This window comes from Jeotgalibacillus malaysiensis (assembly GCF_044789845.1).
Classification (GTDB): Bacteria; Bacillota; Bacilli; order Bacillales; family Jeotgalibacillaceae; genus Jeotgalibacillus; species Jeotgalibacillus malaysiensis_A.
The window spans coordinates 835,344-1,047,500 of record NZ_CP085252.1; the positions used below are offsets into that span (position 1 = coordinate 835,344).

At 42.4% G+C, this 212,157-nt stretch carries 216 protein-coding genes, 4 pseudogenes and 8 riboswitches (2 of these 228 running past the window's edge); of the genes and pseudogenes, 149 read left to right on the forward strand and 71 right to left on the reverse strand.

The annotated features are described in order from the left end of the window. The 3 genes from LG330_RS04805 to hxlA form a co-directional block, all read right to left on the reverse strand. Nucleotides 1-324, reverse strand: partial view of a 3-ketoacyl-ACP reductase gene (locus LG330_RS04805; RefSeq protein WP_404407848.1) — the 5' end (the start) only. 393 nt of this gene lie to the left of the window's left edge; the window shows 324 of its 717 coding nt (coding positions 1-324); its start codon is at nt 322-324; the stop codon falls past the left edge of the window. Nucleotides 325-452: 128 nt separating this feature from the next. Then, nucleotides 453-1,010, reverse strand: a complete 558-nt coding sequence (hxlB, locus tag LG330_RS04810; RefSeq protein ID WP_404407850.1) for a 6-phospho-3-hexuloisomerase — start codon at nt 1,008-1,010, stop codon at nt 453-455. 9 nt (nt 1,011-1,019) lie between these two features. Further along, entirely contained in the window at nt 1,020-1,652 is a 633-nt protein-coding gene (gene hxlA, locus LG330_RS04815; RefSeq protein WP_404407852.1) for a 3-hexulose-6-phosphate synthase, read from the reverse strand. Nucleotides 1,653-2,006: 354 nt separating this feature from the next. Here hxlA and LG330_RS04820 point away from each other — a divergent pair, with 354 nt between their 5' ends. The 5 genes from LG330_RS04820 (at nt 2,007) to LG330_RS04840 (ending at nt 8,777) form a co-directional block, all read left to right on the forward strand. After that, entirely contained in the window at nt 2,007-3,029 is a 1,023-nt protein-coding gene (locus LG330_RS04820) for an NADH:flavin oxidoreductase/NADH oxidase (RefSeq protein ID WP_404407854.1), read from the forward strand. 541 nt (nt 3,030-3,570) lie between these two features. Beyond that, nucleotides 3,571-5,028: a glucose-6-phosphate dehydrogenase gene (zwf, locus tag LG330_RS04825; protein ID WP_404407856.1), complete on the forward strand. Its 1,458-nt coding sequence runs from the start codon at nt 3,571-3,573 to the stop codon at nt 5,026-5,028. Nucleotides 5,029-5,111: 83 nt separating this feature from the next. After that, a complete protein-coding gene (gnd, locus tag LG330_RS04830; protein ID WP_404407858.1) occupies nt 5,112-6,011 on the forward strand; it encodes a phosphogluconate dehydrogenase (NAD(+)-dependent, decarboxylating) in 900 nt (299 codons plus the stop codon). A gap of 70 nt (nt 6,012-6,081) precedes the next feature. Then, complete coding sequence (locus LG330_RS04835; protein ID WP_404407860.1) at nt 6,082-7,422, forward strand: glucose-6-phosphate isomerase; 1,341 nt, start codon at nt 6,082-6,084, stop codon at nt 7,420-7,422. A 188-nt stretch (nt 7,423-7,610) separates the two neighbouring features. Continuing rightward, nucleotides 7,611-8,777 (forward strand): iron-containing alcohol dehydrogenase, encoded by a 1,167-nt coding sequence (locus LG330_RS04840; protein WP_404407862.1) that lies wholly within the window; start codon nt 7,611-7,613, stop codon nt 8,775-8,777. A 188-nt stretch (nt 8,778-8,965) separates the two neighbouring features. Here LG330_RS04840 and LG330_RS04845 read toward each other — a convergent pair whose 3' ends face one another. After that, nucleotides 8,966-9,739 (reverse strand): alpha/beta hydrolase, encoded by a 774-nt coding sequence (locus LG330_RS04845; protein ID WP_404407864.1) that lies wholly within the window; start codon nt 9,737-9,739, stop codon nt 8,966-8,968. 258 nt (nt 9,740-9,997) lie between these two features. Between LG330_RS04845 and LG330_RS04850 the strand changes: the two genes are divergently transcribed. From LG330_RS04850 to LG330_RS04860, 3 genes are all read left to right on the forward strand, one after another. Beyond that, nucleotides 9,998-11,053 (forward strand): bifunctional transcriptional activator/DNA repair enzyme AdaA, encoded by a 1,056-nt coding sequence (locus LG330_RS04850; RefSeq protein ID WP_404407866.1) that lies wholly within the window; start codon nt 9,998-10,000, stop codon nt 11,051-11,053. Nucleotides 11,054-11,129: 76 nt separating this feature from the next. Beyond that, on the forward strand, nt 11,130-11,264 hold the full coding sequence (locus LG330_RS04855; protein WP_404407868.1) for a hypothetical protein: 135 nt from the start codon (nt 11,130-11,132) through the stop codon (nt 11,262-11,264). A gap of 3 nt (nt 11,265-11,267) precedes the next feature. After that, complete coding sequence (locus LG330_RS04860; protein ID WP_404407870.1) at nt 11,268-11,420, forward strand: PQQ-dependent sugar dehydrogenase; 153 nt, start codon at nt 11,268-11,270, stop codon at nt 11,418-11,420. A gap of 61 nt (nt 11,421-11,481) precedes the next feature. Here LG330_RS04860 and LG330_RS04865 read toward each other — a convergent pair whose 3' ends face one another. Both LG330_RS04865 and LG330_RS04870 read right to left on the reverse strand, forming a co-directional pair. Further along, nucleotides 11,482-11,796 carry a hypothetical protein gene (locus tag LG330_RS04865; protein WP_404407872.1) on the reverse strand — a complete coding sequence of 105 codons (315 nt, stop codon included), beginning with the start codon at nt 11,794-11,796 and terminating at the stop codon, nt 11,482-11,484. Nucleotides 11,797-12,022: 226 nt separating this feature from the next. Next, nucleotides 12,023-12,595 carry a CotY/CotZ family spore coat protein gene (locus tag LG330_RS04870; protein ID WP_404407874.1) on the reverse strand — a complete coding sequence of 191 codons (573 nt, stop codon included), beginning with the start codon at nt 12,593-12,595 and terminating at the stop codon, nt 12,023-12,025. 877 nt (nt 12,596-13,472) lie between these two features. Here LG330_RS04870 and LG330_RS04875 point away from each other — a divergent pair. The 7 genes from LG330_RS04875 to LG330_RS04905 all read left to right on the forward strand — a co-directional run bounded on the left by LG330_RS04875 (nt 13,473) and on the right by LG330_RS04905 (nt 18,639). After that, complete coding sequence (locus LG330_RS04875) at nt 13,473-14,702, forward strand: DUF418 domain-containing protein (protein WP_404407876.1); 1,230 nt, start codon at nt 13,473-13,475, stop codon at nt 14,700-14,702. Between the two features lie 185 nt (nt 14,703-14,887). After that, on the forward strand, nt 14,888-15,667 hold the full coding sequence (locus tag LG330_RS04880) for an alpha/beta fold hydrolase (RefSeq protein ID WP_404407878.1): 780 nt from the start codon (nt 14,888-14,890) through the stop codon (nt 15,665-15,667). A gap of 302 nt (nt 15,668-15,969) precedes the next feature. After that, nucleotides 15,970-16,341: a DUF2294 domain-containing protein gene (locus LG330_RS04885; protein WP_404409501.1), complete on the forward strand. Its 372-nt coding sequence runs from the start codon at nt 15,970-15,972 to the stop codon at nt 16,339-16,341. Nucleotides 16,342-16,462: 121 nt separating this feature from the next. Next, the gene (locus LG330_RS04890; RefSeq protein ID WP_404407880.1) at nt 16,463-17,467 is read left to right on the forward strand and encodes a sodium-dependent bicarbonate transport family permease; all 1,005 of its coding nucleotides are present in this window, start codon (nt 16,463-16,465) and stop codon (nt 17,465-17,467) included. Between the two features lie 15 nt (nt 17,468-17,482). Continuing rightward, nucleotides 17,483-17,968, forward strand: coding sequence for a hypothetical protein (locus LG330_RS04895; RefSeq protein ID WP_404407882.1), 486 nt, complete (start codon nt 17,483-17,485; stop codon nt 17,966-17,968). 253 nt (nt 17,969-18,221) lie between these two features. Further along, complete coding sequence (locus LG330_RS04900) at nt 18,222-18,398, forward strand: hypothetical protein (protein WP_404407884.1); 177 nt, start codon at nt 18,222-18,224, stop codon at nt 18,396-18,398. Then, nucleotides 18,376-18,639 (forward strand): hypothetical protein, encoded by a 264-nt coding sequence (locus tag LG330_RS04905; protein ID WP_404407885.1) that lies wholly within the window; start codon nt 18,376-18,378, stop codon nt 18,637-18,639. Before LG330_RS04900 ends, LG330_RS04905 begins: the two co-directional genes overlap by 23 nt. A 323-nt stretch (nt 18,640-18,962) precedes the next feature. On the opposite strand, the gene LG330_RS04910 is transcribed toward LG330_RS04905, so the two are convergent. Together LG330_RS04910 and LG330_RS04915 are read right to left on the reverse strand one after the other, a co-directional pair. Continuing rightward, on the reverse strand, nt 18,963-19,955 hold the full coding sequence (locus LG330_RS04910; protein ID WP_404407887.1) for an LLM class flavin-dependent oxidoreductase: 993 nt from the start codon (nt 19,953-19,955) through the stop codon (nt 18,963-18,965). Between the two features lie 10 nt (nt 19,956-19,965). Continuing rightward, a complete protein-coding gene (locus LG330_RS04915; protein WP_404407889.1) occupies nt 19,966-20,265 on the reverse strand; it encodes a DUF3219 family protein in 300 nt (99 codons plus the stop codon). 264 nt (nt 20,266-20,529) lie between these two features. On the opposite strand from LG330_RS04915, the gene LG330_RS04920 reads away from it, so the two are divergent. From LG330_RS04920 to LG330_RS04930, 3 genes are read left to right on the forward strand one after another with little or no spacing between them, the layout of a single operon-like run. Next, a complete protein-coding gene (locus tag LG330_RS04920; RefSeq protein ID WP_404407890.1) occupies nt 20,530-21,381 on the forward strand; it encodes a DegV family protein in 852 nt (283 codons plus the stop codon). Beyond that, nucleotides 21,381-21,743 (forward strand): hypothetical protein, encoded by a 363-nt coding sequence (locus LG330_RS04925; protein WP_404407892.1) that lies wholly within the window; start codon nt 21,381-21,383, stop codon nt 21,741-21,743. Before LG330_RS04920 ends, LG330_RS04925 begins: the two co-directional genes overlap by 1 nt. Next, the gene (locus LG330_RS04930) at nt 21,712-22,005 is read left to right on the forward strand and encodes a hypothetical protein (protein WP_404407894.1); all 294 of its coding nucleotides are present in this window, start codon (nt 21,712-21,714) and stop codon (nt 22,003-22,005) included. The genes LG330_RS04925 and LG330_RS04930 overlap by 32 nt, the downstream gene beginning before the upstream one ends. Before the next feature lie 363 nt (nt 22,006-22,368). Here LG330_RS04930 and LG330_RS04935 read toward each other — a convergent pair whose 3' ends face one another. Continuing rightward, nucleotides 22,369-23,286 (reverse strand): AraC family transcriptional regulator, encoded by a 918-nt coding sequence (locus LG330_RS04935; protein WP_404407896.1) that lies wholly within the window; start codon nt 23,284-23,286, stop codon nt 22,369-22,371. A 192-nt stretch (nt 23,287-23,478) separates the two neighbouring features. On the opposite strand from LG330_RS04935, the pseudogene LG330_RS04940 reads away from it, so the two are divergent. From LG330_RS04940 to LG330_RS04975, 8 genes and pseudogenes are all read left to right on the forward strand, one after another. After that, nucleotides 23,479-24,463 (forward strand): annotated as a pseudogene (locus tag LG330_RS04940) (aldo/keto reductase). A gap of 70 nt (nt 24,464-24,533) precedes the next feature. Next, nucleotides 24,534-24,899 carry a nuclear transport factor 2 family protein gene (locus tag LG330_RS04945; RefSeq protein ID WP_404407898.1) on the forward strand — a complete coding sequence of 122 codons (366 nt, stop codon included), beginning with the start codon at nt 24,534-24,536 and terminating at the stop codon, nt 24,897-24,899. Nucleotides 24,900-25,114: 215 nt separating this feature from the next. Further along, complete coding sequence (locus LG330_RS04950; RefSeq protein ID WP_404405991.1) at nt 25,115-26,395, forward strand: IS110 family transposase; 1,281 nt, start codon at nt 25,115-25,117, stop codon at nt 26,393-26,395. Between the two features lie 380 nt (nt 26,396-26,775). Further along, complete coding sequence (locus LG330_RS04955; protein WP_404407900.1) at nt 26,776-27,627, forward strand: aldo/keto reductase; 852 nt, start codon at nt 26,776-26,778, stop codon at nt 27,625-27,627. 514 nt (nt 27,628-28,141) lie between these two features. Further along, nucleotides 28,142-28,516 (forward strand): VOC family protein, encoded by a 375-nt coding sequence (locus LG330_RS04960; RefSeq protein ID WP_404407901.1) that lies wholly within the window; start codon nt 28,142-28,144, stop codon nt 28,514-28,516. 94 nt (nt 28,517-28,610) lie between these two features. Continuing rightward, nucleotides 28,611-29,165, forward strand: a complete 555-nt coding sequence (locus LG330_RS04965) for a GNAT family N-acetyltransferase (RefSeq protein ID WP_404407903.1) — start codon at nt 28,611-28,613, stop codon at nt 29,163-29,165. Further along, nucleotides 29,158-29,934 (forward strand): phosphotransferase family protein, encoded by a 777-nt coding sequence (locus tag LG330_RS04970; protein WP_404407905.1) that lies wholly within the window; start codon nt 29,158-29,160, stop codon nt 29,932-29,934. Before LG330_RS04965 ends, LG330_RS04970 begins: the two co-directional genes overlap by 8 nt. A gap of 85 nt (nt 29,935-30,019) precedes the next feature. Continuing rightward, nucleotides 30,020-30,517, forward strand: a complete 498-nt coding sequence (locus LG330_RS04975) for a GNAT family N-acetyltransferase (RefSeq protein WP_404407907.1) — start codon at nt 30,020-30,022, stop codon at nt 30,515-30,517. Nucleotides 30,518-30,903: 386 nt separating this feature from the next. On the opposite strand, the gene LG330_RS04980 is transcribed toward LG330_RS04975, so the two are convergent. From LG330_RS04980 to LG330_RS04995, 4 genes are all read right to left on the reverse strand, one after another. Beyond that, nucleotides 30,904-31,068, reverse strand: a complete 165-nt coding sequence (locus LG330_RS04980) for a hypothetical protein (protein WP_404407909.1) — start codon at nt 31,066-31,068, stop codon at nt 30,904-30,906. Nucleotides 31,069-31,450: 382 nt separating this feature from the next. After that, on the reverse strand, nt 31,451-32,731 hold the full coding sequence (locus tag LG330_RS04985; RefSeq protein ID WP_404407911.1) for an IS110 family transposase: 1,281 nt from the start codon (nt 32,729-32,731) through the stop codon (nt 31,451-31,453). 127 nt (nt 32,732-32,858) lie between these two features. Further along, nucleotides 32,859-33,545 carry a hypothetical protein gene (locus LG330_RS04990; protein ID WP_404407913.1) on the reverse strand — a complete coding sequence of 229 codons (687 nt, stop codon included), beginning with the start codon at nt 33,543-33,545 and terminating at the stop codon, nt 32,859-32,861. A 584-nt stretch (nt 33,546-34,129) separates the two neighbouring features. After that, complete coding sequence (locus LG330_RS04995) at nt 34,130-34,825, reverse strand: Ltp family lipoprotein (RefSeq protein ID WP_404407915.1); 696 nt, start codon at nt 34,823-34,825, stop codon at nt 34,130-34,132. Nucleotides 34,826-35,116: 291 nt separating this feature from the next. Between LG330_RS04995 and LG330_RS05000 the strand changes: the two genes are divergently transcribed. The 3 genes from LG330_RS05000 (at nt 35,117) to LG330_RS05010 (ending at nt 37,462) form a co-directional block, all read left to right on the forward strand. Next, a complete protein-coding gene (locus tag LG330_RS05000; RefSeq protein WP_404407917.1) occupies nt 35,117-35,761 on the forward strand; it encodes a hypothetical protein in 645 nt (214 codons plus the stop codon). 715 nt (nt 35,762-36,476) lie between these two features. Beyond that, entirely contained in the window at nt 36,477-37,010 is a 534-nt protein-coding gene (locus tag LG330_RS05005) for a DUF6932 family protein (protein ID WP_404407919.1), read from the forward strand. 14 nt (nt 37,011-37,024) lie between these two features. Beyond that, a complete protein-coding gene (locus tag LG330_RS05010) occupies nt 37,025-37,462 on the forward strand; it encodes a helix-turn-helix domain-containing protein (RefSeq protein WP_404407921.1) in 438 nt (145 codons plus the stop codon). 52 nt (nt 37,463-37,514) lie between these two features. On the opposite strand, the gene LG330_RS05015 is transcribed toward LG330_RS05010, so the two are convergent. Beyond that, nucleotides 37,515-38,330, reverse strand: coding sequence for a hypothetical protein (locus tag LG330_RS05015; RefSeq protein ID WP_404407923.1), 816 nt, complete (start codon nt 38,328-38,330; stop codon nt 37,515-37,517). Between the two features lie 242 nt (nt 38,331-38,572). On the opposite strand from LG330_RS05015, the gene LG330_RS05020 reads away from it, so the two are divergent. Next, nucleotides 38,573-38,818, forward strand: coding sequence for a hypothetical protein (locus tag LG330_RS05020; RefSeq protein WP_404407925.1), 246 nt, complete (start codon nt 38,573-38,575; stop codon nt 38,816-38,818). Between the two features lie 149 nt (nt 38,819-38,967). After that, nucleotides 38,968-39,387 (forward strand): flavoprotein, encoded by a 420-nt coding sequence (locus LG330_RS05025; protein WP_404407927.1) that lies wholly within the window; start codon nt 38,968-38,970, stop codon nt 39,385-39,387. A gap of 218 nt (nt 39,388-39,605) precedes the next feature. Here LG330_RS05025 and LG330_RS05030 read toward each other — a convergent pair whose 3' ends face one another. Further along, a complete protein-coding gene (locus LG330_RS05030) occupies nt 39,606-41,114 on the reverse strand; it encodes a BCCT family transporter (protein ID WP_039807507.1) in 1,509 nt (502 codons plus the stop codon). Between the two features lie 469 nt (nt 41,115-41,583). On the opposite strand from LG330_RS05030, the gene LG330_RS05035 reads away from it, so the two are divergent. The 5 genes from LG330_RS05035 to LG330_RS05055 all read left to right on the forward strand — a co-directional run bounded on the left by LG330_RS05035 (nt 41,584) and on the right by LG330_RS05055 (nt 45,490). Continuing rightward, on the forward strand, nt 41,584-41,787 hold the full coding sequence (locus LG330_RS05035) for a hypothetical protein (protein WP_404407929.1): 204 nt from the start codon (nt 41,584-41,586) through the stop codon (nt 41,785-41,787). A 110-nt stretch (nt 41,788-41,897) separates the two neighbouring features. Further along, nucleotides 41,898-42,359, forward strand: a complete 462-nt coding sequence (locus LG330_RS05040; RefSeq protein ID WP_404407931.1) for an NUDIX hydrolase — start codon at nt 41,898-41,900, stop codon at nt 42,357-42,359. A 36-nt stretch (nt 42,360-42,395) separates the two neighbouring features. Beyond that, on the forward strand, nt 42,396-42,827 hold the full coding sequence (locus LG330_RS05045; protein ID WP_404407932.1) for an NUDIX domain-containing protein: 432 nt from the start codon (nt 42,396-42,398) through the stop codon (nt 42,825-42,827). 213 nt (nt 42,828-43,040) lie between these two features. Continuing rightward, nucleotides 43,041-44,393 carry a cobyrinate a,c-diamide synthase gene (locus tag LG330_RS05050; protein WP_404407934.1) on the forward strand — a complete coding sequence of 451 codons (1,353 nt, stop codon included), beginning with the start codon at nt 43,041-43,043 and terminating at the stop codon, nt 44,391-44,393. Nucleotides 44,394-44,506: 113 nt separating this feature from the next. Continuing rightward, the gene (locus LG330_RS05055) at nt 44,507-45,490 is read left to right on the forward strand and encodes an NAD(P)H-dependent flavin oxidoreductase (protein WP_404407935.1); all 984 of its coding nucleotides are present in this window, start codon (nt 44,507-44,509) and stop codon (nt 45,488-45,490) included. Between the two features lie 159 nt (nt 45,491-45,649). On the opposite strand, the gene LG330_RS05060 is transcribed toward LG330_RS05055, so the two are convergent. The 3 genes from LG330_RS05060 to LG330_RS05070 form a co-directional block, all read right to left on the reverse strand. After that, on the reverse strand, nt 45,650-46,135 hold the full coding sequence (locus tag LG330_RS05060; RefSeq protein ID WP_404407936.1) for an extracellular solute-binding protein: 486 nt from the start codon (nt 46,133-46,135) through the stop codon (nt 45,650-45,652). 68 nt (nt 46,136-46,203) lie between these two features. Continuing rightward, the gene (locus LG330_RS05065) at nt 46,204-46,890 is read right to left on the reverse strand and encodes an extracellular solute-binding protein (RefSeq protein WP_404407937.1); all 687 of its coding nucleotides are present in this window, start codon (nt 46,888-46,890) and stop codon (nt 46,204-46,206) included. 108 nt (nt 46,891-46,998) lie between these two features. Next, entirely contained in the window at nt 46,999-48,036 is a 1,038-nt protein-coding gene (locus LG330_RS05070; RefSeq protein ID WP_404407939.1) for a LacI family DNA-binding transcriptional regulator, read from the reverse strand. Between the two features lie 196 nt (nt 48,037-48,232). Here LG330_RS05070 and LG330_RS05075 point away from each other — a divergent pair, with 196 nt between their 5' ends. From LG330_RS05075 to LG330_RS05120, 10 genes are all read left to right on the forward strand, one after another. Then, a complete protein-coding gene (locus LG330_RS05075) occupies nt 48,233-51,607 on the forward strand; it encodes a response regulator (protein WP_404407940.1) in 3,375 nt (1,124 codons plus the stop codon). Further along, nucleotides 51,576-52,958, forward strand: a complete 1,383-nt coding sequence (locus LG330_RS05080; protein WP_404407942.1) for an ABC transporter substrate-binding protein — start codon at nt 51,576-51,578, stop codon at nt 52,956-52,958. The genes LG330_RS05075 and LG330_RS05080 overlap by 32 nt, the downstream gene beginning before the upstream one ends. Nucleotides 52,959-53,102: 144 nt before the next feature. Further along, the gene (locus tag LG330_RS05085; protein WP_404407944.1) at nt 53,103-54,101 is read left to right on the forward strand and encodes an ABC transporter permease; all 999 of its coding nucleotides are present in this window, start codon (nt 53,103-53,105) and stop codon (nt 54,099-54,101) included. A 14-nt stretch (nt 54,102-54,115) separates the two neighbouring features. Beyond that, complete coding sequence (locus LG330_RS05090; protein ID WP_404407945.1) at nt 54,116-54,991, forward strand: carbohydrate ABC transporter permease; 876 nt, start codon at nt 54,116-54,118, stop codon at nt 54,989-54,991. A gap of 20 nt (nt 54,992-55,011) precedes the next feature. Beyond that, nucleotides 55,012-56,619 carry an extracellular solute-binding protein gene (locus tag LG330_RS05095; protein WP_404407947.1) on the forward strand — a complete coding sequence of 536 codons (1,608 nt, stop codon included), beginning with the start codon at nt 55,012-55,014 and terminating at the stop codon, nt 56,617-56,619. Beyond that, the gene (locus LG330_RS05100) at nt 56,616-58,046 is read left to right on the forward strand and encodes a glycoside hydrolase family 32 protein (RefSeq protein ID WP_404407949.1); all 1,431 of its coding nucleotides are present in this window, start codon (nt 56,616-56,618) and stop codon (nt 58,044-58,046) included. The genes LG330_RS05095 and LG330_RS05100 overlap by 4 nt, the downstream gene beginning before the upstream one ends. A 171-nt stretch (nt 58,047-58,217) precedes the next feature. Next, nucleotides 58,218-58,670: a MarR family winged helix-turn-helix transcriptional regulator gene (locus tag LG330_RS05105; protein ID WP_404407950.1), complete on the forward strand. Its 453-nt coding sequence runs from the start codon at nt 58,218-58,220 to the stop codon at nt 58,668-58,670. A gap of 27 nt (nt 58,671-58,697) precedes the next feature. Beyond that, nucleotides 58,698-59,213 carry a GNAT family N-acetyltransferase gene (locus LG330_RS05110; protein ID WP_404407952.1) on the forward strand — a complete coding sequence of 172 codons (516 nt, stop codon included), beginning with the start codon at nt 58,698-58,700 and terminating at the stop codon, nt 59,211-59,213. 27 nt (nt 59,214-59,240) lie between these two features. Further along, nucleotides 59,241-59,867 (forward strand): FMN-binding negative transcriptional regulator, encoded by a 627-nt coding sequence (locus tag LG330_RS05115; RefSeq protein WP_404407954.1) that lies wholly within the window; start codon nt 59,241-59,243, stop codon nt 59,865-59,867. 40 nt (nt 59,868-59,907) lie between these two features. Then, entirely contained in the window at nt 59,908-60,387 is a 480-nt protein-coding gene (locus LG330_RS05120) for an SRPBCC family protein (RefSeq protein WP_404407956.1), read from the forward strand. Nucleotides 60,388-60,597: 210 nt separating this feature from the next. Here the strand turns inward: LG330_RS05120 and LG330_RS05125 are convergent, their stop codons facing one another. Beyond that, nucleotides 60,598-60,780 carry a Spo0E family sporulation regulatory protein-aspartic acid phosphatase gene (locus LG330_RS05125; RefSeq protein ID WP_404407958.1) on the reverse strand — a complete coding sequence of 61 codons (183 nt, stop codon included), beginning with the start codon at nt 60,778-60,780 and terminating at the stop codon, nt 60,598-60,600. A 437-nt stretch (nt 60,781-61,217) separates the two neighbouring features. Here LG330_RS05125 and LG330_RS05130 point away from each other — a divergent pair, with 437 nt between their 5' ends. The 3 genes from LG330_RS05130 (at nt 61,218) to LG330_RS05140 (ending at nt 65,324) form a co-directional block, all read left to right on the forward strand. Beyond that, a complete protein-coding gene (locus LG330_RS05130; protein ID WP_404407960.1) occupies nt 61,218-62,039 on the forward strand; it encodes a helix-turn-helix domain-containing protein in 822 nt (273 codons plus the stop codon). A 262-nt stretch (nt 62,040-62,301) separates the two neighbouring features. Then, entirely contained in the window at nt 62,302-62,799 is a 498-nt protein-coding gene (locus LG330_RS05135; RefSeq protein ID WP_404407962.1) for an RrF2 family transcriptional regulator, read from the forward strand. Nucleotides 62,800-62,801: 2 nt separating this feature from the next. Then, the gene (locus tag LG330_RS05140; RefSeq protein WP_404409502.1) at nt 62,802-65,324 is read left to right on the forward strand and encodes a YhgE/Pip family protein; all 2,523 of its coding nucleotides are present in this window, start codon (nt 62,802-62,804) and stop codon (nt 65,322-65,324) included. An 88-nt stretch (nt 65,325-65,412) separates the two neighbouring features. Here LG330_RS05140 and fdhD read toward each other — a convergent pair whose 3' ends face one another. The 4 genes from fdhD to LG330_RS05160 all read right to left on the reverse strand — a co-directional run bounded on the left by fdhD (nt 65,413) and on the right by LG330_RS05160 (nt 70,413). Beyond that, a complete protein-coding gene (gene fdhD, locus LG330_RS05145) occupies nt 65,413-66,201 on the reverse strand; it encodes a formate dehydrogenase accessory sulfurtransferase FdhD (RefSeq protein WP_404407963.1) in 789 nt (262 codons plus the stop codon). Between the two features lie 13 nt (nt 66,202-66,214). Then, nucleotides 66,215-68,572 carry an FdhF/YdeP family oxidoreductase gene (locus LG330_RS05150; RefSeq protein WP_404407965.1) on the reverse strand — a complete coding sequence of 786 codons (2,358 nt, stop codon included), beginning with the start codon at nt 68,570-68,572 and terminating at the stop codon, nt 66,215-66,217. Nucleotides 68,573-68,699: 127 nt separating this feature from the next. After that, on the reverse strand, nt 68,700-69,062 hold the full coding sequence (locus LG330_RS05155) for a DUF2294 domain-containing protein (RefSeq protein ID WP_404407967.1): 363 nt from the start codon (nt 69,060-69,062) through the stop codon (nt 68,700-68,702). An 82-nt stretch (nt 69,063-69,144) separates the two neighbouring features. Further along, a complete protein-coding gene (locus LG330_RS05160; protein ID WP_404407968.1) occupies nt 69,145-70,413 on the reverse strand; it encodes an OFA family MFS transporter in 1,269 nt (422 codons plus the stop codon). Between the two features lie 434 nt (nt 70,414-70,847). Between LG330_RS05160 and LG330_RS05165 the strand changes: the two genes are divergently transcribed. Continuing rightward, nucleotides 70,848-72,542, forward strand: a complete 1,695-nt coding sequence (locus tag LG330_RS05165; RefSeq protein WP_404407970.1) for a methyl-accepting chemotaxis protein — start codon at nt 70,848-70,850, stop codon at nt 72,540-72,542. Between the two features lie 244 nt (nt 72,543-72,786). Here LG330_RS05165 and LG330_RS05170 read toward each other — a convergent pair whose 3' ends face one another. Next, nucleotides 72,787-73,239, reverse strand: coding sequence for a hypothetical protein (locus LG330_RS05170; RefSeq protein ID WP_404407972.1), 453 nt, complete (start codon nt 73,237-73,239; stop codon nt 72,787-72,789). A 78-nt stretch (nt 73,240-73,317) separates the two neighbouring features. Here LG330_RS05170 and LG330_RS05175 point away from each other — a divergent pair, with 78 nt between their 5' ends. Then, nucleotides 73,318-73,905, forward strand: coding sequence for an Imm64 family immunity protein (locus LG330_RS05175; protein ID WP_404407973.1), 588 nt, complete (start codon nt 73,318-73,320; stop codon nt 73,903-73,905). 20 nt (nt 73,906-73,925) lie between these two features. Here LG330_RS05175 and LG330_RS05180 read toward each other — a convergent pair whose 3' ends face one another. Together LG330_RS05180 and LG330_RS05185 are read right to left on the reverse strand one after the other, a co-directional pair. Beyond that, complete coding sequence (locus tag LG330_RS05180; RefSeq protein WP_404409504.1) at nt 73,926-74,519, reverse strand: histidine phosphatase family protein; 594 nt, start codon at nt 74,517-74,519, stop codon at nt 73,926-73,928. Nucleotides 74,520-74,558: 39 nt separating this feature from the next. Further along, the gene (locus tag LG330_RS05185; protein WP_404407975.1) at nt 74,559-74,789 is read right to left on the reverse strand and encodes a DUF6407 family protein; all 231 of its coding nucleotides are present in this window, start codon (nt 74,787-74,789) and stop codon (nt 74,559-74,561) included. A 154-nt stretch (nt 74,790-74,943) separates the two neighbouring features. Between LG330_RS05185 and LG330_RS05190 the strand changes: the two genes are divergently transcribed. From LG330_RS05190 to LG330_RS05210, 5 genes are all read left to right on the forward strand, one after another. Then, entirely contained in the window at nt 74,944-77,037 is a 2,094-nt protein-coding gene (locus LG330_RS05190) for an MMPL family transporter (RefSeq protein WP_404407977.1), read from the forward strand. 15 nt (nt 77,038-77,052) lie between these two features. Beyond that, nucleotides 77,053-77,724, forward strand: a complete 672-nt coding sequence (locus LG330_RS05195) for a response regulator transcription factor (RefSeq protein ID WP_404407979.1) — start codon at nt 77,053-77,055, stop codon at nt 77,722-77,724. Continuing rightward, complete coding sequence (locus LG330_RS05200; protein ID WP_404407981.1) at nt 77,721-79,103, forward strand: ATP-binding protein; 1,383 nt, start codon at nt 77,721-77,723, stop codon at nt 79,101-79,103. The genes LG330_RS05195 and LG330_RS05200 overlap by 4 nt, the downstream gene beginning before the upstream one ends. Nucleotides 79,104-79,106: 3 nt before the next feature. Beyond that, complete coding sequence (locus LG330_RS05205; protein WP_039807585.1) at nt 79,107-79,508, forward strand: hypothetical protein; 402 nt, start codon at nt 79,107-79,109, stop codon at nt 79,506-79,508. A 150-nt stretch (nt 79,509-79,658) separates the two neighbouring features. After that, entirely contained in the window at nt 79,659-79,844 is a 186-nt protein-coding gene (locus LG330_RS05210) for a hypothetical protein (RefSeq protein ID WP_404407983.1), read from the forward strand. Between the two features lie 81 nt (nt 79,845-79,925). On the opposite strand, the gene LG330_RS05215 is transcribed toward LG330_RS05210, so the two are convergent. Next, complete coding sequence (locus tag LG330_RS05215) at nt 79,926-80,096, reverse strand: hypothetical protein (protein WP_404407985.1); 171 nt, start codon at nt 80,094-80,096, stop codon at nt 79,926-79,928. A gap of 193 nt (nt 80,097-80,289) precedes the next feature. Beyond that, a complete protein-coding gene (locus LG330_RS05220) occupies nt 80,290-80,448 on the reverse strand; it encodes a hypothetical protein (RefSeq protein WP_404407987.1) in 159 nt (52 codons plus the stop codon). 261 nt (nt 80,449-80,709) lie between these two features. Here LG330_RS05220 and LG330_RS05225 point away from each other — a divergent pair, with 261 nt between their 5' ends. The 4 genes from LG330_RS05225 (at nt 80,710) to LG330_RS05240 (ending at nt 84,794) form a co-directional block, all read left to right on the forward strand. Then, nucleotides 80,710-81,333, forward strand: coding sequence for an NADPH-dependent FMN reductase (locus tag LG330_RS05225; protein ID WP_404407988.1), 624 nt, complete (start codon nt 80,710-80,712; stop codon nt 81,331-81,333). A gap of 149 nt (nt 81,334-81,482) precedes the next feature. Further along, a riboswitch (cobalamin riboswitch) is annotated at nt 81,483-81,665 on the forward strand. Between the two features lie 140 nt (nt 81,666-81,805). Next, nucleotides 81,806-84,013, forward strand: coding sequence for a 5-methyltetrahydropteroyltriglutamate--homocysteine S-methyltransferase (metE, locus tag LG330_RS05230; RefSeq protein WP_404407990.1), 2,208 nt, complete (start codon nt 81,806-81,808; stop codon nt 84,011-84,013). Next, nucleotides 84,013-84,474 carry an acyl-CoA thioesterase gene (locus LG330_RS05235; RefSeq protein WP_404409506.1) on the forward strand — a complete coding sequence of 154 codons (462 nt, stop codon included), beginning with the start codon at nt 84,013-84,015 and terminating at the stop codon, nt 84,472-84,474. The genes metE and LG330_RS05235 overlap by 1 nt, the downstream gene beginning before the upstream one ends. A 74-nt stretch (nt 84,475-84,548) precedes the next feature. Continuing rightward, the gene (locus tag LG330_RS05240) at nt 84,549-84,794 is read left to right on the forward strand and encodes a hypothetical protein (protein WP_404407991.1); all 246 of its coding nucleotides are present in this window, start codon (nt 84,549-84,551) and stop codon (nt 84,792-84,794) included. A gap of 60 nt (nt 84,795-84,854) precedes the next feature. Here the strand turns inward: LG330_RS05240 and LG330_RS05245 are convergent, their stop codons facing one another. Beyond that, nucleotides 84,855-85,214 (reverse strand): hypothetical protein, encoded by a 360-nt coding sequence (locus LG330_RS05245; RefSeq protein WP_404407993.1) that lies wholly within the window; start codon nt 85,212-85,214, stop codon nt 84,855-84,857. 143 nt (nt 85,215-85,357) lie between these two features. On the opposite strand from LG330_RS05245, the gene LG330_RS05250 reads away from it, so the two are divergent. Beyond that, nucleotides 85,358-85,639: a hypothetical protein gene (locus LG330_RS05250; protein WP_404407994.1), complete on the forward strand. Its 282-nt coding sequence runs from the start codon at nt 85,358-85,360 to the stop codon at nt 85,637-85,639. 144 nt (nt 85,640-85,783) lie between these two features. Here the strand turns inward: LG330_RS05250 and LG330_RS05255 are convergent, their stop codons facing one another. After that, nucleotides 85,784-86,266 carry an immunoglobulin-like domain-containing protein gene (locus LG330_RS05255; RefSeq protein ID WP_404407996.1) on the reverse strand — a complete coding sequence of 161 codons (483 nt, stop codon included), beginning with the start codon at nt 86,264-86,266 and terminating at the stop codon, nt 85,784-85,786. 412 nt (nt 86,267-86,678) lie between these two features. On the opposite strand from LG330_RS05255, the gene LG330_RS05260 reads away from it, so the two are divergent. Further along, on the forward strand, nt 86,679-87,959 hold the full coding sequence (locus LG330_RS05260) for a DNA polymerase thumb domain-containing protein (protein WP_404407997.1): 1,281 nt from the start codon (nt 86,679-86,681) through the stop codon (nt 87,957-87,959). A 328-nt stretch (nt 87,960-88,287) separates the two neighbouring features. Here LG330_RS05260 and LG330_RS05265 read toward each other — a convergent pair whose 3' ends face one another. Genes LG330_RS05265 through LG330_RS05280 form a run of 4 tightly spaced genes read right to left on the reverse strand, consistent with a single transcriptional unit; the run spans nt 88,288 to nt 91,414 of the window. Beyond that, on the reverse strand, nt 88,288-88,866 hold the full coding sequence (locus LG330_RS05265; RefSeq protein WP_404407998.1) for an SCO family protein: 579 nt from the start codon (nt 88,864-88,866) through the stop codon (nt 88,288-88,290). A gap of 2 nt (nt 88,867-88,868) precedes the next feature. Then, complete coding sequence (locus LG330_RS05270) at nt 88,869-89,867, reverse strand: ABC transporter substrate-binding protein (RefSeq protein WP_404408000.1); 999 nt, start codon at nt 89,865-89,867, stop codon at nt 88,869-88,871. A gap of 19 nt (nt 89,868-89,886) precedes the next feature. Next, the gene (locus LG330_RS05275; RefSeq protein ID WP_404408002.1) at nt 89,887-90,645 is read right to left on the reverse strand and encodes an ABC transporter permease; all 759 of its coding nucleotides are present in this window, start codon (nt 90,643-90,645) and stop codon (nt 89,887-89,889) included. Next, nucleotides 90,629-91,414 (reverse strand): ABC transporter ATP-binding protein, encoded by a 786-nt coding sequence (locus LG330_RS05280; RefSeq protein WP_404408004.1) that lies wholly within the window; start codon nt 91,412-91,414, stop codon nt 90,629-90,631. Before LG330_RS05280 ends, LG330_RS05275 begins: the two co-directional genes overlap by 17 nt. 355 nt (nt 91,415-91,769) lie before the next feature. Between LG330_RS05280 and LG330_RS05285 the strand changes: the two genes are divergently transcribed. The 6 genes and pseudogenes from LG330_RS05285 to LG330_RS05310 form a co-directional block, all read left to right on the forward strand. After that, nucleotides 91,770-92,816: a LacI family DNA-binding transcriptional regulator gene (locus LG330_RS05285; RefSeq protein ID WP_404408005.1), complete on the forward strand. Its 1,047-nt coding sequence runs from the start codon at nt 91,770-91,772 to the stop codon at nt 92,814-92,816. A 26-nt stretch (nt 92,817-92,842) separates the two neighbouring features. Continuing rightward, complete coding sequence (locus LG330_RS05290; protein WP_404408007.1) at nt 92,843-94,069, forward strand: ABC transporter substrate-binding protein; 1,227 nt, start codon at nt 92,843-92,845, stop codon at nt 94,067-94,069. Between the two features lie 56 nt (nt 94,070-94,125). Continuing rightward, complete coding sequence (locus tag LG330_RS05295) at nt 94,126-94,989, forward strand: carbohydrate ABC transporter permease (RefSeq protein WP_404409508.1); 864 nt, start codon at nt 94,126-94,128, stop codon at nt 94,987-94,989. Continuing rightward, nucleotides 94,989-95,813 (forward strand): carbohydrate ABC transporter permease, encoded by an 825-nt coding sequence (locus tag LG330_RS05300; protein WP_404408009.1) that lies wholly within the window; start codon nt 94,989-94,991, stop codon nt 95,811-95,813. The genes LG330_RS05295 and LG330_RS05300 overlap by 1 nt, the downstream gene beginning before the upstream one ends. Next, nucleotides 95,813-98,026, forward strand: a complete 2,214-nt coding sequence (locus LG330_RS05305; RefSeq protein ID WP_404408011.1) for an alpha-galactosidase — start codon at nt 95,813-95,815, stop codon at nt 98,024-98,026. The genes LG330_RS05300 and LG330_RS05305 overlap by 1 nt, the downstream gene beginning before the upstream one ends. 131 nt (nt 98,027-98,157) lie before the next feature. Then, nucleotides 98,158-98,369 (forward strand): annotated as a pseudogene (locus LG330_RS05310) (SDR family oxidoreductase); the annotation flags it as partial. A 39-nt stretch (nt 98,370-98,408) separates the two neighbouring features. Here the strand turns inward: LG330_RS05310 and LG330_RS05315 are convergent. The 5 genes and pseudogenes from LG330_RS05315 to LG330_RS05335 form a co-directional block, all read right to left on the reverse strand. After that, the gene (locus LG330_RS05315; protein ID WP_404408013.1) at nt 98,409-98,933 is read right to left on the reverse strand and encodes a DinB family protein; all 525 of its coding nucleotides are present in this window, start codon (nt 98,931-98,933) and stop codon (nt 98,409-98,411) included. A 36-nt stretch (nt 98,934-98,969) separates the two neighbouring features. Next, nucleotides 98,970-99,386: an NAD(+)--rifampin ADP-ribosyltransferase gene (gene arr / locus LG330_RS05320; protein WP_404408014.1), complete on the reverse strand. Its 417-nt coding sequence runs from the start codon at nt 99,384-99,386 to the stop codon at nt 98,970-98,972. A gap of 160 nt (nt 99,387-99,546) precedes the next feature. Next, complete coding sequence (locus LG330_RS05325; protein ID WP_404409510.1) at nt 99,547-99,990, reverse strand: EamA family transporter; 444 nt, start codon at nt 99,988-99,990, stop codon at nt 99,547-99,549. A 24-nt stretch (nt 99,991-100,014) separates the two neighbouring features. Beyond that, nucleotides 100,015-100,194 (reverse strand): annotated as a pseudogene (locus LG330_RS05330) (EamA family transporter); the annotation flags it as partial. 143 nt (nt 100,195-100,337) lie between these two features. Beyond that, nucleotides 100,338-100,979 (reverse strand): VC0807 family protein, encoded by a 642-nt coding sequence (locus LG330_RS05335; protein WP_404408016.1) that lies wholly within the window; start codon nt 100,977-100,979, stop codon nt 100,338-100,340. Nucleotides 100,980-101,141: 162 nt separating this feature from the next. Between LG330_RS05335 and LG330_RS05340 the strand changes: the two genes are divergently transcribed. Continuing rightward, the gene (locus LG330_RS05340; protein ID WP_404408018.1) at nt 101,142-102,038 is read left to right on the forward strand and encodes a PPK2 family polyphosphate kinase; all 897 of its coding nucleotides are present in this window, start codon (nt 101,142-101,144) and stop codon (nt 102,036-102,038) included. Between the two features lie 76 nt (nt 102,039-102,114). On the opposite strand, the gene LG330_RS05345 is transcribed toward LG330_RS05340, so the two are convergent. Beyond that, on the reverse strand, nt 102,115-102,750 hold the full coding sequence (locus LG330_RS05345; protein WP_404408020.1) for a pentapeptide repeat-containing protein: 636 nt from the start codon (nt 102,748-102,750) through the stop codon (nt 102,115-102,117). A 249-nt stretch (nt 102,751-102,999) separates the two neighbouring features. On the opposite strand from LG330_RS05345, the gene LG330_RS05350 reads away from it, so the two are divergent. The 12 genes from LG330_RS05350 (at nt 103,000) to LG330_RS05405 (ending at nt 112,709) form a co-directional block, all read left to right on the forward strand. Further along, nucleotides 103,000-103,869 carry an SDR family oxidoreductase gene (locus LG330_RS05350; protein ID WP_404409512.1) on the forward strand — a complete coding sequence of 290 codons (870 nt, stop codon included), beginning with the start codon at nt 103,000-103,002 and terminating at the stop codon, nt 103,867-103,869. Between the two features lie 152 nt (nt 103,870-104,021). Continuing rightward, the gene (locus tag LG330_RS05355) at nt 104,022-104,399 is read left to right on the forward strand and encodes a GntR family transcriptional regulator (protein ID WP_404408022.1); all 378 of its coding nucleotides are present in this window, start codon (nt 104,022-104,024) and stop codon (nt 104,397-104,399) included. Continuing rightward, complete coding sequence (locus LG330_RS05360) at nt 104,396-105,283, forward strand: ATP-binding cassette domain-containing protein (RefSeq protein ID WP_404408024.1); 888 nt, start codon at nt 104,396-104,398, stop codon at nt 105,281-105,283. The genes LG330_RS05355 and LG330_RS05360 overlap by 4 nt, the downstream gene beginning before the upstream one ends. After that, nucleotides 105,270-105,974 carry a hypothetical protein gene (locus LG330_RS05365; protein ID WP_404408025.1) on the forward strand — a complete coding sequence of 235 codons (705 nt, stop codon included), beginning with the start codon at nt 105,270-105,272 and terminating at the stop codon, nt 105,972-105,974. The genes LG330_RS05360 and LG330_RS05365 overlap by 14 nt, the downstream gene beginning before the upstream one ends. A 290-nt stretch (nt 105,975-106,264) precedes the next feature. Continuing rightward, nucleotides 106,265-107,251, forward strand: coding sequence for an aldo/keto reductase (locus LG330_RS05370; protein WP_404408027.1), 987 nt, complete (start codon nt 106,265-106,267; stop codon nt 107,249-107,251). A gap of 148 nt (nt 107,252-107,399) precedes the next feature. Further along, complete coding sequence (locus tag LG330_RS05375; protein WP_404408029.1) at nt 107,400-107,720, forward strand: ArsR/SmtB family transcription factor; 321 nt, start codon at nt 107,400-107,402, stop codon at nt 107,718-107,720. Nucleotides 107,721-107,725: 5 nt separating this feature from the next. Continuing rightward, nucleotides 107,726-108,214, forward strand: a complete 489-nt coding sequence (locus tag LG330_RS05380; protein WP_404408031.1) for an SRPBCC domain-containing protein — start codon at nt 107,726-107,728, stop codon at nt 108,212-108,214. Nucleotides 108,215-108,519: 305 nt separating this feature from the next. After that, nucleotides 108,520-109,092, forward strand: coding sequence for a hypothetical protein (locus LG330_RS05385; RefSeq protein ID WP_404408032.1), 573 nt, complete (start codon nt 108,520-108,522; stop codon nt 109,090-109,092). A 77-nt stretch (nt 109,093-109,169) separates the two neighbouring features. Continuing rightward, the gene (locus LG330_RS05390; RefSeq protein WP_404408034.1) at nt 109,170-109,367 is read left to right on the forward strand and encodes a hypothetical protein; all 198 of its coding nucleotides are present in this window, start codon (nt 109,170-109,172) and stop codon (nt 109,365-109,367) included. 300 nt (nt 109,368-109,667) lie between these two features. Further along, a complete protein-coding gene (locus tag LG330_RS05395; RefSeq protein ID WP_404408036.1) occupies nt 109,668-110,036 on the forward strand; it encodes an ArsR/SmtB family transcription factor in 369 nt (122 codons plus the stop codon). A gap of 11 nt (nt 110,037-110,047) precedes the next feature. Next, complete coding sequence (locus tag LG330_RS05400) at nt 110,048-112,432, forward strand: heavy metal translocating P-type ATPase (RefSeq protein WP_404408038.1); 2,385 nt, start codon at nt 110,048-110,050, stop codon at nt 112,430-112,432. A gap of 37 nt (nt 112,433-112,469) precedes the next feature. Next, a complete protein-coding gene (locus LG330_RS05405) occupies nt 112,470-112,709 on the forward strand; it encodes a hypothetical protein (RefSeq protein WP_404408040.1) in 240 nt (79 codons plus the stop codon). Nucleotides 112,710-112,726: 17 nt separating this feature from the next. Here the strand turns inward: LG330_RS05405 and LG330_RS05410 are convergent, their stop codons facing one another. Further along, the gene (locus LG330_RS05410; protein WP_404408042.1) at nt 112,727-113,419 is read right to left on the reverse strand and encodes an AIM24 family protein; all 693 of its coding nucleotides are present in this window, start codon (nt 113,417-113,419) and stop codon (nt 112,727-112,729) included. Between the two features lie 222 nt (nt 113,420-113,641). On the opposite strand from LG330_RS05410, the gene LG330_RS05415 reads away from it, so the two are divergent. Beyond that, nucleotides 113,642-113,944 (forward strand): hypothetical protein, encoded by a 303-nt coding sequence (locus LG330_RS05415; protein WP_404408044.1) that lies wholly within the window; start codon nt 113,642-113,644, stop codon nt 113,942-113,944. A 45-nt stretch (nt 113,945-113,989) separates the two neighbouring features. On the opposite strand, the gene LG330_RS05420 is transcribed toward LG330_RS05415, so the two are convergent. Further along, the gene (locus LG330_RS05420; RefSeq protein WP_404408045.1) at nt 113,990-114,787 is read right to left on the reverse strand and encodes a LysM peptidoglycan-binding domain-containing protein; all 798 of its coding nucleotides are present in this window, start codon (nt 114,785-114,787) and stop codon (nt 113,990-113,992) included. A 102-nt stretch (nt 114,788-114,889) separates the two neighbouring features. Here LG330_RS05420 and LG330_RS05425 point away from each other — a divergent pair, with 102 nt between their 5' ends. After that, nucleotides 114,890-115,282 carry an NUDIX hydrolase gene (locus tag LG330_RS05425; protein ID WP_404408047.1) on the forward strand — a complete coding sequence of 131 codons (393 nt, stop codon included), beginning with the start codon at nt 114,890-114,892 and terminating at the stop codon, nt 115,280-115,282. Between the two features lie 8 nt (nt 115,283-115,290). Here LG330_RS05425 and LG330_RS05430 read toward each other — a convergent pair whose 3' ends face one another. Further along, nucleotides 115,291-115,467 (reverse strand): hypothetical protein, encoded by a 177-nt coding sequence (locus LG330_RS05430; RefSeq protein WP_404408048.1) that lies wholly within the window; start codon nt 115,465-115,467, stop codon nt 115,291-115,293. Between the two features lie 158 nt (nt 115,468-115,625). Here LG330_RS05430 and LG330_RS05435 point away from each other — a divergent pair, with 158 nt between their 5' ends. Together LG330_RS05435 and LG330_RS05440 are read left to right on the forward strand one after the other, a co-directional pair. Then, nucleotides 115,626-115,868 (forward strand): hypothetical protein, encoded by a 243-nt coding sequence (locus tag LG330_RS05435; RefSeq protein WP_404408050.1) that lies wholly within the window; start codon nt 115,626-115,628, stop codon nt 115,866-115,868. Nucleotides 115,869-115,885: 17 nt separating this feature from the next. Beyond that, entirely contained in the window at nt 115,886-116,338 is a 453-nt protein-coding gene (locus LG330_RS05440) for a hypothetical protein (RefSeq protein ID WP_404408052.1), read from the forward strand. Between the two features lie 6 nt (nt 116,339-116,344). On the opposite strand, the gene LG330_RS05445 is transcribed toward LG330_RS05440, so the two are convergent. After that, nucleotides 116,345-116,548: a hypothetical protein gene (locus LG330_RS05445; protein ID WP_404408054.1), complete on the reverse strand. Its 204-nt coding sequence runs from the start codon at nt 116,546-116,548 to the stop codon at nt 116,345-116,347. A 26-nt stretch (nt 116,549-116,574) separates the two neighbouring features. Next, a complete protein-coding gene (locus LG330_RS05450) occupies nt 116,575-117,096 on the reverse strand; it encodes a DinB family protein (RefSeq protein WP_404408056.1) in 522 nt (173 codons plus the stop codon). A gap of 470 nt (nt 117,097-117,566) precedes the next feature. On the opposite strand from LG330_RS05450, the gene LG330_RS05455 reads away from it, so the two are divergent. From LG330_RS05455 to LG330_RS05465, 3 genes are all read left to right on the forward strand, one after another. Then, nucleotides 117,567-119,030, forward strand: coding sequence for an Msr family ABC-F type ribosomal protection protein (locus tag LG330_RS05455; RefSeq protein ID WP_404408058.1), 1,464 nt, complete (start codon nt 117,567-117,569; stop codon nt 119,028-119,030). 22 nt (nt 119,031-119,052) lie between these two features. Then, entirely contained in the window at nt 119,053-119,949 is an 897-nt protein-coding gene (locus LG330_RS05460; protein WP_404408059.1) for a macrolide 2'-phosphotransferase, read from the forward strand. 226 nt (nt 119,950-120,175) lie between these two features. Then, nucleotides 120,176-122,164: a penicillin-binding transpeptidase domain-containing protein gene (locus tag LG330_RS05465; protein ID WP_404408060.1), complete on the forward strand. Its 1,989-nt coding sequence runs from the start codon at nt 120,176-120,178 to the stop codon at nt 122,162-122,164. Between the two features lie 134 nt (nt 122,165-122,298). Here LG330_RS05465 and LG330_RS05470 read toward each other — a convergent pair whose 3' ends face one another. The 9 genes from LG330_RS05470 to LG330_RS05510 form a co-directional block, all read right to left on the reverse strand. After that, entirely contained in the window at nt 122,299-123,873 is a 1,575-nt protein-coding gene (locus LG330_RS05470; protein WP_404408062.1) for a metal ABC transporter solute-binding protein, Zn/Mn family, read from the reverse strand. A 419-nt stretch (nt 123,874-124,292) separates the two neighbouring features. After that, nucleotides 124,293-125,477 carry a M20 family metallopeptidase gene (locus LG330_RS05475; protein WP_404408064.1) on the reverse strand — a complete coding sequence of 395 codons (1,185 nt, stop codon included), beginning with the start codon at nt 125,475-125,477 and terminating at the stop codon, nt 124,293-124,295. A 12-nt stretch (nt 125,478-125,489) separates the two neighbouring features. Continuing rightward, nucleotides 125,490-126,305, reverse strand: coding sequence for a MetQ/NlpA family ABC transporter substrate-binding protein (locus LG330_RS05480; RefSeq protein WP_404408066.1), 816 nt, complete (start codon nt 126,303-126,305; stop codon nt 125,490-125,492). A 15-nt stretch (nt 126,306-126,320) separates the two neighbouring features. Next, complete coding sequence (locus LG330_RS05485; protein WP_404408068.1) at nt 126,321-126,971, reverse strand: methionine ABC transporter permease; 651 nt, start codon at nt 126,969-126,971, stop codon at nt 126,321-126,323. Next, nucleotides 126,961-127,989: a methionine ABC transporter ATP-binding protein gene (locus LG330_RS05490; protein WP_404408070.1), complete on the reverse strand. Its 1,029-nt coding sequence runs from the start codon at nt 127,987-127,989 to the stop codon at nt 126,961-126,963. Before LG330_RS05490 ends, LG330_RS05485 begins: the two co-directional genes overlap by 11 nt. 135 nt (nt 127,990-128,124) lie before the next feature. Next, nucleotides 128,125-128,231: riboswitch (SAM riboswitch) on the reverse strand. A 441-nt stretch (nt 128,232-128,672) separates the two neighbouring features. Beyond that, nucleotides 128,673-129,131: an ASCH domain-containing protein gene (locus tag LG330_RS05495; protein WP_404408072.1), complete on the reverse strand. Its 459-nt coding sequence runs from the start codon at nt 129,129-129,131 to the stop codon at nt 128,673-128,675. Between the two features lie 160 nt (nt 129,132-129,291). Continuing rightward, nucleotides 129,292-130,218, reverse strand: a complete 927-nt coding sequence (locus LG330_RS05500) for a cation diffusion facilitator family transporter (protein ID WP_404408074.1) — start codon at nt 130,216-130,218, stop codon at nt 129,292-129,294. Between the two features lie 19 nt (nt 130,219-130,237). Then, nucleotides 130,238-130,543: an ArsR/SmtB family transcription factor gene (locus LG330_RS05505; RefSeq protein WP_404408076.1), complete on the reverse strand. Its 306-nt coding sequence runs from the start codon at nt 130,541-130,543 to the stop codon at nt 130,238-130,240. 123 nt (nt 130,544-130,666) lie between these two features. Then, the gene (locus LG330_RS05510) at nt 130,667-132,076 is read right to left on the reverse strand and encodes a hypothetical protein (protein ID WP_404408078.1); all 1,410 of its coding nucleotides are present in this window, start codon (nt 132,074-132,076) and stop codon (nt 130,667-130,669) included. Between the two features lie 570 nt (nt 132,077-132,646). On the opposite strand from LG330_RS05510, the gene LG330_RS05515 reads away from it, so the two are divergent. The 3 genes and pseudogenes from LG330_RS05515 to LG330_RS05525 all read left to right on the forward strand — a co-directional run bounded on the left by LG330_RS05515 (nt 132,647) and on the right by LG330_RS05525 (nt 135,192). Next, nucleotides 132,647-133,666 (forward strand): serine hydrolase domain-containing protein, encoded by a 1,020-nt coding sequence (locus tag LG330_RS05515; RefSeq protein ID WP_404408079.1) that lies wholly within the window; start codon nt 132,647-132,649, stop codon nt 133,664-133,666. A 26-nt stretch (nt 133,667-133,692) separates the two neighbouring features. Further along, nucleotides 133,693-134,172 carry a GNAT family N-acetyltransferase gene (locus tag LG330_RS05520; protein WP_404408081.1) on the forward strand — a complete coding sequence of 160 codons (480 nt, stop codon included), beginning with the start codon at nt 133,693-133,695 and terminating at the stop codon, nt 134,170-134,172. Between the two features lie 380 nt (nt 134,173-134,552). Next, a pseudogene (locus LG330_RS05525) lies at nt 134,553-135,192 on the forward strand (zinc-binding dehydrogenase). A 71-nt stretch (nt 135,193-135,263) separates the two neighbouring features. Here the strand turns inward: LG330_RS05525 and LG330_RS05530 are convergent. From LG330_RS05530 to htpX, 4 genes are all read right to left on the reverse strand, one after another. Then, a complete protein-coding gene (locus tag LG330_RS05530) occupies nt 135,264-135,833 on the reverse strand; it encodes a manganese catalase family protein (protein ID WP_404408082.1) in 570 nt (189 codons plus the stop codon). Nucleotides 135,834-135,979: 146 nt separating this feature from the next. Further along, nucleotides 135,980-136,243 carry a spore coat protein CotJB gene (locus LG330_RS05535; RefSeq protein WP_404408084.1) on the reverse strand — a complete coding sequence of 88 codons (264 nt, stop codon included), beginning with the start codon at nt 136,241-136,243 and terminating at the stop codon, nt 135,980-135,982. A 14-nt stretch (nt 136,244-136,257) separates the two neighbouring features. Next, complete coding sequence (locus LG330_RS05540) at nt 136,258-136,479, reverse strand: spore coat associated protein CotJA (protein ID WP_404408086.1); 222 nt, start codon at nt 136,477-136,479, stop codon at nt 136,258-136,260. Between the two features lie 312 nt (nt 136,480-136,791). Next, nucleotides 136,792-137,706 (reverse strand): protease HtpX, encoded by a 915-nt coding sequence (gene htpX, locus LG330_RS05545; RefSeq protein ID WP_404408088.1) that lies wholly within the window; start codon nt 137,704-137,706, stop codon nt 136,792-136,794. Nucleotides 137,707-138,011: 305 nt separating this feature from the next. Between htpX and LG330_RS05550 the strand changes: the two genes are divergently transcribed. The 6 genes from LG330_RS05550 to LG330_RS05575 all read left to right on the forward strand — a co-directional run bounded on the left by LG330_RS05550 (nt 138,012) and on the right by LG330_RS05575 (nt 145,530). Then, nucleotides 138,012-138,851 (forward strand): formate/nitrite transporter family protein, encoded by an 840-nt coding sequence (locus tag LG330_RS05550; protein WP_404408090.1) that lies wholly within the window; start codon nt 138,012-138,014, stop codon nt 138,849-138,851. Nucleotides 138,852-139,002: 151 nt separating this feature from the next. Continuing rightward, on the forward strand, nt 139,003-139,746 hold the full coding sequence (locus LG330_RS05555; RefSeq protein ID WP_404408092.1) for a hypothetical protein: 744 nt from the start codon (nt 139,003-139,005) through the stop codon (nt 139,744-139,746). 210 nt (nt 139,747-139,956) lie between these two features. Next, the gene (locus LG330_RS05560; RefSeq protein ID WP_404408094.1) at nt 139,957-140,850 is read left to right on the forward strand and encodes a cation diffusion facilitator family transporter; all 894 of its coding nucleotides are present in this window, start codon (nt 139,957-139,959) and stop codon (nt 140,848-140,850) included. A gap of 179 nt (nt 140,851-141,029) precedes the next feature. After that, nucleotides 141,030-142,646 carry an FAD-dependent monooxygenase gene (locus LG330_RS05565; protein ID WP_404408096.1) on the forward strand — a complete coding sequence of 539 codons (1,617 nt, stop codon included), beginning with the start codon at nt 141,030-141,032 and terminating at the stop codon, nt 142,644-142,646. 475 nt (nt 142,647-143,121) lie between these two features. Next, nucleotides 143,122-144,465, forward strand: coding sequence for a copper amine oxidase (locus LG330_RS05570; RefSeq protein WP_404408098.1), 1,344 nt, complete (start codon nt 143,122-143,124; stop codon nt 144,463-144,465). Between the two features lie 72 nt (nt 144,466-144,537). Beyond that, nucleotides 144,538-145,530, forward strand: a complete 993-nt coding sequence (locus LG330_RS05575; RefSeq protein WP_404408100.1) for a sortase domain-bontaining protein — start codon at nt 144,538-144,540, stop codon at nt 145,528-145,530. A gap of 223 nt (nt 145,531-145,753) precedes the next feature. On the opposite strand, the gene LG330_RS05580 is transcribed toward LG330_RS05575, so the two are convergent. Beyond that, a complete protein-coding gene (locus LG330_RS05580; protein ID WP_404408101.1) occupies nt 145,754-146,431 on the reverse strand; it encodes a TetR/AcrR family transcriptional regulator in 678 nt (225 codons plus the stop codon). Nucleotides 146,432-146,770: 339 nt separating this feature from the next. Between LG330_RS05580 and LG330_RS05585 the strand changes: the two genes are divergently transcribed. The 3 genes from LG330_RS05585 to LG330_RS05595 all read left to right on the forward strand — a co-directional run bounded on the left by LG330_RS05585 (nt 146,771) and on the right by LG330_RS05595 (nt 151,042). Next, nucleotides 146,771-148,711, forward strand: coding sequence for an RND family transporter (locus tag LG330_RS05585; protein ID WP_404408103.1), 1,941 nt, complete (start codon nt 146,771-146,773; stop codon nt 148,709-148,711). Between the two features lie 2 nt (nt 148,712-148,713). Then, nucleotides 148,714-150,531, forward strand: coding sequence for a YhgE/Pip domain-containing protein (locus tag LG330_RS05590; protein WP_404408104.1), 1,818 nt, complete (start codon nt 148,714-148,716; stop codon nt 150,529-150,531). A 289-nt stretch (nt 150,532-150,820) separates the two neighbouring features. Continuing rightward, a complete protein-coding gene (locus LG330_RS05595; RefSeq protein WP_404408106.1) occupies nt 150,821-151,042 on the forward strand; it encodes a transcriptional regulator in 222 nt (73 codons plus the stop codon). A 59-nt stretch (nt 151,043-151,101) separates the two neighbouring features. Here LG330_RS05595 and LG330_RS05600 read toward each other — a convergent pair whose 3' ends face one another. Then, nucleotides 151,102-152,280, reverse strand: a complete 1,179-nt coding sequence (locus LG330_RS05600) for a hypothetical protein (protein WP_404408107.1) — start codon at nt 152,278-152,280, stop codon at nt 151,102-151,104. A 150-nt stretch (nt 152,281-152,430) separates the two neighbouring features. Here LG330_RS05600 and LG330_RS05605 point away from each other — a divergent pair, with 150 nt between their 5' ends. The 4 genes from LG330_RS05605 to LG330_RS05620 all read left to right on the forward strand — a co-directional run bounded on the left by LG330_RS05605 (nt 152,431) and on the right by LG330_RS05620 (nt 156,131). Beyond that, a complete protein-coding gene (locus LG330_RS05605; RefSeq protein WP_404408109.1) occupies nt 152,431-153,189 on the forward strand; it encodes a MerR family transcriptional regulator in 759 nt (252 codons plus the stop codon). Nucleotides 153,190-153,592: 403 nt separating this feature from the next. Further along, on the forward strand, nt 153,593-154,375 hold the full coding sequence (locus tag LG330_RS05610; RefSeq protein WP_404408111.1) for an ABC transporter ATP-binding protein: 783 nt from the start codon (nt 153,593-153,595) through the stop codon (nt 154,373-154,375). Nucleotides 154,376-154,393: 18 nt separating this feature from the next. Then, nucleotides 154,394-155,353: an ABC transporter substrate-binding protein gene (locus LG330_RS05615; RefSeq protein ID WP_404408113.1), complete on the forward strand. Its 960-nt coding sequence runs from the start codon at nt 154,394-154,396 to the stop codon at nt 155,351-155,353. 4 nt (nt 155,354-155,357) lie between these two features. After that, the gene (locus LG330_RS05620) at nt 155,358-156,131 is read left to right on the forward strand and encodes an ABC transporter permease (RefSeq protein ID WP_039807705.1); all 774 of its coding nucleotides are present in this window, start codon (nt 155,358-155,360) and stop codon (nt 156,129-156,131) included. Between the two features lie 33 nt (nt 156,132-156,164). Here the strand turns inward: LG330_RS05620 and LG330_RS05625 are convergent, their stop codons facing one another. Further along, entirely contained in the window at nt 156,165-156,590 is a 426-nt protein-coding gene (locus LG330_RS05625; protein ID WP_404408115.1) for a winged helix-turn-helix transcriptional regulator, read from the reverse strand. Nucleotides 156,591-156,747: 157 nt separating this feature from the next. On the opposite strand from LG330_RS05625, the gene LG330_RS05630 reads away from it, so the two are divergent. The 15 genes from LG330_RS05630 to LG330_RS05700 all read left to right on the forward strand — a co-directional run bounded on the left by LG330_RS05630 (nt 156,748) and on the right by LG330_RS05700 (nt 173,771). Then, the gene (locus LG330_RS05630) at nt 156,748-157,275 is read left to right on the forward strand and encodes a DUF4242 domain-containing protein (protein WP_404408117.1); all 528 of its coding nucleotides are present in this window, start codon (nt 156,748-156,750) and stop codon (nt 157,273-157,275) included. A gap of 65 nt (nt 157,276-157,340) precedes the next feature. After that, nucleotides 157,341-158,393 carry an acyl-CoA dehydrogenase family protein gene (locus LG330_RS05635; RefSeq protein ID WP_404408119.1) on the forward strand — a complete coding sequence of 351 codons (1,053 nt, stop codon included), beginning with the start codon at nt 157,341-157,343 and terminating at the stop codon, nt 158,391-158,393. A gap of 78 nt (nt 158,394-158,471) precedes the next feature. Next, complete coding sequence (locus LG330_RS05640) at nt 158,472-158,924, forward strand: SRPBCC family protein (protein WP_404408121.1); 453 nt, start codon at nt 158,472-158,474, stop codon at nt 158,922-158,924. Between the two features lie 93 nt (nt 158,925-159,017). Beyond that, nucleotides 159,018-159,123: riboswitch (SAM riboswitch) on the forward strand. A 71-nt stretch (nt 159,124-159,194) separates the two neighbouring features. After that, nucleotides 159,195-160,568 carry a Na+/H+ antiporter NhaC family protein gene (locus LG330_RS05645; RefSeq protein WP_404409514.1) on the forward strand — a complete coding sequence of 458 codons (1,374 nt, stop codon included), beginning with the start codon at nt 159,195-159,197 and terminating at the stop codon, nt 160,566-160,568. A gap of 324 nt (nt 160,569-160,892) precedes the next feature. Continuing rightward, the gene (locus LG330_RS05650; RefSeq protein ID WP_404408123.1) at nt 160,893-162,680 is read left to right on the forward strand and encodes an L-lactate permease; all 1,788 of its coding nucleotides are present in this window, start codon (nt 160,893-160,895) and stop codon (nt 162,678-162,680) included. Between the two features lie 6 nt (nt 162,681-162,686). Beyond that, the gene (locus tag LG330_RS05655) at nt 162,687-163,406 is read left to right on the forward strand and encodes a (Fe-S)-binding protein (protein ID WP_404408125.1); all 720 of its coding nucleotides are present in this window, start codon (nt 162,687-162,689) and stop codon (nt 163,404-163,406) included. 14 nt (nt 163,407-163,420) lie between these two features. Further along, nucleotides 163,421-164,848 (forward strand): LutB/LldF family L-lactate oxidation iron-sulfur protein, encoded by a 1,428-nt coding sequence (locus LG330_RS05660; protein ID WP_404408127.1) that lies wholly within the window; start codon nt 163,421-163,423, stop codon nt 164,846-164,848. Next, nucleotides 164,845-165,537 (forward strand): lactate utilization protein C, encoded by a 693-nt coding sequence (locus tag LG330_RS05665; RefSeq protein ID WP_404408129.1) that lies wholly within the window; start codon nt 164,845-164,847, stop codon nt 165,535-165,537. Before LG330_RS05660 ends, LG330_RS05665 begins: the two co-directional genes overlap by 4 nt. A gap of 78 nt (nt 165,538-165,615) precedes the next feature. Further along, the gene (locus LG330_RS05670) at nt 165,616-166,329 is read left to right on the forward strand and encodes a FadR/GntR family transcriptional regulator (RefSeq protein ID WP_404408131.1); all 714 of its coding nucleotides are present in this window, start codon (nt 165,616-165,618) and stop codon (nt 166,327-166,329) included. Nucleotides 166,330-166,452: 123 nt separating this feature from the next. Beyond that, nucleotides 166,453-167,028, forward strand: a complete 576-nt coding sequence (locus LG330_RS05675; RefSeq protein ID WP_404408133.1) for a YitT family protein — start codon at nt 166,453-166,455, stop codon at nt 167,026-167,028. A gap of 119 nt (nt 167,029-167,147) precedes the next feature. Beyond that, a riboswitch (cobalamin riboswitch) is annotated at nt 167,148-167,348 on the forward strand. 275 nt (nt 167,349-167,623) lie between these two features. Further along, entirely contained in the window at nt 167,624-169,894 is a 2,271-nt protein-coding gene (locus LG330_RS05680; protein WP_404408135.1) for a ribonucleoside-diphosphate reductase subunit alpha, read from the forward strand. Nucleotides 169,895-169,906: 12 nt separating this feature from the next. After that, nucleotides 169,907-170,947 (forward strand): ribonucleotide-diphosphate reductase subunit beta, encoded by a 1,041-nt coding sequence (locus tag LG330_RS05685; protein ID WP_404408136.1) that lies wholly within the window; start codon nt 169,907-169,909, stop codon nt 170,945-170,947. Between the two features lie 11 nt (nt 170,948-170,958). Continuing rightward, nucleotides 170,959-171,390, forward strand: coding sequence for a flavodoxin domain-containing protein (locus LG330_RS05690; RefSeq protein ID WP_404408138.1), 432 nt, complete (start codon nt 170,959-170,961; stop codon nt 171,388-171,390). A gap of 125 nt (nt 171,391-171,515) precedes the next feature. After that, entirely contained in the window at nt 171,516-172,313 is a 798-nt protein-coding gene (locus LG330_RS05695) for an EcsC family protein (protein WP_404408140.1), read from the forward strand. A gap of 375 nt (nt 172,314-172,688) precedes the next feature. Further along, complete coding sequence (locus LG330_RS05700) at nt 172,689-173,771, forward strand: C45 family autoproteolytic acyltransferase/hydolase (protein WP_404408142.1); 1,083 nt, start codon at nt 172,689-172,691, stop codon at nt 173,769-173,771. Between the two features lie 505 nt (nt 173,772-174,276). Here LG330_RS05700 and LG330_RS05705 read toward each other — a convergent pair. Then, nucleotides 174,277-175,176, reverse strand: a complete 900-nt coding sequence (locus tag LG330_RS05705) for a phosphotransferase family protein (RefSeq protein ID WP_404408143.1) — start codon at nt 175,174-175,176, stop codon at nt 174,277-174,279. Nucleotides 175,177-175,327: 151 nt separating this feature from the next. On the opposite strand from LG330_RS05705, the gene egtB reads away from it, so the two are divergent. The 9 genes from egtB (at nt 175,328) to LG330_RS05750 (ending at nt 184,337) form a co-directional block, all read left to right on the forward strand. Further along, nucleotides 175,328-176,599 (forward strand): ergothioneine biosynthesis protein EgtB, encoded by a 1,272-nt coding sequence (egtB, locus tag LG330_RS05710; protein WP_404408145.1) that lies wholly within the window; start codon nt 175,328-175,330, stop codon nt 176,597-176,599. A 431-nt stretch (nt 176,600-177,030) separates the two neighbouring features. Next, nucleotides 177,031-177,130, forward strand: a riboswitch (TPP riboswitch). A 69-nt stretch (nt 177,131-177,199) separates the two neighbouring features. After that, nucleotides 177,200-178,033 carry a biotin/lipoate A/B protein ligase family protein gene (locus LG330_RS05715; RefSeq protein ID WP_404408147.1) on the forward strand — a complete coding sequence of 278 codons (834 nt, stop codon included), beginning with the start codon at nt 177,200-177,202 and terminating at the stop codon, nt 178,031-178,033. Further along, a complete protein-coding gene (lipA, locus tag LG330_RS05720; protein WP_039807743.1) occupies nt 178,030-178,971 on the forward strand; it encodes a lipoyl synthase in 942 nt (313 codons plus the stop codon). The genes LG330_RS05715 and lipA overlap by 4 nt, the downstream gene beginning before the upstream one ends. 15 nt (nt 178,972-178,986) lie before the next feature. Next, nucleotides 178,987-179,092, forward strand: a riboswitch (TPP riboswitch). 267 nt (nt 179,093-179,359) lie between these two features. After that, nucleotides 179,360-180,046: a thiaminase II gene (tenA, locus tag LG330_RS05725; protein ID WP_404408149.1), complete on the forward strand. Its 687-nt coding sequence runs from the start codon at nt 179,360-179,362 to the stop codon at nt 180,044-180,046. After that, nucleotides 180,039-180,803 carry a hydroxyethylthiazole kinase gene (gene thiM / locus LG330_RS05730; RefSeq protein ID WP_404408150.1) on the forward strand — a complete coding sequence of 255 codons (765 nt, stop codon included), beginning with the start codon at nt 180,039-180,041 and terminating at the stop codon, nt 180,801-180,803. Before tenA ends, thiM begins: the two co-directional genes overlap by 8 nt. After that, on the forward strand, nt 180,800-181,624 hold the full coding sequence (gene thiD, locus LG330_RS05735; protein WP_404408152.1) for a bifunctional hydroxymethylpyrimidine kinase/phosphomethylpyrimidine kinase: 825 nt from the start codon (nt 180,800-180,802) through the stop codon (nt 181,622-181,624). Before thiM ends, thiD begins: the two co-directional genes overlap by 4 nt. Then, nucleotides 181,614-182,258: a thiamine phosphate synthase gene (gene thiE, locus LG330_RS05740; RefSeq protein WP_404408154.1), complete on the forward strand. Its 645-nt coding sequence runs from the start codon at nt 181,614-181,616 to the stop codon at nt 182,256-182,258. The genes thiD and thiE overlap by 11 nt, the downstream gene beginning before the upstream one ends. Then, nucleotides 182,255-182,740, forward strand: a complete 486-nt coding sequence (thiW, locus tag LG330_RS05745) for an energy coupling factor transporter S component ThiW (RefSeq protein WP_404408156.1) — start codon at nt 182,255-182,257, stop codon at nt 182,738-182,740. Before thiE ends, thiW begins: the two co-directional genes overlap by 4 nt. Nucleotides 182,741-182,882: 142 nt before the next feature. Continuing rightward, complete coding sequence (locus tag LG330_RS05750) at nt 182,883-184,337, forward strand: PAS domain-containing protein (RefSeq protein ID WP_404408157.1); 1,455 nt, start codon at nt 182,883-182,885, stop codon at nt 184,335-184,337. Between the two features lie 36 nt (nt 184,338-184,373). Here the strand turns inward: LG330_RS05750 and LG330_RS05755 are convergent, their stop codons facing one another. From LG330_RS05755 to LG330_RS05765, 3 genes are all read right to left on the reverse strand, one after another. Then, nucleotides 184,374-184,961, reverse strand: a complete 588-nt coding sequence (locus LG330_RS05755; protein ID WP_404408158.1) for a Fic/DOC family protein — start codon at nt 184,959-184,961, stop codon at nt 184,374-184,376. Then, a complete protein-coding gene (locus LG330_RS05760; RefSeq protein ID WP_404408160.1) occupies nt 184,954-185,121 on the reverse strand; it encodes a Zn-dependent hydrolase in 168 nt (55 codons plus the stop codon). The genes LG330_RS05755 and LG330_RS05760 overlap by 8 nt, the downstream gene beginning before the upstream one ends. Nucleotides 185,122-185,197: 76 nt before the next feature. Beyond that, nucleotides 185,198-185,626 (reverse strand): hypothetical protein, encoded by a 429-nt coding sequence (locus LG330_RS05765; protein ID WP_404408161.1) that lies wholly within the window; start codon nt 185,624-185,626, stop codon nt 185,198-185,200. A 174-nt stretch (nt 185,627-185,800) separates the two neighbouring features. Here LG330_RS05765 and LG330_RS05770 point away from each other — a divergent pair, with 174 nt between their 5' ends. Next, a complete protein-coding gene (locus tag LG330_RS05770) occupies nt 185,801-187,102 on the forward strand; it encodes a M48 family metallopeptidase (protein ID WP_404408163.1) in 1,302 nt (433 codons plus the stop codon). A 123-nt stretch (nt 187,103-187,225) separates the two neighbouring features. Further along, on the forward strand, nt 187,226-187,546 hold the full coding sequence (locus LG330_RS05775; protein WP_404408165.1) for an SCP2 sterol-binding domain-containing protein: 321 nt from the start codon (nt 187,226-187,228) through the stop codon (nt 187,544-187,546). An 81-nt stretch (nt 187,547-187,627) separates the two neighbouring features. Here the strand turns inward: LG330_RS05775 and LG330_RS05780 are convergent, their stop codons facing one another. Next, nucleotides 187,628-187,957, reverse strand: a complete 330-nt coding sequence (locus tag LG330_RS05780) for a YolD-like family protein (protein WP_404408167.1) — start codon at nt 187,955-187,957, stop codon at nt 187,628-187,630. 312 nt (nt 187,958-188,269) lie between these two features. Next, the gene (locus LG330_RS05785) at nt 188,270-188,830 is read right to left on the reverse strand and encodes an HAD-IA family hydrolase (protein ID WP_404408169.1); all 561 of its coding nucleotides are present in this window, start codon (nt 188,828-188,830) and stop codon (nt 188,270-188,272) included. A 151-nt stretch (nt 188,831-188,981) separates the two neighbouring features. Between LG330_RS05785 and LG330_RS05790 the strand changes: the two genes are divergently transcribed. Both LG330_RS05790 and LG330_RS05795 read left to right on the forward strand, forming a co-directional pair. Further along, nucleotides 188,982-189,587 carry a hypothetical protein gene (locus tag LG330_RS05790; RefSeq protein WP_404408170.1) on the forward strand — a complete coding sequence of 202 codons (606 nt, stop codon included), beginning with the start codon at nt 188,982-188,984 and terminating at the stop codon, nt 189,585-189,587. Between the two features lie 29 nt (nt 189,588-189,616). Beyond that, nucleotides 189,617-190,015: a hypothetical protein gene (locus LG330_RS05795; protein ID WP_404408172.1), complete on the forward strand. Its 399-nt coding sequence runs from the start codon at nt 189,617-189,619 to the stop codon at nt 190,013-190,015. 34 nt (nt 190,016-190,049) lie between these two features. Here LG330_RS05795 and LG330_RS05800 read toward each other — a convergent pair whose 3' ends face one another. Beyond that, a complete protein-coding gene (locus LG330_RS05800; RefSeq protein WP_404408174.1) occupies nt 190,050-190,286 on the reverse strand; it encodes a DUF3953 domain-containing protein in 237 nt (78 codons plus the stop codon). 130 nt (nt 190,287-190,416) lie between these two features. Between LG330_RS05800 and LG330_RS05805 the strand changes: the two genes are divergently transcribed. Beyond that, the gene (locus tag LG330_RS05805; protein ID WP_404408176.1) at nt 190,417-190,608 is read left to right on the forward strand and encodes a hypothetical protein; all 192 of its coding nucleotides are present in this window, start codon (nt 190,417-190,419) and stop codon (nt 190,606-190,608) included. A gap of 19 nt (nt 190,609-190,627) precedes the next feature. Further along, nucleotides 190,628-191,566: an arsenic resistance protein gene (locus tag LG330_RS05810; RefSeq protein WP_404408177.1), complete on the forward strand. Its 939-nt coding sequence runs from the start codon at nt 190,628-190,630 to the stop codon at nt 191,564-191,566. 46 nt (nt 191,567-191,612) lie between these two features. On the opposite strand, the gene LG330_RS05815 is transcribed toward LG330_RS05810, so the two are convergent. Then, complete coding sequence (locus tag LG330_RS05815) at nt 191,613-192,866, reverse strand: YeeE/YedE family protein (protein WP_404408179.1); 1,254 nt, start codon at nt 192,864-192,866, stop codon at nt 191,613-191,615. A 202-nt stretch (nt 192,867-193,068) separates the two neighbouring features. Between LG330_RS05815 and LG330_RS05820 the strand changes: the two genes are divergently transcribed. Both LG330_RS05820 and LG330_RS05825 read left to right on the forward strand, forming a co-directional pair. Beyond that, nucleotides 193,069-193,416 carry a PadR family transcriptional regulator gene (locus LG330_RS05820; protein ID WP_404408180.1) on the forward strand — a complete coding sequence of 116 codons (348 nt, stop codon included), beginning with the start codon at nt 193,069-193,071 and terminating at the stop codon, nt 193,414-193,416. Further along, nucleotides 193,409-194,176 (forward strand): HAAS domain-containing protein, encoded by a 768-nt coding sequence (locus LG330_RS05825; protein ID WP_404408182.1) that lies wholly within the window; start codon nt 193,409-193,411, stop codon nt 194,174-194,176. Before LG330_RS05820 ends, LG330_RS05825 begins: the two co-directional genes overlap by 8 nt. A gap of 281 nt (nt 194,177-194,457) precedes the next feature. Here LG330_RS05825 and LG330_RS05830 read toward each other — a convergent pair whose 3' ends face one another. Both LG330_RS05830 and LG330_RS05835 read right to left on the reverse strand, forming a co-directional pair. After that, a complete protein-coding gene (locus tag LG330_RS05830) occupies nt 194,458-195,300 on the reverse strand; it encodes an STAS domain-containing protein (RefSeq protein ID WP_404408184.1) in 843 nt (280 codons plus the stop codon). A 341-nt stretch (nt 195,301-195,641) separates the two neighbouring features. Then, entirely contained in the window at nt 195,642-196,160 is a 519-nt protein-coding gene (locus tag LG330_RS05835; protein WP_404408186.1) for a DUF3231 family protein, read from the reverse strand. 115 nt (nt 196,161-196,275) lie between these two features. Between LG330_RS05835 and LG330_RS05840 the strand changes: the two genes are divergently transcribed. The 13 genes from LG330_RS05840 to ptsG all read left to right on the forward strand — a co-directional run. After that, nucleotides 196,276-196,899 carry a flavodoxin family protein gene (locus tag LG330_RS05840; protein ID WP_404408187.1) on the forward strand — a complete coding sequence of 208 codons (624 nt, stop codon included), beginning with the start codon at nt 196,276-196,278 and terminating at the stop codon, nt 196,897-196,899. Between the two features lie 118 nt (nt 196,900-197,017). After that, nucleotides 197,018-197,635: a protein kinase family protein gene (locus LG330_RS05845; protein ID WP_404408189.1), complete on the forward strand. Its 618-nt coding sequence runs from the start codon at nt 197,018-197,020 to the stop codon at nt 197,633-197,635. Nucleotides 197,636-197,778: 143 nt separating this feature from the next. After that, on the forward strand, nt 197,779-198,798 hold the full coding sequence (locus LG330_RS05850; RefSeq protein WP_404408191.1) for an STAS domain-containing protein: 1,020 nt from the start codon (nt 197,779-197,781) through the stop codon (nt 198,796-198,798). A 120-nt stretch (nt 198,799-198,918) separates the two neighbouring features. Beyond that, the gene (locus LG330_RS05855) at nt 198,919-199,470 is read left to right on the forward strand and encodes a cysteine hydrolase family protein (RefSeq protein WP_404408193.1); all 552 of its coding nucleotides are present in this window, start codon (nt 198,919-198,921) and stop codon (nt 199,468-199,470) included. 20 nt (nt 199,471-199,490) lie between these two features. After that, nucleotides 199,491-200,978 (forward strand): nicotinate phosphoribosyltransferase, encoded by a 1,488-nt coding sequence (locus tag LG330_RS05860; protein ID WP_404408195.1) that lies wholly within the window; start codon nt 199,491-199,493, stop codon nt 200,976-200,978. Between the two features lie 5 nt (nt 200,979-200,983). Beyond that, nucleotides 200,984-201,811, forward strand: coding sequence for an ammonia-dependent NAD(+) synthetase (gene nadE, locus LG330_RS05865; RefSeq protein ID WP_404408197.1), 828 nt, complete (start codon nt 200,984-200,986; stop codon nt 201,809-201,811). A 248-nt stretch (nt 201,812-202,059) separates the two neighbouring features. Next, complete coding sequence (locus tag LG330_RS05870; protein WP_404408198.1) at nt 202,060-203,004, forward strand: AAA family ATPase; 945 nt, start codon at nt 202,060-202,062, stop codon at nt 203,002-203,004. Next, the gene (locus LG330_RS05875; RefSeq protein ID WP_404408200.1) at nt 203,004-204,209 is read left to right on the forward strand and encodes a DUF58 domain-containing protein; all 1,206 of its coding nucleotides are present in this window, start codon (nt 203,004-203,006) and stop codon (nt 204,207-204,209) included. Before LG330_RS05870 ends, LG330_RS05875 begins: the two co-directional genes overlap by 1 nt. Continuing rightward, nucleotides 204,206-206,419, forward strand: coding sequence for a DUF4129 domain-containing transglutaminase family protein (locus LG330_RS05880; RefSeq protein ID WP_404408201.1), 2,214 nt, complete (start codon nt 204,206-204,208; stop codon nt 206,417-206,419). Before LG330_RS05875 ends, LG330_RS05880 begins: the two co-directional genes overlap by 4 nt. A gap of 38 nt (nt 206,420-206,457) precedes the next feature. Beyond that, nucleotides 206,458-206,559, forward strand: a riboswitch (purine riboswitch). Nucleotides 206,560-207,100: 541 nt separating this feature from the next. Beyond that, nucleotides 207,101-208,654 carry a glutamine-hydrolyzing GMP synthase gene (guaA, locus tag LG330_RS05885; protein ID WP_404408203.1) on the forward strand — a complete coding sequence of 518 codons (1,554 nt, stop codon included), beginning with the start codon at nt 207,101-207,103 and terminating at the stop codon, nt 208,652-208,654. Nucleotides 208,655-208,733: 79 nt separating this feature from the next. After that, nucleotides 208,734-208,835, forward strand: a riboswitch (purine riboswitch). Between the two features lie 99 nt (nt 208,836-208,934). Further along, nucleotides 208,935-210,272, forward strand: a complete 1,338-nt coding sequence (locus LG330_RS05890) for an NCS2 family permease (RefSeq protein ID WP_404408205.1) — start codon at nt 208,935-208,937, stop codon at nt 210,270-210,272. Between the two features lie 76 nt (nt 210,273-210,348). Then, a complete protein-coding gene (gene glcT, locus LG330_RS05895) occupies nt 210,349-211,185 on the forward strand; it encodes a glucose PTS transporter transcription antiterminator GlcT (protein WP_404408207.1) in 837 nt (278 codons plus the stop codon). A gap of 137 nt (nt 211,186-211,322) precedes the next feature. Then, nucleotides 211,323-212,157, forward strand: partial view of a glucose-specific PTS transporter subunit IIBC gene (gene ptsG / locus LG330_RS05900; protein WP_404408209.1) — the beginning only. 1,238 nt of this gene lie beyond the right edge of the window; only the first 835 of its 2,073 coding nucleotides appear in the window; the start codon lies at nt 211,323-211,325; its stop codon lies beyond the right edge, outside the window.

The following is a 212,157-nucleotide window of genomic DNA, read 5'->3' on the forward strand; positions in this document are numbered from 1 at the left end:
TTCCCATTCACTTGCTGAAAGCTCAAGGAATCCTCCAAACTTAGCAATTCCAGCGTTGTTAATGAGGATGTCAATTTGACCTAATTCAGATTTGATTTGATCGGCTGCCTGCTGAATAGCTTCAAGATCAGTAACATCTGCAACAGCTACAGAAGCATTAACAACGAGTTCTTTCACTTCTTCCGCTACTTTTTCAAGATTTGAGAGAGTTGTTCCCACTAATCCAACATTAATTCCTTCTTTTGCAAAAGCGATGGCAGTTGCCCGGCCGATGCCTCTTCCTGCTCCGGTAATTAATGCATTTTTTCCATTTAAAGAACTCATTTTATCGCCCCTTATCCAACTAATTTCAACACCAGACTATTATAGTCAATTTCAGATAAAAAAGCTGAACAGAAAGACCGGAAAGTTTAAGAGAACTTTCGATCTTTCTGTTCAGTACAAATATTTAATCATTCAAGGTTAGCGTGCTTTCCGTACATCGTATTGGAATCGAGTCCTTTTTTCTCCATGAAGCGTAAAATAACCGCATCGAAAAATAGTAAAAGGGTTTGTTCGAAAAGTGATCCCATTGGCTGAATGGTTGTATAATCACTCGTGGATTTATCTTTAGGAGAACCAGGCATTTTAATGACAAGGTCCGCTAACTTTCCAATAGTGGATTCAGGAGAGATGGTGACAGCAACAACTGTTCCACCTGTGTTTTTCGCTTTTTCAGTCATTGAGACTAAGCTTTTTGTTTCTCCTGATCCGGATGCAATGATAAGAATATCATCTTTTTCCATATTTGCTGTAACCGTTTCTCCGACAACATAGGAATCTAATCCCATATGCATCATGCGCATCACAAAGGATTTGCCCATGAAACCTGATCTTCCAGCTCCTGCTACAAAGATTTTCTTTGCTTCAAGGATTTGATTGACCAGCTGTTCAGCTTGTTCATCAGATAGTAAGTCTGCTGCTCGACTTAACTCATCAAGGATTTCGTTAAAATATCGAGTTGTCTGCATAATGGTTGATTAACCCTGTTTGATTAGTTCTTGCATTTTTGCAGCTGCAGCATTTTTATCTTCCTGTCCAGTAATACCGCCACCAACAATGACAAGATCTGGTTGGGCTTTGATTACTTCTGGGAGAGTTTCTAATTTAATTCCGCCTGCAATCGCAGTTTTTGCATTTTTAACAACGCTCTTAATCGTTTCAAGGTCTTTGAAAGAGTTTTGGCCCTGGGCTTGAAGATCGTAACCAGTGTGAACGCAGATGTAGTCTGCGCCAAGCTCATCAAGTTCTTTAGCGCGAGTTGCAATGTCTTTTACAGCGATCATGTCAACAAGGATTTGTTTGCCTTGTTTTTTCGCTTCTTCAACAGCACCTTTGATAGATGCATCTTCAGCAGCACCAAGAATTGTGACGATGTCAGCTCCGGCAGCAGATGCCTGGCTTACTTCGTATCCAGCAGCATCCATAATTTTAAGGTCAGCTAATACTGTCAGGTTAGGGAATGCAGCTTTCATTTCTTTAACTGCTTTCAGTCCTTCGTTGATCACAACAGGAGTACCAATTTCTACTACATCAATATGCTCTTCTACTTCTTTAACCAATTCAATTGCCTGTGGAATATTTACAAGGTCTAATGCCAGTTGTAATTTCATCTGTACAACACTCCTAAAATTTTTTTGTTGCAAGTAGTAATATACCCAGAGGGCTGATATTACCTTCAAAATAAGAACGCCAATTGTTTCCTATCCCTGCACAATCATAATCATAAGCCCTATAATATCATTTTGTAAGTACGCACTTTTTATTTACATAGTGTATAAAAGTATACTATTGGATGTAATAAGGCTGGAGGCGAAACAATATCTTCTTTGGAAGGGAAAATGTTAATGTATGAGCCGAGTTGTTTGACTAACGTACTGTGTAGATTGTAATAATATTTAAGTACCTTAAAGTATTTCTTGTTTAAGATCTTACAAACAGTATTCTGAAAGGAAAGGAAGTTTTTTATGCCTACATTATTAGATTCGTTTCAAATTAAAGGACTTCACTTGAAAAATCGCATGGTGATGCCTCCAATGTGTCAGTATTCCGTGACGGAAAAGGACGGTAAGCCGAATGATTGGCATTTTTCACATTATACAAGCCGTGCGATTGGCGGCGCGGGACTGATCATCATGGAAATGACAGATGTAGATCCTGATGGAAGAATCACTGACTATGATCTTGGTCTCTGGTCAGATGATCAAATTCCAGCATTCAAAAAAATTATAGAAACAAGCCAGGGTTACGGCGCAAAAGTAGGAATTCAAATTGCGCACGCTGGCCGTAAAGCCGAAGATGCGGCAGTACCTGTATCTTCATCAGCGATTCAATTTTCAGAGCAGTACAAGGAACCGCGTGAACTGTCTACTGTAGAAGTGGAAGAAATGGTTGGAAAGTTTGAAGCAGCATTTAAACGTGCGTTAAAGGCTGGTGTTGATACAATTGAAATTCATGGTGCCCATGGATACCTGATTCATCAATTCCAATCACCACTGACAAATAAACGTACAGATAAATATGGTGAAGATAAGAGTTTATTCGGCGTAGAAATCATTAAAGCTGCCCGTCGGGTAATGCCTGAAGACATGCCGTTGCTCTTTAGAATTTCTGCAGTTGAGTATGCAGAAGGCGGTTATGATCTGGACTATGTGATTGAATTGGCAAAGCGTTATAAAGAAGCTGGTGTCGATGTATTCCACGTTTCTTCCGGCGGGGAAGGAGAAAGTGGCCCTGCATCAAGCGGACCTGGATATCAGGTTGATTTATCTGAAGGAATTAGAAAAGCACTGAATGTACCAACCATTGCAGTAGGCAGAATGGAAGATCCTGTGCTAAGCGATGAAGTCATCCGTGAAGGAAAAGCGGATCTTGTTGCGGTTGGAAGAGGTATGCTGAGAAATCCTTACTGGGCGAATGAAGCGTCTCTTCAATTAGGAGGAGATCCGCTTACACCGGTTCCTCTGGCAGCAGCGTACAGTATACGATAAGAAATAATTTGTCATTGAAGCTCCCTCAAGCTATTGGAGGGAGCTTTTATGTGTAGATTTTTTAAAAGGTTCTGTTAACTTGCAGGTTGATTTACATTCACTTTCTGCAAGCGGTCCAAGGCTTCTCAGCTCAATTGCTGCTTGTTGCGTCCCGCATTTATAGGAGGGATTACACCCGAAACAATAAACATCCTGACGAATTAAAACATGATTTTAACACAGCATGTTTTAAAAAAACGCATAAAAAATTTTACATTAATCGCACAACCCTTCTTTAAAAAACCTCTCTGCGTACGTTCATTATTCATCTTCTCCTACAGTATCTTTTTTCACACTATGTTCCTTTTTTATCATTAGATATATATAAAGTGCGTACTTACATAAACGAAATATACGTATTATACTTATTCTCGCGCAAGTAATTGCTGAAATAGGGAATGCTAATGCCTGTCTGTAAAGAGAAGAATGGGATAAAGATTTTCAAAAGACGAAAATCTTTAAAATATTGGGCTGTAAAAATGATCAAGCGGGGGAATGTAAGGTGGAGTCAATGTCATTTGTATTGTTTGGAGCTACTGGAGATTTAGCAAAAAGAAAAATATTTCCAGCTTTATATAATTTATTTCTTGATAAGAAAATGCCAAAGGCCTTTTCCGTTATTGGATTAGGGAGATCATCTTTATCTCATGATGAATTTCAAACCCATGTTGAAGAGTCAATTAAGGCATTTTCAAGACAGACGATAGTGGAAAAAGAGGAATTTGATGCATTTATTAAAGTGTTCCGTTATCACCAGATGGATGTAACAAAGCCTGAAGCCTATAAAAATTTGCTTACATTTATTCAGCAGAGAGAGGAAGAATTAAATCTTCCTGAAAACCGCCTCTTTTATTTATCGGTTGCTCCTGAATTTTTTGATGATATTGCCCTAAATATTAAAGAAAGTGGCTTAGGATCAACGAAAGGCTGCAAACGCCTAATTATTGAAAAGCCGTTTGGTCATGACTTGGAGTCTGCCCGCGATCTTAATACTAAATTGAGCAGAGCATTTAAAGAAGATGAAATTTACCGTATTGATCATTATCTTGGAAAACCAATGGTTCAAAACCTGGAAACACTGGAATTCGCAAACCCGGTCCTTCAGGCGATTTGGAATAAAGGGTACATTGCGAATGTACAAATTACTGCAAGTGAAATCGTAGGTGTGGAAGATCGGGCAGGTTATTACGACCAGTCCGGTGCAATTCGTGATATGGTACAAAATCACATGCTTCAAATGCTCATGATGACAGCCATGCATCTGCCCGAGAAAATCAGTGCAGATGATATTCGCGACGAGAAAAGAAAAGTGATGGAATCTTTACGTTTATTATCGAAAGAAGAGGTCGGAGCTCATATCATACGCGGCCAATATGATGCAGGAGAAATTAAGGGTGAGCCTGTTGTTAAATATACAGAAGAGCCGGGTGTTGATACTTCTTCTACTAATGATACATTTGTTGCTGCACGCTTATGGATAGACAATGATTTCTGGGAAGGGGTACCTTTCTACATCCGTACAGGAAAGAGGATGAAAGAAAAATCAACACGTATTGTTATCGAATTTAAAAACACATTAAAGGATCTTTACGAAACAGAAGATCAAAAGACTGCACCGAATTTATTATTCGTTCATATCAGTCCGAATGAAGGAGTATCGTTCCAGATTAACAGTAAAAACCCATTGAAAAATGGCATGATCGAACCTGTAACAGCTGATTTTTCACCGGTTACAAAAGAAGTGCCTGAAGCCTATGAAATATTGCTGTTTGATGCATTGAAAGGCGATTCAACATTTTTTGCGCATTGGGATGAGGTAGAGCTGTCGTGGAAATGGATACAGCCGGTGTTGGAAGCGTTCGAAGAAAATAGCATTCCGCTTCAATCATACAAGGCGGGATCAATGGGACCTGAAGCATCAGACAAACTGCTGCAGGAACAAGGCTTCCACTGGTGGTAAAAATTGTTCTTTCAACGTAAGAAATCAAGATTGCAGAGAAATATAAAGAGGGACAAATAGGTATATTTTAGGAGGGATTCAACATGAAGGTTGGATTAATTGGCTTAGGAAAAATGGGATTGAATTTAGGGCAGAATTTAATTGACAATCATCATGAAGTGATTGCATTTGATGTGAATCCAGGTGCAGTTTCAGAAATAGCTGACTACGGGGCAACTGGTACGTCAAGCTTAAGGGAGCTTGTTGAATCACTTGAAACACCGCGTGTTCTCTGGGTCATGGTGCCTCATGCTGTCGTTGACTCCGTGCTTACTGAAGTAAAAGCATTTTTAAGTGAAGGCGACATTGTGATTGAAGCTGGTAATTCTCACTATAAGGAGTCGATTCGCAGATACAATGAGCTAAAAGAGATCGGCGTGAGCTTTATGGATGCAGGAACATCCGGCGGAATGGAAGGAGCCCGCAATGGGGCATGCTATATGATCGGCGGCGATCCTGAAGCCTGGAGCGTTGTAGAAGCAATTTTTAAAGATACCGCTGTTGAAAAAGGATTCTTATATGCTGGTAAAGCGGGAAGCGGACACTTCCTGAAAATGGTTCATAACGGAATTGAATATGGCATGATGGCGGCTATTGGAGAAGGATTTGAAATATTGGAGAAAAGTGATTTTGATTATGATTATGAAAAAGTTGCAAGCGTCTGGAACAACGGATCCGTTATCCGTTCCTGGCTCATGGAACTGACTGAAAATGCATTTTCTAAAGATGCCAAATTAGATGATATTAAAGGTGTCATGCATTCTTCCGGTGAAGGGAAATGGACTGTTGAAACTGCACTTGAGCTGCAAACAGCAACCCCTGTTATCGCGATGTCGTTATTAATGCGTTATCGTTCATTGGACAATGACACCTTTACTGGAAAAGTAGTCGCTGCATTGCGCAATGAGTTTGGTGGACATGCAGTGGAAAAGAGCGGGAAATAACAGCAGCAAAATTTTAGACAGGCAGCTTCAGTCATAAAACTGGCGTTTCTCAATGAAAGGGGGATGGAAAATGTCTATTTCGTTTGATTATTCAAATGCATTGTCATTTATGAAGAAAAGTGAGGTAGAGAACTTAAGTGAGTTTGTAAAAGTCGCTCACAATATGCTTCATGAAAAAAAGGGACCGGGCGCTGATTTTTTAGGCTGGGTGGATCTTCCTCTTAACTATGATAAAGATGAATTTGCACGAGTTAAACAAGCCGCTGCCAGAATTAAAAGTCATTCTGATGCGCTGATTGTGATTGGGATTGGCGGTTCTTATTTAGGTGCAAGATCTGCCATTGAAGCGTTATCCCATACGTTCCATAATCAAATGAGTGATAAAACGCAGGTTTATTTTGCGGGACAAAATATCAGCTCAACGTATATTTCTCATTTGTTTGAGCTATTAGAAGGTAAGGATATCTCTGTTAATGTGATTTCTAAATCAGGAACAACGACTGAGCCGGCTCTTGCATTCCGTATTTTCCGCGAGTACATGGAGAAAAAATATGGAAAGGAAGAAGCAAAAAAACGTATTTTCGCAACAACTGACCGTGAAAAAGGCGCGCTGAAAAATCTTGCTGATAAAGAAGGGTATGAAACCTTTGTTATCCCTGATGATGTAGGTGGACGTTATTCAGTGCTAACACCGGTAGGGCTTTTACCGATTGCTGTAGCAGGTCTGAATATTGATCAAATGATAGCAGGAGCAGAAGCGGCTGCCCGCAAATACAACAATTCAGATCTATTAACAAATGAAAGCTATCAGTACGCTGCTGTTCGAAATGTTCTTCACAGAAAAGGAAAAGACATCGAGCTGCTTGTTAACTATGAGCCATCTCTGCATTATATTTCAGAATGGTGGAAGCAGCTGTTTGGAGAAAGTGAAGGTAAAGATCAGAAAGGGCTATTCCCTGCATCCGTTGATTTTTCAACTGATTTACATTCAATGGGTCAGTATGTACAGGAAGGTAAGCGTAATCTGATTGAAACCGTTCTGCAGGTAAAGAAGCCCCGCATTGAATTAACCATACAAGAGGATACAGAAAATATTGACGGATTAAACTTTTTAGCTGGCAAAACAATGAATGAAGTGAATAATAAAGCATTTCAGGGAACATTACTGGCTCATATTGATGGAGAAGTGCCAAATCTCGTTATTGAATTTGATGAAATGAATGAATTCACATACGGAGAAATGGTCTACTTTTTCGAAAAGGCTTGTGCCATAAGCGGGCATTTGCTCGGTGTAAATCCATTTGATCAGCCTGGAGTAGAGGCATACAAGAAAAATATGTTTGCACTGCTTGGGAAACCTGGATTTGAAGCTGAAAAAGCAGTATTAACGGAGCGGCTGTCTAAATCATAATGCGTTAAAACATTGTGAATATGGAAGGTATACTTTGTATACTTATTATAATTTTGTGTGGTATAAGCAATAATGTTATGTATATAACGTCCTGGATGTTATATTTGTACCCGCGTTATAAAAAAGCGCGCTGCAAATATTAATAATAAGGATCATCGCTCATTTTTTTGAAGAGGAGAATAAAACTTATGAATCGTTTTACAATACCCAGAGATGTATTTTATGGAGAAGGATCAATTGAAGCACTAAAAGATCTTGAAGGTCAAAAAGCTACGATCGTGATCGGTGGAGAATCGATTAAAAAATCCGGCTACCTTAATAAAATTGAATCTAATCTAAAAGAAGCCGGCTTTGAAATTCAGCTGATTGAAGGAGTAGAAAACGATCCTTCTGTTACGACCGTTGTAAACGGAGCGAAAAAAATGGAAGAATTTCAGCCGGACTGGATTGTCGGTGTAGGCGGAGGTTCTCCCATTGACGCAGCAAAAGCGATGTGGGTGCTGTATGAAAACCCGGAGTTAACATTTGAACAAATTAAAGCACCGAACCCCCTTCCTGTATTACGCAAGAAAGCACGCTTCGCTGCGCTTTCCACAACAAGCGGAACGGGGACGGATGTGTCGCCGTTCTCGGTTATCACAGATCGTGACAAAGATGTGAAATATCCGGTTTTCGGCTATGAAATCACACCGGACATCGCGATTGTCGATCCAGAGTTAACCTATTCAATGCCGCCAAACATTGTAGCGTACACTGGAATGGATACAATCACGCATGGTATTGAAGCTTACGTATCCCTCGCGCATAATCCGTTTACCGATCCATTGGCTTTGCAGTCTGTCAAAATGGTCGTGGACAACGTAGAAAAATCATACGCAGGTGACAAGGAAGCAAGAGGCGAAATGCATTATGCCCAGGCGATCGCTGGCATGGCCTTCTCAAATGGCTTCTTAGGAATAGTTCACAGCCTGGCGCATAAGAGTGGTGCGATCTTCGGTATTCCCCACGGTTTAGCGAATGCACTTTACCTGCCATATGTGATTGACTTTAATAAAAAGGCAGACAGCTCCCGTTTTGCAGAAATCGCAAGAATGCTTGGACTTAAAGGAAATACAGATGATGAGCTGATCACTGCCCTAACTGAAGAAATTCGCCGCTTGAACCGTTCAATGGATATTCCATTAACGCTTGAAGAATTCGGCATTGATCAAAAAGAATTCGAAAAAAATCTGGATAAAATGGCAGCAGGGGCAGTTGAAGACCCTTGTACACCAGCTAATCCACGTGAAGTAACAGCAGAAGATCTGAAAAAGATTTATGTTGCTGCCTTTAACGGTGATAAAGTTGATTTCTAATTGAACATGAATAGAACTGTCCCGTACGTCAGCCATCTTGGCCTGGCGGATGGGGCGGTTTTTTTATTTGGGGCACAGAGGCCGCAACCATGTGTAGAAATTGCCTCTGATAAAGGGAACGTTTTTTCAGGTGGAAGTCACTTTCGGATGGTTCGAAAAGAAATAGCGTGAATGCAAGGTCAGCCAAATTACTGGCTGACCTTATTTAAGTGATTCGAGGCAGATAGAGATTGTATAAATTGCAGAGATTTCCTGATTATTTTTTCTTTATCATAATCCATGGATGCAACATGGTAGGAGTTGTCTAATACATGCTTTAATTTAATGTCTGACTGAACACGCTGAAGAATGAAATCTGTGTTTTCAGGCGGTACGACATGATCGATTGTTGACTGGAAGCATAAGATTGGATTTTTAACTAATGGCAGATTTTTCTTAACAACATCCATGTATGTTAACAGTTGCTGATAGGCGAATGCAGGAACTTTTGGATAGGTGATTTCTGTTACATCGGGATTTTTAATATCCGGTTTGCTTTCATTTATATATTTGGTGGGTGGGATGTTCTGATAAGGAGACATCGCCGGAACATGGATGGCTGGGTTGATTAATAAAATTCCATCAATGTCTTTATAATGACTTGCAAGGTCTAAGGTCAATGTTCCACCCATAGATTGGCCGATCACGTAAATTCTCTCGCAGCGTTCTTTTAGATCTAAATAAGCTTTTTCAAGACTGAGATACCAATCGGAAAATGAGCAGTGGGCGAGATCTTTATAGTGAGTGCCATGTCCTGCGAGCCTTGGTGCTGAGATTGTGTATCCCTGCTGGGCAAATACTTTGCCAATATATTCTACGCTTTGGGGTGTTCCTAAAAATCCATGACAAAGCAGGATGCCGATCTTGCTGCCTTCATACAGAAATGCATCTGCGCCGGTAATGACTGGATACGCTTCTTTCATGAGATTCTCCAACTTTCTCAATAACTTCAACGACCTTTAATCCGTAAAAGTTAGTATTTATTAGTGGTATTTAACAATATTAATTCATATCTGTCAACTAGGAATTAAAAGACAGGGCAGGATTGACAGGATGAAAAAGTATTTTTCAGAAAATATATTGTAACGATTTAACTAAATCAATGCCTGATTTCCGGCTGCACAAGTTTTTATTCTTATTATAATAGAAATAAGAAGACACAGGATTGAGGTGTTCAGAGAATGACTGATGATAAGAAACAGGAGTTTTATGAAGCATTGCTTGAGAAGAATTCAGCATACGATGGCTTATTTTTTGTAGGGGTAAAAAGCACAGGCGTTTTTTGCCGTCCAACCTGTCCGGCAAGAAAGCCGAAGTTTGAGAACTGTGAATTTTACCATACGGCTGAAGAGGCGCTGCTGGCTTCATTCAGACCCTGTAAAAGATGCTCTCCGCTTTCTCATCCAAACCAGGTGTCTGAGCTTGTGCAAAAACTGGTGCAGGCTGTTGAGGAAAATCCGGAGAAAAAATGGAGAGAGAAAGATTTCCGGGAATTGGCTGTTGATGAATCAACAGCGCGCCGTCAATTTAAAAAGCGTTTTGGGATGACGTTTGTGCAATATGCACGTGCGAGACGAATGGGTCTTGCGATGAAGGAAATCAGATCCGGCAAGGCAATGATTGATGCCCAACTGACTACAGGCTATGAATCCAGCAGTGGTTTTAGAGATGCCTTTTCAAGAATTATGGGAGATGCTCCGGCGTTTGCTAAAGACAATCATATTCTAAAAGCATCCTGGATCGATACAAGGGTTGGACCAATGGTCGCCATTGCGGATGAAACCGAGCTGTATCTCCTCGAATTTGTGGATCGGCGCGGTCTTGAAAAAGAGATTGAAGTACTGAGAAATAAAACCCGATCAGCGATTATACCGGGGAAGACCAAGCCCATTGAATCAATTCAAAAAGAGCTGGATCTGTATTTTAAAGGTGACCTGGTCGAATTTCACACACCAGTCAGGCTGATCGGGACACCGTTTCAACTGATGGTATGGGGGAGGCTGAAGGAAATCCCCGCTGGTGAAACACGTTCCTATACTGACATTGCACGAGAGATTGGTAAGCCGACTGCTGTGCGTGCAGTTGCGAGAGCCAATGGGTCAAATCAGCTGGCATTGATCATTCCGTGTCACCGTGTGATCCTCAGTGACGGTTCAACAGGCGGATATGCCGGAGGAACCGCCAGAAAGAAATGGCTGTTAGAGCTGGAAAGTGAAAGTCATTGGGTGAGCAAGTGAATAATAATTGCTAAAAGAAGTTAAAGGCTGAACTTTAGCTTCTTTTTCATTTGCCTGAACCGATGCCGAAGCCGGGGTGTTTGGCTTTGTACTTGCACCTGACTTTGAAGAGTCACAGCTTGCTTATGCCTACTACACATATGAAGGTGATGATGGACGTTTTAACCGCATCGTGACGCTTCTTTTAGATGGAGAGTTGTGGAGCGAATAGAGCGTGCCGCTTGATCAGATTCCGAGCGGGAATGTGTATCATAGCGGCAGGCTGAAAATCGGACCGGATGATAAGTTGTATGCGGCAACTGGAGATACTTCTGACGCTGACATTGCACAGGACACAGCGTCGCCCGGTGGTAAGAATCTGAGTTAGTATTACTGTTACCCTATGTTGAATAAAAGTTCCAAACAATTTAAGTCATAAAGAACACATATCAAATAGCTGCTCTAGGATGCGGCATTAGGTCTCTTTTCTTATCTTTCCGCTCTATAAATACAGGTAATGCATTTATAAAGATAGAAGCAACCGTCAAAACATACAATCCCCATTGATAATTAATGACTTCCCTGACAGCTGACCAATCTTCTCTGCTGGCCTGATCTGCTAAAAGGCTAATATGTCCACAAATTGTGAGTGCTGTGAATGATAACCCTGCCACCATTGCGAGTTTGTAATCTTTTCCTGCTGAAAATAAGTAAATGTTGAGTAGTATTGCTGCGCTTGCAATAAGTCCTAATATTAACCACATAATAATACCCCCATACTTTTCTGTTATTAAACCCTTTAAATAGTAAAAAAAGTTAATTTCAGCTTATCATATGTTTTGCAACTAGGATAAAGTTTCCTTTAATTATTAGTAAGAAAACCTTAATATGTACGCTCATCTCTTGAAACGATTAAACCCAAAAAAAAGCAAGAAGGTATCAAATAATACCTTCTTGCCGCTACATTTAGTCTCTATAACCTCTTAACTCTTATTCCGCGTCGTCGCTCATATTAAACTCAGATGAAGGTCGGGGTGTGATAGGATCCAGACATACAATACCGCAGAAGCAATTTAGGTCGACTGTCAGACAGATGCCGGTTGCCTGCAGGTTTCTGATGCTGTTTCCAGGGAAGAAATCGCAAATTTGTGTTCCGTCGCCTGATGGTCCAGGAGTAGATCCTCCCATTGTAATTGGAAGCAGCAGCTCCAATTGGACACAGCACTTATCCTTCTCTCTGTCTTTGTCATTATCCACAAACTTTTTCGCACGGAAGATTGGTGTCTTGACACATCTTAAAGCGGTCATTCCTGATCCGCCGACAGGAGATCTGAACACCCCGCTTCCGATAAACGGTTCGCAATCACCTTTACAGTAAAGTGCAAAAGGCACTGTAGTAGGCCCATTGCCATTAACCGTCACTGGGGACAGCAGATTTCTGATTGCCTGATCACAGCCCGTTGAACAGCACCCACCCGTATTAACGCCAGCTACCTTATCCTGAACTCTCACAATCTCGCGAACAATACCACATACACATGAATCATTTTTTCCGCAACACATTAAAAATCTCTCCTTTTCATAATTGTTGTTGCATTAATATGTATATGAACAGGAGTGACTAAATGCCTGTACAATAGCCTTGCAGAAAAAATAAACGAGATCATTTTTTATAAGTTCGGATTTAATAGTGAAATTGGAAGTTAGCTTTCTCTGAAAACCTGTTCCCTGTGTTGAACACAACTCTCTAAGAAGCAGGTAAAACGCTCATTCATGTGCTTTCTCAAATTTAAAAAGAAGCTGGAGAGTTTCCATAATCCCTTTATCTTAAAAAGAAAGACATCCGCTCGAATATGACTAGATTTAAGTAAATAGGAATATTACGTAGTGAGAGAAAATCCCAGTTGTACACCAAGCAGAATTGAAACCCAAGTGATAAGGATAGAGGTAAACAAAAATATCCCGAGATTTTTACTTTTAAAAACAAACAATCCAAGGAGAAACCCTAAAACCCACATAGGTAAAATCACAAAAAACTCCGTGGCCACCCAAGTCTCCTAAGTGTAGTTCTCTGCTATATTACCTCCAGCAAAAAAGTAGATATAAGTATGGCGATTAAACCACTGAAAATTGTGTTCAGGACATATGTGACCTTTATTTTTTTTGAATAATTCCCCCTCTATAGCATGTGCGGACAAAACTGTATTAAAATTTCATAAGTGAAAACGCATGGATATAGCCTTAATGAAACAAGGTTTATTGGTTATATCGTGAAAGCAGATAATCTAAAATTATCATCAGTCTAATAAGTTGGGAATAAACTCCTTATTGCTATTTCAATAGCTAATAAAGGCATCTCAGTAATTTCCAAATTCTGATTGTCTATTCACCCGGCTTCATTTAATATGAAGAAGGAATAGTCAATTAGGAGGATGTTACGATGAGTTCGGTTTCGATGAAGGAGCGGATCCATACGCTGGATATTATCCGTGGATTTGCGCTGTTTGGGATTTTGATTGCGAATATGATTTTGTTTAAGACACCTGTATTTACGGATATCAGCGGTTTAGTAGAGGGGAACCGCCTGCCGGAGGGTGGAATGAATGCTGCATTGACGCTGTTGACGGCATTTTTTGTAGACGCGAAGTTTTACCCGATGTTTTCAATGCTGTTTGGTCTCGGGTTTTACATTTTCTATAGCCGCCTGATGAAGCGTGGATTGCCGGCGAAGAAATTATTCAGGTGCCGACTGGTGTTTTTACTGCTGCTTGGACTTGCCCATCTCACATTTATCTGGTCCGGGGATATTTTACATACATATGCCATTACAGGTTTCCTGCTTCCGTTTTTTGTTGAGCGTTCAACAAAGACGATTAAGATCTGGGCGATATCTTTACTTATATTTGGTCCTTTGTTGATGACCGCGCTGATGCTACTCAGCAGTGTAAGTGTTCACTTTATGATTAGCGGGGGAATGGATACACTGGAAAATTTGCATGCTTCTTCAATTCTCGCGGCTTCTGTGATGGCGGATGGCAGCTTTGGAGAGATTTTGGCATTCCGTTTTAGAAATGAAGTAGTGCTGATTCTGGCACAGTTCATGCTGTTAGTACCGACGATTTTGTCGTTATTTCTGATCGGGCTGTATTTAGGAAAGACGGGTATGTTCACTGATATCGAAAATAATATTCACCGCTGGAAGAAAGTCATGTGGGTTGGACTTGCTGTCGGAGTACCGGTTGTGGGAATTTCTTTAGTAATTGACTACAACGTGTTTGGATGGCCAACTTATCTGACAGGACCAATCGCCACAGGAATAAACACGGTTGGCGGACCATTCCTGATGTTGTTTTATGTATCAGTCATCGTACTCGTCACCAGGAAATCATCTGTTGAAAAAATGCTGATGCCATTTGCTTCAGTTGGCCGGATGGCGCTGACTAATTATCTAATGCAGTCAATCATTGCAGTGATCATCTTCAACGGTTATGGCTTTGGATTATTCGGTCAGGTATCGAAAACGCAGGGTGTGCTGATTGCCATTGCCATTTACAGCGTGCAGGTTGTGTTGAGTCACTTGATCATGCGTCACTTTAAGCAGGGGCCAATGGAGTATGTGTGGAGAAAGTGGACGTATTCGGGTGGGGAGAAGCATTCGAAGGCGGCTTGATGGTTGATAAATGAGAGGTCGGTTCTGCAATTGATTTATAATCGCAGAATTGACCTTTCAAATATATAAAAATAAATATTGTAGATCTTTGAGCTAATACATAGTTTGTTTTTAGACTTAAATGATCTGCAGTAAGCGTTCGTAGAAGCACGGCTAAGATAAATCTATATTTGAGAGGTGATTTTTTGGATTTAAGCTACCACGAGTACGGGGATAAAACTGCTCCTTTAATGGTATTTCTACACGGTGGTGGAGTGAGCAGCTGGATGTGGGATAAACAAATTCAATATTTCAGTCATTATCACTGTATGACAATCGATTTGCCGGAACAGGGGACAAGCAGAAATACTGAAAACTTTTCAATTCATTTAAGTGCAGAGAAAATTAATAAACTGATAGAAAAAATAGCAGACGGTAAAGAAATTGTTGTCATTGGCTTCTCTTTAGGGGCGCAGGTAGCGATTCAGATGCTAAGTGATCATCCGAATTTGATCAATTATGCATTCATAAACAGTGCATTAGTCAGACCTAATGTCATGATGAAAAGAATGATCAAACCGTTTATTAAAGCACTTTATCCATTAGTAAAAATTAAATCATTTTCAATACTTCAGGCTAAAACGCTCTACATTGGTGAAGAATACCTTGAGACGTATTACAAGGAAAGTTCTCAAATGAAGTCTGATACGCTTGTTAGAATTCTAGAAGAAAACATGTCATTTAAAATACCTGACGGATTTGCTAAAGCAGAGAGCAGAATATTAGTTACTGTCGGTGCAAAAGAAAAAGCAATGATGAGAAATTCAGTGGTCGACTTAGTTTCAAGTAACTCGAATTGCACAGGGATCGTCATACCTGATGTTGGGCACGGCATATCGCTGGTAGATCCTGATTTCTTTAACCGGATGATAGAAGAGTGGATACAGGACGCTGCTTTGCCAAAAAATGCGGTAACGTTAAAATAATGAAGGTCTAAAAAATCCGGATTTCTGGTGCAAAAGATGAAAGCAATACACAAAAAACAACCACTATTGACACCTGAAACAAATTAACGTATTTTATTATTAATCAAATATCCGAGTGATTACATTTATCTTTGATGATGGAGTGGGTTTAAGCAGGCCGTTGAACGTGTGTTGGCGGAATGAAGAAATTCTGACAGGTTGTCAAAGCTTGAATTAGAATAAATCGGTTTATGTCCATGCTAAGGGATTAGTCTGGGGATAAACCGATTTTTTGTTTAGAGGGGGCAGGAATGGTGATAAAGGTGACTAAGACAAAGGGCTCAATTGAAGCGGAGATCAGCAAGGCGATCACCCAGTGGGAGAAGGATTTTCTGGGGAGGGGCTCAGTGTCTGTAAAGGCAGATATTTTAAGGGATATGATCATTGTTTGCCTGAATGGTGTATTGACGCCTGCCGAATACCGTGTGTGCACTACGCATGACGGGATGCTATCGATTAAGAAGACGCGTTCTGATCTGGTAGAGTCCGGTATTGAAATGCTGAAGGAGATTGTTTTTGATATAACGTCAGTAGAAGCTATAAGCTTTCATACGGATATCAGCTCCGTCACAGGGGAGCGTATTATGGTGTTTAAGCTGAATGAAAATCTTGAGAAAAAACTGAATGAAAAATAAAGAGGGAGTTCTTTAAAAGACATGTTGTCTGTTAAAGGAAAACCGGCCTTTCCATACGTGCAGTGCACGTTGAAAGTGCCGGTTTTTTTATTGGATTCTTTTAGGTTGAGGAGGAAGAAAGATGAATGAAATTGTGATTCAGAATTTAATGTCACCCGTTGTCCTGTTTTTTGTACTGGGGATCGCCGCAGCACTTGTGAAATCTGATCTGGCTTTTCCGAAGGCGCTCAGTGATGCGCTAAGCATATATCTGCTCATTGCAATTGGATTGAAAGGGGGGATTGAGCTTGCAAATTATTCAATTGAATCAGTTTTCGCACCGATTTTAGGGGCTTTATTTCTCGGAGGCATCATCCCATTGATCACGCTTGGTGTTATGAAATTGATCGGGATGGATTTGAAAAATGCAATCGGACTTGCGGCCACATACGGCTCCATTAGTATTGTGACGTACGGAGCGGGCGTTGCCTTTATGGATCAGACAGGCACAACCTATGAAGGCTTTATGAATGCACTTGTTGTGTTGATGGAAAGTCCTGCAATTCTAGTGTCTTTACTACTGCTTAGGGTACTGGAGAACAAAAAGGAGCTCGCCGTTTATACACAGCGTGCAGGGTTTGTTGCCTTTCCTTCAGGGGTGATTGATAAAGAAGTAGTCAGGGAAAGTCTGTTTGGAAAAAGTGTTCTTTTGCTGATGGGGAGTCTTGTGATTGGGTGGATGCTCGGAGAAAGTGCGATTCCGGCTGTGAAGCCTTTGTTTATGGATTTATACGGCAGTATTTTAATTTTGTTTCTGTTAAATATGGGGCTGATTGCCGGTCAAAGACTACCTGAAATGAAGAAGTATGGGGTGAAGCTGCTGGCATTTGGCATGATTGCGCCACTTGTGTTTGGCATTATGGGTGTTCTGGTTGGAAATCTGATTGAATTGTCAATCGGAGGAACTGCACTGATGGGCGTATTAGCAGGCAGTGCATCCTACATTGCTGCGCCTGCAGCCCTGAAAACGTCAGTTCCGGAGGCGAATCCTTCTATTTATCTCGGTCTGTCTCTCGGGGTCACGTTTCCGTTCAATTTAATCATTGGAATTCCAGTTTATTTTGAAATCGCAAAATGGATTCAATAAGAGGAGGAAAAACAAATGAGAATGCTTGATCGTGTTGATACACAAAAAGTGCTGGTGATTACGGATTCCAATATGGGAGTTGAGTCGTCTTTAACAGGGATTACGCAGCGGGAGCAAGAGGAGCTGCTTGTCTTCAACAGCTACGGGGCACTGATTTCCCAGCCTTATGGATGTCTCATGAGAAATGTGATTCTTGCTATTTATCAAGAAGAGATTCATGACATTTATATTGTGGCAGAAAAAGCGCAGCAGTATGACCGGGATCACCTGCTTGAGAAAATGAAGGAGGCAGGCGTCACAGATCACATATTGAAAACGCTGAATTACCTTGATGCCGTCCAGTACGATGTAGTAAATTGGCTTGCGGGACCGTCTGATGTCTATGAAGCAATGCGAAAAAATAAAGAGCTAATCATGAAGCATCCGCTTATTCCAGGGACAGTGAATGTTCGTGCATTTTTAGTAGACCGTGATTCGGAGGGGATTGAGGAAGTTATTTAGGAATGAGAAAGTAGAGGTCAATGAACTTTGGGGATTTTGTGAAAGAAGCTTGTTAAGGATGCCCGTAAACTATTAAGTGTTGCTGAAAATATTCTTTAGCGTTTTTAATGATAGTCATTTGCAAGTAAAATAGAGCTCAGAATCTATACAAATTACTGTGTTTTAGTTTCTGAGCTCTATTAATATATAACTACTATTTATTTGCCCTTTCAATATCATTAACGAAAGTCAAAAGAGAACGACAGTCCGAAAAGTGATGAAAGGGGAAGTGGATCTGGCAGCTCGTGTGCGAGAGGTTTTTAAAGGACTTGATGAAGTTGCACAAGGTAAAGAAGGTATCCTTACGCAGGAGAGGGCGGCAGTTGAAGCGATTCGGCATCTGTTTCTGGTCAATGCGGGACTTGTCTATGAAGCCAGTTGTAGATACTGATGGAACTCTTAACGCAGCTGTACTTACATTCTCTAAAATTAGTGGTACAGGTAACGAAACTGTAACTGCTGATACAGGTGCTTTTAATAACTTAACTTATGTTGTAACAGTAGCTGATGAAATAGTTGAAACTACCTCTGAGGAGTTGTTGCCAGAATTTGTTTCTAACACAATGACTGCTTCTGATCGTGTAGCTCCTACAGTTAACGGAGTTGAGAAGTTAAATGCCTTTACTGTATGAGTTAGATTTTCTGAGCCATTATCAAGTGCAGGTAACTGGACGTTTAAATTTGCTGATAATAATGATGCAGATGTTACTCCAAACCTAACTAATCTTGATCACGGTTATATTGATCTTACTATTGGTGCAGGAGTGGATGCTGATACTGTAATTAATGCAACTATCGTTGGTGCTTCAGACTAGGAGGAGCTTTATGTATTGCTCGTCTATGGGGGCCGTTGGAATCCTGATTGCCTTGCTGAGGTTCAAATATTACATCAAAAATGCAATCAGCTAAATACAAAAACAACCAGTTATCCTACAGGGATAACTGGTTGTTTTTATTACAGAAGTTCTTCAGCAATCAATTTATACGAACGTAAGCGATCCATATAGTCATGAGCGATCGTAACGATCATGAATTCATCATTGTGGTAGATTGATTGGAGCTGTTCAAGCTGCTCCCGTACCTCTTGTGGATTGCCGATGATTATTTTGCGCCGCATTTCTTCAATTTCTTGTTGTTCTCCGCTTGTATATGGATAGCGTTCGGCTTCCTCTAGTGAAGGAACCCCTTCGCTGCCTACCCCTTTTGCCATTATTAATTTCCAAAGAAAACCGCTCTTTGCCAAGTGTTCAGCTTTTTCGGTCGTTTCTGCACAAATGGCAGACACTGCTATGATCGATTCTGGCAGTTGGGATGAACCCGGTTGAAAATTTTCCTCATAGGTTTTAAGGATTTCCGGCCCATCTTTATCGCTCATGAAATGACCGAATGCATAGGCGCTTCCATTCTCTGCAGCAAGCTTGGCACTTTTGATGCTAGTCCCGAGAAGCCATGGTTTAGGAGAAATTTCCGGAAGCGGTGCTGCAGATACTTTTGAATACATATGTTCTTCCGGAAAATCATCTTTGAGGAAATGCAAAAGTTCTTTAAAGGATTCCGGCATCTTGTAAACATTTTGCAAAAAATTATCAGAGAGAGCCATCGTCACTTCCGCTGATCCGCCGGGAGCCCTTCCGATCCCTAAATCAATTCTGCCTGGAAACAGAGTCGCCAGCATATTATAGACTTCAGCAACCTTGTACGGTTTATAATGCGGAAGCAATACCGCCCCTGCCCCAATGCGGATTGTTTTGGTGTGTGCCCCAATATAGCTCAGCATCACTTCAGGCGCAGAACAGGACAATCCGGAAAAATCGTGATGCTCGGCAATCCAATAGCGCGTGTACCCGAACTGTTCCCCGCTTTGTGCAAGCTCCATGGAAGCCTGCAAAGCCGTGGCTGGTGTATTGCCAGCGGATACAGGGGATTGATCCAGGATGCTTAATTTCAATGGATTTTCCCTACCCAATTTCAATCAGCTTCAGACTGAATAGCGATGAAGAATTTTCATCCGCGAAATCAGCCCGAGAAGTAGAGTAATTGTTGATGGTTCCTCTGAAGCTCAAATCGAGTTCAGGAACCTTTACATCAAATGTATTTTTGTATAAATGGACCGTAACGTCGTGGTACTCAGTCCCGCCTCTTACTTCGAAATCAAACCGAATCGTCTTTGCTTCTTTTCCGGAGCTGTTTGTGGAGACTCCCTGTTCAAAACCAGTTACTTTCAAAGAAAAATCGTCCAAAATCACTTCATTTACCATTAAAGATCCCTCCTCTATATTTACCTAAGTTTGTCCATGTTAGCATTCGCCGCAAACATTGAACAAACTTTCTGCTTCATCTATTTAAAGCATTCGAAGACACGATGAAAACCACTCATGAACATAACCTTTTACATAAAGTAAGAATAAGCACTCTTTCTTTCATCAATTTATATTTGTCACATTACTAAACTAGGTATCTCCTGTATAGTTAAAGCAATAACTGTAAAAATGAACGCTACAAACAACCAAGGGGGAATTCACATGCGTAAAATCATCCTATCAACCGAAAGCGGCGCTGATCTGCCGAATGATTTAGTTGAAAAGTACAGCCTGCAAGTTGTTCCGATGCACATCATTATGGACGGAAAAGATTATCTGGACGGCTCTTTACCAGTCCAGGACATCTATGATTACTATGACCGCACGAAGAAAATACCTTCCACAACAGCCACGAATATTCACGAGTACCAGGAGTTTTTCACATCAATCAGAGACAAGTATCCTGACAGCACCATCGTTCATATCGGCTATACATCAAAGGCATCCTCATCCTTTCAAAACGCAGTCATCGCTGCAGAAGAATTCGAAGACCTCCACCTGATCGACGCGCTAAACGTAACCGGAGGATTAGCAGCAGTTGTCTTATATGCCGCTGATTTACTGGAAAAAGAACCTGACATCGAACCAGCACGCTTAATCGAAAAAATAGAAGCAGTCGTCCCAAAATCAAAACTCGCTTTCATCCCAGGCAGCCTGGAGTTTCTAAAAGCAGGAGGCCGCGTCAGCAATATGGCTTCCCTGATCGGTGGACTGCTGAAAATAAAGCCATGTATCGAACTAAAGGACGGAAAGCTCGTCTCCACAAAGAAATACCGCGGGAAAATGATCGGGGCGACTGAGAAGCTTTTTAATGATTACTTAAAAGAATTTGATATTGATCGAGAGCAGCTTTATCTGATTTATTCGATTGGACTTGATGAAGGGATCAAGCAGCGGATGGATGAGGTTGCGAAGGAGAATGGATTTAAAAACGTGAGATGGATTCAGGCTGGCGGGATGATTTCGACGCATTCGGGACCTGGAGGATTTGGGGTTGCTGGGTTGAAAGAGTAATGGCGGTTAACGCTAAAGAAGTAGTAGTAAACTTCAATTCTGCTGTAAACCCAGATTCATTATTCGATGATGAAGATGCTGGTACTCTAACTGCTGGTATTGTATCAGTAGATGAAATTGGTGCCGATACAGAACTTTCTGGTGGAGTAACTGGAGAATTAAGTGAAGATGGCGAGACATTGACACTTACTGCAGCTAACTTCTTTGAAGGTACTTATTCTTTAACAGTTTCTGATGATATAACTACGACTGACGGAGAAGCGTTTGAAGCATATTCTACAACATTTGAAATCACGGATGAAACTGACCCAACAGTTACAGGTGTAACCGATGGTAAATCAGATTTTGGCTCATATAAGTAACACACCGAAAGAATTGATTGAATATACTCAAGCTCAAGGCATTCTTGTGGAAGCTTATTCACCTATTGCCCACGGAGAATTTTTAAAAAATCAAAAAGTTGTAGACATCGCAGAAAAATACGGTGTTTCTGTACCTCAATTAAGTATTCGTTATGATTTACAGCTTGGTCTTCTTTCGCTGCCTAAAACTGCAAATCCGGAACATATGAAAATAATGCAGAAGTGGATTTCGTTATTTCTAAAGAGGATATGGAGTTTTTGAAAAATGTGGATACCGTCAAAGATTACGGTGAGGCAAGAGTAACGTTCATTATGAACTAATCAAATAAAAGTCTCCCTATTCGAAGAATACTTTTGTTTAGAAATTATTTAACAATCAGGCCGCAATCATTGTATATGATTGCGGCTTTCTTTCAGCCAAATAATAGAAGCAAATTCAAGCATTTTACAGATCAAATTAATGCACAGTTCAAGAAAAACGGTGAAAAAGAAAACTATAATTTTCATATTGAAATATAAGATGAAATTTGGTTGGTGCCGGTACCAAGGCTTCATTTTAAATGGAATGCACCTCTAGAAAGTTGTTCTTTTCTCCATACAAAAACCCCCACCAATTGGTAGGGGACTATAGGTTAATCGCTTTTTCATTATTACCTCTCACACGCTTAATGTCTTCTTTTGGTGGTGAACCAAACATGCGCGAATATTCACGGCTGAATTGTGATGGGCTTTCATAGCCTACACGAAATGCAACATCAGCAGCATCTGCTGACTCAGATAATAACAAGCTGCGAGCTTCTTGTAATCTTAGTTGTTTCTGGAATTGAATGGGGCTCATTGCTGTAACTTCTTTAAAGTGCCGATGTAGCGAAGAAACGCTCATATTTGCTATATCCGCAAGCACCTCAATTTTTAATGATTGATCATAGTTCTTCATAATATGTTCAATTACATCACTGATTAGATGGGTTGAACTTCCTTCTATTGCTATTTGCTTCAGCATACCTCCATGTTCTCCTTGTAAAACCCTATAGATGATTTCTTTTACAATAAGAGGAGCAATTACCTTTATGTCTTGCGGAGTATCTAGCATACGAACTAATCTTGTTACCGCATCTAGCAAAGAGGTTTCTATTTTGCTGACATACATACCACGTTTAGAATTTTCCTTCTTATCGACACCCATTTCGTATTCACGTAACACCTCCAATATTTCACTTGGTGTGAATTCCAGTTTGAGAGCCAGATAAGGCACTTCAGGAGAGGCTTCTGTAACTTGTCCGGTAATTGGTAGGTTAACCGAGGCAACAAGATAATCGGCAGGACTGTACACATAGCTCTCCTGTGCGAGCAATACCTCCTTGCTACCTTGAACGATTATGCATAAGGAAGGTTTATAAACACCGTAACTTGGGCCTATCAAATCAGAGAAACGAGTGAACGATAAAAAAGGAATAGTAGTTGGATGAATTCCATCATTACCTGTGTGACTCTCAATGATTTGGGTTAATTCAACTCGTTGTTTATCAATTTGTGTGGACATAAAAAACCTCCTTGTGTCCTCATTGTTTATTCAATACTAATACATATATCCTCAAATTGTAAGTTGTGTGAGAGGATTAGGCAATGATTTAGTAGGATTAGTATAATGGTTTCTTATTTTCTTGTTGCATAATAAAGGAGTCACAGTTTTTATTCTCACATTTACGCAATAGGTTAAGGAGTTGAATCAGTCATGAAGAAACGTAAATTAGGAAATAGTGACTTAAAAGTTTCCTCCATTGGACTTGGATGCATGGGTATGAGCTTTGGTTACGGTCCTGCTTCGGACAAGAATGAGATGATTTCACTTATTCACGAGGCAATAGACCGTGGGGTTACTTTCTTCGATACTGCTGAGGTATATGGTCCATTTGTCAATGAGGAATTACTTGGGGAAGCCCTTGCTCCATTCAAGGGGGAGTGTGTCTATCGCTACTAAATTTGGTATCCAACTACAAAATGGCAAACAGGTTCTCGACAGTAAGCCAGAGCAAATTAGGCAATCTTTTGAAGGATCGCTCAAACGGCTTCAGGTTGACACCATTGACCTTTACTATCAGCATCGAGTGGATCCGAGTGTTGCGATAGAGGAGGTAGCCGGAATAATAGAAGACCTAATCAAGGAAGGGAAAATTAAACATTGGGGACTTTCTGAAGCAGGGATGGAAACGATTCGCCGTGCACACGCAGTTCAACCACTTACTGCCATTCAAAGTGAATATTCAATGATGTGGAGAAAACCTGAAGATGAGTTATTTCCTACCCTTGAAGAACTGGGAATCGGGTTTGTTCCTTTCAGTCCATTAGGAAAGGGCTTCCTTACTGGGACAATAAAGAAAGATGCAACGTTTGGTAGTTCAGATTTCCGTAGTGTTGTTCCTCGCTTCAAACCTGAGAATATAGAAGCGAATCAGGTGTTGGTGGATCTGGTAAGTAAGATTGCTGCGGAAAAAGAAGCAACGCCAGCTCAAATTGCACTTGCATGGGTACTTGCCCAAAAGCCTTGGATTGTTCCGATTCCAGGTACTCGGAGATTGGATCGTCTAGAAGAAAATCTTGAGGCAGCTAATATTGAACTGAGACCTGAGGAGATCATTGACTTAAATGATGCTTTATCTAAAATTGAGATTTTGGGAGATCGCTATCCATTGGAATATGCAAATAGGGTAGGTAAATAAAAGACACTTAAAATTTAATAAGCATCACTTTGAATGAAGTCAAGAGGATTCGAAAAGGAATGATATAAATTTGGAACAAACAATTATAGATCTTTCCAAGAATAAATGGGACTGGATGATGGAGAGGCAACTAGACGAATTAAATAATCTCTTTCACGAAAAAGCCGTCTTCGTTCATATGGGAGCTACATTTTCTAAAAACGAGGAAACAGATGTAATTAAAAACGGATCTATCGTTTATAAGGATGTAGATATACAAGAAATATCCGTTCAACTAATTGACCAAACTGCCATTCTTCTAAATAAAGTAAGCCTTGTAGCTGTTGTTGGCGCCACTGAAGTGACAAATCCATTTGTTGTTACTGAAGTCTATGTACAACAGGAGGATCAATGGAAACTGGCATCAATGTCCTTCACAAAGCTGTTAGCACCATGAATTAGTCATTTATATACGTCCAATGTCTCTCAAGTTTGAAATTTTGGAGACGGCAGAATACATGAAAAGAATGGGGAAATCGAATTAAATAAAAAGGAGCATTCCTGTTAGGAGAGTTTTCGGGGTCTTGAACAAAAAAGAGCCCTCTTGGTAGGATATGGGGTGTCAATGCACAAAGAATTGACCCCTAATTTGTTACCAAGGAGGACTCCACCATGGATTTTATACAAAATCACAAAATTAATCAAGTCACCGAAAACACACTCGTTATTGGAATGGATATCGCAAAACGGACACATTATGCCTGCTTTGTTGATGATCGTGGTCGAATGTTGAAAAAGCCATTCGCCATCTCCCAGTCACGTGAAGGATTTGAAGGGTTTTATCATAAAGTACTAGAAGCGATGAAAGAGTTTGATAAAACAGAGGTGCTGGCTGGTATTGAACCTACAGGTCATTATTGGCTGAATCTCGCTTACTTTCTCGCTGACAGAGGGATTCCCCTCGCCATGACAAATCCGATGCACGTCAAGCGCTCTAAAGAGCTTGATGACAATCTGCCAACCAAACACGATCGCAAGGATGCATTGGTGATTGCGAGGCTATTGAAAGATGGACGTTTCAGTTATCCGCGGATTCTGAGGGATGCCGAGGCAGAGCTTCGCACTGGTGCCACACTAAAAGGACATCTGACTGAAGAACTTGGGTCAGTCAAGAACATGATGATTCGCTGGCTTGATCGTTATTTCCCTGAATTCAGAACGGTTTTCCCGTCGTTCGGGAAGATGGCGCTCGCAGCGCTTGAACAGACCCCTTTGCCACAAGATGTTCAGGGCAAAGGTCTCGAGGAACTACTAACCCTTTACCGAAAGGTAGACGGATTATCTTCTCCTCAAAAGCCAAAAGCAGCTCGTTTGATAGAGGTAGCTAATGACTCAATTGGGATGACGGAAGGCTTAGCGATGGCCCGTATGGAAATTGCCACGCTGGTTCGCCGTTTTCGGCAGCTTCTGATTGAAATAGAAGCTGTCACTGCCTCTCTGACAGAGATGGCACAGTCCTCAGTTGAGTATGAGTGGCTTGCGAGTGTAGATGGTTTAGGTGATGCCACGATCGCTGAATTAATGGCTGAGATCGGCAGCTTTTCTCACTACCAGGACCCACGCCAATTAATAAAACTTGCGGGGTTAACACTGAAAGAGAATTCTTCCGGTCAGCATAAAGGTCAAAAACGGATTTCAAAACGTGGAAGAAGCAAGCTTCGTGCCCTTTTATTCCGCGTCATGATGCCCATGATTAGGCACAATCAAGCATTTAAAACGTTACATGACTACTACACAACACGACCTGAGAATCCATTGCGTAAAAAGCAATCAATCGTTGTACCTTGCGGGAAACTCTTAAGAGTTTTACATGGGATTGCGACAAAACAAAGAGTGTTCGATGAGGCGATTATGATGAAGGATATCCCAGTCTTGAAGGTTTCTGTAGAGTAATGAACCATTCTGACTCAGCCTAACAAAGGATGACACGGAGAAGCTGGCATCATTCATTCCATTCGACTATGAGTCCCTAAAGGAGCATAGCCGGCCTCCGCCTTATGATTAGACCGAACGAAGGAATGTTGGCACACAGATGCCCGGAGACATGGGAGGGTACGTCATCATAAGTATTGCGGAGATCCATTGTGCATCGCATATTTACCCCCACTACTACCATTTCATAACAGTAGTAGCCGCGAAGCGTATCTCATGTCTGTAAAATCAAAACAGCATTTTAAATTACTGTTAATCAACGTGTCAAAAAAATTTTTTTGACACCCCATAAACGGCTCAAACCGTTTGTATAACAACATTTTAAGAGGGAGGAATTTTTTATGGAAAAAGTTATTTTAAACAATGGTGTTGAGATGCCAATACTCGGTTTTGGTGTTTTTCAAATTCAAGATAAAAAAGAATGTGAACAAGCTGTATATGACGCAATTATGGCAGGCTATCGTCTAATTGATACTGCTGCCTCTTATCTAAATGAAGAAGCTGTCGGCAGAGCTATTAAGCGGAGTGGTGTACCAAGAGGGGAATTGTTTATTACTACGAAATTATGGGTGGATGACACAGGCTATGAACGCACAATGAAAGCATTTGAAAAATCGCTAGAAAAATTGCAACTGGATTATTTAGATCTTTACTTAATTCATCAACCATTTGGTGATGTTTACGGTTCATGGCGTGCGATGGAGGAATTGTACCGTGATGGCAAGATAAGAGCCATTGGAGTTAGCAATTTCTATTCGGATCGCCTAACTGATTTCATTATTCATAATGAAGTGGTTCCTGCTGTAAATCAAGTGGAAACGCATGTTTTTAACCAGCAAATAGAAAGTGCTAAATTGATGAAAGAGGACAATGTTCAAATCGAGTCATGGGGACCGTTTGCTGAAGGGAAAAATAACATGTTCCAAAACGAAACTTTAGTTTCAATTGCCGAAAAGCATAATAAATCCGTCGCTCAAGTGGTACTACGTTGGTTAACACAAAGAGGCGTCGTTGCAATTCCAAAGTCTGTGCATAAAGAAAGAATTATCGAAAACATCAATATTTTTGACTTTGAATTAAGCCAAGAAGATATCGAGAAAATTGCTACTTTAGATACAAAAGAAAGTTTGTTCTTTTCTCACAGAGATCCTGAAATGGTGAAATGGATCGGGACTCGTAAACTTGATAATTAATATTCTTTCCGCCTAAATACTGTTGTTTATTAAGGTGTTAAATCCATAGAAAAAGCGTGTGAATTAATAACACACGCTTTTTTTATATACAGTGACGCCGGATCCCACAATATGCTTTGGGAATGACTGGTCTATCATGTGCTGATTTTTTGTAGATATTTTTGAATTCCTCCCTGTCCTGAAAACGATTCTGAACATTCATAAGTATTTCTAGGATAGGGAATCTTTTATTACTAGCTGGATTGACTGCTTTGAAAATGGTTTATATTTTGAGCTTGTTCTCGGACGTATTGCCTTGGCTTTAAGAATAGTTAGTGAGAGGAACCTCCTGGATGGGAAGTTCTTTTTTGTTGTTATTTAAATGCTAGTAGAATGACATAGTAAGAATTTTCTATAAATAGATTGTGTCTGAGGGCAATATTTGAAATAATTGGTATTGATGAGATTAGTGAAGTAACTAAAGAATAGGCTATAGGTATTCGTATAACTTAATTCGACTATAGGAGGGGTAACATTGAGTAAATCATTCATTGAACATCTTCATTACATAAGAATTCCAGTTAGAGACTTAGAGCAGTCTGTACAATGGTACAAAAATATATTGGGTTTCAAGTTACTAACGATTACTGAGGATCCATTTGCGATTTTCAAAATTAGTGAGGGACCTCAGTTAATCACACTGGTCCCAACTGAAAATGAAACGTTTATTCATTTTACAATCGACAATAAGTCTGCCTTCAGCCTCGGTTTTGCCAGCCCTGAACTAGAAGCATTTCACCAGCATCTTATAGACCATGGTGTTCAGGTGGAGGACATACAGGAAGATCAGGGCCATGCTTATTTCATTTTTTATGATCTGAATGGTAATAAGCTTCAGGCGCATTGGTGAACTAAGTCTTGTCACTTAAAAGAGTGAACTAATCAAAGCCTAAAAAATATAATCGGGTGTTTTATATTTTTAAGATGAAAGGAAAGGAATTTAATTGTATAAAATCTATTGTACTGACCGCCTTGTCTTAAAACAGCTTGATTCAAATGATGCAGAATTAGTATTAGATTATTACATAAGAAATAAAGTGTTTTTAACAAGGTGGGAAGCAGAAAGAGAAGGTGACTTTTACACGCTAAAGATGCAAAAACTTCTACTGGATCAAGATATTGAATCTTACAAAAGAGGTAGTTCGATAAAATTTTGGATATTTAAAAAAGAGGATGAAGAAAAGGTGATTGGATGTATTTCTTTTCAGAATATCCTTCGAAGTATTATGCAATCTTGTATTCTGGGGTATAAATTGGATGTTTCGGAAACCGGAAAAGGGTATTTGGGTGAGGCGTTGAAGAAGGCGATAGGTGTGATGTTTTCTGAATATGATTTACATAGAATAGAAGCGCCGGTAATGCCTATAAATACTTCATCAATTAACGTCTTAAAGAGACTGGGCTTTGTGAACGAAGGGATAACAAACAAGATGATGAAGGTTAATGGGGCGTGGAAAGACCATATCAGGTGGTCTTTATTGAATCCGGATCATGAGTGACGACTGTTTAAACGAGGTGAGATCAATTAATTTTAGTGACCTAATCGCAAACGGTAATACGGCCAGCATTCATTTAATAGATCATAAGGTATACAAGATATTTAATAAAAACCTTCCCTCAGATGAAGCGATACGGGAAGCAAGAAAGCAGCGCTATGCGTATGCTAGTGGATTACGCGTGCCACAGGTCTTTGATGTTGTTGAGATGAATGGTCAACAATGCATAGTGATGGAGCATATTCAGGGAAGAACGCTTGGAGAGCTTGCTTTTGAAGAGATGAATCAAATGGAATCTTATTTGAGAACTTCAGTCGGGGTGCAACAGCAAATCCATCTGGTGAAAGCAGACTTCATAGATCCGATGCTGTTCAAGTTACAAAGGCAAATTGAATCTGCGGACTTCTTAAATCATATTCAGAAGGAAGCTTTGGTGAAAAGGTTGAGCGATCTATCAGGAGAAAGTCAGCTTTGTCATGGGGATTTTCATTTTTATAATCTGATCAGTTCAAATAATGAAATTGTTATTTTAGATTGGATAGACGCAAGCGCGGGAAATCCGGCTGCAGATGTGTATCGTTCTTACTTGTTGTACACGCAGGTATCAGACCAAATAGCAGAACTTTACCTGAATCTTTACTGTGAAACGAGCAGCATTCCCCGGGATGAAATAATCGAATGGGCTCCTGTGATTGCAGGGGCGAGGCTGTCTGAACATGTCCAGTCTGAAAGTCCTGAACGCTTATTGGAGATCGTAAATAGATTCTGTTGAGTGACAGGGAAGTTTGATTGAATGGGCACCTGATTTTTTGTCACCTGAACATAATTTAAGTCATATTTCAAAGGAGAGCATTACAGTGACAACTATTAAAACTACAGCAAATATACAATTAGCGATCTTAGAGGAAAAGCACAAAGAGGTTCTGGCAGCCTTTCAGCTTCCAAAAGAACAATTACAGTTTACAAGCCTGCCCTTAGAAAAACTGAATAATCCACAAGTTGAAAAGACCGCATGCCATGTTGTGATTCTTCTTGATCATGAGCCTATCGGCTATTTTGTATTAGAAGAAGGAGAAAAATTACAACGTTATTCCAGTAATCCGCATGCGAAATTACTTACATCATTTTCTCTGGATTCAAAACATCAGGGAAAAGGCTATGCAAAGCACGCATTGCAATTACTGCCTCAGTTCGTGAAAATGAATTTCTCAAACATAGACGAAGTTGTTCTTGGTGTAAATAAAAGAAATCAAGGTGCAATAGGACTATACCGCCGGATGGGGTTTCAGGACAATGGAGAAGAGTACCTGGGAACTAAAGGGCCGCAGCATATTTTTTATCTAAAGCTGACATGATGGTTTTGATTTTGAATGGAGGGAAGGGCAAACATGCAGTATAGAGAAATACTAAAGCAGTCATTCATTCTTTTAGGTTACAGTGCGCCGGGGAAATGGGACAAGGAGTCGGTTCATCCTATACCTGAATTATTGATCCAATCCTTTAAAGAGTTCGGCAGTAATCATTCACATATTACAGGCGTCTGCCTTCCCCCGAGAAGTGACCATTATTTCTATACGTGTGGAATAAGTGATTCCTCCCTGTCCTGAAAACGATTCTGAACATTCGAAAGTGTTTCTAGGACAGGGAGTTTTTCCAAAATAATAGACTATATAAAAATAGAGTTCAGGACCTATACACTTTATTTGTGCTTCAGGTTCTGAACTCTATTGATATTTAATTTCTATTTGGCTGTTCTTCCAATATAATTAACAAAAGTTAAAACGAGAACTACAGAAAGTCCTATTAAGAACCAACGCAGAACTATAGGTTCAACAAATGAAATTATAACGGCAAATAAAATACCCATTATTCCAAGAGCTATAACAAGTCTAGTTCCAAAATTCATCAATCCATTCCTCCCTCTTAAAATGTTGTTATACAAACGGTTTGAGCCGTTTATGGGGTGTCAAAAAATTTTTTTTTGACACGTTGATTAACAGTAATTTAAAATGCTGTTTTGATTTTACAGACATGAGATACGCTTCGCGGCTACTACTGTTATGAAATGGTAGTAGTGGGGGTAAATATGCGATGCACAATGGATCTCCGCAATACTTATGATGACGTACCCTCCCATGTCTCCGGGCATCTGTGTGCCAACATTCCTTCGTTCGGTCTAATCATAAGGCGGAGGCCGGCTATGCTCCTTTAGGGACTCATAGTCGAATGGAATGAATGATGCCAGCTTCTCCGTGTCATCCTTTGTTAGGCTGAGTCAGAATGGTTCATTACTCTACAGAAACCTTCAAGACTGGGATATCCTTCATCATAATCGCCTCATCGAACACTCTTTGTTTTGTCGCAATCCCATGTAAAACTCTTAAGAGTTTCCCGCAAGGTACAACGATTGATTGCTTTTTACGCAATGGATTCTCAGGTCGTGTTGTGTAGTAGTCATGTAACGTTTTAAATGCTTGATTGTGCCTAATCATGGGCATCATGACGCGGAATAAAAGGGCACGAAGCTTGCTTCTTCCACGTTTTGAAATCCGTTTTTGACCTTTATGCTGACCGGAAGAATTCTCTTTCAGTGTTAACCCCGCAAGTTTTATTAATTGGCGTGGGTCCTGGTAGTGAGAAAAGCTGCCGATCTCAGCCATTAATTCAGCGATCGTGGCATCACCTAAACCATCTACACTCGCAAGCCACTCATACTCAACTGAGGACTGTGCCATCTCTGTCAGAGAGGCAGTGACAGCTTCTATTTCAATCAGAAGCTGCCGAAAACGGCGAACTAGCGTGGCAATTTCCATACGGGCCATCGCTAAGCCTTCCGTCATCCCAATTGAGTCATTAGCTACCTCTATCAAACGAGCTGCTTTTGGCTTTTGAGGAGAAGATAATCCGTCTACCTTTCGGTAAAGGGTTAGTAGTTCCTCGAGATCTTTGCCCTGAACATCTTGTGGCAAAGGGGTCTGTTCAAGCGCTGCGAGCGCCATCTTCCCGAACGACGGGAAAACCGTTCTGAATTCAGGGAAATAACGATCAAGCCAGCGAATCATCATGTTCTTGACTGACCCAAGTTCTTCAGTCAGACGTCCTTTTAGTGTGGCACCAGTGCGAAGCTCTGCCTCGGCATCCCTCAGAATCCGCGGATAACTGAAACGTCCATCTTTCAATAGCCTCGCAATCACCAATGCATCCTTGCGATCGTGTTTGGTTGGCAGATTGTCATCAAGCTCTTTAGAGAGCTTGACGTGCATCGGATTTGTCATGGCGAGGGGAATCCCTCTGTCAGCGAGAAAGTAAGCGAGATTCAGCCAATAATGACCTGTAGGTTCAATACCAGCCAGCACCTCCGTTTTATCAAACTCTTTCATCGCTTCTAGCACTTTGTGATAAAACCCTTCAAAGCCCTCACGTGACTGGGAGATGGCGAATGGCTTTTTCAACATTCGACCACGATCATCAACAAAGCAGGCATAATGCGTCCGTTTTACGATATCCATTCCAATAACGAGTGTGTTTTCGGTGACTTGATTAATTTTGTGATTTTGTATAAAATCCATGGTGGAGTCCTCCTTGGTAACAAATTAGGGGTCAATTCTTTGTGCATTGACACCCCATATCCTACCAAGAGGGCTCTTTTTTGTTCAAGACCCCGAAAACTCTCCTAACAGGAATGCTCCTTTTTAATTATGGAGTCTGAATATAAGCATATCTTATTTCGCTATTCCATTGTACCCCTGCTACAATTGGTTTTGCATTATAACTACCATACATACCAACGATCCAAGTAGTAACCCCGATTGCTATTGCCCACCCTATACCAGGAATTACAATACCTAAGAAAATAGATCCGGCTGTTACTGTTCCACCAGCTATGTTCCCCACTACAGTTTTACTTAACCAAATTTCAGCACCCCACCATTTAAGATACATTCTGTTATATCCATTATAGTCCCAAGCAGAAGCTATACCAATTTGTCCTTCTGTATAGGCTTGATCTGCTTCGATGTTTAAATCGAAATCATACCCTAGTTCTTCTGCTTGTTTTTGAACTTCTTCGTCACTAATTTCAAAAATAAATGTATCATTATTTATCTTTTTAAGTTTATTATTTGTTTTTAAATATTGATTAGTTTCTTTTAATTTTTCTTTTACCAGAGCTAGGTCCTGTTTTGAGATTTTGTCTTTTAATTCTTTGTGATCAACGATTTTATATGAGTTCCCCTTTAACTCAATATGCTCATTAGTCACTTCAATTAACTCATCTGACAATTCCATAGGCAATTCTTCAGCTGTAGCAGCGCTCATACTTGGTGAAATAGTAAAACTAGTCACCATAAATATTGCTAACAGTGTTAAAAAAATCTTCTTCATTTCTTTTCCTCTTTTCGTGTATGTATTTTGTACCTCTAAACCCTAACATACTTATTGAGAAATTGTTACCATATATGTTTATTAATTGGAAATTAAGTGTGTAGGTAAGTATGCTAAAACCCACTTATGGTGGATGTTTTAACTCATTAAACCCTTTTGAAAAAAATTGAGAAAAACGATTAGAATTAAAAATAACCGTCTTCAATGTTCATATAATCACTATCATTATAATCTGAATTATGAGTCAGATATCACCAATTATGTATGCGTTCGAAACTTCATTTTTCTTTGGGTATGTAAAGAACAAGCAAATAGCACACACCTTATATGTGCTATTTGCTAAATAAAAAATTCACAACCCTGAGAAAGATTTTGAACATTCACTACAAATGTATATTTAGAAGCATAAAATAAATAATTCTTTATGACTTCTGAATTAGTATTAGTTATTTTTAAGTGATACTAGGACACGGAAGATGTTCAAAAAGAGAGCAACCAATGGTTGCTCTCTTTTTATATGTTATTTATAATAATTACTCCCTGTCCTGTTCATAGGTGTTTCTGGAGCAGGAGAGTTTTATCAATTACTCTAAATTACTTACCGCATAGTCAGCTTCTTCTTGCGTAAACTGTTCACCGTATTCAGAAACCAACTGATCGCGAACTGCCTCTACCGACATACTCATATCTTCCTGATAAGTCTTTGCTTTTTGAAGTGCATTTTCATTCCAATCAGCCTGGATATGATCAATTGCATATTGAGCTTCTTCTTCTAAAAATTGTTCGCCGTGTTCTGAGATAAGTTGATCAAAAATTGCAGCTTTAGACATATGCATTGTTTCAGAATAACTTTCAGCTGATTTTAAGGCGTTTTCGTTCCAATCAGCTTCAACGTTATCAATTGCATATTGGGCAGCATCTTCAGGGAATTGCTCACCGTACTCAGATGTCAGTTGGTCAAAAAGACCAGCTTTTGACATGTTCATCGTATCACTGTACATTTGGGCTTTCGTTAAAGCAGACTTGAACTCAGTTGAGACATCATCTTCAACAGCTTCCTCTTCCACTGGTTCTTCAGTTGTTTCTTCAGCTGAAGCTTCCTCAGTCGCTACTTCTTCTACAACCTCTTCAGCGACTTCTTCCGTTTCTTCCGCAACATCCGTTGCCACTTCTTCCGTATCACCAAGGTTTGCAATTGTGCCAATGACGAAAATCACTGCAATTGTAACAAACCACCAGCGTTTGTAGATTGGCTTCTTTACTTTATCTTTTTTAGCCATTATGAATCCCCCTATTAGGTATAATTTGGTTCGCATCCAATTCTACAGCAAATAATGAAAAATAAAAGACTTTATTCCTTATTTTATTCCAATATTTTTACTGATCTTAAAATAATCATTCTAAATGTCGATCTAAAAGCTTTATTGCTAATTTATATTCAAGTAATATAATTCTTTAAAAATATTAATTATACAAATATTAGAATGTCCATATAAAGTCCTACTGAAGTATGTTATTGTAACTGAGTGTTAAAATTAAAATACATAAGTGAGTGGGGGATTTATTACAATATGCAAAAATTTAGTTATCTTTTACTATTATTAACTGCAATGCTTACAATATCAGCTTGTTCTTCTGAAGAAGATACAAGTAATGATTCTGGTGAAGGTGAGGAAAACACAGAAGAACAATCTGTAGAGGTTGATAAAGGGCTGCTTAATGTTGAACTAACACTTCCAGCGTCAATGTTTGAAGGCGAAGATATCGATCAGGTAATCGCTGATGCAAAAGAAGATGGTGCAAAAGATGTAACGAAAAATGATGACGGTTCTTTAACCTATAAAATGTCTAAATCAGATCATAAGGAAATGATGCAGGAAATCGAAACGGGTTTAGAAGAATCACTTAATGACATTGTTGAAGGTGAGGATTTCGTTTCTATTAAAGATATTTCTCACAATGATTCTTTTGAAGAATTTACTGTCACAGTAGAAAAAGAGACTTACGAAAATAGTTTTGATGGGTTTGGTATTTTAACTTTAGGAATGTCCGGCATGATTTATCAGGTGTATGACGGGGAGGATATGGACTCAGCAAAAGTCACAGTTTCTATTGTAGACGAGGCCACTGGAGAAGAATTTGATACCTACGTTTATCCTGATGATATGGAAGGCATGGAAGACCTAGAGGACATTGAAGATACTGAGGGTGAATAACAGTATCTTTAGATTGCATTATAATGAACAAGTTAAAACGTTAAAGCGATGAGAAAGAACCTCATCGCTTTTTTTCTGCATCATTACTCTCCAAAAGAAGGCGCAAATCCAAACCTGATTGAGTGAAACAACAGAACATAGACTGCACTAATTGCCAAAACACTAATTGGAATGAACCTCGGCCATCCACTCTCCTTATTTAAACTCCAGGCACCAAATATGAGACCGAGTGTAGCTGTGACAGGAGTAAATTGAATAATTACAACAATAGCGCCCAGTCCGTTACTTTCAATCACCATAGCGGTTAACAGGATAAATTAAGTGATCAGTAGTAACAACACAACAAAGGATATTTTTCCGGGTAGAGAAACAAGCATCACGTCATTCCTTCCATCATTAGTTGTATGTCCTGATTTTTGAATTCCTCCCTGTCCTGAAAACGATTCTGAACATTCGAAAGTGTGTTTAGGACAGGGAGCTTTTCGCTACAAATTGATTGATGGAAAAATGAAACACTATATATATTTAAAGCAGGACTCCACCACATGTGGAAGTCCTGCTTTTTAAAATATGATATGAACTCTGAGTCAGAGTTAACAGTGTGTCTATTCTTTAACCTATATCTTATCTGGTATATGTGATAAAATAAATTAACAAATATGTTAAGTTATCAGAAGTGTTGCTTTTGAATATACTGATAAAGAGAACTAGAATCATGGACTTTAATAAAGATGGTCTTCTGCCACCAGAGGATTATAAATTGACCTTAAATGAGCTGAGAAGTTCAATTCTTGTTCGAGGACCGCAAAATGACCTGCCATGGGATGTAAAGTGGAGATTGTATTTAGTTGATAATTTAGAAGCATTGGTTCAGCAATTATGGGATGTAGGCATAGAAAATATTTATATTGATGGATCTTTTGTTGAAGAAAAAGCTCATCCTAATGATATTGATGGATATTTTGAATGTGATTTAAAGGAATTAGCGTCAGGTGAACTGGAAAGAAAACTAAATGCACTGGATCCTTATAAGATTTGGACATGGGACAGCAGCAGTCGCAAGTCATACAAGGGCTTCACTAAAAAGCAGTTACCTATGTGGCATAAATATCGAGTTGAATTGTACCCGCATTTTGGTCAGCCTTCAGGTATTTTAGATGAATACGGTAACCAGCAGCAATTTCCTGCGGCTTTCAGAAAGACAAGGGATTCTTTTCTTCCAAAAGGGATTGTAAAAATTATAGATTAAAGGTGGTGCGCAGTATGATTAAAACTGAATCAGCTTACAAAAAGGCATTAGAGAAACTTCAGGAAGATAAAGACTTTATTCAGAAACAAAGAAAAGTGCTAGCAGACATGGACCTGACAAAAGAGCAGGTGGAGAAAGCGCTGCAGCCAGCGATCACTTTTCATGAACAATTGAAAGAAGAAGTCATCTATTATGAACGGATCAAAAGAGGAGAGTTTGAGCCGATTATCAATTTTCATAACTTAGGGAAATCTTTAATTGCCTATCGTATCTATCTCGGTTTGAGTCAACAGGAGCTTGCAGAGCGTTTAGATGTCTCTGCTTCGCAAATTTCCAGAGATGAACGAAATGAGTACTATGGAGCAACCCTGGAAAGGCTTCAACAGGTGATGGAAGCGATGCAAATGATCGCTAAAACGGAGATTCAGTCAGAGAATTTGTTGATGGCGTAGAATAAAAAGGCTCTGATCAGCTTTAATTGATCAGAGTCTTTTTTATTTACTATTAAAACAACCGACCCTCCAAAGCCGCAGCATACCTCTCCGCCGACCGCTGTACAGCAATATCCGCCTGCCCGGAGACTTCTCTGTGAAATGCATTATACAATTCACTAAACTTCAAAGGCTTCAGTTTTAGAGCAATATTTCTTACTGTTTCTGCCGGCAGCGGAATCATATTAGGGTAACTGTACATAAAGCTGACCCACTGACGATCTGCAGCGACTTGAATGATATCACCCGTTAGCAGAACAGCCTCGCCGTCAGACTTTACCCAATGCAAAACAGAGCCTCCATCAAAATGTCCGCCGAGTCTATAAAGTGTCAATCCTTCTGATAGCTCAAGCGATTCACCGCTCCAGTAAATGATGCGATCGCTTGACTGCTGCACCCATTCTTGGTCATCTTCATGTATGTAGATAGGACAATTAAACGCTTCAGCCCACTCAACCTGAGTTGTGTAGTAGTGAGGATGTGAGAGCGCAATTGCGTCAAGTCCGCCTTCTTCATTTAAAAGGGTGATGGTCTGATCATCTATGTACACCATACAATCCCATAAAAGTCTGAATCCCTGTTCTTCTACTATGTATACCGTTTGTCCAATTCCGAATTCAGGACTTGTTGTGACACTCTTCAGGCCTTTTTGCTCCTCAACAAAGTGATTTGAGTATGTGCCAGACTGTTGCATCTTCTCCAAAGTCGTCCACTGCTGCCCGGCAGGAGGGACGTATTGTCTTTCTTCCTCACAAATGACACATTCTTCTGGTGGATGTGAAGATGCAGGGTATTGTGTGCCGCAGGTGATACAGATGTATTTCTCCATTGTTAATAACCTCCAAATTTCTTCATGTCTAATCCATTATATGGGTTTTTGGTTAAGAATATAATGTAAGATAAGGGTAGGATTTACTTTTTACATAAATCAATTATCTGCTGGTATGAAATGTGCCAGTTAGAGTAAAGGGTACTTAAACGCAATACCTGAGTTTCTCTAAATGAAAGATTTCTGTACTGTATGATTTAATGAAAAATTGTTTTCTCTCATAACGAAAAAGGGGTGTAGACATGAAGCAGCATATTCAAATGATAATGGGACACATTGGTTATTTCCTAATTGGATATATGGCTTTGAGAGCTTTATTGATTCAAAATGACAAGATAGGATTTGCAATATTATTTATCGGTGTTAGTTTATTGATAAACTATGTTGATTCTTTTGAGAAAAAACAAGGCACTCCTAAATATAGTGCTCACATTAAAATTACGTTAAGTCTGGTTTTTATTCTTTCAACTTTAACGATGGTTTACTAAACGAAATACAATACAATGCAATACTCCCGGCACGCTTTATTAAGATTAATCTTGTTGAACTTACGGGTGCATTAATATAGTAAGATTAACCGCCTTTTTTGTTGAACTTCGTATTAAACAAAATCAGTAGATCAGGGGGATTCTTTATTATGGAAAATCATTCTTTTCGCAAATTTCTTGAATTTTATTTAGAGGTTTGGAGAAATTCATCATTAACAGACTTGAAAAATATAATTTCCAAGGATTATAAAGCAAGAGAGATTTCAGGTGGCGAATTAGTAAACTTTGGTTATGAAGAGTCGATAACTGGTTGGGAACAGGGCTTTAATTTCTCAAAAGAAAAAGAAAATAAATGGGACGTAAATGAAGTTTCGATCATTCCTTTACGAGAAGGTGAAGTTATGGCTATCCTGTCTGCTACTTTAATGATTGGTGGGAAGCAGTTAGATCATGTCAGCTTATTTTTTCAAACGTGTAAAAAGAAAGAAAACGATGATTGGAAGTTGATAAGAAGTTACATAGAAACAGGAGTTGCTAATGAAAACATTAAAAAAATACAATTCAACTAACGGGTGCGTTTGTTCAATATGAGCAGCTGCTTTCTTTCTATTTAATAAACTTATTTAACTTAACGAAATTGTGTGGGAATTGTAGCTTACACAGGGAACATATTAATACAATGATTAACGTCATTTTTTTAGGGTTGGTTGCAACCGCTCAAATCATTTTTTACAACATCAATTTATAAAAAACAGGATGCTCATGATAGCTGAGCATTCTGTTTTTATTACATACTTTTATCTATCTTTTTCTTTCTTCTGCCGACCTCCTGATTAGCGGACCGGAAGAAGGAATATCCCATTAATAATATGACAACTGAAAATGGAAACGCTGCAATAATCAATACATTCTGCAGACCTTGTGTGCCGCCAAAGTAGACAATAATAGCAGCCATTGAAGAAAGTGAAAGTCCCCAGAGAATCTTAACAGGGCCTTCCGGATTCATGGAGCCGGATGTAGATAACATCCCGAGTACAAATGTAGCAGAATCCGCTGATGTAATGAAAAAGATTGCAATGACCACGATTGTCAGTAATGACATGAGTGTGCCAAGTGGATAATGCTGCAGTGTTGCAAATGTAGCCGTTTCAATTGGGAATGACGAAATCTTTTCGATTCCAAGCTGTTCCAGATTGATTGCTGAGACACCAAACACTGAGAAAAAGATAAAGCAAACGATTGCAGGTACAAATAGTACACCAAGCATGAACTCTTTCACAGTACGGCCTTTTGAAATTCTGGCAATGAAAATACCAACAAACGGTGACCAGGAAATCCACCAGGCCCAGTAGAATATCGTCCAGGCTTTAATCCAGGATTGATTTTCTTCATTAAGAGGTGCAACTCTTAAGCTCATATCAAAAAAGTTTGCAATATAACCTCCAAGAGAATCTGTAAACATATTGAATATGTATAACGTTGGACCGACAATCAATAAAATGATCATTAATAAAAACCCAAGAAGCATGTTTATGTTACTGAGATATTTGATTCCTCTACTGACACCAGACCATGCTGAGAAAATAAATAAAGCTGTAGAAATCGCTAAAATGATTAATTGAACTGTAAAATTACTTGGTGTATTAAATAAAAATGCCAGTCCCTCATTGATTTGAGCGGATCCAAACCCAAGTGTTGCAGCGACGCCGACAACTGTTGCTACAACTGCAAGCGTATCAATAATCGTTCCGGGCATACCGTTCATTCTTTTTTCTCCAAAGACAGGTATGAGTGTGGCACTGATCAGTCCGGGATATCCTTTGTGAAACTTGAAATAAGCAAGTACAAGCGCGACGATCGCATAGACAGCCCATGCGTGAACACCCCAGTGGAAAAACGAAAATTGAAGCGCTTCTTTGATTGCCTGACTGCTGCCTTCTTCAGAAATCGGACTTGAAGTAAAAGCGTGAGAGATCGGTTCAGCTGTAGTCCAGAACACAAGTCCCATCCCCATCCCCGCACTAAACAGCATCGCAAACCATGTAGAAAGCTTAAATTCAGGCTGATCATCAGACTTCCCTAATTTAATATTTCCAAACCGTGAAAATATTAAATACACACAAAAAATCAGCATGATCATAACAATTAATAAGTAATACCATCCAAACCAATTAGATAAAAATCCTGTTACTTCTGCTGTTATTGTTTGAAGATTCACCGGTGCGAGTACACCCCATAATACAACAATCAGACACACGCCTAATCCATACCAAAAAACTGTTGAAACACTTCTCATAAATTCACCTCTTATTAAATTTCTATAGCCATGATTGGCACAATATCATGGTTATAGACCAATGATACTATTACATACCCTAATGACCAGTTGCAAATCCTATATAAACTATACCCAAAGGACATATCTATATACCAAAGTAAGATATACATTCTCTTAGAACGATTTTGAATGTCCGATATTATTTTATATTTTAAAGTGTAAAATGAATGATTTTATATAACTTATGAATTTCAATTAATTTGTAGTAGTTGTTCATAAGAATCATCCGTTCAAAATAGATTATTTCCTACAATTTATGATTAATAAACTTACTATAATTAGGAGAGTGATATAGATATTGTGAATTCCTCCCTGTCCTGAAAATGATTCTGAACATTCGAAAGTGTGTCTAGGACAGGGAGTTTTTCATGTACTGTATTTTTTAATCAATAATTGTTTTCTCTTATAGCGACAAAGGGGTGTAGATATGAAGCAGGATATTCAAATGGTAATGGGATACATTGGTTATTTTCTAATAGGATATATGGCTTTGAGAGCTTTATTGCTTCAAAATGACAAGATAGGATTTGCTTTACTATTTATCGGTATGAGTTTACTTATAAGCTATGTTCATTCTTTTGAGAAACAACAAGGTACCCTAAATATAGTGCTCACATTAAATTTACTTTAAGTCTGATTTTTATCTTTTCAACATTAACGATGGTTTACTAAAGAGCTTCTGACATTTTATAAAAAATGAAATGGGTATCTGATTGAGAAGTAACTATTTGGAGGTATCAAATGCACTCACCACCAAAACATATCATCGCAGTCTCAGCGAATGTGGTAAATGATCAGGGACAAACACTGCTGGTAAAAACTCATTTAAGACCTGACACCTGGGAAACTCCCGGAGGACAGGTGGAGCCTGGTGAACCACTTGATCAAGCATTAAGTAGAGAGGTCCTGGAAGAAACGGGACTGGTGATTTCGCCAGCTGGCATTACGGGTGTTTATTATAATGTTACAAAGCACTTACTTGCTGTTGTCTTCAAAGCAAAATATATAAGTGGAGATATTAAAATACAGCCCGAAGAAATTAAAGAAGCCAAGTTTGTTGAACTTACTGAGGAAAACATCGGTCAGTATATCACCCGGCCAAATATGCAATCAAGAACGTTAGATTGTATGAAAGCTGAAAACGTTGTGCCTTATGAAACGTGGGAGGTTACTCCTTATAATTTGTTAGGCAGACTATCTTAGTTCTATATAATGAAACTGAAATTGGAAGGTGAATGAATGTTTATAGTAAATGTAGAGGCAGCGATTTATAAAGATAATAGATGGCTGATGATCCGACGCAGTGAGAAGGAAGAGCATGCAGGTGGCGGGCTTGCTTTTGTTGGAGGTCAGGTGGATCAGGAGGGTTTTTCTTATGATATTCTGGAGCGAAGTCTTGAACGGGAGGTTTTTGAAGAGATTGGGATCAAAGTTGAGGTCGGGGAGTATATGAACAGTTCCTCTTTTGTTACTGATTCCGGAAAGCACGTTGTGGATATTGTCTTTCTGTGCAGATATGTAAGTGGCGAAGCTTATGCGAAAAGCAAGGATGAAGTGGACGATATTTACTGGTACACGCAGGAAGAACTGCACGGACAGCGGGAATTACCGGATTTTTTGAAGAGGAATCTTGAGATGGCTTTTGTGAAGGCAGCCGCTGTTAAGCTGTAAGTCTATGTTGAAAACAATGCTCACACATTTTTGTTACTACATAATTCCGCTAATTTGTGTTGAACTGTAATTAAACAGGTAACGTTCGAATTTCAGGAGGGGAAGCGATGAATAAGATAAGTAGCTCGACACTTATAATCACCAAAAATGAAAAAATTAATTACATAAAAGCATTAGAGAACAAATTCAATACACCTGCTACGGTGATATCTCATGAATAACAACCGAATCCTCATCGCAGGCGTATCTAGCGGCGTTGGCAAAACCAGCATCACACTCGGACTAATGGCAGCTTTCATGAAAAAGGGGCTGACTGTTCAGGGGTACAAATGCGGTCCTGACTACATAGATCCCGCTTATCACACTGCGATCACGAATCGTTCTTCCCGGAACCTGGATAGCTGGATGCTCAAAGAAGATGTGATGAAGGAAATCTTCGTCAAAGGAAGTGAAGGTGCGGATATTTCGATCATTGAAGGTATGATGGGGCTTTATGACGGCGAGTCACCAACTTCTAATCGGGGATCTGCTGCAGAAATCAGTTCTTTACTTAAATGCCCTGTCATTCTGGTCGTTGATTGTTCAGCCATGGCCAGGAGTGCAGCTGCGGTTGTTAAAGGGTTTCAGCATTTAGATCCGGATGTGAACATCGCTGGTGTCATTGCCAACAGAGTGGGAAGCGAAGGTCACTTCAAGCTGATCAAAGAAGCGGTGGAGCAGGAGTGCGGTATTCCGGTCTGCGGTTATCTGACTGAAAATGAACAGATTCATATGCCGGAAAGGCACCTTGGTCTAGTCCCGTCAATTGAACGCGGTGAACTGAATGAACAGCTTGAAAGGTTAGGGGAGGCAGTTGCAGACACAGTTGATCTTGACCAGATTCATCAAATGAGCAAACAGCCACCTGTGACAACTGAGAGCTCATTGTTCAAACAATGGAGTTCCATAAACGTTAAAGTAGCGGTTGCCTATGATCAGGCGTTTAATTTCTATTATCAGGAGAACCTTGAATTGATTGAATCATATGGCGCTGAAGTCATTTACTTTTCTCCATTAAAAGGTGAGTTACTTCCACCTGAAGCAAATGGGCTTTATATAGGTGGCGGTTTTCCGGAACAGTTTTTAAAAGAACTGGCAGATCATAATGAAGTAAAACAGTCGATAAAAGACGCAGTTGAAAATGGCCTCCCGGTTTTGGCGGAATGCGGCGGGTTAATGTATTTGTCTGCATCGATCACGAATATTGAAGGCGAAACATATTCAATGGTCGGAGTGCTGCCAGGTAAAACGAAGATGCAGTTTAATATTGCTGCGATCGGCTACCGTGAAATTACAGGTGCACCAGGTAATAAGTTTTTTATGGAAGAAACGAAAATACGCGGGCATGAATTCCACTATTCGACCTTTAAGCCTCACGAAGAACTTCCAGCTGCTTACCATGTGAGCAGCAGTTTTGGTTCAGGAGAAGAGGGATACTTATATAAAAATGTAGTGGCCGGATATACACATATTCATTTTGCATCTAATCCTGAAGTGCTTAAGAATTTTTTGGGAGAATGTAAATGAAAACAATGATCTGAGTTTTCCCCTTTCTTCTACTGCACCTGACGACAGGATTTCTGATTCATTCTATCGAATATGTACTTTATGCGAAAATATCTGAAAGGGGCAGATAGAATATGAAAACACGTGTGACGGAGATTTTTGGAATCAGATTTCCTATTATTCAGGGAGGGCTTGCTTATCTTGCATGTGCTGAACTCGCAGCAGCCGTTTCGAATGCAGGAGGACTTGGACAAATTACGGCGGCTACTCTCGGTACACCTGACAGGCTTCGGGCGGAGATTAGAAAGGTCCGGACAATGACTGATCAGCCATTTGGTGTAAATTTTGCAATTGCGAAACATGATAATGGTGGAAAGTATCAGGCGTTACTTGAAGTGGCTATTGAGGAAAAGGTGCCGGTCATTTCTTTAACGGGAGCGAACCCTCAGCCTGTATTCGAACGGATTAAAGGAGAGGATATCCGGACGCTTGTACTTGTTGCAGGAGTCAGACAGGCGCAAAAAGCGGAGGCGTTGGGAGCTGATGCAATAATGGCGGTCGGTCAGGAGGGCGGCGGCCATTTAGGGCGCGATGATATTGGTACAATGGTGCTGATTCCCCGCGTTGTGGATTCTGTATCAATTCCTGTACTGGCAAGCGGCGGTATTGGAGATGGAAGAGGTTTGTTGGCTGCCTTTTCACTTGGTGCAGAGGGGATTGAAATGGGAACCCGATTCATTGCTACTCAGGAGTGTATTCACGCAAATGAAAAGTATAAACAGGCAATTTTGCAGGCGAAAGAAACGGATACAGTGGTGATCAAAAGAACACTGGGTTCACCTGGACGAGTCTTGAAAAACGATTTTGCAATGAATATTATTGAGCGTGAAGAAGAAGGCGCAACTTATGAAGAGCTGAGGGATGTTATCAGCGGGGAAGCGAATCTTGAATATATCTATGATGGAAATTTGGCAGGTGGCTTCGGCTGGGCCGGACAGGTGATTGGTCTGATCAACTCAATCCCTTCAGTACAGGAGTTATTTAATGAAATGATCACGACGGCAGAAGCAGGGCTGAGCAGAATAGAAACTATAATGGGAAATAGAACTTACAGTTGAAATCATATTCAAGTTTAAAAACAATTGCTACATTATTTCATTGCCTGGTATAACTTTGTGAAATTGTGTGGGAATAGTATGTTGAATAGCGGGAAGTCAAATGTGATTTTAAACAAGAAAAACTGCAAAAGATGGGGGCCCTTGCAGTTTTTTCTCTATTTATTCGTAATTCGTCGCAATCTCTTCCTCGATTTTACCTACACCTTCTTCAAGCGCTTCAGCCGGGTCATCACCCTGCATAATAAAGGTCAGTGCATCGGCCATTGGCTGCCAGACAGCTGATAGCTCTGCGATATTCGGGAATGGACGTGCACGTTCAAGCTGTACTGCAAAGCCTGCAAGCATTGGATCTTCTGTGAAATCCGGACTGTTCAGGATTGCTGTATTGGCCGGAATCTCTCCTGTTGCTTCAAATGTTTCTTTTAGTGACTCCTCACTCGTCAGGTGAACGGCAAGGTCTGTTGCTTCCTCAGGAAATTCTGAGTAGGAAGAGAGCATCCAGCCTTTAGTGCCAAGGAATGTTTCAGGGTATTCCCCGTTTTCAAGCTCTGGAAGGGGAGCGGTGCCAAGGTCATCTCCAAGTGCTTCTTCAAAATCATATCTTGCCCAAGGTCCATTAATAATGGCACCAGCCTGACCGTCCATAAATAATCCATTCGCTGCATCAAGCGTAATACTAGATGGTATGTATCCGCTTTCAAACCAGCCCTGAATTAAAGATGCGCCTTGTACTGACCATCATTGGCAAGACCAACGTCATCTTTTACATAACCGTCACTGTCTTCATTAAAAATGTAGCCGCCATAACCGGCCATGAAAGGGTAAGAGAAGTAAAAATCATTTGCCGGATAAAGGAATCCAAACTGGTCATTCGCATCATCAGTCAGATCAGCCATCGCAGCTTCCAAATCCTCAACAGTTTCAGGCGCTTCCGGAATCAGAGCTTTGTTGTAGTAAAGTGCAAGGGACTCAACAACTGCGGGCAGACCATACAATTCACCATCATAGCTGAGCGCTTCAAGTGAACCTGCAGAATATGTATCAAGAATTTCCTGATCCACTTCAACAGGATGGACAAGCCCCTGAATAGAAAGATTTCCTACACCAGGCTGATAAAAAAGGTCAGGTCCATTTCCTGAAGGTCCATCAAGCACGATCGCTTCCGTCTGATCATCCTGGGGCATCGAGACAACCTCAACAGGAATACCGGTTTCTTCAGTGAACGCTTCAACCTGTGACTCAATTGCACTTAATTCAATGTCAGGTGCCCATACTAAAAGACCCTCAGACGCTGCATCAGATGAAGAAGCGGTGCCCTGATCCTCTGAACGCTCAGGTGCACAGGCTGATAATACTAATACCAATGACAAACTCCCGGCAGTTAACTTTAATTTATTCATCGTATATCCTCCAAACATCATAGTGTTAAAGCAGAACAGCGGAGAAATTCACCTCCTTAAAGGTATAGTTAATCGGTTAACCATCTATAAAATATTCAACAAAAGTTGTTATATTTCTTTTGTTGAACCACGTACCACTAATTCCACTGGCAGTTGAATCATCGTGTTACTGTTATCAGATTGGTGCTGGTGCTCAATTGACTGAATCAGCTGATCAGCAGCGATCGACCCTTTTTCAAAAATATTTTGCCGCACGGTCGTTAATTCAGGCGTGATGTACTGGCTGATGGCCAGGTCATCAAAGCCGATGATTGAAAAGTCATCAGGCACTGAAACGCTGTGCTTGCTTAGGCCCTTCATTGCACCGATCGCGATATGATCAGAAACCGTTACAGCAGCTGTACATGAAAGCTGCTGCTCGACAAATCTTACGCCCCAGTCATACCCATTTGAAAAAGTAAGATCCTTCAGTTCAAAAACCATGTCTTCATTTGCGTTTACTTGAAACTCTTCAAATGCCCGCTGAAAGCCTGCAAACCGCATCTGCTCAACTGAACTGTCCTGCAGAGAGGTCGCTAAAAATGCAATTTCCCGGTGACCAAGCTCAAGCAAATGCTTAGCAGCAAGATAACCGCCAGCCTCATCATCAATTCTCACATTCACATATTGTTCAGCGTGATCCTCGTAAATATCAATACAGATAATAGGCAGATCTACTTTGCGGATCACCTGAAAGAGGTCGTCTGAAAGCGACCCGATCAAAATCAGTCCATCCAGATTTCTTTTCTTCACCCAGTTAATACACTCAACAGGATCCGTCACACCGGAAATCATCGTATCAAAGTGATGCGCTCTCGACACACTCTCTACACCGCTTAAAAAATGATCGTAATACTGATTATTTTCAAATACTGAAGCAGGGGCGTTGCTGATAAAAGGTGCCACAACCCCAATTAAATTCGATTTTTTCTTAGACAGACTGATTGCTGTATAGTCCGGATAATAACCAAGCTCATCAACCGCTTCATGCACCCGGCGAGAGGTTTCCTCAGATACTTTTTTTACATTATTTAATACATAAGACACCGTAGCTCCGGATACACCGGCAGCCTGGGCCACATCCCGAATCGTCACTCTATTCTTCATAAAACCTCCGTTTAACCGGTTAACTAGTTTTATTTAGATTATTTTATTTAGTGGGGAAAGTCAATATGAAATGTAAGGGTTTTCATTTGAATGTAAATTTTATTGAAGATAGATAATTTTTAAAGCTTAAAAGGATATAGAATATTCCGAATAAATGTGCTAAGTTCTTAATTGAATGCAGAGGGTGGGGATGAATATGTTTTTTTCATTGAGAAATAGACTTTTTGTGATTTTCACGATTTTATTAACCATACCTTTTTTAGTGCTATCTATTTTAATTCCCGCCTGGTTAACTGATTCAATCAAAGATCAAACAAGGGAATTATCAGTAGAAGTAATGGATCAATATTCTTTATATATTGAGTCTATCGCTACACAGGCTGAAGACATTGGTAAGCAAGTACTGCTTAATGAATTAACCCAGGAATGGTTAAGGGTAAATAGGAATCAAGAAGCAACTGTCGGAGAGAAGTTTTTAGCTGAGACCAGCCTTGAATCTCAATTAGCTGCAATGATGATTAATAATTCTAATTCAATGTCGATCAATGTTTTTTTGAATGATGGTGCAACGGTTTGGGGAGAAGGATTGAGTTGGACATCTGAAAACTGGTATAGCAAGTATTTGAATGATGAACGTATTTATACGAGTGCGCATCTTGACTCTTTCCAGCAATCTACTGAAATGATCAACATGCAGGTCAATAGCTTTCTGGTGCCTCTTTTTGATTTGAACACGATGATGAACGGAGGCGTCATTAAGGTCAGCTTTCCAACTCATATTCTGGAAAATGCCCTGAATAATCAGGCAGTCGTTCAAACAGGTCATACTTACTTAGTGGATTCGAATGCTGAAAAGGTATTGAACCAGCAGATTCCTTCTGAGAATACAGATTTAAGTGAAACAATCGGAGCGATCAACCTTTCAGATCTGGAGAAAGGCATGATTGAGCGGGTGGAAGAAGGAGAAAAATTTCTTATCTTTTATCAAAAACTGCCTTTTGCAGATTGGATATTGATTAACGAAGTAGCAGAATCAGCGCTGTTTAGTGAGGTTGACGGTCTGCAGCGGACACTGTTATTCATCTCATTTGGCATATTTATCTTAACCATGATTGCGTCTTTTATTTTCTCATCAACGATTATCCGCCCTGTGAGCGGATTAACAAAAGCAATGTCTTTTATTGAACGCGGGGATTTCAGTGGAGCTAAAAGTGTTCTTCCCTCAGCGCGGTCAAGTAAAGACGAGGTCGGTTATCTGATTCATGCAACTGATCATACAATAGACCAGCTTAATAGAATGATTGAAACAGAGTATAAAGCAAATCTCAGGCGTAAGGACGCTGAATATAATGCTTTGCTGCTGCAGATCAATCCTCACTTTTTAAATAATACGCTTGAGATTATCGGAAGTCTGGCCCTGCAGGATAAGAACAGGGAAGTCATGAATGTAAGTGTGGCGTTAGGTAAGATGCTTCGATATTCCTTAAAAACAGAACATAAAGAGGTACCGCTCGCTGAAGAATTGATGTATATAAAAAGTTATACAGACATTTTAAAAATACGATATGGTGATCAGCTGAAGGTAATGATTGAAGACGACAGCAACGCACTGGGGTTACTGGTTCCTAAGTTTACTTTACAGCCGCTCGTTGAAAATGCAGTTAAATACAGCTTCACTCAAAATCATCATGCTGAAATTGAAATCAGGATAACTGATCAAAATCATAAAGTGATCGTATCTGTCTCAGACAAAGGTGAAGGAATAAGAGAGGATTTAATTACAAGCTTAAAAGAATTTGAGGAGAATGATGTACTAAAAAGTAAAGGTAATAGCATTGGATTGCGTAATGTAATTGCCAGGTTAAAGCTTTATTTTGGCGAAAGGTTTAACTTTGACATAAAGTCCACACCAGGACTTGGAACGGAAGTTTTACTTTATTTCTATACAAATGAGGGGGGGGGGGAAATGATGAAGGTCATGATCGTAGACGATGAAATCCAAATCAGAAAAGGCCTGTATTTGAAACTCAACTTAACAGATCAGCATTGTGAAGTCATTGGTGAAGCCTCGGATGGGAAGGAAGCGCTTGATCTGCTCGCTTCAAATGCTGCCGATCTTGTGATTACTGATATGAGAATGCCAGTGATGGATGGTCTTGCGTTCACGAAAAAATGTAAGAAGCAGTATCCTCACATCAAAATCATTGTCCTCTCAGGCTACTCGGATTTTGAATATGTGAAGAATGCGATGAAAGAAGGGGCGAGTGATTACTTACTCAAGCCGGTGTCACCTGATGATCTTGAAACCACCCTCAGCAAAATGAAAAAAGAAATAGAGCATGAAAAAGTAGAAAAGCAGGAACTGAATAAAATAAAAAGAGCAGCGAGATATGCTTTTGAAGATGAACGAACCAAGTATCTTCTGTATGCAGCCAATGGGGAGTGGCTGAATCAGGAAGCAGTGGGTGAACGGCTGAAGCAATTGCAATTTAACGAACTGGCAGACCCGGATGCAGTGATCAGGATCTTAACAATTGAAGCAAGAGGGAAAGATGGAGAATCCTCAAGACCTAAAAAGCTGTGGGAATCGTTCAGATTATTATGTGACGAGATCAGCAGTCAATTCGATCAAATCTGGCTGTTTGAGAATCCGGCTTACCCATCTTTGGTCCATGCGGTCAGTCTATTACATCAAAGGGATGAACAATCCTTTATAAGAAAAATACAGGATCAATCCAAATCACTGCTCAATCTATACACCGTGATTGGCGCAGGGGAAAGCGTAACCGGCTTTGACAAAATGAAGGATTCGTATATTTCAAGTCTGCTTGCATGGAGTCAATCCCCACTTGAGACAGGTGACCATCTGTATAGAGAAGATCAGCACAGTTTGCAGGGGACCGGACTATCACCGGAATTTGAAAGAATCATGATGAGTGCAAGTGAGCAGGGCGATGTAAAACCGGTTTCGGATCTCATCAAAAAAGAATTGGTTAAGTTAGGTCAGCATTCAGCTTATTCGTTCACAGTGGGTGCCAATCGAATCCTTTTTCTATTAGGAACCATTGTTCAAAAGTATGAATTAAAAGATCCATTCATCTCCCAGTCTATCTGGTTGTGTCAGCAGGAAGTTCGTCAGATGACAAATTATGTAACAGTGATGAATTCCATTATTCTTGTCTCTGAAACGATTACGCAGGCTGTTCATTCAGTGCGTTTTTCAGGTTCAAAGGTGACGGATTCAGTCAAGCAATACCTGGATATGCATTATGCTGAAGATATTTCTCTGTCAGTGCTCTCTGATCTGTTTCATATGAACGGGACCTACTTATCAGAGTTATTTAAGCAGCAGACGGGTCAGAACTTTACAGATTACCTTGTAAAAGTAAGGATGAAAAAAGCTGCAGATTTTTTAAAGGACCACCGCTTAAAGATTATTGATGTAGCTGAACTGACAGGGTACTCAAGTGCAGGATACTTTAGTACAGTGTTTAAAAAACACTATGGCTGCTCGCCTGTTGAATACCGCAGGCAGCAAGATGCTGGTTCTAATGACAGGGAAGTGGATTGATATGAAGAAAGGGATTCTATTTTCAGTCCTTCTTGTTCTGGGTATATGTATAACGGTTTTACTGAATAAAGATTCAGAGAATGAAATGACGATCACACCTGTCACTGACACAAGTGATCAGACCATATTAACTTTCTGGAGAAACTATGGAAACGTAGCTGAAAATCAGGCATTTGAGTTAATGATCGCGTCTTTTGAACGGGCTCATCCGAATATTGATATAGAAATGAACGCCATTCAGTATGGAGATTATGAAATGAAGCTGCGCACTGAGATAGCAACAGGAAAGCCGCCTGATTTAATGCTGATTGACAGTCCGAACCTGGCACTTTATGCGAGGATTGGCGTGCTCCATCCATTAACAGATGATGTGATGGAAGAGCGACTGGACAAAGATCTTCCGCCAGCTCTTCTTGAAGGGGTAAGCTATCAGGATGAAGTCTATCTTATGCCCCTGGTACAGCCTGGGGCGGCGCTGTATTATAATCGTCACCTATTCCGTGAGGCGGGTATACCTTTTCCGTCAAAAAACCCTCATGAGCCAATGACGTGGAATGAAGTGCTGGAAGCTGCCAGGAAAATCACAGATCCTGAAAAAGGGGTCGTTGGAATTGACCCGGCGCAGGGTTTTCCCGGAGGAGAAGCGCCTTCTTATTTCAAGTCGCCAATCATTTGGCAGTTTGGAGGAGAATTACTCAGTCCTGATGGCTCGACAGCCAATGGATATTTGAATTCTCCTGAATCAATTGAAGCACTGACATTTTATAAGGATTTATATCACCGCCATGATGTGGCTGAAGTTCAGCTTCCGCCTAGAGCTTTTGAGAACGGGAAGATTGGTATGACTGTTTATGGTTCCTGGGAATTAAGCAGGCTTAGAGAAACGGATCCGGAATTTAAAATCGGAGAAGACTTTGATATTGCACCGCTTCCTAAAGGGATTGAACAAGTTGCACCAAATGGAGGATGGTCAATGGGCATATCATCGAATACGCAATATCCAGATGAAGCATGGACGTTCATTTCCTATATGACAGATTATGAAGCAATGAGAATCTATGTTGATCAAACTGGTGAACCGCCGGCACGGCAATCGATCGTACAATCCTTTCCGGAGTTTCTTGAGTATCCTGAAAATATTTTTCTGACACAGTCTCAAATTTATTCCAAAAGCCGTCCAGTCACACCAGCTTATCCATTTCTAAGTGATGCGGTAAAAACACTTTTTGAGGAAATTGTGATAGAAAACGCAGAAGTAAAAGAAGCTGCCGATCGAGCGGTGAGTAAAATAGACAGTGGTATTCAGGAGCAAAACAAGTACACCAACGATATTTATTTATTTCCCCAGTAAAGGTCCGTTCAGCGGATCTTTTTTTCGTTTAAACAACCCGAAAAATATGAAAGTCAAATTCCAAAGATTTTAAAATAGCCTCTATTTTTTCTCTGTTATATTGAAAACAACTTATGAAAACGCTTTCTAAATAGGGGGGATACAATGCAAAATGCAGCCAGAGAATTACAGGAAGAACAGTTTCATCAAAAACAAAAGGAGCCGGCAAAGCGACCAGATCATCAGCCAGGAAAAAAGAAAAACAAAAATCTACAATATATCAAAAAGAATTATCTGCTCTATCTTTTTATCGCCCCGGCCATTATTTTGACGGTCATTTTTAAATACATCCCGATGTACGGTGCGGTGATCGCTTTCAAGGATTTCAGCCCTATGAGAGGGATTTTAGGAAGTGAATGGGTAGGTCTGAAGCATTTTACAGGGTTTCTAACATCACCAAACTTCTTAAATATATTTATGAACACGTTGAAGTTGAGCTCCTTTGAATTGTTGCTCGGGTTTCCAATACCAATCATTTTAGCTTTAATGCTCAATCAGATCAGGAGAGCTAAGGCTAAAAAAAACATACAGCTGATTTTATATGCACCGCATTTCATTTCAGTAGTGGTCATTTCCGGAATGGTTTTTTTATTCCTCTCACCAACAGGACCGATTAATTCTATCGTTTCTCTTGTGACAGGAAATACTTATTCTTTAATGTCAGACCCCGATGCCTTCCGCTCAATTTATATTATATCGGGCATTTGGCAGGGAGCCGGCTGGGCATCCATTATCTATGTAGCTGCTTTAGCGAACGTAGACCCGCAGCTTCATGACGCAGCGAAAATTGATGGAGCTTCTCTTTTAAGAAGGATCTGGCATATCGATCTACCGGTATTAAAGCCTGTTATGGCTGTCTTATTCATCCTTGCAGCAGGCGGTATTATGGCAATTGGTTTTGAAAAAGCTTATTTGCTTCAGACATCTATGAATATCCCAGCATCTGAAATTATTCCAACCTATGTGTATAAGCTTGGACTCCAGGCGGGAGATTATTCATTTGCAACTGCAGTCGGATTGTTCAATGCAGTCATCAATGTATTCCTTTTAGTCTTTGTGAACAGTGTAGTGAAAAAACTAAATGAAGGCGAAGGTCTCATGTAGAAAGGGGTAATTAAATGAATTTGACGAAAAGTGACCGCTTACTTTTAACGCTTAATAAAGTGCTGCTGGTTGTTGTCTCACTGCTGGTATTGCTGCCATTACTTTACGTATTCCTGTCTTCATTTCTCCAGCCAAACACCCTTTTAAATAAAGGGCTAATGCTTAGCTTTTCTGATTTTAGTCTTGATGGCTATACAAGGTTATTCGCAGATGGCACCATCTTAAGAGGATTCTTTAACTCTGTTTTATATGCCACCGGATTTACGTTTGTCACCGTAGTCGTTAGTATTCTTGCGGGATATACGCTATCGCAGGATGGTCTGGTCGGCAAAAAAACCATTATGATCTTTTTCATCGTGACGATGTTTTTCAATGGAGGCTTGATTCCAACCTACCTTCTTGTCAGAGATCTTGGCATGCTGAATACGGTCTGGGCAATCATTCTGCCAAACGCCATATCAGTATGGTTCATTATTTTAGCAAGAACTTATTTCAAGGCGATTCCAAATGAGTTAAAAGAGGCTGCCAGAATAGATGGTGCTTCTGACTTCATGATTTTCCTGAAAATTATTCTTCCATTATCCAAGCCGATCATTTTTGTACTGGCGCTATACGCATTCATCGGCCAGTGGAATGCGTACTTTGATGCAATGATCTATCTCGAAGACAGAGAGCTGTATCCGCTGCAACTGGTCTTACGATCGATCCTGATACAAAACGAAGTCCAGCCCGGCATGATTGGCGATCAAATGGCCAGAGCCGAACTTCAGCGGATTTCAGAAATGATCAAGTACTCATCTATTGTGATCGCCAGTCTTCCGCTGTTAATCATGTACCCGTTCTTCCAGAAATACTTTGAAAAAGGTGTCATGGTCGGGTCATTAAAATAATATAAATGGGGGTTTTATGAATGAAGAAGATGTTGAAAGTAATGATGCCGATTGCTGCTGGGGCACTGATCGTATCAGGATGTAATTCGGGGGGGAATGCTTCATCTGAAGATTACGGGCTGTCTGATATCACGTTTCCATTAGAGGAAGAAGTCACGCTGAAATTTATGACTCAGAGTTCTCCAATTGCACCTGAAGATCCGAACGATAAGCTGATCTTACAGCGGATGCAGGAGGAAACAGGTGTAAAGGTTGAATGGACCAATTATACGTCTGATTCCTTTGTAGAGAAACGGAATCTTGCGATGGCGAGCGGGGAGCACCCTGACGCGATTATGAATGCTGCACTGAGTGACAATGAACTTCTTAACCTTGCAGAAGACGGCAGTATTATTGCAGTCGAAGACCTGATCGAAGAACATATGCCGAACTTACAGGCGGTACTTGAGCAGGCGCCTGAATATAAAGCAATGATGACTGCACCTGATGGTCACATTTATTCTTTCCCGTGGATAGAAGAACTCGGAGCTGATAAAGAAAGTATTCATTCAGTTGATGCATTCCCATGGATTAACCAGGGATGGCTGGATGAACTGGGTCTTGAAGTACCAGAGACAACAGAAGAACTGAAAGAAGTGTTAATTGCCTTCAGAGATAACGATCCGGCTGGTGATGGACAGACCATTCCAATGTCTTTCATTATCAATCATGGTGGAGAGGATCTGTCATTTTTATTCGGATCATTTGGTCTTGGAGATAACTGGGACCATACTGTTGTAACGAATGATGGAGAGGTGAAATTAACAGCTGCTGACGAAGGTTATAAAGAAGCAATGAAGTTTTTCAATGAGCTATATGAAGAAGGCCTGATGGATGTAGAAGCTTTTGAACAGGACTGGAATACGTATCTTGCAAAAGGAAGAGAAAATCGCTACGGGCTCTATTTTACCTGGGATAAAGGAAATATTACCGGCATGAATGACCAGTACACATTAATGCCTGCTCTTGAAGGGCCGGATGGTCAAAAGAACGTTGCCCGCACAAACGGTATGGGCTTTGACAGAGCGAAAATGGTCATAACAAGTGCGAATCAAAACCTGGAACTGACAGCTAAATGGATTGATCAGCTCTATGATCCAACACAGTCTGTCCAAAACAACTGGGGAACATATGGTGACACTGAAAAGCAGAACATTTTCGAATATGATGAAGCAGCATCTATGTTAAAGCATTTACCACTTGAAGGAACTGCGCCTGTGGAATTAAGAGAAGAAACTTCAATTGGCGGACCGCTTGCGATTTTGGATGAGTATTATGGAAGTGTAACAACGAAACCTGAAGATGCAGCGTGGAGACTTGACCTGATGAAAGAAGTAATGGTGCCGGATATGACTGCTGATAACATCTATCCAAAAGTATTCTTCCCTGCAGAAGATCTTGAGCGTCTGGCTGAAGTGGAAGCAGATCTGATTCCTTATGTAGAGCGAAAACGTGCAGAATGGATCACTAACGGAATGGTTGAAGATGAGTGGGAAGAGTATCTCGCTGAACTGGAAAGACTGGGCTTATCAGATTGGCTGGAAATTAAGCAGCGAGGCTTCGATCAACATACGGAGGGAGGAGCATGAGTTTGACTAAAGTGAATCCCTCAAGACCTTACCTGCATTATGCGCCTGAAAAAAACTGGATGAATGATCCTAACGGGCTTGTGTTTTTCAACAATGAATACCATCTGTTTTATCAGTATCACCCTAATGGCACTACTTGGGGGCCAATGCACTGGGGACATGCAGTAAGCCGCAACCTGATTGACTGGGAAGAGCTGCCGATTGCATTGTACCCTGATCATCATGGCACAATTTTCTCCGGAAGTGCAGTAGTGGATTGGCACAATACGACTGGTTTCTTCAATGATGGACCAGGGCTTGTTGCGATCTTTACGCATCACAAAGAAACAGATTCAGGAATTGTTCAGTCCCAGAGTCTTGCATACAGCACAGATTCGGGCAGAACATGGATAAAGTACGAAGGAAATCCCGTGCTGAGCCATCCGTCGAATCCGGATTTCAGAGATCCGAAGGTATTTTGGCACGATGAGTCTGATAAATGGGTGATGGTACTGGCTACAGGTCAGACCATCTCCATCTACTCATCACAAAACTTAATCAGTTGGGTATTTGAAAGTGAGTTTGGTACAAATATCGGTTCACATGAAGGCGTGTGGGAATGTCCGGACTTGTTTGCTCTGAAAATTGAAGGAACACAAGAAGTAAAGTGGGTCATGATTGTCAGTATTGGTGACGGTGATGGACTTGCTTATGGATCCCGCACGCAGTATTTTACAGGGTGGTTTGACGGAAAAGCATTTATCTCAGAACATAGTGAAGCAAAGTGGCTGGATGATGGACGGGATCAATATGCAGGTGTCACATTTTCAGACATTCCGGAAGAAGACAATCGCAGAATTCTGATCGGGTGGATGAGTAATTGGCGTTATGCAAATCAGGTTCCAACTGAAGGCTGGAGAAGTCAGATGACACTGCCGCGTGAACTGACTTTAAAGGAAATCGAAGGAAATACAAAGCTGATTCAGCATTTCCCGGAAGAACTTGATACCTGGTTCAATCATACAAATCAGATCGAAAAAACTGTAGGTTCAAGCGGGCTGAACATTGATGTTGAAAAGGGGCCGATATATTTGGCCTTGAATACACAATGTCCAAACAGTGGAGAACTCCAAATCTCATTGAATTATTCTGATCAGACATATACTGTCATTCAGTTCAATTTTAACGAGCAGAAACTCTCTCTTAAGCGTTCGAAGTCAGGAGAAGTCAATTTCTCAGAACTGTTTTCAAAAGATCAGGAATTATTCTTCAGAGATATGACAGACCTTCAACTCACTATGGTTATTGACACATTTTCAGTGGAATTACTTTTGAATGATGGAGAATATGCATTAACAAGTCTCCAATTTCCTGATGAATCCCTTAAGAATATTAGTCTTAGGATGGATACAGGAGAAGTGTCAATGAAGGGTGTTATCAAACAATAAGTAAGAACGAATCTGGGTTGATCTCAGATTCGTTTTTTTTATCTTTTTATATGGATGATTCATCATTTGTAATATAAAATAAATCTTTATTTTTTATTGCAAATGCAATAAATATAATTTAAATTAAATGTATAGAAAAATATTGTATATGCAATAAAAAAGGAGGCCCTTATGACAGAAATTTTACGTGAAATAGGAATGATTGCCCGGGCTTTAGATTCTATCAGCAACATTGAATTCAAGGAATATGATCTGACAAAAGGTCAATATTTGTACCTGATTAGAATATGTGAAAACCCTGGTGTTATTCAGGAACAGATCATAGAAATGATCAAGGTGGACCGTTCTACTGCAAATCGTGCAGTTCAAAAACTTGTTGATAATGGGTTTGTTGAAAAAAGAGAAGATGAACATAATAAAAAGATTAAGAGACTTTATCCCACAGACAAAGGAAATACGATCTATCCATTTATAAAGAATGAGAATGAGTATTCTGAGAACATGGCGTTGAATGGATTGTCAGATGATGAAGTAGAAGCCGTACAAAAACTATTGCAGCGAATTAGAAAAAATGTTGAAAAAGACTGGGATTTCGTTAAGAAAGGCAATAAACGAAACTATTAATCCATGACAGGAAGTGTTGAATTTAAAATGGCTACTATGATAAGAGAATGTACGATGGACGATTTACATGAACTTCAGAAAGTTAGCATTGAGACATTTACTGAAACATTCAAAGAACAAAATTCTCCAGATCAATTAAAATCATATTTAAAGCGTGCCTATCAAATAAATCAGTTAAAAACTGAATTAGATAATCAGTTTTCACAGTTCTATTTCGTATATTATGATTATGAAATAGCTGGTTATTTAAAAGTAAATGTTCAGGACGCACAAACAGAAAATATGGGTGCTGAATCGCTTGAAGTTGAAAGAATTTATATAAAGAAAAAGTTTCAGAAAGCCGGGCTTGGAAAACAATTGCTTGATCAGGCATTTGAAATAGCCAGCGATCAAAATAAAGAAAAGATTTGGCTGGGAGTCTGGGAAGAAAATAAAAACGCAATTGGCTTTTATAAGAAAAAGGGATTTGTAATAGCGGGAAGTCACTCCTTCTTTATGGGTGATGAGGAGCAGACTGACCTGATTATGGTGAAGGATCTTTAATGATAATTCGAAAGGTGGTGATGTCATATGTATATTCCAAAACACTTTAAGGTTAATGACTTCAGTGAAATAGAAGCATTTATTAGAGAACATTCATTTGGAACGCTTATAACCACAAAAAAGGGCAAACCTATCGCAACACATTTACCAATGCAGTTATGCAAAAAAGAAAATAAGTATTATATTACAGGGCATATGGCTTATGGGAACCCTCAATGGAAAACATTCAAAACCTGTGAAGACGTCCTGATAACTTTTCAGGGACCTCATGCTTATATCTCATCATCATGGTATGAAAAAGAAAATGTGCCCACATGGAATTATCAGTCTGTCCATGTATATGGTAAAGCATATATATTAGAAGAAAAAGAATTAAAAGATGACCTGACCTATTTACTTCAAAAATATGAAAAACATCGTCCGGATCCTGTCTTATGGGATACGCTTTCTCCTTCATTATTGGAAAAAGAATTAAAAGGAATTGTAGGCTTTAAGGTTCAGGTAAATGAAATACAAGCTGCCTATAAAATGAGCCAAAACAGAAATAAAGATGATTACGAAAACATCATTATGCAATTGCAGAATGAAGGAAATCCGGAATCGAGTAAAATGGCTGAGCGAATGAAGAGTAAAAATTTGAACATGAGAGAATGATAATTTTAAAGATGATTAGGCAAACAAGGGGGATTTTAATATGAACGAATACGGCACTTTACATGAATCAGATGGTCGCTATGTTATAAAATTTGAACGAGCTTTTTCTCAAAATATATCGGAAGTTTTTCGTATCCTTACCACGCCTGATGATTTTGCTCAGTGGTATCCATTTGCCACAGGGGAGATGGATCTCAAACCTGGTGGTGAAATTGGCTTCGATGATGGAGAAGGAACAACTTACAAAGGCGTTATTACAGAAATAGAAGAGCCGGTACTTTTTGGTTTTAATGAAGAAGGGGATCTGATAAGGATCTCTTTAGAACAAAAAGAGAACGGTTCCCAAATGACTTTTATTCATACTTTTGATGACAGTGCCTGGGCAGTTAATACTGCTGCAGGATGGCATCGCTGCCTGGACGTATTTGATCAAATTATTAACGGGCATCCAGTGGAATGGAAAGAGAATGCCACTGAGTTAAGAGCGTATTATCAAAAAGCATTTAATAAAAATGAATAGACTGGGTCAACACGAGGTCTCACTCCGTAACCCTGCTAGCATAACGATAACAATAGCAATACCGTGGTAAACACCATTCTCACCGAATTTTATTCATTTATATAACCAAACAAAATCGTGTAAGAATTGTACCTGACACAAAAAATGTTTCAAAAACAAAGCCATCGAAGATTCTTTTCGATGGCTTTTCTATATCATCATTGATATGTACTACATTGTTTTACGGCTAGACGTTCGCTGTTTTCTCTTTTGGGATTCATAAATTAATTGATCCAGCTCCCGACTTAGCTTCAGGGTTTCTGTGTGCAAGAGACCTCTTAATATGCCGCTCTTGATCATGGCCTCGCGTTTATAAAGAATATTAACCTCTAATTCACTTTCCGATTTGTTCATGTCATTAGCTCCTTAAAAGTTAGACTTAATAATGAAAAGCGGAAGAACAGATACAAGTAGAGTGGATACCAGCTCAAAGCATGTGTGGAGATAAAGTTATAAATCTTCAATAGATCTTTTTGATAGAGCACATACTTATATTTCAATATATCTATTTTCCTAATTTTAGATTTTCTTCTTTCAACATTCTACAAATTTTTACAGAATTATGTGGCAATTTGTAACAATCAATTTTTAATGTTTCTATTTGCCACATTCAATCAATCATGTGCGTTTTTGTGATTTAATAAAATATTATTAAATGTTTGTAAGCGTACTTGAATAAGACAAATATCATGAGGGTTTTAATCAGGATGGAAGTAGCCGTATGTTTTATTGGAGATGAGGGAATGAATGACGGAAACGGACTTTTTAATGGTTAGGGGATTTGGGATAGAATGAAGCGGAAATGGTTGATCGAACTTAGGAAATCTAAAGAGCTTACTCAACAAAAGGTTGCAGATAAATCTTTCATTGATCGGTCTTATTATTCTCAGCTTGAAAATGGTTTGCGCGACCCCAGTCCATCAGTTGCTGAGAATATCGCAAAAGTATTAGGCTTTAACTTTCTGAGGTTTTTTACTGACTATATCTATTTTGGTGACTTCAGCTCCGCCTCGAAAAAAACGGTACATATAACGCATGATGGGTTTTCTTATTTGAAATCCAGAAAAGATGGTTATGTAATGTATCATTATAGCAGCAATGAGGCATTTTATAAAAATACGATTAAATTCATCCATTCAAAAGTAGAACAAAATGTTCATTGCATTATCATAGACCAATACATAAATTACTCAAATGTTTTTAGTGAGTTAAAAAACCTGCTTCCGAAAAGTAAGATTGAAAAATATGTTCATTTCTTTCATCATAATATCAGCACTGAAGAGCTTCCTCAGCACTTTTTTACATTTATAAATGAACAAGTAAAGCCTGACACATATTTTAGTATGTGGATCAATGATCATACCTCAGACAGAAAAGATTCTTTTCACTATATTAAATCCTTTATTGAAACCTGTGCCAAAGAACTGAATGATTACGAGTGGCTGATGGTAAGTTCATTTGAGGCAACCAAGGTAACTGCAGATGAATACATTAAAGTCATGAAGCTATTTCACTACATCATGACCGATCAGGATCTGGTTTTGTCACCATTTTATAGTGAACATGCTCAGATGTTATCTTTATTTAACCGTCTTGAAGATCAGGAGTCTTAGGTAATATTTATGTCATGACAGCAGTTGTCACCAATGATGATACAATCTCTTTCATACTAAACCGGGCAGTGACAAATTGTCGCTGCCCGGTTTTTAATATTTTTATGAATTTTAAAATGAGGGAAACAAAATTGATCATATGTGGTATTAAGATCGTGAACCTTCTGTGAACCACTTGAAATTCGATCCGGTTTGTTTTAAAGTGGATAAATAATATCTATAATAGATAATTAACATCTACATTATATAAGAGGTGACTGTAATGAAATTAACAAACGGTGTAGAACAGGCCATCTGTATTCTGGTCCTGCTTGCCACACAGGAGAAGCAGATTCCTGTCGCAACGGATGTCGTCAGTAAAAAGCTGGAGGTATCTCCTTCCTATTTAAAAAAGATTATGAGAAAGCTGGTCGTTAGAGGCATCATCAAATCCGTCCCGGGATCAAAAGGCGGCGTAACGCTGGCGAAGGATCCGGCAGCCATCACAATGCTTGATATTGTGGAGGCGATGGAAGGTGAGATGAAGATGTTTCCTGATCATGGACTCATTGAGAAGGTGTTCAATGACAGTGAAAATGCTGGCAGGGGTCAAAAGATTATCAGAAATGTATTTAATGGTGCGGATCAGCAGCTGATTGAATACTTTTCTTCTATTACAGGAGAAGATTTGCTCAAACAGGGCTTTGGTGATATGCAGACGCCGCATCTGGACTGGAATGAGCTGACGGAAGACAAAAAGAAATCAGGTGAATCGAAGTGAATATGTTTAAGTATGACTGGCAGTCTTTATTGAAAAATAAGAAGATGCTTGGGACTGCAATTGTCATGATGTTTATTCCGGTGATTTATGCCGGTATCATTTTATCTTCATTTTGGGACCCATTTAATCAGACAGATCATATGGCTGTTGCAGTGGTCAATGAGGATCAGCCGGCAGATGTTGAGGGGACTACACTCTCGATAGGTGAAGATCTCGTAGATGAACTGAAAACAAATAAAGACTTTGACTGGCACTTTGTCAGTAAAGCAGAGGCTGAAAAAGGGTTTGATGATAACGACTATTATATGATGGTCGTCATTCCGGAGAACTTTTCATCCAATGCAGCGACTGTAATGGATGACGAGCCTGAAAAAATGAAGTTGAACTATAAAATTAATCCTGGGCGTAATTATTTTATTGAAAGTATCAGCAGCAATGCGGCAGACAGTCTGAATCAAAGCATTTCAGACCGTGTGACTGAAAGCTACGTGAAGGTGCTGTTTGATCAAATCAGTGGGCTCGGTAATGGGCTGGCGGAAGCAGCTGATGGGTCAGGTCAGCTTGAGGACGGCACCAATACAGCGAAAGACGGTGCTGCTGAACTGACAAAGCAGCTCGCGAAACTGACTGACGGGACGCTGACATTTCAGGATGGTGCAAGTGAGTTAAATGTTGGTTTGAAGCAGTTTGCTGATGGTGTGAATCAGTTGAACACTGGTGCAGCAGATCTCACAGATGGCATTCATCAGTTTGCTGATGGGACAGGGGCGCTTGCTACGGGTGCTGCAAGTCTTCAGGAAGGTACCTCAGCTTATACAGCAGGCGTTGCGCAGGTTGCAGAAGGTGCCGGTGGACTATCTGAAGGAACTTCTCAGCTGAATGAAAAGTCTACGTCACTCGTGAGTGGAGCAAATGATGTCGCAGCCGGTGTGAATGCAGTCGATGAAAATATAAACAGAGCACAGCAGGAGGGCAGTGCACCGCTTGCAGCAGGACTTGAGGAAATGCGCCAACAGGCATCTGCTCTAACTGACAGGCAAGGACTATCATCGCTTGTTGATGGCATAGGCGAATTACAGGATGGCATGTATCAGCTGTCAGAGGGAAGCAGTAATCTGACAGACGGTCTTACGCAAATGCAGGAGCTGTCCACAGCACTGAGCCAGGCAATTAAAGTAGGAGATATGGAGCAGGCAGCCGCACTATCAGATCAGATGGCTGCACTTAACCAGCAGCTGCTCCCTGGTGCTGAATCTCTTGAAAATAGCATTAGTGGGATTGCTTCAAGTGGATCTGACCTGAGAGCGGGACTAAGCGATTTTGCTAATCAGATTCCTGCATTAATCAATGGTTTTAATCAGGCAGCTGATGGGGCTGGGGCCCTGAATAATTCATTGGTCCAGCTGGCAGATGGGACGGGTACACTTGCAACCGGTGCGGAAACATTAAAAGAAGGAACCGCTGCTTATACGCAGGCTGTGGAAGAAATCAATAACGGCGCTGCTGAACTTGCATCAGGTGCGCAGGCACTGAACGGGAAATCCGGTGAATTAAGCAGTGGCGTGCAGCAGCTTGCTGAAGGCTCAACTGAATTGAATCAAAATACCGGTGCACTGGTTGATGGATCAGACAGACTGGCATCAGGCATTGGTGAGCTTGCAAACAATACACCTGCACTCACAGAGGGTTCAACGGCACTTTCATCAGGCGCAGCAGATCTCTCTGATGGGGCAACAAGGCTCACAGATGGATCGCAGGATCTTGGTGAAGGACTGTCTGAACTCAGCAGTGGAACAGCAGAACTGGCTGCAAAGCTGCTGGATGGAGCAGAGGAAGCAGGCAGCGTCCATGCAGATGATCAGACGTATGCAATGATGGCAGCACCTGCAGAAACTTCTGTTGAAAAAGTATCTGATGTTCCAAACTATGGACACGCACTCGCACCAAACTTCCTGTCAATCGGCCTTTTTATAGCTGCACTTGCATTCAATATGATCTTCCCGCTCGGTCAGGCTAAGATTCTTCCGGCATCCGGCAGGGAGTTCTGGTTGAGTAAAGCAAGTATTGCAGCTGTGCAGGCGATCATGAGTGCACTGATTCTTGATGCGATCGTGATATACGGACTTGGTCTTGAAATTGATCATATCGGCCTCTTTATTGCGATCTCAATTGTTTCGTCTCTGGCTTATATGTTCCTTGTCACACTGCTCGTCGTGGGACTTGGAAATCCGGGGCGTTTTATCGCAATGGTTGGACTTGTTGTGCAGCTGGCAGCAAGCGGCGCTATGTTCCCAAGAGAACTGACAGCACCATTTTTCGAAGCAATCAACCCATATCTGCCAATGACCTACGTGATTTACGGCTTCAGAGAGGCGATTTTCTCTGCAGAAGGTATGTATGTGTATGATTTGAGCGTTGGTATTTTAGTGGCATTGGTCTTATTATGTAATGTGCTGTTGTGGCATGTGTTTTCGAGGAAGGCAGATCGGCTCGAGGCGGCACATGTAACAGTAAAAGTAAATTGACATTACCCATGAAATCAAAAATACCCGTACCATTCAGTCGAATGATGCGGATATTTTTGTATCTTTTTATCCAGAAAAATTTAACATCTCACTCCGTAATCCTGTCAGCATGACTATAAATATTCAAACTGTTCCCTCTGATAAACCCGCACGCCGTTATCCCAAGATCATGTGCAAGCTCAATCGCAAGCGTAGTAGGCGCTGATTTTGACAGCACGATCCCGACACCGATTTTAGAAACCTTCAGCAGCACCTCAGATGAGATCCTTCCGCTGAAGACAATGACTTTGCCCTTTAGCGGAATCCGGTTTTTCAGGCAGTGACCATAGATCTTATCAAGTGCATTGTGGCGCCCGATATCAGAGTGGGCGATGACGATATCATCTGTTGTGCAGAGGGCCGCGTTATGCAGCCCGCCTGTCTTTTGAAAATCCGTAGAGCTTTCCTGCATTTTTTTCATGAGACTCAGACAGTTTCTAACCGGAATGGTAGATTTTTTAGCAATCGTTTTAGCTGTTTTCACGTCATTCTGGAAATAAAACTGTCTACTTTTGCCGCAGCATGAGCCGATAAATCGCTTCGAGTGGAATTCTTTGCCGGCAGGGGTTTTATTCACAAGCTCAGCGTATGCAAAACCGCGATCCTCATTGATCTCAAGCGACTCAATTTCATCCACTCTTCTGATCATGCCTTCTGAAGCGAGAAATCCGATGACCAGCTCCTCAAGGTGTGAGGGGGTGCAGACCATTGTCGCGAATTCCTCACCGTTCACATAGATCGTCATTGCGTATTCGGTTGCGATCTGATCATCTGTTTCACTCAGCGATTCACCGTCATAACGGATGATCGTTCTCTGCTCCATCACTTCTTCATTCACCGTGATCACCTCGTTAGTTAGCTTCTGTTTCAAGGTCGTCAATGCGTTTTTCAAGATACTGAGTATCCTTGCGAGCGTTGAAACGCTCAGCCTTTTCAACCGTTACGGTAATATTGTAATCAGGAATTCCTGCGTACTTTTCATAGCGTCCGCGTGGAAGCAGGAAGTTACCTTCAGGGAAGTGCACTTCAAGATTTCCTTTTGCAATATCAACGAACTTCGCACGGCCCTGGAATACGCCGAATCCATTGTAGACAACAATGCCTTCGCCTTCAGCAATGCTGAGCCTTCTTCCGTCCTCAGCGTTCATCAGTACGTCATAGCGTCCCGCATTGTTAAACGGATCCTTTTCTTTATACACCATTGAGTTGAACTGCTTTCCACGGCGTGATGTGACGACAAACTGTCCGTCTTTTTTGCCGAGATCAGGAATATCAACAGAGATCAGATTCCCTTTACCGTCAGGGGTCGGGCAGATACCGTCTTCACACAGCCATGCGCCGCCCCATTGGAATACATCTCCCTGCTTTTTCAAATGCTGAACGCCATCATAATTTGTGTTTGCTTTTGCAATTTCATCGCGGATGGACTGTCCATCTTTAAAGTCAACCAGATGGGCTGTTTCAGGCTTCACGCGTTTTGCAAGGTCGATATAGATCTTCCATTCAGCGCGCGCTTCCTCCACCTGATTTTTATTGCCTTCAAGCTCAGGTGAGAAGTAGACCATACGTTCAGTCGACGTACTCGTTCCGCCGCCTTCCTGTTCATAACGCGTTTTGGCAGGGAGGACGATGACGGCTTCTTTTGCGTCAACGAGCGTACTTGTATTTAAAATGATATCCTGATGCACGCGGATATCGAGTTCTGATAATGCCTGTTCAACAAAATCCGGGTCAGGCATTGTTTCAAGGAAATTCCCGCCGGATAGATAATAGAGCTTGATTTTACGCTCGTGATCCTCAGGCAGTACGGCATTTTCAAGCGTAACGCCGACAATATCACCCTGCCATTTCGGAATGTCAAAGTTCCATAGTTTTTCCATGCGCTCAATGTTCGCATCGTTAAAGTCGCTGCCCGGCAGTACGAAAGGATCAGCGCCCATTTCACCGCTGCCCTGAACAGATGAGTGTCCACGGAATGGCATTAGACCGGCATACTCGCGTCCAAGATGACCGCGCAGCAGGGCAAGGTTTGCCACCTGTGAAATGTTATCTGTTGCAAAAGAGTGCATCGTTAGTCCGAGCGCCCATGCATAAACTGCATTTTTGCTGTTGGCGAGCAGTGTTGAAAGCTCAATAATTCGCTCTTTTGGCACACCTGATGATTCAATGATGTCTTCCCATGACTGATCCGCCACTGTTTGCTTGAGTTCTTCATACCCATTCACATGCTCCTGGACGAACGAGTGGTTAATTGCTGAGCCTTCTTTTTCCTGCTCCATTTCAAACCAGTGCTTCATGATCCCGTGCATAAAGGCGATGTCTCCGCCGATATTGACCTGATAAAAGTCGTCTGCAATTTTTGTTCCAAACATCGCCGATTCCATATTCGAAGGCACCCAGTAATTGTCCATTGCAGGCTCACGGTACGGGTTAACAACAATGATCTTTGTGCCTTTTTTCTTCGCTGCAAGCATGTATTTCGTTGATACAGGTGACGAGTTTGATGCAACGCTTCCCCAGAATAACAGGACGTCTGTTCCGATCCAGTCAAGATAGTTAGATGTGCTTGCACCTACGCCAATCGAGCGCTTCATTGCTGTTTTACTCGGTGAGTGACAGATTCTTGATGCATTGTCGATATGGTTTGTTCCAAGAAAACGTGCTACTTTTCCTGCCACATAGTAGGACTCATTCGTAATACCGCGCGCAGTCAGGAAGAATGCATACTGTTTTGGATCAAGCTTTTTCATTTTCGCTGCAATGATATCCATTGCCTCATCCCAGTCCAGGCGGGAGAATGTCCGCTCGCCCGGTCTTCTGATCAATGGATAGGGGATGCGTCCGAGTTCACGCAGCTCTGCACTTGAATACTTCCGCAGCTCATCAATGTCTGCGTGCAGAATGTCGGGCTTCACTGCCGGCATGGTGTTCAGTCTGAGTACATTCAGGCGGGTTGTGCAGACGTGGGGGCCTTTCAAGGTCTGGTCGTAAAGACCGGATACGCCAAGCGCACAGCCATCGCATACGCCTTTTGTAATGATGGATGTTGCATAGCCAAGGTTATCACGGTTTTTCCATGCGATTTTTGCTGTGTCTGTAAAGTGGTGTGGTTTAATTTTGCCGACGCCGAACGGGACTTTGCTGACCCAGAGTGACGGATCAGGCTTTTTCGAAATTTTTACCGGTCCCGGATGCTGTGTTTTTCCCATTTAAATCATTCCTTTTTGTTTTTGAATTAAAAAAACCACCTGAAATACCGCTCAAGTCTGAACGGTAATCCCAGGTGGTTAGTCTTTAACAGGATCGCTGCCAAGTGCCAATCCACATTCTATGAAATTATTTCTCTCGCAATTTGTCTTCAAGGTTTTCATCGAAAATGAATATGGACATGCCTGCATCTTTTTCTATATTGATGTCCACATACAGATCAACGAAATTTGCGCCAACCAGTTCTTCCATTTCAACCGGTCTGTGTTTTTGGTAGAGGTCTTTGACCATTTCGGTTCTCGCTGCGCGGAGCATCTGTTTTCCTTCATTTGCCCCTGCGATGAACTTTTCAACTGGTGAAAGGTTTCCTTCCATTTCACAGATCGCCCAGTTTTTACAGAATGTCGTCTTAATCTGGCTTGGGCCTTTACCCATATGACGCTTTCTGAATGCTCTTACAAGGTTACTGAATTCCGCTTCGTATTTACCCAAAGTTGCGACAATCCCTCATCATTTATTTATCTGTATTTATATTTATTATGATAGCACCGAAAAGAAATGTACACCAATTTTTTTATCCGGCGAGCTTGTCTGCTTCCTTCGCGCTGTTCTCACGCTTCAGTTTGTTAATATCCATTCGCGTCAGGAATGAAATGACAAGTGCGACCAGAAATAGTGCTGCAAAGAAGTTCAGGCTGTTTGCGTAGCTTCCTGTTGTATCCTTGATCCATGCGGCAAACAATGGTCCTGCAAGGCCGGCTGCTGCCCATGCAGTCAAAATGTAGCCGTGAATCGCACCGAGCTGCTTTGTTCCGAACATGTCTCCTATATATGCTGGGATGGATGCGAATCCACCGCCGTAGCACGTGTAAATCACAGCAAGCATGATCTGGAACAGAATCGCTTCAGACGTCAGTGGCAGCATGAAGAATAGTGCAGCCTGCAGAACGAAGAATGTTGTGTATGTATTCGTTCTGCCAATGAAGTCAGAAACGGACGCCCAGCCGATTCTGCCGAGTCCGTTGAAAATACCAAGCGCACCGACAAGAATTGCTGCTTCTTCAACTGAAAGACCGATACTTTCTTCAGCAAGTGGTTTTGCGGCAGATAAAATAGCGATCCCGCACGTTACGTTAATAAACAGCATCAGCCATAGGAAATAAAAACGTTTTGTTTTAATTGCTTCGTTTGCCGTGAGCTGAGAAAGATCCTGTGGTACTTTTTTCTTTTTGCCCGGCTTCTCAGCGTTAAAGCCCTTTGGTGCCCAGTCAGTTGCCGGACGTTCAAGATAAAGTGATGACAGGAACATCACAGCAAAATAAACAATACCCAGAGTGAAAAACGTGCCTGCAATCCCGATGGATGTGATCAGACTGTTCATAACAGGACTTGCAATCGCTGCTGCGAATCCAAAGCCCATGATGGCAAGTCCAGTTGCAAGCCCGCGGCGGTCAGGGAACCATTTGACGAGTGTGGAAACAGGGGCGATATAACCAACCCCAAGTCCGATCCCGCCGAATACCCCATAGAATAAATAGAGCAGCGGTAATGAGCCAAGCTGAACCGCAAATCCTGAGCCGGTTACACCAATTCCGAAAAATACAGCTGCGACAATCCCTGATTTTCTCGGTCCGTGCTTTTCAACAAAGTGACCCATAAAAGCTGCTGAAAGTCCTAGGAAGAGAATCGCAAGACTGAATGTAAGCTGCACCTGACTCGAGCTCCAGCCAAATTCATCAATGAGCGGATTTGTAAAATTACTCCAGGCGTAGACTGAGCCGATTGAGATATGGATCCCTACAGCTGATAAAGCGATGAGCCAACGGTTTTTTGTCTTCTTCATCTTTCAAACTCCTTTAATCTTTTTTTGACATTAAAAAACGCCACAACGATTTCCTGGCAATAGTGCCCGGAAAAGTGTGACGGTAGCTAAACATACAGGTTCGCTGTATATAACCACTATGATCCTTAAAGCGCTTTCAATTTTCAGCTGGCAGCGGAACAGGATCGCTATTCATATCAGGCTGAGATTTGAGGGGCTCTAAAGAAAGTTCAAAAATTGTTCATAAATTTCTGTTTTATATTATTAGAAATGTCGGATAAGGTCAAGGGTTTTTTGAAAAATAGTCGTTTCATGCGCCGGATCGGCATCTGAATTTTAATTCGACAGGATTGGAGTGTGAAGGAAATTTTTTTCACTTAGTGGAATTTACCATTCAAAAAATATTACCATCTGACGATAATAGCTTTAAATACATATGAATAGGTGGAAAGAGAATGAGATTCAGCTTAAGTTCCAAAATTAATGCATTAATGATCGGGACGATTTTGTTTGTCACGATTTCCCTTGGTGTTCTCGCAGTTTATCAGATTACATCGAGTATCAAGACATTTGCAATTGAAAAAGCCGCACACGATTTAAGTATGAGTTACAGCTATATAGATGCTGCATATCCAGGAGACTGGGAAATACGTGATGATCAATTATATAAAGGTGACTTGCTTGTTAATGGAAATAACGATCTTGTTGATAAAATCGGGGATGATACCGGCGATACGGTAACTTTTTTCCAACAGAATACGCGTGTAGCAACGAATGTCATGAGTGATGGAGAGCGGGCGGTTGGGACTACTGTCTCTGATGCCGTGGCTAACGCAGTGCTCGAGAACAGTCAGACATATTATGGTGAGGCAAACGCTGCCGGAAACATTTATCAGAGTGCTTATATGCCGCTTGTTAATGCGGGGGGAGAGACGATCGGTATTTATTACGTTGGTGCTCCTCAAAAGCTGATTGATGAAACAATCTCAACATTTTTGAAAACGCTCGCTATAGTGGTTGGAATCATCCTTGTACTCGTAATAATTACGGTTTATTTATTTAGCCGCCGTTTGAAGAAGCGGCTGAGTACTGTAGCAGGAGCGATCAAAATGGCCGGGGAAGGTGACTTTACGCAGGATGTGACTGATAACGGAAAAGATGAACTGACTGATCTTGCTGAGAGCTACAATAAAATGAGAAGCAACCTGGCTGGTATGGTACTTGAAGTTTCTCAGATTTCTGAACAGGTCGCTGCTGCTTCTGAAGAGCTGAATGCAAGCTCTGAGGAAACAAGTTTGGCAACAGAAGTGATTTCACATACAATACAGGAAGTTGCTACAGGTGCTGAGGATCAGTCAGACAGTGTGAGTAAAGCAGAACAGATGATGACTGATGTGACAAAAGGCGTCCAGTCGATTGCAGCAAGCTCTGCAGATATTTCAAATAAGAGCAGTCATGCGACAGATAAGTCGCGTGAAGGGGATCAGATGGTGGAAAAGACATCTGAGCAGATGAATGAGATCCATCATTCCGTCTCACAAAATAGCAAAGTTGTTCGTTCACTTGCTGAAAGATCCAAGCAAATCAGCGAGATCTCCCAGGTGATTTCTAATATCGCTGACCAGACGAACCTGCTTGCATTAAATGCTGCCATTGAAGCTGCAAGAGCAGGGGAGCATGGAAAAGGGTTCGCTGTTGTAGCAGATGAAGTAAGAAAGCTGGCAGAAGAATCACAGCAGTCATCAGCGCAGATCAATCAATTAATTACTGATATCCAATCTGATATTGCCCAGTCGACCGCATCATTTGATCAGGTTACACAGGACGTTGACGCGGGTCTTTCATTGATCCAGCATACGAGAACCAACTTCAGTGAGATCATGGAATCGATGGAAAACATCCGCGAAAGCATTACATCCATGAATGGATTCGCAAAAGAAGTATCTGAACATACGATTAATGTGAACGGGGCAATCCGTGAGATCACCACGATTTCACAGCAAAACAGCGACCACTCACAAACAGTAGCAGCCTCAGCAGAAGAGCAGCTTGCTTCAATGGAGGAAATCAGTTCATCTGCAGCCGTTCTATCGAAAATGGCGGTTGATCTTCAGGAGCAGATTTCGGTGTTTAGAGTTAAAAAATCATAGTAAGGGAGCCGCATCGTTCAATTAAATGATGCGGCTTTTTATATGATCTATTAAATTCATTAAGGGATGTTATTTACTAAGGCATCCTTATTACTTTCTTATGATAAACCACCGACAAAATCCTATAGGTCAAATACAGTACCATCAATATAATGATCGGTGTGCTAACCTTGTGGTGATAACCTGATATATATAGGTGTTGGAAATAAATAGTTGAGTAGGTGGTTATTGAGTTGCAGGTTCATTAATCCCAGTGATTAAAAACAATCTGACCGATTGTAGCAGGATTCCAATAGGCAACCTGCTTAACTTCAGACTTTTTCAGATTCCATTGTTGTAAAAGTTGCTGATCATACCTGCTATTTAAATTGTCTGTGTCCAGTATTTGATAAAATAAAGAGAATGACTGATGGACATCAGGCTGGTCCATAAACACTATATTCCTGTATTCGATTGCCGAAGCACATGCAAGATATGGATAATGTTGATTAAGTAAGATATAAAAATGTTGTCGAGCAACTTCAACATAGGCATAATGAAAATTTGAAGGGTAGTGAGACGACTGTAAATCAATTAGCTTACCATTGTTGTGAAATACAAAATCAAAACATTGTTTTTTGAAGGTCTTTACATCTACTTGTGGCAGTGGACTGGTTATTGAATCGTAAAAACCAGTTACGCCATCAGGAAGTTTCATTTTGGGTTCACCGCCTATCATGATTGTAGAAATTAATGCTATCTATCAAAAATTAATATAGTAAGAGGTGAAAACCATTTGGGGACAGGTGGATATATAAACATTGGGATCGTCTTTAATCATTCCAGGCAACTCCTGGAAGTCTTTGATTCTATAAAAAATGAACTGATAGAAAAAGGAAGCAGTTTTAATCATGTTAAATATAGCAAAGACATTGATGGATTTGAATGGGTGGAGCAACAAATTAAAAACAACGTGATTCATCAGAGTAGTTTTACAGGCTATTATACTAAGTTTATATTGTCAGGGACTTTTTTAAATGTCGGTATTCATGAATTGAGTTTGATCATTCATAAAGAAGATCAATTCTTTGGTTTTCTGTTTGGAATTAACTGGGAAGATGTTTTCGCTCGTCATATACTGAATACGCAAAGTGAAATGGTCGACTGGTTAATTGAGTTGTATCAGAAAGTTCCATATGGTTATTCATTTATCGGTCATGAGATTGAAATTGAGAAGCATCCCAACGATTTCAAAACACTAATGATAAACAATCACTCATATCCTGTAAGTGTGATTCCGGTTAAAGGCAGATTAAAAATTTATTATGGTGAAAATGCAATTGATGGTCTATCGGATCAGGAACAGAGGATAGAGTTTATCTGACCCTCAAAAATCAGATAAACTCATACTCTCCCTTTCTCACTAAACTCAGAAAGATGCTCGACCTGATTATAATCCCTGATCCGCCACTGATCTTCCGAAAAATCAATCGTCGTAATCCCGCCGTTAATCAATCTCGTTTTTCTCGAACCGATCTCACCACCTGAAAGCATAGAGAGAATTGCACCGATCACTGCTCCGTGGGCAACGAGCAGGACATTTTTATCCGGATAGTTCTCATTAATTTGCTGAAGTCCTTTCAATATCCGCTCCTGCAGCATATCGGCCGTTTCCTGATTTGGATATGCCTTATCAGGATATGCAGCCATTCTTTCCTCGCGCGTCATACCTTCTGCATCCCCGAAATACCGCTCTGAAAATTCATCCATCACAACCAGTGGGAGATGCAGATCCTCATTCATAATCTCTGCAGTCTTTTTTGCTCTTTGAAGCGGACTTGTAATCAGTACATCCCATTGTCCAATTTTTAAAAACTGGCCGCATTGCTGTGCCTGCAGTACCCCGGTTTCATTGATTGGAATATCCGTTGCACCCTGAAGTCGTCCTTCTGTGTTCCAGTCTGTTTCCCCGTGTCTGATGATCGAAATCGAAGTAATAGCACCCATCTCCTTTTTAATAAAAAACCAATCAGCTTTTCAATAATTTCTTGTTACTCTGCCTTCAAAAGCTAACTCAATATCTGCGTATTCTCCTGTCGCCACAACCAGTCTCGTTAACATGTTTTCCTCTGCAATAGAGTCGAGGTAGAGGTGGGGCTCTTCTTCCTGATCTATATGGGATTTCATCTGATAAAAATCCAGTGCTTCTTTTATAAAAGTATAAAGATTTCCCTGAAAGCGTTCTTTTGCAAATTGTTCAAAGTTCATGTGTTTCTCTCCTTAACATGAAGTCAATCATTTAGTGCAATTGTATAGGAAATCTGTCACCAGTTACAAATACTGATCTTTTTTCAGGTAGTTTATATTGCGTTTATATTCGACCTGTAGACTTCCCTGTGAAGACGAAAAAGGAAGTGACAAGATGAATAAGATTTTACAACCAATCACTGATTTCGTGTCTACACGAAAAGGAATGTGGACCACATTGATCACATGGGTAGTGCTTGCAGTCGTATTAAGTGCGGGGCCGGCTGCATCTGAATACCGGAGTGCAAGCTTTCAATCGCTTCCGGATGACGCGCAAAGTATCATAGCAGAAAACAAAGTGGCAGAACTGTTCCCTGATGACCAGGCCACACCCGGAATTCTTGTATTTGATGCCGGTGAAGAGATACAGGTTTCAGATGTGCAGGCGGTACTTGATGAGATCAAGGAGGCAGACCTGACCGGGGTTCAGGAAATCATGGATCTATCCGTCCTTCCACCCCAGGCACTGGAAGGCTTCTTCTCGGAAGACAGTCAGACATTTATCTTCCCGATCGAGCTTGAGCCGGGAATTGGGAGTGATAAGTACAGCGAGATTAATGATGAGATTCTCTCGATTGGTCAGACATATGGGGAAGAGCAGAACGTTTTTGATTTTTATGTGACAGGACCTGCAGGGATCGCAGGTGATACGTTAAAATTGTTTGAGGAAGCTGATTTTGTTTTACTGCTTGCGACAATCGGGATTATCTTAGTTCTACTTATTTTAATCTACCGTTCACCGTTGCTTGCGGTTATTCCGCTGCTTGGAACAGCGATCGTCTATCAGGTCACAAACCAGCTGATCGGGCTGCTTGGAGCAGGCGGTCTTGAGATTAACAATGCAACGACTTCAATTATGAGTATTCTGCTGTTTGCTGCAGTAACAGATTATTCTCTGTTTGTCTTCTCACGTTTTAAAGAAGAGCTTTACCAGCATGAGAATAAGCATACAGCGATGGCGGTCGCGATGAGAGCGACAGGAAAGCCGGTTTTCTTTGCCGGGGCAACGGTACTGGCTGCGATGCTTGTTCTGTTCATGGCGGATTTCCATGACTATCAGAACTTTGCACCTGTATTCAGTACCGCGCTTGTGGTGATTATTTTAGCGTCAATTACACTGGTACCGGCCTTATTTACCTTGTTTGGCCGTAAAGCCTTCTGGCCAAAAGTACCGCATTACGGCAGACAGCCGAAGCAGGAAAAAGGGTTGTGGGCACGCATTGCTGAACTGGTTACGCGCAGACCCTATGTGTCAGGCGGAGCGGTGCTGGCATTACTGGTCGTCGCTTCACTGAATCTATTTAACCTCGAATATGAGTTTGATATGGTCAAATCATTCCCCGAGAATTTACCTTCCCGGGCCGGCTATGAAATTGTAGAGTCTCAGTTTGATAAAGGTCAGCTGGCTCCGATGACGGTTGTAATGGAGGGGGAAGAAGGGTTAAGTGAAGATGCGCGTATGTCGTTTGAAGAATTTCTGGCAAATGAGGATACAATTGCTTCATTCCGTCAGGCAAATGGAACAGAGGATGGTTCAGCCGTTAGTTATTCTGTTACGCTGTCATTGAATCCTTATACAATAGAGGCAATGGCTGCTGTTGAAAAGATGAGAGATGAAACAAGTGGATTTGAGCATGCTGACGTCTATTGGTCAGGCATGACGCCGAAATTAATAGATGAGCAGAATGTAAACAATCAGGATATTATTAAAATTGTGATTGCAGAAACATTGTTAATTATCGTACTGTTATTTTTCATGACACGCTCATGGAAAATGCCGCTTTATATGATGGCAACGATTCTGCTGTCATTTACGGCAGCGCTTGGGATTGGAATTTTTGCAGTTAATGTTTTATTTGGCTACGAGGCGATCAGTACACGTGTGCCGCTATATGCATTCATTTTCCTGGTGGCGCTTGGAATCGACTATAATATTATATTGGTGTCACGTTTTATAGAAGAACGTCAGAAGGATGCGATTTTGCCAGCTTTAAAACGTTCAATTGCATCAACTGGCGGTGTGATTTCATCAGCTGGTGTGATATTGGCGGCTACATTTGCTGCATTAATGACAATGCCGATTGCTGATTTATTTGTTTTTGGCTTTATTGTCGCGATTGGGATTTTAATTGATACATTTCTTGTGCGAGGTGTGTTACTGCCGGCACTGATTCTGTTTTTTGAAAAGGAAAAGACGACTAACGTATAAAAGGGAGCGAGCTTCATGCGCATTTTAGTAGTAGATGATGAACTTCATATCCGGCAGCTCATTGCCATTCAACTGCAGCAGGCCGGCTATGAAGCGGTTCTCGCAAAGGATGCGCAGGAGGCACTCTCTTATCTTGAGGATGAAGAGGTCAGTGCAGCGATTGTGGATGTAATGATGCCCGGGATGACCGGCTTTGAGCTGACACGGATTTTGTCTGAGGACCTGGATATTCCGGTAATTCTCGTGACAGCAAAAGGGCAGCTCGAGGATAAAGAGGAAGGTTTTCTTGCAGGATCAGAGGATTACCTTGTGAAACCTTTTGAACCAAAGGAATTGCTGTTCCGGCTGCATGCGATTTTACGGCGGTATGGAAAAGCGCAGCGTAATAAAATTCAGCTTGCAAACGTCGTACTCGACAGGTCAACGTATGACGTCACCATAAATGATGAAACGCTGATCATTCCAATGAAGGAATTCGATATTCTGGCTGTGTTAGCTCATTCATCCGGACGGACAATTCCAAGGTCTGTTATTCTGAGAGAGGTGTGGGGGGATGAAGAAGGGAAACATGAATTTTCATTGAACACCCACATTACCCGTCTGCGTGAGCGGCTGAATCAATACGGTGCAATAATCGAGATTCAGACGGTTCGCGGCATTGGCTACCGGTTAGAGGTGACGGGATGAAGACACTTTACCGGCAATTTATACAGACGAGTTTATTGTTTTTAATTCTGAGTATTGTGCTTGGCGTCATTTTAACGAACGTGTATTATGTATCTTTTACGAAGCAGGAAACAATTGACCAAAACCTGGAGCGTGCGCAGGAGGTTGCTGTCACACTTGAGCAGATGCACGGGGATACTGCTGCGCTGGAGCCATTTTTAACTTCAGTGGCTAATCTCGGCTATCAGATTGCGCTGCTTGATTCGAATCAGCAGCTCACGACTTTTGGTGAACCGTTTGAGGATCTTACACTAACTGAGCAGGCGGAGCAGGTGATGACAGATCAGCAAACCTATACAGGGGAAACATCCGGGCTGTCCTTTTTTATGACCAGTCATTTCTCTAACCGGCTGGATAATACGGTTGGTGTTCCGTTTGAAGTGGATGGTCAGCAGTACGCGCTCTTTTTGCGTCAGGACATGAACCTGCTGTCATCAGATATTCATACGCTGCTGCTGGCATTTCTGCTATCCATTGCGGTTGTCAATCTGGCAGGTATGTTCCTGATGGCCAAACAGCTGACGCGTCCGATCAGTCTGCTGCATCAGGCAACAAGGGAAGTCGCAAATGATAATTACAGCCATACGCTTGCGATTTCAAGGCCGGATGAAATCGGAGAGCTTGCAAACAGCTTTAATGAAATGATCGACCGGCTGAGGCAAAATGATGAATCGCGCAAAACGTTTATTACGAATGTCTCACACGATCTGCAATCTCCTTTAATGAATATAAAAGGGTATGCCGAGCTGATCTCCGCTAAAGCAGCGGATGGGTCAGATGAAAGAGAGTATGCTGAAGTGATAGAATCAGAAGCGAAGCGTTTGTCGGGTCTTGCGAAGCAGCTGCTTCTTTTGAGCTCGCTTGATCAGCCGGCTTATCAGCTGAAGGCGGATCAGTATGCTTTGGATGATCAGATCAGGGAAGTGATCAGGCATTACAGATGGCGGCTTGAAGAAAAAGAGCTTGATGTCAGCTTGAAGCTGATGAAGGTGCAAGTGCACGCGGACCGGGAGTTAATGAATTATGTATGGGACAACCTGATCTCTAATGCGATTAAGTACTCTCCTGCCGGCAGTTCAATTCATATTGATTTAGAGAACGAAGACGGGGTCTCAGTTGTCGTTGAAGACAATGGGTCGGGGATCTCAGCAGCTGACCTGCCGCATATAACAGAGCGGTTCTACCGGGCGGATCAGTCGAGAAACGAGGAAGGTACAGGGTTAGGTCTTGCGATTGTGCAGGAGATTGTGAAGCTGCATACAGGGAAGGTTGAATTTGAAAGTGTAGAGGGAGAAGGTACGAAGGTAAAGGTGTACCTTCCGAAATTTGAGGAGGAGTAAGGAATGGAAAAGAAATGGGGATTGAGATTAATTCAAATCTCAGCAATCTTTGGTTTTATCGGAACGTATCTTGGCTCACATATGGCCGGTGTAATGGATTACTCACTGCGACCGATCCACGCGCACATTTTGTTAGTGGGCTGGCTGTCAGTTTTCGCATGGGGAATCTTTTATCAGATCTTTGAGATTAAGTACAAAAAGCTGGTGACGATTCATTGTATCTCAGCCATCATCGGCGCAATTGGATTGACTTCAGGTATGTGGTTTTATAACCTCAACCCGTTAAATCTAGGTGACACGTTTGTACTCGTGTTCTTTATTGTTGGGGGAACGATTTTATTAATTGCGTTTTTCCTGTTTGCGGTTGTGACGTTTTTTACAGTGCCACGGGTGCAGAAGCAATAGAGTTGGAAAAAGTCTCTGAGAAGGAAGGTTCTTCTCAGAGATTTTTTTATTTGTCTTGTACCTGTGGAATGTGTCTTCATTAGGTATTGCATCCATTATATGGTTTACGGGTATAGAGTAAACTATAAGTTGTAATAAGGGGGCGTAAGAATGAATCAACTTATTCAATCAGGGTTGAAGTTAAGTGACTATGCCATTGCAACAATGCTCGGAACCTTTATTGGGATTTTTATCGTTTTAGGAGAGCTGAATCTGACGTTTGTGCTCATCTATCTTGCTTTAATTGCTTTAATTGTGGCAGGAAATGCGATTTATATTGCTTCAAAAAAGAAATAGATGAAGAGAAATGTCGATTAAATTTTCTCTGGACTTTATGCTGAGGTGAGTTTTAAAATTCTAAGTGGTTTTTTAAATGATTCAGATTTCTCCTCCGAATAAATGAGATATGAAAACAACAAACAATACACCTGCCGGAATAGAAAGTAACGAAATATATTTAATTAGCCCTTTTTCTTTCTTAAGGAAAGCTATAATGCCAAATGTTATGCCAGTCAAATAAATAGCAAAACCGATTGGAATAGCTAACATAGACCATTCTCCAAAGGTTATGTTGAAAGGTGGAAAGATCATATATGCTATAAAAATTCCGGTAAAACTTAGTATAAGAGAATACTTACTATAGTTCATTTGCAATTTCACCCCTTCTGTCAATTTACTGCGAATTTAAAGTATTACAAGAGAAGTAAAGGCATAGTCATTCATAAATTGAATGGCATTGCCTTTACTTCTCTATATTTTTGTCTTCCAGCTTTAATTCAATCTGTTCCAGCATTGCAATCTGCCTGTCCTGTTTATCCAGAATCTTATCTGACAGCTTTTCCAGCGTCTTCGTGATCGACCATAAAGGCCCTAAAACAAGCACAAAAATAAAAATATACATTTAGCCACCTGCCACCGCTTTCCATGTTGATCTTTTCAAAATGTAACAAATGTATGGTTATGATACAAACTCCCTTAAAAAATTGAATAAAATTAAAAGCTTGATTTTATTTAGTTTCAATTATATACTTAGTTTCATAAAGTTACTTAATGTATAAAAGAGTGTTCAACAGGCTCCGATTATAAGAATGTATAAATCAGTGTTCTTGAATAGTCAATGTATAAAGTAACAGGAATAATGAAATCATAGGTGGTGAACATAATGGGTTTTTTAAGACATTTATTTGGACATCGAAAAGAGGAGGAATTACAAATGACAAACGGTAAATTAAAGATTGGTATCATTTTAGGGAGTACACGTGAGGGTCGAGTAAGTCCACAGGTAGGAGAATGGGTAAAAGGCATCGCTGATCAGCGCAATGACGCAGACTACGAAATCGTAGACATCGCAGATTACAACCTGCCGTTCCTTGGTACAACAGATGGTACTGAGCCGGGCATTGCAGCATGGAATGAGAAGCTGGACAGCCTTGATGGGTTTGTATTTATTGTTCAGGAATACAATCATAGCATTTCAGCTTCGCTTAAAAACGCAATCGACTTCGCGCGTGAAGCATGGTACAACAAGGCTGCAGGTATTGTCAGTTATGGTTCTACAGGTGGCGCTCGCGCAGCTGAACACTTAAGAGGCATTATGGCAGAAATTAAAATCGCAGATGTGCGTACACATCCAACACTTTCACTATTCACTGATTTTGAAGGTATGAGCAAATTTACACCGCAGGAATTACACCTTGTGAATATCAACGCAATGCTTGATGATGTACTCGCATGGAGCGGGGCTTTAAAGCCACTTCGTCTGCCAGTAACAGCTGAAGTAAAATAAATGAATGCTATCCCTGTGCCTGATTCCATCAGTTTTTTATCTAGCTGAATGGGAACCTGAGGTACAGGGATATTTTTTAAACCTCTTGCATTTAACAATCTCCTGAGATATCCTTAAACCATTATCTGAATGTCAGATGATTCTTATAATTTCATAGCATCATTTCAGGTGTCAGCAGAGTCTTTGCTGACATAATAGGGAAGTCCGGTGAAATTCCGGCACGGTCGCGCCACTGTAAGGGGGGAGCTTCTGATCAGCCACTGCACAATGCGGGAAGGGATCAGAGGTGTTGAAGCCAAGTCAGGATACCTGCCTGTTATGAATACGCTAATCACCTACGCGTTATAGGGAGGAGTGTGGAGACAGTGATCAACTCTATATGGTTCGACACTGGATAATTCTGCCTTCTTCCTCTTTTCCTCACACGGAAAAGAGGTTTTTTAATTGATGAAACTAAAAGGGAGGCAATTGTATGACATTGAAAACTTCTTCAATCGGTTATCCGAGAATTGGAGAGAACAGAGAATGGAAAAAAGCACTTGAACGTCACTGGAAGGGTGAGATCTCTTATGATCAACTGGCCAGAGAGCTAAAAGAGATCAGATTATCATCTATTAAGAAACAGCATGAAGCAGGCATTGACCTTGTGCCGGTCGGGGACTTTTCAATGTATGACCATGTGCTGGATGCCGCACTATTGTTTGGACTGGAGCCTGAAAGATTTCGTGATCTTCCGAATCAGGAAAAGCGCTTTGCCATAGCAAGAGGAACAAAGGAATTGCCGGCAGCTGAAATGACGAAATGGTTTAACACAAACTATCACTATATCGTGCCTGAGCTGAATGAAGAATCTAAGCCTCAGCTTCAGCACAATCATCTGCTGGAGTGGTACCTTGAAGCAAAAGAAGAGCTTGGAATTGACACGAAGCCTGTACTGATTGGTCCGGTGACGCTTTTAAAACTAAGTAAAGGACAATTCGATCAGCAGAAGTTACTGGATGGGCTGCTGGTTGAGTATGGGAAATTGTTAAATGAATTAACAAAGGCAGGTGCATCTTTTATACAGCTTGATGAACCTGTCTTAGCACTGGATCAGGATGAGCTTGTCATGAATGATATCAAAAAATCCTACCAGACATTAAAAGAAACTGCACCGGAAGCGAACATCTGGCTGCAAACTTATTTTGGTTCAGTGGAAGGTCTGCATCATTTATACGATTTGCCGGTGGATGTCATCGGACTGGATGCAGTGGATGGCGAAGAGAAGTTGTTGGCGCAGCTGAAGGCGAATCATTTCCCGGGTAATAAAAAATTGGCGCTTGGTGTGATTAATGGACGGAATGTGTGGAAGGCAGACGAGAAACGTGTGAAGAAAGTAGTTGAACAGGTACTGGAATCAGTTGAGCAATCCCGTTTGATTCTTCAGCCATCCTGCAGTCTGCTTCACGTGCCTGTCACATTAAAAAATGAAACAGATCTGGCCCCTGACATTATTCACAAGCTTGCTTTCGCTGATGAAAAGCTCGTGGAGTTAAAGCGGTTTGCATCGCGTCAATGGAGTGAAGGAGAAAGTGCAGACCGCGAAGTGACAGGAGCGCCAGTATTGAATGTGCCGGACAGAAGGGTCCCTTACGAAGAGAGGGTTAAAGCGCAGCAGCATTTTAATCTTCCACTGTTTCCTGTGACGACGATCGGTTCTTTCCCGCAGTCCCTGGAGCTAAGACAAAAAAGACGGGACTGGAAAAAAGGGCAGCTGGCTGATGAAGCATTTCAGCATTTTATCAGAGAACAGATTGCAAAGTGGATCCGCCTTCAGGAGGAATTAAACCTTGATGTGCTTGTGCACGGTGAGTTCGAGCGCAATGATATGGTTGAATATTTTGGCGAGAAACTTGAAGGGATGGCTTTTACAAAAAACGGATGGGTTCAGTCATATGGCTCGAGATGCGTGAAGCCGCCGCTGATTCATGATGATATCTGGTGGGAAAAGCCAATGACGCTTGAGGAAACGGTATACGCCCAGTCTCTGACCGACAAGCCGGTAAAGGGAATGCTGACAGGGCCAATTACAATTGCAAAATGGTCCTTTGTCAGAGAAGATCGCCCATCTGAACATGTTTTTTACCAGCTGGCACATGCAATCCGTCAGGAAGTGCTTTCTCTAGAGAAAGCAGGAATCCGGATGATTCAGGTGGATGAACCTGCAATCAGGGAGGGGCTGCCTTTAAAGAAAGCGGATCAGGATGACTATATTCATACCGCTGTAAAAGCATTCAGAATTGCTACTTCAAGTGTCCAGCCATCTACTCAGATTCATACGCATATGTGTTATTCCTCTTTTGAAGACAGTATGCCGATGATCAGTGATATGGATGCAGATGTAATTTCAATTGAATTTTCGAGAAGTCATGGTGATTTACTGACTGCCTTTTCAACACATGGCTATCAAAAAGGGATAGGACCTGGTGTCTATGATATTCACAGCCCACGGATCCCTTCGGTCGAAGAAATGACGGCGCAGCTTCATAAAGCTTTATCCGTACTGCCTGCAAAGCTGCTGTGGGTGAACCCTGATTGCGGATTGAAAACACGCAGCGGACAGGAAGTACTTGAGGCGCTCGAAAACATGGTTCAGGCAGCTGAACAGGTCAGAGCAGAAACGCTGGAGAGAAGCCGGTGATGCGTTTAACAGGGAAGCCCGTCAAACATTCAAGAACGGTTCAGACAAGGCTCGTACTGCCGCCTGACACCAACCATCTGAACACGATTTTTGGCGGAAAAGTCCTGGCCTATATTGATGAAATGGCAGCTCTATCAGCGATGAAGCATGCAGGCGGGGTCGTAGTGACAGCGTCAATCGATTCTGTTCACTTTCGCTCATCCGCAAAAGTGGGAGATCTGCTGACACTTGAATCATTCGTCACTTATACAGGTAAAACATCTATGGAAGTGTATGTGAAAGTGGAAGTTGAGCACGTCGCAACAGGTGAACGGACACTGACAACCGAGTCATTTCTGACGATGGTGGCAGTAAACGCTAATAGTGAGCCAAGAAGCGTTGAACCTGTCCTGCCTGAATCAGAAGATGAGATCAGGTTATTTGAATCTGCAAGAGTCAGAAGGCTGCAAAGAAACAGCTGATTGAAAAGCGGTTGACGCTGCGGCAGTCTCTATACTGCCGCAGCGAATACTGTCTATTAACAGGAGGATAGGTAATGGAAGCACATAAAGATATTTTTAAATGTACAGAAAGCGGAATTGTATCAAATGACAAGCATACGGGATTTTGGGCGTATGCAATTTTTAATAATAAAGACCGTCAGTTATCTTATTTTCATCTGAAGAACCTTGAAAGTGGTCAGATGATTGGGCCGCTGATGATGTCACCTGGCGATCCTTATGCCCAAATTAAAAGCGTTATTAGTAATCATAAAAATGTCACTTCAGTTTTTGCGATTTGATGGTTTGGGTTCAGAAGGCTGGCCAATCGTCTTTTTTCTGTCCGGTTGGATTCAATCTGGTTATTCAGTTGCCGTGTATCCCATGACTTCATTTGTTTCAGGATCAACCAAAATATTCGGTGTACCATTCGTCAGGTTTTCTTTATTTTTGAAGATCACATATAATGCATCTTTACCCCTGTATGCATCCTCTAATAGATGATGACTTTCATCAGCTGTAATTTCTCTCACTTCAGCACGCTTCCAATCCCCAGCGACAGTATCATCCCAGCCCTGATTTTTCAAAAATGTCCAGGCTGCCTCTTTCGCCTCAGGATAGTGATCAGGATCGCTTTGAATTTCTTGTGAATCACTTGAACAACCAATGAGGATGACGGCCGTGAGTATACTTAATAATAAAAACCACAGTTTCTCTCCCATTCAAAATACCTCCTTTAACAGTAGACGTTTAGGATTCACGTAAGTTCCGCTCAAAGAACAGTTATAAAATAAAGGTTGAGTTAAGAGATTTGTTTTGAAATAATTGGTATTAATAGATTTGTGCGGTAGAAAGGAGGAAAACAATGTCTAAACCAACTGTAAAATACACTCGCCATGACCGGATTTCACACAATGTTGATGCTGCGTATGACATCGTTTTTGACCGGTGTACGCCTGTTGTGAATGGCACCCCACGGGATCAGGAGCAGCTGTTGATGAGATATACGAAAAATGGCAACACGATTAATAATGCGCCTGCTTTTAATGAGATTGATATGATGAAGTCAATCGTGAAGCTCTACCAAAGTGATTTGATCTCACTTGAAGCGAAAGAGATTTTAAGAAAAGGTATTGAGGAATCTTAATTTTAGAACGTTATATATAGGGATTTTTGTAATTAAGGAAGGGAATTTAATATGAATAAAGTTGTCAAAGCCAGCATGAGAGAGTTAGATAAGATTGATGAATTTTTATCATTCATCTTTCGCCGTCTCTGAACAAAGCTTCGCTCAAATCTCAAACTCTACCGAAACCCAATATTTATCGTAATCCCCGGCTTTTCTGAAATCCAGTATACTTTTGATCAAACGATACTCCCCTTTTTCAAGCTCCCCATAAAAGCCCGTCCAATCCACTTCCCACTCCTGCGTAGAAGATGGGGGAAGTTCATATCCAATGGAAGTAAAGCCATAATCCCCTTCTATGATTACTGGCAGCTCATACCACTGCCCATCAATTTTTTCCTTCAGTAAATAATCAGCTCCGTACACGATGTCTTTTTTGGATTGGTTTTCGAATAATACAGTCATACCTGAAGGAGAAAGTGTGCCTGCTTTTTTACTCATGAATACACCATCAAGTGTGTTCAAGTTTTTGTAGCTTGTAGGCTTTAAATCGAGTTCATTAGCAGGCTTCTCAGATAAATGCTGGCAGCCTGACAGGATTGTATAGATGATGATGCAACTGCTGAAAATTAAAAAGACCTTTTTCAATTGATTCACCTCTTATTAAATAAGACGTTAGTGAAGTGAAAGGGTTGCAGATTATTTAATGGGTGCTAAGTATTTATTTCTGCTGGTAATAGAAAATTGTAGTTTTAACTATGGAACAGAATTCTGCTATAAACATCTCCACACATATTTGAATACTCAGTTATTTTGTTAGGAAAACAGCTTCAAAAAACGGCTGCATCATACGCTGAAATTTCAACGTCACTTTCCGGGAGCAGATCCCTTTCCAGGCTGGATCAATCTATATTTTCCCATTTTATCCTGTAATAAATATCGCAAATCAGCATTTATTTTTAACCGTCTTATTGCTAAAAAGAACATTTGTTCGTATAATTTTCTTAAAAGTGGGTAATAGTATAAAAAGAAACTTATGCTGAACAGGAGAGTGACGGTGATGGAGGTTGACTATTCGCTTGAAAAGAAAAGGGAAATTCTTTGTGTGGATATGCGAAGCTTTTATGCAAGCTGCACGGCAGTGGAACTGGGCCTGGATCCTTTAACATGTAAAATTGCAATCATCGGTAACCAGGAGCAAAAGGGAAGTGTCGTGCTTGCTGCTTCTCCGCGTGCAAAGAGTGAACATGGTATCAGAACCGGCACAAGACGTCATGAAATCCCCGACATACATGATCTTCAATTAATTGAACCGGATATGGGGCAGTACCTCAGGCTGTCCACTGAAATCACGAAGATTTTTACAAGGTTCGTTCCAAAAGAAAATATACACGTCTACAGTGTGGATGAAAGCTTTATTCAGGTGGATGGCACGTCTTCATTATGGGGAGGACCGCACGCTGTTGCACGAATGATCTCTGATGATATGATGCGTGAATTTGGTCTGCCATGTGCAATCGGTATCGGACCAAATATGCTGATTGCCAAGCTCTGTCTTGACCTGGAAGCGAAAAAGAAGGGTATCTGTGAATGGACGTTCGAAGATATTCCAAAGAAACTCTGGCCGCTCCAGCCTCTTTCAGCAATGTGGGGGATCGGCCGTCAGCTTGAAAAAAGGTTAAACCGGATGGGGATTTACTCAATCGGTGACCTTGCCGCTCACGACCTGAGCCATCTTGAATCAGTGTTTGGCGTGATGGGGAATCAATTGTATTATCACGCACATGGAATTGACCGCTCTGAGATCGGCGCACCAATTATTCAGGGACAGGTGAGCTATGGAAAGAGTCAGATTCTGCTCAGAGACTACAATAAAATAGAAGAAATTGAAGCAGTGCTGCTTGAAATGTGTGAGGAAGTAGCAAGACGGGCGAGGAACAAACATTTAGGCGGCCGGACGATTCATTTGGGTGTCGGCTACAGCAAACGCACACCAATTAAACCATTTCACCGTTCAAAGTCACTGGATAAGCCGACTTCGATTACGATGGAAATTTACGAGGTGTGTCTCGAGATCCTTCATGAAAACCTGCAGCCATTTACAGTCAGAAAGATTTCTATTTCATTAACCAACCTTGCAGACGATTCAGCTCTGCAGCTGGATCTATTCAATCCCGGCCGCGAAAAAGTTCACCGGCTCGGCTACGTCATGGATGACGTACGTCAGCGCTTTGGCTCTACGGCACTGCTAAGAGCCATTTCCTATACAGAAGGCGGTACGACGAGAAGAAGATCGAGATTAATCGGTGGACATATTTCGAAGAAGGAATCGATGAGTTGAGGATTGATTGAGTGCAACATATAAATGACTTTGCGTTTGTGCTTATATTGTTTGTTAAGATAGCACCAAAGAAAAAGAGAAGTTAAAAAGAGATTTCGTGATAAAAAATATTTTGTTAAAGCCCATTTTTATTCATGCACAGCTGGTGATTCTCGCTGCAGGGGGCGACTCCTATGGCAGGAAGGGACAGGTGAGACAGAGCATGGCGAAGCCTGCTGGCTCACCGCCCGGCCATGGAAAGCGTCCCCCTGAAGCGGAAATCACAAGCCAACTTTAATAGAACCATAAAAAAGCAAAGTCCGAATAAATACGAACTTTGCTCAAGAATTTAGTAATCCTGCAGCAACTCAACCGCCTCAACAATCTCCTCATAAGGCACATCTACAGACATCTCATATTGCTCAAGTATCCGGTCACCAACCATCAGATAAAGGGACGTACTATGCACAAACTGATCAGATCCTTCAACCTGAGCAGCAGGGGAGAGAAATCCTCTGTTAGCAAACAGCTCAACGTCTTCCTGTTCATAGCCCGATACGAAATCCCACTTGGCAAAATCCACTTCAAACTGCTCTCCGTAAGACTGCAGAATTTCAGGTGTATCACGTTCCGGATCAATCGTGAAAGAGACGAACTGATAATCCAGATCTTTCTCATCCAGCTGGTCCTGAAGCTCTGACATATTGTAAGTCATCGGCATGCAGACTGTATCACAATTGGTGAAGATGAAAGCAGCAAGCCAGATCTCATCCTCCATGTCATTTGTGTGGAAGGGTTCTTCGCTTTGATTGACTGCCTGCAGATCAGTGACCTCCCCATTTAAGGAAAAATGTTCATCCAGGTTAACCTCGGATGAACATCCCTGCAGGATCAGCAGTGCAAAGCATACTGTGATCCATTTTTTCATAGTTACTCTGCACTTCCTACCTGTGTATCCTGTGAAACGACGAGCTCATCAAACTCCGGCTTCTCTTTCAGGAACTGCAGGTCGTGAGAAGAGTCGGCAAATGCCTGAATGACTTCTGCATCTACTTCAGTTGTGTAAGTTACGCGTTCCCATGCACTTGCAATGATTGACTCATCCATGCGCTGGTTTGTGATTTCTTCGATTGAATCAATTGCAATGGTTTGTGCTTCTTCAGGATTTTCGTCAATAAATGCAATGCTCTTTTCATGTGCTGCTGTGATCTGATCAATCAGTTCACTTTCTTCTTCAATCAGCTTACCGCTTGTCACAAGGACAGTATTCGGTAAAGTTGTTCCATAAGCAATCTCGTCTGTATCAACGATCACTTTTGCTCCAGCTGCTACAAGAGTAGATGCCCATGGCTCCGGTACAGCTGCAAGGTCCACTTTACCTGATTCAAACATAGCTTGATACTGAGCCGGGTTACCAGTTACATGCTTGAGTGTTCCGCCTATACGCGCTGAAGTAATACCCTGTTCTTTCAGGAATGTTTCCATCTGAACGTCATGCGTGCACCCGATACCAGGTGTAATAAATGTATGGTTTTCTAAATCCTCTAAGCCTTCAATCCCACTTTGCTCACTTGCAACAACGACTGTACCACCTGATGAAGCGCCGGCAAGGATTTTAACATCCGCACCGTTAGCGTAGTTGTTCATTACTGGACCAGGTCCAACAAACCCTGCATCAATATCGCCTGTTTTCAGTGCTGTCATAAATGCACCGCCGTCAGGGAATGTTTTGTATGTGACTTCCACGCCCTCACCAACTGCTTCTTCAAAATACTGCTTTTCTTTTGCAATCATCGCAGGAACGTGGTCAATATTAGGGAAGTAGCCGATCACGACTTCATCCTTGCTTCCTGATGAGCTGTCTGACCCACATGCTGATAACACCAGTATTGCTGCCAGGAAAAATAGTGCACTAAGATTTTTTTTCATTCTTTTCGCCTCCAATAAATTATTCTGTTGCCAGTCCCCATTTTTTAAGGACTTTCTTTTCAACACGCTGGAAAAACAGTAAGTCAACAATAATCCCAATTAACATAATCATAAGCATAATCGCAATAACGCGGCTCATATCTCCAAAATCTGATGCGAAACGAAGTGAGTAACCGAGTCCGGGACCAGTGCTGAGCAGCTCACCGGCCATCAGAGCGCGCCATGCAAATGCCCACGCAAGGCGGATACCGGTTACTGCATAGGGAATAGAAGCAGGAATGGTCACTTTCCGGAATAACCTGAAGCCTCTGTAGTTCATCGTCTTTGCAGCTTTTATGAAAAGCGGGGGCACATTGATGATCCCCGTGCGGACATTAATCGTCATGACAATCGTTGCTCCAAGTACAACAATGAAAATAACAGCCATTTCATTCAGACCGAACCACATAATCGCAAGCGGCAGCCACACGATACTTGGAACAGATTGCAAGGCGAGAATCAGAGAGCCAAGCGTCTCATCGGCTGTTTTTGATTTCGCTAACAGGACACCAAGTAAAAGTCCGAGTAACAGTGCAATCGCAAGACCGATAAATAATCGTCTAAAGCTGGCGACAAGGTCATAGACCAATGTAAGATTGCTGAAGCCTTCATATAATGAAGCAAAAACATCTGTCGGTGCCGGCAGAAGGGATGGGGAAACATTAAAAACATAGACAGCACCCTGCCAGATAGAAAATAGTAATACGTAAAAAATAATGCGTTTAACGGCTGGCTGCATTTTTCTGCTCCTTTTCCGTTACCTTATCAATTTCAGATTTCAATAACGCCTGTATTTTTTCTTCATAATAGAGAAGCTCTTCCTTTGATTGAGAGCGGGGTCTCGGGAAGTTCAGTTCAATCACTTCTAAAATCGTGCCGGGCTGCGTGCCCATGACAACGATCCGGTCAGAAAGCTTTAATGACTCCGCAATACTGTGAGTGACAAAAAGAATGGTTTTCTTCGTTTCAAGAAAGATTTTCTCTACAATTTCATGCAGTCTTGAACGCGTCTGCTCATCAAGTGCGCCAAACGGTTCATCCATCAACAGTAATGCCGGGTCCATCGCAAGCGCCCTTGCAATGGCCACACGCTGCTGCATTCCACCGGAAATCTCGTGTGGTGAATGCTTCGTGTATGCACCCAGCTGTACCATTTGTAAATACTGATGCGCTTTTTGCTGTGCTTCCTTTTTAGACATATCCGGTAAAAGAGGAAACATGACATTCTCCTCAACTGTCAGCCACGGAAACAATGCAGCTTGCTGGAATACCATGCCGCGTTCTTTGCCGGGGCCTTTAATCGTTTTACCTTCAAGCTCAATTGACCCTTCAGTCGCATGCGCAAGTCCGGCGACAATCGATAACAGCGTAGACTTCCCACAGCCTGATGGACCAAGGATCGAAACAAACTCGCCTTCTTTTACATCAAGCTGAATATCTGAAAGTACAAGCTCAGTCTTTCCATTGTTCGTAAAAGACTTATGTACGTTATTCATTGATAAAAACACAACATCACCTGCTTATCTCTCTAATCCTATTAGTTTAATCGGAATTGTATGTAAAGTATATCGGAAGAAAATAGAAAGTCAATACTTTTTCATTTAATTCTTTAACGTAGTGGTGGGGTAGAGGGAAGCTGCAAGTTAACTGCATTGACAGGATTAATATATGCAGAGGTCTTTCATCCGGTGAAAACTCCAGGCAGATCACCTTCACTCTTCCATTTTATGAGAATATAAAATAACATTTAATTTTACCGACTTTTAACCGGTAAAAAGTGATTGTAACCGATTTCAAACGCTGATATCTTTTATTCACAAGATAAATAACTGAATCAGCAGTTAACAAAAGGGGTGATTTTACTTGGCAAATATTAGAGATGTAGCAAACAAATCCAAGGTATCTATTGCAACGGTCTCGAGAATACTGAATGGCGATAAAAATCTGGTCGTACTCGATGAAACGAGAGCGCGGGTGCTGGCTGCGATTGAAGAACTGGAATATAAGCCTGTCGGAGGACGTGGAAGAAAGAAGCAGCACCAGGTCATTCTTCCGAAAAGAAAAATCGGCTTACTGACATGGAATTCTGAAGAAGATGATAAAGCGGACCCTTATTTTAAAGAAATTATGTATGGCATAGAAGACAAGGCAAAAGAATTGAACATGGATATTGCGATTACCCGTCGATTAAGAGAGTGGAGGCGGGAGGATCAGCTTGAAAAGGTGGATGGGGTTATTGTCATCGGAAAATCCAGCGCGGCTGATATAGCAGGAATCTATCAGGGCCAGAACATTGTCTTTATTGATCAGAGTCCGGAAAAGCACAACTTTGATTCTGTAAGGCCTGATCTTGAACAGGCAACAGAAGAAGCACTGGAACATCTGATGTCACTTGGGCACAGGAGTATCGGATTTATTGGCGGCAGAGAATTTAAGGAAAGAACTTTATCCAAGAAGCTTGAAGTTCATGATGCGCGCTTTATCTATTTTAGGCGATATATGCTCGAACGTAATTTGTACAGAGAGGAATACACGTTTCTCGGTAATGATGATGTAGGGGACTGGACCACGAAGGCAGGATATGAGCTGATGAAAAAAGCGATCGCCCAGAAGCGTCTGCCCACAGCATTTTTCATTGCCAGTGATCCGATGGCGATTGGTGCGATGCGTGCCCTACATGAAGCAGGCTACAGAGTGCCCGAGGATGTGTCGCTCGCAAGTGTTGATGACATTGATTTTGCACTATATGTGACACCGCCTCTGACAACAACGCGTCTTTTCAGCCGTCAGATCGGTATGTCGGCTGTGCAACTGCTGAAGGAACGGATAGAAGGCAGAGAAGTTCCGCTTAATGTCACTGTATCAACAGAGTTAAAGGTCAGACAGTCAACCGGAAAAAGAGAATCTTAACATTATATACACATGGAGGAATCAGAATGAAAAAATCAGCATTTGTATTATCAGCAGCAGCGGCAGCAGTACTTGCAGCATGTGGAGGGAACGCCGGAAGCAGCGATGGGGATGTCACACTGGAGTTCTTTCAGTATAAGCAGGAGGCAGTCGGTACGTTTGATGAGCTGATTGCAAAGTTTGAAGAGGAAAATCCGGGTATCACAGTCGAGCAGAATAACGTACCGGAATCAGATACAGTGCTTCTGTCCCGTCTAACACAAAATGATATTCCGGATGTGATGAGTGTCAATGGCGGCGTAATGTACGGAGAACTTGTCAGAGCAGGTGTACTGACTGAAGTGACTGATCATAAAGTGCTTGATGGCATCAATGATGAATATTCAGATATGATTGCGCGCATCGCAGGTGATGAAGTGGAAGGGCATTATGGCTTTCCGCATACAGTGAACGCAAACGGCGTCATTTACAATAAGACAATGTTTGAAGATCTTGGACTTGAAACACCACAGACGTGGGATGAATTTATAGAACTCGCTGAAGAAATTGAAAGTGCGGGGGAAACACCGTTTTACTCCACATACGGGGAAGCTTGGACAATCCTTCCGCCTCTGAACAGCCTGGCGTCTAACATACAGCCTGAGGACTTTTATGAGCAGCTTGCATCAGGAGAGACAACGTTCTCAGATGAGTACGGTGAAGTTGCAGACAAGCTTCAACAGCTGCTTGAATACACAGATAATGATGTGTTCGGATCTGACTACAGCAGAGGAAACATGGAATTCGCACAGGGAGAGGCTGCAATGTATATGCAGGGAATCTGGGCAATCGGACAGGTGCAGGAAGCAAATCCTGACATAGAGCTTGGCGTCTTCCCGCTGCCTGCAACGAATAACGCTGAAGAAAACAGACTTGTATCCGGTGTGGATCTTGTTTTAGCTACAGCTGCAGATGCGGATCATCCTGAAGAAGCGCAAATGTTTGTTGAGTTCTTACTTGAAGAGGAAAACCTGCAGTTCTACATTGATCAGCAGCGTCTGTTCTCAGCAGTAGAAGGACCTGAGCAGACAGATGAAGCGATCAGTGAACTGCAGCCGGTATTTGAAGAAGGCAGAATCACTTCTTTTGCTGACCACTACTATCCTCAGGGATTTGGTATCGACACAATGTTCCAGAACTTCCTGCTTGAAGGAGATAAGGAAGCATTACTTGAAGAACTGGATTCAGAATATGAAAGATTAGCAGGTCAGTAATGAGTAAGAGAAGGGTTCACAGCCCTTCTTTTTTATCAAATGAAAGGGGCAGTAAAATGAAGAAAAAGCCTTCTGTATATGTCTGGATGCTGCTTCCGGCAGTCATTCTGTTCTTCAGTTTTCATACACTTCCTGTACTTCAGGGGATCTTTTACAGTTTCACGAATTTCAGAGGTTATGGCGTGTGGGAGTTTGTCGGGTTTGATAATTATGTCAGAGTATTTAATGACCGCAATGCGCTGAATGCATACGGGTTTACATTTCAATTTGCAATTGTCTCAACCATTCTTGTGAATATTATCAGTCTTGTTATTGCGCTTGGACTGAATGCAAAAATAAAGTTTCATAAAACGCTGCGCGGGATTTACTTTATGCCGAATATTTTAAGTATCCTGATTGTCGGCTTTATCTTTAACTATATCTTTTCAATCTTCATTCCGGAGATTGCTGAAAACACCGGACTGACTAGTTTGACAACGAGTATTCTCGGAAGTCCGGATCACGCGTGGATTGCAATTGTCATCGTAGCAGTATGGCAGGCTGCAGCATTTAATACGATTTTGTATCTGGCCGGACTTGCCACGATTCCGCAGGACTTATATGAAGCTTCTGCGCTTGACGGGGCCAGCAAATGGCAGGAATTCTGGAAGATTACATTCCCGCTGATTGCACCGTTTTTTACAATCAACATGGTGCTTGCGATGAAAAACTTCCTGATGGTGTTTGACCATATCGTTGCGTTAACAGGCGGAGGGCCGGGGCGCGCGACACAATCAATTTCACTATTAATCTATCAGGACGGGTTTGCCGGCGGACAGTTTGCCTACCAGTCTGCTAATGCGGTCATTTACTTTATAGTGATTGTAACGATCTCAGTATTCCAGATCCGCATTCTTCAAAAACGGGAGGTGCAGCTGTAATGAAAATTGGTAAGACGAATTGGCCGGTTACACTCCTGCTGATGGCAGGAACCATTTTGATCCTGTTCCCGCTCTATATAACGGTGGTCAATGCATTTAAAACGCCTGCCGAAACAGCTGAATCGATCCTGGCGTTACCTATTGAATGGACATTTAATAACTTCACAACAGCCATTGAAATGACGAATTTCTATAATGCGTTTGGCAACAGCTTTTATATCACGATTGTGACCGTTGTTTTCACTGTGCTGACCAATTCACTTGTTGCTTATGCGATTGCACGGAATATGCATAAGAAAGCTTATAAGTTTCTATTTTATTATCTGGTCAGTGCGATGTTTGTGCCTTTTCCGATTATCATGCTGCCGATCGTTAACCAGATGAGTTCAATTGGCCTGATGAATCAGAATGGACTGATCCTTCTTTACATCGTGTATGGTCTGTCATTCAATGTCTTTTTATATGTCGGTTATATTAAAACGATTCCAAAAGAGCTTGAGGAAGCGGCAATTGTTGACGGTTGTACAAGATGGGGTGTGTTCTGGCGCATTATATTCCCGATGCTTTCACCAATCAATGCGACTGTGGGGATTCTGACAGCGCTGTGGGCGTGGAATGATTTCCTGCTGCCGCTTGTTATTCTGAGTGACCGTGGAGACCATACGCTGCCGCTTGTGCAATATGTCTTCCAGTCACAGTTTGCAACTAACTATAATCTGGCGTTCTCATCTTATCTGATGGCACTTCTGCCTATGCTGGTACTATACCTGTTCCTGCAGAAGTGGATCATCAGTGGCGTCACACAAGGAGCGATTAAATCCTGATGAATCATTTATCAAAAAAAACCACTGGGATCTTTATCAGTGAGGATGAAAAAACATTTCATCTTCAGACAGAGGAAACGAGTTATATCATTGAAGTGTACAGGGAATATGTGACCCATTTGTATTGGGGGAAAAGAATTGAACATTACAACGGATTGATGCAGCACCGCTTCAGGGATCGCGGCTTTTCAGCGAACCCTGACGGCAGTGACAGAGCTTTTTCACTGGATACACTTTCACAGGAGTATCCGTCTTACGGACATACTGATTTCAGAGACCCTGCTGTTCATCTTCAATGGGCGGACGGGTCAACCGTTTCAGATTTCCGCTTCTCAGATTACAAAGTAATCAGTGGCAAACCTGCACCTGAAGGACTGCCTCACGTATATGCAGAAACAGAAGGAGAGGCTGAAACGCTTGTGATCAGGTTGAAAGATCAGCTAAGGGATGCAGTGATCGAGCTTTCTTATACTGTCTTTGGTAAGCGTAATGCGATCACCAGAAGTGCACGTATTATCAATGAAGGTACATCATCTTTCCGCATTCAGAAGTGTGCGTCAGTGAATATTGATTTTAGAAAAGACGATTTTGATGTAATTAATCTTCCAGGTGCCCATGAAAGGGAGCGTGACATGGAGCGATCATCTCTTGGCAGGCATGCACTCTCGCTTGAAAGCCGAAGAGGATCAAGCTCTCATCAGCAAAATCCTTTCCTGACCCTTGCTGAAAAGGGGGCAGGTGAAGAGCACGGGGACGTTTATGCTTTGAACCTGGTGTATAGCGGAAGCTTTAAGGCGATTGCTGAAGCAGATCAATTCAGGAATACTCGTGTCAATATGGGGATTCACCCATTTGATTTCAGCTGGCTGCTTGAAGCGGGAGAAGCATTTCAGACTCCTGAAGTAGTACTTGTCTATTCTGATCAGGGTCTCGGTAAAATGTCGCGAACTTTTCATCAGCTGTACAACAATCATCTGGTAAGAGGTGAACATAAAGGAAAAGAAAGGCCTGTTCTCATCAATAATTGGGAAGCAACTTATTTCGATTTTACTGAAGAGAAAGTTAAGGAAATCGTACACGCTGCAGCCGGTACAGGCGTTGAACTGTTTGTACTGGATGATGGCTGGTTTGGTAAAAGAGACCATGACAGGGCTTCACTCGGTGACTGGATTGTGCACCAAGAAAAGCTGCCGTCCGGACTTTCCGGGATTGCAGATGAAGTCAATCAGTCTGGAATGAAGTTTGGTCTCTGGTTCGAACCTGAGATGGTATCGCCTGATAGTGAGCTGTATAGAAACCATCCGGACTGGTGCCTTCACGTGACGGACAGAAGGCGGTCTGAAAGCCGGAATCAGCTTGTATTGGATTTTGCTAATCCGGAGGTCAGAACAAACATTATTGATCAGCTGAAAGTAATTTTATCAAGTGCCAATATTGAGTATGTAAAGTGGGATATGAACCGCAATATGACAGAGATCGGTTCACCTTCTCTGCCGGCAGACAGACAGCGTGAAACTGCTCATCGCTATATGCTTGGTCTGTATGAGGTCATGGAGGAAATCACTGCAGCATTTCCGCATATTTTGTTTGAAAGTTGCTCAGGCGGTGGCGGCCGGTTTGACCCGGGCATGCTTTATTATATGCCTCAGACCTGGACGAGCGATAATACAGATGCAGTCAGCAGAGCTTCCATTCAGTACGGCACAAGCCTTGCGTATCCTGCAAGCGCAATGGGTGCACACGTCTCAGCCTCGCCGAATCATCAGACCGGCCGCCTGACGTCATTAAAGACGCGCGGTTATGTCGCGATGGAGGCGAACTTTGGTTACGAGCTTGATGTTACAAAAATGACTGAAGAAGAATTATCTGTGATGAGCAATCAGATAAAGGCGTACAAAAACATGCGTGCAACCGTACAGTTTGGCGAACTTTACAGACTGCAGAATGTTCATGAGCACCGCTGCTATGCCACGATCAAAGTCAACGGGGATCAATCTGAAGCAGTATTTCTCTATTTACACATTCTGAATGAAGCAAATGGTCCTTTAAAGCGTGTGAAATTAAGAGGACTGGATCCTCACAGCAGCTATTACGTTGATGGGCTTGATGCAGTGTATGACGGAGATGAACTGATGAATGCGGGTGTACCGGTTCCTTATCCGGAGGGTGATTTTGATAGTGTGTTATGGACACTAAAGAGAATGAGTAGTTAGTAGAAAGCGAAGCAGGGGCGCGGCCTTTGCTTCGCTTATTACTTTTTGTGTGCTGTGGTATTTAGATGGAGATTATTATCTAATGTGAGTTCAAATTGTTTTTCAAGCACCTGATAGATCACATCAGGCAGGTCATGACATCAATGGTCGAAGGATCACTTCGTCAAATGGGCAGTGATGACTGGGAGAGGTCGGAAAAGAGTTCGTCAAAGCGAATTCTATGCAGCGTTTTGGTAAGCCGGAAGAAATCGGCTATCTTGTTGCCTTCCTGTTATCAGATCAGGCTGACTTTATCAACGGAGCAGTGATTCCGATTGATGGCGGACAGTCTTATAAGTATTAATAAAGAAGACAGAGCCGGGATCGAACCGGATCTGTCTTTTTAAATGAAGTATTTCGTCTTCAACGCTTCAAGATGGTGCAACTCATGTCCGGCAGATACGTATACCAGCGCCCGGGCTGAAAAGACGTAATCACCTAAGCGACCCTTATTCAGCCAGTTTTCATCTTTTACATTTTCACAGGTTGTGATCATCAGCTGACGAGTCTCCCAAAAGTATTGAATTAACCGGTGAACTGGAATCGAATCATATTCAAAATGCTGAATGGATTTTTCCCTCTCGAAAAATGGAAGAGAGTCTTCAAAACCTCTTGTAATCCTGAAAATGCGGTACAGCATATTCATTTCATTATCAATCATATGGCCGAGTACTTCTTTTGCATTCCATTTATCCTCAGCATAGCGCTTATGCCAATCAGCAGAAGGAACAGACTTAAGGAATTCATTTGTTGTTTGCTGATGAAATTTTAATATATCTACTACATTTCCATCAGGAACACGATCAATATATGGTTCAAAGGGTTTGGCATATTCGGTGCTTTCCGGTCTGATTAGCATTTTTATCATTCCTTCCTCTCATCCATACTGATCAATTGTTAAAAACTAATCAAGTATAACCGCTTTTCCATCTTCGCGCAGCTTCTTTAAGGAAGCGAGCATATGATTGATCTGTTCATCTGAATGTCTTTCCCAGACACCAAGTTCAGCGACAATTTTCAAAGGAGACTTAGACCGGTAAGAACGTGTCGGGTTACCGGGGAACCTTTTGTCTGTCACGTTCGGATCGTTTTCAAAGTCACCAAGCGGTTCAACAAGATAGATTCTTTCCTTTGCATCAGACGCAGCTAATTCGGCACCCCATTTAGCGGCTTCAAGGGTCGCTGTGAAATAGATATAATTCGACTTTTTGTTCTGATAATTTGACATGTACTGTGGTTCCAGCAGGTCACCAATCTTTAATTCAGCTTTCGTGCCATGAAAGAAAGGACCGCGATCCAGAATATTTTTCTGCTCAACCATCTTATAGTACCTCCTATGCTTTTGGCTGTGTATAGAAGAGTATAGGGCAGTTTTTTCGAAAAGAATAGACTGCAAATGTGAAAAGAACAGTATTATAATAGAAGTAGAGAGATGGATGAAAAATGCGGCTTTCCAGGATAAGGTCGGGAAAGCCGCATATTCATTTTGCCTGTTTTTTACTGAGTACGGTAACCGTCGATAAGACCAGCACCATTCCAAGCGTTTGCAGGATCGTTAAATGATCGCCAAGTAGAAGCACACCAAAAAGTGATGCTGTCACCGGTTCTACCATCGCAACCATTGAAGCAGTCGTGGCTGTCGTATGACGAATTCCGATTACATACAAGATAAACGAAATACCTCCACCGAGAACACCCAATAAAATAAACCAGCCGATATCCCCTGATGTAACTGCTTTCGCAACCTGTTGTTGATCAGTAATCAGAAAGAGTATGATACAAAACGTGAAAAAGGCGATTGTTAATGATGTTTGTGGCTTTCCTATAGAAGAAGCATTCTTAAAGCCGAAGATGAACAAAGCATAGGATAGTCCTGCAGCAAGACCGGCTGTTGCTCCGATGGCACCAACAGAAATCGAACCCATATCATAGGCACCTGTAAGAAAGAAAATGCCGACCAATACGCTGCCGATACATCCCCACTTAAACCACGTCGAGCGTTCAATGCGGAATATAAAAGAAATCAAAAGGACAAAGATTGGCGCAGTGTACATTAAAGTAGCAGCGACAGCCATACTTGAATCCTCTATACTCAGAAAATAGAAAGTGAAGTTCCCTGCAACGCCAACACCTGCAAGGACTGATCATAAAACCATTCTCTTTGATAAAGCCCCGCTATGCTTGAATTGAAAAAGAAACCAAACCGAGAAAAAGATCAATCCGACAGCACCTCTGAAAAATGAGATGACAGTTGGATCCCATCCTTTTTCCATCAATATGTCTGCGATTCCCGTTCAAGCTCAGCATCAGACTTATAGTTTAATAGCTTTGCAATATGTATAAATCCATAAATCAATACAGCTGAAATTGTCCAGCTTAGCACCTGCCTGAGTACAAGTCCTTTATCAAATGCTTCAACACCATAATTCATGATCAGCCAGACTTTAATTGACGCAAGCAGGATACCCTGAAAAGCAAAGCCAAATGTGATCAATTTAAAAATAAAAAGAACTTTCTTTTGGTAAAATTCCTGTTTCAAAATCTCTCTGTCTCTTCCGCGAAGCTCCATAATATCAACAGCAAATAACAGGTACAGCGGCTTATTGATAACGATACTGATGAGTAAGAGAAGAGAGAGTGCAAAGCTGTAAATCACACTGTTCCAAAGCATCTGCATCGCTGATCCTGCAAGTACATCAATCAGTGTACCGATCGCAAGCGTAACGATTAAATAAATACCCAGGAAATTCACTTTTTTCAGGATCATAAAACGGATGACGCTATAGATAAACCCCGGCACGGTTGAAATGAGCATGGCGTAGTAGTCGCCGATATACTCTCTTGAACCGTGCCAGATCACAAGTGGAAAAATAATGTAGCAGATTAAATCCCAAATAATGATGTTTTTATTCAATTTAAAGCCTCCAGGTTTTCGGATCTAAAGTTTACAAGTTATAAGGCAATTCTAACACATTTTTCCACAATTGAAGGATGTTATTTCAAATCGTTTACCTTTTTAAAAACGGGGGTATGGAAAGAGGATATTTTCAGTGGATTGAATATCAGGATATCTATTATGAAGAGGAAGGCATGTGAAGAACAAGTGGATATTAATCAATATCTGGTGAAAAGTAATCAGAAGGTGAGCCTTGAAGAGTATGCAACGAGAGAAGATCACAATATAAAAGAGGATGAGCTTTTAGATGATATCCTGCCCAAAAGTATTGATAAGCTGAAGGAGTTACACTGGCGTTTGCATGCTGAAGAAAAAACGGGCATTGTGGTGGTGCTGCAGGCGATGGATGCTGCGGGGAAGGATGAGGCGATCAGCTATATCTTTTCAAACCTGACGGCACAGGGTCTGAAGACTGCTTCATTCCAAAAGCCTTCTGAAACTGAACTCAAGCATGATTACCTCTGGCGGATTCGTGAAGGTCTTCCGGCAAGAGGACAGGTTGGCATTCTGAACAGATCACACTATGAAGAAGTCATTGCACCAAGGGTTCACAAAGACAAATTAAAAGATGAAATGTATCCTGATGATATGACAAAGGATGAAGTATGGCCAATGCGCTATCGTCAGATTAATGATTTTGAGCAGCACCTGACGGAAAATGGATTTAAGGTAATTAAATTCTTCTTCAATATGTCTAAAGAAGAACAGAGACAGCGGCTCCTTGAACGTCTAAAAAACCCGGAGAAAAACTGGGAATTTTCTTATAATGATATTAAAGAGCGCCGCCACTGGGATGACTATCAGGAAGCATTTGAAGATATGCTTGAGCATACATCTACTGACTTTGCGCCGTGGTATGTGCTGCCTGCTGATGACGAATGGTATTCCCGCTACATTATTACGGAGGTAATGGTAAATTATCTAAAGGAAATAGATCCCCAGTTCCCTGAGCTTTCGGATGAGGATAAAGAGAAAATGGATGAAGCGATTGAAGAGCTGGAGAATGAAAAGAATTAATTAGATAATAAGAGATTTCAATTATTTTTAAAAAACGCTACCCGATTTTTAATTTGGGTAGCGTTTTTTAATATTGCTAGTCCACAATCACTACCCCCAAAAGCACTGCAAATTGAATCGCCTGTTGCGTCGAAACTTTACACCCCTTTAAATCCTCAAGTGAAAGAATGAGTGACTCAAATGTGGATGTGCTAATATCAACAGTCTTCAGGGGAGTCCTTTCAAAATTTGAGCTGTTCAGATTACACTTATTATATTCAACCTTCTTCAACACACATTCATAAAAATCAGCGCTTTCCATTGCACAATATTCAAATTTCACTTTTTCCAGCTTCGAGCTGCCAAACGCAGACAAATTCAAAATTGATTCTTCAAAAAGTACATTCCCCAGCCTGGAATCAGTCAGGTCAGTACCGGTGAACTTACAGTTATTGAAGGTGACCCGGTGAATAGAAGATTTGCTTAGATTGGCGTTAGAGAAATCGCAATTTTCAAACTGCACGTCTGTCATGCTGATCGAAGTAAAGTCCGTTCCATTAAAGCGGCAGTTTTTCAGGATCATTCCAGACAGATTTACTCTGTGCAATTCCTCATTTTCAAAGTCAGTATCGCTGATCAGACAGTTGTCGAGCTCCGGATAGTCTTCATGAAAAATATCTTCAAATTTACTTTCAGGAAGTTCCCGGCGAATTTTTGGTGGATCGAGTTTCATCGAATGACCTCTTTCAATTCATTTATACGTTAAGTGTATGGAAAACGGGTGTGAAAAAACAGGCTATCTTTTTTAGAGGAGTTGTGTGCAAAGTGTTCAAGTGAACGTTTAAGAAAAATTTTGCTTCTTCTGGATACAGTCATGTCAAAGCTGCGAGCGGATTCATTCTTTTTGACGAACATGACAGATGTTTACAAAACATCAAGTGAGGAAAAGATTGGTATCTCAACATTGAAGGAGCTGGATGAAATGGATATTCAAAATCGACAAAAGGGCGGTCAGCCGGGGCAGACACAGGCAGAACAGCCTGGCATTGAGTCGAAGATGGACCCTCGTCCACTTCAACCACTAAATTATAAAGGCAGTGAAAAGCTGACTGGCCGTGTAGCGCTGATTACCGGTGGAGACAGCGGAATTGGGCGTGCTGTTGCAATCGCTTATGCAAGAGAAGGAGCGCACCTGGCAATTAATTATCTGGAGCAAGAGCAGAGTGATGCAGATGAAACGAAAAAGCTGATCGAGGAAGAAGGCGTGAAGTGCCTGCTGATTCCTGGAGATGTGTCAGTAGAGGAGACGTGTAAAAGCTTAATTGATAAAACAGTAGAGCACTTTGGACAGCTTGATATATTAATCAATAATTCAGCCGTTCAATACCCAACTTCAAACCTTGAAGACATTTCATTTGAACAGTGGGACAAAACGTTTAAGACGAATATGTATTCAGTCTTTCATATGACAAAGTTCGCTTTGCGCCATTTAAAAGAAGGCAGTGCGATTATTAATACGACATCAGTTAATCCGTATAAAGGAAATCCGCAGCTGATCGATTATACATCTACAAAAGGTGCAATTGTCGGCTTCACACGCAGTATGGCAGCGAACCTTGCCGACAGAGGCATCCGAGTGAACATGGTGGCGCCGGGACCGATCTGGACACCGCTCATTCCATCTACATTTGACGAGGAAAAAGTAGAGGAATTCGGTACAGATACATTAATGGGTCGTCCGGGTCAGCCGTCTGAGCTTGTCGGACCTTATGTGCTGCTTGGTTCTGATGACGGATCTTACATGACCGGTCAGTGTATCCATGTGAATGGCGGGCAGATCATGTCGTCTTAATTCGTATAGATTTATTTGAAAAACCTTTGGCTTGAACAGGCCAAAGGTTTTTTTATGGAAAATTTTAAAAAGAAAGTTGCAAAAAATAAAGGTTAGACATATACTTATATACATAACTATATAACCATAAAACATAAGGCGGTGATTTACTATTGAGCCACTCACTGAATGACAGTAAGCCGATTTTTATACAGATCAAGGAACGAATTGAGGATCAGATCGTGAATGACCAGCTGAAGGCACACGAACAGATTCCTTCTACTACTCAGCTGGTAACCTTGTATAAAATTAATCATTTAACTGTCGCCAAAGGTATAAACCTGCTTGTAGATGCAGGAATGATTTATAAAAAACGGGGTGTTGGTATGTTTGTTGCAGAGGGGGCAAAAGAAATGCTGATGGAACAAAGAAAAGAAGGGTTTGTGGATCAATATATGCTGCCTATGCTGCAGGAAGCAGAAAAACTTGGGATATCTCAGGAGGAATTAACTAAAATTATGGAACAGTTGAAAGGACGTGATAAACAGTGACGGCTAATATTCTGATTGACCAGGTATCTGTTAAATATAAAAAGTTCCATGCGCTGGACCAAGTATCGCTGAAGCTGGAAGGAGAAAAAATCTATGGGTTAATCGGACGAAATGGTGCCGGGAAGACAACGCTTCTTTCACTGCTTGCATCTTTTGCAGAACCGGATGAAGGAGCGATCCAGGTGAATGGACAGCCGTTATTTGAAAATGCCGAGCTAATGCAGCAGGTAACGTTTGTTTATGAAAAAGACTTCAGAGAAGAGTCTGAAAAAGTAAAAACCTACTTGAACGCAGCTGCTGAATATAAGCCGGATTATGATGCTGAATATGCACTGGAATTAGTGGGAATCTTTAACCTTCCTCTGAACAAGCCGGTGTATAAGCTGTCAAAAGGCATGCAGTCAGTACTGAACGCAGTCATCGGGCTTGCTTCACGCTCACCCATTACGATTTTCGATGAAGTCTATTCCGGGATGGATGCACCGACACGTGAAATCTTTTATCAGCAGCTTTTAGAAGATCATGCCCGTCACCCGAGAACGATGATTCTATCTACACACCTCGTATCTGAAATGGACTATCTGTTTGAAGAAGCAATCATCCTTCACAAGGGAAAAGTGCTTTTGCATGAGCCTGTTGATGTTGTGCTTGAAAAGGGAGCATCTGTGACTGGCGCCGCTGATCTGGTGGATGAATTTGTGGCCGGAATGAGTCAGATTCACACACAAAAACTCGGCGGGACAAAGTCAGTCATGGTGATTGATCCGCTTACTGAAGAACAGCTGATCCGCGCGTCACAGTCAGGGCTTGAAATCGGCCCTGTCTCACTTCAGGATCTATTTATTCATCTCACTAAGGAGGAGGGGCAGCATGGACCAAAGTAAACGGAAAGACTTGAAAATTGCTTTTAGTATGACCTTCATGCAGTTTGGCTGGTCAGTGTGGATGATTGGTATTGTGCTGTTACTGTTCATTACCTTACAGGTCTTTACTGATTTTCAGGTCATATTAAATAATGAAGAAGTAGCCTTTCACGGGTTTATTCATTTTATAGAAAACCCGTTTAAGATTTTCATGCTGGTTGTTGGTATTCTGTCAGTGCCAAAGTTCTTGAGCTGGTTTGTGAAAACAGGTGTTACCAGAAAAGACTATTTCACTGGCACTGCCGTTGCGGCTGCAGCACTATCGGCAATCTTTATGGTCATAGCGGTTATTGTTGCCGGGATTGAACAACTGATTGCACCTGTTGAGTTCGTGACCTATTTAGGTGAAGGTGCCTCATGGTTTCTGATCTTTGTTGTCTATACGTTAAATATTTTTGTCTATTATCTTGCAGGCTGGCTCATCGGGGCCGGGTATTATCGCTTTGGCGGCTGGGGATTGCTCTTATATATTGCCGGAGCACTTGGACTGATTTTTATGATGGACCTTTTATGGACGAATCAGCTGGAGACACCGCTGCATGCATCTGAAAACATGCCAATATTTATTTCGTTCAGTGCAACACTTATTTTAATTGGGATTTCTCTCTGGGTGATTCGGATGAGTACGAAGCGAGTGAGGGTAAAGCTGTAGGCAGCGTTTTAGTTATAAACGGGTCTGTACGGGCTCTCAGCACACTCCGCTCCATGGGTGAATGTTGTAAACTCTCCAGTGACGTTGGTATTTTCGCGATCGACGTAGCGATACACCTGGGTTGAAGCAGGTATTAGCGGAGTTGACTGTCATGAAAACAAAATTGACGCAGGTGAGAGACCGAACCACGTTCACTATACTAATCCTGACTGGTCCTTCACTCTGTTTACCACATCTCTCAGCGGGTAGAGTCTTTATATTAATCTAATCTGCAGAAGAGGTGTTTCAAAATGAAAAATGATATTACAATTAAGCATAAACTCGGTCTCGGAACAGCACCGCTCGGTAATATGTTCAGGGATGTTCCTGAAGAGGAAGCAATGGAGACGATTCAATCAGCCTGGAATGAAGGAATCCGTTATTTTGATACTGCCCCGTTTTATGGAGCAGGACTGGCAGAGATCAGACTTGGAGAAATCCTGTCTTCTTATAACCGTAATGAATATCTTTTGAGCTCCAAAGTCGGCCGTCTGGTCCTGGATGAAACGGAAGAAAAAGAAGGACTGTTTGAGTACGGTAGAAAGAATAAAATTCAGACGGATTACACGGAGGACGGAACACTCAGATCCATTGAAGACAGCCTGAAGCGCCTGAAAACGGATCGTCTGGATATGGTATATGTGCATGATATTTCACCAGACTTCCTTGGTGATGAGTGGGTGACAAAGTTTGACGAAGCGCGTAATGGTGCTTTCAAGGTACTCGATCGCCTGAGAGATGAAGGTGTCATTAAAGCCTGGGGAATTGGCGTCAATACAACAACGCCGATCGAGGTGGCACTTGAACTTGAAGAGGCGCACCCTGACTTAAGTCTGTCAGCAACACAATATACGCTGCTTCAGCATGAGCGAGCACTTGAACGGATGATGCCGCTTGCTGAGAAAAGTAATGGCGGACTTGTTATTGGATCTGCATTTAACTCAGGCGCGCTGCTCGGTGGAGACCACTTTGACTACCAGGACATCACACCTGAGATTAAGGAACGCGTGAATCAGTTTAATGAAGTAGCACTGAATCATGGTGTGAAGCTGAAGGATGCTGCACTGCAGTTTTCAACAGCACATCCGGCAGTAAAGGCTGTGGTGACAGGTTCTACAAGACCTGATCGTATTAAGGAAGACCTTCAGGCTTTAGGAGCGGAGATTCCGGCTGCGTTTTGGGCTGAGCTTATTGAAAAAGGGCTTGTATCACCGAAAGCGACAATTCCAGGTAAATAAGATTGAATAGTACGATGGACTGAGAGTCCCGGTTTTATACCGGGGCTTTTTTCTTTTAAATGAAAAGAGGAAAAAATATTAGAGTTTTGAATATTCTTTTTGACGAATATTCTAAATGTGATATATTTAATGTAAGAAGGTGATTGTCATGTCAGATAAAAATTACATCAAAGTATTCCAGGCAATCGCAGATGAAAAACGTCTTGAGATATTAAAGCATCTGCAGGGAGGCGCTAAAACAGTCGGAGAAATTGCTGAAGCTTTAAGCTACCTTCAGCCGCAGACTTCAAAACATTTAAAAATCTTACATGAAGCAGGTTTGGTCCGTGTGGAGGCTGTTGCAAACAAGCGGTTTTACCATTTAGAACAAAGCGGGTTTATGGCATTAAACGATTGGCTGTCAACATACATTCAACAATGGGACGAACAGCTCGACAGGCTGGATGCATACTTAAAAGAGGAGGAATAATAAAGATGAATGTGAAAACAGAGGGGACCAAACTGATCATTGAGCGTATTTTTTCCGTGTCGCAGGAACGTCTGTTCAAAGCCTTCACGACTTCAAGTGAACTGGAAGCCTGGTGGGGACCAAAGGGATGGAAGACGACAAACAAGCGGTTTGAATTTGAGACGGGTGGACATTGGCACTACTGTATGAAATGTGAAGATAAAAGCCAGGGTGATTTTTACGGAATGGAATCCTGGGGGCTGGCAAAATTTAAGGACATTCACACTCCGGAGCGATTCCTCTATGAAGATCAGTTTTCTGATGAAGAAGGAAACGTGAATTCTGATCTGCCAGGCATGGATATTGAAGTTGCTTTTCTGCCTGTTGATGGTGGCACAAAGCTTGTCACCACCACATTCTTTGATTCGGTTGAATCACTTGAAAAGGTAAGTGAAATGGGCATGGTCGAGGGAACAGCCTCACAATATGAACGTTTGGAAGAATACTTGAAGTGATCAGTCACAGGTCGTGATTAAGCCAGATGGCGATTAGAATATTCATATTGTGAAATGGACCGGGATAAAGAAGTGATATCCCGGTCTTTTTTAGTTTTGTTAAAGTCTGTCGTTCATGCACAGCTGAACCGGGATCATCAGAGCAAACGTTAACAGCGTTTTTCGAATAAATGATTCTGTTTACCCTGAGATAATATTTGTTCAAAGTCAGATGAGATTTTGTCAGGACGAGAGAATGCGATCATCAGATGAACTGAATTGTGTTAAAATTGTCTGCAGTACAGGCATAAAAAAGGGGCCAGCTTATGACAAAGATTCTGATTGGACTGCTTCTCGTATTTTTTAAACTCAACATTAACTTTCTTGATATTAGTCTTATATATTCTTTCACCAATCTGATTGGCTACACACTGATCTTTTTCGGAGTGAAGGAGGTTGGGAGAAGATATGAAGCGGTGGGAAAAGCGCTGCCTTTAGTAAGTTTTATGATTTTTCACAGTCTTGCTTTTCTGATTTTAAATGTCACCGGGAACTCACCACTGCTGCTTCCGCTTAATTCTTATTTAGCCGTTATTTCCTATGTGGGGCTGGCGTTTGTCATTGCAGGAATGTTCATGGTTTACGTCATCATTTCCCGTCTAATTGAAGATCTGGAGGAAGAGATGGGCGTTACCTCTCATACCAAACGCTTAAAGAAACTTTGTGTAATAATGATGATTGCATTTGTTTTATTGGGAATGTTTTATTTTCTGTTTTCAACACTACCTGGAATCTCACAGATGTTAATGGGTGTGTTAATCATGCTGCAGATCATATTCCTGATCGAGTTTTACAACACTTTTTTAAAAAGCAGTAACAGCACAGTAGCTGAAAGGTAGAGCAGGGATAAACCCCCGCTCTGCCTTTTTTGTTATAATAGAAGTGTAACAAATTCAGAAACAGAGGAGAGAATCGCATGAGTAATAGTAAAGCGAAAAAGCAGCGTCTGCACGCGCAGAGAAATGGCAGGTTTGACGTTGAGATGAAGCGCGGAACCCATGCTGATATCAGCACACATGTCAGAAAGACGAAAACAAAAAAGGAGAAGCTTGATCAGATGAGAAATAAGCACAAAAATTCAACGTCAGGGTGGAGGGTAGAAAAAGCTGCCTGATGGAATAAGGAAGATTTAAAAACAGACCCGGTCATACCTAAGTTCTGACCGGGTCTGTTTTTTCGTGTGAGTGCTCCACATGTCCGGAGTTCGTGTGCTGTGTTCTATCCATCGAGGGAGTGATACGCCCGGATTGAGTGTTTTATACTCCAATTTGAATGTCGTGACCCAGCACCGGAAGTAAAAACCGCCTGCACCCAGTCATTCAAACGGTCATTTGAATATTATATTGACATCAGCTAGTTTCCACCCATACACTATAAATAAACAATCAAACAACTATTTGAATGAGGTGAAAATATGGTTAAATCATCGAATCAGCCGTCACAGGATACATGCGAAACGTATTGCTTTGATGAAGCAGTTGTGAATCGGGTACAGCCAAAAATCGCTGAAGCAGAAGGTGTGGAGCTGATCTTTAAAGCGCTGGCAGACGCTACCCGGGTAAAAATTACGTATGCGCTCACACTAGAAGAGGAGCTCTGTGTCTGCGATATCGCCAACATTATCGGCTGCTCAACGGCGACTGCCTCACATCACTTGCGACTGCTAAGCAATATGAAGCTTGCAAAATATCGTAAAGAAGGAAAATTGGTTTTTTATTCGCTGGCTGATGATCATGTACGCCAGCTTGTGTCGATCGCGTTAGTTCATGCGAATGAGGAATAGGGGTGTTTGACGTGCAGAAAACTGAACAGGAAATAAAGACAGGATGCTGTTCGAATAAAGCTGAAGAACCTGAACAAGCGACAGATATTGGTGATATAAAAACTTTCAAAGTGACCGGCATGGACTGTCCGTCGTGTGCTTTAACATTAGAAAAAGGTCTGGCAAAAACAGAAGGGATTCAGTCCGTCAAAGTCAATTATGCTTCCGGAAAAATGGCTGTTGGTGCTGTGAATGCTGATATTTATGAGGCGGTTCCGGGATACGTGAAGAAGTTCGGCTTTGAAGCAGAGCCGGAGCGGAGTAAAAAAGATGCTCACGTTTATCAGGTAAGCGGAATGGACTGCAGCTCATGTGCAGCAACGCTTGAAAAACATATGTCTGGCAATCCTGGTGTCCAGAGCGTAAGAGTCAACTTTTCAACCGGGAAAATGCATATTGCCCATACACTGACTGATGAACAGGTCGTTAAAGAAGTGCAAAAATCCGGGTTTGATGCTACACCGGCAACACTTCGAAATCAAAAGAAAGAAGATCAAAAAACAGTTAAATCAATTCCTGTAACAACGATTTCCGGACTCCTTTTAGCGCTTGGGTTCATCGGGTCCTTCACTGCAATTCCGGAATGGCTGGTGACAGTATTTTACGCAGCTGCCATTGTAATCGGCGGGTATAAACCTGCCAGAAGTGCATTCTACGCAGTAAAAAGCCGCTCGCTTGATATGAATGTACTGATGGTAACTGCAGCAATCGGGGCAGCACTGATCGGCGAATGGTTTGAAGGGGCAACAGTCGTCTGGCTGTTTGCACTCGGAAATGCACTGCAGAACCGGTCAATTGAACGCACAAGAGATTCAATCCGCAGTCTGATTAACCTGACACCGTCTGAAGCACTTATTAAAACAGATGGCGGGACTGTTGTAAAAGATGTCGAGGACGTTTCAATACATGACATTATGATCGTTAAGCCCGGTGAAAAAATCCCGCTCGATGGTGAAATCACTTCCGGCATGTCAAGTCTGAATCAGGCGCCGATTACCGGTGAATCGCTTCCTGTTGATAAAGTGCCTGGTGATAAGGTATATGCAGGTACAGTCAATGAAAGTGGTTCTCTGGAAGTAAAGGTGACAAGACTGTCAGAGGATACGACCATTGCACGGATCATCCATTTAGTAGAAGAAGCGCAGGAGAAGAAAGCGCCGACGCAGGCTTTTATTGACCGATTCGCGGCTGTGTATACACCAATCGTTTTCGTCATGGCACTGCTGGTGATGGTCGTGCCGCCGCTTGTGGGGTTTGGGGCATGGGGAGAATGGTTTTACAGGGGACTTGCGCTATTAGTCGTTTCCTGCCCGTGTGCGCTTGTTATTTCAACACCGGTTGCGATTGTATCAGCGATTGGAAACGCTGCACGAAACGGCGTACTGATTAAAGGTGGTACGTTTCTTGAAAAAGCAGGTGCGATTAAGGCGATTGCTTTTGATAAAACAGGTACGTTAACTGAAGGAAAGCCGAAAGTGACTCAGGTGATCGCACTTGAGCGTGACAGTGTAACACTTGTCAGTATCGCTAAAACGATTGAAGAGCACTCCACGCATCCAATTGCACAAGCTGTGATCAGCTATGCAAATGAACGAAGTATTTCATCTGAAGCCGGCAGTGGTTTCAGTGCAATTGCCGGAAAAGGTGCAACTGCAATGATTGATGGTACTGAATATTTTGCAGGGAAACCGAAGCTTTTTAAAGAAATGGGTATTTCAACAGCACATATAGATGATCGGATTAGCCAGATGCAAAATGAAGGCAATACGCTTGTCGCAGTCGGTACACGGGATCAGATCCTTGGCTTGATCGCAGTCGCTGACACTGTCCGTGACATTACGGTCCGTTCAATTGAACAGCTGAAGCAGGCCGGCATCGGTGAAATGGTGATGCTGACTGGAGATAATGAAGGAACGGCGAAGAAAATGGCTGCTGAAACCGGCGTGGACCGCTACTTTGCCGAGCTGATGCCTGAAGATAAGGTAACGGCAGTGAAGAGGCTGCAGGATGAAGGGAAGCAGGTGGCCATGGTAGGGGACGGCATTAATGATGCCCCGGCGCTTGCGACTGCTGATCTCGGCATTGCGATGGGCGGCGCTGGAACTGATACGGCAATGGAAACAGCGGATATCGTGCTGATGGCTGACAACCTTGAAAAGCTGCCGCACACGATCCGTCTGAGCAGAAAAGCGCTCACAATCATCAAGCAGAATATCTGGTTTTCACTGATCACAAAGCTTGCTGCACTTATGCTGATTTTTCCGGGGTTCCTGACGCTGTGGATGGCAGTATTAAGTGATACTGGTGCAGCGCTGATTGTGATTTTGAATAGTATGCGGTTGTTGAGGATGAAGTAAGAGGGGAGCAGATCCGGTTTTGGGGTCTGCTTTTTTCATGGCAGTATCAGCGCGTTCAATGACGAAGAGTGCTGAATCAATTAATCACGGAGATGAACCAATTAATCCGGCCGGTGAATCTATTATCGGCCGTCTGACTGGTCATGACTCAATTAATCTTTGCGGTGGGCCAATTAACCAGAGTGCTGAACCGAACATTCCGTTCCATGATTCAATTATAAGACCGTCCCACCACCCTAAAAAAAGCGACCACATCACTTCATTAAAAGTGACATGATCGCCCCCTCAACATGATCAGCTCTGCTGCGCCTGATACACTTCCTCATAAGGCTGCACCACAATAAACCCATTTCCTGAAAACTTCATCTGCACAGACTCTCCGCTGCCTCTGCCGAAAAAGCTTTTCAACTGAACATCTGTGACAAACTCCGGCTCAAGATTACCAGACCAGGCAACCGTTGCGTTCGGGTCTGTGAATACCGGCTTGTTCGGCGTGACATGTAATGTGAGCGGTTCATAGTGTGAGGTAAAGGCAACCAGCCCCTGACCTTCAAGCCGAACGTTGAACAATCCGCCAGCCATCATCCCAGCCACTCGTCTCATTAATTTAATGTCCCAATCCAGCCCATCCTGAAAAGCTAGCAGATCATTTCCATTAATAAAAATGCTTTCACCTTCAAGGTAGAGGACTGTAATCTTCTTACCCATATCCGCAATATACAACCTGCCCTGGCCATTGGCTTTCATCAGCTGAGCTCCTTCACCACTAAAAGCCTTCTTTACGAACTTACCCAGCCCATGCTCCAGCATCCCTTCACGTTCAAATTTAATATTACCATCATAAGAAATCATAGATCCTGCTTTCGCCCAGACTTTTCCGTTCAGATTGACCTCAAGCATACGGTCAGTTTCGAGTTCAAAAAAGTCACGCGCACTATCCTCCTGCTGTGTTTCCTGTACAAATTGTCTGATCGAGTACTTTGACATTAGAATTCCTCCTTGGTTTGGATAATCATTCATACGGCTGATTGGAGGAATGGTTTCAAATACATGGGAAAGTATCGGCTCCAAACCTGTATAAGTGAAATGGTCTGTATGATTGATTACGTTAATATATTCATATGAAGAGCGCAGTTTTTCGACGTTAAGATCGCTGATAAAATCAACCTGTCAGGTCTGAACGTCAAATCACGATAAGGAGTAAAAATGATGAAAAAAGCAGGAGTCATCTTATTATTGCTGGTTTTACTGTCCGCCACAGGATTCGGTTTCATGAAAGCTGTACAGGCCAGTGTTGAAAAAAGTGTCATCGAATACCTGATCACTGAAAAGAACATTTCAGAGGATGAGATCCTTGTCAGTGAACCCTTCATCGCCAACCTCCCGGGTGAAAAAAACTGGATGGTCGGCATCAGGTTGAAAAATGATGAAAAAACCTATTATTACTATAGAAGTAACGGTGAAGTCCTTTTAGAGTCATATTCAGAAAATGGCATAGAGACTGTTGAGTAAGAGGGAGCGAAGTATGGGGTCTGACCCTGTACTTCGCTTCACCTGCTAAAACAATACCCTCACCTTCACTAGATCAATGATACTTCCGTCTTTTGCACTTCTTGCATAGACCCACAGTTCTCCTGTCTGAGCGGTCGGGTTACGGTCAAATTTGATCGGGGCGGAGTAGGTACCAAAAGCAGGTCCACCTTCAGAAGCCTGTATCGGCGCTTCGTTGGTGACGGTCGTACCATTTGCGTCTGCGATTTTATATAAAATTGCGCCTTCAAAAGCGCGTGCGAAGCCGGAGAGCGTTGTGCCCCGGCTGATTTTTGTACCCGGAAGCGGACTGAAGACGACGATATTAGCTGATGAGGGGAGCGGGATCAGAAAACGGTAGCCCTGAAAAATCACGTCCGGTGAGAATCCCGGCCGCTGTTCATTTGCTTTTAGGATATCGGAAAGCGGAATTCCGAACTGAGCCGTGATTTTGTTCAGCGTATCACCTGATTCAACCTGATAGACAAACGCAGGAATGAGGAGTCTGTCATTTACGAAAATCAACACGGGGTCTGCCAGCTGCGGGTTAATACCGAAGAGTAAATCGACAGTTGTTGAGTAACGCTGGGCAAGTCGATAAAGATTATCGCCTGGCGCAATCACCTGGTTCGTCTGATTTATACCCAATCTTGTTACGATCAGCACCTGCCCCGGGAATATCAGTCCGGGATCTGTAAAAGGTGGATACAATGCATTGGCAGTTTCGATGTCCATCACGCTGCTGCCAAATCTGCGCGCAATTGAAAACAATGTATCACCGGGCTGAACAGTATAGACGAAATGTGTACCACTGACCACTGGCATATCTTTCACTCCTTATTGAGTCAGGTCCATATTCTATTCAGGATATGTAATACCATAATTTGTTATGATAAAAATATTAAAGGTTATAAAAGGGGATGCCTCATGAAAAAATGGACCGGTTCAGCAGCTATCTGCCTGAATGAAAACAATGAACTGCTCATGGTGAGAAGCTTTGGTTCTGATGCCTGGGCAGTTCCTTCAGGTGGAATTGAAGAAGGCGAGACGCCGGAAGCGTGTTGTGTGAGAGAAGTGATGGAGGAAACGGGGTATGAGGTTGAAATTATCAGGCATTTGTTTTTAAAAGAAACAACGATCGATGATTTTGAAGTGCAGACAAATTATTTTAAGGTTAAAAAGATCGGGAAAAGCAGCGGGATTTCAGATCCAGACAACCTTATCGAAGAAAAAGCCTGGATCTCTGCATCAGATATGAAGAACCTGAAGCATGTTTACCCTGAAGATAAAGCATTTTTAACAAAGGTAATGAAACGCTGAAATGAACATTACGCTGTGCTTCTGGTTTTGGAATATGTATAAATCGCTCCGATGATTAGTCCGGCAATGTTTGAGCCAAGCATTACCAGGTGATAAACAGACTCTGAGCCTTGTGTCAGATAAACTGAATATCTGATCGTGTTAAATGTTAAAAGTACAAACAGCAATAGTGTGATTTTACTCATTAGTCAACCTCCTAAATATCGAGTATCGCTTGAATCGTTCATTATACATACGAGTAAAAACAAGGTAAGTTTCATATATCCAGTAAATTCCCACTTATGATTTGTATCAAGAACTCTTATGTTAAACTGACCTAAATGCCAGGTTAAGGAGTTTTTAGATGGTACTCAGAGGATTCATCATGATCGCAGCGATACTCGTGCTGATAGCTGGATCTTATAGCTTTAATAATGAACCCAGCCAGTTTTCGACTATCTTTTTAGGAGTATCACTCAGCAGCCTGTTTTTGCTGGTCGGGTTAAAAGAGTGGCCGAAGGAAAAAGGAAAAGTAGCGGGCGTTATTATGTTTATTGGGGCAGTAACGGTTTTTATTCAAATGGTCAGCATAAGTATAGGGAACTGATCACAAAGGGGAATTAGATGTCTATGCGAAAATCAAAGACTGTCACCTGGCAGCCTGAAGGAATTGAACATTTGGAGGGGAAGAATCCGAGCTATCTTTTTCTGAAATCAATTAAAGTAGACCCGAATTTCCTCGAAATCCTGATCAGAGATTTTAAGGGGCACTCCATCCGAATTGTGTATGATCAGGCATGCGCTGCTGACTATGCAGTATGGCATTTCGAGTATGATACGCATGACGGGAGAATGGACCTGAGATATGATCTGGATGTCCAAATTCCGGATGATCACAATCATACAATCCCTTATTTTATGAAAACCTACCATGCCCCGGAACTTGAAATCTACAAGCGCAGTATCACACTCGCAGATGCCATTCCTCGTGCAGAAATTCACATATATTCTACGGTTAATGAATTTTTCAGGGTAATTAGTGAGTATGATCCGAAAATCACGATTTATGAAGGTTAACTGATTTTAACCTTCTTCTCCGGAACCTTTATCAAACCGGTTAAAAATCCATTTGTAAATTAAATAATAAATCACCGCAATGGGAACGGCTGTTGAGAAATAAATAATCCCGTTCACAAGCCCATCCTTGGGTATAAACATACTATGGTAATACGAAACGATACTGCCGGTAATCAGGATATAAAGCACTTTTAGAATTTTCAATGACACCATCACTCTCTTTTAGGTAAACTCAGTTATCGCTTTGTATGTAAATGTATTTTCTTAATCACCCTGATCTGCCCGCGGTGGTTGATCTCATCCTCCATCACATGATACCAAAACCAGTAGTTGTTATGGGACACACCATTATCCCACTTACCTTCTTCAAACAGCCATTCCTCATTTTTTGAGCTTAAAATGGAATATGTTTTTTCTCTGGTTTCCTGCAGAATATTCAAGTAATACTCAAGTGGCTGATTTCGGATCTCGCGGCTTGCTTCAGGTCCAAGAAATAGTGCAGTCTTCCATTTTGAAAATTCCTCTCCGTTTAAATCTCTGTTTTTATGTGTAATGACCTGATGAACAAAATCCACTGATGCAATGTGCATAAGAAGTGCACCTATTGAGTTTGCGCCGTCGTAAGCGATGAAATCAAGGTCATCCTGGCTTAGGTCTTTGATATCTTCAAGCAGGACAGATCTTGAGTAATCAAGCATTGCAACCAGTTCACCAATTCTACCTTCAAAATCTTCTTTTTGTTTAATAGTAAAATCCATTGAAAGCCCCCTTGAAGTTTTCCGTATATCTAATCTTAACAGTAAAAAAATGGAGAACAAGGCTGATAGACTGAGAGGATAAATGCTATAATAAAATTAAGCATTCATGTAAACGAACAGTGTTTCCTGTGACATAAACCTAAAATTAAGGTATAGTAAATTTACTACATGAGAGGAGGGTTGTTAAAAATGTATTCAGTGAGACTACGCCAGCAAACTTTGAACAATCAGTAATTTCATATGTTCAAAGGCTCTGTTTTCATAAACGGAGTAAACGGGATAAGTCTGCACATTTTTAATAACCTTCAACGGATCAATTTTAACGCTGAAGAAAGGCAGATGAGGTCTGTCTTTCTTTTTGTATATCAAGGGAGACATTTTTTAGTGTACCCGTTTACCCGAAACCCGCAGAGCAGTCTGCGGGTTTTTGTGATTACATTCCTTTCATTAATAAAAAAGGAAGTGTTGTCATGGAACGACTGGTATTGGAATTAAAAGAGATAGAAGTGACGTTTTTAGATAGAATCATTCTGGATATAAAAGATCTCCGTGTTCATCAGTTCGACAGGATTGGTATCGTTGGAAAAAATGGAAGTGGGAAAAGTACGCTTCTAAAGCTGATGAATGGCGGTTTAAAACCGGAGCGGGGAAGCATTAATCGAAAAATCGAATTCGGTTATTTCGAACAAAAGAAAGCACCTTCTGTAAAAGAAGGAACTGATTATAAATTGCTTGGACAGTTGCAGGTTCCTGATCATCAGCATGAACTGAGTGGCGGTGAGCAAACAAGACTAAAGCTTGCGCAGCTTTTATCAGATTACCATGAGGGTCTCCTGATTGATGAACCAACTACTCACCTTGATAAAACAGGAATTGATTTTCTGATTGGTGAGCTGAGGTATTATTATGGTGCACTGATATTGGTCAGTCATGATCGCTATGTACTTGATCAGTTGGTGACAAAAATATGGGAAGTATATGATGGACAGATAACCGAATATACAGGTAACTACTCTGACTATGAGAAACAAAAGAAAATTGAGTGGGAACAACAGCAGGAGAGACATGAAAATTACGTCAAAGAAAAGCAGCGACTACTTGCAGCGGCTGAAGAAAAAATGAAAAAGGCAAGTAAAATAACACAAGCAAAACAATCAGGTGGAAAAAAAGAAGCTTATTCCAATGCGAACCGAATGTATATGACAAAGCAGAAGGATACAAGTCAAAAGGCGGTTCAAAAAGCTGCAAAAGCGCTTGAGAAAAGAGTTGAGCAGTTAGAGGAAGTCACTCCAGTGGAAACAGAAACGAGCATTCAATTTCCACAATCCGAACAGCTTCAGCTGCATAATCGTTTTCCTATTATGGCAGACCAGCTGACATTGAATGCGGGGGATAAAAACTTGGTTGAAAATGTAAGTTTTCAATTTCCACTTGGTAAAACAATTGCGATTAACGGATTAAATGGATCAGGTAAATCAAGTTTGCTTGAACATATTGTGCGACATGGGGAAGGAATGACAATTTCACCAAAAGTGAAATTCGGAGTATTTGGTCAGCTTAATTATCAGACAGTTGGAGATGAAACTGTGCTTTCTTATATGAGAAAAAACAGTGACTTTGAAGAAAGTCATATTCGCGCTATTCTACATGAAATGAATTTCTCAGGAACTGATCTTATAAAAGAGGTCAGTCAATTGAGCGGAGGAGAAATAATCAGACTTCAGCTATGTCAGCTTTTCGCAGGGGCATATAATGTGCTTGTTTTGGACGAGCCTACTAATTTTCTTGATCTGAGAAGTATGAAAGCGCTCGAAAAATTTCTTCTTCAATATAAAGGGACAGTACTGTTGGTAAGTCATGACAGGGAGTTTGTAACAAGAGTAGCGGATACAGTATATAAAATTAATGGGAAAAATATTATTAGAGTAAAATAACAATAATTTGGAGGTAAGGTAGATGAAACAATCAGAGATGATCAATTTAGCCAAACAAAAGGGGCTGATTTTATCAGAAGAAGGCTTCAAAGTGAATGAATCCGGCGTTGATTTCAGAGTGGCACATGCGACAGATCTGCAGGGCGAAAAGTGGATTTTACGCATTCCGCGCCAAAAGGAATCAATGAGGCATGCAATTATTGAGAAGCGTGCACTCGATATTTTAAGTGGAAACGTCACTTTCCAGGTGCCGCGCTGGTCCATATTTACAGATCAGCTGATTGCTTATCAGCAGCTTGACGGTGTTCCGGCCGCAACAATAGATATGGAGCAGCAGGCATACGTATGGGAACTTGATGAGCAGAATCCGCCAGAGGCGTTTTACCTTTCGCTGGGGAAAGCAATGGCTGAGCTGCATACATTGGATACTGAGTTACTTAAAGATGCCGGTATCACAATCATTGAAGGAAAAGATATGAGAGAGGCAATGAAGAGAAGAATGAATCATATCAAACAACATTTTGATATTCATCCGGCGCTTTGGGAGCGCTGGGAAAAATGGCTGGCAAATGAACAGATCTGGCCGGAACATTCAGGTGTCAGACATGGCGACCTGCACCCGGGGCACATTTTGATCAATGAGCAAAGCGAAGTGACGGGATTCATTGACTGGACAGAAGTTCGTGTGGATGATGTAGCAGCCGATTTCACAGCGCATCTGCAGATTTTCGGGAAAGAAGGACTGCAAAAGCTGATTGATGCTTATAAAAATGCAGGCGGCCCGACGTGGTCAGGAATGGCTGAACATATTGAAGAAGTAAAGGCCGCCGGTCCGATTGTCGTTGCTGAATATGCTTTATTATCAGGGCTGGCTGAGATGCATGAGATGGCCGTGCACATGCTTGCTGCAGGGGAATAACACATAAATGATGTGTAGGTAAAAGGGACAGGGACTTAATCCACTGTCCCTTTTAATTAGGACATAACAATTTTTTTGAATCGAAAAGGTAGATTGTGTCGTCAATAGGGAAGCATATTTATAGGTGTCGAATTTCCTGTGTATTTACATTCACTATCCGGGAAAATGGTTACTTTTTGGAAATGTTTGATACCATATACATAACGAATCAACTTGGGGGTCTTTGATGAAAACAAAACTGGCAGGATTAACAGCTATGCTGGCAGCCGTCTTTTTGGCAGGTTGTCAGGATGAACCGATTACACCGGAAGAGCGTCTGGGTGAATACGTATCGCACTGGAATGAACAGGATTTTGATGTGATGTTTGAAGAATATTCAACAGCTGAGTCGAAGGAAACTTTTACAGAAGAGGAAATGATCGATTACTGGTCAAAAGTCTACGGTGATATCGAGATATCGAACATTGACGTCTCCATGGTGGAAATTCCGGAAGACAAAGAGTGGCCTGAGGATGAGCCAGCTGAGATTGGGGTCAGTATTGCATTTGACACATTCGCAGGGCCGGTTTCTTACAGTAAAAATGTAACGCTCATTCATGAGGAACGTGAGGAAGAGATGAACTGGTATGTGGACTGGGAGCGTTCATTTATTCTGCCTGATCTTGAACCGGACGATGAGATCCAAATTTCATCTACCCAGGGTGTGCGCGGCGAGCTGTTTGACCGCAATGGTAATCCTCTGGCGATTAATGGTACGGGCTACCGTGTAGGTGTGATTGCAGGGGATGTGTCAGATGAAGCTAAAAGTGAACTTGCTGAAGCGCTATCGATCACAACTGAAGAGATTGACAGCGAGCTTGAGCAGGGCTGGGTGAGCGATGGTTTATTCGTGCCTATCCAGGATTTGCCGCGACCTCAGGAAGAATTATTAAATGGGCTGGGTAACCTAGAAGGTGTCGATTATCAGACCGTCGATATGAGGGAATACCCATATGGAGAAGCGGTGTCTCATTTGACTGGTTACATCGCACCAATCACCGCTGAACAGCTGGAGGAAGCTGAAGGTGAAGGGTATACATCTAATGATTTGTATGGTCAAAGAGGTCTTGAACAATTGTTAAACGATCGTCTCCGGCCAAAAGCAGGCGGCATCATTGCGATTAAAAAAGGTGAAGAAGTCACTACGGTTACTGAAAATGCTCCGGAAGATGGAGAGAGCATTACGCTAACCATTGACGCTGAACTTCAGCGCACAGCTTTTGAAGCAATGGGTGGTCAGCCGGGTACAGCTGCAGCAGTGGATCCAGGGACAGGAGAGACACTTGTTCTGGCCAGCTCACCCGGTTTTGATCCGACTGCATTGGCGCTTGGTATCGGACGTGAAGAACTCGCGGAAGACCCTGATCAGCCAACGTTGAACCGTTTTTCAGCAGCTTATGCACCGGGGTCAACCCAGAAAACCATTACTGCTGCAATCGGATTAGAAGCAGGAACACTTGATCCGAATGAGGGGATTACGATAGATGATGGCTTAACATGGAGTAAAGACGGCTGGGGTGACTTTCAGGTGACGCGTGTATATGAAACAGAAAATCCGGTTGATCTGAATAAAGGTCTCGTCTACTCTGACAATATTTATTTTGCCCGGATTGCACTTGAGATGGGAGCAGAAACGTTAATTCAGGGCCTGGAATCCTATGGATATGAAGAAGAAATGCCGTTTACTTATCCAATGACAGATTCACAGATTTCAAATGAAGGTACAATCGGCTCAGAAGGGCAGCTCGTCGATACATCATATGGACAGGGAGAAATGCTGACCAATATTCTGCACCTCGCTTCTATGTATGAAGTGGTGATCACAAACGGTACAATTATGAAGCCGCTTCTGCTGGAGGAAGAAGAGCCTGAAGTCTGGAAAGAGGGGCTGCTATCTGAGGAAGATGCAACACTTCTGAGGACGGATCTGCGTGAGGTAGTGACTGAAGGCTTTGCACAGCCTGCAAATATTGAAGAAGTCAGCATCGCGGGTAAAACCGGAACCGCTGAACTGAAGCTTGCAGGCGAAGAATCCGGGAAAGAAAATGGGTTCTTTGTCGCTTACGATCAGAACAATCCTGAGTTTGTCATGGCTATGATGATTGAAGGGGTCGAAGATAAGGGCGGCAGCACATATGTTTCTGAACTTGTGACTGAGGTGTTTTTGAATCAATAGGTTAGTTGGGAGGCGCGGTTTTTGCGCCTCTTTTTTTGTGGGAAATGTAGAGGCGGGACAGACCCGGGTCTACATTCTATTGAAAATATTCAATGTAAAAAACCAGACCCGGACGCTTACCAGGTCTGGTTCTATTAATGCGCCATCATCTCATGCGCAACCTCTTCACCATCCATATCTGATGGATAATATGTCGGCCAGTTCACCACTTCATCGAGTAAAGCATCCCGATCATCGCCCCAGTACAAATGATAGTGATGCGAATCTGTCGGGGAAATGCCATGGTCACTGAACTGAATGTAAGCTGGCATTGCGCCTTCCTGTGTTTCTTCAAGCTTAAAGACATAGCGTACGCCGCGGTTTCCTGCTTCGTAATTCAGGACTTCATATCCATCATAAATGTAAACACCTGAAGATTGTTCGCCGTCTTCATAGAATGTGAATGTATCGTCCTCAATGACAATTCGGTCCACACCGGTTACATAGCCCTCAGTATAGTACTCCTTGTATTCCTCAGCTGATTTGTCGCCATCTTCAGCTTTGTGTGCAAATACTTCATCCAGTGTTCCATCCTGAAGGTAAGGATAAACTGACTGCCAGTCACCTTCCCAATCAGATAACGGGCGATCTTCTATCTGATCATCTTCAAAGTAACCATCATAAATTTTTTGTGCTTCTTCATCATGCTCATGACTGTGATCGTGTTCGTGGCCATGGTCGTGACTATGATTCTCCGGCTCTACAGCGGGTGCCGCAGAAAGTGCAATGTTCAACTGCTCAAGATTACGTTTCATAAGAGAAAAATAATCTTCACCATTTCCAATATCCTCATCAGTCAGAACGGACAGGTTATGCAGCATAAGCGTTTCTGCACCAATTTCCTCTCTGATCACTTCAGCAATTTTAGTAGTAATGTTCTGCTCAAAAAAGACATGCTGCAAGCCATACTTTTCAGCTGTTTCTATCATTGTCTTTAACTCTTTTTGAGAAGGTTCCTGCGCCGGACTCAGGCCTGAAACTGCAATCTGATGAACACCGTAAGCTTCTTCCCAGTACCCGTAAGCGGCATGCGATACGATAAAATGATTACCCGATGCAGCTTCAATTCCAGCTGAGAATTCCTTGTCCAGTGATTCAAGTTCAGTCTTCAATGACTCGAAGTTTTCTTCAAATAACGCTTTGTCTTCAGGCTGCATATCTGTCAGTAAATCCTTAATATTTTCAGCCATTTCAATCGAGCGGGCCGGGTCCAGCCAGACGTGAGGGTCATAATCCCCGTGAGCATGATCGTGCCCATCACCATGGTCATGATCATGCGCGCCTTCACTCAATTCAATGTCTTTGGTTGCTTCTGCAATCCTCACATCTTCAGTCTCCACAGCCTCAGCAATGCTGTCCGCATAACCTTCGAGTCCTGCGCCATTCATAAGAAATATATCTGCTTCAGCGATCGCCATGACGTCTTTTGAAGTCGGTTCATATGTATGTGAGTCAGACCCGGGTGGGAGGATGGAGCTTACTTCTGCTTCATCACCGGCAATACGTTCTGCGAAATACTGTAACGGATAGACTGTTGTAAAAATGGAGAGGGGATCAGCCTCAGCTGAATCAGCAGACGAAACCTCGCCATTTTCATCATTACTATTCCCACACGCAGCAAGTACCATAACACTTATTAAACTTAATGACATAAACCTTTTTTTATACATTGTTTGCCTCCTTTTTAAATCACAATGAATAATATATCGTAATCATTACGATTTGTAAATAAGAATGGTTACGATTTGATGGGGGTTGTTCTTTTGAGTATTGAATATGTCAGATGGTTTTTGTTAAGGGAAGAGGTAGGCGGGGCTTGATTACGTCAGCTTTTAGAATATATCTATCGGCAATCTCATTATTCAATCATCAATTGCATGGATTCCATCAGCAGTGGTTGGACGGTGGAGAATTCCATCATCAATCAGTATGATTCAATCAGCAATCGGATTTATTCCATCACCTTTTCAAGAATTCGCCACCTAACGACGCCCACGCACCAAACAACGCTTTGCACCCCAGCCCACCAACCCCAAACTACCAATGTCCCAACTGCATACAAAAAAGGCAGACCCGCGTCTGCCTTTCATCATCGTGCATCAAATTCCTTCTTGATCACTGCAAGCCGCTCAGGCTCTGTCAACAAACGGTAAGCAGTCAACGCTAACGACTTCGCGCCAAGAATCAACCCTTCATCACCAGCTTCAGATCTCGCTGCCTCACGAAATTCATCTGTATGCAGAACAAGTTCATCCGGTCCGATCTTCACGTAAGGATGAATTGTCGGGACCACATGACTGATATTACCTGCATCGGTCGAACCGATTCCGCCGTGAACCTTTTCAGGGAAAATACCGCCAAGCGATTCATAGACTTCTTTGTAGACATCATCAAATGAAGGTGTTGGAATCAGGTTATCCACCTGATTCTGAAATTCAAGAACATTTACTTTTGTCCCGGTTGAGAGGGCAGCACCTTCAGCAATCGCCCGGACTTTTTCTGTTACTTTATTTAAGTTTTCTCGCTCGGCCGCACGGATATAAAAACGTGCTTTGGCGTAAGCGGGGACAATGTTTGGTGCATCCCCGCCATGCGTAATAATGCCGTGGATTCTTACATCAGGTGTAACATGCTGTCTGAGTGAATTAATGCCATTGAAAAGCTGAAGTACGCCTTCTAATGCATTTGCACCGTCATGCGGCGATGAAGCAGCATGTGCAGGTCTGCCGATAAATTCAAAATCAAGTGGGTCAACTGCAAGGCTTGTCGTTGTCAGTCCATTACGGTAAGAAGGGTGGATCATCATCGCTGCATCCACATCTTTTAAGTAACCCTCACGAACAAAGCTGCCTTTTGCACTGCCGTTTGGTCCGCCTTCTTCAGCAGGTGTACCAAGAACGACAACTGTGCCACCGGTTTCTTCTATAATAGAAGCTACACTAACGGCTGCGGCGATGCTTGCCGTGCCAATAATGTTATGGCCGCAGGCATGCCCGAGTCCTGGAAGTGCATCGTATTCTGCTAAGAACGCAATAACCGGTCCCGGCTTGTTGCCTGATTTAGCAGCATAAAATCCTGTTTCGTGACCGGCTACGTCTTTTTTAACAGAAAACCCTGCAGCTTCAAGATGGGCAGTCAGCTCTTTTTGCGCAAAATACTCTTCATTTCCGATTTCAGGACGTTCGTGAATCCGGTGGCTGGTTGCAAGATAATGCTGTCTGTTCTGATCAATATGCTGGAGAAGATCCTGCTCAAAATTGGTCGAGATACTCATACAAAGCGCCTCCTAGTAATTTGTAAGTTCTTCTAGTGAAACAAATGTCGGAATCATTCCACCGTTATATTCGTCCTCAATGAATTGTGCAACATCTTCCTGCTGATAAAGCTCTCCAATACGCTGATACACTTCATTGTCCTGATCTTCAGTACGGCTTGCGATGATATTAATGTAAGGTGTTGCTGTATCACTTTCACGGAAAATCGAGTCGTCAACAGGACTGAACCCTGCATCCACTGCAATCCCGTTATTAATAATTGATGCATCTACATCAGGCAATACGCGCGGTGTCTGACCTGCAACGATCGGTTCGAGTGTGATGTTTTTCGTGTTTTCTGTAATATCTTCAGGTGTGCCTGTTAAACCGGCATCATCGCTTAGTTCAATCAAGCCTGATTCTTCAAGAAGCAGTAGTGCACGTCCCAGGTTTGTCGCTTCATTTGGTACGGCAATGGTTGCGCCATCCGGTAATTCTTCTACAGAATCAACTTTTTCTGAATATAGCGCCATTGGTGCAATTACTGTAGAAGCAATTGGTGAAAGATCCAGTTCACGGTCCTCAATGAATTCATCGAAATAAGAGATTGTCTGGAAAGCGTTAAGATCAATGTCTTCTTCAGCTAACGCAATATTTGGCTGCACATAATCCGAGAAGCTGACAATTTCGATTTCAATATCTTCTTCTGCAGCTTTTTCAGCGACAAAATCCCAGATGCGCGTATCTGATCCGCTGACTCCGATTGTGACTGTTTCGCTGTCACCGCCGCATGCTGCGAGAAGTGTAGCTGTTGATGCAAGTACAAGTGTTCCAATTGTTTTTTTCATGTTGATTTCCTCCAATTAACTACGTCTGATTTTTTTAGATACGATATTTCCTGTTGTCTGAAGACCCTGAACCATCACGACCAGTATGCCGACTGTGATCAGCATCACGGCTGTATCAAAACGCTGGTAACCATATGTGATTGCCAGATCTCCAAGACCTCCGCCACCAACGGCTCCAGCCATCGCAGATGCGCCGACTAGTCCGACCGTTGCAATCGTGAGTGCCAGTACAAGTGAACTGAGTGCTTCCGGAATTAAAAATTTGAAAATAATCTGCCCCGGAGTTGCACCCATTGCTTCAGCAGCTTCAATGACACCTTTGTCTACTTCAAGCAGTGAGTTTTCAATCAGTCTTGCAATGTAAGGTCCTGCATAAAAGACAAGGGGCACAATTGCTGCAGCTGTACCAATTGAAGTCCCGACAATTAATCTTGTAATCGGTATGATGGCAACCATCAGGATAATAAATGGAACTGATCTGAATACGTTAATGACTGCATTTAAAACATTAAAGACAGCCAGGTTTTCAAGTAAATGTCCTTTTCGCGTCACAACAAGCAGAATGCCGAGCGGGAAGCCGATCAGTGATGAGAAAAGGAGTGAAAATCCAACCATCGCAAGTGTTTCCCACAGTGCTTCAATAATCTGATCTGTATTAACCAGCATGCTGTGCCACATCCTTTACATAAACGTTTTCCTGTTGAATATAGTGAAGTGCTTTCTGGATATCAGACTGCCTGCCATCAAACTCAACAATGAGGTTGCCAAATGGAATTTCCTGCAGCTCAGTGATATTGCCAAAGAGCACATTTACATCAAGGTTAAATTGTCTCGAGACCCGTGAAAGGAGTGGAGACCCGGTAGATTGACCGGTATATTGAATCCGGTACACATTTTTAAAGTTCTTTTTCTCCAGTTCCTTCACAATGCTGTCAGGCAGTTGGTCGTTCATCACTGACCGGACAAAACGTTTCGTTGTCGGATGCTGAGGGTTTGTGAATACCTCAAACACTGTGCCTTTTTCTTTAATAATTCCTTCTTCGATGACGGCAACTTTATCACAAATCTCACGGATCACTGTCATTTCATGTGTAATGATTAAGATCGTAATGTTGTACTCTTTGTTGATTTTTTTTAACAGATCCAGAATAGACTGTGTCGTCTGTGGATCGAGTGCCGATGTTGCTTCATCGCATAAAAGAATGGATGGATTCGTTGCAAGTGCACGGGCGATTCCGACACGCTGCTTTTGACCGCCTGATAATTGATCAGGATATTGATCTGCTTTATCTGCAAGTCCAACAAATGCGAGTAATTCCTCAACACGTTCACGAACCTTTTCTTTCGGCTCGCGTGTCAGTAAAAGGGGAGTAGCCACATTGTGGTACACCGTTTTGGAATTCAGCAGGTTGAAATGCTGGAAGATCATCCCGATATCTTTTCTAATCGTTCTGATTTCCTGTTTTGAATGCTGATTTAAGTCTTTTCCATGGATCAACACTCTTCCTTCTGATGGTTGTTCAAGCCAGTTTACGCAGCGAATCAGTGAGCTTTTTCCGGCCCCGCTGAAGCCAATCACCCCATAGATTTCCCCTGTTTCCACTGTAAGGTCAATTCCTTTTAACGCATGAACCGCTTCTTCGCCTTCACCATACGTTTTCTTCACATTCTCAAACTGTATCATCGGAATCCTCCTTTAAATATAAGTTAACTGGGAAATTTAATCGGATTTAATCAAATATCCTTCCCCGGCAAGTGTTTAAGGAATAAAAAAACCTCTTCCTGATAAACAAGAAGAGGCTGCATAACGCAAACACTCTTCTCATCTATCAGGCATAACGCCTGCTGGAGTTGGCACGGTGCTTACTAAGTAAGTCCGCTGCCGAGGTATCAAAGGGCCAGTCCCTCCACCTCTCTGGATAAGAAGAAATCGTTCTATTCAAATGATGTTCCTTACTTTACTATGCTGGAAAAGGGAAGTCAATAGATGTGAAGAATATTATTTTTAAAAAGTTTTTATAGTAAAATTTTCACAAACACTTAGATTAAAGAATTAAGTGCATAATGATCTATCTATACAGTAAATAATTGTGGCCAAAAACATAGAAAATTAATTGTTCAAGGTGAGGAGGAGTAAAATTGATTAAATGTATGATATTTGATTTTGATGGCCTGGTATTTGATACAGAGACTAGTGAAATTGAATCATTTAAAAAGCTGTACAGAAAATATCAGCTAACGTTCCCTATTGAAAAGTGGATGGAGGGGATCGGAAGCACTTTGAAGTTTGATCCATATGAATCCCTTATGTTGAGCTTTCCGGAAGTTAATAGAGAAGCGTCTCACTACACTCTGATTTTTCTCAAATTAGAACTTGTTTCTTACATACACAAGCTCAAACCGCTCACAAACCAACATGATATCTTCCGTATACGCAAGTCCGACCTCACTCAATTCTTTTCTGAAAAAGCGCTCATGTGCTTCTTTCCAGTAGCTGTACGTTCTGTCACCTTCACCCTCTGCAATTGCAAATTCTTCAGGGACTTCATTCATTGGCATAAGATCCACCTGAGATGTGCGGATAATTGCTAAAGGCTCATCCTTACTGCTGAGAATAATGCTGTAATCATCTACTGCCGGCAGCGGTTCATTCTCAAGTTCATAGAAAATAAGGCCCGAGCAGGTTGCTGTTTTGATCCCGTCAATAACTAACTTCGCCAGGTAATCAGGTGTCTCACCAAATTGCCAGGCAGTCACTGATGATGGCTGTTTTTTACACTGAGCGATCCAAAAATCATTCCAGTATTTCATTGATGCTGCATTCATATTCATTCTCCTAAAATTTCAACATTCAGATTAATTATAGCATTATAATGTTAATCGCGTTTTGGGGACAGGCTTGAAAAGCTTCAGGTGAAATCTGTCCCTGCCGTGTACATATGATGTGCACACTAACCTCCGTCCCCAGTATGCACATGAATACTCATCAGTGCACATGTTCCTTCTGATGACAGCACATCACCGTCTCATCATGCGGATGCGCCTCATCCTCAAGCTGAATGGTCACGTGACCGATCTTTTCATGAGCAAGTTTATGTTCAATTTCCCGCAGCAGCTCCTGACATTCATTGATGGAAAGGGTGCCGTCTACAACTGCGTGGCAGGAGAGGGCGTTATTGCCGCTTGTGATTGACCAGACGTGCAGGTCATGGATGTCTTTGATCCCGCTGACACTATTAATTGTTGCAATCACCTGCTCCAGGTCAACATTTTCAGGTGTGCCCTCCATCAGGACGTGGATGGAATCCTTCGACACGCGCCAGCCGCTGATACATACAAGCACTGCGACAATCACGCTTGCAAGAGGGTCTGCCCAGCCCCAATTAAAGAAAATAATCAGCAGAGCGGCTGTCACAGCACCGACTGATCCAAGCAGGTCACCAAGCACATGAAGAAATGTGGCACGGAGATTCAGGTTATCTTTTGTATCACCTTTACGCATCAGCAGCCATGCCACTACAACGTTGACAACCAGCCCAAGTGTAGCAATAACCAGCATTCCTGTTGACGCAATTTCCGGCGGATTACTAAAACGCTGAAAAGCCTCATAAAAAATATAGAGTGCAATCAGTACGAGTGTTACACCGTTAAATACAGCCGCTAAAATTTCAAAACGTTTGTATCCATATGTTTTATGACGGTCAGCCGCTCTTTCTCCAAGTGTAAAAGCAAGCAGTCCAACACCGAGTGAAATTGAATCACTCAGCATATGGCCGGCATCTGAAAGAAGGGCGAGACTATTTGTCAGAACCCCCCCGATAGCTTCGATAATCATGAAGCTTGTTATGATGATAAAGCTGATTAACAATGCTTTTTTATTCGATGTATGCGCATGATCATGTCCGTGTCCCATTATCATTCCTCCATCATACTTAATGGCGAGCGTGCTTAATCATCTGTTCAAGTATATTCATTACATGTTCGTCATCATGTGAATAATATAAGGTCGTGCCTTCACGGCGATACTTTACGAGCCTGAGGTTTTTTAAAAATCTCAGCTGATGTGAGACAGTCGATTGCTTCAGACTCAATGCTTCAGAAATGCCGTTTACTGAGTATTCATTCACAAAAAGCAGGTGCAGGATCCGTATTCTTGTCGGATCACCAAGCGCTTTAAATGTCTGTGAGACGACAAACAATGTTTCTTCATCAAGGTTATTCACGTGATCTGTATCCAAAAGAACACCTCCTGTATCGTTATGTGTATATATGATTATATATTCATACATTAAAATATTACAGAAGCTTTGTCAATGAGATTGAAAAAGGTACAACCTTGTATACCAGGCTGTACCTCAAAGCTATAGAAAAAACAAAATATATCCCTGCAGATAAACCTGTACCATCAGATAAAACGCAATGGCAAATTTATAATTGAATAAAAAGCTGTTCTTCACAATACTTAAACCGTTTACCGAACTCAGCACAATTGTTGGCAGGATCAGTGGTGAAATCATGATAGAAATCACACTTCCTGAAGTAATCCCAAGCAATACAATTTCAGGCGGATAGGGCACTTCGACACCCTGAAGAATTCCTGATACAAGTACAATAACCGTCAGGGGTCCAAGTCCGATAAAACCAAGGATTATGACGACAAATGGCAATACCCAAAGGAAATTCAGAAACGGGATGGCGTCTGAAACTAAAAATAAGCCATCAACGATATACTCCCCGTACCCTGACTGATTCACTGCATCAATTAAAAAACCGGCAGCGAGCAGAATAGAGAATTGCTGCGCTTTGTCCGGGACACCTGCCTTTGCATATTCCATGCTGTTCTCAACAATTTTGTAAGGCTTTTGACGAATGACAAAGTTCACAATGACCCACACAATGATCACAAGTGGAATAATGAGCAAAAGACTCGCACTCCAGATGGAATTGATCAGAAAAATAGAGCCAAACAGAGAGACGAATAAGAAGATAAATTCCCTCACTTCCCTGTTTCCACCGGGCTGCTGATGTCCTGCAATTTTAGCAAGCTGTTCCTGAATACCTGCGGTCAGATCCACTCCATATCTCCGTTCCCTGATAGATGAAGTGAAGACAGACAGCAGAATGCCGGCAAATGAAATGATAAATCCCTGCAAAATTGATAGTCCAAGTGACGCACCAAGTGCATCCACTGCGAAAATAAAGCTTGGAATACTAATGACCCACATCGTCGTTAAGGCAAAACCGCGCAACAGTCCAGTCCCTTTATAATTCTCCCAGGCCTCACCGTGCTGATCGCTCAGAAAATTGTTGATCATGCCATAGACCATTGGAATGGCGCCGAATAATAAAAAGTAAGAAATGATCTGTGTAATCATCAATATGCCAAAATAAAACTTCCTGCTCGTATTCAAGAGCTTTTGAGCAAAATGAATGACCGACTCAATATAAGGTTTTTCATCAAGCACCCAGCTGATAATCGGCACAATTAACAGCAGCGCAATCAACCCGCTCATTACAGTAAACCCTGACACGCTTGCCTCTAAAAGAGAGGTTCCTGCTGAAACATGTATGACTAGCGCAATGACCAGCAGCATCAGTGAAATCGATGCCTGTTTTAAAGGCAGAAAAAAATAACCAATGATAAAAGCTGTCAGACCGAACAGAGATAGCGGCGTTGTCAGTGTACCAGCCTGCGTCATTGAAACAATAAAATGTGTAAGGACATATAAAAGAATAAAAAGGGTGTAGCCCCATTTAGCGGATTGTCTCATCAGTCATACTCCCGTCAACGGTGATATTCATGATCAAATCGTAACATATCGCATAGAATACAATCTTATCCGGTGATTCATACTGCAAAGATTTAACTTCTGAACTTCACAATAAGTTAGTTGGAAATGGTAAAATAGGAGAAGTACTTTCATGTGAGGAGGCATATATGGCGCGGGATATTATTAGATTTGTAATCATTGCACTGATCATTTTTACACTGTATCGATTCAACATTCTGAAATTCAATACAACCTCTAAAAAGTCTAAACAAAGCAATTAGCAACTGATTGTTACATACAAAAACTCAAAGGGTTAGATATTTTTGGTTTTTTCCTTAAGAAAAATATGCACTACTTGATGCATTATAAAGTTGATATATCTGAAGGATCAATGGAATTGGCTTTCTTTGAAAAGTGGAAGAATTAAATATTCAGCAAAGTTTTCAGGGAGAATGATTCAGGTGTTATTGAATTTGACACCAGGCGCCGGTTGCATCGATGGTCGATAGAAGGGGAGAAAGCCAGAGAAACATGCAGGATGAGATTTGAAAAAAGGGGAGATAAAAGAAGATGAGTGAACAATCTGAACTAAAAAAACGTATTGAGGATAAATATAACGAGCTTAACTTTTCAGGTGTCGTGTATGCTGTTGAGGGTGAAAGTACGCTCATTCAATCAGCACACGGTTTCGCAGACAGGTCTGAAAATAGGGTCAATAAAATAGATACGCGATTTGGAATCGCTTCCGGCTGCAAGATCTTTACCGCTGTAGCGATTTGTCAGTTAGTTGAAAAAGGGGTAATTAGTTTTGAGAGCCGACTGGCTGATTGTCTGGATATTCATTTTCCACATTTTGATGAAGAGATTACAGTGGAGCATTTGCTGACCCATACTTCAGGTGTGCCGGATTATTTCGACGAGGACGTGATGGATGATTTTGAAGAACTCTGGATTGACCGACCGGTTTACCGGATCGATTCCCTTCAAGCGTTTCTCCCGATCTTTCAAAACGAACAGATGAAGTTTAAGCCTGGTAGGCAATTTCACTATAATAATGCAGGTTACATCCTTCTCGGACTGATCATTGAACAGCAGACAGACAGCATTTTTACAGACTATATTGAAAGTGAAATTTTTAAAAAGGCCGGGATGACAGCATCAGGTTACTTTGAACTTGATCGGCTTCCTGAAAATACTGCGCTTGGATACATTGATCATCCTGAAGATCAAACATGGAGAACCAATATCTACTCCATTCCCAAAAAAGGCGGGTCAGATGGGGGGGCATTTACAACTGCAGCAGACATGACAGCGTTTTGGAATGCACTGCTTGGTTTCAAATTGCTACATGAAGAAACAACAAAGCAATTGCTGACTCCAGCGGTTCATGTTAACGAGGAACTTCATTACGGTTATGGGATATGGCTGAATCAAAAAGATCATCATGTATATAAATATCACGTGATGGGGTACGATCCCGGGGTCAGCTTCAGATCTGCTGTATATCCGGATCAAAACAGAATGGTGACAATTCTTTCAAATCACGAAACAGAGCCTTATGATATTTTAGAAGTGATTGAAAAAGGATGAATTTGATCAAGGAAGGGAAGGTATGAATGGAGACTGCCCGAACGATACTTGAAAAAGTAACAGAATCAGATCTTGAAGATGTAAAGCGTCTTTATAAAGATCCTCTGGTAAGAAAATATCTCGGTGGTGTCCGCGAAGAAGTAGCTGTGTCAGCTGTAGGGAAAGACTTCTTTCAGTCAGACGAAACTTCCTTATACCTGACAGTGGGGGAGAGGGATACGTCTGCATTTATCGGACTCGTCTCACTGGACCCTCATCATGACGGGGAGGATATCGAAATCTCCTATCAGCTAATGCCGGAATGGTGGGGGAGAGGACTTGGAAGTGAAGTAGTAGAGGCGGTACTGAATACTGCATTTAATGAGATGAACCTGACAAAAATCGTTGCTGAAACTCAGACTGCGAACCATTCGTCCTGCAGATTGCTGGAAAAAGTGGGAATGACGCTTGATAGGAAGGTTGTCCGGTTTGGCGAGGAACAGCGTGTATATGTTATTCAAGTATAGAAAAAACCGTTCTCTGCTGATGAATCAATAAGCAGAGAACGGTTTTTTATTATATATTTGTTTGTCTTATACTTCATTTTCAGAAAACTTTCTTCTCATCACGATCCTGAGTACTTATCATTGCAGCTTCCCTAAAATCAGCCTGTCTCAGTGAAACGATAAAATGTGTAAGTACATATAAAAGGATAAAAGGATGTAGCCCCATTTAGCAGTTTGTTTCATCACAGATACTCCCATCTGCTTCGTGTTATGTGCACAGATATAGTAGAGCGTGTGGATAATCTTTTTTTGTGGTTCCTCTATCAGGAATTTGCACAATAATGATGTAAGGGAATTCTATATAATAGACATTCTATTTAAGATAAGGGAGGGGAGTTTTGATGAAGGCAGTACAAGTTGCTGGTTACGGAGATACAAATCAACTGAAAGTAGTGGACATTCCAATACCGGAACCAAAAGATAATGAAGTATTAGTAAAAGTAAAAGCTTGTGCAATTATTAATACAGAAATCTGGATGAGAGAAGGCGCTTATGGCACGGATGAAAAATCCGGCTGGCGTCCTGAGGGGGTTCAGTTTCCACGGATTCCGGGATCTGATATTACAGGTGAGGTTGTCAGTGCCGGCAGTCAGGTCGATCAGAATCTGATAGGAAAACGTGTAGTGCTGTTTCCTTTCACTTCAAGTGGTGAAGAAGGTACAGAACATATCTCAGAAGACATGTCCTTTATTGTTTAAAACTTCTTTAGACGTTTTGAAAAAAGGCGGTAAGTTTTGTATCTCAGGTTCTGCAGGCGGCCAGCAGACGAGCCTGGATTTCAGAACGCTTTATCTGAAGCACATTACGATGTACGGCTCTGTGCTTGGGACAAGATCAGAATTTAAAGAGATGCTGCAGGCAATTTCAGAAGGAAAGATCATACCTGTGATTGATAAGCGCTTTCCACTGGAAGAAGCGAGGGAAGCGCAGACATATTTTAAGAATAGAGGGAAGCTTGGGAAGATCGTGCTGATCCCATAGAAAAACCAAATGATGTTCATAACAAAACGCCTGAGGGACACTGTGCCTCAGGCGTTTCAATAACTTCGTACTCAAAAAACCTTTTTCTCATCACGATCCTCTGTAATCAGCATGACAGCCTCTTTAAACCGCTGCGCGTGAATAATTTCCCGCTCCCTTAAAAACCTGAGTCCATCATTTAAATCCGGATCATCCGACTGGTCAATGATCCACTGATAGGTGGCGCGTGCTTTTTCTTCAGCTGCGATGTCTTCGTAGAGGTCAGCGATCGGATCGCCTTTTGCCTGAATGTAGGCTGCTGTGAACGGGACGCCTGCTGCGTTATTGTAAAAAAGGGCGTTGTCATGACTGACGTAATGCTCTGCAAGTCCTGCTGCACGGAGCTGATCCGGTGTAGCATCTTTGGTGAGCTTATAAATCATCGTTGCAATCATTTCAAGGTGGGCGAATTCCTCTGTCGCAATATCATTTAACACGCCAATCACTTTATCCGGAATCGTATAGCGCTGGTTCATATAGCGGAGGGCAGCAGCGAGTTCGCCATCAGCGCCACCGTATTGTTCCATTAAATATTTTGCAAGGGTGGGGTTACACGTGCTTACTCTTACAGGGTACATCAGCTTTTTTTCATAGCTCCACAAATCGCATACCTCCTAAAGTAAAAGTGGAAGGAGCTTGGTCAGCTCTGACAGGCATAAGACGCGTAGCGAAAAAGGGTGCTCTTTCCCTTTATCGCTAGGTGGCTTATGACTCGAGGACTTGCCTGCTAAAGCTGGATAAAAAGTACTTAGACCTGCCATGGCCACGGGGATTCAGCCCATTCCCAGTGCTGGTGCTCCTGTGTAGGCATCCCGAAACGCAGCGGGCCATAACAGGCTTCAAATTCAGTCTTCAGCCTGCAGCTGTAAGCACTGTAGTAATTATATTGCTGAATGGCCTGCGCATCATCGGGGTGAGTGTTGAGGTAAAGCACCAGTTCATAAATCACAAAATCAATCGCCTGTATTGCTTCAAGCTTCGCGTAATATTCTTTTGGCAGCTGTTTTTCCATTCTGTGAACCTCCTTTATTTACGGTAGGGGCTCTCGTAGTAATCAAAAAACGGTTCCCAGAGCGTACCTTTTCTCAATGCTTCTAAAGGTGGGAACTGGGGGAAATCAGGCGGCTGGAATCCGATAAATAAGTTCGGCGGTGTAACAAATACCTTTGGGCCAAGCGGCGGGCAGGGATCGAACATTCCCCTGAAAGGAAGATAATATCGTCTGAACGGGTTATTCGGTTGAGACATAGCTGTCCCTCCTGTGGATTCAGATTACCTGAAGAGTATATGCAGGCGGGTTGAGGAGTAGAAGTGGGAGAGCGCGGATGATTGGTTTGGAAGTGTAGTTATTGTGCCGGGGTCCGGATGTATCAATTGTTGTCGGAGTTGTAGCGGTTAGCCTGCAGGGTGTAGCGATACGCCGGGGAAGTTGTAGCAATTCAGGCGGAGGTTGTAGCAATTCCGCCAAATGAATGTCAGATCCGCTGTCCTGATTGCAGCGCCAGCCCCACTTAAGATCAAAAAAAGAACCGCCATCCCAGGCGGTTCTTCGTCAATCAATTATCGCTGTTCCAAACGCGCAATACGCTCATCAAGGTCAGGGTGAGTTGAGAATAATCTCATCACTCCTCCTTTACCACTGATTTTCATCGTGGCAACAGCTGAATCATCTGTATGATCTTTTACATTTGTACGACCTACCTGTGCTTTTAATGAACGCAGTGCGTGCGCCATTTTATCGTTACCGGCTAAGTCGCCGCCACCACGATCAGCGTGGAATTCGCGGTGTCTTGAGTAGGCACTCACGACTAAGCTTCCGAGAATTGAGAATAGAATCTGGAAGATAATAATAGCCGCAAACTGCACGATAAATTGCAATTCAGGACGGACAAAACGGCTGAGTACAATTGCGACGATACGCGCAAAGAATACAACAAATGTATTCACGATACCCTGAAGCAACGTCATTGTCACCATGTCTCCGTTTGATACGTGCGCTACCTCGTGGGCGATTACACCTTCAACTGCATCATCATCCATGTTATCTAGAAGTCCCTGTGATACAGCTACAAGTGACTTTTTCTTTGAAGGACCCGTTGCAAATGCATTTACTTCAGGTGAAGGATAGATTCCGACCTGAGGCATATGCGTTAAACCGGCAGCACGAGAGAAGCGGTGTACCTTTTCAACAACTTCACGTTGCTGTGCAGTCAGACTGCCATCCGGATCGAGCACCTTTACCTTCATCATCCATTTTGCCATCATTCGTGACATCGCAAGCGAGATGAATGACCCTGCGAAACCTACGAGGATACTGAATAAACCAAGTGAAACGAAGTCAATTCCAAGCCCTGGTCCGCCTGTCTGGAATGAACCGTTGATTCCTGTATATGAAACAATGAGTGACCATACAATCACAATTGTCGTCATGACGAGGATGTTTGTTAATAAAAACAATAAAATTCTTTTGCCCATTTATGCGCCTCCTCTTACATTAGTTTGTGATAATTGTAACATAATTTTCTCTGAAAAGCGTGACAAAAGAAAGGCGAAAAGTTCCTTCATTAAAGCGATTCATTTATTTATGTGAAATGCGGTCGGTACAATAAAATTAAGAATTGCAAAAGAAGGAGTTTTAAAAATGAATAAATGCAATTCTGAAGCGGAATTAACTAATAAATCAAACAATACAAAACGCTATTGTAGTGGCAGCGCTTACCCATTTACACTGATCTGTGAATTGAATCACAAAATTTACACGGAATTCAGGATGGTGACGAATGGAACAGTCTACAATAGAGAAATTATTAGGTGCAGCGACATTGAAGAGAGATCTGTTAAAGGAGCAGCCGAATCATTATATGGTGCGTGCAATGCTTGCAGGCATGTACGTTGGAATGGCCGTTGTCATGGCATTCCGTCTGGCACAGCCGTTTTACGAGGCAGCATCACCGGCAACTTATTTTATTAATGCAATCTTCTTCGGCGTTGCTTTTTGCTTAATTTTATACGGAAAAACGGAGCTGTTCACATCAAATACGATGTATATGGTCGTTGGCGCCATGAAGAAGAAAACGAACTGGATGGACACACTGCGTGTATGGGGTGCCTGCTATCTTGGCAATCTGGTCGGTATTTTATTTTTCACAGGATTGATTATTATGACCGGCTTATTTGCGACAATGGATCCATCAGAATCGTATCTGATCACTGTGGCTGAAAAGAAAATGAACCTGCCTTATTCTGAAATGTTCTTCAGAGCAATCCTTGCCAATTGGCTTGTCTGCCTGGCTGTATGGATTCCGCTTCAGGTAAAGGAGGACATGTCTAAAATTGTGCTGATGATTCTGTTCGTCTTCACCTTCTTTATCTCCGGTTATGAACATAGCATTGCAAATATGGCTTTATTCTCAATCGCATTGACAGCACCTCACACTGCGCTTGTGACAATACAGGCAGCGGTTGAAAACGTACTGATCGTGACACTTGGCAATATTGTTGGCGGCGCATTCTTCGTCGGCGTACTCTATACGTATTTGAATTCAGCTAAAAAAGAAAAAGAACTGACGGCAAAATCGTCTGCTAAAGCATCAGCTCCTAAGGCTGCTTTAGAAAAATAAATATTAAAGGACTGTCTTTACCCGGTGGAAACTGAGTGAAGACAGTTTTTTTTGTGGATTGAAATATTTTACAAAGGTTAAAAGGATTTTCGGTGGTTTTATTGAATCATAATCTTTAAGGAGTTAAGGCAGTTCGAAATGAGGGAACCAATTGAATCCAGCTGAAGTTATTAATTTTATGATTGCAACAGTCATTATTTTTCTAATGATCGTGCTTACGTGGATGATTTTTAAAAGGAAAAGAACCATTGCGCTATCAATTTCGTCGCTGCTTATCATTGGACTAACAGCAGGATATTTTTATTACCCAACCTATAAAGAACAGACGCATGCCAAACGGTATAGTAAATTGATGACCTTCCTTGAGGAAACGTATCCCGAAGGAAATTTTAGTGTCAGGCCTGAAGTTTATGAAGAAGGTGTTACTGTCGGAAGGTTTGATGTCGCTCATACAGATACGATGTACCTTGGCGTTACAATGCAGGTGGATCACGACGGTCAGGTCTCCCAGACGAGTACCTGGACAGACGGCAGCACGCCGGAGCAGGAGGAGCTTTGGCGGGAGCTACTCTTTTTCCATGGGAGTGAGTACACTTTGGATAAGGAACTGCCTGAGTTAAAAAAGGTTGATCAGTATTTCAATGGTGAGTTAACTGTTTTTGCAGTTGATATTAATGATACCCCTGCCATCGCAGTATATGAGTATGATCAGGGGAATTATGGACTATTAGCGTTTGCAGAAGGTATAAAAGATGAATATGTACAGATAGAATTTGAGGGGCAATTGTTTATCTATGTTAATGAAGCTTTTAAAGAAAGTAAGATTGATCTTTTAAACAGTAGTGAACTCTTAAATATTTCTAATCAAAAAGGAAAACTGATCGTTGTAAGATAAATGAATAATATCTTTACCAGAGGGAATTTCTATCTATATCAATAGAGGAATTCCCTTTTTTGCCCTCAGCCAATTCTTTTCCCCGTGATTCAATTCATTTAACCCTCTAAACACTCATGACCTCCGTTAAAAAGGTTTGTATAGACCCACTTAAGGGCAGTCTGATAGGATAATGAAGCTGCAACAAATTTGCACAGGTGGTGTGATTATATGAACAATCGATTTAAAGAAGCTGAATTTGCCACATGGGTCGGGATCGTGGCAAATACGCTGTTAACAATATTAAAAGGTGTGTTCGGTTATATTTCAGGGAGCCGTGCACTTGTCGCAGATGCGGCGCACTCTGCATCAGATGTTGCGGGATCAGTCGCTGTACTCGCAGGACTCCGAACAGCACGAAAGCCGCCGGATGATGATCACCCGTACGGTCACGGAAAAGCAGAAAACATTGCAACGATTATTGTCGCAATTCTGCTGGTTGTCGTCGGCGTAGAAATCGCTACTTCATCTGCAAGTGTATTTTTAGGAGAAATTCCCGAAGCGCCGGGCACGATCGCACTCGCAGTGATTGTATTTTCTATTGTCGTAAAGGAAATCTTATTTCACTATAAAAAGCGGATTGCCAAAAAGATAGACAGTTCTGCACTGATGGCTGAAGCTTGGCATCACAGATCAGATGCACTCTCATCAGTTGCTGCTTTTCTTGGTGTGGGAGGAGCGATTCTCGGTGAAAGACTGGAGCTGACTTTTTTACTTTATGCCGATCCAATTGCCGGACTTGTCGTTTCGCTGATTGTTATTAAAATCGGTTTCTCTCTGGCAAAAGAAGCGGGCTCCATTATGATGGAGCAGGTACTGGAAGCTGATAAAACCAATCCATTTATAGAAACTGTAATGGCAACACCAGGTGTGAAAAGAGTGGACGAACTATTAGCCAGAACGCACGGGCACTATATCGTTATCGATATCAAAGTGAGTGTGGATCCATATATTACAGTAGAAGAAGGGCATCGCATTTCAAAAAATGTAAAACGAAGACTCCTTGAGCGGCACGAGGATATTAATAATGTGCTGGTTCATATTAATCCTTACAATGAAGAGTAATTTCCTTTCACAAAAATGTTCATACAGCGCATGATCAGAAAGAATAAGGGTATCGGTAATGTAGGTTCTTTATTTTGGGCGATTTTGTATTAAAGTTGGTTACCATCAGAGAAAATATGCTAACGTAAAACAAACGGATCTGTGTCATACCAGCTTAATGAACGAAAGGAGCACGTCTCATGGCTGTGATCGAAACAGATGTACTGATTATCGGAGCAGGACCCGCAGGCCTTATGGCGGCAAATGTCATGACAAAACGGGGCATAGACTATATTTGCCTGGAGAAGAAACCGGGGCGTTCAGTTTTATCAAAAGCACTCGGTATACAGGCGAGATCACTTGAACTATTTGAATTCCTTGGTGTAAATAAACCATTTTTAAAAAGAGGATATCCAGGTCCTGGCGCAAAGCTTCACCTGGCCGGCAAACATCCATCTTACGTTGAAATGTATCATATTCAAAGCAGATATCCCTACCTGCTTATTATCCCTCAGGATGAAATTGAAGAAATCCTTGAGAACCACCTGAATGAAAGAGGCGGTCAGGTTTTCAGAGAACATGAAGTGCTAGACGTCACGCAAAAGGACAATGGTGTCTATGTGACGGCTGTTCACAATGGCATCATGAAAACATACTTTGCTAAATATCTGCTTGCCTGTGACGGAGCGCACAGTAAAGTCCGTAAAGAACTGGATGTGCCTTTTATCGGAGAAGATGAAGGCATCACATTCTTTACAGGCGATGTAGAAGTCCCTGACATGAAAGAAATCCATATAAACCTTCATTTAAATGACAGAGGAGCGGCTGCATTCTTCCCGTATAAAGATGGAACCTACCGGGTTGTCGGGTTTGACAGAACGAGACAGGGCGGTCCGCGCAAACGCGAAATGAAGCTTCATGAACTTCAGACCACACTCGATACCATTTTAGACAATCCCTATAAAGTCCAGCATCCAAAGTGGCTCGCTTACTTTGGCACAGCGCACAGACAGGTACCGAACTACCGCGTTGGGAATGTATTTTTCGTTGGAGACGCAGCACATGTCAATAACCCTCTTGGCGGACAAGGCATGAATATCGGACTTGAAGATGTAGGAAATCTCTGCTGGAAGATCGATACTGTGTTAAAAGGATACGCCGGCAATCCATTCCTGGATACTTATCATGAAGAACGAGCACCTGTGGCAAGGGAAGTAATCCGGAACACAACAATGGAGCTGAAGCTGATCCATATGAAAGGGCTGCTTGGCAAAGCAAGAAACTGGTCAGGAAAAGCAGTGCTGACTCAAAGCTGGGTTCAGTCCAGATTCGCTAATGCCCTTTCACACGTTCATAGTGACTATGATAAAACGCCGATTAACCGTTCGTTTAAAGATCAATCCCTTTCAAGAAAAGCAATCCAGGCAGGTGAGCGTGTACCGGATCAGATTCTTTTCAATGAAGGTACAACAGATGAACGGCTGTACCCGCTTATCCAGCGAATCGGTTATGTGTGCTTGATCTACATTGACTGTTATGAACAGGATCTGATTGATTACGCATATGATTTCACCCAGGAAGCGAACCGTGCCTTCCCGGATATGCTGAAAGTCTATCTCGTCGCACGTGGCGGTACAGTCCTTACGGAGCGGGACGAGCTGCCGATTATCTATGACGTGCACCGCGATCTGGATCAGAACCTCGGGATGCAAAAAGGCAGTACGCTGTTCATCCGTCCTGATGGCCACGTCGGTTTTCATGACGGCTCGGCTGATGTGAGAAAAGTGATGGCGAAATTAAAGCGGTATTTTATTTAAATAGTAAGTTACTGAAGAAGCCTTGATTGCGGGGCTTCTTTTTTTGTGGCTGGGCGGGCTGGTGAGGGAATGCGGCAATTTTGACGGGTAAAGCGGCAGCCTGGCTTGGGATAGCGGCAAACTCCCGGGTGTATCACGACAACTCCGGCATGTATTGCAGCGACCTTGGCGAAAACACCGACAACATGAGTTAGCAGCCGTGCATTTCAGAAGCAGAGTACTAATTTCTCAAGCACGTTAAAAATTTGTTGCCTGCAGGCTTTCAAATGACCACAATCGTTTCTGATTTTTACGTCAGTACAAAAAGAAATAAAATAAATTCTAAAAAAGATTCCGCCTTCAAACCCAGTCATATCAGCGGATTTTAAAGCAGGAAAAATAAATAAAAAACTTTTTTAAAAAAAGTGATCCAAAACAAAACTCTCTTCGTTAGCTCTCTGAAATCAAATACATTACAGAAAAAGGAGAGTTAATCATGAAAAACAAAAAATTACTTAAGAGAATTGCAGCACCGGTACTTGGTCTTTCATTAATCGCACCAACGACTGGACTCGCAGAGCATCATGAAGCAACAGCTACTACACCGGCATCAGATCTTCGCTCAACTTTGGATCAGTTACTATCAGAACATTACGTTTTAGCAGTAAATGCGATGGTGAAGGATTACAACGATGCACCTGATGAAGAGCAGGCATATGCAGCACTTGAACAAAACGCTTTAGACATGACACCAGCCATCGAATCAATTTATGGTGCAGAAGGCGCACAGCAATTTGAAGACATCTTTGTTAACCACAATGATTACTCACCGGACTTTGTGGAAGCAGCAAAATCAGACGACGCTGACTTAAGAGCAGCAGCAGAAGCGGAAGTTGAAGAATTCACACAGGAATTTGGCGGTTTCCTCGCAACAGCAACTGAAGGGAATCTACCTGAAGAAGCGGCAGTAGAAGTACTGGTTGCACACGAACAGGACGTTATTAACGCTTTTGACAGCTATGTAGAAGGTGACTATGAAGCTTACTTCACTCACTTCATGGAAGGCTATGACAGAATGTTTGATATCAGTAAAGCACTATCTGTCGCAATCGTTACACAAATGCCTGACAACTTTGAAGGATCAACAGCAGATGCACCAGCAGCTGATTTGAGATCTACTCTGAACAACCTTGCAGCCGAACACTTTGCACTTGCAGTATTGAGCATGCAAAAAGGTGTAAGCGGTGCTGAGGATTATGACTTTGCAACGTGGGCTGAAGACATGCATACAGATGAATTCACTGCAGCAATCGGTTCAATTTATGGTGAAGAAGGCGCAGCACAGTTCAAGCAGCTTTGGACTGGAGAGCACATTAATGCTCAGGCTGACCTTGTCAGTGCAACAGTAGCAGGTGACGAAGAAGGAATTGCCGCTGCGAAAGAAAGCCTGTCAATGTTTACTGAAGAATTCGGCATGTTCCTTGCAACAGCAACTGAAGGAAATCTTCCTGAAGATGCAGCGATTTCTTCTCTGAAAACTCATGAAGATCAGGTTGTAAAAGCGTTTGAATCATATGTAGCTGAAGACTACCAGACAAGCACTGACACGTTCCGTGAAGGATATGCATTCATGTTTGGTGTAGGTGAAGCACTTGGTGATGCGATTGTGAAGCAGATGCCTGATCAGTTCGCAGCAGACGTACCGGCTGATATGCCTAACACTGGTCTTGGTGGCGCTGCTGAACAGCAGACACCGATAGCAGTATGGGTAGCTATTGCAACAGCACTTTTTGCCGCAGCAGGATTTGCTGTTAAAAAGAATATAGCTAATCAGGAATAACAGTCTCATTGAATAGGCAGAAGAGTGGTTTATACCGCTCTTCTCTATTCATATAAATGGAGGTATGAAGCCATGAAGAAAAAGTTTTTTGTGCTCATAGCGGCAGTGGTTCTGCTTAGCGTGGTCAGTTATCAGACCATTGCAATGAACCAGACAAAAGAAGACGAGCCTGAATCAGCTTCAGCAAATGAAACACAGAATTTGAAAGAAGAAATTGAAGAAGAGACGGCAAAACAGACTAAGGCAGTTGCTCATCAGGGAGAAGAGTTTGTTCTTCTTGACTCTTTAAAAAAACGTCAGGCAGAGCTTGAAGAACAACTAAAGATTCAAGAAGAGGGAATTAATCCTGCCCGTATCCAGATTCCGAGTCTTGATATTGATACCGGTGTAATCTCGGTAGGACTTCTTGATAATGGTGAAATGGAAGTACCTGAAAAAACAGAGGTCACAGGATGGTATAACCGTGGAATACAGCCCGGGGCAATCGGTAATTCTGTCATAGCAGGTCACGTCGACAGCAAGGAAGGCCCGGCAATCTTTTTCTATTTAAAAGATATTGAACCCGGCGCAGAGATTATCGTAACAGATGAAAACGGTGTGGAATTAACATTTGAAGTGAAAACAAAAGAAAGCTATGCAACGGATGAATCTCCAATCGAAAAGATCTTTGGTCCATCTGATACACGAAATCTGAATATCATCACTTGTACTGGCACATTTGATCGCGAACAGCATTTATATCCTGACAGACTGGTTGTCTACACAGAACTCGTATCTGAAGAAGAGCCGTCTGATCCGCTAAAAGTGACTGAAGCACCTGAAAATGTAGAAGTTGAAGCAGGGTCAGTTACATGGCACGCTGTCCGAAATGAAACAGTCATTGGCTACCGTGTCTATAAAAAGTCAGAGCAGGATCCGCGTTTTGTCCATGTAGCAAGTGTGTCAGCACATGAACGGAAGAACTATTATGATCCGGATGCATCTGACGGTGATCAATATTATGTGACGGCTGTTAATCTGAAAAATAAAGAATCAGCACCGTCGAAAAAGGTAGAGGGGAATTGAGATTTAACCGCAAAGCGCTGGGGACGCTTTGCGGTTTTAAGGTTGTACGGAAGGTAAGCTGAAAGTCCCGAAGTGTCGAAGGTCATGTGACGAGCGTCGAACAGCACAGGTTAAGTGGCGAACCGTTCGGAGTAAACGCCGAACCAGACAGCTTAAAGCTCGAATACCATCATCTGAACGTCGGACCCCCGCATCACGACACGACCACGCTCATTCAAACAAATCACTTCTCCAAATAAGAAAGCCCCTCGTTCACAAAACTGTTAATCAGTACCGCGAGCTCCTGAGCAGGCTGATCCAGATCGTCAGCCAGCCATTCTTTAATAACGTGAATCGCCCCACTGACAACAAAAGTACTTAAATACTTCGATTCCACCTGGCGGATGCCGTTGTCGTTCATCAGATTATTCATCATATAAAGTCTTGTAAGCTCCATCACTTTTTTCTCAAAAGCCGATGAGCCATTTGGACTGAGCAGCGCCTGAATAATATTTTTATGTTCTATCATATATTCCAGGATTTTTTCAGTAAGCTGGAGTGCTTCTTCATCAATTTCTGTGCTGTAACGCTGAAGGTAACGATCCATATCCTCAATGATTTCCTCTTCGATTTTATGTAACAGGTCAAAATGATCCCGGTAGTGTGTGTAAAAAGTGGAGCGGTTAATATCAGCGATTTCGCAGATTTCCTTCACAGTCACTGAAGAAATCGCCTTTGTCCCAAGCAGCTGAATAATACTTTCTTTCAGTATTTTGCGCGTATATTTTTTACGGTGATCCAGTTTTTCAGACATTTTGATTCCACTCCTTAACTTAAATGACGTCAGCGTTTCTGCACAGCTGATGATTGTAGCGGAAGGCGGTGACTCCTGCGGCAGGAATGGACGTGTGAGACCGAGCATGGCGAAGCCTGCGGGCTCACCGCCCGGCCGCGGAAAGCATCCGCCTGAAGCGGAAATCAGCAGCCAATTTATATAAGCTTATGTTAAACCTTTGTGAAAATCCAACACATAATAGACATTGTGTTGGGTAACTGACAGAACGAAACAGACTGTCTGTTGAATACCCAACACTGTGTCAATATAATATTAAGGTGTATGAAAGTGCTGTGCAAGAGAGGATGACGCTTTATCGACTGGACGTCACAGGTTATTAAACGTAAAAAAAGTATCGTAATCATCTTTTTTATACTGACGATTATTAGTGCGGCAGCCCAGTTTGCTGTCTCGGTTAATTACAATATGGCAGATTATCTGCCGGACGAAGCACCGTCGATTGAAGCGGTAGACATCATGCAGGAAGAATTCGATGAGCCTATGCCGAATGCAAATGTGATGATTAAAGACGTCACCATTGCTGAAGCGCTGGATATAAAAGAGCAGTTGGCAGAGATTGACGGGATTTCAAGCGTTACCTGGCTTGATGATGTGATGGATCTGACGGTTCCGCTTGAAATGGCGGACGATGAGATGCTGTCGTCTTATTATCAGGACGATGCGGCGCTGATTTCGATCACGATTGAAGAGGAACAGGAAGTAGCAGTTACCAATGAAGTGTATGATTTGATTGGTGATGAGGGCGCACTGACAGGTGAGGCAGTGACAACTGCAGTTTCCCAGCAGATGGCAGGAGACGAATCCATGTATGCTGCACTGCTGCTTGTGCCAATCATCATTATCATTTTGATTTTATCAACGAATTCCTGGATTGAACCGGTATTCTTTTTAACAGCGATCGGTGTATCAATCCTGATCAATCTTGGAACAAACATTTTTCTCGGGGAAGTTTCATTTATCACACAATCAGTTGCCCCGATTCTCCAGCTCGCCGTGTCGCTGGATTATGCAATCTTTTTACTTCACAGCTTTTCTGATTACCGTAAAAAAGTTGATGATCCGGTGACTGCGATGAAGCTTGCAATGAAGCGATCTTTCCCGGCGATTATTGCCAGTGCTTCAACGACCTTCTTTGGATTTATGGCACTGACCTTTATGGAATTCGGGATCGGATCGGATCTTGGGATCAATCTTGTAAAAGGTATTTTGCTAAGCTTTATCAGTGTCATTATTTTCTTACCGGCACTGACGCTGATGTTTTATAAATGGATTGATAAAACGCAGCACCGTCAGTTCATTCCTGATTTTAAGGGTGTCGGTAAACGTGTGATTAAGCTGCGTATTCCGAGTTTAATTTTAGTCATGCTGCTGATCGTCCCGGCATTCCTCGCGCAAAGCAATACAACGTTTATTTATGGAGCGGGTGAGCATCCTGAAAATACGCGTGCAGGACAGGATGCGATCGCAACAGAAGAGATTTTCGGCAAAGAGACCCCAATGGTTCTGCTTGTACCGGCAAAAGACCGCGGGACGGAAGAAGAGCTTGTCAGGGAGATTGAAGCACTCGACAATGTCTCAGGTGTGATGTCTTACGTGAATGTAGCGGGTGCCGCGGTTCCGCCTGAATATCTCGATGAATCAGTCACGGATCAGTTCTACTCAGAGCACTACGCGAGAATTACGATTTTTGCTGAGACGGAAACTGAAGGAGCCGCTGCCTTTTCACTGATTGAAGATGTGAAAGAGAGAGCTGACAGCTACTATGATAACGCACACCTGCTTGGCGAAAGTGTGACGCTGTATGATATGAGAGAGATCGTTCAAAAGGACAATACGTTTGTGAATATCATGACGGTTGTGACGGTTGCACTTGTTCTGTTGATTACATTCCGTTCTCTATCAATTCCGGTTGTCCTCTTAATCACGATTCAGGCTTCAGTCTGGATTAACCTGGCGATTCCATACTTTACGGATGCGCCGCTTGTCTATATCGGCTACCTGCTGATCAGCACGATTCAGCTCGCTGCAACGGTGGATTACGGCATTCTGTTTACAGAGAACTACTACAAGCTCAGACAGGAAATGACTGCGCTTGAAGCGATTAAAAAGACGATTGATGAAAAGCTGTTTGCCATTTTTGTATCAGCTTCGATCCTTTCAAGTGTCGGATTTATTCTCTGGATTACATCAACAAACCCGGTCGTCTCATCAATCGGACTACTGCTCGGACGCGGAGCACTGCTGGCCTTTATCATGGTTGTCTTTGTACTGCCGGCACTGCTGGTCATTTTCGATAAAGTCATTGAGAAAACAACGTGGAAAGCAAACTTTTATAAGGGGAAATGACAATGAAATTTAAACGCACAAGCGCAGGATTCGCAGCATTTCTACTTGCGATGCCAACCCTCCTTGTCTCAGCGGAAACACAGAATACTGCTGAAGACAAAGAATCGGTGGGAGAAGGCGCTTTTGATAAAAAAACAGAGGTCGTCTATGCAACACTTGATGCTGCAGGTGATCAAAAGGATCTTTATGTTGTCAATAACTTCACTGTCAGTAACTTTGGTAAAATTACAGATTACGGAGATTACACAAGCGTTCAGAACCTGACTGACCTGACACCGATCGAGCAGCAGGCGCATCAGATCATATTGACTGCAAAGGAAGAAGAGTTTTATTACCAGGGAAACCTTGAAAACCGGGCGCTGCCATGGAATTTTGATATCACTTACTCGTTAAACGGTGAAGCTGCAGATGCCGATTCACTGATTGGTCAGGACGGCAAGCTGGATATTCAAATCGATTCTTCTAAAAATGCTGACGGTGAAGAACTCTTTTTCAACAATTATATGGTTCAGATCACGATGACAGTTGACGCTGAAAAGTTCAAAAACATTGAAGCGCCGGACGGAACAATTGCAACTGCCGGTAAGAACAGACAGGTGACATTTACCGTGCTGCCTGAAAAAGAAGAAACCTATACAGTCAGTGCAGATGTAACGGACCTTGAAATGGAAGCCATTGAAATTGCGGCCGTACCGTCATCGATGTCCATTGATGAACCGGATACAACAGAAGTAAAAGAAGAAATGACATCACTTTCTGATGCCACTGCTGAAGTGAATAACGGCGTTGGTGAACTGCAGACAGGAATCACTGATCTGAATAATGGTACAGCAAGCCTGTATGACGGATCAGCACAGTTCCAGGATGGCATCAAAGAGCTCTCGCAAAATGCAGGCGGATTAATAGAAGGATCGTCTTCGATTCAGCAGGCATTAAATCAGATGAGTGAATCTGTAGGAGCGGGTATTGGCGACGTTGATACGAGCGAATTCAGTGAGCTTCCAGGCGCATTCAGGCAGATCGCCGGCGGACTTGATGAAGTTGGAAGCGGTCTGACAAACTTAAGCGGAAGCTATGAGCAGGCTTACCATGCACTCGATCAGGCCATTGCGGCAATACCGGAACATCACGTGAGTGAAGAGGAAATCGCAGCACTTTATGAAAGCGGAGCAGATGAAGCAACAGTCAATAAGCTCGTGGAAAGCTATCAGTCCTCACTTGCAGTTAAAGAAACTTACAGACAGACGCAGGAAGCATTTGCATCTGTGCCTGGTGCACTTTCAGGAAGTACAGGTGCTTTAGGTGAAATGAGTGGCAACCTGTATTCAATTGCAGACCAGCTTGAAAACGGACTTGCAGCAACCAATATGGATGAATCACTGGGTCAGCTGCAGCAGGGACTTGCAACGCTCGCAGCAAACTATGCAGAATTCCATTCAGGACTAAATGAATATACCGGCGGCGTCAGTCAGCTTGCAGGCTCATACAGCGAGCTGCACAGCGGACTTGGCAGTTTAACAGGCGGCACAGACGAGCTTGAAAATGGTGCAGGCGCTCTTTACAGCGGTACATCAGAGCTCGCCTCGGCTACAAGTGAGCTGCCGGATCAGCTTCAGGAAGAAATCGATGCAATGCTGAGTGAGTTTGATAAATCAGATTTCGAGCCGGTTTCATTTGTTTCTGATGAAAATAAAAGTATTGAATCTGTTCAATTTGTCATTAAAACAGATAGCCTGAAAAAGGAAGATGCAGAAGAAGCGGAAGTGGAAGCTGAGGAAGAAAAGGGCTTCTGGGACCGTTTGGTGGATTTGTTCAGATAACCGGCAGCGGTTCGTAGGAATACAGTTGATGTTCGGCGGTAAATACGTGGTGTTCGAGGTTTAGCCGAGGATGTTCGAAGGTAAATTCACCATGTTCGCCGTTCAATCACTTACCTTCGACAAACCATGCAAAATGACCTACCCGGTATCCATCATTCAATAATTGAAATGAAGCTGACAGGCGCAATTAGCCTGTCAGTTTTTTTAATTTAAAAATCTTGTCACAGCAGCTTCTTAGTTTACTTTTAGAACATTTGTTCGTATAATAAAAGTAAGAGGAGGAATGATCATGAAAGAGAAATTATTCCGCTACTGGCAGCAGGGACTCACAGTTAAAATGATCTATATGAAAAGTGATGGCGTCTGTTCAGAAAGAAGAGTCCTGATCAGAAAACTTGGTGACACGTCATTTACAGCCTATTGTCTGAAAAGAAGAGCTGTGCGGACATTTCATTATGATCGCGTCCTATCTATTAAGCCAATGATTAAAAAAGAAAAGCTGATTATCTGAGCATTTAAAAGAGTCCTCCCGGAAGCTGGTGCTTCGAAAGGACTCTGAATTTACATATATTAATTCTCTCTTTCTTCTTCCATTCTTTTGATCTCTTCATAACGCTGACGCTGTCTGTAGCCGTAAGTTGAAGAGAGAACAACCTCCTCGTCCTCAAGTGCTGAACCCAGCGCGCCGATAATTGTAGCAATACTGGTTGCAGTCCATGCGATATAAAAATAATTTACATAGCCGACATCAGGTGATACCTCAGACTGCAGCAGGCCCATTGGTATAAAAAGAATCACAGCAAATGAAAACAGGGTAAATAGCAGCATGTAATAAAAGCATACGGCTGTAAATAGCGTAAAGAAAGTTGTGGCATTATACAGCTTTCTTATGTGTGAAGCTTTTGTCGTTACTTTTTTCTTTTCCCACAGCTGATGTGCAGAAATGATCCAGAACACCATGGCAAGAATGGATATAATTGAAAGTAACAACATACGCCAGATGCTGTATTCATTGCTCAGCATCCAGAGTGTAGGGAAGACAAGCGCATAAGCTCCTGTTGTAAATGCGAGCATAATCACTTTTTTAAATGATGAAAACATTGCCCATGGCTTATTCGCCCGGACCATTCCGGTTAACAGTCTAAAAGCACTGCCGAAATATGAATTGACTTTGAATCTTACATCAATGTATTCTGTGTCCTCAGGCAACTCCCTTTTAATCGGGGAAATTTTATCAAATCCTTTTCTCCCCACTAATCTTTTTGGATTTCTTGTCTTTAAATCTTTATTTTCAGTCTGATCCTTCTTTTGCAGGCGCTGCTCAGCCTTCTCACGACCTTCCTCAGAAGAAGTATAAAACATTTCATTGACCAGCTGCAGGATCGAGTCCCGGACTCTGCGGGTAAGCGGAACTGCGCCAAGACCCGGCAGACTGATTAAAGCAATGTGTGCCTCCTCATACGCTTCTGCAATAATCGCTTTTTTTCCATCTAACAGTGGAATATCTGTAATAGCCACTGTAAAATCCCATTTGTTTTCATCTCTGATTGACAAAATTGATTTTATGACTTCCTCAGACTGATCAGTTCCACCTGTTAAAGAATCTATCAGGCAATCAATATTCCATTTGTATGTATCATCAACAAAATAAGCAAGCAGCTCCGGTAGCTCAGCCTTCAGCGAATCAATTAATTCTCTTGGATAGCCCGGTGCTGAAATTAAACCCACCGTGTAATTAGGTCCGCTCATTTTCTCACCCCGCCAATTTTTGTATGTCTTACTTCTTTAACCTAAAATGATCAAGTTAAAAACTATCATTTAAAATTAATTAAATATCAAATGGCTATTGACCTTCACGTTACGTAAAGCCGTATGATGGATTTGTCAGGAGGGGGTAAGATGGAATATACAGTTCAGCAGCTGGCAAAGCTGTCCGGTGTAAGCGGCCGCACTCTGAGATATTATGATGAGATCGATCTGTTAAAGCCTTCAAGAATCAGTTCGTCAGGCTACCGGATATATAGCCAGAAGGAAGTGGATCTGCTGCAGCAGATTCTCTTTTATCGGGAGCTTGAGGTGAGCCTTGATGAAATCAGGCGCATCATTTACCACCCGGACTTTGATCTTATAGCAGCTTTGCAGCAGCATGTTGAAAAACTGCAGAAAAAACACGTCCGTCTTGAACAAATCATTTCAACCGTGCAAAAAACGATTGAAAGTAAAAAAGGAGGCACTCCAATGGCAGATCAGGAGAAGTTTGAAGGGTTTAAGAAACAGATGATTGATGAGAATGAAAAGAAGTACGGAAAAGAAGTGCGGGTACAATATGGGGATCAGGTAGTAGACGACAGCAATGCAAAAATGATGGGATTGTCTGAAGATGACTTCGAACGAATGAATGAGGTTGAAAAAGCATTTTTAGCAGAGCTGAAAAAGGGATTCGAGACTGGCGATCCAGCTTCACCAGAAGCACAAAAAGCAGTCACGCTGCATAGAGAATGGCTCAATTTCACGTGGCCAAAGTATTCTAAAGAAGCACATGCCGGTCTTGGTGATATGTACGTAAGCGATGAGCGGTTTACAGCTTATTATGATCAGTATGTTGAAGGCGGGACAAAATTTTTACGGGATGCGATCTCTGTGTATGCCGGAAAATAATAGGTGACTGAGGGTGGGACAAAAGATTGTCTCATCCTTTTTCTCGTTTCGCTGCGCTTCAGGCGGACGCTTTCCGGACGGTGGTTGCTGAGCCTCCTCAACGCTACGCGTCTGCGGGGTCTCAGCTTCCCACTAATCGTCCCGGAGTCGCCGCCTTACGCTCCGTTGCACTTAGATTTTAATCAACATATTGTTTAACTTAACAAAATAGATTGTTTTGTCCCAGCCTCTTTTTTTCTCTTCTAAAAAAACACAATGACTTACATACAAATCATATACTTTACAGAAAATTTAGCTTTTTCCTAAAAAGAGAGTTGTTTTTTTCAACAAAGTATAATAAAATTACTGACATTATGAAAACCAACTAAGTTTATCAGAATTAGAGGGATTGGAGGCTGTAAGTTTGAGTGATTCGGTAATTAATATCAAAAACCTATCTAAAAGTTATCCGGGTAAAGATAAAAGAGAACTTGTGCTGGAAAACATTCAGTTTGAGATTAAAAAGGGAGAAACAATCTCAATACTCGGTCAAAGTGGGTGCGGGAAGAGTACGCTGCTGAATTTAATAGGCGGGTTTGAAACACCGGATACGGGAAGTGTAAATTTTAATGGAAATCAGGTGACTGCCCCGGGAAGAAATAGTGTGATGCTGTTTCAGCATTATGGGCTACTGCCGTGGCGGTCTGCTCTGAAAAATGTTGAGCTTGGTTTGGAGGATTTAAAATTAAGTGCTGATGAACGGAAGCAGCGTGCAATGCACTATCTGGAGATGGTGGGGTTGGGTGATAAAGCTGACCGCTTTCCACGTCACTTATCAGGAGGGATGCAGCAGCGTGTTGCAATTGCAAGAGCGCTTGCCATAGAGCCTGAATTGCTGCTGATGGATGAGCCGTTTGGTGCGCTTGATACATTTAACCGCTATTATCTTCAGGATGAATTGCTGAAGATCCAACAGCAGGCTAAAACGACTGTTGTACTGGTGACGCACGATATTGATGAAGCCATCTATCTTTCTGACCGGGTGATGGTCATGCGCTCAAATCCTGGACATATCCAAAAAGAAATCAAAATTGATTCTTATAAGCCGAGAGACAGAAGCGGCAGTGATTTTCAGTATTACCGGAAAATGATTTTAGAGGAGTTTCACCTGGCAAGCTCTAAGCCGCCAATTGAATATAATATCTAGATGGATGAGGGAAAAGAAATGAAACGTAGTAAATTATTTGTACTTAGTCTGCTTTTAGCTGTATCAATGGTACTTAGTGCGTGCGGAAGTGAAAGCAGCGGTGGGGATGGAGAGAAGCCTACAATTAAGCTTGGCTATTTACCGATTACTCATGCAGTACCTCTTTTTATTGAAGATCAGATGAACGAAGAAGGGGATTACCCATTTAATATCGAGCTCGTCAGATTCCCCTCATGGCCAGATCTGATGGATGCATTGAATACCGGAAGAATTGACGGGGCATCTGCACTTGTGACAGTTGCGATGAGAGCAAAAGAGCAGGGGATTGATCTGAAGGCAGTCGCACTCGGACATCGCGATGGAAATGTATTGATTGCAGCAAATGAGATTGAATCAGTTCAGGATCTTGCAGGAGAAACATTTGCTGTTCCACATACGTTCTCAACTCATAATGTTCTTTTATATCAAATGCTGAAAAGTGAAGGTATGGCATATGAAGATGTGAATGTCGTTGAGATGCCGCCAGCTGAGATGCCAGCCGCACTTGCTGAAGGCAGAATTGCCGGCTATGTCGTAGCGGAGCCTTTTGGTGCGCAGTCAGTCGTACTTGAAACAGGAAAAGTATTATACCAGGACAATGAAGTATGGCTGAATTCTGTGGATTGTGCACTGATTCTTCACAATGATTTTATTGAGGATAACGAGGACATTGCTCAGGCGTTTGTGAGCAGCTATGTGGAGGCAGGCCATAAAGCCGAATTGAAGGACGATCATGTAAAAGAAATCTCTTCAGAGTATATGGATGTGAATGAAGAAGTAATGGACTTATCTTTTGAGTGGATTTCTTATGATGACCTGAGAATTCCGGAGGATTCATATGAAGAGTTGAGAGGTTACCTGATTGAGATGGGTTTGACTGACAACCCGCCAACATACGAAGAATTTGTTGATTCTACTCTAATAGACGAAGCGATGTGATTGGATGAAGTGGTTTAAAAAATCTGGAAACGTTTTGATAGGCGCAATCATTATTATTTCAATTTGGCAGCTGACAACGATGCTGACAGATATGCCGGAAGCACTTCTTCCGACACCGTTGATGGTTGCGCAGGGCATTATCAGCCTGATTGCTGATGGAACATTTTTTGAACACCTCAGTGTGAGTATGATGCGCTTTTTAGCGGGCTACTTATCAGCCGTTGTGCTGGCTGTTCTGCTTGGACTATTTCTTGGGAGAATGGAGAGACTCTGGGCAGTCATTGATCCGATAGTGCAGGTTTTAAGACCTGTATCACCGATCGCCTGGTCACCATTTATTGTTCTCTGGTTCGGAATCGGGAGTGCGCCTGCAATAGTGATCATCTTTATTGCAGCATTTTTCCCTGTACTCCTGTCGACTGTTTCAGGGGTGAAAAAGGTAGATCAGACATACCTGAAGCTCGCTCAGAACCTTGAAATCAGGCAGCCTCAGCTGATGACGAAAATCATATTTCCGGCAGCATTTCCCTCTATTGCAAACGGGCTCCATATCGGGTTGGGGACTGCCTGGATTTTCCTTGTCTCAGGTGAAATGGTAGGCTCTCAATCAGGACTTGGCTATTTAATTGTTGACGCAAGAAATCTGTTGAGACTCGACCTGGTTCTTGCAGGGATTATATTTATTGGCATATGCGGCTTGCTCCTTGATAAAGGCATCAGACTGTTTGAAAGGTGGATTGAAAAGCAGTGGGGCGTAGTGCCGAATGATCAGAAGTAAAGCCTGAGACATTTTTGTCCCAGGCTTCACTTTTCAGTCCACTTCAACTACTGACAGCTCGTCAACATTTTCATTACAGTGCGGGCAGTAATAGGCGATATTCACTTCTGTCTGACACCTATCATGGATCAGCTTCTTATAGCACTTATCTAAATGTGATCTTCCCCATAGAATAATGGAGTTAAAAACATCTTCAAGCGCTTCTCCACTCTCAGTCAGTTTGTACTCATAACGGGGTGGATGATCCGAATATAAAGAAGCTGAGATTAACCCACTGCTTTCAAGATACTTGAGGCGATCTGAAAGAAGATTGGATGAGATTCCGTTCAGTTCCTTTTTTAATTCACTAAACGTTTTGTGACCGACCAGAATTTCATGAACGATTAATAATGTCCAGCGATCACCGATTATGTTTAAGGTTTGGGCAATATTACAAGGCAAGTCATATGTGGCTTTCATTGTTGTCCCTCCAGGCTTTTTACAATATATAGATCATAACATATTTAAAATTTGTAACAAGGTTGATTTTTTGAACTTAGTATAATAATATAACCCTAACAGCTAAAGCTGATTATTTTCATCGGAATTATTCATTTTTAAAAAAGGAGCGGATAAAATGAGTTTATATCTAGTGGAATCAACGTTAAAAACAGCAATCAGTCAGAAGGAAGATTTTGAAAAAGAAGTGTCATCTTTGAAGTCTGCATTTGCCTCTCAGAACATTAACCTGATTGAAGTTCAGGTGTCTAAAGACTTCAGCCGAGTATTCTACATTTTTGAAGCAGAAGCAGCTGACCAGCTTGAATCATTACTAAAAGAACATGACCTACAGATTGATCTGTTAAAAGAAGTCAGAATCGTCGGGAAAGATCTTGATGAAGTGAAGAAGGAAGCAAATAACGTGAATTACCTTGTTGAATGGAACCTTCCTGAAGACCTGACGATGGATCAGTATTTAGCGCGCAAAAAGAAAAATTCAGTGCATTACGCAGAAGTACCGGAAGTATCATTTGCAAGAACGTATGTATGTGAGGACATGTCTAAGTGTCTCTGCTTTTATGATGCACCGGATGAAGATGCAGTTAAGCGTGCACGTGAAGCAGTGAATACACCACTTGATTCAATTACAGAAATCAACAAGTAACAATCATCTCCGGGTATGGAGTCCCGGAGATTTTTCACAGGATCAATCAGACAGGAGGCAGACACATGCTGAAGGAAAGCACTGAGGTTGAAAAGATTGTCAGACCTTTAATTGCAGATAAATTAAAACCTCATGTAAAGAAAGTGGATGCAGAAGCATTTTACGCAGAAGAATATTTAAAAAGCCTGGGCGGAGCCGGTTTATTGAATTCTCCGGGTCATGTAGCAGCGGAAGTCGTTGCGAAAGAAATGACAGTGGTAGAAGAAACGGCAAAAAGCTGTATGACAACTGCTTTCAACCTCTGGTGCCATTTAGCTTCTTTGACATATGTGCGAAGCAGTGCAAATAAAGAGCTGAAGGATAAACTGCTGAGACTGCTTGAAGATGGCTCTACGCTTGGAGCAACAGGGCTTTCCAATCCGATGAAATCCTATGCAGGTCTTGAAACACTCCACCTGAAAGCTGATAAAACAGATGATGGATATATCCTGAATGGGAGCCTGCCCTCAGTGTCTAACCTCGGCTCAGACCACTGGTTTGGCATAGTCGCCTCAACTGATCAAGGCAATGAGGTAATGGCGCTCGTCTCATGTGGAATTGAAGGATTAATAATGAAAGAAAAAGCAGAATATCTCGGTGTGAACGGCAGTGCAACATATGCCTGCCAGCTCAAAGACGTTCATATCCCTTCGACATATATCATTTCAGAAGACGCATCAGAATTTGTTAAAAAGATTCGTCCATACTTCGTACTTTATCAGATCCCACTTGGATTTGGTGTGACTGATGCCTCCATCAAATCGATTGAAAAAGCTTCAGCAAAACAAAATGGAGCAAACGCCTATCTATCTGTACAGGCAGATGAACTCGCCGAAGAGCTTGAGAAGCTGCGTAAACGTGCAGATCATTTGGTTAAAGACATTGACTGGTCAGAGATTTTAAAGGTTCGCCTTGAAGCAGTTAAGCTGACTTTAAAAGCCGTACAGGCAGATATGCTTCATAACGGCGGTCCCGCTTACCTTCAGAAAAGCCACCCGGCAAGAAGGCTCAGAGAAGCATACTTTTTTGCCAATCTTACCCCCACTATCAGACATCTTGAAAAAATGCTCGCGAACTAATCAAACGTCGTCAATCGGCGTTTTTTTATTTGTAGTAAAATAGAAACAGTAAAGCATTTTCAGAAGGGAAGGATATATATGATTACATGGAATGAAGAAACAGTGATCAATGCTAATATTGAACATGTGTGGGAATTATTTAAAGACAGGAACATTAAAAGGATTATGCCAAAGGTCATTTCACATGAACTTGTGGAGGGTGAGGAAACAGCGGCTGGCGCAAAGCATCAGCAGACCTACGGTGAAGGAAAACGTGTTGAAACCTATATTGTACATACCCTTGCCTATGAAGAACATGAGGAAGAGAAATATAAGAAGGTTAACTTCGTATTGGGTAAAGCCTTTGACACGACATTTTCATTCAGACTGCTAAAAGAAAATGAGGAGCAGACAAGACTCATCTATGAAGGGGAAAACAAAGGAGCTAACTTTGTCGGGAAAGCGATGCTGAAGCTTGCCGGCAAAAAGCAGGATAATAAAGTTGTGCTCGAGTTCCTTGAGAGAGTAAAGAACGAAGCTGAAAGCGTCTGAAGTGTGATTGAATATTCTCAATTTAACTGATTCTGTTGACTTATCCGACTGAATCACTTATATTTCTACAATCATTAAAAACTTTATAACATCTTCTTATGATGAGAGGCGGAGGGACTGGCCCTTTGAAGCCTCGGCAGCAGACTCGCCATTTGAGTACTGTGCCAATTCCAGCAGGCGTCTGCCTGAGAGATAAGAAAAGCTGTTTGCTTATTCAAGCCTCTTCTTTTTCTTATTGGAGAGGTTTTTTTGTGCCCAAAAACCTCTCCAATGTGTACTTCAACCCGAAATGGGTACATTTTGCAAGACCAGGATACGAGACTATTTCAGGAGGCTATGAGAATGAATCAGGAGAATATTCAGAGCAATCCGCTCGCACTTATTCCGTTTGGCGTATTTATTTTACTTTTTATCGGATCAGGTATTATAACAGGAGACTTTTACTTCATGCCTGTATTGGTTGCGTTGTTTACAGCGATTTTAGTCGCCATGTTGATGAATAGAAAAACAGATTTTCAGACGAAAACAATGCAACTGGCTAAAGGCGGGGGACATCCGAACATTATTTTAATGGTGGTGATCTTCCTTTTAGCCGGTGCGTTCGCTTCAGTCGCAGAAGGTGCCGGTGCTGTTGATTCAACGGTTAACCTTGGACTTTCACTGCTGCCGCAAAATCTGCTGATTGTTGGTCTGTTCGTGATTGCATGCTTTATCTCTATTTCAATGGGGACATCTGTTGGAACAATTGTGGCACTGGCGCCAATTGGACTCGGACTGTCAGAGCAGACCGATATCGGCGTGGCGCTTGCGATGGGTGCAATTGTCAGTGGTGCAATGTTTGGTGATAACCTGTCAATCATTTCTGATACAACGATTGCAGCAGTCCGTACGCAGGGAACAAAAATGAAGGATAAATTTAAGGTCAACATTTTTATTGTTTTACCTGCAGCAATTATCACAGCGATCATTTTCGGTGTATTGACTAGTGGTAACAGCGCTTCTCTTGATGGGGATAACCCGTATAATTTAGTGCAGGTACTGCCTTATCTGGGCGTATTAATTTTTGCTGTTGCCGGGGCAAATGTGATTCTTGTTTTACTCGGCGGAATCATTTTTGCAGGAATTGTTGGACTGGCGCTCGGCGAGTACGGCTTTATGGACTTGATTGGACTGATTGGAGACGGCTTTACAAATATGCAGGAGCTTGCGATGATCGCAATTCTGCTTGGTGGACTTGTAGAGCTGATCAGAGTAAATGGCGGAATTGAATTCCTGCTTCAATCAGTAACAAAGCGCGTGAAATCAAAAAAAGGTGGAGAAGCAGGGATCGCCGGTCTCGTTGGAACAGTAAACCTTGCTACAGCTAACAACACCATTTCGATTATTACTGCAGGACCACTCGCAAAACAGATCGCAGATGAGTACGGAATTGATAAACGCAGATCAGCGAGTTTACTGGATATTTTCTCAAGTTCAGTGCAGGGCGTGATCCCATACGGCGCACAGCTTCTCGCCGTTGCAGGTGTCGCAGGGATTTCCCCGGCTGAAATTGTACCGTACTGTATTTACCCGATTCTGATTGCACTTGCCGGTGTAATAGCGATCGCGATTCAGTTTCCAAGATTTAAAGAGAAAAGTGCATAGTTATTGGTGTAGTGGAACACCCCGATTCAGTGGAGATGCTGCGTCGGGGTGTTTTTTGTGTGCGAAAGGAAGTTGGCGTAGGTCAAATGACACTATTTCCTGAAAGGCATTTGAAATTTTATGAACCGCATATGTTATCTCCTGAACAATGCATGTTATCTCCTGAACCAGTACCTGCACTACACACAACCCCCCCACCAAAAACCCCCTTGCAAAATCCACCCTCATGTAATAACATTGAAAGCACTTACATATAAGGTCATCTGATGACCTTATGACACTAATGCAGAACAAAGGGATTTTACGAAAAAGGGGATGGTTGTGATGGCGCTTGGGACGCTGGCACTGTTTGCTTTAGTGCCGATTTTAACAGTATTGGTTTTTCTCGTGGTGTTGAGGTGGCCTGCGAAGTATGCGATGCCGCTTGCGTTTGCTGTAACAGTAGCGATGGCTTTATTTGTCTGGGATGTACCGGGTAACCAGATTGCGGCTGCGAGTACAAAAGGGGTCGTAACAGCACTTGAAGTGTTGTTCATTGTATTCGGTGCCGTACTGATGCTGAATACGCTAAAGGAAAGTGGTGCAATTCAGACGATTAGACAGGGGTTTATTGATATTTCACCTGATAGGCGGATTCAGGCGATTATTATCTGCTGGCTTTTCGGTTCATTTATTGAAGGGGCATCAGGTTGGGGAACGCCTGCAGCTGTACTTGCGCCGCTATTAGTGGCAATTGGTTTTCCTGCGATGGGGGCAGTTATGGTAGCACTGATTATCCAGTCGACGCCGGTTTCTTACGGGGCTGTTGGTACACCGATTCTGATCGGGGTGTCATCAGGGCTGACAGGATCAGATGCTGTAAATGCCGAGGCTTCAGCGCTTGGCGTGAATTTTAATGAATACATACAGATGATCGGCGGTCAGGTGGCGATTTTTCATGGCATCGTCGGACTGCTGATTCCGCTTTTTATGGTCATGATGCTGACATTTTTCTTTGGAGAGAAGAAATCTCTGAAGGCTGGAGCGGAGGTATGGAAGTTTGCATTATTTGCAGGACTTGCTTTTACGATTCCTTATGCGCTTGTGGCAAATCTGCTTGGTCCTGAGTTTCCGTCATTATTTGGCGGGCTGATTGGTCTGGCGATTGTGGTGCCGGCTGCGAAAAGAGGATTTCTTTTACCGAAAACGCAGTGGGATTTTCCACCGGAGTCTCAGTGGGACCCTGAATGGACGGGTTCGCTTAAAGCAGACAGCTTAAAGCCTGCCAACGTTTCACCTTTTAAAGCATGGTTCCCGTATATTCTGATGGGGCTTCTGCTTGTGTTAACACGTTTTGGCACGCTGCCGTTTGGCAATTGGCTGAAGACACTTGAGCTGTCTGCATCCGAAGTATTCGGCACGCAGATCTCAATTGTGAGTACGCCATTATTTTTACCGGGATTTATTATGATATTGATGTCTATTATGGGGTATTTCCTTTACAGTATGAATAAGGAAACTTATGGAACAGCTGTAAAAAATACGACAGTAATGATTATCAGCGCTGCACCGGCACTACTTTTTGCGGTCCCGATGGTGCAGGTATTTATTAATTCAGATGTTAATGCAACAGGATATATGAGTATGCCCCTCGTGCTTGCTGAAGCGGTATCAGCCATGGTGGGTGAGAACTGGCCGCTTGTGGCACCTGCTATCGGGGCACTCGGTGCGTTCGTTGCGGGAAGTAATACGATCAGTAACATGATGTTTTCCATGTTCCAGTTCGGCACAGCTGAAAATGTCGGCCTGACCCCGGGCATCATTGTAGCGCTTCAGGCAGTCGGCGGTGCAGCAGGAAATATGATCTGCGTGCACAACGTAGTAGCAGCATCTGCGACAGCAGGACTGATCGGAAAAGAGGGTGCACTGATAAGAAAAACGCTGATTCCGACTGCTTACTATGTCATCTTTGCAGGCGCAATCGGGTATATCGCATTAAATGGACTTGGCTTTAACATCGGAACAATGATCGCAGCGCTCGTTGTATTGACTGTCATTTCGATCATTGTAAAAGGACTGCGTGAAAAGGATACGTCACAAGTTGAAGTCAGACAGCAAAAATTTGGAGGTTGATTGGATATGAAAGTTTCACTTTTTATCACATGTTTAGCGGATGTGTTTTATCCGGGGGTTGGGAAAGACACAGTTGAGGTACTTGAGCGGCTCGGGTGCGAGGTGGATTTTCCTGAAAAGCAGACGTGCTGCGGACAGCCGGCATTTAACAGTGGCTACCACAAGGATACAAAGAAAGTCGCAAAGCATACAATCGAAACTTTCTCCCATTCAGATTACGTCGTGCTGCCATCCGGTTCATGTGCGTCCATGATTCATGAATATCATGAGCTATTAAAGGATGAGCCCGAATGGCAGACACGCGCTAAAGCTTTATCGGAAAAAACATACGAATTCACGCAATTTCTCGTTCACGTGTTAAAGGTTGAAAAGGTGGATGCCAAGCTTGATGCGAATGCGACGTACCATACGTCATGCCATATGACACGCCTGTTAAAAGAAAAGGAAGCACCGTTACGTCTGCTTGAAAATGTGGAAGGACTCAATCTTGAGACCCTGCCAAACAGAGAGGCGTGCTGCGGATTTGGCGGAACTTTTTCAGTGAAAATGGCGCAGATTTCCGAGCAGATGGTGGATGAAAAAGTACGTCACATCGAGGATACGAAAGCAGAAGTATTAATCGGCGCTGACTGCGGATGCCTGATGAATATCGGCGGACGCATTGAACGGAAAGGCAAGCCTGTCAAAGTGATGCATATCGCACAGGTACTAAACAGCAGAGCGTAAAGGAGCTGAATGAAATGGGCGTAAAAATAGGAGACCCGGATTTTAAAAAGCGGGTGGATAAAGGCTTAAAGGACACATTTATGCGTGATGCAGTTTCTTCAGCACAGGAACGTCTGAAGAATGCAAAAGGGAAAGCCGAAGAAGAGCTTGGCCACTGGGAAGAATGGCGTAATCTTTCTGAAGAAATCAGAGCACATACGCTTGAAAATATTGATTATTATCTGCATCAGCTGAGTGAAAACGTCAGTAAAAACGGCGGGTCTGTCTTCTTTGCCAAAACTGCAGAAGAAGCCAACCACTATATTACTGAAGTAGCTAAAAAGAAAAATGCAAAAAAAGTGATCAAATCAAAGTCAATGGTGACTGAGGAAATCAGTATGAACGAAGCGCTTGAGAAGGCAGGCTGTGAAGTGATTGAGTCAGATCTAGGCGAATATATTCTGCAAATTGATGATCATGATCCTCCGTCACACATCGTTGCGCCTGCACTTCATAAAAATAAAGAACAGATCCGTGATACATTTCGCGATAAACTCGGTTATACGAACACATCCAATCCCCAGGAGCTGACGCTGTTTGCACGTGAGCAGCTGAGAAAAGAGTTTCTTGAAGCGGATATTGGCGTCACCGGCTGTAACTTTGCAGTTGCAGAATCAGGCAGTATTTCACTTGTCACGAATGAAGGAAATGCGCGTCTTGCAACAGCACTTCCTAAAACGCAGATCACAGTGATGGGAATGGAGCGCGTTGTGCCGACATGGGAAGAGCTTGATATTTTAGTCAGCATGCTGTGCCGCAGTGCAGTTGGTCAGAAGCTGACAAGCTATGTGACCGGACTGACAGGTGCAAAAGGGGAAGGCGACCTTGATGGACCGGAAGAGTTCCACTTAGTAATCGTTGATAACGGCCGTTCAAAAATACTCGGTACTGAATTTCAGGCGGCGCTTCACTGTATCCGCTGCGCAGCGTGTATTAATGTGTGCCCTGTGTATCGGCACGTCGGCGGCCATTCTTACGGCTCCATTTACCCGGGACCGATCGGCGCAGTGCTGACACCACTTTTAGAAGGATATGAGGATCATCAGGAGCTCCCATATGCCTCAACCTTATGTGCAGCCTGTACAGATGCCTGTCCGGTGAAAATTCCGCTGCATGAAATGCTTGTTATGCACAGACGTAATATTGCTGAAGAAAAGCGTACAACGTTATCTGAAACGCTTGCGATGAAAGGATTCGGTATGGTTGCAAGTTCACCGTCACTTTTTAATATGAGTACAAGAACGGCACCGTTTATGCTGTCTCCATTTACAAAAGAAGGTTCGATTAAGAAGGGGCCGGGACCGATGAAGCCATGGACAGATGTCAGGGATTTCCCTGAAACAAGTAAAGAGCGGTTCCGTGACTGGTTCAAATCACGTGACGGGAAAGGAGACGCACAATGATACAAAACCGTGAAAGTTTTTTATCACACGTGGCAGAACAGCTTGGACGCAAGCCGCGTACGGAAGGTGTAGTAAGACCTGACTATAAGCATAAGCCGCATTTGGAAGTCATGAAGGATTATTCAAAGGATCAGCTTGTCGAAGTGTTAAAAACACAGTGTCTGGCAATTCACACTGATTTTAAGGAGACAAAAAAAGCAGATCTGTCTGAGGTGATCGACCAGGTGCTTGAAGAATATGATGCCAAGTCAGTTATAACGTGGGATGACCCACGTTTTGAAGCGTTTGGTCTGAAGGACTTTCAATCGAGAGAATCAGTCGATGTGTGGCGTGCTGAAAACGGCAGTGATTCAGTAGCGCTTGCTGAAAAAGCAGATGTCGGCATCACATTTTCAGATTATACGCTCGCTGAATCAGGTACGGTTGTGCTGCTGAGTGAAAGCGGTAAAGGCAGATCTGTCAGTCTCTTGCCGACTTATTACATTGCCATTATTCCCAAAAGCACGCTTGTACCGCGTATGACGCAGGCAACGACTGCAATTCATCAGATGGCTGAACGTGGCGAGCGCGTGCCGTCATGCGTGAATTTTATCAGTGGCCCGAGTAACAGTGCTGATATTGAAATGAGTCTTGTAGTAGGTGTTCATGGACCGATCCGTGCGTGTTATATTCTTGTTGATGATGAATAAAGAGCAGGACCGGCTGAGACAGAAATCAGCCGGTCCTGTGCTATAATAAAGACATTAGAATCAAACGGGGTGCAGGTCATGGCGTTTAAGCAGGTACAGACAAAAAAGATATCAGAAGTGATCCGCGAACAGCTGGAAGAGATGATCCGCAAGGGGGATTTCAAACCGGGGGAGCGGCTTGATTCTGTTGAAAAGCTGGCAAAGGAATTCAACGTCAGCCGATCGGCCGTCCGTGAAGCGCTCAGTGCACTGCGCGCAGTCGGGCTTATTACGATCCGGCAGGGTGAAGGCACGTTTATTAATAAGTTTGACTTCTCTGAGCTGATTGCGCCGGTTGCAGATACATTTATTTCAAAGCAGGAAATGCTTGAACTATTTGAGGTGCGGAAAATTCTGGAGGCAGGTGCCGCAAAGCTTGCAGCTGAGAACCGAACGGATGGGCAGTTAGCTGAAATGAAAAGTGCACTCGTTGAAATGGATGCAGCAGAAGGCAATCAGGATCTCGGTGAAAAAGCAGATGTTAAATTTCACCTGGCAATTGCCGGGAGTTCAGGTAACAACCTGCTGAAGGATATGATGCACCAGATGGCTGAGACGCTGGGGAAGACGATGTATGAAAGCAGACGGATCGCATTGTTTGCTGATCAGGAGCAGTTTCACAGGCTGCAAGTTGAGCACCAGGCGATTTTTGAAGCTGTGAGCAGCCGGGATGGTGAAGAGGCTGAGCGTGCTATGCTAGAGCATTTGAGAAATGTGGAGCAGACACTGATTGATTTTCACGGGAATCAATAGCTAAGCTGCAGCGGCATAGTCCGCTGTGGCTTTTGCTATGTTATGCAGTCTCTTTTAAGCGTTGTAATAGTTTAAGCACTCTTTCATAGCATAATAAATAAAGCGTGCTATGAGAGGGGTAAAATGCTTTTTAAAAAGAGCATCGCAATTATGGTTGGAAGTTTCATGCTGGCGGTCGGAATAAACGGTTTTTTAGTGCCGCATCATCTGCTTGACGGTGGTATGATTGGACTTGCATTAATTGCACATTACTATTTTGATATACAGGCGGGCCTGGCAATGATTTTGTTAAGTGTGCCATTATTTATTTATGCCTGGTTTTTCAAAAGAGCGTATTTTTATAACAGTCTTCACGGATTATTCGTTTCATCTCTGCTGATTGACTGGCTGTCACCGCTTAGAACATTGTTACAAATGCCTATTCTTCCGAGTGTCATTGCAGGTGGATTGTTAATCGGGTGTGGCATTGGACTTATGCTGAGATTTGATACGAGTACGGGTGGTACGGACCTGCTGGCTCATATCATTTCTAAAGCGTCTTCGATTAACGCAGGAATCGTTATATTTATGATTGACGGAATGGTTGTTATTATTGGATATCAGGCGATTGGACTGCACACATTTTTATATTCCTGTGGTGTCATCACCATTGTCGGTGCTGCAACCGCAATAACTGTGTACCGTAAACAGAACGAATAACTTGCCGGTTTTTGATAAAATGTCATGAAATGAACTCTTCCTTGCCAAATGATTATTTTTCAGGTAAGATGTCATTATTCAATATATAGTATTAATATGTTTTTTATGTAACTACATATAGTGTTGCCGAAAGATAAGATGCGAATGTTCGCTTAAAAGGGAATCCGGTGCGAATCCGGAACTGCCCCCGCAACTGTATGTGCTGACGAAATGGACAGTCCACTGTATAAGAGAGCTTTCTAAAAGGGTGCTTATATGGGAAGGGTTCAGAGTAGAGTGACGCACGAGTCAGGAGACCTGTCTTATTTTTTGTTTTCATTTCTTCGGGGTGTGAGGAAAGAAACGATGGCTTTATCAGACAGGTTCCATGTGTGGACTATGCTCTTATAATGCAAATCGTTTTATCTAACCGCCTATTCCGATAGGCGGTTTTTTCTTGTTCTTTTAACCTACAAACAAACAGAGAAGGTTATTGGAGCATAATCCTGCTGCAGGCACAGAGGGCGAAGACTCCCGCCCGGGGACAGGAAAGCCTAGCCCTCTGTGTTGGCATCGGCGCCAGAAAATACATTTAATAAAATCGGAGGTTCTCAAAATGACCACACAAAAACCAATCAATCTTCATCAGACGCTGCAAACGATCAAAGACACAGCAGTCAAATACAAGCTCGATGCAACTGAACTGATGGACCAGCTCACACAAAGAGAAGACACTGCACGCGACTTTGCCATGCACTATGCGCTGAACCGGGTCGCAATGGACGCACCGGACTGGACGTACCTTGCAGCGGGACTCTACCTGGACGAACTGTATGACCAGGCAGCAGCTAACCGGAATTATGATTCCACGCAAAAATACGGCAGCTTCTATCAGCTGATCGAAACACTGATACATAAAGACATTTACACAGAAGAACTCAATACTTATTCAAAGGCTGACATTGAAGAGCTTGGATGGGAAATCACACCTGAGCGGGATCACCTTTTCAACTATATCGGTCTGTTCCTGCTGGCTGACCGTTATCTGGCCCGTGACCATGAACGTAACCTTTACGAGCTGCCACAGGAGCGATTTATGATCATTGCGATGCTGCTGATGAAAAATGAAGCCCTTGAAAAGAGACTGTCACTCGTAAAAGAAGCGTACTGGGCGATGAGTAATCTATTCATGACGGTTGCAACACCGACTTTATCAAATGCCGGAAAAAAGACGGGGCAGCTTGCATCCTGCTTTATTGATACGGTGGAGGATTCGCTGGATGGCATTTACACAAATAACTGGGATATTGCACGGCTCAGTAAGGACGGTGGCGGAATCGGCGTTTATTACGGAAAGGTAAGGGCGCTTGGCTCTGATATTAAAAAGTTTAAAGGGAATTCTTCAGGCGTTATTCCGTGGATCCGTTTATTAAATAACACAGCTGTCAGTGTGGATCAGCTTGGTCAGAGACAGGGCGCTGTTGCAGTGTATCTGGATGTATTTCATAAAGATATGATGAACGGCTTTCTTGATCTGAAAACGAATAATGGGGATGAAAGAAGAAAAGCGCACGATATTTTCACAGGTGTATCGATTCCGGATTTATTTATGCACAAGCTGCAGGAAACGAATGAGTCGGGCCGCAGTGTCGGAGAGTGGCACACGTTCTGCCCGCATGAAGTGAAAACTATTATGGGTTGGAAAGACGAGCAGGGGAATCCTCTTGGTCTGGAGGATTTTTATGATGAGGCTGACCGCAAGTATTTTACTGAGAAATACGAAGAGGCAGTAAACCATCCGCTTTTACCGAGAAAGTCTTACCGGGCAATGGATATGATGGCGCGCATCATGGTGTCACAGCTTGAAACCGGGACGCCGTATATGTTTTACCGTGATGAAGTGAACCGTCAGAACCCAAATAAAATCACAGAAGGCCGGACGTCGATTTATTGCAGTAACCTGTGTACAGAAATTGCACAGAACATGTCAGCGACGACAATTACAAAAGAATATGAGGATGAAGACGGAAATATTGTGATTGTACGCAAGCCTGGTGACTTTGTCGTCTGCAATCTCTCATCTATTAACCTTTCACGCGCTGTCAAAGAGGATGTGCTGAAGAGGCTCATTCCAATCCAGGTCAGAATGCTGGATAACGTCATTGATCTAAACAATATTACGGTTGGTCAGGCGCAGCGGACCAATAGGAAATACCGTGCGATCGGGCTTGGTACATTCGGCTGGCACCATCTGCTCGCACTTGAAAGCATCCAGTGGGAGTCTGAAGAAGCAGTCGACTATGCGGATAAACTCTATGAAACAATTGCATTTGAAACGATCAAAGCATCGAATGCACTTGCTGAGGAAAAAGGTTCTTACAGTCAGTTTGACGGATCAGAATGGCAGACAGGCCGCTATTTTGAAAGAAAAGGATATCAGTCAGAAGAGTGGCAGTCGCTTCAAAAGGATGTGCAGGAAAAAGGGATTCGCAACGGCTGGCTGATGGCAGTTGCACCGAATTCATCCACGGCAAAAATCGGCGGGTCAACCGACGGGATTGATCCGATCTATGCGGTTGAGTACGCAGAAGAGAAGAAAAATTTCAAGTTTAAAGTTACAGTGCCTGATCTGGATCACAAAACCTACAGCTATTACAGAAAGAGCCGTCATGAGCTTGATCAGCTGTGGAGTATCAGACAGAATGCTGCGCGTCAGAAGCATGTGGATCAGGGCATCAGCTTTAACTTTTACGTGAAGCATACGATCAAAGCAAAAGAGCTATTGAATATGCATATGGAAGCCTGGAAAAACGGGCTGAAAACAACATATTACGTCAGAAGTACATCACAGGCTGAGATTGAAGAATGTGAAGCGTGCCACAGCTAAGGAGGAAGAAAGATGACACAGACACTGAAGAAAATGAAGCTGTTAAATCCAGAGCATCCGAATAAATCAACGGGCATTATTAATGGTGAGAACTCAGGGCTTTTAAACTGGAATGATATTGCGCACCCGCAGATGTATGATCTGTATCAGACACTGCTATCAAACTTCTGGAAAGCGCAGGAGATTAATATGCAGGATGATATTAAGCAGTGGGATCAGCTGAGTGAAATAGAAAAAGATATATTCCTGCGAATCAATACACAGCTTGCGTCACTCGACAGCCTGCAGACGCCGACGATGAATCAGGTGATGGATTATGTGACAGACTCAAGCTTTAAAGCCATTTTTGCTGTCATTTCGCAGCAGGAAGCCGTACACAATGAATCGTATTCTTATATTCTGAGTTCACTTGTCCCTTTGAGCGAGCAGAATGGACGCTTTAATGAGGCGAAGTCAGATCCGATTGTGAGAAAGCGTAATGAATATATTTTAGAAGCATATGAGCAGTTCAGAGAGGAGCCGACGCCACAGCATCTCTTCAGGCTTGCAGTGAACTCTATTAATCTTGAAGGTATTTATTTTTACGCAGGGTTCGCATTCTTTTATCATCTCGCACGTAATCAGAAAATGCTGAAGACGAGCACGATGATCAGTTATATTCAGCGTGATGAGATGCAGCATGCATATTTCATGTCACAGTTTATCAGAATTCTATTAGCTGAAAACCCTGAGCTGAATACGGCTGAAAATATTGATTATATCTATCAGTCGATCGGAAGAGCAGTTGAGCTTGAAAAGGAATGGTCGCGTGATATTTTGGCTGAGATTGACGGTATTGACCTTGCTGAGTTTGAGCAGTACGTGGAGTACCTGGCGAATAAACGTTTAAGGCAGCTAGGGCTTGAGAATTCATTTGAAGAAATCAAAAATCCGATGCCATGGATTCAGGTCTTCAGTGATGAAATGATGAATGAAACGAAGTCGGATTTCTTTGAGCAGAAGTCCAGAACGTATACAAAGGTGTCGTCATCAAACGGATTTGATGAGCTGTGAAGGCGCTGGTGGTGTATGCGAGCAGGACTGGGAATACTGAGCAGCTGGCATGCCTGATTAAAAAGGAAATTGAAAAGGTTGTTCCGGAAACTGATTTTATGAGAGTGGAAGACTTTCATACAGACCGGTTGCCTGATTATCCGATATGTGTGATTGTTACTTATTCATGGGGGAATGGAAATCTTCCGAGGGAAATGAACAGTCTGTATGAAGCGATTGAGCAGCAGCCAACTTCGTCTCTTATAACAGGCGTTGCGGGAACCGGTGATCAGTGTTATCCCTATTTCTGCGGAGCGGTTGACCGGTTCCGGGATATGCTGTATGTGCATACAGCGCTTGCTGTTACATTGAAGGTAGAGCTTGCACCACAGCAGTCAGATGCTGAGAAGTGCCGTATTTTTAGTGAGAAATTAGTTGGCAGAGCAGGAGTTTTAGTCCAATAAACCAGGCGTATGAAATCTACCTTGATTTCATACGCCTATTTTCATAGTAGTAGAGAACGGGTAAAGCATGATGAAACCGGAAAGGATGTTACTACGTATAGACAATAAAGGATGGTGCATAATCAGTGGAATCGAGAGCTTATCTGGAAAGTGAATTAAATCGGATTGAAAAGTGGGAAAAGGATCAGGGCGGCGGATGGTTTTGGGATAAGCTGATGCGACTGCCTTTTAAAGTGTTAGACAAGCTGACGCCAAAGTTTATTCAGAAAAAAATCGGCGTGCTGCTGGATGAGATCGGCAGCTTTATTCAGACTGGCGGCCGTTATCTTGCAAGTGAAAAAAGAGTCTACCGATTTTTTGAAAAGACGACTGGCCATCGCATTCAATCAAAAGATGACTTTCAATATGTTCCGCTCGAAGATATGAAAAAGGCATCACAGAAGGTAGCGAACCGGATGAAAAATACAGCAACCGCGCAGGGTGCAAGCACAGGTGTTGGCGGTATCTTCACACTGGCAATTGATATTCCGGCAATCCTGACGCTGTCGCTTACGACACTTCAGGAAATTGCACTGATACACGGCTATGATCCGAATGATAAAAAAGAACGCATCTTTATTATCAAATGCCTTCAGTTTTCAACATCTGACGTTGTCGGGAAAGAAGCGATTTTAAAAGAACTCTCAAACTATCACCAGGGTGCAAAATCAGATGATGTCATCTCGCAGATTCAGGGATGGCGTGAGGTCACACTTACATTTACAGAACAGTTCGGCTTGAAAAAATTGCTTCAGATCGTGCCGATTGCAGGTATTCTGATCGGCGCACTCATTAACAGAACAATGATTGATGAGCTTGCAGAAACCGGTACGATGCTTTATCAGAAGCGTAAGATTATGGAGCGGATGGAGGAAGCGGCATAGGGTGCCCAGTCCCGAGTATAGCGCACCTCGCTGGCTAAGTGATGACGTTCGATCCATGTAATACAGCACTCAATTGATGAAATACGACGTTCGATCCAGAGAATACAGCACTAAACCCGGGTGTATAGCTACTTCAATCAGAAAAACACACACCTCGCCTGCGGGTTTGTCATCACTGCACCACCCCTCTTGATGCTTTTTAAGAAACAGTGTTTTTGTTTCTCAAAGGCATAAAGAGTGTGGGTGCAGTTTTTATTTGTCTTTTTACTTTATATGCTGCGGCAGTCCCCCGTAATAAATCAGCCTATCTACCTTTTGCATTCCATCCAAAACTCTTTTACACTAAACGCATAACCAGATACTGGAGGCAAAATGATGAAATCTGTGCACAGTGATATTCTGCAGTTTAGAGGAACGCATTACGATTTTGGCGTTTTTCAGGGTGAGATGCTAAAGGACTCACTCACCGTTAAAAATAGAGAAAAGCAGTGGAAGGTAAGGATTCCACGTTTTACAGTGAAGGAAGCGGAAGTAAAGGATGCCATTACGAAAGTGGCACCAGGTATATGGGATGAGCTGATCGGACTTCGTGATTCACTAGAGTGGCCGATGGAGCGCGTCATGATGGAGTTTGGCGGGTACCGGACAGATTATAAACGCTCGGGCTGCTCAATTTTAACAGGTGATAATTATCTGATCAGAAATTATGATTATATGCCAAAAACCTATGAAGGACGCTACAGCTTTTTTCAGCCTGCTGATACAGGGTATGCGATCGCAGGGCCAACCCAGCGGATCACGGGAAGAATGGATGGCATGAATGAGCACGGGCTTACGATGGGCTACAATTTTATGCATCGTAAAAAGCCTGGTGACGGGTTTATCTGCTGTATGATTGGCCGTCTGATTTTAGAGGCGTGCGCCAATGTAGATGAGGCAGTTGCGATGTTAAAAGAGATTCCGCACCGCCATTCGTTCAGCTACACAGTCCATGACCGGAGCAGCCGGACATATGTGATTGAGACTTCCCCTCGCGGCGTTGCAGTGCGTGAGTCAAATGTATGCACGAATCATTTTGAAATCATGAAGGAAGAAAACAGAAACCATCTTGTTGATTCAATGAAACGGATGGATGCGATGAACAATCATCGCGATCAGCTGAAAACAGCGTATGATGCATTCCGTCTAATGAATGATTCTGATAAGGGTGTGTTTTCGGATCTGTACAGTCAGTGGGCGGGAACGATTCATACAGCCGGTTACCTGCCTAATGAAATGAAAACATGGTTCGCACTCGGTGGTGACCGGGAGCCTGTTGAATTTGATTTTGCGAAATGGCTGGATGGGGAAGATGTCCTGTTTGAAAAGATTACTGGAAAAGTAGATACAGATATTCCATTTGTGCACATGGACGAAGGAGCTTACTGGAGCGCAGGGAAGAAGAGAGTTGTGAAATAAAGTGAAGAGGCTGGGACAAAACAATCTATTTTGTTAAGTTAAACAATATGTGGATTAAAATCTAAGTGCAGCGGAGCGTAAGGCGGCGACTCCGGGACGATTAGTGGGAAGCTGAGACCCCGCAGACGCGTAGCGTTGAGGAGGCTCAGCAACCACCGTCCGGAAAGCGTCCGCCTGAAGCGCAGCGAAACGAGAAAAAGGATGAGACGATCTTTTTTTGTCCCACCCTCTTTCTGGTTATTGAACCGGTCTTGGCAGCGTAGAGCTGGTGAGTCAAATAATCAGAGCGATGAGCCAATTAAGTTGAGAGCAGATCCGAATATGGAGTGAGGTGAGTCAATTACCCAGACCTCATAAGTATTATGTTCAATTATCCGGAGGGCTGATCCAATTAATCACCGTTATGATACATAAAACATCAGCTTTGAGCCAATTAAAGAGCGGAGTCCTGCCAGGCTATCCACCGCACATGATCCAGCCAAGGTTCAGCCCCGGCCGGCCGCATTCAACTAAGCGACTTCTCAAGACCTGCCAGCCCCCACCTCAGCACGTCCTTATCCTCCGTGTTTTTTGCATAACGCACCAGCACCGTCATAATAAAGACAGCTTTAAAACGCGCAAGCTCCTGTGTACGCTCATCAACTTCACCATATGCATTAAAGAATAACGTACGAACCTCAGGCGTCATACAGGCATACCCGACAGACAGATCGACAGCCGGATGACCGATATGTGCATCTCCCCAGTCGATAATCCCAGACAGACGCCCATTACGTACGATCATATTTTTCGGATGAAGATCTCCGTGCAGCGGCGTGTTGCCGGACACATTTTCCCATTCCTCCAGCTGTTCAATGTAATGAATGAGTTTTTTGTATAAAAGCTCTGGTATAACCGGTGCAGATTGTGATGCAATATCATGAAAATGATGTTTACGGAGTTTAGTAGACAGGCGTTGCAGGTGATCGGGATCTGCATCTATCTCTCCAACAGGGAGCGTATGAAGTTTTTTCAGGAAATTCCCGAGTTCTTCAGCATGCTGGTGTAAAAGATCCGTGTCAGTTTCCTCGGTTAACACGCTTCCCTTCACATTTGTAAAGCCGACGTAAGGATAATCATCACCTTCAGCCTCCTGATAAAAGACTGGCTTTGGATATTCAAACCCTCCATCGAAAGAAATTCTGTCCAGACTCTTCAGCATTCTACTTTCAAACTGCATCGCTTCATAGCCGAGCTGTCTGCGTGGAAAACGGAAGACGAACTCCCCATTTACTTCATAGACCGTATGATCAAAGCCTGATCCGCAAGCTTTGACTCCAACAGGTTTTAAAGAAGGAAAATCACACTCAATTTTCTCCTTCGCTTTTTCCAATGATACCGGGTGCGTTGCTTCCCATGGATTCATATCAATCACTCATTTCTTTCGCTATGTTTACCATCATACAATGACTACTAAAAAATCAGAAGTGGGTCACAAATATTTCTAAATTAAAGTGTACGTCAATCTGCTGAAGGGAATAACAATCTTTAACATACATATGTAAGGGGAGAAGATGATGAGTGTAACAAAATCTAAAAATATTCAGCAGATGTTTCAGGATATTCGTGCATACAGTGAAAAACTGGTGGCTGGGATGGAGATTGAGGATTTTATTCTGCAGGCAGACACATTTGTCAGCCCGACAAAATGGCACCTGGCTCATACGACCTGGTTTTTTGAAAAGTTTATTTTAACTGAGTTTGTGGAGGAATATGAGCCTTTTAATGAACAGTTCTTCTATCTGTTCAACTCGTATTATGAAACGGTGGGGGCGTTTCATCCACAGTCGAAGCGCGGACTGATTTCACGTCCGACTGTGCAAGAGACGCACAGCTACCGCAGGCATGTGAACGAACAGATCAACCAATTGATCGAGACAACCGAAATGACAGATCACTTATGTGAACTGATTGAAATGGGACTCCAGCATGAACAGCAGCATCAGGAGCTGATTCTGATGGATATTAAATATAACCTTTCATTTAATCCGCTCTATCCTGCGTTGTTTGAGCAGAAGGCTTCACAGGGTGGCAAAGCTCCTGAGCTGACATTTACACCATTTGAAAAAGGAATGACTAAAATCGGTACAGATGCTGAGGAGTTTGCTTTTGATAATGAAACGCCTTGTCATGATGCATATCTGAACGGCTGTCAGGTGGCAAATCGCCCGGTGACAAACCGCGAATATCTTGCGTTTATTGAAGACGGAGGATACGAGCGGGCTGAGCTGTGGCTGTCAGATGGCTGGCAGCAGGTAAAGAAAGAAAAGTGGCACGCACCACTTTACTGGCTGAAAAAAGATGATGATTGGTCACACTTTACACTCAGCGGTCTGCAGCCGGTAGACTGGGAATCGCCTGTTACGCACGTCAGCTATTATGAAGCAGATGCTTATGCGCGCTGGGCAGGGAAGCGGCTGCCGACAGAGCAGGAATGGGAGCACGCAATGAAGGGTGAAGAAATACAGGGGAACTTTATGGACAATGACCGCTATCAGCCGGATGATTCATACAGCGGCGGTCGGTTTGAAAAAGCATTTGGTGACGTATGGGAGTGGACGCAGAGTCCCTATACGCCTTACCCGCGCAGTAAACCGCTTGATGGGGCACTTGGTGAGTATAATGCGAAGTTCATGTCGAATCAGATTGTGTTAAAAGGCGGTTCATGTGTAACGCCGCTATCTCATATCAGGCTGACTTACCGCAATTTCTTCTATCCGCATATGAGATGGCAGTTCAGCGGGATCAGACTGGCAGATGACCCGGTGGAAAATATCAAACCATTTTAACTTATGAACCGGCTCACTGCACGCCAGGCGGAAGCTTTCCGCGGCCGGGCGGTGAGCCCCTTTCATGCTTCGCATTCCAGGGTCTCACCTGTCCCTTTCCGCCGCTGGAGTCCCCGCCTTCTGCTCCGTTCGCCTCAAATTTCTATCTGTCATTATTTTTGTTTAATTTATTTCATTACTTTACATATTCTGCGATTAGTCTTTCATCCCGCCTCCCACATCTTTTGATGCAATTGACACCCTGTTATTGTGTTAGTACAGAAAATTTATATAACAGATGAATTCTGATTTATCGCTGTTAAAAAAGGGTTGAACACGATTACACAGGAATTTAAAAGTTGCTGTATCAGTTTGAAACAGATTCTGTAACACAAATTTATTTTTGCGTTATGGAAATGACTGTGATACTCTTTAACTGACAATTTCATTAATTTATTTACTGGGGGAGCCGAGTGGCTGAGACAGTCTTTTGCTGAACCCTTTGTACCTGATCTGGATGATGCCAGCGGAGGGAAGTATGCTTACATAGTTACGCGTACAAGCCACTTCCTTTAAAAGGCAGTGGTGTTTTTTTATGTAATTGCTGAAGGGAGGCAGACGATGAGAGAAACGTGGTATTTTCTTGATTCCGGATACGGCACGCCAGCATTTAATATGGCGATGGATGAGGTGCTGATGAATTGGCACAGTGAAGGAAAGATTCCACCGGTGCTGAGATTCTACGGGTGGAAGCCTGCCGGTATTTCAGTCGGCTTTTTTCAAAAGGTCGGTGGCAGTATAGACCTTGAAAACGCAGAAAAATACGGTGTTGAGCTTGTGCGCAGGCAGACCGGTGGCAGAGCTGTTCTTCATGATGATGAGCTGACTTACAGTGTGCTTGTATCTGAAGAGCATCCGGCCATGCCGAAATCGATAAAAGAGGCTTATCTTGTGCTGTCTAAGGGCATTCTTGAGGGCTACCGTGCGCTCGGGATTCCGGCTGATTTTTCAATTCCTGAAGAAAAACAGAAGCAGGCAGGATCAGCCGTCTGCTTTGAAGAGCCATCATGGTATGAGCTGATGGTAGATGGGAAGAAGGCAGCAGGCAGTGCACAGACGCGTAAAAAAGGTGTCATTCTACAGCACGGCTCCATCCCGATTTCAATGGATATAGAGAAGCTGTTTGACTTGTTTATTTATCCAAGTGAAAAAGTAAAAGAACGTGCACGGCGTGCATTTACCAGCCGGGCTGTTGCGATTAATGATGTACTTGAGAAACCTGTCACATTTAAAGAAGTGAATGATGCATTTAGAGAAGGGTTCATAAAAGGGCTTGATATTGACCTGGAACCTTTTACACCGCCAGAAGAGATGTTAAGAGAAGCAGCAGAGCTTGAGGAGAAGTATAAGAGTGAAGAATGGATTTATAAGCGGGAAGGGAGACAGAAAGTATGACGAATGCAAAAGAACATGTACGTAAACCCGAATGGTTAAAGGTAAAGCTGAATACGAATGATTCATATAAAAAGCTGAAGAAAATGATGCGTGAAAAGAAGCTGAACACAGTGTGTGAAGAGGCAAAGTGCCCGAATATTCACGAGTGCTGGAGTGAGCGTAAAACTGCAACATTTATGATCCTTGGTGATACGTGTACACGCGCATGCCGCTTTTGTGCAGTTAAAACCGGACTGCCGAATGAGCTTGACTGGGGTGAGCCGGAACGTGTGGCTGAGTCTACTGAAATGATGGGCTTAAAGCATGTCGTTGTCACAGCAGTTGCCCGTGATGATTTGAATGACGGTGGCGCTGCTGTATTTGCAGAAACAGTGCGTGCAATACACCGCCGTCTGCCTAGCTGTACAGTTGAAGTGTTACCTTCTGATATGAAAGGTGATTATGAAAGCCTTCATACACTGATGGATGCTGAGCCGGATATTTTCAACCACAATATTGAAACGGTCCGCCGTCTGACGAAAAGAGTACGTGCGCGCGCTATGTATGACCGTTCACTTGAACTGCTTGCACGTGTAAAAGAAATTGCACCGAATATCCCGACAAAATCAAGCATCATGGTAGGCCTTGGTGAGACGAAGGAAGAGCTGATTGAAGCGATGGATGACTTGCGTGCACACAATGTAGATATCCTGACACTTGGTCAGTATCTGCAGCCGACGAAAAAGCATCTGGATGTTGTACGTTACTACCACCCGGATGAATTTGCTGAGCTGAAGGAAATTGCCCTTTCAAAAGGCTTCAAGCATTGTGAAGCCGGCCCGATGGTGCGTTCTTCATACCATGCAGATGAGCAGGTAAGTGAAACATCTGCACAGCGCCGGATTAAGTATTTAAAGGGCGTTGAAGCAGACGGCAGAACAGTTGATAATCTGCAGTAATAATTGAATAGAATGAACACCCACTGGGGGAGTCGGTTAAACCGGCTGAGACGGACTGTTGTCCGGACCCTTCGCACCTGATCTGGATCATACCAGCGTAGGAAAGTGGCCGTATATGCCATTCTTTTATATACGCCGCTTTCCAGAGAAATTGGAAAGCGGCGTTTTTTGTTTGTATTTGTAAAGGGGGCTGATGATTTCCGCTTCAGGGGGACTTCACGGCTGGGCGGTGAGCCAGCAGGCTGCACCGTGCTTTGTCTCACCTGTCCCTTCCTGCGAGCTGCCCCTTTCCGTTCCAATCATCAGTTGTATAGATTCAATGAATGACTTTAACAAAACTTGTTTAATCGGACTCTGGAAAAACTCATCTTATGAAGGAGGAAAAAACATGACATTTTGCAGTGAAGTAAGAGAAGAGTGTAACGAACTTTGGGAAGCAAGCTTTCTGCACCCATTTGTAAAAGGAATTGCTGAGGGGAGTCTGCCGCTTGATGTATTTAAGTTTTATGTGATGCAGGATGCGTATTATTTGACTCATTTTGCAAAGGTACAGGCGATTGGCGCTGTGAAAGCGAAGGATCTGAAGACGACAAAAAGCTTTGCACACCACTCAGAACAGACTTGTGCAGCAGAGCTTGCGCTGCATGAATCCTTTATGGAGCTGCTTGGGGTAACGGAAAAGGACTGGGAGAATTTTGAGCCGTCTCCAACCGCTTATGCATATGTGTCTCATATGTACCGTTCAGCTGAAGGGGATCTGGCTGATGTGCTTGCAGCGATCCTGCCGTGCTACTGGCTATACTATGAGATTGGTGAGCGCCTGAAAAATGAAAAACCGGATCATCCGATTTATCAGAAGTGGATCGAGACGTATGGGTCTGAATGGTTCGGTGAGCTTGTAGAAGAACAGATTAACAGAATGAATGACCTGGCAGATGGTCTTTCTGATGAAAGGATCAGAGAGTTGAAGACTCATTTTAGAAGAAGCAGCTATTACGAGTTGAACTTCTGGGAGCAGGCATGGACGATGGAGAGCTGGACAATAAAAACGAAGGAGCGTGTGACACATGATTAATCAATTGAGAGAAAACAAACCACTTATCCATTGCATAACAAATTATGTGGTCGCAAATTTTCAGGCGAACGGTCTGCTTGCACTTGGAGCGTCTCCTGTCATGGGGGATGAAGCCGGGGAAGTGGAGGAGCTGGCGTCTATTGCGGATGCACTTTCACTCAATATAGGCACACTTAATAAGCGATCAGTAGAAAGTATGATTCTTGCAGGTAAGTCAGCAAATAAAAAAGGGATTCCGGTCGTACTTGATCCTGTGGGTGCGGGTGCAACCTCTTATCGACTCTCAGTCATTGATCAGATCTTAAAAGAAGTGAAGGTGTCAGCAATCAGATGTAATGCAGGGGAGCTTGCTGCCATGATGCGTAAAGACTGGTCTGCAAAAGGTGTTGATGCAGGTGAAGGTGATGCTGATCTGACTTCACTCGCAATAAAAGCCGCTCAGACATACGATTTGATTGTAGCCGTTACAGGTCCAGTGGATATTGTGACAGACGGTGATATTGTGCATGAGATTCAGGCAGGACGTCAGGTCATGTCGTCTGTTACAGGAATGGGCTGCTTACTCTCAAGTGTGACAGCAGCGTTTTTGACCGTCGAGCAATCAGTCGAGGCTGTAGCGGAAGCTGTTCAATTTTATGGTGAAGCCGGTGAAAATGCGGCTGCTGTGTCATATAGCCCTGGAAGCTTTAAAACGGCTTTTATAGATGCGGTGTATTCAATGAATGAAAGCAAGTTTCAAAAAGGAGGGTCACGATGAAGCAGGTACTGACCATTGCAGGATCAGATTCAGGAGGCGGGGCAGGCATTCAGGCTGATATTAAAACATTTCAGGAGCTGAATGTGTTTGGCACATCGGTCATAACGGCTGTGACAGCTCAAAATACACTCGGTGTAACAGATGTTGCACCGGTTCCGGTTCGCAATATTGAAAAGCAGCTGCAGGCAGTCGGTGAGGATTTTGAGATTGCTGCACTGAAAACCGGAATGCTCTTTGACGCTGAGACTATTCAGACGGTAGCAAAATATATTAAGCACTACAAGTGGCAGCATTTGATTGTAGACCCGGTCATGATAGCCAAAGGGGGAGCAAGCCTGCTGCAGGAGGAGGCGAAGGAGTCACTGATTGTACACCTTCTTCCGCTTGCTACAGTTGTGACGCCTAATATTCCTGAAGCGGAAGCGTTGAGCGGGATCAGTATCTCCGATGAAAAGACAAGACGTGAAGCTGCTGAAAAAATACTTCAAAGTGGTGCGCAGGGCGTGCTTGTCAAAGGGGGACACAGTGAAGATCCGGACTTTACTGAAGACTTTTATCTTGATCAGCACGGCGGTTCATTAGTGCTGAGGTCGTCACGTATTCCGACGAAGCATACGCACGGCACCGGTTGTACGTTTTCAGCAGCCCTTACAGCAGAATTTGCTAAAGGACATTCCATTGAGGATGCTTTCCTGACAGCGAAACAATTCATTCAAAGTGCCATAGAGCATTCATTAAATATAGGGGCCGGTCATGGACCCACAAATCACAGTGCTTACCGTCAACACGCACAAAAGGAGCTGATCAGATATGTTCACTAATCCTTCAGTTTACTATATTCTCGGCACACCAAATGCAGGGCTGAGGGATCCGCTTGAGCTGCTTGAAGAGGCACTTAAAGGAGGCATCAGTCACTTTCAATTAAGGGAGAAGGGGCGGGAGGCACTCACTGGTCAGGCATTAAAGGATTTTGCCGTGAAATGCCAGTCGCTATGCAAAGATTATGATGTTCCTTTTATCATTAATGACGACGTTGAGCTCGCCCTTGAAATAGGTGCAGATGGTATTCATGTTGGACAGGAAGATGCTAAGGCATCAGCTGTAAGAGCCAGCGTAGGAGACAGGATGATACTCGGTGTTTCTGTTCATTCAGTTGAAGAGGCGGCTGAAGCCATACAAAATGGTGCTGACTATCTCGGTATGGGACCGGTCTTTGGAACGAAAAGTAAGTCAGATGCCAAGGCTCCTTCAGGTGTGACCAAAATTATTCAGGTGAGAGACCGGTTTCCTGAAACGCCAGTGATCGGAATTGGCGGTATTACAGCTGACAATGCAGGACCTGTCTGGGAAGCAGGGGCTGCAGGAGTCGCTGTCATTTCAGCCATTACAGAAGCCGTGAATATTCAGGAGGAAGTACGAAGAATCACAGCCTCTTATAAAGGAGGATTTTCATGAATACAAGAAAGCTAGTCATTATGGCGATGTTCGTTGCCATTGCAGTAGCAGGTTCAGCATTTGTGTCTTTCCCAGCCGGTGTTGCGAGAGCTTATCCGGTCCAGCACGCAATCAATGTCATTGCTGCAGTGGCATTTGGCCCGGGACCAGCTATCGTGATTGCTTTTATGACGGGACTCGTTCGCATTCTGACCGGTACAGGTTCCCTTCTTGCCTTTCCGGGAGGCATGATCGGGGCAGCGCTTGCCGGACTTTTTTATGCGTGGAGCGGCAGGGTCTGGATGGCTGCAGCTGGTGAAATAATTGGTACAGGTATTCTTGCATCACTTGTTGCAGTGCCATATGCAGCGATTCTGATGGGAACAGAAGCCGGCGCACTCTTTTTTATGCCGGCGTTTTTAGTGTCGAGTATTAGCGGGGCGACGATAGGATTAATTTTATCATCAAGGATGAAAAAAATTCCAAAATCTTTGAAAATATAAAAAGGTTTTTTTTCATATATGTTTCCCTTGCTATGACTGGATTTCCTGGTAATCTTCCATATTTATTAAAAAAAATTGGCATTTTACCCTTTTCAAACATACCCAATGATCGTATTATAATAGTAAAAAAAGGAACTAAATTATGCCATATTCAGACTCTCTAGCAATGCAAAATATTATTAATGCTGTTGATCATCACTTAGCCGTAGCTTTCATAGATTTCAGTGGCCGCTTTGAATATGTAAATGATAACTTTTGTAAAGCTACTCAGTATTCAGAGAAAGAATTGATCAACAATCATTATTCTATTGTTCTTCATGATTCTCATGATAACAAACAGTTGATTAACGCTATGAAACTGATCAGAGGAGGTCAGATCTGGCAGGGGGAGATGCTGAATAAAAAGAAGGATGGGTCACCATTGTGGGTAAACTCCACAATTGTGCCAATGCTTGATCGGGAAGGGAAACCTTTTCGTTACTTTACGTATAAGATTGATATTACAGAAAAGAAAGAGATGGAAGAAAAACTGAAAACAGTAGAACGAAAACTTAGGCTGTCTGTCAGTGAAACTAATTATCTTAAATATGTACTCGATCAATCGTCAATGGTTACGATGATTGACCGCGATAGAAATATTCTCTACGTAAACGACCGGTTTGCTGAATTAATGAAGCGAAAGCCACTTGATATCATTGGAAAAAAACTTGATGAGCTAAATGCCAGAGCTCATCCCGATTCTTTTTATGATGAAATGTGGGAAACAGTCTTTAAAGGAGAAGTCTGGTCAGGAGATGTTCAGACCAGAAATGTAGACGGTGAAGCCAGGTGGACCAGTACAAGTATTTTTCCAATGCTCAATGAAGCAGGTGAAGCCTACCGGTTTATTTTTGTGAGTCAGGATATTACGCAGATGAAGGAAGCTGAGCAGCTTGTGCTCCGTTCTGAAAAACTGTCTGTCTTAGGAGAGCTGGCTGCGGGGATTGCCCATGAAATCAGAAATCCGCTGACCTCATTAAAAGGATTTACCGCACTGCTTGAAGAAGGTGAAACGGCCACAGATAAAAAGGCATATATATCTGTATTAAAATCAGAAATTGACCGGATTGAATACACAGTAAATGAATTAATGATGCTTGCGAAGCCAAAGAAAACAGAAGTAAAACCTGTTGCCATTGAAGAACTTGTGCAAAGTGTCTGCGGGTTTCTTCAGCCGGAGCTTTCAATGAAAAATATAGAGTTAAGCTGCGATGGACAAAACCCGTCTGCTGAAGTCATGTGCGAGGAGAATCAGATCAAACAGGTCGTGATGAATGTCCTGAAAAATGCAATTGAAGCGATGAAGCAGGGGGGGCGTGTTCGTGTTTCATACCGTTATGAGGAAAAAAGAATGGCGATAATCATCAGGGATGATGGGGAAGGAATGAGTGAAGACCTTCTGAAGAAAATTGATACGCCTTTTTTCACCACAAAACAGACTGGAAACGGTCTTGGTATTCCGATGTGTCAAAATATCATGAAGCTTCATCATGGAGCGATGAATATATCAAGCACACCTGGAGCCGGAACAACAGTAGAGCTTGTATTACCGTATTAAAAAAACGTTCAGCTGATATAACATAGCTGAACGTTTTTATTTGTACTGATCAGTAAAGCTGATTGTTTGTCTGAATAATAACTCCAGGTCAGATGGATCTGTCACCGCACGGATCATAGCATCTATATATTCAGTCCGGTCGAGCTGGTCATACTGCCACTCAATTCCTTTTGAGCGGGCATATTCATGAAGGAACGAGCGGATTGTCCGGCCATTGCCTTCACGAAAAGGATGAAGCATATTCAGCTCAGACTTGAAATAAGCGAGTCTTTCAGCAACAATATCAAGCGTGCTCCACTCTGTTTCTTCAGCAAGCTCCCTGAAAATCTGTTCTGCATATGAGTCCAGAAACTGTGCCTGACAAAAACGCGTATTTCCTTTCATCAGCTGGACGGTACGAAACTTTCCCGCAAAAGGATAAATATCCTGAAAAAAATGACGATGCAGATCTTTAAAGCTTTGAATATCAAACGAAGAGACCTTGTATTGCTTTCTCACAAATTCAGCAGCACGTAGTGAAAAGGTCAGTGCTTCAGCTTCCATAAGTGATTCTTCATTTTTAACCCCAAGCAGATTGTACTTCAGCAGAAAATCATCATTTTCACTGCTGATATACTTATCCACGTGACAGGAGGTCCTTAATCACTGAAGGTGTAATCGGCTTATCTGCATTAATCGTCTCCAGTACTTTCTCCTGTAATCCTTCATTAAGAGACAGGTTTTCAAGATGCAGATTCTTCATGATCCTCTTAAACTCCGGTGATTCGATTTTGACATCTTTCATTCAGCGATTCCCCCACCTTTTATGAATTCCTATACGCTTATTATACCACGAAAAAGCCGTCAGATAAGCAAATTCATCAGCCAATCCGGCTTAAAATCCGGTTAATGATAATGAGTGAAATAAAGGTAGTGACAACTCCTGTCATCATACCCGTAACCTGGGCTGTATCAGCTGCGATGCCATTTGATAATAGGGCGTTTTCACTGAACTGGTAAACAAAAAAACCAAGCAAAACAGATATAATCAGGTTGGCAACGCTAAACCCGACCTTAAATGACAGCGGCCTGGAATCAAAGGCGCCCATTGTTTCTTTTAAATAAGCCTGCGCTTCATCGAGAGAGGTGTATTCCCCGACGATTTCCTCTTCACTGTAATGATGACTGTTTTGTGATTTTGAACTGAAGAAGACAAAATACTTGCCATCTTCTTTACGGATATCGTATTTATGAATGCCGACTACACCTTTTTTAGTCACTCGTTTTGTTCTTGTGCGTATATGTTCCATTATAGACCTCAAATCCTCCGTTTAATTTTCTATCTTATAATCGTATCACAAATATAAAAATCGATAATACTCACATATTTCTATGAAAATATTTTTCCATATTGTAATTTTAAAGATGATCGGCTAATATTTAGAAATGCTTTACAATTTCATACATATATAGGGGGAAGATCGTTGAAACAACAGAGAATTAAATCAGAATGGGAAACAGTTTATTTTATACTGTCAGCCATTTTCAGTGCGCTGGTCTATATTGCAGCAGCTGTTTCTATTATCGGAATCGGCATTGCGCTTGCTGTTCTTGCCGTTGTGCTTTTTACAAATGCATTAATGCTTGGCTCGATCCGGGGGAATGGCGTAAGAGTCAGTGAAAGACAATTTTCGGATGTCTACGAGCGTGCGGTTGTTTTGTCTAAGGAAATGGGGTTAAAGAAAGTGCCTGATTTCTTTGTCATTCAGTCAGAAGGTGCACTGAACGCTTTTGCCACAAGGTTTTTCGGACGCAATATGATTGTGCTTTACTCAGAAGTATTTGAACTCGCAAGACAGAATGGACAGGAAGAGCTGGACTTTATCATTGCGCATGAGCTCGCTCATATCAAACGCAATCACATATGGAAAAACATTCTCGTACTGCCTGCGCAGTTTGTGCCGTTTTTATCTCAGGCATATAGTCGCTCATGTGAATATACGTGTGACAGAGAGGCTGCGTATCAGATCGGGGATGCCGGTGCTGCAAAGCGTGCGCTGACTTTACTTGGTGTCGGGAAGGTGATGTACCGTGAAGTGGATGAGGATGCGTACCTTGAGCAGATTCATTCAGAGTCAAACGGGGCTGTATGGCTGAGCGAGGTGCTTTCAACACACCCGCTTTTACCGAAAAGAATTTTGTCAGTCGAACGCTTTATGAATCCTTCGACTACTTACAGATACACTCAGCAGCCAGGCAGAATCGTTCTTGGTGCAGGACTTCTGTTTGGTGGGCTTGCGGGTGCGTATGTGGCAGTCATTGTTTCAATGACATTAGCAGGCGTTGTATTCGCTTCGTTACTGCCGGATGATTTATTGGCAGCAGATGATCCGTTTTATGAAGAGTACGCTGAAATGGATATGGGCATGACGCCATTATTGGATGCTGCATCAATGGGTGAAACAGATGAAGTGGCTGCATTGATTGATGAAGGCGCTGAAATAGATGCAGCGGACAATGAAGGGACGACTGCTTTACTCTATGCAGCTTATAATATGGATCCTGAGATGATGAGATTGTTACTTGACGCCGGAGCAGATCCAAATGCAATGGATAATTATTCAACACCGCTGATGACGGCAGTCAGCTATGAGGACCGGGAGTCAGCAGCGTTATTGGTTGAATACGGAGCAGACCCAGACATGGAAGACCCGAACGGCGATACACCTGCTGAATATATCAGTGTATCAACAGGCCAGGACTTTGATACATGGCTTGAAGAGTAAGATGGAAGATGAGACAACTGCGTCTCATCTTTTTTTGATGAAATAATGATTTGCGTACCAGAATGAATCCCTTATGGTAAAATGAATGAGTATTCATTACATTCAGACAAAGGGGATATGAACATGTCAGAAGTGTGGTCAAGAATGACAACAGCAATGAACGCTAATCCGGAACCAATTCAGAATGAAAACGTACGCTATGAGTTTCAGCTGAAAGAAGGGGAAGCAAAGCAGCTGGTCTTAAAGCATGGGGAAGCATCGATTGAAGAAGCTGGAGCAGCTGAGCCGCATTGTACATTGAAGCTGAGTGAAAAAGACTTAGTGAAAATGATTGAAGGGGACCTGAGTGCGTCAGGTGCGTTTATGTTTGGAAAGTTAAAAGTTGATGGGAAAATGGGCTATGCCCTGAAGCTTGAATCATTATTGAGTGAGTATACGTTTTAACATTTCTTCAAAGCTTCAAAACGAGGAGGCTCACTGCTGTCCACCTGATGTGCAGCGAGCCCGATTCATTCAATTGCTCTGTCACACAACCTCAAGACCAATCACCTGATCGAAGGGGATGGTCTTTTTCATGTGGTCAGAGGTTGTCATCAGTAAATAGCGCTGCTGGTAATTAACTAATGTGATGATTCCGTTTACGCTGTCACGTCTGTTATGTTCAAAAATTTTCAGGTCAACCTTCTGACGGAATTCCAGTGCCTCCTGAATGCCGAGAAAGATCATGTCAAACATCTGTTCATCGAGTTCGGGTTTTGTTTCCTGTTCCATTTCTTCGTAAAAGTCCTTGAGCATTTTCACATGTTCAGGCAGCATCATCGAAGTCCACTTAATTGTGCCGCGATCTTTATTCATTTTGTTCACGCCCCTTTCCAACATTATAGGAACGTTTGTTCTGTTTTGTAAATAGGTAAGTGATGGATTTTAGAAATTTGATTGAAGTGAGGGGCTGAAAAATCGATATGTTTTCTTATGAATCGTTCCGCTGTGCTTCGGACGGACGCTTTCCGGACGGTTGTTGCTGAGCCTCCTCGCCTTCGGCTGTGGGGTCTCAGCTTCCAACTAATCGTCCCGGAGTCGCCGCCCTACGCTTCGCTGCACTAAGAGAGTATTCAATATGAATAATTAATAAAAGTTAATATCTTCATACCTCACAACTATATTCCACTAGAAAACCACTACTTTAAAAAAGTCTCTATAATCCTCCAGGTGAAAGTCGGCCGGTTTATCGTTTTGGAACAGGCAGGTATACATGCCGAGCTGTTTTGCCGGGATAATATCAAGTTCACGGTCGCCGACTGCAAGGTCGATGTGGTGCTGGTCATGCAGGTATTTATATGATGCAGGATCGGGCTTTCGTGGGAATCCGTGATCAGCTGTTACGATTTCGGAAAAGTACTTTGTGAAACCGTAATAATCAAGTACTTTATAGGCGCCTTCCTGATCTTTATGCGTCATAATCACGTTACAGTCAGCCTGCTTCAGTACTTCTTCAACGTGATCAAACGGCGGCATTTCCCCAGGGCTGATCGAGCTGATTAAGTCGTTATACTCCTCAATTTGTGATTCAGTCATTCGAAACGTTGTGATTGCATGAGATGCAGAGATTTTCAGCTCTTTATAACAGTCAGCCTCAGATACTTTCCCGCCCAACACATGGCTCATCCGCCTTGCATAAGCCGGATAGGTGTTAAATAGTGTGCCATCATAATCCCAGAGTATATTCATATGTAACTTCCTTTCTATTCATGAATGCTGTTTCACGTAAATATTATCACATTGTAGAAGGTGAATCTTTTTTCATAATTTTGTTTAAAATAAGAAGGACTTAAGTCTCTATTTGTCGAATCGATTATGATATGGAGGTGCATATCAATTTATGAAGGAACAAATTTACCTGTTGTTCATTGCCACAATATTTTTCCTGTCTGGATGTGCCCCGGAAGAAAGTGCAGTAGCTGATATTGAAATGAAAAGTAACGAAGAACTGTCTGTGATGACTGATTCATTTACCCAGGATGACTTTTACAATAAGCTGAGCCATGTGATGGAGGAGGCAGAGAATTTTGAGGCGGAAGGTGATCTTGAAAAGTGGATTATCAGAACGCTTTCTGAAGAAGCGCTGTACTATGCTGAAGATCTGACAGAAGATGAGATTATAGTGATTGCAAAAGAACGTTTAACTGAAGATCAGGTCTGGAAAGAAATTGCTGAAAAGAAATACGGCGTTACTGTAAGTGAGGAAGAGTTAAACCAGTATATTGATAATATCACGCAGTCATTTGAGTCGCCGCTCCAGCTGGCTTATGCAGATGTGCTTGGTCTGACGGTTGAGCAGTTGAACCATGGGTTTGATCTTGATGTATATGAAAAGAATCTGTTGTGGGAAAAGCTCAAGCCAAAGCTCGAAGAAGAGTATGGAACGAGCGACAGCAATAAGCTTGTTGAAAGATACAATGAGGAAGTAAGTGAAGGGAGCAGGTAAATATTTCTTATCTTTGGATTGATTTATTCATGAAAGCCGCAATGTTAGCCGTACTGCTGCTCCTTTTGTTTTTTATTTTCAGAAAGGATCACAAAAAACTGCTGATAGTCATCATGACATATTTTTCTGTGTTATCTATTGTATTTTTGATCGGCCTATATAAGATCAGCAGTGACTATCAGCTCTTTGATAGCCCTGTTGACGGAGGGTTTGCTGTGAAGTTCAACTGGGTTGCTACATTCGCTTATCTTTATATCATTCCCCTCATTATCCTGTTTTCAAATAAAGGATTTAAATGGGTAAACAACAGGTTTCAGCATACCGCCTTGCGGATCGCAATGAAAATGCTGCTGATCGCAGCCTTTATCGCTGGCGGATACATAGGAATGTTCGGATTTGTCCTGACCTATTACGGATTTGCGCCTTAAAAAACTGTCTCTGCGTTCATGCAAAGACAGTTTTTTAAAGACCTGTAATTGAGACATATCCTGCAACGAAAAACACAAAAATAGATACCACAATTGATACGGCGCCAAAAAAAGTTTTGTTGTCTTTTAATCGTTCGATGCCGGTAATTAACAGCAACAGTGCAAGCGGAAACATGTAAAACGGAACGACAGAACGGTCGCCTGTGAAAAAACTATAGGCTGCAATAATAATGACAATGCCGCTCAATACACTTGTGATCATTTTGCTCATTTCAAACACTCCCGTAAAAGATTCACTAACTGATCTACGTTTTCAAAGCCGTTCAGGTTTCGCTATTTTGAAACACTTCTGCTTTAAATCCGTATAGTTTAAAAACGAATGGAAAGACGGGGTGCTGATCATGAAAAAGTGGCGGGAGAAAAGAGCAGACAGATCGAGAAAACGCAAAGCAGAAGGGAAGTACAGCGTTTGGGATGTGGTGGCAGATATTCTGATCTGGGTTCCGGAGCTGATCATTCTTCCGTTTCGTCTGATATACTTGCTGTTCAAATTGTTTGGAAAAATGTTCAGGGACGGATTTGATTCGATTTAAATGTCAGGTGTGAGTAGTAATGGAATGGTTTGAGAGACCGTATACGTTTTTTATATTAGGTGCTGTAGTGATTGGACTGGTCTTCAGTCAACTTGACGGAGCGGGTTCGTTTGCAGAAGGGCTCATTCTGCCGCTGCTTGCTATTATGATTTATCTGACGTTTTTACAGATTCCCTTAAAGGATGTAAAGGCTTCGTTTGGAAATAAAACATTCAGCATAAGCGCTATATTCATCAATTTTGTATGGACGCCCTTTTTTGCCTGGCTGCTCGCGATCGTATTTTTTCCTGATCAGCCGGCGCTTGCAATCGGACTGATCATGCTGCTCGTTACGCCATGTACGGACTGGTACTTAATCTTTACAGGTGTAGCAAAGGGGAACACAGCCCTTTCAGCATCGATTCTGCCGCTTAATCTGATCCTGCAGATTATTCTGCTGCCGGTTTACTTATTAATATTTTTTGGAACTGGTGAAACAGTGGAAGCGGCCTACTTGGCTGAAGGTGTAATATGGGTATTATTCCTTCCACTCATGTTCGCAATATTGACGAAAAAATTATTAAAAGGCAAACGTCTGATTAAAGCGGATCTGCTGCAAAATCTTCCTGTTATGTTTCTGGTACTGGCTATCATGGCCATGTTTACAGCACAGGGGAGCATGCTTCTTGAAAATACAGGGGTGTTTCTGCAGATCCTTCCGCCGCTCGCCATCTTTTTTGCTGTAAACTTTTTTATCAGCCGTAAGACAGGACAGCTGTGCAGGCTGCCTGCAGCAGACAGGGTAAGTCTGACAATGACTACACTTGCAAGGAACTCACCGCTCGCACTTGCCATTGCAGTCGCTGCTTTTCCGAATGAACCGCTGATTGCACTGATCCTGGTGATTGGCCCGCTTATAGAATTGCCGGTGCTCGCGCTGACAGCTAAAGTACTCTTGAGAATAAACAGCAAAAAATGATATAAAAAAGCTCCCGGAGATTCAATGGCCTCCGGGAGCGTTACATTTAACATAATGAATCTTTTGGTTTCGGGTTTTTCAATCCGAAAAACGGTCTGATAAACAATGCAAGTCCTGTACCAAGCATCGCCATCACAGCCCATACCCAGCCGTGAAGACTGAAGGATGCAATACCGCCGAAGTATGCACCGATATTGCAGCCAAAAGCAAGTCTTGCTCCGTAACCCATTAGCAGTCCGCCAATGATTGAAGCGCCGGCAATACCAGGCTTAATTTTACCAGGCTTGAATGCGCCGGTAGCAGAAGCTGCGATAAATGCGCCAAGAATAATACCAAAGTTCATCACGCTTGTTGAATCTGCAAGAATCGGGTTTTGAAGCTGTTCTGCATTCGCCTGCCAGTATCCCCATGAAGCTACATCTACGCCAAAGAGCTCCAGAAATTTAGAACCCCATAATGCAAATGCTGATGTAATGCCCCACGGTGTACCTCTGACAGCCAGTGTTAAAGCATTCAGCAGTGCCAGAATAATAGCTGCAGCCAGTAGCGGCCATGATCCGCGGAAAATCTTTTTAAAGCCGGTTGTTGTCGGTAATGGTTTCATTGCGGGTGAATTTTTCTTTGTTGCAATAAACTTTAAACCGAAATAGATCGCTGCAAAAAGCGCCATCTGAACAGCCCATGCACCGAAGAATCCGAGATTAGTAGATTCAGCGAGTGAAAATGGCTCGGCTGCCCATGTTTCTTCCATCCAGTAATTAAAATGATAAGCACCAAGTACTGAACCTGCTATAAAGCTGAGCAGTGTCAGAATCATGGATGAAGATCCGCCGCCAACAGAGTACAGTGTACCTGAAGCACATCCGCTACCAAGCTGCATCCCGATCCCGAAAATAAATGCCCCCAATAAAACACTGACGCCAACTGGCGATACATAGCCTGTTGGGGCTGTTCCGGTAAAGCTGAATCCGGTACTTAAAATGAATGCGAACAAAGTGGATGCGACAGCAAGCATCACCATATGTGCCTGAATCCCCTGCGCATTCCCGACAGACATTAACCTTCTAAAAGCAGAAGTGAAGCCAAATCGTGCATATAATAACGTCAGTCCAAGTGCAATTCCAATTAGAAATAGCACGCCCTGAACAATATCAGTTGTATAAAGAATGACCGCAAAAAGTGCAAGAGCAGCGAGAATGCCAAGTAAAACAAAAGGCTTTTGCATCGGTGCAAGGTCTGTTACAACCGTTGTGCGGCCGCGTATCCATCCTTTTGGTGTGTCCTGAACCTGTTGTGTCATATTGAAAACCTCCAATTCCTATTTGTAAGATAGGGATTAATTTAGCACAGGTTGTATCAGGATGTAAATTTATAAGTTTTGAGGTCAGTCAGGGATATAATCCCTGGAAAAATATATTTCATAATACCTTGCATTACAAGTTACCTAAATGTATATTATTTATATACCTTGTAATACAAGATAATGAAATGGCGGGATGCTGATGTCACAAACACAAATGATGAAAGGGATCCTCGATGGCTGTCTGCTCGCCATCATCCGTGGAAAAGAAGTATACGGGTATGAAATGGCAGAGCGGCTGAGTGAATATGGATTTGGTGAAGTGAGTGAAGGAACGATTTATCCGCTCCTGATGAGAATGCAGCGTGAAGGGCTCGTTACTTCAGTGAAAAAAGCATCGACAGCCGGTCCGAAGAGGAAATACTATTCTCTCACTGAGAAGGGGCACATAGAACTCGAGGCGTTCCTTGAAAGGTGGAAAAGGTTAGAGAAGAGTGTAAATGAAGCAATCAGTCAGGAGACAAAAGAGGGGAGTGAAGGCAGTGCCTAACTTATCGAAGGAAAGCCGCAGATTTATTGATGATCTCAGACTTTATTTGTTTTCATCAGGTAAAAACAGTGAAGAGATCAATGAAATTGCTGAAGAGCTTGAGGTACATCTGGCAGAAGCAGAGAAAAACGGTAAGCCGATAGAACAGGTAGTAGGGGAATCACCGAAGGAATATATGGAGATGATCTCAGGTGAAATGAAATTCGATAAAAAAGCGTGGTTGAAATACATTCCACTCATTATTTTTGGTGCGATTTCATTTTCAGTCATCGGACAGTTAATGGAGAATATGAGACTCAGCTACAGCTATGCAATGATCGGTGGGAGTATTGTGGTCAGTATTCTTTTCATTCTGCTGATTTTCGGGGTTTTTAAATATACTACAAGCAGGCAGGTCTCAAGGGTTAAAGAATTCTTTTTTATCATGATACCGATCTTTGTGAATATGGTTTTGTTCATGGGTCTTGTATTTTGGGATATGTATACAGAAATGCCGGGAATTGAACTGGGTGTAACAGCAAGTATGTCAGTGGGTGTCATTTTACTTGCGATACTGATTTGGATTTCTGTGTGGGCGAAAACAGCAGTGCTGCCGGTTATGCTTGCTGCTGTCCATGTGCCGGAGCTGTTACTCAGAATGACTTCTCTTGGTCTGGAAGCGCGGCTGATTACCGGTCTGCTTATGACTTATGCGGTGATTGGTCTGTATTTCTTCTATACCGTTAAAAAGATGAAAAAGGCTGAGGCTGCTGCGGGTTGACCTTTGCCCGAACGGTGGTAGTGCAGGTGTGGTAATTGGCTCATGGCTGAGTATAATTGGTTCATCGACCGGGATAATTGATTCATCTGTCCGGTTATATGTATCATCGCTTTTTTGAGAACGCATAATTGATTCGCTGCTAAGCATAATTGAATCATGCCGGCACTTAATTGGTTCGCCACTTCATATAATTGAACGCCAAGGCCCGTGATCCGTTGCTCTATAGCCGCTCAGCAGCACAAAAAAGTTCTCATCCAACTTAAAAGAGGATGAGAACTTTTTTACTCTTTCTCCAGATGAAAACCAAGCTTCGTCAATGCACGCTCAAGGTTTGTTTCAACGTCAAACTTTGTAAAATCAATCTGTGACTGGTTTGCCTGCAGTGCTGTTTCAGGACGAATACCTGTCAGGATCGCATGCACGCCAAGCAGGTTCAAAAGATTCACGATTTTAAGAAGAGAACCTATGACAAGGTCATCTACTTCAATAATACCTGAGAGATCAATGATCAGATGCTCAAGTTCCAGCTCCTGACTTCTGCCCAGTGTCAGCTCGATGATTCTGCCGACCCTGATCTCATTGATGCTGCCGATTACAGGGAGAATCGCCACACCTTCTGTAATCGGAACAATAGGCACTGATAAATTATCTATCTGCTTTTGTGCACCATCAAGTTCAAGCACATAAGACAGAAGAGAACTCATCGTTTCAAGTAGCTCCATTTGCTCTTCATTCAGATCAAAAGGCTTTGTATCAAGGCCGCAGATCGTGCCATAATTTTTCCCGTCGGCAAAATAGATTGGAATGCCAACAAAGCTGCCGCTGCCAAGATTTTGTGTCACAGTAAGTTCTTTAGTCGTTTCATGCTGCGTAATATCAGGTATCCAAAGCAGCTGATTGCCATGATCCACACTGACTTTACAATATGTATCTTTAAATGGGAGCTGTTCACCAGTCTGAAGTAATTCTTCATCCTTGTTAACGACCTTTACAATTTCGTTGACCTGCTGATCGTTTTTTGCAATAAATAGCGTGTTAATATCCAGTAAACCAGCCATCATCTGCAAAATAGAATCTGCCGCTTCATCAAAATTTTTAAATGTAACTGTATTTATTTGATTCATATGTGAGTCCTTTCTATGTACAAAGTCTGGGGTCTAAAGTATTCAATTCCCTTAATTAAAGTAGCATAAACTGATTCAGAAAAAAGATTTTTGAAAAAGTTTTATTAAAGTTGTCTGTTGATTTCCACTTCAACGGGACGCTATCCGCGGACGAACGCTCAGGCCGAGCAGAAGATTACTGCTGTGAGGGGTCTTCCCCGATCTTTTTTTCCGAGGGAGTCGCCCCCCTTACGTTCCAATCACAAGCTGTGCTGAAACAGCAATTAATTTCAAAAAAGGTTAAAAAAATAAAACTGCCTCAACGAGCGGCTTATGCCGGTCATTTGAGGCAGTTTTGCTTGTTATCCCTGATGTGCCATCTCTTTTATCTGATAAAGAGGCGGCGGGATTAACCAGCCCTTTTCTTTGCTGAGACGCAGGGTTTTTGCGGCAAAAGCCACTTTTTCTGTGTGAAATTGTGCAAACATAAGTCCCACATCTTCACGGATACATTGGGCGATCATCTGACTGTCAGCAGTCATCGCTGTCCCTGTACTTGCCGCAATGGATGCGATAATTTCAGGGTCCTGAAAGCGTGCGCCGTCCGGGATCTGATCAATACTTGCTTTTGCCCGGGCAGGTGGCGATGGAGGTACCTGAATCTGATGCTCGATAAGCAGCTCCTCAAGCTGACGGGCATCACTCTGCCCCATTTTGATCGCTTCTTCAATCAGCTGTCTTAATTCACGGTCTCCGGCATGGTTTAAGAGAGTCTGATTAGCAGCAATCGCTGACTTTGCCTTTAACAGCGCAGACCATACCCCATAGATTTCCCCGTAGTGTAACGGTTCGTTTTTAGGTGCTCCACTTAAAATTCCCATGATGATCCCCCTTTGCAAAATTGACTGAATCAGTCAAAGGGTAGTATGCGCTTTAAAGGTTTAACTATTCAGTTTCGGGTAGGTAGTATAGGACAGTAAATTTTGGAGGGATACGATGGATCAGATTAAAGCACTTATTTTAAATGCGTCACTAAAAGCATCAGAGGAAGAATCAAATACCGGTTACATGGCAAAAGAGGTAGCGGAAATACTTAAGAATGAAGAAGCAGAAGTTGAGATCATCCGCCTGGCTGATTACAATATCGCTTTTGGTATTGATACTGACATGGGTGGAGATGATCAGTGGCCGGAGATTTATGAAAAAGTGAAGGAAGCGGACATCGTCATGATTGGAACGCCACTATGGATTGGCGAGAAGAGCAGTCTTGCAACGGTAGCAATGGAACGATTGTATGGCGGAAGCAGTGACACAAACGATAAAGGACAGGCGATTTATTATAATAAGGTTGGCGGTGTGCTGATCACAGGAAATGAAGACGGTGCAAAACAGGCAGCTGCTTCAGTACTGTACGGCTTGTCTCATATCGGTTTTACCGTGCCTCCGAATGTAGATGCCTATTGGGTCGGAGAAGCGGGACCGGGGCCATCGTATGTAGAAGCAGAAGGCTATAAGAGTGAGTTTACACAGTCTCATATTCAAATGCTCGCCTATAACACACTTCACCTTGCAAAGATTTTAAAGGAAAACCCGATTCCTGCAAAAGGGAATACAATGTAACAGATCATGGCTCCTATGGGGGCCTTTTTAAATGGATTAGGGTAAACTGCTTCTGCCTGCAGAGGTCTTGCTGTAAAATAAGAAGTCAGAGTAAAAGCAAAATGAGAGGGCTGATCTTGTGAATGATTACAGCGGATTAGCTGAAAGCGTCATATTTAACGGGGATTACTCGGTGTTACACGCTGCATCTGAGTGTTCACTGATCGGCGTTGGCAGAAGTGCAGCAGTATTTAAGATAAAGGGTCAAAATAAAGTGATGAAAGTATTCTTTCCCGGGCATGAGAAAACCGCTAAAGAAGAAGCGGAGATCTATCATCTGCTTGCAGGAAGTGAATTTTATCCGTCCGTTTATGATTCAGGTGATAACTACCTGGTAATCGATTATGTGGAAGGCAAAACTTTTTTTCAATGTCTGTCAGAAGGGATTGTCATTGAAAAGAAGCATATAGATGAAGTCGATGAAGCGCTTGGAGTAGCAAGAAATAGAGGGTTAAAGCCTTCTGATGTGCATCTGCGCAATATTATTTTAAAGCCTGATGGCCATGTTATGATGATTGATCTTGCGCGCTTCAGACAGGATAAAGTGTATGACAGGCAATGGGATGATCTGAAAAAAGCATGGAAATACTATCACAAATCCTATTTCCCGAAAAAAATACCTGCTGCAAGTTTAAATGGGGCTGCATTTTTATATAAAAATTTATGGGAAAAAGCAGTTAGCAGGCTGAGGGCCTGACAAATTCCCCAGAGATCTGATCTGTTGCCGAGAATGAAATTGAAACATTTCCTGCTGTAAAGTTAAGTAAGATTAGAGAAAAAACTTGAACTTTGTTAATATAAAAATCATAGGATTAAATACATAAAAGCAAAGGTGATCTCATGAAAAATAATCACAGCATTAATATTGACGGGCTTCAATTTGACTGGGATGTAGCGAAAGGAGAATTCCTTTTTGAACAGGAAGACGCTGTTTTATTCTGGATTACCAGTGCAATGAAGGAATTTTTCGACACAATTGAAGAAATCTCCGGGGAAGAAGCGTCTACACTTGTATTTGAAGCAGCAGGTTTCAGACAGGGAACTGTTGTAGGAAAATACTTTGAAGATTTGAAGCATGTAAATGTGGAAGAAGCTGCTGAGTTGATTACAACCACTTATGCATCCGCGGGCTGGGGCTATGCACATATTGAAAATCTGGATCTTGAGTCAAAGACGTTAAAGGTCAGACTAAAAGACAGCTGGGAATATAAAATCAATAAAGCACAGGGGAAAAAGCGGAGAGGGAATTTCCTGCCTGCTCATTACGCAGGTATTTTCAGTGTGTTCTTCGGACAAAATGTGTGGTTTAAGATAAAAGAAGATCAGATTGTCGGAGCGGAGACAACTGTGATTGAATATTTCCCTTCAGATATCACGATTACCCAAAACATTCATGCGCTTTCAAGAAAAAAAGAATCTCAGCAGATCTTGCAGCTTGAAGCAATGGTAGAGGATAAAACGAGAGACCTCAAAGAATTAATTAAACAGATCTCATCACCGATCATCCCGGTGCTTGATGGAGTCGTTGTTGTGCCGCTGCTTGGTAAGTATGATCAGGAGCGGGCAGAGGAGCTTGTTTATAACACATTAAGTAAGCTGCCTTCCTATCAGGCGAGCTATCTTGTTCTTGATCTGACAGCACTTGATGACAATATCGATCAGCTGACAACGAGCCTGCTTGAAAAGATCAGCGGGGCTGCAGGTCTGATTGGTACGGAAACCGTGCTTGTTGGACTGTCAGCAAAATTGAGTATCACCATTACAGAGTCGGGAATAAATATTTCTGATTTTCACTGCTTCCAGACGCTTCAGCACGGGATTTACTATGCGCTTAGCCAGCAGGGGAAACAAATTATCTGACGAAAAGCTTCAGCGGTTGCTGGAGCTTTTTGCGTAGGTGAGCATCATGTTAAGTGACTTGTGTCTTTACATTAGTAAAGTTAGAATGGAAGTATCTGTTCGATAAAGGAGACTAAGCTGATGACAAAACGTGCTTTGATTAACATTGATTATACGAATGATTTCGTTGCATCTGATGGTGCATTAACCTGTGGTGAGCCGGGCCAGGCGATTGAGAAGGAAGTGGTCCGCCTGACGAGTGAGTTTCATCAGAATGGGCATCTTGTTGTATTTGCCATTGATCTTCATGAGGAAGGTGATCCGTATCATCCTGAAACAAAGCTTTTTCCACCTCATAATTTACGTGGGACGGAAGGAAGAAATCTGTACGGGGAGCTTCAGAAGTTTTATGATATGATTCAAGATGATGAAAATGTGATATATATAGATAAAACACGTTACAGTGCTTTCGCCGGGACAAATCTCGAGCAGCTGCTGCGTGAACGGGGCATTACGGAAGTGCACCTCGTTGGTGTGTGTACAGATATTTGTGTATTGCATACAGCAGTGGATGCTTATAATAAGGGATTTCAAATTGTTGTGCATAAGAAAGCGGCAGCAAGTTTTAATCAGGCCGGTCATGAATGGGCGCTTGATCATTTCGTTTCGTCGCTTGGTGCGGAAGTAAAGTAGCGGTAAGGAGATAATCGTTTATGGATACATTAGGAAACTACACTGATGACAGTCTGATGCTGCATACAGACCTTTATCAGATCAACATGGCAAAAACATACTGGGAGGACGGCATGCACGAACGCACTGCCGTTTTTGATCTTTACTTCAGATCACTTCCGTTTGGCAATGGATATGCGGTTTTTGCAGGGCTTGAAAGAGCGCTCGATTACTTAACGAACTTTAAGTTTACGGAGTCAGATCTGACATATTTACAGAATGAAGCAGGCTATGAAGAAGATTTTATTGCATACCTCAGAGAACTCCGCTTCACAGGGACTGTAAGGTCAATGGTTGAAGGGGAACTTGTATTTGGCAATGAACCGATTATGCGTGTTGAAGCGCCGCTTGTGGAAGCTCAGTTAATTGAAACAGCGCTGCTTAACATTGTGAACTATCAAACACTCATTGCAACAAAAGCTTCGAGAATTAAACAGGTTGTCGGTGATGAAGTATTGATGGAATTCGGAACACGCCGTGCGCATGAACTGGATGCAGCCGTCTGGGGAACACGCGCTGCTTACCTCGGTGGATTTTCGGCTACCAGTAACGTCCGTGCCGGTAAAATGTTTGGATTACCGATTGCAGGAACACATTCCCATGCAATGATTCAGGCTTACCGCGATGAATATACAGCGTTCATGAAATATGCCGAAACACATAAAGATTGTGTGTTTCTTGTCGACACGTATAATACGCTTAAATCCGGCGTTCCTGCAGCGATTGCTGTAGCAAAGGAAATGGGTGACCGGATTAACTTCAAAGGTATCCGTCTCGACAGCGGTGATATTGCCTATTTATCAAAAGAAGCACGTAAAATGCTGGATGAAGCAGGATTTAAGGAGGCAAAGATTATTGCTTCCAATGATCTCGATGAATATACCATTCTCAACCTGAAAGCACAGGGGGCAGTCGTGGATATCTGGGGAATCGGCACAAAGCTGATCACAGCCTATGACCAGCCGGCGCTCGGCGGTGTTTATAAGCTGGTGTCGATTGAAAATGCAGACGGGGAAATGATCGATACAATCAAAATTTCAAGTAATGCTGAAAAAGTTACAACTCCCGGCATGAAACGGGTGTACCGTATTATTAACAGGGTAAATAATAAATCAGAAGGTGATTATATCACGCTTGAAGGAGAAGATCCGCAGGCTGAGGATCACTTGAAAATGTTTCATCCTGTGCATACGTTCGTGACGAAATTTGTGACGAACTTTGAAGCGCGTGACCTGCATCAGACAGTGATTGAAGGTGGACATATTCAGTATGAACTGCCATCACCTGAGCAGATCAAACAGTACCTTTCTGAGAACCTTGGACTGTTATGGGATGAATATAAGCGTTCAATGAATCCTGAAGAGTATCCGGTCGATCTCAGTCAGAAGTGCTGGGATAATAAGATGCGAAATATCCAGGAAGTAAAACAGGCAGTCAAAAATGCACAGTCAAATAATGTTATGAGGTGATTTTTATGGGAACATTACAGGACCAGATTGTAAAAGAAATGGGTGTAAATCCTGAGATACACCCGGAAGAAGAAATCCGCAGAAGCATTGACTTTCTTAAGGAATATGCAAAAAAACATACATTCCTGTCGTCGTTCGTCTTAGGAATCTCAGGGGGACAGGATTCTACACTTGCAGGAACGCTTGCCCAGAAGGCAGTGAATGAATTAAATGAAGAAGCAGGTGAAAAGAAATATTCATTTATTGCATTAAGACTTCCCTATGGTGAACAGGCAGACGAAGATGATGCAAAGGATGCTATTGCATTCATGAAGGCTGATGAAACGGTCATAATTAATATTAAGCCGGCTGTCGATGCGAGCGTGACAGCACTTAAAGAAGCAGGCGTGAAGCTGAGTGATTTTGTAAAGGGAAATGAAAAAGCCAGAGAGCGTATGAAAGCGCACTATGCTGTTGCTGCTATGCGTAACGGCGTCGTGATCGGAACAGACCACCCTGCAGAAGCTATTACAGGTTTCTACACAAAACACGGAGACGGTGGTGCGGATATTCTGCCACTATTCAGGCTGAATAAAAGACAGGGGAAACAGTTATTAAAACATCTCGGCGCCCCTGACCACTTGTACATGAAAGCTCCGACAGCAGATCTTGAAGACGATCGTCCACAAGTTTCGGATGAAGAAGCACTCGGTGTGACGTATGATGAAATTGATGATTACCTTGAAGGTAAAAAGGTAAGCGAGCAAGCACAAAAAACAATCGAAAATCATTATCTGAAGACGCAGCATAAGCGTCACCTGCCAATTACGGTATTTGATGATTTTTGGAAATAACGGTTAGTTTCAGCAAGGCTGGTCCATAATGGTAATAGCCTCTTTTTAGCCCTGCTGATTCTCAAGACCGGGCTGGAGAAGCAAAACTTCAGCCCGGTTTTTGTATGGGCGGAATATCAGGCACGTGCCGATAGTTGTAAGTGGCACTTATTTCTATTATTCTAAATAGAGTGTCTATTATCAATAGAATAAAGGTGGAATCCGCCTTACATGTATAGAGAATTAAATTAGAAATGGGAGGGAATACCATGTATCACCAGAAATTAGAACAGGTGCTTTATAATATCGAGCGTGTCATGATCGGGAAAAGGACAGTTGCAGAATTAAGTCTTGTATCACTGCTTGCTCAGGGTCACGTATTACTTGAAGATGTCCCCGGCGTGGGAAAAACAATGATGGTGCGCGCGCTTGCCAAGTCAGTAGGTGCGAAGTTTACCCGCATACAGTTTACTCCTGATTTACTTCCCTCAGATGTAATCGGTGTTTCTATTTACAATCCTAAGGAAATGACATTTCAATTTCGTCCGGGTCCGATCATGGGGAATATTGTTCTTGCAGATGAAATTAACCGTACCTCCCCTAAAACACAGTCATCACTTCTTGAAAGTATGGAAGAAGGCAGTGTAACAGTAGATGGCTTTACTCATAAGCTGGCCAAGCCATTTTTTGTCATGGCTACCCAGAACCCGATTGAATACGAGGGTACTTATCCACTGCCGGAAGCCCAACTCGACCGTTTTCTATTAAAAATGCAGATGGGGTACCCGGATGCAAAAGAAGAAATGGAAGTGCTGAACCGCCTCCAATTTGCACCTCCGATTGATGATCTGCAGCCGGTCATTACGCTTGAGGAACTGCAGCATCTTCAGGAAGAAGTTAAAAAAGTAATGGTAGATGAAAAAATAAAAGAATACATCGTAGATCTGGCTGGAAAAACACGTGATCATGCCAATGTCTATCTCGGAGTCAGTCCGCGTGGATCGATTGCGCTGATGAAATCATGTCAGGCCTATGCAATGCTGCATGGCAGAGATTATGTCCTTCCGGACGATGTTCAGTTTCTCGTGCCGTATGTTTTCTCACACCGAATGATTCTTAAATCTGAAGCAAGATATGAAGGGATCGAACCGGAAGAAGTGATTGAACGGATTCTTGCACGGACGAGAGTACCTGTTCAGCGGATGGCAAAGTGATGAAGCTCCAGATTCTGCTTAGTGTTGCAAAAGTTTTACTTGTGACCGTACTGCTGGTTGGAACGTTTTCATATGCCATGTTTCAGGGCGGTTTTGTCAGCTGGTTTCTATTTTACAGCTTCCTGCCGTTTGGTCTGTATTCACTGATGATGATGGTGTACCCGTTAAATGATTTTAACGTTATCAGGGTAATCAAATCAAGGGAGCTGAAAGCAGGAGCGAATGTTGCTATCAGAATCCACCTGAAAAGAACATTACCTTTTCCTCTTTTTTATCTTGTGGCAGAGGAACATATCAAAGGGAATGTTTTTCAACAGGGTCACACAGCAAAAAAATTGGTACATCCATGGTTTAAAAGAGAAATTGTTTTAGAATATGAGATTCAGAACATTCCGAGAGGTGAACACACATTTGAAAATGTTGAACTGAAAACGGGTGATTTTCTGGGTCTTGTACAGAAGTCAAGCCGGCTGGAACAGCAGCAGACGGTCCTGGTCTACCCTTCGCATATCGTGCTTGATTACCAGCCGCTTCAGGCAAGGTTTGATCAGGGCGTGTCATCTTCGAATGTAAAGATTCAGCAGGATACAACGCTTGTAACCGGTGTGAGGGATTATGAGACAGGTGACCGTGTGTCGTGGATCCACTGGAAATCATTTGCCCGTACAAATGATTTGAAAACAAAGGAATTTGAAGAGCGGAAATCACATGATGTGATGGTCGTGCTTGACCGGACGCCGAGTCAGGCTTTTGAAGACATGGTGGTACTTGCAGCTTCTGTGATCAGGGGTGTGATCAGAAAGGGTGCGCAGGCAGGCTACTTTTCAAAAGGAGATGGTGTTCAATTTGCACCGCTCAGAAGCGGGGAAAGTCATCAGAGACAGATTGATTATTACCTTGCTAAAGTGAAGCCTGATCAGGAAAGCAGTTTTGAAGCGGTGTTAAAACAAAATGCGTCCGACATTGCAAAAACGTCTGCACTGATTTTGATTACATCCAAACTGACAAGAGAAAGTATTGATGAAATCAGCAAGGTGTCAAAAAACAGTCAGGCCACGATGATTCTTTTTGTGAAGCACCCTTCAGTCAGGCTGAGTCAGGAACACAGGCAGCTTGCGGGGCTTGCAGCGTCAAAAGGAATTGTCTTAAGAGAATGCGATAAACGTCAATTCGCATCTGTCTTTAAGGAGGTGAAGCAGGCGTGAAAACAGAATTTGGGTGGAGCGATGTAGCAACGCTGATTTTGTACGTGCTGAGCTTCTTCCTCCTATGGGAATGGCTGAGACCTGTCGAACAGATCACGGAAACAGCCAATGTACATTTTTTTGTGATATTCGCAGGCCTGTCACTCCTGTTGTATTATTTTGAAGTAAACTGGGTTATTTCCGGGGCAATAAAAACAATTTTTATCATCGTTGTCCTGCAGTCTTTATATTTTGATGTCCCATTGGTTGGGGAAGGGGAATGGATTGGAGACTTCACTTCATCTGTTGGACAAAGTGTTGTCATGACCATCCAGCAGAACTGGGGCGGAGTATCAGACCTGTTTCGCAGTTTGTTGTTTTTCGTGTTGTTATGGCTGACTGCCTATCTGATGAATTACTGGCTTGCGATTCGTAAGCAGATGTTTTTATTTTATTTATTTACCGTCATCTATATTACGATCCTGGATACGTTTAGTCCGTATGATGGCAGTATGGCCATTGTAAGGGTCATTTTATTCGGATTTTTACTGCTTGGCTTGCTTGGTCTGCAGAGAATGGCAGATCAGGAACGGATTACTCTTTCGATGAATCAGGTACAAAGGTGGCTGCTGCCGCTTGCGATCTTAATTGCTTTCAGTTCCGCTGCTGCTTATGCGGCACCGAAAGCTGAGCCTGTCTGGCCGGATCCGGTACCGTTTATTACCTCATTTGGTGAAGGAGCAGGGTCCGGTACCGGGGGCGTGAACCGCCTTGGATACGGTGTGGATGACTCTGAGCTTGGCGGATCATTTATAGGAGACGAAACAAAAGTATTTGAAGCAACCGTTGAGGGAGATCAATACTGGCGGATCGAAACGAAGGATACGTACACCGGAAAAGGGTGGGAGCAATCGAGAGAAGCAGACAGCCTGACACCATTTACTGTGGGCGAGTTTTTGCCACTGACATTGGCTGAAATTGATGAGGAATCAGAGCCGAAGACTGTCGCAATTGATGTGGACCTGACATATGATCACCTGGTTTACCCTTATGCACCTGATAAAGTCATTAATGCAGATGCGGATGAGTTCCGCTTTAACCCTGTAAGCGAAAAGATTACTTCTTTCACTGGCGGGGAAGTAACAGAGCTTGGTGAATATGAATGGGAATTCCGTGAGCCGAGATACAGTCTTCAAGCTCTGAGAAATACAACCGGTCCTGGTCAGGGCTCACCTTCAATGGAACAATATCTTCAGCTGCCGGAAAACCTGCCGGAGAGAATCCGAGAGCTGACACTTGATATCACTGAAGGTGAAGATAACTGGTATGATAAAGCAAAAGCGGTTGAAGGTTATTTTTCAAGAAGCGGATTCATCTATGAACAGGAGGACGTGCCGGTACCTGAGGGCGACGAAGATTATGTCGATCAGTTCCTTTTTGAAACGCAGCGCGGTTATTGTGACAATTACTCAACATCTATGGTTGTCATGCTGCGATCAATCGACATCCCTGCCCGCTGGGTAAAAGGGTATACAGGTGGAGAAGTGATTGAAAACCTTGGAGATGGCCGTTCGATCTATGAAGTGACAAATAATAATGCACATTCGTGGGTTGAAGTCTTTTTCCCTGAAATCGGCTGGGTCCCGTTTGAGCCTACTGTATCGTTTTCAAATAACATTTCTTTAAACTATGACCTTGATCTTGATTCAGAAACAGACACACCTGAAACGCCGGAAGAAGCGGAAACGCCTGAACCGGAAGTGCCGGAACCACTTGAAGAAGATACGGGCGCTGCCGGTAGTGTGGATGATGAAGGGTCATCAGGACCGGGCGGATTTGAAGCATTCAGAAACTTTGTGGCAGAAAACCGGATGATGATATTTTTAGTCAGTGTCTTGTTGGCGATCACAGGAACCGTTCTTTACCGAAAAAGAAACAGTTGGATGCCATATGTGCTGATCCGTTACTACCGTTCGCAAAATGGCAGTGAAGTGTATCCGAAAGCCTACACTTCCCTTTTAAAACAGTTGAAACGTTACGGGCTTCGCAGAAAAGAAACCCAGACGCTGAGAGCCTATGCAAAAGAAGTGGATAATTTCTTCGGCACGCACGAAATGAGTAAATTAACAGACCAGTATGAGCGGATTTTATACAGAAGTGAAGATCCAAAAGACAAATGGTCAAATATGCGTGAATTGTGGGAAGATTTAATTAAAAAGACAACCGGTTGACCGGGCATGTGCAAGGCGTTAAAATAGTGAAAATTAATGACAGCTTCATAATACCCCTTCATATATGTCCGATAATATGGGTCGGATGTTTCTACCGGATCACCATAAATGGTCTGACTATGAAGGCGGTCTTTTTAATTGGTTGTTTCTTTCAGGAACCGCTGACCCTTTCCGTACGGGACTCCGCTTTCCGCGGCCGCGCGTTGAGCCTCCTCAGGCTTCGCCTTGCGGGGTCTCACCTGTCGCTTCTATGCCGCAGGAGTCTCCGTCCCGTACTGCAAGGGTCAGCTCAGTGTAATGTTAGAACAGGTAACTTTTGTAAACAGCCAATTAATAAAAGAGTTTGAGACTTCAAATATGAGTCTGATCCTTTTATAAAATAGACCGTCTTGTAAAAACGCTTGAAGGGAAGAAGAGGATAACTCTTTTTCGTACAGGCGTTTTTTCTATTTTAGCTTTGTTAAAGTGTAATAAAGTTTGTGCACAGCTGGTGAATGAAGCGTAAGGGGGCGACTCCTGCGGCAGGAAGGGACGTGTGAGGCCATGGCGAAGCCTGCGGGCTCACTGCCCGGCCGCGGAAAGCGTCCCCCTGAAGCGGAAATCAGCAGCCGTCTTAGCAAAGGTAACTATTTTGAAGGTGTAAAAGGTTAGATTTAAAATAATTGAATGAGGTGACCATCCATGCTAGGTAAAGAAGAAATGCATGATCAGGAAATGATCGTTGTACTCGATTTTGGAAGTCAATATAATCAGTTAATCACACGCCGTATCCGCGAGTTCGGTGTGTATAGTGAATTACATCCGCATACGATTACTGCTGAGGAAATTAAGGAACTGAATCCTTCAGGGATTATTTTCTCAGGCGGTCCGAATTCTGTATATGATGAGAATTCATTCCGTGCAGATGAGCGAATTTTTGACCTTGGCATACCTGTGCTTGGTATCTGCTACGGTATGCAGCTGATGACAATGCACTTTGGTGGAAAAGTTGAAAAGGCGAGAAATCGTGAATACGGGAAGGCGGACATTCAGGTTCAGGAAGCAAAGGGTCTGTTTAAGGATCTTCCGCTTACGCAGTCAGTATGGATGAGTCACGGAGACCTTGTTGTTGAAGCGCCGCCATCATTTGACGTGGTTGCGACAAATCCTTCATGCCCGGTTGCATCAATCAGCAACGATGAGCAGAAGCTCTATGCAGTCCAGTTCCACCCTGAAGTACGTCACTCTGAATACGGTAATGACATGCTGAAAAACTTTGTATTTGATGCATGTGGCTGTAAAGGTGACTGGTCAATGGAGAACTTTATTGAAATTGAACTTGAAAAGATCCGTCAGGAAGTCGGCGATCGTCAGGTGCTTTGTGCACTGAGCGGCGGGGTTGACTCTTCAGTCGTAGCTGTACTGATTCATAAAGCAATCGGTGATCAGCTGACTTGTATCTTTGTTGATCATGGTTTGTTGCGAAAAGGTGAAGCGGATAGTGTGATGAAGACATTTGCTGACGGCTTTAACATGAACGTGATTAAAGTTGATGCACAGGATCGTTTTATGAATAAGCTGAAGGGTGTATCTGACCCTGAGCAGAAGCGTAAAATTATTGGTAATGAATTTATTTATGTATTTGACGATGAGGCGACAAAGCTGGATGGTATTGATTTTCTTGCACAGGGAACGCTTTATACAGATATCATTGAAAGTGGTACTGCGACTGCGCAGACGATTAAGTCTCACCACAATGTTGGTGGTCTTCCTGAGGATATGCAGTTTACACTGATTGAGCCTTTGAATACACTTTTCAAGGATGAAGTCCGTGCACTCGGAAGCGAGCTTGGTATTCCTGATGAAATCGTTTGGCGTCAGCCTTTCCCTGGACCGGGTCTTGGTATTCGTGTCCTTGGTGAAATCACAGAAGAGAAGCTTGAGATTGTTCGCGAATCAGATCATATTCTGCGTGAAGAAATCAAAAAGGCTGGTCTTGACCGTGATATCTGGCAGTACTTCACTGTATTACCTGACATCAGAAGCGTTGGGGTAATGGGTGACGCAAGGACGTATGATTACGCAATTGGTATCCGTGCAGTTACGTCAATCGACGGTATGACTTCTGACTGGGCAAGAATTCCATGGGATGTGCTTGAAAAGATCTCAGTCCGCCTTGTAAATGAAGTGAATTCAATTAACCGCGTTCTGTATGACGTAACGAGTAAGCCACCAAGCACAATCGAATGGGAATAACGAATATTACCATTAATTTTTATTAATAATGTTCGTATTTTGTATTGACGCTTCAAAGAGGCATTGATACAATAACATCATCAAATAAATAATTTTTCGTCGTATAACGTCGGGGATATGGCCCGAAAGTCTCTACCAAGCTACCGTAAATAGCTTGACTACGCAGGTTTTTTAAAAGTTCTCTATGAACTTTTCTCAATCCTTTTAGTCATCCCTGAGCGACGAGTGTGCGCTCGGGGATTTTTTCGTTATACTTCGTATTTTTTCGGAGGGAACAGTTGTGAAGAAGTATTTTCAGTTTGAAGAATTAAACACGAATTACAAGCGTGAGTTCATTGGAGGGTTAACAACTTTCCTTGCAATGGCATATATCCTGGTCGTTAACCCGTTAACACTGACGCTCGCAGATATCGAAGGGCTGCCGGATTCAATGAGAATGGATTACGGAGCAGTATTCGTCGCTACTGCACTTGCTGCTGCGATCGGGTCACTTGTGATGGGTCTGCTCGCGCGGTATCCAATCGCACTTGCACCGGGTATGGGGCTGAATGCATTCTTTGCTTATTCAGTCATCCTGACGCAGGAAATTCCCTGGCAGACAGCTTTGACAGGCGTTTTATTTTCAGGACTTATTTTTATGGTATTAACTGTCACTGGTGTGCGAGAGAGAATTATTAATGCGATACCAAATGAGTTAAAGTTCGCAGTTGGAGCAGGTATTGGACTTTTCATTACATTTGTAGGTTTTCAAAATGCCGGTATTATTGTCGGTAACGATGCAACGCTTGTGGCGCTTGGAGATCTGACAAACGGAAATACACTTCTTGCGGTGTTTGGTATTTTTATTACAGTTATTCTGATGACACGAAAGATCAAAGGTGGGATTTTCTTTGGTATCTTGATCACAGCTGTTGTAGGAATGATCGTTGGTCTAATTGATCGTCCAAGCGGTGTGATTGATCCGACACCACCGAGTCTTGCGCCAACATTCGGTGCAGCGCTTGAACCGATCTTCTCAAGCCCTGGTGATCTATTTACGATTCAATTGTTAGTCGTCATTTTAACTTTCCTTTTCGTTGACTTCTTTGATACAGCAGGGACGCTTGTTGCAGTAACAAATCAGGCTGGTCTGATGAAAGATGGAAAGCTGCCACGTGCTAACCGTGCACTATTTGCAGATTCTACAGCAACAGTATTCGGTGCAGTACTTGGTACATCAACAACGACATCTTATATTGAATCTTCTGCAGGGGTAGCAGCAGGGGCGCGTACAGGTTTTGCTTCAGTTGTGACAGCAGCACTTTTCATTTTATCCATTTTCTTCTTTCCTTTGTTAGAAGTCATCACAAGTGCAGTCACAGCACCAGCTTTAATTATCGTTGGTGTACTCATGGTATCGGCACTTGGTAAAATTGACTGGACACGCTTTGAAATCGCGGTCCCGGCATTTTTAACAATCATTACAATGCCGCTTACTTACAGTATCGCTTCCGGTATCGCAATCGGATTTATCTTTTATCCAATCACAATGCTCGTATTGGGCAGAGGGAAGCAGATTCACCCTGTGATGTACGGGTTATTTGTAATCTTTGTACTTTACTTCATCTTCCTTTCGTAATAAGCTAAAAGGGCTGTTTCCGATTTACTCGGACAGCTCTTTTTTAAATCAAATTAAACGGGCGGATGTGATAAACGTGAGCTATGTAGTGAAAAAAATACTGAATAACAACGTGTTGATTGCTGAATCAAATAGCTCAGAAGTTGTCATGATCGGCAAGGGTATCGGCTTTAAACGGCAGACCCAATCGACCATCAGCGAGCAGGAGGTTGAGAAGCTCTTTGTGCTTCGTGATGAAAAGGAGCAGGATCAGTTTAAGAAGCTGCTTCCTTATGTTGAAGAGGATCTGTTGAAGGTTATTATTTCCTCAATCGAACTGATTCGTGAACGTACTCAGACGTTTTTAAATGAGCATATACATGTCGCATTAACAGACCACCTTGTCTTTGCGGTGAACCGGTTGATGAGAGGGATGTCGATTTCAAACCCATTTCTTTTAGAAACGAAAGCGCTTTACCCTTATGAATATGAAATTGCAAAAGAAGTCGTTGAACTGATTAATGACAGAGCACATATTTATCTGCCTGAAGGGGAGATTGGTTTTATTGCACTGCATATACATAGTGCAATGCTGAACCGGAATGTACATGAAGTGAACACTCATTCACAGCTGATCGGCAGACTCGTGCAGCTGATTGAAACGCAATTTGACGTTAAGCTTGATAAAGAGAGTATTGATTATATGAGGCTTGTGAGACATCTCCGTTACACTGTGGAACGGGTTGTCAGAGGTGAAAAAGTCGATGAGCCGGAAAAAATCGCTTTGCTCTTGAAAGAAGAATATCCGATGTGCTATAATCTCTCATGGAAACTGATAAAAATTATGCAGCAAACATTAAAAAAACCTGTGTATGACGCAGAAGCGGTCTACCTGACCATGCATCTGCAGCGTATTCAGACAAAAATGAAATAATACATTTACGTGTTACTGATTCGATCAGGCATGAGTAAATGAAGAATGTCCCGTATAACGGGATACGTGTACCTACGCGTTCTTCTTTTACTCATGCCTTTTTTGTTTGCTGTGTAACACAAAAAGGAGGAAACAGTATGTTTAAGAAGTTTTTTGGTCAGCTTCAGAAGATTGGTAAAGCACTTATGCTGCCAGTTGCGATTTTGCCTGCTGCCGGTCTGCTATTAGCATTCGGTAACGCACTGCAAAATGATACGCTGACAAACCTTGCGCCATTCCTGACCAGTGACTGGATTGTCATGGTAGCAAGTGTCATGGAGAACTCAGGTGGAATTGTTTTTGACAATCTTCCATTACTATTTGCAGTAGGGGTAGCGATAGGTCTTGCTGGGGGTGACGGTGTTGCCGGGCTTGCAGCGATCGTTGGTTACCTGATTATGAATGCCACAATGGGTACAGCACTTGGCCTTGAGCTTGGTGACGTAACAGGCGAGGGTGTAGATCCTGCCTATACATTGATGCTTGGTATTCCAACACTTTCATCAGGTGTATTCGGTGGTATTATCGTCGGTGCGCTTGCCGCTTATATGTATAACCGGTTCTTCAACATCGAGCTGCCGACTTATCTTGGTTTCTTTGCCGGTAAACGATTTGTTCCGATCGTAACAGCTGCTTCAGCAGTTGTATTAGGTCTTATCATGATCGTTGTTTGGCCGCCTGTACAAGAAGGGCTGAATGCATTTTCAAATCTGATGCTGAATTCAAATCTTGCCGTTTCAGCATTTGTGTTTGGTGTCATTGAGCGTGCATTAATTCCATTTGGTCTGCACCACATTTTCTATACGCCATTCTGGTTTGAATTTGGTACTTATGTGAACGCAGCTGGTGAAACTGTCCGCGGGGATAACTCAATCTTCCAGGCTCAGATTCGTGACAATGTTCAGGATCTGACTGCTGGTACGTTCATGACAG

What these genes read in the sequence shown, in the direction of transcription:
- lipA (WP_039807743.1), top strand. Translation starts at nt 178,030, where the DNA reads ATGACGAATGCAAAAGAACATGTACGTAAACCCGAATGGTTAAAGGTA.
- LG330_RS05250 (WP_404407994.1), top strand. Translation starts at nt 85,358, where the DNA reads ATGTCTAAACCAACTGTAAAATACACTCGCCATGACCGGATTTCACAC.
- LG330_RS05405 (WP_404408040.1), top strand. Translation starts at nt 112,470, where the DNA reads ATGGCAGTATCAGCGCGTTCAATGACGAAGAGTGCTGAATCAATTAAT.
- LG330_RS05435 (WP_404408050.1), top strand. Translation starts at nt 115,626, where the DNA reads ATGGTACTCAGAGGATTCATCATGATCGCAGCGATACTCGTGCTGATA.
- thiM (WP_404408150.1), top strand. Translation starts at nt 180,039, where the DNA reads ATGATTAATCAATTGAGAGAAAACAAACCACTTATCCATTGCATAACA.
- LG330_RS04925 (WP_404407892.1), top strand. Translation starts at nt 21,381, where the DNA reads ATGGCGGTTAACGCTAAAGAAGTAGTAGTAAACTTCAATTCTGCTGTA.
- LG330_RS04915 (WP_404407889.1), bottom strand. Translation starts at nt 20,265, where the DNA reads ATGGTAAATGAAGTGATTTTGGACGATTTTTCTTTGAAAGTAACTGGT.
- LG330_RS05260 (WP_404407997.1), top strand. Translation starts at nt 86,679, where the DNA reads ATGGAGGTTGACTATTCGCTTGAAAAGAAAAGGGAAATTCTTTGTGTG.
- LG330_RS05590 (WP_404408104.1), top strand. Translation starts at nt 148,714, where the DNA reads ATGAAATTTAAACGCACAAGCGCAGGATTCGCAGCATTTCTACTTGCG.
- LG330_RS05560 (WP_404408094.1), top strand. Translation starts at nt 139,957, where the DNA reads ATGAACAATCGATTTAAAGAAGCTGAATTTGCCACATGGGTCGGGATC.
- LG330_RS05060 (WP_404407936.1), bottom strand. Translation starts at nt 46,135, where the DNA reads ATGGACGGTCAGGCTGGTGCCATTATTAATGGACCTTGGGCAAGATAT.
- LG330_RS05450 (WP_404408056.1), bottom strand. Translation starts at nt 117,096, where the DNA reads ATGGATTTTACTATTAAACAAAAAGAAGATTTTGAAGGTAGAATTGGT.
- LG330_RS05275 (WP_404408002.1), bottom strand. Translation starts at nt 90,645, where the DNA reads ATGCAGCCAGCCGTTAAACGCATTATTTTTTACGTATTACTATTTTCT.
- LG330_RS05005 (WP_404407919.1), top strand. Translation starts at nt 36,477, where the DNA reads ATGGACTTTAATAAAGATGGTCTTCTGCCACCAGAGGATTATAAATTG.
- LG330_RS05480 (WP_404408066.1), bottom strand. Translation starts at nt 126,305, where the DNA reads ATGAAAAAAACAATTGGAACACTTGTACTTGCATCAACAGCTACACTT.
- LG330_RS05650 (WP_404408123.1), top strand. Translation starts at nt 160,893, where the DNA reads ATGGCGCTTGGGACGCTGGCACTGTTTGCTTTAGTGCCGATTTTAACA.
- LG330_RS05140 (WP_404409502.1), top strand. Translation starts at nt 62,802, where the DNA reads ATGTTTAAGTATGACTGGCAGTCTTTATTGAAAAATAAGAAGATGCTT.
- LG330_RS05245 (WP_404407993.1), bottom strand. Translation starts at nt 85,214, where the DNA reads ATGGGAGAGAAACTGTGGTTTTTATTATTAAGTATACTCACGGCCGTC.
- LG330_RS05120 (WP_404407956.1), top strand. Translation starts at nt 59,908, where the DNA reads ATGAACGAATACGGCACTTTACATGAATCAGATGGTCGCTATGTTATA.
- gnd (WP_404407858.1), top strand. Translation starts at nt 5,112, where the DNA reads ATGAAGGTTGGATTAATTGGCTTAGGAAAAATGGGATTGAATTTAGGG.
- LG330_RS05165 (WP_404407970.1), top strand. Translation starts at nt 70,848, where the DNA reads ATGAGATTCAGCTTAAGTTCCAAAATTAATGCATTAATGATCGGGACG.
- LG330_RS05115 (WP_404407954.1), top strand. Translation starts at nt 59,241, where the DNA reads ATGTATATTCCAAAACACTTTAAGGTTAATGACTTCAGTGAAATAGAA.
- thiE (WP_404408154.1), top strand. Translation starts at nt 181,614, where the DNA reads ATGTTCACTAATCCTTCAGTTTACTATATTCTCGGCACACCAAATGCA.
- LG330_RS05840 (WP_404408187.1), top strand. Translation starts at nt 196,276, where the DNA reads ATGGATCAGATTAAAGCACTTATTTTAAATGCGTCACTAAAAGCATCA.
- LG330_RS05615 (WP_404408113.1), top strand. Translation starts at nt 154,394, where the DNA reads ATGAAACGTAGTAAATTATTTGTACTTAGTCTGCTTTTAGCTGTATCA.
- LG330_RS05855 (WP_404408193.1), top strand. Translation starts at nt 198,919, where the DNA reads ATGACAAAACGTGCTTTGATTAACATTGATTATACGAATGATTTCGTT.
- LG330_RS05490 (WP_404408070.1), bottom strand. Translation starts at nt 127,989, where the DNA reads ATGATACAGTTTGAGAATGTGAAGAAAACGTATGGTGAAGGCGAAGAA.
- LG330_RS05150 (WP_404407965.1), bottom strand. Translation starts at nt 68,572, where the DNA reads ATGGGAAAAACACAGCATCCGGGACCGGTAAAAATTTCGAAAAAGCCT.
- LG330_RS05415 (WP_404408044.1), top strand. Translation starts at nt 113,642, where the DNA reads ATGAAAAAAGCAGGAGTCATCTTATTATTGCTGGTTTTACTGTCCGCC.
- thiW (WP_404408156.1), top strand. Translation starts at nt 182,255, where the DNA reads ATGAATACAAGAAAGCTAGTCATTATGGCGATGTTCGTTGCCATTGCA.
- LG330_RS05110 (WP_404407952.1), top strand. Translation starts at nt 58,698, where the DNA reads ATGGCTACTATGATAAGAGAATGTACGATGGACGATTTACATGAACTT.
- LG330_RS04980 (WP_404407909.1), bottom strand. Translation starts at nt 31,068, where the DNA reads ATGAATTTTGGAACTAGACTTGTTATAGCTCTTGGAATAATGGGTATT.
- LG330_RS04875 (WP_404407876.1), top strand. Translation starts at nt 13,473, where the DNA reads ATGAGTTCGGTTTCGATGAAGGAGCGGATCCATACGCTGGATATTATC.
- LG330_RS05055 (WP_404407935.1), top strand. Translation starts at nt 44,507, where the DNA reads ATGAAAACACGTGTGACGGAGATTTTTGGAATCAGATTTCCTATTATT.
- LG330_RS05625 (WP_404408115.1), bottom strand. Translation starts at nt 156,590, where the DNA reads ATGAAAGCCACATATGACTTGCCTTGTAATATTGCCCAAACCTTAAAC.
- guaA (WP_404408203.1), top strand. Translation starts at nt 207,101, where the DNA reads ATGCTAGGTAAAGAAGAAATGCATGATCAGGAAATGATCGTTGTACTC.
- LG330_RS04895 (WP_404407882.1), top strand. Translation starts at nt 17,483, where the DNA reads ATGAGAATGCTTGATCGTGTTGATACACAAAAAGTGCTGGTGATTACG.
- LG330_RS05040 (WP_404407931.1), top strand. Translation starts at nt 41,898, where the DNA reads ATGCACTCACCACCAAAACATATCATCGCAGTCTCAGCGAATGTGGTA.
- LG330_RS05565 (WP_404408096.1), top strand. Translation starts at nt 141,030, where the DNA reads ATGGCTGTGATCGAAACAGATGTACTGATTATCGGAGCAGGACCCGCA.
- LG330_RS05495 (WP_404408072.1), bottom strand. Translation starts at nt 129,131, where the DNA reads ATGAATGCAGCATCAATGAAATACTGGAATGATTTTTGGATCGCTCAG.
- LG330_RS04820 (WP_404407854.1), top strand. Translation starts at nt 2,007, where the DNA reads ATGCCTACATTATTAGATTCGTTTCAAATTAAAGGACTTCACTTGAAA.
- LG330_RS05685 (WP_404408136.1), top strand. Translation starts at nt 169,907, where the DNA reads ATGACACAGACACTGAAGAAAATGAAGCTGTTAAATCCAGAGCATCCG.
- LG330_RS05185 (WP_404407975.1), bottom strand. Translation starts at nt 74,789, where the DNA reads ATGAACTTTGAACAATTTGCAAAAGAACGCTTTCAGGGAAATCTTTAT.
- LG330_RS05550 (WP_404408090.1), top strand. Translation starts at nt 138,012, where the DNA reads ATGGAACAGTCTACAATAGAGAAATTATTAGGTGCAGCGACATTGAAG.
- LG330_RS04835 (WP_404407860.1), top strand. Translation starts at nt 6,082, where the DNA reads ATGTCTATTTCGTTTGATTATTCAAATGCATTGTCATTTATGAAGAAA.
- LG330_RS05665 (WP_404408129.1), top strand. Translation starts at nt 164,845, where the DNA reads ATGATACAAAACCGTGAAAGTTTTTTATCACACGTGGCAGAACAGCTT.
- htpX (WP_404408088.1), bottom strand. Translation starts at nt 137,706, where the DNA reads ATGGGCAAAAGAATTTTATTGTTTTTATTAACAAACATCCTCGTCATG.
- LG330_RS05020 (WP_404407925.1), top strand. Translation starts at nt 38,573, where the DNA reads ATGAAGCAGCATATTCAAATGATAATGGGACACATTGGTTATTTCCTA.
- LG330_RS05205 (WP_039807585.1), top strand. Translation starts at nt 79,107, where the DNA reads ATGGAAAAGAAATGGGGATTGAGATTAATTCAAATCTCAGCAATCTTT.
- LG330_RS05535 (WP_404408084.1), bottom strand. Translation starts at nt 136,243, where the DNA reads ATGGAAAAACAGCTGCCAAAAGAATATTACGCGAAGCTTGAAGCAATA.
- LG330_RS05035 (WP_404407929.1), top strand. Translation starts at nt 41,584, where the DNA reads ATGAAGCAGGATATTCAAATGGTAATGGGATACATTGGTTATTTTCTA.
- LG330_RS05085 (WP_404407944.1), top strand. Translation starts at nt 53,103, where the DNA reads ATGCAAAATGCAGCCAGAGAATTACAGGAAGAACAGTTTCATCAAAAA.
- LG330_RS05790 (WP_404408170.1), top strand. Translation starts at nt 188,982, where the DNA reads ATGAAGGAACAAATTTACCTGTTGTTCATTGCCACAATATTTTTCCTG.
- LG330_RS04985 (WP_404407911.1), bottom strand. Translation starts at nt 32,731, where the DNA reads ATGGATTTTATACAAAATCACAAAATTAATCAAGTCACCGAAAACACA.
- LG330_RS05870 (WP_404408198.1), top strand. Translation starts at nt 202,060, where the DNA reads ATGTATCACCAGAAATTAGAACAGGTGCTTTATAATATCGAGCGTGTC.
- LG330_RS04955 (WP_404407900.1), top strand. Translation starts at nt 26,776, where the DNA reads ATGGAAAAAGTTATTTTAAACAATGGTGTTGAGATGCCAATACTCGGT.
- LG330_RS05315 (WP_404408013.1), bottom strand. Translation starts at nt 98,933, where the DNA reads ATGATAAAAATGCTAATCAGACCGGAAAGCACCGAATATGCCAAACCC.
- egtB (WP_404408145.1), top strand. Translation starts at nt 175,328, where the DNA reads ATGAGTGTAACAAAATCTAAAAATATTCAGCAGATGTTTCAGGATATT.
- LG330_RS04990 (WP_404407913.1), bottom strand. Translation starts at nt 33,545, where the DNA reads ATGAAGAAGATTTTTTTAACACTGTTAGCAATATTTATGGTGACTAGT.
- LG330_RS05820 (WP_404408180.1), top strand. Translation starts at nt 193,069, where the DNA reads ATGTCACAAACACAAATGATGAAAGGGATCCTCGATGGCTGTCTGCTC.
- LG330_RS05080 (WP_404407942.1), top strand. Translation starts at nt 51,576, where the DNA reads ATGCTGGTTCTAATGACAGGGAAGTGGATTGATATGAAGAAAGGGATT.
- LG330_RS05670 (WP_404408131.1), top strand. Translation starts at nt 165,616, where the DNA reads ATGGCGTTTAAGCAGGTACAGACAAAAAAGATATCAGAAGTGATCCGC.
- LG330_RS05440 (WP_404408052.1), top strand. Translation starts at nt 115,886, where the DNA reads ATGTCTATGCGAAAATCAAAGACTGTCACCTGGCAGCCTGAAGGAATT.
- LG330_RS05810 (WP_404408177.1), top strand. Translation starts at nt 190,628, where the DNA reads ATGGAATGGTTTGAGAGACCGTATACGTTTTTTATATTAGGTGCTGTA.
- LG330_RS05270 (WP_404408000.1), bottom strand. Translation starts at nt 89,867, where the DNA reads ATGAAAAAAAATCTTAGTGCACTATTTTTCCTGGCAGCAATACTGGTG.
- LG330_RS04995 (WP_404407915.1), bottom strand. Translation starts at nt 34,825, where the DNA reads ATGGCTAAAAAAGATAAAGTAAAGAAGCCAATCTACAAACGCTGGTGG.
- LG330_RS05350 (WP_404409512.1), top strand. Translation starts at nt 103,000, where the DNA reads ATGGATATTCAAAATCGACAAAAGGGCGGTCAGCCGGGGCAGACACAG.
- LG330_RS04950 (WP_404405991.1), top strand. Translation starts at nt 25,115, where the DNA reads ATGGATTTTATACAAAATCACAAAATTAATCAAGTCACCGAAAACACA.
- LG330_RS05305 (WP_404408011.1), top strand. Translation starts at nt 95,813, where the DNA reads ATGAATCATTTATCAAAAAAAACCACTGGGATCTTTATCAGTGAGGAT.
- LG330_RS05485 (WP_404408068.1), bottom strand. Translation starts at nt 126,971, where the DNA reads ATGCTGGTTAATACAGATCAGATTATTGAAGCACTGTGGGAAACACTT.
- LG330_RS05645 (WP_404409514.1), top strand. Translation starts at nt 159,195, where the DNA reads ATGTGTACTTCAACCCGAAATGGGTACATTTTGCAAGACCAGGATACG.
- LG330_RS05580 (WP_404408101.1), bottom strand. Translation starts at nt 146,431, where the DNA reads ATGCTCGGTCTCACACGTCCATTCCTGCCGCAGGAGTCACCGCCTTCC.
- LG330_RS05750 (WP_404408157.1), top strand. Translation starts at nt 182,883, where the DNA reads ATGCCATATTCAGACTCTCTAGCAATGCAAAATATTATTAATGCTGTT.
- LG330_RS05460 (WP_404408059.1), top strand. Translation starts at nt 119,053, where the DNA reads ATGAAACAATCAGAGATGATCAATTTAGCCAAACAAAAGGGGCTGATT.
- LG330_RS05585 (WP_404408103.1), top strand. Translation starts at nt 146,771, where the DNA reads ATGGCAGATTATCTGCCGGACGAAGCACCGTCGATTGAAGCGGTAGAC.
- LG330_RS05575 (WP_404408100.1), top strand. Translation starts at nt 144,538, where the DNA reads ATGAAGAAAAAGTTTTTTGTGCTCATAGCGGCAGTGGTTCTGCTTAGC.
- LG330_RS05190 (WP_404407977.1), top strand. Translation starts at nt 74,944, where the DNA reads ATGAATAAGATTTTACAACCAATCACTGATTTCGTGTCTACACGAAAA.
- LG330_RS05420 (WP_404408045.1), bottom strand. Translation starts at nt 114,787, where the DNA reads ATGCCAGTGGTCAGTGGTACACATTTCGTCTATACTGTTCAGCCCGGT.
- LG330_RS04870 (WP_404407874.1), bottom strand. Translation starts at nt 12,595, where the DNA reads ATGTGTTGCGGAAAAAATGATTCATGTGTATGTGGTATTGTTCGCGAG.
- LG330_RS05130 (WP_404407960.1), top strand. Translation starts at nt 61,218, where the DNA reads ATGAAGCGGAAATGGTTGATCGAACTTAGGAAATCTAAAGAGCTTACT.
- LG330_RS05655 (WP_404408125.1), top strand. Translation starts at nt 162,687, where the DNA reads ATGAAAGTTTCACTTTTTATCACATGTTTAGCGGATGTGTTTTATCCG.
- LG330_RS05765 (WP_404408161.1), bottom strand. Translation starts at nt 185,626, where the DNA reads ATGGAACATATACGCACAAGAACAAAACGAGTGACTAAAAAAGGTGTA.
- LG330_RS05540 (WP_404408086.1), bottom strand. Translation starts at nt 136,479, where the DNA reads ATGTCTCAACCGAATAACCCGTTCAGACGATATTATCTTCCTTTCAGG.
- LG330_RS05195 (WP_404407979.1), top strand. Translation starts at nt 77,053, where the DNA reads ATGCGCATTTTAGTAGTAGATGATGAACTTCATATCCGGCAGCTCATT.
- hxlB (WP_404407850.1), bottom strand. Translation starts at nt 1,010, where the DNA reads ATGCAGACAACTCGATATTTTAACGAAATCCTTGATGAGTTAAGTCGA.
- LG330_RS05835 (WP_404408186.1), bottom strand. Translation starts at nt 196,160, where the DNA reads ATGGGAATTTTAAGTGGAGCACCTAAAAACGAACCGTTACACTACGGG.
- nadE (WP_404408197.1), top strand. Translation starts at nt 200,984, where the DNA reads ATGGGAACATTACAGGACCAGATTGTAAAAGAAATGGGTGTAAATCCT.
- LG330_RS05235 (WP_404409506.1), top strand. Translation starts at nt 84,013, where the DNA reads ATGCGTTTAACAGGGAAGCCCGTCAAACATTCAAGAACGGTTCAGACA.
- LG330_RS04905 (WP_404407885.1), top strand. Translation starts at nt 18,376, where the DNA reads ATGAAGCCAGTTGTAGATACTGATGGAACTCTTAACGCAGCTGTACTT.
- LG330_RS05520 (WP_404408081.1), top strand. Translation starts at nt 133,693, where the DNA reads ATGGAGACTGCCCGAACGATACTTGAAAAAGTAACAGAATCAGATCTT.
- LG330_RS05640 (WP_404408121.1), top strand. Translation starts at nt 158,472, where the DNA reads ATGATTACATGGAATGAAGAAACAGTGATCAATGCTAATATTGAACAT.
- hxlA (WP_404407852.1), bottom strand. Translation starts at nt 1,652, where the DNA reads ATGAAATTACAACTGGCATTAGACCTTGTAAATATTCCACAGGCAATT.
- LG330_RS05015 (WP_404407923.1), bottom strand. Translation starts at nt 38,330, where the DNA reads ATGGAGAAATACATCTGTATCACCTGCGGCACACAATACCCTGCATCT.
- LG330_RS04920 (WP_404407890.1), top strand. Translation starts at nt 20,530, where the DNA reads ATGCGTAAAATCATCCTATCAACCGAAAGCGGCGCTGATCTGCCGAAT.
- LG330_RS05705 (WP_404408143.1), bottom strand. Translation starts at nt 175,176, where the DNA reads ATGAATCCATGGGAAGCAACGCACCCGGTATCATTGGAAAAAGCGAAG.
- LG330_RS05050 (WP_404407934.1), top strand. Translation starts at nt 43,041, where the DNA reads ATGAATAACAACCGAATCCTCATCGCAGGCGTATCTAGCGGCGTTGGC.
- LG330_RS05430 (WP_404408048.1), bottom strand. Translation starts at nt 115,467, where the DNA reads ATGAGTAAAATCACACTATTGCTGTTTGTACTTTTAACATTTAACACG.
- LG330_RS04970 (WP_404407905.1), top strand. Translation starts at nt 29,158, where the DNA reads ATGAGTGACGACTGTTTAAACGAGGTGAGATCAATTAATTTTAGTGAC.
- LG330_RS05805 (WP_404408176.1), top strand. Translation starts at nt 190,417, where the DNA reads ATGAAAAAGTGGCGGGAGAAAAGAGCAGACAGATCGAGAAAACGCAAA.
- thiD (WP_404408152.1), top strand. Translation starts at nt 180,800, where the DNA reads ATGAAGCAGGTACTGACCATTGCAGGATCAGATTCAGGAGGCGGGGCA.
- LG330_RS05875 (WP_404408200.1), top strand. Translation starts at nt 203,004, where the DNA reads ATGAAGCTCCAGATTCTGCTTAGTGTTGCAAAAGTTTTACTTGTGACC.
- LG330_RS05475 (WP_404408064.1), bottom strand. Translation starts at nt 125,477, where the DNA reads ATGAGTATCTCGACCAATTTTGAGCAGGATCTTCTCCAGCATATTGAT.
- LG330_RS05045 (WP_404407932.1), top strand. Translation starts at nt 42,396, where the DNA reads ATGTTTATAGTAAATGTAGAGGCAGCGATTTATAAAGATAATAGATGG.
- LG330_RS04890 (WP_404407880.1), top strand. Translation starts at nt 16,463, where the DNA reads ATGAATGAAATTGTGATTCAGAATTTAATGTCACCCGTTGTCCTGTTT.
- LG330_RS05465 (WP_404408060.1), top strand. Translation starts at nt 120,176, where the DNA reads ATGAAAACAAAACTGGCAGGATTAACAGCTATGCTGGCAGCCGTCTTT.
- LG330_RS05795 (WP_404408172.1), top strand. Translation starts at nt 189,617, where the DNA reads ATGAAAGCCGCAATGTTAGCCGTACTGCTGCTCCTTTTGTTTTTTATT.
- LG330_RS05660 (WP_404408127.1), top strand. Translation starts at nt 163,421, where the DNA reads ATGGGCGTAAAAATAGGAGACCCGGATTTTAAAAAGCGGGTGGATAAA.
- LG330_RS05785 (WP_404408169.1), bottom strand. Translation starts at nt 188,830, where the DNA reads ATGAATATACTCTGGGATTATGATGGCACACTATTTAACACCTATCCG.
- LG330_RS05000 (WP_404407917.1), top strand. Translation starts at nt 35,117, where the DNA reads ATGCAAAAATTTAGTTATCTTTTACTATTATTAACTGCAATGCTTACA.
- LG330_RS04845 (WP_404407864.1), bottom strand. Translation starts at nt 9,739, where the DNA reads ATGAAAGAAGCGTATCCAGTCATTACCGGCGCAGATGCATTTCTGTAT.
- LG330_RS05570 (WP_404408098.1), top strand. Translation starts at nt 143,122, where the DNA reads ATGAAAAACAAAAAATTACTTAAGAGAATTGCAGCACCGGTACTTGGT.
- LG330_RS05200 (WP_404407981.1), top strand. Translation starts at nt 77,721, where the DNA reads ATGAAGACACTTTACCGGCAATTTATACAGACGAGTTTATTGTTTTTA.
- LG330_RS05830 (WP_404408184.1), bottom strand. Translation starts at nt 195,300, where the DNA reads ATGAATCAAATAAATACAGTTACATTTAAAAATTTTGATGAAGCGGCA.
- LG330_RS05325 (WP_404409510.1), bottom strand. Translation starts at nt 99,990, where the DNA reads ATGGGTTCGATTTCTGTTGGTGCCATCGGAGCAACAGCCGGTCTTGCT.
- LG330_RS05295 (WP_404409508.1), top strand. Translation starts at nt 94,126, where the DNA reads ATGAAGAAAAAGCCTTCTGTATATGTCTGGATGCTGCTTCCGGCAGTC.
- LG330_RS05220 (WP_404407987.1), bottom strand. Translation starts at nt 80,448, where the DNA reads ATGTATATTTTTATTTTTGTGCTTGTTTTAGGGCCTTTATGGTCGATC.
- LG330_RS05815 (WP_404408179.1), bottom strand. Translation starts at nt 192,866, where the DNA reads ATGACACAACAGGTTCAGGACACACCAAAAGGATGGATACGCGGCCGC.
- LG330_RS05070 (WP_404407939.1), bottom strand. Translation starts at nt 48,036, where the DNA reads ATGAAGAATAGAGTGACGATTCGGGATGTGGCCCAGGCTGCCGGTGTA.
- LG330_RS05160 (WP_404407968.1), bottom strand. Translation starts at nt 70,413, where the DNA reads ATGAAGAAGACAAAAAACCGTTGGCTCATCGCTTTATCAGCTGTAGGG.
- LG330_RS05135 (WP_404407962.1), top strand. Translation starts at nt 62,302, where the DNA reads ATGAAATTAACAAACGGTGTAGAACAGGCCATCTGTATTCTGGTCCTG.
- LG330_RS05215 (WP_404407985.1), bottom strand. Translation starts at nt 80,096, where the DNA reads ATGTTAGCTATTCCAATCGGTTTTGCTATTTATTTGACTGGCATAACA.
- metE (WP_404407990.1), top strand. Translation starts at nt 81,806, where the DNA reads ATGACATTGAAAACTTCTTCAATCGGTTATCCGAGAATTGGAGAGAAC.
- LG330_RS05635 (WP_404408119.1), top strand. Translation starts at nt 157,341, where the DNA reads ATGCTGAAGGAAAGCACTGAGGTTGAAAAGATTGTCAGACCTTTAATT.
- LG330_RS04930 (WP_404407894.1), top strand. Translation starts at nt 21,712, where the DNA reads ATGGTAAATCAGATTTTGGCTCATATAAGTAACACACCGAAAGAATTG.
- LG330_RS05410 (WP_404408042.1), bottom strand. Translation starts at nt 113,419, where the DNA reads ATGTCAAAGTACTCGATCAGACAATTTGTACAGGAAACACAGCAGGAG.
- LG330_RS05425 (WP_404408047.1), top strand. Translation starts at nt 114,890, where the DNA reads ATGAAAAAATGGACCGGTTCAGCAGCTATCTGCCTGAATGAAAACAAT.
- LG330_RS05780 (WP_404408167.1), bottom strand. Translation starts at nt 187,957, where the DNA reads ATGAATAAAGATCGCGGCACAATTAAGTGGACTTCGATGATGCTGCCT.
- LG330_RS05620 (WP_039807705.1), top strand. Translation starts at nt 155,358, where the DNA reads ATGAAGTGGTTTAAAAAATCTGGAAACGTTTTGATAGGCGCAATCATT.
- LG330_RS05595 (WP_404408106.1), top strand. Translation starts at nt 150,821, where the DNA reads ATGAAAGAGAAATTATTCCGCTACTGGCAGCAGGGACTCACAGTTAAA.
- LG330_RS05170 (WP_404407972.1), bottom strand. Translation starts at nt 73,239, where the DNA reads ATGAAACTTCCTGATGGCGTAACTGGTTTTTACGATTCAATAACCAGT.
- arr (WP_404408014.1), bottom strand. Translation starts at nt 99,386, where the DNA reads ATGGTTGAGCAGAAAAATATTCTGGATCGCGGTCCTTTCTTTCATGGC.
- LG330_RS05300 (WP_404408009.1), top strand. Translation starts at nt 94,989, where the DNA reads ATGAAAATTGGTAAGACGAATTGGCCGGTTACACTCCTGCTGATGGCA.
- LG330_RS05025 (WP_404407927.1), top strand. Translation starts at nt 38,968, where the DNA reads ATGGAAAATCATTCTTTTCGCAAATTTCTTGAATTTTATTTAGAGGTT.
- LG330_RS05510 (WP_404408078.1), bottom strand. Translation starts at nt 132,076, where the DNA reads ATGAGACAATCCGCTAAATGGGGCTACACCCTTTTTATTCTTTTATAT.
- LG330_RS05775 (WP_404408165.1), top strand. Translation starts at nt 187,226, where the DNA reads ATGTCAGAAGTGTGGTCAAGAATGACAACAGCAATGAACGCTAATCCG.
- LG330_RS05030 (WP_039807507.1), bottom strand. Translation starts at nt 41,114, where the DNA reads ATGAGAAGTGTTTCAACAGTTTTTTGGTATGGATTAGGCGTGTGTCTG.
- LG330_RS05375 (WP_404408029.1), top strand. Translation starts at nt 107,400, where the DNA reads ATGTCAGATAAAAATTACATCAAAGTATTCCAGGCAATCGCAGATGAA.
- LG330_RS05290 (WP_404408007.1), top strand. Translation starts at nt 92,843, where the DNA reads ATGAAAAAATCAGCATTTGTATTATCAGCAGCAGCGGCAGCAGTACTT.
- LG330_RS05515 (WP_404408079.1), top strand. Translation starts at nt 132,647, where the DNA reads ATGAGTGAACAATCTGAACTAAAAAAACGTATTGAGGATAAATATAAC.
- LG330_RS05265 (WP_404407998.1), bottom strand. Translation starts at nt 88,866, where the DNA reads ATGAAAAAATGGATCACAGTATGCTTTGCACTGCTGATCCTGCAGGGA.
- LG330_RS05600 (WP_404408107.1), bottom strand. Translation starts at nt 152,280, where the DNA reads ATGAGCGGACCTAATTACACGGTGGGTTTAATTTCAGCACCGGGCTAT.
- LG330_RS04840 (WP_404407862.1), top strand. Translation starts at nt 7,611, where the DNA reads ATGAATCGTTTTACAATACCCAGAGATGTATTTTATGGAGAAGGATCA.
- LG330_RS05715 (WP_404408147.1), top strand. Translation starts at nt 177,200, where the DNA reads ATGAGAGAAACGTGGTATTTTCTTGATTCCGGATACGGCACGCCAGCA.
- LG330_RS05470 (WP_404408062.1), bottom strand. Translation starts at nt 123,873, where the DNA reads ATGTATAAAAAAAGGTTTATGTCATTAAGTTTAATAAGTGTTATGGTA.
- LG330_RS05105 (WP_404407950.1), top strand. Translation starts at nt 58,218, where the DNA reads ATGACAGAAATTTTACGTGAAATAGGAATGATTGCCCGGGCTTTAGAT.
- LG330_RS04850 (WP_404407866.1), top strand. Translation starts at nt 9,998, where the DNA reads ATGACTGATGATAAGAAACAGGAGTTTTATGAAGCATTGCTTGAGAAG.
- LG330_RS05700 (WP_404408142.1), top strand. Translation starts at nt 172,689, where the DNA reads ATGAAATCTGTGCACAGTGATATTCTGCAGTTTAGAGGAACGCATTAC.
- LG330_RS05675 (WP_404408133.1), top strand. Translation starts at nt 166,453, where the DNA reads ATGCTTTTTAAAAAGAGCATCGCAATTATGGTTGGAAGTTTCATGCTG.
- LG330_RS05100 (WP_404407949.1), top strand. Translation starts at nt 56,616, where the DNA reads ATGAGTTTGACTAAAGTGAATCCCTCAAGACCTTACCTGCATTATGCG.
- LG330_RS05605 (WP_404408109.1), top strand. Translation starts at nt 152,431, where the DNA reads ATGGAATATACAGTTCAGCAGCTGGCAAAGCTGTCCGGTGTAAGCGGC.
- LG330_RS05760 (WP_404408160.1), bottom strand. Translation starts at nt 185,121, where the DNA reads ATGAAAGATGTCAAAATCGAATCACCGGAGTTTAAGAGGATCATGAAG.
- LG330_RS05800 (WP_404408174.1), bottom strand. Translation starts at nt 190,286, where the DNA reads ATGAGCAAAATGATCACAAGTGTATTGAGCGGCATTGTCATTATTATT.
- LG330_RS05065 (WP_404407937.1), bottom strand. Translation starts at nt 46,890, where the DNA reads ATGAATAAATTAAAGTTAACTGCCGGGAGTTTGTCATTGGTATTAGTA.
- LG330_RS05500 (WP_404408074.1), bottom strand. Translation starts at nt 130,218, where the DNA reads ATGGGACACGGACATGATCATGCGCATACATCGAATAAAAAAGCATTG.
- LG330_RS05340 (WP_404408018.1), top strand. Translation starts at nt 101,142, where the DNA reads ATGAAGAGGAAGGCATGTGAAGAACAAGTGGATATTAATCAATATCTG.
- LG330_RS05095 (WP_404407947.1), top strand. Translation starts at nt 55,012, where the DNA reads ATGAAGAAGATGTTGAAAGTAATGATGCCGATTGCTGCTGGGGCACTG.
- LG330_RS04865 (WP_404407872.1), bottom strand. Translation starts at nt 11,796, where the DNA reads ATGTGGTTAATATTAGGACTTATTGCAAGCGCAGCAATACTACTCAAC.
- LG330_RS05630 (WP_404408117.1), top strand. Translation starts at nt 156,748, where the DNA reads ATGAGTTTATATCTAGTGGAATCAACGTTAAAAACAGCAATCAGTCAG.
- LG330_RS05365 (WP_404408025.1), top strand. Translation starts at nt 105,270, where the DNA reads ATGGACCAAAGTAAACGGAAAGACTTGAAAATTGCTTTTAGTATGACC.
- LG330_RS05075 (WP_404407940.1), top strand. Translation starts at nt 48,233, where the DNA reads ATGTTTTTTTCATTGAGAAATAGACTTTTTGTGATTTTCACGATTTTA.
- LG330_RS05090 (WP_404407945.1), top strand. Translation starts at nt 54,116, where the DNA reads ATGAATTTGACGAAAAGTGACCGCTTACTTTTAACGCTTAATAAAGTG.
- LG330_RS05370 (WP_404408027.1), top strand. Translation starts at nt 106,265, where the DNA reads ATGAAAAATGATATTACAATTAAGCATAAACTCGGTCTCGGAACAGCA.
- LG330_RS05240 (WP_404407991.1), top strand. Translation starts at nt 84,549, where the DNA reads ATGGAAGCACATAAAGATATTTTTAAATGTACAGAAAGCGGAATTGTA.
- LG330_RS05390 (WP_404408034.1), top strand. Translation starts at nt 109,170, where the DNA reads ATGAGTAATAGTAAAGCGAAAAAGCAGCGTCTGCACGCGCAGAGAAAT.
- LG330_RS05125 (WP_404407958.1), bottom strand. Translation starts at nt 60,780, where the DNA reads ATGAACAAATCGGAAAGTGAATTAGAGGTTAATATTCTTTATAAACGC.
- LG330_RS05225 (WP_404407988.1), top strand. Translation starts at nt 80,710, where the DNA reads ATGGGTTTTTTAAGACATTTATTTGGACATCGAAAAGAGGAGGAATTA.
- LG330_RS05385 (WP_404408032.1), top strand. Translation starts at nt 108,520, where the DNA reads ATGACAAAGATTCTGATTGGACTGCTTCTCGTATTTTTTAAACTCAAC.
- LG330_RS05455 (WP_404408058.1), top strand. Translation starts at nt 117,567, where the DNA reads ATGGAACGACTGGTATTGGAATTAAAAGAGATAGAAGTGACGTTTTTA.
- LG330_RS05680 (WP_404408135.1), top strand. Translation starts at nt 167,624, where the DNA reads ATGACCACACAAAAACCAATCAATCTTCATCAGACGCTGCAAACGATC.
- LG330_RS04935 (WP_404407896.1), bottom strand. Translation starts at nt 23,286, where the DNA reads ATGTCCACACAAATTGATAAACAACGAGTTGAATTAACCCAAATCATT.
- LG330_RS05210 (WP_404407983.1), top strand. Translation starts at nt 79,659, where the DNA reads ATGAATCAACTTATTCAATCAGGGTTGAAGTTAAGTGACTATGCCATT.
- LG330_RS05850 (WP_404408191.1), top strand. Translation starts at nt 197,779, where the DNA reads ATGAAAAATAATCACAGCATTAATATTGACGGGCTTCAATTTGACTGG.
- LG330_RS05395 (WP_404408036.1), top strand. Translation starts at nt 109,668, where the DNA reads ATGGTTAAATCATCGAATCAGCCGTCACAGGATACATGCGAAACGTAT.
- LG330_RS05860 (WP_404408195.1), top strand. Translation starts at nt 199,491, where the DNA reads ATGGATACATTAGGAAACTACACTGATGACAGTCTGATGCTGCATACA.
- LG330_RS05345 (WP_404408020.1), bottom strand. Translation starts at nt 102,750, where the DNA reads ATGAAACTCGATCCACCAAAAATTCGCCGGGAACTTCCTGAAAGTAAA.
- LG330_RS05010 (WP_404407921.1), top strand. Translation starts at nt 37,025, where the DNA reads ATGATTAAAACTGAATCAGCTTACAAAAAGGCATTAGAGAAACTTCAG.
- tenA (WP_404408149.1), top strand. Translation starts at nt 179,360, where the DNA reads ATGACATTTTGCAGTGAAGTAAGAGAAGAGTGTAACGAACTTTGGGAA.
- LG330_RS05380 (WP_404408031.1), top strand. Translation starts at nt 107,726, where the DNA reads ATGAATGTGAAAACAGAGGGGACCAAACTGATCATTGAGCGTATTTTT.